We start from the raw sequence: 228,232 nt of genomic DNA, 5'->3' as shown, positions 1-228,232 counted from the left end.
GTTAGCGGCACGCGCTTTGTTCTGCGCCTCTGCCGCGTTGCTGTCTTTTCCCCGGCATGGATCCTCGGTCGCATTCCGCTTCGCTCCACTTGCCCGAGGATGACGAAGGTGGAGAGGCCACCGAAACGTGGATAGATTGGCGGACGCCACTTTTCCATCCCGTTGCTTTCCGGCATTCCGAGATTTTTCTCGCTCATCTTTCTCCACGCCCTTCGAGACTCCCCCATAATTGCCGTCACCGCCTTCATGGGAACACGGGTCATGAACCGGATGAGCGTGGGGGGCGGCGGTGCCGGGCCGGTGGCGTTACGGTAACGCCGCTGGGTGATGAACCCCCAGGCCCGGGCCTCGATCCGGCCGGCGGCGGGAATGCCGCCCAAGGATGAGGCAAGAACGCCGGCGGGCGCGGCTGTGCTGCGCCAGTACATTTGATTGAGAGGCAAGGCCCCGCGCCCGCTTCCCGATCGAACAATGGCCAGACGGTGGAAACTGGGCGTGGCGAGGATGAAGCGTGTGCGATGAGAAAGCCGGATAGTACACTGCCCCTTCGCACCCCTCTCTGTCCTGCCGGACATCTCCCCTTCAAGGGGGGAGATCGGCTGTCATTGCGGCCTTCGCCAAATCTCCGAAGTTGCAGAAAGAGAGCAGGCATTCCGGTTGTCTGATCTCCCCCCTTGAAGGGGAGATGTCCGGCAGGACAGAGGGGGGTGCGAAGGGGCACAGGACTGGAAAGGATGTTCACGATAACAATGAGTTTCAGGCAAACGCGCACACCCAACAACGCGCGACCGGGCGTCGCAGCCCATGCCGCCCCCCTTGGCGGACCAGCCGCGAAGCGACGGTACGGGCGCGAGCGAAAGGGCATCCGGCATCTTGCATCGGCAAGGGATGCGGTTTACCCCCTGACCGCCTTCGTCAAGGATCGATCCGACAATGCATGACATAAGATGGATTCGGGAAAACGCGGAAGAAATGGCCGCAGGGCTCGCCAAGCGCGGCTTTTCGCCGGACGAGGCGAAGCGGCAGGTCGATGACCTCGTCGCCAAGGACGAGGCCCGCCGCGCGCACCTCATCTCGCTGCAGGAGATGCAGGAGCGCCGCAACTATCTGTCGAAGGAAATCGGCAACGCGATGCGCGACAAGGACATGGCGCGCGCGGAAGAATTGAAGGCCGAGGTCGCCGAGATAAAGGCGGTGATCCAGGGGGGCGAGGGTAGGGAGCGCGAGCTCGACCAGGCGCTCGCGGACACGCTTGCCGGCGTCCCCAACCTGCCGCTGCCCGACGTGCCGGTCGGCAAGGACGAGCACGACAACGTCGAACTGCGTGTCGTCGGCGAGAAGCCGCGCATGAATTTCCAACCGAAGGAGCATTTCGAACTCGGCGAAGCCCTCGGCATGATGGATTTCGAGACGGCGGCAAAACTGTCGGGCGCGCGCTTCACCGTCCTGAAAGGCAAGCTCGCCCGGCTCGAACGCGCGCTCGGCCAATTCATGCTCGACCTGCACACCAATGAGCACGGCTATACTGAAGTGCAGCCGCCGCTTCTGGTGCGCGACGAGACCATGTTCGGAACGGGGCAGTTGCCGAAATTCGGTGAGGATTTGTTCCGCACCACCGAGGGGCGCTGGCTCATCCCCACCGCCGAAGTCCCGCTGACCAACCTCGTCCGCGAACAGATCCTCGAGCAGGACAAGCTGCCGCTGCGCTTCACGGCGCTGACGCCGTGTTTCCGCTCGGAGGCGGGATCGGCCGGTAAAGATACGCGTGGCATGCTGCGCCAGCACCAGTTCGACAAGGTCGAGATGGTCTCGATCACGGACGCCGATTCCTCGCTACACGAGCATGAGCGCATGACCGAATGCGCGGAGGCGGTGCTGAAGCGGCTGGAACTGCCGTTCCGCACGGTCGTGCTTTGCACCGGCGATATGGGCTTTGGCGCCAGGAAGACCTACGACATCGAGGTGTGGTTGCCCGGTCAGAATACCTATCGCGAGATTTCGTCCTGCTCGGTCTGCGGCGATTTCCAGGCACGGCGCATGGAGGCCCGCTATCGCCCCTCGGAAGGGAAGGGCACGCGTTTCGTCCATACGCTGAACGGCTCGGGCGTCGCTGTCGGCCGCGCGCTGATCGCGGTGATGGAGAACTACCAGAACGCCGATGGCAGCATCACAATTCCGCAAGTTCTTCGCCCCTATATGGGCGGCGCCGAAAAGATCGATTAAGTTCCTTATCCAGAAAGTCCCATGCGTATCCTCCTGACCAATGATGACGGCATTCACGCCGAGGGCCTGAAGGTGCTGGAGCGCATCGCGCGACAGCTTTCCGACGATGTATGGGTCGTTGCGCCCGAAACCGACCAGTCCGGCTTCGCCCATTCGCTGTCGCTTTCCGAGCCGCTCAGGATGCGCCGCATAGACGACCGGCATTACGCGCTGCGCGGCACGCCGACGGACTGCGTCATCATGGGGGTACGGAAGATCATGCCCGAGCCGCCGGATCTCGTGCTGTCGGGCGTCAATTCCGGCGCCAACACCGCCGACGACGTGACCTATTCCGGCACCGTGGCCGGCGCCATGGAAGGCTGCATGATCGGCCTGCGCTCGATCGCACTCAGCCAGGCCTACAATGTGCTGGAAGAGGGCCGCGTCGTGCCGTGGGAAACCGTGGAGGCGCATGCGCCGGAGCTTCTGTCGAAGCTCATCGAGGCGGACCTCGCGCGCGGCACTTTTCTCAACGTCAATTTCCCGCGCTGCCGGCCGGACGAGGTCGAGGGCATCACCGTCACCGACCAGGGCAAGCTCGTGCATGGCCTTTGGATCGACGAGCGCAAGGACGGCCGCGGCTTTCCTTACTATTGGCTCCGTTTCGGGCGCGAACCGGCCGAGAACCGTCCCGGAAGCGACCTTGCGGCGCTGAAGGACAATCTCATCTCCGTCACGCCGCTCAAGCTCGACCTCACCGACCGCGACGCCAAGGCCGAACTGGAGCGGCTGATCGCATGAACGCCGTCCACGACGACCGCGAGGCCTTCGCCGCCTTCCTTCTGAGGATGCGCCAGCGCGGCATCGGCTCCAAGGAACTGTTCGCGGCGATCGAAGCGACGCCGCGGCACAATTTCGTGCCGGGCCAATGGCATGACGCGCTCTGGTCTGAAGGCATGCTTCCGATCGAGTGCGGCGAGGCGATCGAGGGTATCGACTTGCAGGCGGCGGTCATGGCGGCGCTTGATCTCGCGCCCGGTCAGCGTGTGCTGGAGATCGGCACCGGTTCTGGCTTCACCGCGGCCCTGCTCGGCCGGCTTTCGGGGCGGGTGCTGAGTGTCGAGCGTTACAAGACGCTTGGCGAGCTTGCGCGCCAGCGGCTGGAAACGCTCGGCATAGGAAATGTCGTCGTGCGTCACGCCGACGGTTCCAAGCCGCTTGTGTCCGAAGGCCCGTTCGACCGCATCGTGGTGTGGGCGGCGTTCGACAGCTATCCGCGCAGTTTCGTGGAGATGCTTTCGACCGGAGGCGTGATGATCGCGCCGGTCGGCCCCGGCGACGGCGAGCAGGAATTGATGCGCCTCGCCAAGGTCGGCAGCCGTTTCGAGCGTGAGGATATCGGCAGGGTCAGGCTGCAGCCGATTACGCCGGGCATGGCTGCAGCGCTTTGATTGCGACGGCTATTTGGCGGATTTTAGGAGAATTTGCCTCTTTCTTTAACCGTTTAACCGACCGGTAACATTAACGCGCTTTAATTCCATGCAGTTGTCTTGTGTGCGGGTAAAGCGATGCGTTATCGGGTTCTGGGTACCATCGAACGCAGGTTGGCGCTGAGCGCCGCTGTTGTTCTCATTGGCGGCTTGGCGTCGGGCTGCAGTTCCGACACTGCGCGCTTCTCCGACTCCCTCTTCACCGGCTCGACCTACCGTGGCGACACTGTCGTTCGGCCGCCGGCCAACCAGCCTTTCCCCGGCGATACGATGGCCTCGAGCAGGAGCGTCGATCCCATGCCGACCGGTACCGTTCCCGGTCATTCGGGCATGGGTACCGTGTCCGGCTCGAACCTCTCGCCTGTTACCGGATCGAGCCTGCCGCCGGTCGCTTCGTCCGAGCCTGTCCGTCCGGCTCCGAACGGCGGGATCGGCTCGCGCCAGGTCGCGAGTTACGAGCCTCCCGCCTCGCGGACCATGCCACGAGCGATCGAAGAAAACCGGCGCGACGATGCGGCTCCGGTTCGGAAGCACGGCAGCGGCGCCGGAAGCTGGTCGCGGGCAGGGGGTACCGAGATCACCGCGAATGCGGGCGATACGGTCTACAGCTTGTCGCGACGCTTCGGAGTCCCGGCAAAGGAGATCATGGCCGCGAACGGCATGGATTCCGCAAGGGCGCTGCAGTCCGGCCAGAAGATCATTATCCCCACCTATCATCAGGGCGGCGCGGGCCGCGTCGCCGATGCGCGGCCGGTTCAGGATACGCCGAAATCCTCGCGCGTGCCGGAGAGGGTCGCCGTTCTGCCGCAGCAGCCGCGCGTCAAGGAAGATCGCGGCACGGCGAGTTCATCCCAGACTTCGACGAACACCGTCAGGACCGTGGCATCGGCGCATATCCAGGCCGGCAAATACACGGTCCAGTCGGGCGATTCGCTTTACGCGATCTCGAAAAAGACCGGTGTCGGCGTGGCCGATATCAAGGAAGCAAACCGGCTGAGCAGTTCGACGTTGCGGGTTGGGCAGACCCTGACCATTCCCTCGGCCGACGGCGGCGCGAAGGTGGCGCAGGCCGAACCGGCGAAGGTCGATCCGGTGAAGACCGGCACGACGCCGCCGGCGCAGAAAGCGAGCGCGGCCGCGTCCGAAGAGGCGAAGCCGGCTGGCTATACGCCGCCTCGTAAGGCGGACAAGCAGATCGCCGCGGTCGAACAGGACGACAAGGCTGCCGCGCCCGATGCGACGGGGATCGGCAAGATGCGCTGGCCGGTGCGCGGCCGCGTGATCTCCGCCTTCGGCAGCGGTGGCGGCTCGGACGGCGACGGCATCGACATCGCGGTTCCGGAGGGCACGCCGGTGAAGGCGGCGGAGAACGGCGTCGTCATCTATGCCGGCAACGGTCTCAAGGAATTTGGCAACACGGTCCTCGTCCGCCACGAAGACGGGCTGGTGACCGTCTACGGCCACGCCAAGAGCCTGGAAGTCTCACGCGGCGACAAGGTCCGGCGCGGCCAGGAGATCGCACTGTCGGGCATGAGCGGCAAGGCCGACTCGCCGAGGCTGCATTTCGAGGTCCGCAAGAATTCGGCCCCCGTCGATCCGCGCAAATATCTCGAATAGCCAGGAAGAGCATTATCGGGCCGGTCAGACCTCCGGCCGGCCCGAAGCCTATGCCCGTCCTCGAAGAGGGCGGGTCTTTTCGTTCGTCAACCGTCCAGCTTCTGGCCGAGCCGTCCGGCGAGGTCCTGCACGAACTGCCAGGCGACGCGCCCCGACCGGCTGCCGCGCGTCGTCGCCCATTCGAGCGCCGAGGCACGCAGCTCCTCCGGGTCGATCGCAAGCTTGTGGTGCTCGACATAGCCCCGGATCATCTCGAGATATTCGTCCTGCGAGCATTTGTGGAAGCCGAGCCACAGGCCGAAGCGGTCGGACAGGGAGACCTTCTCCTCGACGGCCTCCGAGGGGTTGATCGCGGTGGAGCGCTCATTGTCGATCATGTCGCGCGGCAAGAGGTGCCGCCGGTTCGATGTCGCGTAGAAGATGACGTTGGTCGGCCTGCCTTCCACACCGCCTTCGAGCGCTGCCTTCAGCGATTTGTAGGATGTGTCGTCATGATCGAAGGAAAGATCATCGCAAAACAGGATAAAGCGGAAGGGCGCCTTCTTGAGGATAGCCAGCAGCGCCGGCAGCGTGTCGATGTCCTCGCGGTGGATCTCGATGAGCTTGAGCGGCGGCTCGCCCGATTTGCGCGCCTCGTTGATCGAGGCATGAACGGCCTTGACCAGCGACGACTTGCCCATGCCGCGCGCACCCCACAGAAGCGCGTTGTTCGCCGGCAGCCCGGCCGTGAACCGCTCCGTATTGTCGAAGAGGATATCGCGGACCCGGTCCACGCCGCGGATGAGATCGATATCCACCCTGTTGACCTTCTCGACCGGTTCCAGGTAACCGGGATCGGCCTCCCATACAAAGCAGTCGGCCGCCGAAAGGTCCGTCCGAGGCACGGCCGGCGGCGCCAGGCGCTCTACGGCCCTTATGAGAAGATCGATCTTTTCGGCAAGCAAATCGGCGGTCGTGTCCGGCATTTTTCGTTCGCATGTTCTGGTAAGATGGCGCTGAGCCTGTAACACGCGTCTTTCGCAGGGAAAAGCGGGTGGCTGCGGCAAAGGCGTGGTTGCAAACGCTCCGCAATACTTATATTCGGGCCACTTTCCGGCTTCGGCCATTTTCAGGAGATTTGGATGTTCGTGACACCCGCATACGCACAGACGGCCACGGGCGGCACCCCGGACATGCTGATCAGCGTCCTGCCTTTCATCCTGATCTTCGTGATCATGTATTTCCTGATCATTCGCCCGCAGCGCCAGCAGTTGAAGAAGCGCAACGAGATGCTTTCGGCGCTGAGGCGCGGCGATACGGTGGTCACCGGCGGCGGCCTCGTCGGCAAGGTGACGAAGGTGACCGACGACAACGAGGTCGAAATCGATCTCGGCGGCGGCACCAAGGTCACCGCGGTGCGTTCGACTATTGCGGAAGTGCGCGTGCGCGGTGAGCCGGTGGCCAATCAGAACGCCAAGAAATAACCATTTTCGGGGCGGTATTGCCCGGAATTCCTCGACGGATAACAAAACGCAATGCTTTATTTCTCACGCTGGAAGACGGTTCTGATCTGGCTTTCCGTCCTGGCCAGCGTGATTTTTGCGGCGCCGAACCTTTTTCCCAAGGCGACGCTGGAGAAGCTTCCCGACTGGCTGCCGAAGACGCAGATGACGCTCGGCCTGGACCTCCAGGGCGGTTCGCACATTCTTCTCCAACTCGATCGCAAGAGCCTGGTCGACGAGCGGGTGGCGGCGATACGCGACGAGATCAGAAGCAAGTTGCGCGATGCTCGTGTCGGCTATACCGGCCTTAGCGGCTCGGGCAAGACGGTGCAGGTGCGCATCCGCGACAAATCGCAGGTCGATGCGGCCAAGAAGGCGCTGGTGGATCTCACCAATCCGGTCCAGTCCGGTCTCTTCGGCGGCGGCTCGCTGACAGAGACGACGCTTGAGGAGCCCGAACCGGGGCTGCTTCGCTTCACGCTGACCGACGAAGGCATCAACTACCGCGTCTCTTCGGCGCTGACCAAGTCGATCGAGGTGGTCAGCCGCCGCGTCAACGAACTGGGCACTACCGAGCCGATCATCCAGCGCCAAGGCACCGATCGTATCCTTGTCCAGGTGCCGGGCCTCCAGGACCCGCAGCGGCTGAAGGAAATCCTCGGCAAGACCGCCAAGCTCACCTTCCAGATGGTCGACCAGTCGAATTCGGTCGAGGATGCCGTCAAGTCGGGGCGAGCCCCGGCCAGCGATACGATCATGTATTCGACCGACAATCCGCCGGTGCCGTACCTGATCGAGAACCGGGTCATCGTGTCGGGCGAGGATCTGGTCGACGCGCAATCCGGCTTCGACCAGCGCACCGGCGAGCCGATCGTCTCCTTCCGTTTCGACAATAAGGGCGCGACCCGTTTCGGTATTGCCAGCCAACAGAATGTCGGCAAGCTCTTTGCGATCATCCTCGACAACAAGGTGATATCGGCGCCGGTGATCCGCGAGCCGATCCTCGGCGGTACGGGTCAGATTTCCGGTAATTTCACCGTGCAGAGCGCCAACGATCTCGCTGTCCTGCTGCGTGCGGGCGCGCTGCCGGCCAATCTGACCATTGTCGAGGAGCGGACGGTCGGCCCAGGTCTTGGCCAGGATTCCATCAATGCCGGCAAGATGTCGGCCGTGATTGGGTCGATCCTTGTCGTCGTTTTCATGATCGGCGCCTACGGGCTCCTCGGCTGGATCGCCAATTTCGCGCTCCTGGTGAACCTGGCCATGATCGTGGCGGCGCTGTCGCTTCTGGGCGCCACGCTTACGCTTCCAGGCATCGCCGGCATCGTGCTCACGGTCGGTATGGCAGTGGATTCAAACGTGCTGATCTACGAGCGTATGCGCGAGGAACAGCGAAACGGCCGATCGATGATCCAGACCCTCGACCTCGGGTTTGGGCGCGCATTGGCGACGATCGTGGATTCCAACATCACCACGCTTATCGCGGCGGTAGTCCTGTTCTTCCTGGGGTCGGGTCCGGTGCGCGGCTTCGCGGTCACGCTCGCCATCGGTATCCTGACGACGCTGTTCACCGCCTTTACCTTCACGCGCTGGGTGGTCGCCGCCTGGTACCGCCGCTCCCGTCCGAAACAATTGCCGAAGGGCTATTTCCGGCTGGTGCCGGAGGTGACGCGCATCCCGTTCATGAAAGTGCGCCTGCAGGTCTTCGTACTGTCGCTTTGCCTGTGCGTGGCATCCGTCGGGCTATTGTTCACCAAAGGGCTGAATTTCGGCATCGACTTCACCGGCGGTACGATCGTGGAGGTGCGGGCCAAGGCCGGGCAGGCCGATGTCGGCGATATAAGGCAGAAACTGATAGAAGCCGGCATCAAGGAGATCCAGGTCCAGGGATTCGGCGACAAGAGCGACGCGCTGATCCGTATCGGCGCGGACCCCAACGATGCCGCTGGCAGCGTGACTGTCCAGAAGGCGCAGCAGGCACTGTCTTCAAACTATACGATAAGGCGCACCGAACTGGTGGGGCCGACCGTCTCCAGCGAATTGGCCAAGGGCGCCGTCCTCGGCATTCTGGCGGCGTTGGGTGCGATCCTCGTCTATGTTTGGGTCCGCTTCGAGTGGCAATTCGCCATTGGCGCGATCATCGCGACGATCAACGATATCACCTTGACGCTCGGATTCCTTGTCGTCACGCAACTCGAATTCGACCTGTCGACGGTTGCCGCGATCCTGACCATCGTCGGTTATTCGCTGAACGATACGGTCGTCATCTACGACCGGGTTCGGGAAAATCTGCGACGCTTCAAGAAGATGCCGCTCGGGCAATTGCTCGACCTCTCAGACAACGAGATGCTGGCGCGCACGACGATGACGTCGGTCACGACCTTCCTTGCCTTGCTTGCCCTTTACCTGTTCGGCGGCGAGGTCATCCGCTCCTTCGTCGCATCGATGCTTTTCGGCGTCTTCATCGGCACCTTCTCCTCGATCTTCATCGCGGCGCCGATCCTGATCGTCTTCCATCTGCGGCCGACCTGGACAGCGGTGCCCGACGAGGTGGCGGAGGCTCCCGCCAAAGGGGGAGCGCAACAGCTTCCCTCAAAATGAGTGGCATCGAGATTCACGATGCGCATTTCCCGGGCCGCGCTCCGATAGAAGCTTATGGCAATGGCGGCTTCCGCTTTGCCGATATGTCGCATCGCGGCTCGATACTCTGCCTGCCTTCCGGCATCCACGGATGGAAGCCGGTGGATCCGGCAAGGCTTGTGCCTGACGATTTCGAGGCGGTCGTCGCCGAGGCGGGAGAAATCGAAATTCTGCTCGTCGGCACGGGTGTGGATTTGAAGCCGCTGCCGGCCGAAATACGCGCCGTGTTGCGCGCGAATGGCATATCCGCCGATCCGATGGGCACCGGCGCCGCGGTGCGCACCTATAATGTGCTGCTTGCCGAGGATCGGGCGGTCGCCGCGGCCTTTATTGCGGTGGGCTGACCGCATACGAGATGGCGGGAATTGCGGAAGAGACCGTCAGGATCGTCCGGGAAGGGGACCGCGACCGCTATCTTTCCGTTCTCTTCGCGCCTGAAGCAAAACGGCCGGGGCTCTTCGCGCTGTATGCCTTCAACATCGAGATCGCGCGGGTCCGCGACCTGATCCACGAGCCGATGCCCGGCGAGATAAGGTTGCAATGGTGGCGCGACACGATCCTCGGCGAAGCGCCGGCGGTCTGCAATCCGGTCGCCGAGGCGCTGATCGCGACGACCCGCGAATACGAATTGCCGCCCGCCGCGTTCGACAACATGATCGAAGCGCGGCTTTTCGATCTCTACGATGACCCGATGCCTTCGCGCACCGATCTGGAGGGCTATTGCGGCGAGACCGCCTCGGCGCTCATCCAGCTTGCCGGGCTGGTGCTCGACCGGGATGCCGCCCTGGCAACGGCCGATCTTGCCGGTCATGCCGGTTGCGCGCAGGCGATTGCCGGGCTTCTCCGCTCATTGCCGATCCACCTAGCACGCGGCCAATGCTATGTTCCGCGCGATGTTCTGTCGGCGGCCGGTACTTCGCCGGAGGAGTTCGTTGCTGAGAAAGGTGGAGCGGCGGGAAAAAGAGCCGTTGCCGCGATGGTTGCACTCGCCCGTGAGCATCTTGCACAATTCGAGGAAGGCGCGCGCGATATGCCGGTTGCGCTACGTCCTGCCTATCTGCCGGCCGCCATGGCGAATGCTTATCTCTCCCTTCTATCAACGACATCCGCCGATCCGTTCAGGCATATTCACGGCATCTCGCCTCTAAGGCGCCATCTGATCATGGCACGGCGAGCTTTCTTCGGTTGGCGGTAGCAGGGTTCACTCGGGCTGCTTGAACGCATAAGTGTCGTTCGGGCACCGGATTGGGGGCGCCGATTCGAGGATATGGGCAGATGAACGAGACTTCGTCCGCTGCTTCCGACGATTCCCGCCTTGTCGGCTGGCGGGCCGTTGCAGTCGAAATGGTGGAGGGCGCGCGCGATGCGGTGCTGCGCTTTCCGGTCACCGCCGCCACACTTTTCCTGCTTGCCGTCAACGCTAACCTGCTCATCACCGATATAAGGGGCTTCTGGGGTGGCGACGATGATCTGATGCTGCCGCTCTTCGCGGCCGCTTCCGCATCGCTTGCGGCCTGCATCATCCTTGAAGCGCGCAGTACGCCATCACTGCTTCGCCACGGCGCGGCACTCCTGGCCGGGCTTGCTGCTTTCGCCATAAGCTGGTGGGATCATCTTTCGGGCGTCGAGCATTGGTCCTACGCGGCCGCTCTTTGCGGATTGATGCTGGTCGCGCCGGCGCTCGGCGGTCGCAGTGCCGGCGCCTTCTGGCTTTTCATGGTGCGCTTCGCCTTCGCGGCGCTGGTTTCGCTTCTGGCGCTGTTCCTGTTCGCGGGCGGCATTTCGGCGATCCTCGCCAGCCTCACCTACCTGTTCGGCATCGACGTGCCGCACAACGCCTATGAGCATGTCTGGGCGGTAACCGGCCTGCTGGCAGCGCCTCTGTTCGGCCTCGGTCGGATTCCTGCCAACCTCGATGATGAGCCGGGCGCGGATGCCAAAAAATTCATGGCGCTCGGCATGAAGGCGCTCGGCGATTACGTCGCCGCACCGCTGATCCTGATCTACGCGCTGGTGTTGCATGCCTATGCACTGAAGATCGTGCTGACCGGCGACGTGCCGCGCGGCCAGATCGGCTGGCTGGTGCTTGCTTTCGGCCTCTCGATCTTCGCGGCGCTGATCGTCATCCATCCGTTCCTCAGCGCGGCACGGGCGCCGACACGCCTGTTCCTCAGGCTGTGGCCCTTCGTGCTGCCGGTGCCGCTTGTGCTGCTCTTCTATGCGCTGTGGCTGAGGGTAGGGGATTACGGGTTGACGCCTGAGCGCTATCTACTGGGACTTTTCGGCGTGACAGTTGCCGTCACGCTTCTCCTGCAAATTCCGAGGTCGATGCGGAGCGATATCCGCATCCTCGCCGGCCTGCCGACCATCGCGCTTTTTCTTGCCAGCTTCGGCCCGCAAGGCGAGGTGCTGACCTCCGTCCGTAGCCAGGAAGCGCGCTTTCGGGAAGCCGTGCGGATAAAGCCGGTCGATGAGGGCCGCAACCGGCAGGCGCTCGCAGCGCTCAGCTTCCTCCAGCGCCACGATGCGGTCGGTCGTGTCGCGCCGGAAAGCATCGCGAAGGTCGATGCGAACGGCAAGTCCAAGACCGGGGACACGCTCTACAACGAAGTTGCGGACGCTTACGGGTTGGACCGGAGTTGGCGCCGTGGCCTGAACGACCGCTATTTCTCCAAGTCCTTCAATCAACCGGTAGCGATGCCGATCGAGGGCTTCGATCTCGTCATCCCGAACCTGCGCATCCTCGGCAAGCCGTCCGCCCCGACGCCGGTGAAGCTGCCGGACGGTGCGACGCTCACCTTTGCGATGCAGGGAGGCGAGGTATTGGTGACCATTGGTTCCGAAGCGGCCATATTCAAATTCGACGACGCGGCGCTTCGCGAATTCGTGGATTCGCGTGATGAAGCAGCCCATCCGCTAAAACTGTCGGATGGCAGGCGCACCATCATGATGCTGCCCGAAACGGCCTATGGCGACCTCAAGCCGGAACTGAACCTGCGCACGCTGACGGGCACGCTTTTCCTGCATAGCGCCGAGTGGAAGTAGCTACTCGGCGGCCTCTACCGCGAGAGGCAGGCCGAGCCATGCCCGGCAATCGGTGAGCGCGCGCGCGGTGATCGCGCGCTTTTTGGCGGTTGTCTTTTCCTTGCCGCGCAGCCGCTTGCCCTCGATGCGTGGCGCCTCCAGGTGCGGGAACAGGCCGAAATTGACATTCATCGGCTGGAAGGAGCGCTTTCCGGGCTCGTCGTCGGAAAGGATGTGGCCACCGGTGATGTGGCCGAGAAGTGCGCCGAACGCGGTTGTCGGTGGTGGCACATTCACCGGCCGGCCGAGCCGTTCTGCGGCGGCGAAACGGCCCGCGATCAGCCCGATCGCAGCGGATTCGACGTACCCCTCACAGCCTGTGATCTGTCCGGCGAAGCGCAGGCCGGGTCGCGACTTCAGTTGCAGCGTGCCGTCGAGCAGGGCGGGGGAATTGATGTAGGTATTGCGGTGCAGGCCGCCGAGCCGCGCGAATTCGGCATTCTCCAGTCCGGATATCGTGCGGAAGATACGCACTTGCTCGCCATGCTTCAGCTTGGTCTGGAAGCCAACCATGTTGTAGAGGGTGCCGAGCGCATTGTCCTGGCGAAGCTGCACCACGGCATAGGCTTTTACCGCCGGGTTGTGCGCGTTGGTGAGACCCATCGGCTTCATCGGGCCGTGACGAAGCGTTTCCGGCCCACGCTCGGCCATCACCTCGATCGGCAGGCAGCCGTCGAAATAGGGCGTGCCTTCCCATTCCTTGAATTCGGTCTTCTGCCCGTCGAGGAGCGCCTGAACGAAGGCCTCGTATTGTGCGCGGTCCATGGGGCAATTGATGTAGTCCCTGCCGGTGCCGCCCGGCCCGACCTTGTCGTAGCGCGACTGGAACCAGCAAATATCCATGTCGATCGTGTCGAAATGAATGATCGGCGCGATGGCATCGAAGAAGGCAAGCGCGCCTGCGCCGGTTTCTTTCGCAATTGCATCGGCGAGCGCCGGAGCCGTCAGCGGGCCGGTGGCGATGACCGCCTGATCCCATTCCCGGGGCGGTATGCCGTCGATTTCCTCACGTCGGATTTCGATGAGCGGATGTGTTTCGAGCTTCTGCGTGACGAAGGAAGAGAAGCCGTCACGGTCGACGGCAAGCGCGCTGCCGGCTGGAACCTGATGGACGTCGCCCGCAGCCATGACGAGCGAGCCCGCGAGCCGCATCTCGGCATGCAGCAGCCCCACCGCATTGGTCCCGGCGTCGTCGGAGCGGAATGAATTGGAACAGACAAGTTCGGCGAGCCCGTCCGTCTTGTGGGCGTCGGTGCCGCGGACGGGCCGCATCTCGTGCAGCACGACCGGCACGCCGGCCTCGGCGACCTGCCACGCGGCTTCCGAGCCGGCGAGACCGCCGCCAATGACGTGTACGGGCTTGATCATGTAAGGGGAGATAGGCCGGGCCGGAAACGAATGCAATCGTCTACTCGGGCCTCAAAAGACAACACCCGCCGGGGGAGGAGGTCCGGCGGGTGTCGCTTTGGTCGACCGGCACTCGGGAGGAGGTGAATGCCGGTCTTATTCGTCAGGGCAGGGAGGAGGAAGCCCCAACGAAATTCATGCAATTCTTAGAGCGACTTGCGCGCTACGAACGGGATATCGCCACGGGCGATGCCCAGATCGTTGAGTTCACGGTTCGACAGGCGGCTCAGCTCACTCACGGTCTCGCGGTAGCGGCGCCAGTTGCGGTAGTTGCGGATCAGGTTCATTTTCGTGCTCGTTTCTTGCTTTTCGTCTTATTTCGATTTTTTCGATCTTGTTGACGATCCGAAAATAGGCGCGTCCGACTTGGCTTTGAAGCGATGATGTTGCATAGCAGCAATGCGTTTTGTGCATCGCAGCATTAACGGAAAGTGAATCGGCCTGTTTGCGGCATTCGAGCGCTCTCCGGAAAGGTCGCGCCATCCGACAGGCCGCGCCAGTCTGCAAGGATGCAAGGCCAGGCGTCCGCGCCCTGAAAAAACCGGCTTTCCCGGCAAAATACGTTTGAACACCATGCCGCGGATGATATAGAAGCACGCGCTTTCGGGGCCGGATGGCTCCTTTAGCGGGTGTGGTGGAATTGGTAGACACGCTTGGTTTAGGTCCAAGTGCCAAAAGCTTGGGGGTTCGAGTCCCTCCACCCGCACCAAGGGCCATTCCCGGCAGGATTTTTCGGCAGGCCGAGCGGCAGGAACGCCGCCGGCCGGCGATTTGAACAGAAGGTCGAATGATGCAGGTAACCGAAACACTCAACACCGGCCTCAAGCGCGAGATCAAGGTGGTCGTTCCGGCTGGTGACATGGAGAGCAAACTGGTCGCCAGGCTCACCGACGCCAAGGACAAGGTGCGGCTGAACGGCTTCCGGCCGGGCAAGGTGCCGATGCAACATCTGCGCAAGATGTACGGCAAGTCCTTCATGGCCGAAGTGGTGAACGAGGTGCTGAACGATTCGACCCGCTCGATCCTGGCCGATCGCGGTGAGAAGGCCGCCATGCAGCCCGAAATCACCATGACCGAGGATGAGAAGGAAGCCGAAAAGGTTCTCTCCGGCGGCGCCGATTTTGAGTTCTCGCTCGCTTACGAGATCATCCCGCCGATCGAAATCAAGGACTTCACCGGTATCAAGGTCACGCGGCAGGTCTATGACGTGCCCGAGTCGGAAATCGAGGAGCAGATGCAGCGGGTTGCCGAATCCGCCCGCACCTACGAGCCGAAGACAGGCAAGGCCGAGAACGGTGATCGCGTGACGATGGATTTCGTGGGCACGACCGACGGCGAGGCCTTCGAGGGCGGCTCTGCCGAGGATCAGGCGCTTGTGCTCGGCTCGAACCAGTTCATCCCTGACTTCGAAGACCAATTGGTGGGCGTGAAGGCCGGTGACGAGAAGTCCGTGAAGGTGAACTTCCCGGAAGATTACGGCGCGGCCCATCTTGCCGGCAAGGCGGCGGAGTTCGCCGTAAAGGTGAAGGAGGTCGCCAAACCGAATGAACTGAAGCTCGATGACGATCTCGCCAAGAACCTCGGCCTGGAATCGCTCGAGCGCCTGCACGAGATCGTGAAAAGCCAGATCGAGAGCCAGTTCGGCTCGCTCACCCGCCAGAAGGTGAAGCGCGAACTGCTCGACCGTCTCGACGAGACCTACAAGTTCGAAGCGCCGTCGAAGCTTGTCGATGCCGAGTTCGAGAACATCTGGAGACAGGTGACCGCCGAACTCGAGCAGACCGGCAAGACTTTTGCGGATGAGGATACGACGGAGGAAGAGGCGCGCGAGGAATATCGCGGGCTCGCCGAGCGCCGTGTGCGGCTCGGCCTCGTGCTCGCCGAGATGGGCGAAAAGGCCGAGATCCAGGTATCGGACGACGAGATGCAGCGCGCGCTTATCGAATATGTGCGTGGGGTCCCGGCAAACCAGCAGCGTGAAGTCTTCGAGTTCTATCGCGACAACCCCAACGCGCTCGCCAATCTGAGGGCACCTCTTTTCGAGGAAAAGGTTGTCGACCATTTGCTGACGCAGATCGACGTCACCGACAAGAAGGTCTCCAAGGAAGAGCTTCTGGCGGATGACGAGGATGAAGCTTCGGCCAAGCCCGCCAAAAAGGCGGCTTCCAAGAAGAAGGAAGCCAAGGCCGACGCGGCGGACGATGCCGGCGAGGCCAAGAAAAAGGCCGCGCCGAAGAAGAAGGCCGTCGCCAAGAAGGACGGCGAGTAGACGTTCGATATTATGTTAGCAGCAATGGCCGCCCACTGGGCGGCCATTTTCTTTTCAGATCAGCTTCAGCCCCTTGAGGCTGGTATGGCCGTTCTTGCCGATGATGATGTGATCGTGCACGGCGATGCCGAGCGGTCGCGCCGTCTCGACCACGGTTTTCGTCATGTCGATGTCGGCGCGCGACGGCGTAGGATCGCCGGAGGGATGGTTGTGGAACATGCAGAGTGTATGGGTAAGTATTTGATTTGACGTACTGAAATTTGCGGCGCCTCCAGACCGGTGCCGATAATTGGGGTCTGTATCTAGTGCATCAACGGGAAGCATCACGATTGATCACGCGAGTTCTGCATGAGTCTGTTCGACGCGCGACAACGGCGTTCGCATGGGAGGACGCCAAGGTCTTCCTCTAGCGTCTTCACGCGGGCGCTGACGCTGGATAGGCTGACGCCGAGCGCATCGGCGGCATGACGGAAGTTAAGATATTTTGCGACGGAAGCGCTTGGATCAGCGAAATCATCGGGATTTGGCGGCCGAGCATTCTTTTTGAATGCTGAACCTCATCGTCTATAGATGGGGGCGTTCGGCGCATAGACCATACTCCCCACTATTTGGAAGGTCTTACGGGCTGCCGCAGAATTGTCCTAAGCTTATCTGATGCAACCCTGCGGGGATCGCTCAGATAAATCTCATGATGGATTCCAGACAAAGCCAAAGCTCTCGACGGAATGAATTCCTCGTGCATCCTTTTTAGAATAGGCCCTTCGGCGTCATATGATCCGATGTGCAAAGTCTGGACCACGCGCGCTTCTTCCAGTGAAGAAAGGCGAATAAGGCCGAAAGCAGGATTATTCCTTTTTGCTCTCGCGGCAGAGATCGCCGCTTCAGCGGCATTTTTATCGATAAAAGCGGGGACCATAATCATCATGGTCCAAGACCATCGATCCTTCTTTCTCGATATGAAATCCTCTGGATTTTCAGCCCACCATAGCCCCTCAAGTGGGGGAACGACATAATCCTTGTTGAGATTATTTTTGCTGCTAAACTTGAGTGTGTAAGATGCAGCATACAGGGCCTCGACGGCTGCGCGGTAGCTCGGTTCCGTATTTGGATCACCGTGACCATCAACCATGAAGTATCTTAGTGGTGGGACATCTAATAGGATAAAATCTCCGACTGGAGCCCTATACAGGTCCTTCAGTTCCCTCTTGACGTCAATCTTTTTCATTTCTGTTACCGAAAATAGGCAGCGGCTCCTGTGATCGCTGGCGATCGCGAGTTTCCTCGAATTTGATGTCGAGCAACCTTCGGCGTTCATCGAGAGCATTAAATGCTTCCTGCGATGACAGTGCTGGCCAACTCGCCAAACCAATTGGAAAGTTAGAGAGGAAACGCCCCGGCCCAGCGAGGGTGCGATAAACCGTCTCTCGATACACTCGCTCAACCATGGGCCTCGCGGACGTCCCAAATGGGTCCGCTGAGACAGCAGTTCTCCAACAGGGGAGGGGCTTCCCCGCAAGGGTTTGGCCAAAGAAGTATTGGATTGAGGCTCGTTGGTGCGTGCCTTCTTTTCATGCCCGAAGGACCTTCTCCATCGCTTTGCCTTTCGCGAGATCGTCGATCAATTTGTCCAAGTAGCGGATTTCCCGCATGGTCGGTTCTTCAATGGTCTCGATTCGGACACCGCAGATAACGCCGGTGATAGTCCCCCGCAATGGGTTCATTCGAGGCGCTTGAGCGAAGAACTCCTCATAGCTTGTTTGCTTTTTCAGCTGGCTTTCGAGTGCCTTTCGAGAGTAACCGGTCAGCCAACGAATGACCTCATCGACTTCAGCCTTTGTGCGCCCTTTTTTCTCCGCCTTGGCCACCAAGAGGGGATAAACCTTGGCAAAGCTCATGGAGTAAATGCGATGCTTAGCCATTGCCAACGCCTTTGAGTGAATCCACACGGCCTCGCCTTTGCAATCGCCTCGGCAGTAACTTACGCCAGTTGCCTTTCAAGACGGAGCTCCAATTCCTCGGCGAGTATCGGGCAGCCATCGAATGGGTCGCTTCGCGGGCAGCTGAGTACATGCTCGAGATACTTCTTTGCTGCCCGCGACCTGCGGATCTGTTCTTCGAGAGCCGCAATTCGCGTCTCCAGTATGACCCTCGAACGTTTCCTGCTGGCGTCTGTCGGCAGGATGTCTGCGATCTCTTCCAGGCTCAGGTGTCCAGCTTGTTGAAGGAGCTGTATCAAGCTGAGCTGCTTCAACTCCGCAATCCCGTAATATCGTCGCCCAGACTTTCGCCACGTGGGTTTCAACAGGCCAATCTCGTCGTAGTAGCGCAGGGCAGATGCGCGAATTCCAAAGGACTGCGCGACTTCGTTGATGGGGAGCATTGAGTCGATCATGGCTCCAAATCTAACGCGAACACCCTCTTGACCTCAAGTTGACTTGAACGGGTATGGACGCTCGGGAGGCCACTCCAGGCAACGGATGGCTAAGGCAGCCAGGAGTCATGCCATGACCACGACTGATGAAGTCGACCTCCCAGATGCTCGCCAGGTGAATCCCGCGCTGCTCGCGGCGGTGTTCCTTGGCACCTTCATGGCCTTGCTTGACATGAGCATCGTCACGGTCGCCCTGCCAGCCATTCAGAGCGATCTGTCCGCCGGCCTGGCTGGAATTCAATGGGTGATCGACAGCTATGTTCTATGTCTATCGAGTTTGATGCTGTCGGGCGGCGCGCTCGGCGATCGTTACGGGCGAAAGCGGCTCTGGCTCAGCGGTGTGGTTCTGTTCACGGCAGGGTCCGCGCTGTGCGCAGTTGCGTCGGACCTCCCAGTGCTGGTTGGCGGGCGTCTCGTTCAAGGCATGGCAGCGGCGCTCCTTGTTCCCGGCGCACTGTCGATCTTGACGCAGTCGTTCCCGCATGCTGCGCAGCGGGCGCGTCTCATCGGCTGGTGGGGAATGTTCGGGGGGCTCTCCGTTGTCCTCGGACCTGTTCTGGGCGGCTTGCTCGTGGACCAGTTTGGCTGGCGAAGCATCTTTCTGATCAACGTCCCACTGGGTCTGTTAACGCTATCCCTCGGCGTTGCTGCAATCCCGGAATCAGCCGATCCAGGTCATGCTTCCGTCGACGTTCCAGGGCAAGCGCTCTGCGTCCTTTGGCTGGGGGCCTTGTCTTATGCGCTTATCACGGGCCGCGGCGTGGGGTGGACGTCGCCGCCGACACTGACAATGCTCGTTGTCGCAATCGTCGCTTTCGTCGCATTTATCGTAGCCGAACTTCGTGCTGATCACCCGATGCTGCCGGTCCGCTATTTCGCGAGCGCAACATTTGCCGTGACGAACGCAGCGTCCTTCATGCTAGGTTTTGGTTCATATGCCATCTTCTTTTTCCTGTCGCTCTACCTTCAACAAGTGCGGCATCACTCGGCTACGGCGGCCGGGTTGCGCTTCTTGCCACTTTGCGGCGCCATCATGCTCGTCTCGGTCGTGTCTGGACGCCTGACGGGTCGTCATGGTCCCCGAATGCCGATGATCGGAGGATATAGTCTGACAGGTCTTGGTCTGCTGGGAATGTGCTTGTTCGAGCCCGATACCAGCGATCTTGTCATAGGCTTGGTGTTTGCGGTGACAGGCCTTGGGATGGGGATGGCGCTTCCTGCGACGAATGCTTCCGTGTTCATCACTGCACCGCGCCAGCGATCGGGTAGCGCCGCGGCGACAGTGAACGCTACAAGGCAGACTGGAACGGCGCTGGGCGTTGCGATCCTCGGTGGCATTATTTCCGATTGCGCAGTCCCGGTGGCTCATCAAATGCTCGAGCCATACGGGATGCCTGGTTCAGCACGCCAGCGATTGGCCGAATTCATTGTGCTTCACCATGGTGCTGGCTCGGCCACCGATGGGCTCCTCCCGCCAGGTGCTGCAGCCGGAATCTTCGCCCAGGCCTTTGCCTCTGGCCTTCACGTCAGCGCCGCGGTTGCAGGTGCGATAAGTCTGACGGCGGCCGCCCTTGTTTGGTCTGCATGGTGAGATGGGGGAGAACCTGGCTTTTTCAGTGGACGGTAGGCGCGCCGCCATTGCCCGCAGATCATCGCGCCGGCCTCTTTGTATTCGCTATTACGATCGTGCTCCGCCTGATAATGCCGCTCGTAGGCGAGGCGCCTCACTAGTCACCATTCTGACTATCGATTTAGCCGTGCGACAGGTACAACGCCGAATGGCAGCGTCTAAGGTGTACACGCACCGCTCGCTTTGACGGCAATTTCCTAGAGGTCGTTCATGAGACGAGGCAGCGTGCAGCCGAATGCCTCTATTCAGTAGATGAATCCAGCTTGTCGTATTGAGGCAGCCCACACGATGCTTTTGGTTATTCCGGGTTGCCCAGCCGCCATAAGCACTCCGTTGCTAAATGCAGAGGCTAAGTGCTTCATTTCCAAAAAACATGTGTCGCCTTTTCCAGCCACTTCCTCACTTCTCTTGTAAGAAGTGGAGAAATCCTTTGTCGAACTGACGCGTGATATTCGTTGATGAATTCCAGTTCGGCTGTCGTCAGTTGGTAAGTCTCCACGAGTTTCAAATCGATTGGAACCAGCGTCAAGCTTTCGAACCTCAGGAACCCATCGTCGTCCTCGACGATTTCCACCTGATTTTCGAGACGAATGCCAAAGCTGCCCTTCTCGTAGTAGCCGGGTTCTATCGTCATCACCATCCCTGCGGCCAGGTCCACGTCGTTGACCGTTTGGTTCAACCTCTGAGGGTGTTCGTGAACGGAAAGGAAGTGTCCCACCCCGTGTCCCGTGCCGTGGTCGTAGTCGCGACCTAGGTCCCAGAGAGCGCGCCGCGCGAACGCATCGATATGGTGTCCCCGAGTTCCTTTTGGAAAGCGAAGCGTAAGCAGTGAGATCAAGCCTTTGAGCACCGCGGTGTAAATTTTCCGAACATCACCGCCTCCCGATCCCCAAGCGATTGTACGCGTCACATCGGTCGTACCGGACCGATACTGTCCCCCTGAATCGATCAAATAGAGTCCCTTGCCGGTGATTTCGGCATCATATTGCGGAGCCGCCTTGTAATGGCACATCGCCGCATTCTTCCCGAAGGCCGAGATCGTATGGAAACTCGGCTCTACGAAGCCTGGCCGAGCCTGCCTGAACTCGAGCAGCTTCTGTGCGGCTTCCGATTCGCGAACCGCACTTCCGCTCAACGCGCGCTCCTCTACATCAGCATCGAGCCACGCGAGAAACGATGCCAGAGCGGCCCCGTCTTCCAAATGGCATGACCGGAAGCCTTCCAACTCGGTTGCGTTCTTGATAGCCTTTGTCTGTGTAATGGGGCTTTGTTGCGAAAGTGTCTGTCCGCCATTGCCCTTTACAACGAAACTCAGAGCAGATGGCGCGAAATCAGGGTCGATCATGATTGTGCGATTGTTTGCCAATTGCGCAAGGCGCAGGTTGAGCCTTGCGGGGTCGCGACGCTCGACGTCATCAAGCTCGTAATCCGAAAGCGAATTCGGCAATTTGCGTTGGTCGACGAACCATTCGGTTTCACCTGAGCGGCCAAGTATCAGGAAGGAGTGGGGGACAGGATTGAAAGCTACGTCGGAACCACGCACGTTGAGCAGCCAGGCGATGTTGTCGGGCTGCGCTTCAACTAGGAAATCGGCGCCGGAGTTGGCCACTAGTCTTCCGATGAAGCGCCGCTTCTCCTTGGATGTCTCACCGGCTAACGCAATTGGATAGGCACTTATCCGTCCCACTGGCTTTTCGGGCTGGTCTTGCCAAATTGCGTCGATTGGATCGCTGTCCAAAGCCACGAGCGTCCCGCCGGCACTGTTTACCGCTGACAGAAGCCGGTCATAGAGGTTGCAGGGGATGAGCGTGGGATTGAAACCCATGATCTCCCCCTGCTGGACGTTCCCGCGCAGCCACGCCTCCGGCGGCTCCTTGTGCAGGTGCTTGATAGCGAAGCCGTCCTCCTTTTCGTTTTCCGCCTGCACCTGGTAGCGTCCGTCGACAAAAAGCAACGCGTCGCGACGCGTGACGATTGCAAAGCCGGCAGAGCCTGTGAAACCGGTCAGAAATGCCAGGCGTTCGTCGTGCGGGGCACAATATTCCCCTTGGTGAGCATCGAACCGCGGGATAATCAACCCCGCCAGTTTCCTGTTCAAAAGTTCCGCTCGCAGCAATTCCAAGCGTGACGCCGCGGCGCGTCGGTTACGAATGTCAGTCGTCGAAAGCATGACCGGTTCCTGGTGAGGGCCTTATCTTCGCGCGATATCCGCGGCATGGTGGCAGGCCACATTGCCGTCATGGAAATGCGAAAGAGACGGCCGTTCTGTTCGGCAAATCTCCGTCGCATGCGGGCAGCGAGGGTGAAACGGGCAGCCGGTGGGAATAGCGAGAGGGCTGGGAAGTTCGCCCGCGATCGCAGCTCTTGCACGTCGGCGTCGTGGAGCAAGCGAGGGTGCCGACGCCAGAAGAGCTTTCGAATAAGGATGCAAAGGCGCGGCGAACAAGCTTTCGGAAGGTCCGATCTCGACCACGGAGCCAAGATAGATGACCGCAACCCGGTGGGAGACATGCCTAACAAGGCGAAGATCGTGGGCTACGAATACGATAGCGAGTCCGAGCCGTTCCTGCAGGTCCACGAGCAGGTTAACCACCTGCGCCTGAACCGAGACATCGAGCGCGGAAACCAGTTCATCGGCGACAAGACAAACCGGCTCGACGGCGAGGGCCCGCGCGATCGCTATGCGCTGACGCTGTCCCCCGGAGAATTCATGCGGATATTTCTGGATTGATGCTGCCGGCAACCTGACCAGTTCGAGCAATTCACCGACCCGGGCACCGATCTGGTCCCTGGGACGCATGGCATGAACGGAAAGCGCCTCCGCAAGAACCTGACCAACGGTCATCCTCGGATTGAGGGAGGTGTAGGGATCCTGGAAGATCATCTGGACCTTCCGGTTGTATTGCCGGCGCTTGCTCGCGGCTAATTTACCGACGTCCGAACCGTCGAACACGATATGCCCTTCGTTCGGCTTGAGCAGTCGCACGATGCAGCGAGCCAAGGTGGATTTGCCACATCCCGATTCGCCGACAATGCCGAGGGTCTCGCCAATGCCGACAGAAAGCGAGATGTCGTTGAGCGTACGAACGACTCGCGCTGGACGGCGCAGCAACAAATCCGTCAGGGTGCGTCGCCTTTCAAATCGCAGGCTGACATTTTCGATACGCAGGAGGGGCGGCGCGCCGACTGCCTCATTCATCATGGATGCCGCCTTCGCGAACAACGGAAAGATTGTGGCATGCCGCGGCATGGCGGGCGCCGACCGCATACAGGAGAGGCCTTGAGGCGACGCAATCGTCGGTCGCATAACGGCACCGCTCTGCGAAGGCACAGCCCTTCGGGAGCATGTCGATCGAGGGCGGGGTGCCCGGAATTGAAAACAGCCGCGTGCGCGGCGGAACGTCCTGCGGTATCGATCTCAACAGCCCCCTGGTGTAGGGGTGATGCGGTGCGGCAATAACGCTGCTGGTCGGCCCGACTTCGGCAAAACGGCCGCCATACATGACCGCGACGCGATCGCAGGTCTCGGCGACAACGCCCATGTCATGAGTCACAAGTATCATCGCCATACCGAGATTCCGGCAAAGCTCCCCAAGCAGGCGAAGGATCTGGTCCTGGATCGTCACATCAAGTGCGGTCGTCGGCTCATCTGCCAGCAGCAGTTGCGGGCTGGAGGCGAGCGCGATCGCGATCATCGCCCTTTGTCGCATTCCACCGGAAAATTCGTGCGGATAGTCGTCGAGGCGTCGCGCCGCGTCCGGAATTCCGACCATATCCAATAGCTCGACGCAGCGCCGCCGGCGAGACCCTCTGTCGAGAGACGTATGCGCGGCCAGGTTCTCTTCGATCTGAAGCCCAACGGTAAGCATGGGATTGAGCGAGGCCGTCGGCTCCTGAAAGATCATCGCGATCTCACGTCCGCGAATACCTCGCAGCTCCCGCTCTGGTCGGCTAACGATATCATGGCCACGCCACAGGATCTCGCCGCGGACACTGCCACGTGGACGGATGATCCCCATTATGGCTCTCAGAGTTATGCTTTTTCCGGAGCCCGATTCGCCGACAATTCCTAGAATTTCTCCTGAACCGACATTGAAGGACACGTTGTCGACTGCAACCAGTTCTCCCGACCGACCAGGGAAGGCAACCGTCAGCTCGCGAACGGAGAGCACAACGCGTTTGGGTAGGTTTTTTCCGTCGACTCGGAGGTTCGCCTGGATGGTCTTCATCTGCCCCTCGGCCGCAACACCTCGGTCAGCGAGTCGCCAAAAAGGCTGAACCCGAGACCGGTGAGAACGATGGCGATGCCCGGCATGAGCGACATCCACCAGGCGGAAGCAATGAAATTGCGGCCTTCCGCAATCAGGACTCCCCACTCCGCGGTTGGTGGTTGCGCGCCGAGACCAAGATAGCCGAGGCTGGAGCCGAGCAGGATGGCAAGCGCCATGTCGGTCATCCAGTAAACCAGCACGGGCCCGATGGCGTTGGGCATCAGGTGGCGAAAAATGATCCGGGCATCGGAGTAGCCCATGACCAGCCCCGCTGCCGCGTAGTCATTGGCTTTCTGCGCCATCACTTCGGCGCGCATCAGGCGTGCGTAGTAGACCCAGTTCACCGCGGTGATGGCGATGTACATGTTGGTCAGTCCAGGTCCCATGACCGAGACGATGGCAATGACCAGCACAAGGAATGGAAAGGTTATGATTGCGTCGACGCAACGTCCGAATACGGCGTCGGCCAGCCCTCCGTAGTAACCTACGGCTCCGCCCACCAGCACACCGATTAGCAGCGCAAAGGATGTCGCGAAGATAGCGATTTGCATATCGACGCGATACGCCCAGATGACCCTGGAAAGCACATCCCGGCCAAAATTGTCGGTGCCGAAGGGATGTGCCCAGGATGGAGCCTGCTGGATCGCGTTGAAATCGAACGCAAGCGGGTCGTATGGCGCAAAAATGGAAGGAGCGAGCGCCAACGCCGCCGACGCCAGCAGTATGAACGCACCGGCGATGAGCGCGGGCTGTTTGAGCGCACGCTCGAGCACGACAAGGAGTATAGGCGGGCGGCGAGCAGGGATCACGGAAGTGCTCATCGTGGCCGAAGCCTCGGGTCGAGCCAGGTCTGGACCATGTCTGTCAGCAAAAAGACGATCGAGACGATGACGCAGAAGACCAGCGTAAGCCCCTGGATCAGTGGGTAGTCCCGGGCGAAAATCGCTTCCAGCATCAGTCGTCCGACACCTGGCACGGCAAATACAGTTTCTGTAATCAGGGTTCCGCTCATGAGGTTGCCGATCGACAGGCCGAGCAGGGTGACGGTCGAAATCAAGGCGTTGCGCAAGACATGCCGCGTCAGAATGATGCGCGGGGACAATCCCTTGGCACGAGCAAATTGAACGAACTCCGCGTCCAGCACCTCAATGAGGGAGGCGCGCAGGTTTCGCAGAATGATGGCGCTGGTATAGAAAGCCACTGTCAGGGCGGGCAGGATAAGATGGTAGAGGCGGTCGAAGAAACTCGTTCCATAACCGCCGACCGGGAACCATCGCAGCTTGGCGGCAAGAACCGTGAGCAGCACAAGGCCGACATAGAATACGGGAGAGGAAAGTCCCACCTGGAATATGCTGCGGATCGCCAGATCGGCGGGCCGATCATGTTTGATCGCGCTGACGAAGGCGAGGGGACCGGCAATGAGCATTGCCAATGCGACAGAGTAAATCGTCAGGAACGCAGTAGCAGGAAGGCGGCTCATGATGACATCGAGCACCGGCTGCTTCATCAGGATCGACTGCCCCAAATCGCCGCTCAATGTATGACGCAGGAAGATGGCGAATTGGATCGGCAGAGGCTTGTCAAGCCCTAACGACTGGCGGACGATCTCAAGCTGCGCGTCCGTCGCCTTGGCATCGGCCATGGCGAGCGCGGGATCTCCGGGGAGCAAACGAACAAGCACAAAGATGAAGATCATGACGATCAGGAATGTCGGCACGATCTGCAGCAAGCGCGACAGTAGATAGTTCAAAGATGACATGGTGCTCTCTACGCGATGGGGGCGCCGGATCGCGCCCCCACGTCCAGGGAGGAAGCGAAAAGGACTATTTTTCGCGCCAGGCGGTGGCGAACTCATTCGCCCCGAGCGGCGTCTGCACGTAGTCGTGCACCTTCTTTGACAGCGCTACAGCGAAGGGCGTCTCGTAGAGGAAGAGGAGCGGCGCCTCGGCGGCATAGATCTCCTGCATGCGTTTGTACTCGTCCGCGCGCTTTTTCGGATCGATTTCCGTGTTCGACGTTTCATAGAGCTTGTTGAATTCCGGATTGTTCCATCCGGTTCCGACGGCCTGCCGCAAAGGGTAGTAGCCGAGCCAGCCCGTTACCTGTGCGGGATCGTTCACGTCATTGACCCAGCCATAGGTGTGGATCTGAAAATCGCCGGAGCGGTTCTTGTCGCTTCGTGTCGGTCCGTCCACTTGTTCGACCTGAAGATCGATACCCGCCTGCGACCACATCTGCTGCAATGCGGTGAACATCGTGGCGTCGTCGGCGCTTCCCGCCAGCGTCGTGAACTTGATCTTCGTTCCCTGCGCGAGGCCGGCTTCTTTCAGCAGCGTTTTGGCTTTTTCCAGATCGTAGGGATAGAGCGGAGTATCCCCATAGTGAAGTTGCGTGCTTGCCGACATCAGCGAGGTCATCGGCTGGCCGGTGCCGAACGTGACCAGTTTGACAAGGGTGTCCTTGTTCGTCGCGTAGTTCAATGCCTGGCGCACCCGCACGTCGGCCATGGGATTTTTGGTCCCATCCTTGAAGGCCGAGCGGGTGTTGATCGGCGCGTAAATGATCCGCGTCGAGGGGAACAGCTCCATGTCCAGGTTCGGGTCCGCCTTCAGTTCAGCAACGCGGGAAAATGGGATGAACTCGGCCGCATCCACCTCGCCGGCCTGCAATTTCAGGATACGGGTGGCGTCGTCGGGGATAAGCAGGAATTCTATGCGGTCGAGGTAGGGCAGGGGCTTCCCATCCTCGCCGGGCTGCCAATAGTACGGGTTGCGCTCGAAGACCATGCGGCTGCCGGCCTGACGTTCCTTCAATACGAAGGGGCCGGAGGATACGGGCTGTTTGGCAAACAGGGCCTTTGCCTTCTCCTGATCCGTGGTTCCTGGCGCTGCGGCGAATGCAGCCTTGGAGACGATCGCCGTGTTGAATGTCGCCAGAATAGAAATCAGTGCGGGATCGGGATGCGCAAGGCTGAGCGTGACCACGTTGCCGTCGGCCGAAACCGTCTTTACCGCGCCGAGTAGGCCCGCCCATGGTCCGAGCTTCGGGTCTCTGGCTCTGTCGAGGGAGAATACGACATCGTCGCCGGTTAGCGGCGTGCCGTCGGAGAACTTGGCGTCGGCGCGAAGTTTGAACGTAATCGACAAGCCGTCTGGGGCAACTGCATGGCTTTCCGCCAGGCCCGGCTCGATCGTTTTTCCGTCCGCCCCTGTGTGAAGCAAGGTGTCATAAAGGTTGGGCACCATCCAGATGTCGGGATTGCGATCGGCGTAAACCGGGTCGATCAGCGTAGAGTCGTCGTAGCGGGCGAAGGTCATGCTGCCGCCGCGCTCCAGAGCCTGCGCCGGCAACACTGCCAAGGCACCCAGAGCCACCGCTGACGCAAGAAGAGTTCTGAACTTCATAATATTCCTCCCTTTGCCGAACGGCGCGCTCGGCCGTTGCGGCACACAACAACCGGCTGCGGAAGCACTCTCTTCCGCACCATTCCCGTTCGAATTCACGGAAAGGATGCTCGCCGTGATCCGCGAGCTGCCTACTACAAAATTTGAACCAATGCAAAAATAATTATAGCGACTTCAAGCGACATGCGTTAGATGCCGATGACCGGAACCTGAGCTAACGGCGAGCGCCATTCGCTTCGCCTGGTTCCTGGTTGCGAAATACGACGCAGTGACTGTGAGAGATCGGAAATTGGCAATTCGTAAGACGAAAGAAGATGTGTCGACGGAGGCTCCGGTGATGAAGTCTCCCGCATTGGGCTCCAAGATCCGCAAGCGGCGTCGCGAGATAGACAAGACGCTGGAGCAGATCGCCAAGGAAACCGACCTCTCGATCGGATTCCTGTCGCAGGTGGAACGCGGCGTATCCACGCCGTCTCTTTCCTCGCTCTGCAACATCGCTGCAGCGCTCGGTGTGTCCATCGACGCGTTCGTCAATTCTCCCAGCCATTCTGGCGTCGTCACGCGAGTAGGCGAGCGTGAAACCTTCAGCCTTGGTGACGTTCAACGCACCTATGAGTTGCTCGGCCGAGGGTTCCCGGGCGCGAAATTGAACGCTTGCCTCGTTCATCGCCCGCCGGGGCAGGTGACGGAGGTGATGCACAACGCTGGCGAGGAGTTCGTTTTCGTGCTCGAGGGCGAGGTTCTCTATGAGATCGAGGGCGAGCGCCATCTGCTCGGCAAAGGAGACTCTATCCATTTCCAATCGGATCGACCGCACCGGTCATCGACCGTTGGCGACACGACCGTCATCGAATTGTGGGTTGGCACGCTGCCGCTGTTCCCAGATGCCTGAGGGCCTTGGGGAGGCGCGCTACCGAAGAAAGGGGAGGAACATGAAACTGCTGAAACTGATGATGGCCCTGATGCTTTGCCTGGGCTTGGATGTCTTGGCGGCATCCGCTAAGACGCCGGCAAACACCCTTGTCGTTGCCGATGCAATCGACGATGTGATCAGCCTCGATCCCGGCGAGGTTTCCGAGGTTGGCGGCGTACTGACCAGCAATCAGATCTACCAGCCGTTGGTCAGTTTCGACGTCAATGACCCAACCAAGATTGTCGGCGTCCTGGCTGAAAGCTGGTCGATTTCGGCCGACGGCAAAATCTTCACCTTCAAGATGAACCCCAAGGCGAAATTCGCCTCCGGCAACCCGGTCACCGCGCGTGATGCCGAATATTCGCTGCGCCGCGTTGTTCTGATGAAATCACGCTCCGCCTTCATCATCACGCAGTTCGGGTTCACGCCCGAAAACGTCAAGGACCGGATCAAGGCTGCCGACGACCAGACGCTGGTCATCGAAATCGGCGACCGATACGCTCCGAGTTTTCTCTTCTACTGCCTGTCTTCCTATGTCGGCGGCATTGTCGACAGCAAGCTCGTAAGCGAGCATGAGGTGAAGGGCGATTTCGGCAATGCATGGCTCAAGAGCGAGCACTCGGCCGGTTCCGGCCCTTTCGAACTCGTCAAATGGGAACCGAAGAAGTCGATCCTCCTGAAGCGGAACGAAAACTTCTGGGGGACACGGCCCGGTGTCGAACGCATCTTTATCCAGCATGTCGCGGAGAGCGCCACGCAGCGGTTGCTGCTCGAAAAGGGCGACATCGATGTCGCGAACAAGCTTGGTTCCGATGATTTCGACGCAATCAAAGACAATGCTGGCGTCAAAGTCATCACCAGCCAGTCTGGCACGATCTACTATATGGGCCTCAACGTGCGTAACCCGTACCTTGCCAAGCCCAAGGTGGTGGAGGCGCTGAAATATCTGGTCGATTATCAAGGGATCGCCGCCACCATCTCGCGCGGCGCCATGAAGGTGCACCAGACGCTCGTTCCAGATGGCTTTCTCGGCGCACTCGACTACACGCCATACAAGCTCGACGTCGAGAAGGCCAAGGCGCTGCTCAAGGAGGCCGGCGTCACTTCCGGTTTCTCGCTGGACACCGTGGTCTGGAATTCGCCGCCCTACACGGACTGGGCGCAGGCCATCCAGGCCACCATGGCCGAAGCCGGTATCAAATTGAATTTGCAAGTGGTCGACGGGCAGCAGTGGCTTGACCGCTACCGCAGCCACAAGCTCGATATCTGGCTGGGCCTGTGGGGGCCGGACTATCCCGACCCGCATTCCAACGCCAAGGCATTCGCCGTCAACAAGCAGGACGCGCCCGATGGGTCGGAAAGCCTGGCTGACCGCTTCGGCTGGAATGCCGGCGAGCTTTCCAAACAGGCGATGGCGGCGGTGCGTGAGCAGGATACGCTCAAACGCAAGGCGATGTATCAGGACCTGCAGAAGACGCACACCGACACCTCCCCGTTCATCTATATGTTCCAGGAAGTGCGCCGAGTAGGTGTCAATTCCAAGGTCAAAGGGGTCGTGCTCGGTTTGACCTTCTCGGACGACCGATACTGGTCCGCCAGCAAAGACTGACACGATGGCGGACCGGGGCGCATCGCTCTGGTCCGCTATTCCTGCCGCATGATCAGGATTGGTTTTGACCTTGCTCCTCACAACGCTGCCAAGACGGCTCGCATCGTCGCTGACAAGCGTGGCGCTCACCTTGCTCGGCCTCGTCGTGCTGACCTTCGTCATTGGCCGGGTCGTTCCCATCGATCCGGTCCTGGCAATCGTCGGCGATAAGGCCTCGAAAGAAGTCTATGATCGTGTCTTCGTGGAGCTTGGTCGTGACCAGCCGGTCTATGTGCAGTTCTTCACCTACCTGTGGAAACTGCTTCATGGCGATTTCGGCCAGTCGTTCATCACCAGCCGGCCGGTGCTCATCGACCTTCTCGATTTCTTCCCAGCCACACTTGAATTGGCCACCTTCGGCCTGCTGATCGGTGTGGTGACGGGAATCCCTGCCGGCGTCATAGCAGCTTACTATCATGGCAAATGGCCGGATCACCTGATCCGTGTGTTTGCCCTCATCGGCTATTCGGTGCCGGTATTCTGGCTCGGCCTCGTCGGACTTTTCGTCCTTTATTTCAAGCTCGACTGGGTGTCGGGTCCAGGCCAGCTGGATATCTTCTTTCAGGGCGTGGTGCCCCGTCACACAGGCTCCATTCTCATCGACAGCGCGATTGCGGGCGACTGGGATGTGTTTTCCAACGCGATGAGCCACATGATTTTGCCGGCTTCGCTGCTCGGCTACTACAGCTTGGCATATATCGGCCGGATGACGCGCTCGTTCATGCTCGATCAGCTCAACCGGGAATACGTTTTGACGGCCCGCCTCAAGGGCGCCACAGAATTCGAGGTGGTCGCCAGACATGCCTTGCGCAATGCCGCCATTCCATTGGTGACCATCGTCGCCCTGTCCTACGGCAGCCTGCTGGAAGGCTCGGTGCTGGTCGAGACGATCTTCTCCTGGCCTGGCATCGGCAACTACCTGGCCTCGTCACTGTTTCGCGCAGACATGAATGCCGTGCTCGGCGGGACGTTCGTGGTCGGAGCTATGTTCGTGTTCCTCAACATGCTTTCCGACGTGCTTTATAACCTGCTCGATCCCCGGATGGACGGAGGCCGTTCGTGACTTTGGCCATCGAGAATGGGACCAGCGTGAACCGGCAGATCCGTGCTGCGAAGCTGGCTCAGGCCGTGCGCTTCGCGCGACGCTTCCGGCGCAACCGGTTGGGCATGGCGGGATTTACGATAATCCTGCTGTTGGTGCTCTCGGCCGTTTTCGCGCCGCTGCTCGCCACGCACGATCCCTATCTGCCCAACCTCGCCAAGCGCCTGTCCCCTCCAGGCGCCGAATATTGGCTCGGCGCCGACGAACTCGGACGCGATATTCTCACGCGCATCCTCTACGGCTCGCGGCTTACGCTGCTGATTGTTTTGCAGGTGGTGGTGACGGCCGCGCCGGTCGGCCTCGTCATCGGTGCCGTGGCGGGAACCTTGGGCGGGGTTGTGGATAGCGTCTTCATGCGTATCACCGATGTGTTCCTGGCAGTGCCGAAGCTGCTCCTTGCGCTCGCCTTCGTGGCAGCTCTCGGGCCTGGCATCTTCAATGCGGTGCTGGCGATTTCGCTCTGTGCATGGCCTCCCTATGCCCGGATGGCCCGTGCGGAGGCGATGGCAGTTCGCGGGGCTGACTATGTCAACGCCGCACGCCTCGCCGGCGCATCGCAATTCTACATCGTCACCCGCCACATCATGCCGATGTGCCTGTCGTCGGTGATCGTGCGCACGACGCTTGACATGGCAGGCGTCATTCTGATCGCCGCCGGCCTGGGCTTCATCGGACTGGGCGCCCAGCCTCCGCTGCCCGAATGGGGTGCCATGATCTCGACCGGACGCAAGTACATTTTCGACCAATGGTGGGTTGCGACCATGCCTGGCGTCGCGATTTTCCTGGTATGCCTCGGCTTCAACCTTCTTGGAGATGCGATGCGCGACCTCCTGGACCCACATTTGAGGCAACGGCAATGAGCGATGGGCCACTTGTCGAGATCGAGGATCTGCGCATCGCCTTTCCACGCGAGGACGGCGAATGGACCGAAGTGGTCAAGGGCGTGTCGTATTCGCTGGGCCGCGAGAAACTCGGCATTGTCGGTGAGTCCGGATCCGGAAAAAGTCTGTCGGCCCGGGCGTTGATGGGTGTCCTGCCGTCGCATGCTCGTGTGCAGGCAAAAAAGCTTCGCTTCGACGGCATCGATCTTCGGACGGCATCCGCTCAGCTTAGGCGCCGATTGCGAGGCGGGCGCATGAGCATGATCCTGCAGGATCCGAAATTCTCGCTCAACCCGGTCATTCGGGTGGGCTCGCAGATCGTCGAAGCGATCCGCATCGGAAATCGCACGATGTCCAGCGATGAATGCCGGCGTCGGGCGCTGCACATGCTGGAGACGGTGCATATCCGCGAGCCGGAGCGCGTTCTCGACCTCTATCCGCATCAGGTTTCAGGCGGCATGGGGCAGCGTGTCATGATCGCCATGATGATGGCGCGCGAACCGGACCTCCTGGTTGCCGATGAACCGACCTCCGCATTGGACGTGACCGTGCGCAACCAGGTGCTTTCGATCATGACCGAACTGGTCGAGCGGCGCGGCATGGGCCTGATTTTCATCAGTCATGATCTGAAGCTGGTCAGCCGCTTCTGCGATCGCGTGCTGGTGATGTATGCCGGACGCGTCGTTGAATCGCTGCGTGCCGATCGGTTGCAAGCGGCGACGCATCCATACACGCAGGGGCTGCTCGCCTGCCTTCCCTCCATTGACGGCCCGCTTGAGCCGCTGCCCGTTCTGCAGCGACAGGCGAGCTGGGCGTAGCCGGAGCTCCCGTCTTGATCGACGTTCGAAACCTGAATGTGTCGTTTGGCGGTGTCGCTGCTGTGCGCGACGTCAGTTTTTCGGTTGCGCCCGGCGAAAGCTTCGGCCTCATTGGCGAATCCGGTTCGGGCAAGTCGACCGTGCTGCGCTGCATGGCGGGATTGAACCGAGGTTGGAACGGGGCGATTGAGATTGACGGGATGAACGTGAGGACAACGTCTGGCCGAGATTTCGGCCGCCACGTTCAAATGGTCTTCCAGGATCCTTACGCATCTCTGCATCCCCGTTTCGCCGTCGGCCAGGCAATTGCCGAACCGTTGAAGATCAACGGTCAAAAGGATGCAGTTTCGCGTGCCGGCGAACTGCTCTCCCTAGTCGGACTGGGTGGCGAATTCCGCTCGCGATTCCCCCACGAGCTTTCGGGCGGTCAGCGGCAACGAGTCGCCATTGCGAGGGCGCTAGCCCTGAAGCCAAAGATCCTCCTGCTGGATGAGCCCACCTCCGCCCTCGACGTTTCCGTCCAGGCGGAAATTCTCAATCTTCTAAATAGGCTCCGCCAGGAATTTAATCTGACTTTCCTGATCGTCAGTCACGATCTCGCCGTCATTTCCTATATGTGCGACAGATTGGCGGTAATGCGCAATGCTGCGCTTATGGAGGTTCTTACGCAGCGGCAGCTACGCGAGCGAGACATACGTCATGAATATGCGCGTGAGCTAGTGGAGGCGAGCGAGTAGTTGACGGACAGAACCCGTGTGAGTCATTTAGTGATTTCACAATCGATTGATATCGCCCCGAATTTTCCGACATCACGGATTGGACCCTGAAAGATCATGTTTGCATTTCCTGGCAACTGGCGTCGACAGTCGGGGTAGGGTGCAAGCTTGACCTGGGGATCATGGATCAGCCAAGCTAGGGAGTCGTGTTGAAGCACGACAATTTACCCGATTCAGTTCATCCCACGCGTCGAGGTCGGTGATCGGGTAGAGCATTGCTTTTCCGATCTTCACGAAGGCTGGTCCCACTCTCATCGAGCGCCAGTTCCGGAGCGTGCCGACAGTGATTGCCCCACGGTAGCGATCTGCCACTTCCTCGGGGGTTAGGAACTTGCCAGTATTCATGAACGACTCCGTTTGCTTGACGGCAAAGCACCAGCCAGGGCCTCCCTGTTGCGGCGGTGCATTACGAACGGAGGCTTGCCAGATTCGAGCCACCAGTCGAATGGCCACTCACGCTCGTTCATCAGACGAGATGCACCGTTTTACGTGCGTATTGAAGTCGTTACCAAGAACCGTCGTAGAGTCGGATACCTGTGGCGGCAAATGGGTCGGAATGAACGTCGGCAGGGATGAGCAACGAAAGAAGGAAGGGGTTCATTCAAGGCGCTTGAGCGAAGAACGCCTCATCGCCCGTTCGGTTCTTAGCTCAGCCGACATCACAGCATCGATTCCATGACAATCCGAGGTTGTGTCTCAGCGCAGTCCCAGATGAGGGTTCGAGCCGGCACGGCCAGCAGTTCGCGCCCGAACATGTCGAGTTGACGGTTCAGCAGGACGGGCGCGTCGATCCCGCTTATCTTCGTCCGGTGAGCGGGCCCACAAAGCGCCGCTCACCGCCCCGAGACAAATTCGCTGCAGGCCGAAGCTGAAACGCCGGATGATCAACAGAGTGAAGGCAGATAGGAACGAATTCCCGATGCGGGGAATGCAGACTAAAGACGTGGTTCGGATCGGGCACACCGTCCGGCGGCCGTGCACCGATCGCACTGCTGATGTGCATCGCCTGTTGCGCCATCTCGAGGCCACTGGCCAGGCGATCGCACCGCGCCCTCTTGGCATCGATGCGGAAGGCCGACAAATGCTTAGTTATATACCAGGCCGCGTAATCAATCGAACGCCCGCAGGACTCTCCAACGCGAGGCTGCGGAGCGCGGCCGCCCTCATCCGACAATTCCACGACGCCACGGCTGGAACGCCGTTGGCACGAGATCAGGAAATCGTCATGCACACCGATCTCGGCCCGCACAACATTGTGTTCGCTGGCCCCAAGGCCGTTGGCATTATTGATTGGGACGAAGCGAGACCCGGTTCACGACTAGTCGATTTTGCACATGCAGCATGGTGCTGCGCGGATATCTGCACTGGTGTGCCCGTCCAGGAACAATCACGCAAGCTATGGCTCTTTTGCGCCAATTACGGTTGGGCAGAGCAGGCCCAGGTATCGCAAGTCGTTGACGAACTCGCAGCCCGCTTTCAGAGGGCGGCGGACGCGCATGTCACGTCCGGTCGCGGTGAGGCGGCACGAATATTCGAGACCTTCATTCGGTGGATGGGAGAATATGGGGGACAGCTCAAGATCGACCCTGACCCAGCACTCGGATCGAACCTCAAGCGGTGATCCTCCCTGCCGTCAATCCACCATAACGCGTGCGCCTTGAGGTCATTTAACGCAATCACTTTCGGCCGGCCCCGAAACCAGCAAGATAGATGTGCCGAATGACGCACCGTGTCGGCCCGAGCCTGTACCGGCCGATCGATCATGTCCACATCGGCTGCACCTATCGTTTTGCTTTGGCATCCCACCATCTAAGGACGCGCAGAGCTCGCAAGGTCAGCCATCGCGACGGTTTTCCAACACCTTCGTCGGTCTCGAACCAGGTTCGCCCCGGTGCGGACCAGTCCAACACCCAGCGGCCCTCAGCCGATTGCTTTGAACGTATGTGATCAATTGCTTCGGCTAGCCTAGGATCGGGATCAGCCTGGGTGAACAGCGAAACGTCACGGAAATAGTCAAGCGCCCGCAGCACGTCGTAGCGCCAGCGGTTGGGGTGGGTTAGTCGAAGAAATCGTTCGTCGGCTATCTCACCTGTGCTCAGTCGTCGAAACAGGCTACGGCGCAGCAGATATTCCTCTCCGTTTTGCCGTGCTGTTCGGATTTCGGGTGTCGAGCCGACGCGCCGCTCGTATTCCAGCAGACCTTCCAGAACGTTGATTGTCGTGTCGAAAGACGAGACTTGAGAACCGTTAGCGCGCTCACAGTTCCACCCGCCGTCTCCTTGTTGATCACTCAGCAGTCGCGTCACGATCAATGAGACGTCGGCGCCGAAGTAGGCACCGTCGGCGACAGTCCGGCCGTTGATGCATTCTTCCGTTTCGCCTTCCCAGAAAGGTTCTTGGGCATGATCCCAACGGGAATTGCGACCGATCAAATCGACAGTTCGTCGCGCGCAACTGCACGTTGGCGGAAGCCCAAACTCACGAAGTTGATTGAGAACAAAGCAAGTCGCAGTCCACGGCTGCCCCTCCTTGTGCCAGTCTTTCTCTGTAAAGCCTGCGGGGAAGAATGCGCCGCCAGCCCATTGACCGTCAGTATCCTGCGACGAAAAGAGTTTCGCGCCCCAGCCTTCGGTTTCGACCTTTGACCGTTCTTCACGCCAAATCGCTTCCGGTGCATCCTGCATATCGCGCATCACTTGCCACCGAATCGCTGGATCTGACATGAGCAGCCATTCCAACGTAGAATTGAACATGCCTATCTTCATCCATCTGCTCGAACACTGCTGTCTATCATGGAGCTGGGGCGGCAGGCGATATGAGATAAATAAGCTGGCGCAGGATCGCCGTGAAATCGGCCGCATTCACTCCATCGCTGATGCGCTATTCTTACCTTTCGCCAAAGGCTATCTTCGGTTTTCGCGTTGCTTAGAGCTGTCTCGCCCCGCTTGTCGCGGCCACCGATGCCCTTGGAGTATACTGCCACCTCGGAGAACTCACCCCACATGTCGTATTGAGCCATGACAGAAAGGAAATTCAGGATAAGTCGTTGCCGACGCAGCGGTGTGGACGCGGTCTGGGCAGACACGACTTACGCATTTGGTCGACACACACATGACCAGTTTGGGATCGGCGTTATTACCCGCGGCGCCCAGAAGTCCTTGAGCGGGCGGGGGATCGTGGAAGCCCAAGCTGGAGATGTCATCTCGGTTAACCCAGGCGAAGTTCACGACGGCATACCTCTCGACGCGAATGGCCGCGCGTGGCGCATGCTCTATTTCGACCCGGAAGTGCTGACAGGGCCAATCGGCGCTTTGACGGATGACAGGTGCGGCAGCTTCGAATTGTCCCACCCCGTCCTGTGCGATCCCGCAGCCGCCGCGTGCTTTGTGTCGCTATTTCGTGCCGTGACGAAGCCGTTTGGCGCAGACAGCGAGATCGAAGGGGAGGAGAGTCTACTCTTCCTGCTTGCACGCGTCATTGACCGCCGCGCTACGGAAAACCAGCATCGGGCCCCGACGACAATAGATCAGGCCCGCGAACGCATCGACGATGACCCATCGGCACCTGTGTCCCTGAACGAATTGGCCGCGATTGGCGGCATCAGCCAGTTTCAGCTCGTGCGCGGGTTTTCAAAAGCCACCGGCCTCACGCCGCACGCCTATCTCATCCAGCGCAGACTTCAGAGGGCGCGAAAGATGATCGCCCAAGGAGTCGGCCTTGCCGATGCGGCCCACGCCTCCGGATTCGCGGACCAGAGCCATATGACCCGGCTTTTTGTCCGCACCTATGGGATGTCGCCCGGCATCTATGCGGCGGCTATGAACTGAGCTGCAATTTCGTTCAAGACGGCGTGCATCGGTACGCCGCATATGGTTCGAAAACGATCGAGCCATAGGCATCCCATGCAATTTGACTACGCGGACGATATTCGCGCCGACTTTCCCCAACTCTCCTCCCGCGCTCTCCTTGTCGAAGGCATCAACGCGGAGGCTGATGTTTCCGCCGATATCGCGCCGCTAACCGGCATTGCCGACCTGCGGCTGGCCGTTGCCAGCGAAGGCGAGTTTCCTGAGATACAGGCATGGCGTCGCACTTTTACCTCCATCGGGTTGAAGCCGACGCAATATCGCTGCGCCTCGGAGGCCCTGCTCAGGCGCTACCGGAAGGAAGGCGCGCTACCAACGCTTCATCCACTGGTCGATCTTTGCAACGCGGTGTCCCTCGCCTTCGCCATTCCAATCGCCGCATTCGATGGCGCCAAGCTCACCGGCGCAATGGTCGTGCGGTATGCCGATGGCGATGAATCGTATGAAGCTTTCTCTGGAGACATCGAGCATCCAGAGCCGGGCGAAGTAATTTTTGCCGATGATGCCCGACGGGCGCATGCGCGCCGCTGGACCAACCGCCAAAGCGGGTGGTCGGCGGTTCGCGCACAAACCCGACAGGCATTGATCGTCGCCGAGGCTGTGCATGAGGGCGCCGCAGAGACCACATTCCGCCTCGTTGAAGACCTGAAGGCCTCGCTTGTTAAAGCCTGGCCGGCAGCGATCCTACACGAGCTCGCGATATTGGACGGCGTTGCAACACGCATCGGGTCTCCGAGCCGATGACTGGGTTCAACCATAACCAACCTGATGCGGTTTCAGCGTTCGACGGGTGGATACGGGGGCGGTTCGTCGTCTTGAATACCGAGCTCGAAGCGCTCTATTTCGAGCAGGAGGACCGCAGCCAGATCGCCTCCCTCGGCTCGGGTGTCAAACGTGAACTTCTCAACGAAGGACGCTCGCTAGTCACGGAAATACTGCGGGAAGGCGCGCTGCCGGCCAACTTCGATCAGGCATTCGATCTTCTTGGCAATATCGGCCACTATATGGCGGCCTGCCGCCGCCATGGCCTCACCGATCCGGATCGCGAGGCGCGCTCGCCTTTGGTAGAGGCATCGACCTTGTCGTTGCGCCTTGGGCTTCAGTTGGGCGTCGCGCCTCGACTGACGACTGCCCACATGCAGTTCGCAAATCGCGCGTGCGAAGGCAGGCCGAAGCGGTTCACAAGCCTACTCGACGAAGCTCTGTTCTCAGACTTCAACACCCGCGCACAATTCGCATTCATTCGGGCCGCTGACGACATACGGCGTGTCGCGTCGATCGGGCTGTCGCATCCTGCGGCACTCGATCTTCTCGCTGCGGCGGACAACGCCTTGCGATCGGTTGTCGCCCTCAATCTGGAGCTTTTTCGCTCGCTCGATGTCGAGCGGTTCTACTTCTGCGTCCGCCCCTACTTCATGACGTATCGGGTCGGCGACGCCACCTGGCGCGGTGCCAATGCAGGCGATTTTGCCGGCGTCAACGAGCTCGACCTCAGGCTCGGCCTTTGTCGCAACGACGACCAGATCTATTTGGGCGTCCTTGCCGAAAAGGCTCCCTACCTCGTCCCTAACGATCGGCTTCTGGTCGGCGGCGCACTTGCAGCGCCCAGCCTGCTCGACGCGTTGATCGAAGCGCTCGATCGTGATCCGTCTGCGTCTTGGCTGCGTCCGGCCGCAGCAGCCTATCTCAAGGTCATCAAGTCCTTTGGCGCGACTGCCGCGCAACATCAGAACCTCCTGGTCAAGCGCTTTGTCGAGGAGCCGTCTGTCGGCATTTCGGCCAAGCAGCGTGCGCGTATCACGGCAAGCGGCCCCGAGCTGGATGTGCTGCTGGCAAGCCTCGCTCGCCTACGCGACCTCCGTCTTGCCGCTCCGCGCGACGATATCCCGACCCGACACGCGGAGATCGCGCGACTGCAGACCTTGGTGGCTCTATGACAGCTGAGCGATACCAGAAACCGGACGGCGTTTACCTTCTCAGCCATTCCATCGGGCTTTTGCCCCGGGCCGCCGAAGAGGCCGTGCTACAAGTCTATTTTGATCCGTGGCGCGAGAATCCCGCGGACGCCTGGACTGCCTGGCTCGCGGCGGTGGAAGGCTTCCGCAAGGCGCTCGCCAGGTTGTTCAATCATGCGCCGCAATGGTTCTGCCCACAGCCAAATGTTTCGGCCGCCCTGTCAAAAGTTATCCACGCTCTCCCGCTCGATCCGCGGCGTTCGGCGGTCCTTCTACCCGAGACGAGCTTCCCCTCGCTCGGCTTCGTGGTCGACGCCGCCAAGCGCACTGGGTTGCAGCCGAAATTTCTGTCTTCCCAAAATGCGCTGGATGCGCAGGCTTGGTCCGACGCGATGACGCCAGAGGTGGGTGTCATCTTGCTCACCCACGTCCAATCGGAGGACGGCTGCCAGCAGCCGGTCGCGGATGTCGTTAGGCACGCTCATTCGCGCGGAATCGTGTCCGTCGTTGACGTCGCGCAGTCCGCCGGGATCGTCCCGATCGATCTAGTCGAATGGCAAGCCGATTTCGTCATCGGTTCATCCGTCAAATGGCTCTGCGGTGGTCCGGGTGCAGCTTTTCTCTGGGTTCGCCCGGAACGGCTGGCGAGTTGCGTGCCACTCGACACGGGCTGGTTTTCGCATGCCGCGCCGTTCGAAAGCGATATCCGTTCATTCCGGCCGGCCGACGATGCGCGCCGCTTCTGGGGCGGCACGCCGTCGGTGCTGCCGTACGTTGTCGCTACCGCAGGGATCCAATCTATCGAGGCGTTCGGCGTCGCCGCCATTCAGGCCCACAACCGGCAACTTTGCGCTCGTTTGATGGAAGGGTTGGAGGGCGTTGCCGTGGTCGGGTCACGAAATCTCTCCGACCGCGGCGGCACCTTGGTGCTCGCGACCAAGATGCCTTCCCCCGAAGCGGTCGCGCGATTGAGGGCTTTCGGTATCCACGTCGACGCACGTACGAAGGGGGTCCGTGTTTCACCGCACATCTACTCGTCAGCAGACGAAGTGGACGTGGCACTTTGGGCCTTTCGCGAAGTTCTGGCGGTCTGACGGACCGGATCGCTCATCGGCAAACGACAACCTGGCGCGCCAGGCCAACGACTGTTGTGACCCCAGTGTCGGACCGGACGCCGACCTGCGAAGGATCACATGGCGCGCGGTGCCGTCCCGCCAGCCACCTGTCGCGGGGCAAAAGAATACAAGCAATGTGACGGTTCAGAACGCATGTCTCTGAATCCGCTGTGACTTTTGTTCGATGTCCGAGATCATGTCGGGTTTACTTGTATCTTTTGATTGCATGACCATTCGCCCATGGAGATGTCCTTTGGCCCCGCTCTATCGAAGCATTGCCGAACAGTTGCTGAGCGAATTTTCCGGCGGCAATCGGTCGACCGATATCGCATTGCCGTCAGAAGCCAGCTTGCAGCGTGCGTTCGGGGTCAGTCGCACAACGGTCCGAAAGGCCTTGGCCGAACTTCAATCATCAGGAGTGATAGCAACGCGGCGGGGAATCGGGTCGCACTTCATTGCCGACAAGATCAACAAGCCGATCTCGTCGCGCGTGCATTTCCGAAGCGAAGAGCGGGATCGGGGAGCAAGCCCGCAAGTGCGTGTCCTCGGCTACACAACCCGGCCAGCCTCCACGGCGGAGGCGGTGCATTTCCGTTGCAAGCCCGGCCAACCGATAGGCGATCTCTGCCGCCTGCTGCTGCTCGAAGGAAGACCGACGGTCCATCAACGCGCTGTGCTTCGTCTGCCGAAACCGGAAGACTTGACCACCTCCCAGTTCGAGAACGTCTCGCTCTACGAGATGCTGCGTCGGCGCTTTTCACTGACAATACCCAGGATCAGCAAGACGCTCGAGGCCGTCGAGGCGCCGCCAAATATCGCAAAACATCTTTCGATCGAGCCTGGAGCTGCCGTCTTTCGTATCCAGCGGATCGGCTCGGCGCCGGACAGCACAGTCGTCGAACTGTCCACGAATTTCGTCCGGGGGGATCGCTACTACTTTTCGTACTCGGGCTCGAACGAGGATCTGGAGCGGTGAGCATCCTCGCCTTCGATCTCGGCGGGTCTGCGCTGAAGGCTTGCCTGTTCGAAGACAGCGGCCGCGCGGTAGCCCGGGCGCGCGTTGACCTCGGCTTTGATGAACCGGTGCCGGGCTGGTCGGAAGCAGACCCGGTCCGGTGGTGGGACGCTCTGCGGAATGCCGTTGCCGTGTTGGTCAGGGAGGCGCCGCCCTCAGTGGCCGGCATACAGGCAATCTCGATATGCGGGTTCACGCGCACACAGGTTTTTCTCGACGGCGAGCTTAATCCCGTGCGTCCAGCGATCGGATTTCGCGACCGTCGCGCGTCTGATTACGGCGAGCTGATGCGCGTGAACGCCGCCGGCGACGATCCCGACATTGATCAACTCAACGGATTTCATCCGCTGTCGCGGCTTCTCTGGCTGAAGGAGCACGAGCCCGAAAATTGGCGCCGCATTCGCTACGTTCTCGAGCCGAAGGACTTTCTCAATCTCGAACTGACCGGCATCCCCATATCCGATGAGGTCTCGCACTATTGGCTCGCGAAGGCCTTTGAAGGAGGGCAAGCGTCCCTCGCGGCTCGTTGCGGCATTGATCGCGCCATCCTCCCAAGCCTTGGCCGGCCTCATGCCGTCATTGGCGCGATCAGTGCTGCGGTGTCACGCGAAATGCCGTTCCTGAAAGGCGCCACGGTCGTGGTCGGCTCCAACGACACCTGGTCGGCGGTCGCGGGAATGAGTGGGTTGGTGCCAGGCCGAGCCTATTGTGTCTCCGGCTCATCGGAAGTGGTGGGCATGATCTGCGGGCGCGAGGCCCACGCAAGCGGCCTCGCCACGGTGCGTTGGGGGAGGGACCTCTGGCAGCTCGGCGGTCCCGGCCAGAACGGATCGAATACGGTCGATTGGGCGAACGCGGTTCTTCGAAGCAATGAAGCTCATGCGGTCTGCACGCGAGACACGCCTCAGCCGCTGATCTTTCTCCCCTATCTGCTTGGAGAGCGAACGCCGTTTTGGGACGGCGATCTGCGCGGTGCGCTTCTCGGGCTGGAAGCAACGACGGGCGCGAGCGACATCAGGCAAGCGGTTATGGAGGGCGTCGCCTACATAAACCGAGTAGTTGTGGAGCGAGCGGAATCGGCGGCTGGGCACATCGCTTCCGAATTGCGGATCGGCGGTGGAGGAGCGCGAAACGCCCGCTGGAACCAGGTCCGCGCGGATGTACTTGGCCGTCCGGTGCTCGCTTCCGCCGAGCCAGAGACAGGACTTGCCGGTTGCCTTGCCACCGCAATCGCCGCTCTCGGTTCGGACTCTCCCGGCGACGACCTGCAAAGCCAACCGCGCTTCCGCCGCTTCGATCCGTCTCCCGATCGGCAGGGCCGTTACGACGAACTTTATCGCCTCTTTGGCGAAGCACACGAGGCACTCGCGCCGATATCCCGCCAGCTCGCTGGCATGGCACGGCGGGACTCCGCGCAATCCATCCACTCTCACAAGAAGGGAATTCTATGAAGACGCTGTTCAAGGATCGCTACAGGCAGGGCAAGCTTCTGATCGGCATGGTGCACACGCTGCCGCTGCCTGGATCGCCGCTCTACGACCGTGCCGGCGGCGTGAGGAAAGTGGCAAGGCAGGCGCTGCAGGAAGCACAGATTCTCCGCAATGCCGGCTTCCACACGATCATGTACTGCAACGAATCCGACATGCCCTATGAGCAGCGCATGCGGCCCGAGACGATCGCGGCGATGACCGACGTCATCGCCGAATGCCAGGCCCATGTCGATATTCCCCATGGCGTGAACATGCTGATCGACCCGTACGCCTCCATCGCGATAGCGCATGCCACCGAGGGCGGGTTCGTGCGCTGCTTCCTGACCGGCTGCTACGTCGGCGATCTCGGCCAATACGTGCCGGATGCGGCGGGCGTCTTGCGCATGCGAGCGGATATCGGCGCGGAAGAGATTGCCATCATCTCTAACGTTACGGCCGGTTTCTCGGTCAACCTTGATCATCGCTCCGTGGCAACCGCCGCCAAGGGCGCCGTTTTCCTTGGACTGGCCGATGCGGTCTGCGTTTCCGGGCCGGCGGCCGGCGCGGAGGCGGAGCTCGCCATGGTGAAGTCAGTCGCCGATGCGGTGCCAGACACACCGGTCGTGGTGGGGACCGGCGTATCGAGGGAGAACATCGCCAGTCTCGCCGCTGTCGCGGACGCCTTCATCGTCGGAACCTCGATCAAGGTCGATGGCAAAACCCTCAACCCCGTCGATCCCCGGCGCGCCGACGCGCTGATGCAAGCCATCGCCGCCTGATCATGCGCGTCTGTATCGTCACAGGTGCTGACGGCGGTATCGGATCGGAAGTCGTCCGCTGCCTGCTTCGCGATGGCTGGAGTGTGTATGCGTCCGGGCTTGGCGACGCGCTTGCCCCGGACCTGATCCGCGAAGCAAGCACTGCGATTGCTTACTTGGCCGCCGATCTCACAAATTTCGATGCGGCTGAGAACCTCGCGGCGCGCTGCGTCGAGCGATTTGGACGCCTCGACGGCCTCGTCCATTGCGCCGGCCAATCGAAGGTCGCGTCGCTCCGGGAGTTGAACCTCGACGAGTGGGACCATCTTCTCGACGTCAACCTCGGATGCGCCTTCCGTATGGTCCGCGCCGTGAGCGGCCCGATGACCGCGTTCGGACGTGGTGGCGCCATCGTCATGATCTCATCGATCGCCTGGCTGAGCGGCGGCGCCAATCCCGCCTACGGTGCGGCGAAAGGGGGCGTGAACACGCTCACTTTCAATGTCGCTCAGGCCTTGGGACCCCACGGAATACGCGCCAACGCCGTTGCGCCGGGCATCATTGCCACGGCCATGGTGCGCAACGCCTTCAAGGCCGAGGGCTTCGCCAATCTCGATCGAGCCGCCTCCGCGCGAACACCGCTACGGCGTCTCGGCCGCCCCGAAGAGGTGGCGGAGACGGTCGCGTTCCTGATGTCGGAACGGGCATCGTTCATCACCGGCGCGGTGGTCCCGGTCAGCGGCGGGCTTGAGCTTCTTTCGCCGATCGGCAGCCTCGCGGAGGCCGCAGCATGAAGCCGTTCCTTGCTCGCTACGGAACCGCATTGATGGGAGTGGCAATCTGCGTGCTGCTCGCGGTGTTCGCGCAGAACTTCGCGACTCCGGCCAATCTCGTGAATGTGCTCAAGCAGTCGAGCTTCCTCATGTTGCTGGCTATTGGTTTCACCTTTGCGCTCATCACCTCGGAACTCGATCTTTCTTTCGCCAGCATCTGCAGCCTTGCCGCTGTCGTCACTGGCGCGCTTCTCTATCACCACTATCCGTTTGTGCTTGCCATCCTGGTGGGACTGGGGATCGGCGCGGCCGGCGGTATGCTCAACGGATGCCTGGTGACGGTCGTGAAGGTGCCGTCGCTGATCGCGACGCTCGGCATGGCTTCCATCGCTGGAGGCACCGCCTTCATGCTGACGGGCGGCGTCGCCTTTGTCGGGCGCTGGGATCCCTATTTTCTTTTCCTTGCCAAAGGTTCCGTCCTCGGCGTGCCGGTTCTCGTGATCGTCACCGTCGTGGCTTTCGCCCTGTCGGTGCTGGTCACCGAAAGGATGCGCCTCGGCATTCATATGCGCGCCACCGGCGAGGCGCCGGAATCCGCGCGGCGGGCCGGCGTCGCAATCCGGAGGATGAAATTCCTCGGCCTGACGCTGTCGGGATTGGCCGCCGGTCTCGTGGCTGTCCTATTGGTGGCGAATCTCTCGTCCGCATCGCCTGACATGGCGGGCGATTTCCTGCTCGAGGCGATCGCGGCGACTCTTCTCGGCATGACGATGTTCACGCCGGGCAGGGCCAATGTGGCCGGCTCCGCTGCCGGCGCGCTCATTATCACCGTGCTCGGTAACGGCCTCGTGCTGCTCGGCGCCGCCTATTACCTGCAGAGCATCGTTCTCGGGCTCATCATCATCGGCTCGGTGAGCGTCTCCGCGAGCGTGATGAAGAAGGCGGCCTTTTCCATGTAGCCGAACAACCAGAACGTCTGAAACATAAGCAGGGAGGACATTATGAAACTTCAATCGTTTGCCATCGCGGCTGCCACCGGTCTCTTCATGGCGGCCACGAACTCGGCCTTTGCCTTCGACCTCGGCATCATTGCCTTTCAGATGTCGGCCGAGACTCACGCGCGATGCGCCAACGCGGCTGAGGCCGCCGCCAGGGAGAAGGGGTGGACCGCCACCGTTCTCAATTCCAACGGCGCATTGCCGACCCATGCACAGCAGATCCAGGACCTAGTCCAGAAGAAGGTCAACGGCATCATCCTTTGCATGTCGAAGCCCGTGCAGTTCGACGCGCAACTCGCCGCGGCCAGGAAAGCGGGCATCCCGGTCATCTCCGTGATGAGCGGCGGCAGTTCGCAGACGCTCTTCGACATCGAGGACAATGAATACGCCGCCGGCGCGATGTCGGCGCTCTATCTGTTCGGCAAGATCGGCTATGAAGGCGCCATTCTCACGGAACGCTTCGACGGCAATGTCGGTACGCGCATCCGTGGAAAGGTGCTCGATGTCGTCCTTTCCGAGAACACAGGCGTCACCGTCGCCGGCTCGCATTCCATGGCCAAGACCGCAAGTTGGCAGGATGACGTCCGCAAGGGAATGCAGGCGCTCATTCTGCAAAATGCCGGCAACTTCAAGGGCGTCTGGGCTTCCTTCGACGGCCAGGCCTTCATCATCGATGATCTCCTGCGCGATCAGGGCCTGAAGAAGGGCGATGTGACGCTGGTGAGCACCGACGGTGGACCGGAGGCGTTCCGGCGCATCAAGGATCCGGATTCCATGCTTACCGCGACCGTCGCGATACCTTTCGAGGCCATGGGCAAGGCGGCTGTCGATGACATGGAGCGCATCGCGGTCAAGGGCGCGTCGAAGGAGTCGATTGTCTCCGGCCCCTATCTCTACATGCCGGCCGAACTCGTTGACGCCTCCAACGTCGATCGATTCCTGAAATAGCGGTCAGGCGCAGAGCCCACCGCAGAACTGAATCACCAGGTTCATGAAGGAACAGCCGAAATGGACGCCATTCTTTCGGTCACGGACCTGCGCAAGACCTATCAAGCGGTCGAAGCCTTGCGCGGTGTCGCTCTCGAGGTCAAGGCGGGCGAAGTGCACGCGATCTGCGGCGACAACGGCGCGGGCAAGTCGACGTTGATCAAGCTGATCGCGGGTGTCGAGACCGCCGACGGCGGCGAAATCCGCGTCCGGGGACGAAGCGTCGCCTTCAACAATCCGCGCGACGCACTGGCGGCCGGCATCGCGACGATCCACCAGGATCTGGGCCTCGCACCCCGCATGACGGTTTACCAGAACATCTTCATGGGTTCCGAACTGGAGCGTCGATCTTTCGGACTGCGCCTTCTCGACCGGAAAGGGATGATGGAGCAATCGCTCGGTTACCTCAGGCAACTGAGTTCCAGCCTCACCGATATGACGGTCGCGGTGGAGGGTTTGTCGGGCGGCCAGCGTCAAGCCGTCGCGATCTGCCGGGCGCTCCGATGGAAAGCCGACATCATCATCATGGATGAACCCACCGCCGCTCTCGGCGTGCGGGAAACGGAGCAGGTTTTGGCGCTTATACGCCAGCTAAAGGCAAACGGGACAACCGTTATCTTGATCAGCCACAACATGAACGACGTCATCTCGGTTGCCGACCAGGTGACGATTCTGCGCGCCGGCCGCACGGTGCTGTCGACCGGGGTAGGGAAACTCACGGCTGAAGCGCTTGCACAGCTTGTACTCGTCGGGAGGGCAGCCGATGGAACATATTCTTGACCGGATCGTGGCATACAAGCGCGAGGAAGTGGCGTCAGCACGCGCTCGTGTCTCCGAAGCCTCGCTTGTTGCCGCAGTCTCCGGGGCTCCGGCTGTTCGCGGCTTTGCGGCTGCGCTGGCCGCACGATCGCGCGCGGGTCGGCTCGGTCTCATCGCCGAAATCAAGCGCGCCAGTCCCTCAAGGGGCGTCATTCGCCAGGACTTCGAGCCGGATCGACTCGCAACGGCCTATGAACGAGGCGGCGCGGCCTGTCTTTCCGTCCTGACGGACGGACCGTCGTTCCAGGGTGATCCGGAGCATCTGCGCCTGGCGCGCGGCGCCTGCGCGCTTCCGGTCATGCGCAAGGATTTTCTCGTCGACCCCTACCAGGTCTTCGAAGCGCGGCTCTGGGGAGCTGACGCGATCCTTATCATCATGGCCGCCGTAGGGGACAGGTTGGCGAGCGAACTCGAGGCGGCAGCCGCCCAACTCGGCATGGACGTGCTGGTGGAGGTTCACAACGAGTACGAGCTCGACCGTGCGCTCTCGCTGAGGACGAGCCTGATCGGGATCAACAATCGTGATCTCAGAACGTTTCAGCAATCTCTGGACACCGCGCTTCGGCTTGCCCCGCATGTTCCTTCCGACCGCCGCGTGATCGCCGAGAGCGCAATCCGTAGCCACGCCGATTGCAGATTTCTTGCCGACCACGGAATCACAAGCTTTCTCGTCGGCGAAGGGTTGATGCGGCATGACGACCTGGAGGCGGCGACTCGAGCTTTGCTCGGGGAGGGGGGTTAATCAATGGCCGATCAGGAAAATCTCCTTCTCAAAAAGTGCTCGAATGGCTTCCCGGTCGCTGAGCTCACGAATGCATTCGTCTCCTTCCTGTTCGCTGCCTCGGCACCCGTGGCAATCATTCTCAGCGCAGGCGCGAAGGGCGGCCTCAGCCAGTCCGACATCGCGTCCTGGATTTTTGCCGCCTTCGCTATCAATGGCGTGCTGACGATCGCGATGTCGGCAATTTACCGGCAACCGCTCGCATTCTTCTGGACGATCCCCGGCACGGTGCTCGTGGCCAGCGCGCTGCAGCACCTCACATTTCCCGAGGTGATCGGGGCTTATTTCGTCACCGCCGCGCTCATACTTGCGCTGGGACTGACCGGGTCGGTCAAGATCGTCATGGACCGCATTCCCTTGCCGATCGTGATGGGCATGGTCGCCGGCGTCTTTCTCGGCTTCGGGCTGGATTGGATCAGGTCGTTCGGATCCGACCCCTGGCTTACGGCTGCGATGACGATCACCTTCTTCGTGCTCTCAGCCTTTCCATCAATCCAGAAGCGATTCCCGCCAATGATCGGCGTGCTGATCGCCGGTGTCGCTACGCTGATGATCGCCGGAAAAACCCCGAGCATCGAGGGCATTACACTTGCCACCGCCTTCGCGCGGCCGCAGCTCTACACGCCGGTATTCTCCTGGCCGGCCGCCTTCGAGCTGGTTCTCCCGCTCGCAATCACCGTGGTTGCGGTCTATACGCCACAAGGTGTGTCGCTCCTGAGAAGCGCAGGCCATGAGCCGCCCGTGAATGCAATCACCAATGCCTGCGGCATCTTTTCGGCGCTGGCGGCATGCTTTGGCTGCGTCTCGACCTGTCTTACCGGCCCGTCGAGCGCCATCCTCGCGTCCAGCGAGGATAAAGGCCGCCATTGGATCGCTGGAATCTGTTTGGGGATACTGGCGATACTGTTCGGCGTATTCTCGCCGCTCGTCACGCGAGCCTTGTTGGCGACGCCGAGAGCGTTCGTCGCGTCGCTCGCTGGTCTGGCGCTTCTTCGCATCCTCCAGAGCGCATTCCAGACCTCTTTTAAACAGAAGTTTTCACTGGGTGCATTGGTCGCCTTTCTGGTGACGTTGGGCGCCCCGCCGCTCTTTGGCATAGGCGCGCCTTTTTGGGGAATCGTATTTGGCCTCGCTACAAGCGTGGCCTTGGAAAGGAGTGACTTCCGTGACAGTCCACCCGGCCCGGGACGATAATTCGTCCGTAGCGGTCCGGCGACAGCTCCTGGATTTGGCTTCGCGTCTCGATCTTCGATCGATACGGCATTCAATCGTGGCGGCTGAGCAACTGAGCTTTCATCGGGCAGCCGCAGTCCTTGGTGTCAATCAGTCTGTGGTGAGCCGCAAAATCCGCGCTCTAGAAGACCAACTCGGCGTGTCCTTGTTCGAACGGCACCACGCTGGCGTCCGCCTTACAAGAGCTGGTAAGGAATTCATCTGTCAGGCGCGATCCTCACTTGGCGATCTCGATTATGCCGTAAAAGCCGCGAGAAGCGCTGGCAACGGTTCTCGAGGGTGCTTGCGCATCGGGTTCGTCTGCTCTTTGTCGACGGGCTTCCTTCGTGAACTTGTCATGGAGTTCGCACGTGCCCACCAGGCAGTCACGATCGAGTTGAACAATGGAGCGCCGCCAGACCATGTTCGATACGTACGTGACCGTACGATAGACATCGCTTTCCTGATCGGATCGCCAGGTCTGGTGGATTGCGATGCGGAGGTTTGGTGGCACGAGAGAATATTTTGTGTCCTACCATCCGATCATCCTCTTGCGGTCGCCGATGCTGTTAATTGGTCAGATATTCGCGCTGAATCTTTCATTGTGAGCCGCGACGAGCCGGGCCCTGCGATCCACACCTATCTCATCAAGCGGTTGGCGACCCTCGGTGTCCATCCGAATGTGCGGCGCCTGTACGTTTGCAGAGAAAGTCTGATTCACCTAGTGGAAATGGGATTTGGCATCACGCTGACAAGTGAGTCGACCGCAGGTACCCCATTTCGAGGTGTCGTGTTCAGGCCAATAGCAGGGCGGCGCGACATACTGCCGTATGTTGGTGTTTGGTCGCGTACCAATGACAATCCCGCGCTGCGTCGGTTCGTAAGCTTGGCCCGGCTCAAGAAGAGTGCCGGACTGCCTGTGGTTTCAGTGGAACGTCGGGAGACGTTCTGTAGAACGACCAAACCGCGGCCCTAAGTCCTGACGCTCGGTTCTATGTGCCCAACTTTGCGAGGTCGACGCCGGTCGACGGCGGCTCAGGAGAAGCTCCCCGTCTTCTTTTCGCGAAGCGCCCTGGCAAAACCGCGGTCAGCGGCCATGAACCGCTGGATCATGGATAGATTAGCTTCGCAGGCGCACATTGAATCACGAAATCGGAAATCTCGCGAGGTTGAGGCGGGTGTCCAGCTACGCAGCCCGAACTCCATGGAAACAGCGTTATCCTACCCCCATTGACCATTGCAACCCTCCCAGCTCTTCCGCCGTCATGCACTTAGATGTCGATGACGATCTCGCGTGTATGCGACCTTGAGCAGCAGATTGTCATGTGCCTATTCGTCGCCTTTTCATCGTCCGACTGCCATTGGTCGCGATGATCCGGCAACCCCTCCACAACAGACGTCAGGCATGTGCCGCAGACACCCGACTGACACGAGGACGCAACACTGACGCCAGCTTCCTGAAGGACTTGCAGAATGGTACGACCAATAGGCACGATCAGGCGTAGGTTACTGCGCCGCGCGACAACGGTGAACGCCGTGCCGGCGTCTTTCGAACCGACCGAAAAGCGCTCGAATCGGACACTGCCGCCGGGCCAACTTTCCGCTTTGGCCGCAGCTGCAACCGCGTTGTTCAGGCGTGTAGGCCCGCAGCAATAGACACGGCTGTCGATCCTCGGGCCGGATAGGACCTTTCGCGGGTCCAGGCGCATCCCGGTCGGATCTGCACCGAGATAGATGCTGACGCGGCGTCGAAATGGCGCCTCGTGAAGCTCATCGAGAAAGGCTGCTTTGGCCTCGCTGCGGGCGGCATAGTGTAGTTCGAAGTCCCCGCCCATTTCATGCAGACGGTAGGCCATGGAAAGAATCGGGGTGATGCCGATGCCGCCAGCGATAAGGATGTATTTCGACCCGGTCTCATCCAGCGGAAAAAGATTGCGGGGAAAACCGATACGCAAGGTGGCGCCGACCTTCAGACGGTCATGCGCCGCGATCGAACCGCCCCGGGACAGCTCTTCACGAAGGATCGCGATACGATAAGGTCCCTCGGCTCCTGGCCTGCCGCACAATGAATACTGCCTGATCATTCCATCCCCAAGGATCAGATCGATATGCGAGCCGGCGGTGAAGCTTTCGAGTGGATTGTCATCGGTTCTGGCTAGTCGCAGGGAGATGATGTTCTCGGCCTCCTGCCTGCGGTCGATGACCCGGACCTCGATCGCGCCGCTCGCCGCACTGCCTGTTGCAAGCTTCGACATGCTGGCGGCAACAGGATGGAAGATAACTGGCAGGCGGCTGAACGCATGAATAGTGTTGTTCAGGGCAATTTCCGGTTCCCCAACGGTGATCCGGTCGACACGCGACATCATGGCCTTGAGAAGCGACTCCATCTCCATCCGGGCCAAATGCATGCCCGCGCAAGCGTGAACACCATGTCCGAAACCGAGATGGTCGAGATCCCGACGCGCAATATCAAAGCGGTCGGGGTTCTCGAACCGACGCTCGTCCCTGTTCGCAGACGCATAGAGCATCATGGCCCGGGCGCCTCGTGGCATGTCCACTCCGTCAATGGTGCAGTCTTGCGTCAGCGTTCGCGTGAAGGAGCGTATGGGCGAGCCGATGCGGACGGCCTCGTTGACCGCGTTGGCTACGAGGGTCGGGTCGGCTCGCAGCAGTTCCCATTGTTCGGGATTTCGACCGAGCTGATAGATGAGATGGCCGGTAGCAGAGATGGTCGTATCCAGGCTCGGATTGATGTAGTCGCGAAACAGATGTGGGACGAAATCCACGGGGATCGCCCCTTCTCTGGCAAGCTCATGGATGCGCGCCGTCCAGCTCCCAGGCTTGAGGCGATCGAGCGTTGCTTTCGTAGCGATCCACTGCCGCATTTCCGTCAGCGTTTCAGCGCCTCTGCGGCCGCGCTCGTTCTGCACGCCGAGAATGTTGAAAGACGCCGCAGCCCAGTTCAGCATGTTCGCGCGCCCGTCGTCGGGCAGTCCAACCAACTCCGTCACGAGCGAGAGAGGCAGCTTGCGGGCGAAATCGGCCATCCCGTCGAACCCGCCGCTGCCGACTAGACGGTCCACCACCTTCACTGCGGCCACTTCTATACTCTCACGAAGGTCTTCGAGCGCCGCTGGTAGCAAGGGGGTAGCCATGGCGGCACGCATTTCGTCGTGCCGCGGAGGGTCTGACATAAGGGTGTTTCCTTGGAGGAACTGGCAGCCAAAGTCATCTCCCGCAACGCCACTGGCAGATGAGAAGACTTTCCAGCTGCGTAGAGCCTCCCGGACGGCCGCATAGCGTGTAAAGGCAAAGTTTCGGTGCCGCGGGAGCCAGATCACAGATCCAAGCATTCGCATTGCGGCATAGTGATCCCACGGATGACGGATAACGTCGTCCGCATAGAAATCCACATCATACTCCGGGACCCCATGTGCTGTGGCGTGGGGGCATTGGCTGCTTGCATCTTCGTTCATGGCGCTCCTCGCTAAGATGCGACCTCTATCTACCGGTTCGCGCGAGACCCGTATGAGACCCACGTCAAAGCTTACTCCAGCTCTATTTGCACAATATGATAATCACACAATTTGTGAATTTGATTTTATCGTATATAGATAATTTTTGAAACAAGATTATCACATGACCCATCGCGGGAGTTCGGGAAAAGTGGCATGTTCAGTTCGATCTGTTCGTTGGGGCGTTGCTACGCAAGCGACGACAACCGTACAGTCGAGCGCGCAGACTTCCGTCTTCAGCATGAGTTGTAGATTAGCCCGTGATGTTTAGCTTTTTTGCCGTCAAGTTAGCTCTCCAAGTTTTGCCGTGCGCATCATTCGTACAGAGGGGCCGCAGCTGCTCCAATTGGCACTTCGATCAGCGTCGGGCCCGGAGTCTCCAGCGACGTGCGAAAGGCCCCTTTTAGGGTGTCCGAATTTTGGGCGAGAATGGCAGGGCAGCCGAGAGCGCTCGCAAGCTCTGTAAAGTCTATCCCGGAAACGTCGATCCCGGGAATATTCCGGGTCTGCATCATCTGGCCGAATGCCCGCATGGCGCCATAGCCCCGGTTGTTCAGGACTACGAATGTGACAGCCAACCTTTCCTGAACGGCGGTCCACAGGCCTTGAATGGAATACATGGCAGAGCCATCGCCTAAGATCGCGATCACGCGCCGTTCGGAGTGGGCTAAGGCTATGCCGGATGCTGCCGGCAGTCCGAACCCCAGCCCACCGCTGGCCATCGCGTAGAAGTGCTGATTTGTCTTTATGGGTGAATAGCGCTGCATAGCGCTTCTGTGGGATGGCGCTTCTTCGACAAAGACGGCATCCTCGGGCGCCAAGCCGGAAATGACATGCATGACAAATTCCGCCGCAAGCGGCTCCGTGGCAACTGGAATGCCGCAGGCAGGGCGCGCCGCCGCCGTTGACGGCGTACGCGGTTGCAGCCGCTCGATCAGTGCGGGCACCGCCAACGCCAGCGATGCTATCAGCGACGCCGCGAGCGGCGAGGCGGCAGCCAGGACAGGGTCGTCTGTAATCTGAAGGATTGTCGGCATCGTCCTGGCGACCGCCCGATTGTCTGGAACATGCAGCAGGAAGGCGGGGCCACCCAGCACTAGCACGCAATCGTAGCCCGACAGAGCCTCTGCCAAGGGCCTGGTAGCGGGTGGAAGAAAACCGGCAAAGCGCTGATGGTCCTGCGCTACGCCGTCACGGCTGATCAAAGGTGCCGCCCACACATCGGCGCTGATTTTCTCCACCAGCGAGGTGACCAGTTCCTGCATGCCTTCGCGCCCGACGCCGGGGCCGAAAACAATTGCCGGGCGCCGCGAGCCATTGATGACGCCTGCAAAATCATCGACGACTGAAGGATCGGGACCAAGCTGCCGGCTTCCCTTCCGAAGCTCGAGCGGCTCCGCCGGCCTGGCCCAGTCGTCGGAAGGAATGGAGACGAAAGTCGGTCCGCATGGCGACTGTGCCGCGATCTCACAGGCCTGCGCTATCGCCAGGGGCACATCCTCGGCGCGCGCTGGTTCGCAACTCCATTTCACGTAAGGCTTCGGAAATTCCGCTGCGTTCTGCGCGCCGAGAAACGGCTGCAGGGCAAGCAGCGAACGGGCCTGCTGCCCGGCCGTAATGACAAGCGGGGTCTGGTTCTTGAAGGCGGTGAATATGCTGCCCATCGCATGGCCGACACCGGCGGCGGAATGAAGGTTGACGAGGGCCGGCCGGCCGGTGGCTTGCGCGTATCCGTCGGCCATGGCGACGACGATCGATTCCTGCAGGCCAAGGATATAGCGGAAATCGTCCGGCCAATCGCCGAGGAACGCGAGTTCGGTCGAGCCCGGATTGCCGAATACGGTTCGCATGCCAAGCTCGCGCAGGAGCTGCAATGTCGCCGTTCGCACCGTTGATTGCATTGCTACCATCCCGAAATCAGTTCTTTTGCCTCTCCTGACGAAAGGCTTCATGACAAACGGGATGCTATCGCTGTCGACAAGTCGATTGGTTTTTCAACAAGCCGGTTTCGGTTTTCGGCAAGTGTCGGAATTACTGCAGCAAGGCATGCTTCAGCTCCGACAGTGCTATCCGGGACTCCGTTCCGCTCTTTGTCGCAATATAGATATCGCAGCGGGCCCAGTCGTAGTCGAGCGGGATGCAGACAAGTCCCCGTTTGGTGATCTCGCTTGCCGAAGTGCTGGCAGGCATCACGGTAATGCCCAGGCCACCTTCGACGACCCTGCAGATTGACGCAAAGTCACTGACGTCGATGCCATGTCGAAGCTGTACGCCGTGTTGACTCGCGATGCTCTGTAACAGGTCCGAGATCACCGAGTCGCGCGGTACGATCAAAGGTTCTTCGGCGAGATCGTCAAGATACAGCACCGTCCTGCGGCTCAGGCGATGATCGGGAGGCACCACGGCGCCGAGCCTGTCCACCCGATACAAGGAAAAGTGCAGGCTCGGATAATCATGCGAGCCAAGCACAATGCCCATGTCCGCATCGCCGGACAACAAACTCTGGGCTATCGAGTCGCTGGTCTGCTCCACCACGGAAAGGTGAACGTTGGGGTTCGTTCGCAAGTACGCCTGCAACTGTTCGGGCAGTTCGCCGAAAAGCACCGGGCCGCTGACGGCCAGTTTCAGATCGATGGCCGATCCGCCCTTGAGGCGGCCGATATCCGTCTGCAAGACGTCAAGATCATCGGCGCGCCGCTCCGCGTGTGCGGCAATCGCCATGCCGACGCGGGTAAGCGTGAGACCATTCGCCTGGCGGTTGATGACCGTCGCCCCCAAGACGTCTTCCAGCTTGCGGATACGACGGCTCGCCGCGGAAGGAACGATGTGTAGTTCCTCGGCGGCGCGCGAAAGATGACCGTGCTTGCCAATGGCGGCGATCAGCCGCAAGGTCCGGGGCGTCAACTGGTCGTCCAGCGTCTCGCGTCTCACGATTCACCTCCCGCGACAACAATCCATCCGATCCATTATCACAACTGTCTCATAGCCACAGCATGCGAATATCGGGGCAGGCGTGGCCGCATCTTCTCAAATTACGACAATTTACCCTGGTTGTGAAACCAGCTAAAGCAAAGTGCGCGACCTGCGCAAAACAAGTGCGAGCGATGAATGGCCGGCCTCGACCGATACGTGAATGTGCTGAGACTGTTCAGCGAGACCAGAAAGAACTGGACCGTTCCTGACCTTGCTGAAGCAGTTGAGGCTCCGACAAGCACGCTGTACCGGACGGTGCGGGAACTGGTTGCGGCAGGCTTCCTCGAGCCGTCGATAGAAGCGAATTTCCGGCTGGGACCTGCCTTCGTCGAATACGATCGCCTGGTGCGGCTGACCGATCCGCTGGTCAAGGAAGGCGCGGAGTTCCTGCCCGATCTCGTCAAGGAAGCACCCGTGCCTTGCGTTGCCTTGCTGGCGCGGCTCTACGGCGATCGGGTGATCTGTGCGGCCGATGCCAATCAGCCCGGTGTCTTCATCAGGACCAGCTATGAGCGGGGCCGGCCGATGCCGCTGACGCGCGGCGCGACATCGAAGGCGATCCTGTCGCAATTGCCTTCGCGGCGGCTGGGCAAGCTGCTTGAACGGGATGTCACCCAATCCGTGCCCAATGCCGACAAGGCGAGCTTCGTCTCGGAACTCAACAGCGTCCGGCGAAGGGGCTATTCCGTGACCCGCGGGGAAGTCGACAAGGGCCTGGTCGGCATTGCGGTTCCGGTGGCATGCCCCGGTCAGGCCATTGCCGCCAGTCTCAGCCTCGTCATTGCCGACAGCGACCACAGCGCAACCACCGAACGTGGCATCGTCATGCTCCTCGTCGCATCCGCCGATATGTTGCGGCAGCGCATCGAAGCGTAACCAGCCCTCGCCTGTAGCGAGAGCCTGGCGACACACCAGCAATCACAATTCGCAATGCCTAGGGTGGGCCAAATCGGGGAAAATTCGCCCGTTTGACATTTTTCCTGTTGCCAAAATATCAAATAGTGATAATTCAGAATGAAGCATTATATCAAATTATCTGATTTAGCCAATTGGAGTTGTGATGCCCCTCACCGCGGTACGAGCCGGAGCCTATCTGCATCACGTTGCGTTCGAGAGTTCGAATCCTCGCCAGCTGGCGGATTTCTATGCCAGCGCAATGGATATGGTGGCTGAGCAGACCGGCGAGGACGAATGGCGCTGCAGCGGTCCCAACCGCCGTTTCGTCGTGCGGCGCGGAACCGACCGAAAGCTGTCCTATGCCGGGTTGGCCTGTCGGGATTCCGACGGATTGGAAGAGTTGAAAGCGCGAGCCAGGTCGGAAGGCTTGGACATTCTGGCCGACCCTTCGCCTTACTTCCAGGACGGCGCGTTCGCCGTCAGGGGACCCGATGACCAGATCATCGTCTTCGGCGTCGCCAAGGCCGACACGGTCGTGCGCAAGGGACTGCAGGGCCCGACGCAGCACCTCACCTTCGCAACATTCGATGTGGAAGCTTTCGAGGCCTTTTTCCACGGCAAGCTCGGTTTTGCCTTGTCGGACAGGGTGTTGCATGCCGACGGAACGCTTGCGACCAGCTTCGTGCGCTCGAACCACGAGCACCATACGCTGGCCTGCTTCAAATCCAACCGGCAAGGCGTCGACCACCACAGCTATGAGGCGGGTGATTGGAATGTCATCCGCGACTGGTGCGACCGGTTTGCTTCGCTGGGCATTTCGCTGATGTGGGGGCCGGGGCGGCATGGTCCGGGCAACAATCTCTTCATTTTCATCGAGGACCCCGACGGCAACTGGATCGAGATTTCCGCCGAGCTCGAGGTGGTGCACGACCGGCCGGTGAAGAACTGGCCCCAGGAAGCACGCACGCTGAACCTTTGGGGAAAGGCGATCTTGCGCTCCTAGCTTCCGCATGCGGCGGGCGAGGGCACCGCGCGACCGACAAAACAAAACGCAATCAGGATCATACGATGCGACTGATCAGTTACACGCGCTGCGGCGTACCGGGATTTGGCGTCATGCAGGACCGTCAGCTGATCGCGCTCGCCGGACGTCTTGCTCCCGGCGTCCAAACCTTGAAGCAGGCGATCGCCGCCGATCTGCTGGGTGCGATTGCCGATTTCATATCCGGTCGTCCCGGCGAACTGGCTTTGTCGGATGTCTGCCTGCTTCCGGTGATACCTGATCCGGCCAAGATACTCTGCATCGGCCTCAATTATGAGAGCCATCGCCGCGAGACGGGTCGTCCGGTTTCGGAATATCCCTCGGTGTTTGTCCGTTTTGCCGATACCCAGGTCGCCCATGGGCAGGCCATCTGCAAGCCGACAGCCTCCGACGCGCTGGATTTCGAAGGCGAACTGGCTGTTGTCATCGGGCGTGGCGGGCGAAACATTCCCGAAGGCGACGCCATGGCGCATGTGGCGGGATACTCCTGCTACAACGATGCGACGATCCGCGACTGGCAGCGGCATACGCACCAATTCACGCCCGGCAAGAATTTTCCGGGCACCGGCGCCTTTGGTCCATGGCTGGTGACCGCCGATGCTGTGCCCGACTGCACGAATTTGCCGATCACCACCCGCCTCAACGGCGAGGTTGTCCAAAGTGCGACGTTTACCGATCTCATCTTCTCCATTCCCAGGCTCATCGCCTATTGCTCCGCCTTCACGCCGCTGCAGGCCGGGGACGTGATCCTGACCGGCACTCCCGGCGGTGTCGGTGACCGCAGGGAGCCGCCGCTGTTCATGAAGGCGGGCGACTTGATCGAGGTCGAAATCGGTGGCGTCGGATGCCTCGCCAATCGCGTTGAGAATGAAATCTGACCCCCATGGAAAGGGATTCCAGGCCGCGTCTTGAAACCGATGTGCTGGTCGTCGGCGCCGGGCCGACCGGGTTGACGCTCGCCAATCTGCTGGGTGGGTTTGGCGTGGCAACCATTCTGGTCGAACGCAATGCGTCGACGGTCGACGAGCCGCGCGCCGTTTCGATAGACGACGAATCGATGCGGGCAATGCAGGCGATCGGCCTTGCCGACGCCGTGCTGGCCGCCACCACAAGGGCTTATGGATCACGCTACATCTCTCCCGGCGGCAGCGTGTTCGCCAAGGTTGATCCGCTGTCGCGGGAATACGGTTTCGACAAGCGCAATGCTTTCGAGCAGCCGGTTCTCGAAAACCTTCTGAGGCAAGGCCTCGGCCGGTACGGCCATGTCGCTCAACTGTTCGATCAGGAACTGGTTTCCTTCGAACAGGATGAAGCAAGGGTGACTGCCAAACTCGGTTCGGGAATGTCGGTCTCGGCCAAGCTGATGGTTGCCTGCGACGGTGGCCGGTCTTTCGTTCGGAAATCGCTGGGCGTCGAGATGGTCGGCTCCACATTCACCGAACGTTGGCTGATCGTCGATCTGGTCAAGACCTCAAATCGCTTTCGCCATACGGAAGTGTTCTGCAATCCGGGGCGGCCATGCATCTCGCTTCCAGGCCCGCGCGGCATTCGACGATATGAGTTCATGCTGCACAAGGACGAGGCCGATCAGGACGCCACCAGCGAGCCGTTCGTGCGCCGTCTGCTTGCGGAAGTCGGTCCTGATCGCGAAGCGCCGCTCAGGCGCGTGCGCGTCTACACATTCCATGCCCGCATAGCCGAGACGTGGCGTCGGGGGCGCGTCTTCCTGGCTGGAGACGCGGCTCATCTGTCGCCGCCCTTCGCCGGTCAGGGCATGAACAGCGGCATCAGGGACGCTCACAACCTTGCCTGGAAGCTTGCCGCCGCACTGGCTTCAGCACGTGAGTGCAATGAATTGCTCGACAGCTACCAGTTGGAGCGAAAGCCACATGCCTGGCAAATGATCGGCCTGGCTTTGCGCATGGGCAAGGTGATGATGCCTTCGTCGCGCCTGCAGGCCTTTCTGCTGCGGCTCGGCTTCCGGATTCTGAGCGTCTATCCGCCGGCCCGGGACTATGTCGCGCAGATGCGCTACAAGCCGAAACCGCGTTTCGACCGTGGCATGCTGTGGCCGGATGGGCGAGGGGGCGACCACATGCTGGTCGGACGTCTGTTTCCCCAGCCAATCGTCGAGTCCGAGCATCATCAGCGCCACCGCCTCGACGATGTCCTGGGGTCGGGCTCCGCCCTCATCGTTTTTTCGGAACGCCCGGACAGCGTCGTCGGCGCTGATATGGCGGCGGATTTCGAGCGCCTCGGCATACGCGTCATCGGGCTAACCCCGGAATACATGAACGCCGTCTCGGCGGCATTTCCGGTCTATCGGGATGTTTCGCGCTTCACCAGCGCCAAGGCGTTCAGGGCCTACACGGATCAAGCCTTCCTGCTCAGGCCGGACCGCTATGTTGCGGCGACGGCAGCACTTTCGGACCTGGGCGCGATCCTGGAACACGCAGCAAAAATAGCAATCGGCGATACGCCGAGCCGAAGCATCGGCGCGGGCAGCGCCACGGTGCCGGAAGGCGATGCATTGGAAAACAAGGAGGGCCATCATGTTTCAACCTGACCTGATCATTGGCGGAAGCCGTGGCCGGCATGACTGCGAAACGTTCGATCGCGTCAATCCCGTCAGCGGTGCGGTAGCCTCGAGGGCGGCGTCCGCCAGTGTCGATGACGCCAATGCAGCGGCAGATGCCGCGCAAGCCGCCTTTGCCGCCTGGGCATCCCTGGGTCCCTCCGACCGCCGCGCGCGGCTCAACGCGGTCGCGGACGTCATTGTCTCGCGTCATGACGGCTTTGTCGAACGCATGGTCGCCGAGACCGGTTCGACCCGTGGCTGGGCGAGTTACAACGTTCACGAGGGCGCCAACATGTTTCGCGAGGCGGCCGCCATGGTGAGCCAGATCAAGGGCGAGGTCATTCCGACCAATGTGCCCGGCAATTTGTCGATGGCGGTCAGGCAGGCTGCCGGCGTTTGCCTGGGTATCGCACCCTGGAACGCCCCGATCATCCTTGGTGCCAGGGCGATGGCCATGCCGCTGGCCTGCGGCAATACCGTGGTTTTGAAGACCTCCGAAGTCTGTCCGGCGGTGCATGGTCTGCTCGGTGCGTGCCTGGTTGAGGCGGGGCTGGATGCAGGGCAGGTCAACGTCGTCCATGCCTCGGCCAAGGATACACCTGCGGTGATCTCCGCGCTGATCGAGCATGCATCGGTGCGCAGGATCAATTTTACCGGTTCGACGCGCGTCGGCCGCATCATCGCGCTGCAGGCGGCGGCATTGCTGAAGCCCGTCCTGCTTGAACTAGGCGGCAAGTCGCCGATGGTGGTGCTGGAAAGCGCCGACCTCGACAAGGCGGCGGATGCCGCGATCTTCGGCGCGTTCATGAACCAGGGGCAGATCTGCATGTCGACCGAGCGGATCGTGGTGGACCGCACAATAGCGGCGGCGTTCGTTGAAAAGTTTTCCGCGCGCGCGCTGGCGCTGTCCGCGAAAGATCCGGCAAAAGGTGAAGCGCAGCTTGGCGCGATGGTAAGCGAGGCCGCGGCGCAGCGGATCGACGATCTGGTCGCCGATGCCGCAACGCATGGTGCGTCGATCATCTCGAAAGGCGCGCGGCAAGGCACCGTCATGCAGGCGACGATCGTCGACAAGGTAACGTCGGCGATGAGAATCTACGCCGAAGAAAGCTTTGGCCCGGTGACGACCGTCGTTCATGCCGACGATCTGGCGGATGCCATCCGGATCGCGAACGATACCGAATATGGACTGTCGGCATCGGTGTTCGGGGAAGATATCGGGCAGGCCACGTGGGCCGCCGCCCAGTTGCAGTCCGGCATCTGCCATATTAACGGGCCTACGGTCCATGACGAGCCGCAAATGCCTTTCGGCGGCACCAAGAACTCCGGCTTCGGGCGTTTTGGCGGAACCGCGGGGATCGACGCCTTTACCGAACTGCGATGGATCTCGATCCAGACCGGCGCACGGCACTATCCAATCTAGACGGCCAACGACGCTCTCATCCTGATCTACAAGCCGCCTGGTCTATCATGCGACTGGCGGCAGTTCCGCTATCCGCTGGTCAACTGGCGTGTTCGTCGAAAGCTTTTGCCAGCCGTCTGACGCCTTCGCTGATCCTGTCGGGTTGAGCGGAGGAGAAGCTCAGGCGCAGCGTGTTGGCGCCGCTGCCGCTGTGGCTGAAAGCGATGCCGGGCACATAGGTCACGCCTAGTTGCGCGGCGTGCCGCAGCATCGCCGCGGTGTCGATTTCCATCGGCAGCGTCAGCCAGAAGAAGAAGCCGCCCTGCGGCACGCTCCAGGCACCGCGATTGCCGAATTCGCCGCGCAGGGCTTCCGCCATCCTTTCGCGGCGCTCGCGGTAGGCGACCTGGATGGGGCGGGCAAACGGCTCGACACCATGCGCGAGCAACCTGCCCAGTGCGGCCTGCGCTAGCGAATTGGCCTGCAGGTCCTCTGTTTGCTTCAGCAGCGCCAGTTTTTCGACGACGAGCGCCGGTCCGACAACCCAGCCGATGCGCAGGCCCGGTGCGATGGATTTGGAGAAGGTGCCGAAATAGAGGGTCCGTGCGTCCTCTATCGAATGCTCGCCGACGTCTATCGATAGCAATGAAGGCAACGCTTCGCCATCATAGAGCAAGGCCTCGTAGGGATCGTCCTCGATCAGCACCGTGTCGAGTTGATGTGCGAGGGCAACGAGGTGCTGACGCTGGCCGAGCGATAGCGAAACGCCTGTTGGATTCTGGAAGTTCGACATGGCGTAGATCAAGGACGGTGCAGCCGTGCGGGCGTCGAGGCCGGCCAGCCGGGCGCCATGTGCCAGAAACACCTGCAATGCGCCGGGATATGTCGGCGACTGCACCAGGACGGTGTCGTCGGGATCGACAAAGGCTTCCGACACCAGGTTGAGGGCCTGTTGTGCGCCACTGGTCAACAGGATGTTGGCGGGCTCGCAGCGCACGCCCCTCAATGCCATATGCGAGCACAGGCGCTGCCGCAAAAGCATATCGCCCTCGCTGGGGCCATATTGCAGGGCGCTTCGTGCGGCGGCGGTATCGTCGAAGATGTCGCGCAGCACGTCGCGCATCTGCTCGACTGGGAAGAGCGACGCATCCGGCTCGCCAGGGCCGAAGGGAATGGTGTCGGCGGCGCGTGGGAAATTGGAGAGGGCGCGGATCGCCGATGGGATCGCGCGGTTGGCATGCTTTGAAAAACGATCCGGCCAGTCTGTCATGAGATTCCCGTCAACTGTCGATTTCCTGCCGAAGGCCTCGAGCCGCCAGCTTGATGCCCCTCCGTACAAAGCGGCATCCCATCAACCACTGGCCAGCATGAGGCGTCGGTGTCAAACGTCATTCCGGCAAGGCGGCTTGCCCATTCGAGAAGGTGGTATGCCTAGGATTGGTCGACACTCCCGTCCGACAACTGAGCTCGGTTTTTTCCATCCTTGGCGAATTGCCGCGGGCTCGTTCCGGTCCAGCGCTTGAAGGCGCGGGAGAGCACGGCGGTGTCGGCATAGCCAAGCGCATTGGCAACGTCGACGACACGGCTGCGTGGTTTGCTCAGGCTTGTTTCCGCAATGCGCCGCCTTGCCGCATGGAGAAGCGCGCCGAACGTCAGGTCCTCCTCCTTCAGTCGTCGCTGCAGGGTTCGCATCGACAAGCCGAGATCGGCGCTGATGCTGCCGATGCCGACGCCGCCGAATCCCAGTCGGTTGACAATGGCATTGTCGACCTGCTCGCGGAACGACAAGACGGACTGACGTTCCTTCGACAGGTCGGTCAAATGCCGTTCGATGAATGGCCAAAGGCTGTCATCCTGCGACGACAGTGTCTTTTGAAGATCGCTTTCAGCAACGAGCAAGCAGTTGATCGGCTCGCCGAAACTCAAGGGTGCATCGAAAATCTTGCGGTGGGGCCGAATGTCGGCCGGCATGGCATGCTCGAAGTGAACGCCAAGCGGGCGCCAGTTCCGCCCGAGAACGGACTTTAACTGCTGGTGCACCGTGCTCAGGGTCAGTTCGGCGTCCTGCCGCCTCAGGCGGATGCGTTCATCGGTAATGCGATAGATATAGGCTTCTGCACCGTTGCCGAAGCCGACAACGCCCGTATGGGCCGAATCCTGCCAGGCCGCCATCAGTTGCGCATAGCGACGCAGCGCCTCGCCGACGGTTTTGGAGGCACTGAAGATGAAGCCTGCCGGGCCCTGATGGCCGCTGGAGATCGCCTGGCCGACGCGCAAGCCGATGGCATCGTCCCCGGTGACCAATGCCGCGTCCTCGCAAAGCGCCACGAACCGATGCAAAGGAACCAGCGCATAAGGGTTACTGAGGGTCGCGCCCGAAAAACCGTATTTGCGCAGCAACGGGCCGGGATCCGTGCCTGTTTTCGCCACTTGCGCGACGACGGCTGAAATCAGGCTGGACCTGATCATCGCGACGTTGCTCATCGCCGCGCCTCCTTCCTTTGGCATGAAATATCAAGATTTTGACGCTGATTGCAAGGATTGCAGCGCCTGTGGGGCGGATAGTGGCGGATATTCCGTCATCGGAGGTTTTCATATGCACACCGCAACCGGCACGGCCGCGCCTGACAAGCAGGCCCGCCAGCATGCCTCCCATTTGCAATGGTATCCGATGACGGAGCCGGCCGAATTCGCCAATGCCGACCCGTTGATTATCGCAAGCGGCGACGGCGTCTGGATCACCGACATCGCCGGCAAGCGCTATGTCGATGCGCGCGGCGGCCTGCTCAATGTCAATGTCGGTCATCGCCGGCCCGAGGTGCGCGCCGCGTTGATCAGCCAGTTCGACCGGATCGCCTATTATCCGTCGTTCGATGGGACGGCGACGCCGGTGTCGATCGAGCTCGCCGAGCGGCTTGTGACGCTCACCGGCCAGGAACACATGGCCCGGGTGCTGTTCGGTAGCGGCGGTTCCGATGCGGTCGAAACGGCGCTCAAGATCACCCGGCAGTACTGGAAGTTATCGGGAAAGGCGTCGCGAACGAAATTTATCTCGCTGAGAAATGCCTATCACGGCACGCATCTGGGCGGCACGTCGCTGAATGGAAACGCTGCCTTCCGGCAAGCCTACGAGCCTCTTCTGGCGGGCTGCCTGCAGGTCGAGACGCCTTGGCTCTACCGCAATCCCTTTTCCAACGATCCGGAAGAACTGGCGGCGATCTGCGCCCGGCTTCTCGAGCGCGAAATCCTCAATCAAGGGCCAGAGACCGTGGCGGCGTTTATCGCCGAACCAGTGCAAGGCGCCGGAGGCTATATCGTGCCGCCGCAGAGCTATTGGAAGCGCGTTCGCGAGGTTTGCGATCGGTACGATGTGCTTTTGATTGCCGACGAGGTGATCACCGGCTTCGGTCGCGTCGGGGCATGGTTCGGCAGCCGGATGTGGGGCGTTAAGCCCGACATCATGTGCCTGGCCAAAGGGCTGACCTCCGGATATGTGCCGCTGGGCGCGACATTGATCAGCCAGCGCATCGCCGCCGCATGGGAGGGGGCTTCATCCGGCGCCGCCCATATGCATGGCTACAGCTATTCCGGCCACCCGCTTGGCTGCGCCGCGGCCCTTGTCGTGCTCGACATCACCGAGCGCGAGAATCTGCCGGCCAATGCCGCCAGACAGGGTGAACGCCTGCTTGCCAGGCTTCAGGACCTGAAAGAACGGTTCGGTCTGATCGGCGAGGTGCGGGGGAAGGGATTGATGATCTGCCTCGATCTGGTCAGCGACCGGAGGGCACGGATCCCGGTGGACGCTTCCGTGGCGCGACGCCTTGCGGAATTGGCTCGCAACGCCGGCGCGGTGGTGCGCCCCGCCGCCAACTACATCGTTATTTCGCCGGCGCTGACGATCAACGAGAGCGAATGCGACCTTATTTTTTCTGCCGTGGAGGCAGCTTTCCTGACGATGGAAAAAGCAAACTGAACAAAAGCCAAGCGCCAACGCATGGCGCATAACGGGGGGACCAATGGCTCACGACACAGCAGTCTCGGCGCCGAATGGGCGCGAACTTCGGTCTGGGGTGCTTGGCACGGCCGCGATCGTTTTTCTTGTGACATCGGCGGCGGCGCCGATGGCGGCGATCGCCGGCAGTGGCTCGCTTGCCATGCTGCTGGGCAATGGCGCCGGCGCTGCCGGCGCTTATGTGCTCGCGGCACTATGCCTGCTTGTATTTTCGGTCGGTTACACGGCGATGGCGCGTCATGTTTCCGAAGCCGGTGGCTTTTTCAGCTTCACCTTGCGCGCCGGTGGAATGGTTCCCGCCGGCGCCACGGCATATCTGGCGTTCTTCGGCTACAATGCCTTGCAGATCGGCATCTACGGCCTGTTCGGCGCAGCGTGCGAGATGCTGTTTGCGGCCGAGGCGGGGCTTTCGCTGCCGTGGTGGGTCTACTCGGCGCTCGCCCTGCCCGTTGTCGGTGCGCTCGGCTACCGGCAGATCGATGTTTCGGCCAAGGTGCTGGGCGTTCTGGTCCTGCTGGAGTTCATCGTCGTTTGCACCCTTGACGCCGTCATCGTCGGCAAGGGCGGTCCGGCGGGATCATTCACCTTTGCGCCGCTCGCGCCGCAAACCGTCCTCGGCGGCTCGTTGTCGATCGCGTTGCTTTTCGCCTTCAGCACCTTCGTCGGGTTCGAAGCGACCACGATCTACAGCGAGGAGGCAAAGGACCCGGAAACCACCATCCCGCGCGCCACATACATCTCGGTACTGCTCATCGGCGGTTTCTATGCCTTCACGGCGCTGTGCATGATCGTCGGCGGCGGCGTCGACCGTGTCGGCGAGGTGCTGGGCGCCATGAAGGATCCCACCGACCTTCTTTTTGTGCTCGGCTACGACTATCTGGGTGAAAATTTCACGCGTCTGATGCGTGTCCTGTTCGTGACGAGTGTCTTTGCGTCATTGCTGGCCTTTCATAACAATGTCGGCCGCTACGCTCTGGTGCTTGCGCGTCATCGGTTGCTGCCGGAAACGCTGAACCGCACGCATCCCGTGCATCAAAGCCCGCATCTCGGCTCGCTGCTGCAGAGCGTCATCGGCGCGGTCGTGCTGCTGGCCTTCGTTGTTGCCGGAGCACACCCGATCCTGGCTCTATTCTCATGGCTGATCAACACGGGGACGCTGGCTATCGTCACCGCCATGATCATCACCTCGTTTTCGATCGCCATATTCTTCCGCAGTCTCGCCGATGCCCGCGAAAACCGTCCGACAACGGTCGTTCTGCCTTGTCTCGCCGGAACAGTCCTCGCCATTATCGGCGGTCTCGCTGCAATGCATTTCGACATCCTTGTCGGCGTCGAAGGGACGCTCGCCGTCGCGCTGCCGGCGCTGGTCCTTTTGACGGCCGCGCTGGGCGCGCTGGTAGGCTGGCTGCGGACAAGGCAATCCTGACATGACAAGGACGCGAGGCGCCTTGCGTCCTCTTTTGCCAGACAGTTAGGTCAGCAGTGCCTCCGCCTTCATCCTGCGCAATGACCGTTCCATTGCCTGTCCGAGACTTTCCACATCCGCATCGGTATGGATGGCAGAGACGAAGCCGCTTCCGCGCGAAGCGATGTCGACGCCTTCGAGCAGCATGGCCATCCGCAATGTCTGGAGAAGCTTTACCGGGCGGGCGGCGAAGACGGTGTGGGGAAGCGTCGAAATGTCTTCGACATCCGGCGCGTCCGGTAGGAAATGGAAAGCCGAATAGCGGCCATAGGTGCGCCACGTCACATCGCAGCGAAAAAACGCCTCATCCATGCGGGCTCGCACGGCCTCGCCAGTGGCGCTGGCCCGTTCGCAGGCCTTCGTCGCCACGATTTCGCTGATCGTTGCTACCGCTGCCGAAGCGGTCACCGGATTGCCGGTAAAAGTGCCCTGATGCAGAACCTTGCCGGGCGCGTTCGATCGCCTCTGATTTTGCCGCGACAGGACCGACATGATCTCTTCCGAGCCGCAGACGACGCCGCCTGGCATGCCGCCGGCGGCGACCTTCGCAAGACAGGTAATATCGGGCTTGAGGCCGAAAAGACCTTGAAAGCCGGAGGTGCCCAGCCGAAAGCCGGTGATGATCTCGTCGAGGATGACCGGTACACCGCTGTCACCCGCCGCCGCGTGTGCGGCGACAATGTAGTCCTCGCTTGTCGGGATCATGCCGAAGTGAGATCCCAACGGCTCCAGAATGACCGCCGCCAGCTCATGCGCGTTCGCGCGGATGGCAGCCTGTAGTTCGGGTATGTCATTGGGCGTCACCAGGATGGTGTTTTGCGCTATCTCGGCCAGCACGCCCGGAGCGGCCGAGCCGTCATGGTTGGTGGCGTAGCCGGAAACGGCAAAATCGTGCCAGCCATGATAGTGGGTGCGAACGCGCAGGATTTTCGCGCGGTTGGTGTAGGCGCGCGCGATGCGAATGGCGAGCAACGTTGCCTCCGTGCCGCTCCCGGAGAAGCGCACGCGGTCGCAAGAGGGAATGTGGGCTTTGATCATCTCTGCCCAAGCCACCTCTTGCGGCGTGTTGGCCGCAAATTGAATGCCACGCACCACCGCCGCATGAATGGCTGTAGTCACCACCGGATGGCCATGGCCCAACATCAGCGACCCGTGCCCGCCGAAAAAGTCGACATATTCGGCGCCGTCGACATCCCACTTCCGGGTTCCGGCACCGCGCTCGACGGAGATTCCGTAGGGTTCGAAAAAGCGGGTGTCGGTGGTGATCCCGTCAAGGAGAACCAAACCGGCACGCTGCGCCAGTGCCTTCGATTTCGATGTTCTGCGAAGGTAGTCGTCGAGAATTGTCATGAGAACACTTGGCGCTTCCTGGTTGGTCGAGCGTGAATGGGGAACAGCAAGACAATTGCTGGCAAGCCAGCCCTTTGAGCGCTTGCAGGTCAGTTGTTTTCCAGCAGGCGTTGCGAGCTTGAACTACAGGTCTTCCGGACGACAAAGTCGATTGCTTATTTGTCAGCGGTGTTTCGCGTTTCGGCAACGTTCGGGTCCGATTGTTCAAGTCGTTTCCCCGCAACCTCCTTGATCGTTCCGGCGCTTGCCAAGTCAGCCTGATCGTGGTCGCGCCACGCTTTTTCCAATCGGTATTCGCACAGGGCCCGATCGGCCAAACCCGGGCGCCTCCATGAGGCCAGCGTCGTCTGGCCGACAGCGCCGGATTCACAAATTTGCAAAATTCGTTTGACGCAACCTGCATCGCGTGCATTCTTTACCAGAATATGATAATATGAAAGAAATCCACATACAAAAATATCAATGCATGGGCAGTTAGAAGAGGCGGCTGCTCACTGCCACCGCTTTGATGAGGTGAATGAACATGCGGGTGTCCCACGGGCAACCGCCAATGGAGGGTTGAATGAAAACGTGGAAATCATGTGCGTGGCTGCTTGGTGTGACGTTGATGGTGGCCGCCGGGACCGCGCAAGCGGGAACGCTTGAGCAGGTTAAGGCGCGCGGCAAGCTTATTTGCGGTACGTCCGGCTCAACCCCGGGCTTCTCGGCTCCCGACAACAACGGGAAGATGCAGGGCCTCGACGCCGACATGTGCTATGCCGTTGCCGCTGCCATCTTCGGCGACAAGGGGAAAGTCGACTTCGTGCCGCTTACCCTTGTCGAGCGCTTCACAGCGCTTGCGGCAGGTGAAGTGGATGTGCTGTCGCGTAGCTCCACCAACACGCTGACGCGCGATGCATCTCTCGGCATTGACTTCACCTACAACACATTCATCGACGGACAGGGTTTCCTGGTTCGGAAGTCACTCAACGCCAAAGGCGTCGCCGATCTGGACGGCGCAACGATCTGTATGCCTTCGGGCACCGACACCGAGCCCAATCTCGCCGCCTATTTCACCAAGAACAAGCTGACCTACAAGCCGGTGGGTTTCGACACCGAACCGCAGGTGCGCGAGGCTTTCGATGCCGGCGCCTGCGACGTTATCAGTTCCGACAAGGCGATCCTGGCGGCCATGCGTACGGAACTCAGCAAACCGGACGAGGTGACGATTCTGCCGGACACCATTTCCAAGGAACCCAATGGTCCATGGGTGCGTCAGGGCGACTCCGAATGGGCTGACGTTGTTCGTTGGTCGATCTACGGGATGATTGCCGCCGACGAACTCGGCGTCTCGTCCAAGAACGTCGACGAGATGAAGACCCAGAGCGGCAATTCGCCGGTCCTGCGCTTGCTTGGCGTGGAAGGCGAGACCGGCAAGCTTCTCAAGGTGCAGGACGACTGGGGCTACCAGATCGTCAAACAGGTCGGCAATTACGATGAGAGCTATCAGCGCAATGTAACGCCGCTGGGATTGCCGCGCGAAGGCACGCCGAACGCATTGTGGAACAAGGGCGGCGTCCTGCTCGCGCCGCCACTCTGAGAAGCTTTGCCAAAAACACGCGCCGGGTGCAGTGCGGCATCGTCGCCTGCACCCCCTTCCTTTCGGAGCATTCAATTGCCTGAGAGATCGTCAACGGTCTGGTATCGGGATGTCAAATTCCTGGCCAAATTGTCCCAGATCGCCGCCGTTGGCCTTGTGGCGCTTGTTATTGTCGCCCTGGTCCGGAATGCCGTGGTCAACATGGGCGCCAGGGGATTGCTGATCGACACCAGCTTTCTGTGGAGCGTGGCGTCGTTCAAGGTTGGGTTTTCGCCTTTTGCCGACCTGCGGCTTGGCGAAACCCGCTATTGGCAAGTGTTTGTCGTCGGCGCCGGCAACACCTTGATTGTCGTGATCGCCGGCATTGTCTCGTCGACGCTTCTGGGCGTCGTCATCGGTGTTGCCCGGCTTTCCGCAAACCTGCTCGCCCGGCGGCTTGCCTCGGCCTACATCGAGACATTTCGCAATCTGCCCCTGCTCCTGCAGGTCTTCTTCTGGCATTTCATTGTTATCTTGCCGACCCTTCCCGCCCGGCAGCAAAGCCTTGTTCTCGGTCCAGGCGGGATGCTGAACCGCGAAGGCTTGTTCCTCAGCTTGCTGAGCTTCGCGCATCCCTCTCTTGCCTGGGCCGCCGTCGCGCTCGCAGCCTTGGCCTTTGTCGTCCTGCTTGGCTCGGGCAGGGCGCCCGACGGATCCACGCGACACGTCGCGGTCGCATGCATTGTTTCCTTGCTGGCGGTTGCCGGATTGCTGTGGGCTGCCGTTCCCAGTTTCGAGCCGCCGCAACTGGCGCGCATGGGCGTCGTCGGTGGGTTCTGGATACCCATCCCGCTGATGTCGCTGTGGTGGGCGCTGACCGTTTCGACGGCGGCATTCATTGCTGAAGCTGTTCGTGCGGGAATAATCGCCGTACCGGCAGGGCAGCGCGAAGCGTCCAGATCGCTCGGCTTTACGCCTTTCCAGTCGCTCAAGCTGATTGAGCTGCCGCAGGCTCTCAGGATCATCATCCCGCCGACAATCAGCCAGTATCTCAACCTGTTGAAGAATTCGTCGCTGGCCGTCGCTGTCGGTTACGACGACATCGTCAATATCTGGATGGGCGCGACGCTCAATCAGACCGGGCAAGCGATCATCGTCATCGCGGTCACCATGATCTTCTTCACCACCTTCAGCTTGCTGACCTCATTGCTGATGAACATGTACAACAGCCGCATGCAGATCAGGGAGCGGTGAGCATGGCCAGCTCCCTTCAACTCGACTTTGTCGAAAGCAGACCGCTGCCGCGCCGGCGGCGGGGCGGGCTGGATTGGCTGCGGCGAAACTTCTTTTCATCGCCGCTCAGTGCGCTCTTCACCGTTCTTGCGGTTCTTGCTTTGTCCTGGATGTTGCTGCACCTGGCCGACTGGGCGATTGTCAAGGCAAGCTGGGCCGGTAGCGACCGCAAGATCTGCGATGCCAATCCGTACGGTGCATGTTGGACGATGATCAGGGTCCGCTTCAACCAGATCATGTTTGGCCTCTTTTATGGCGGGCATCCGGACCAGATCTGGCGTCCGGTCGCGGCCTTCGGCCTGCTGCTGCCGATCGCTGGCCCGCTGTTCGTGCCAGGCTATGGCTACAAGGGGCTTCATCTGCTTGTGCTCGCCCTTGGCTACCCGGCCCTCGCCTATGGCCTTGTCAATGGCGGGATGTTCGGATTGGTCGAGGCGCCCACCTCGCAGTGGGGTGGCTTCATGCTGACCTTCATACTGGCCAGCGTCGGAATCATCGGGTCTTTGCCGATAGGCATCATGCTGGCGCTCGGACGTCGCTCGTCCTTGCCGGCCATCCGTATGATATGCATCGTTTTCATCGAAGTATGGCGGGCCAATCCGTTGATCACCGTCCTGTTCATGGTGGCCAACCTGTTGCCCCTGTTCGTTCCATCCGGGATCGATCTGGACAAGGTAGCCAGAGCGCTGGTGGCGATCACGCTGTTCCAGTCGGCCTATACCGCGGAGGCGGTTCGGGGCGGCCTTGCGGCAATCCCCAAGGGCCAGTTCGAGGCGGCCCATGCGCTCGGCCTGTCCAGGCTCAATGGCTATCGCCTGATCATCCTGCCGCAGGCGCTGAAAATCTCCATTCCCGGCATCGTCAACGCCTTCATCGAACTGTTCAAGGACACATCGTTGGTGGCGATCATCGGGCTGTTCGATTTTTTGCGCATGGCGCAAGTCGTCGTGCGCAGCCCAGAATGGCGCGGCTTCGAGCACGAGGCCTATGTCTTCACGGCGCTTGTCTACTGGGTGATCTGCTTCGGCATGTCGAAATACAGCCAACTGCTGGAAAGTCGCCTCGAAAGGGGACATGTCGATGGATGAAGCCGCCAACGCTCGCAAATGTTCCGCCGGCAAGTTCCATATTCGCTTGGCGCGTGGAATGCTCAACCAAGCGATTTCATCCACGGCCCGCTAGGAGTGCGATGATCCAATAGACGTAGATCCCGAGCTGAACGGTCAGGAGGAGGGCGCGAACCACTATCGCCGGAGGACTCGTCGAGATCATATGGGTCATCGACTGCGCGATACGGCTAACGAGCACCCATGGCGCAAGGATGTGGAGCGCCTGCATTTGACCGAGAAGCTCTGCTGCGACGACGATGGCAACGAAGACCGGAAGCGTTTCAAAGCAATTGTCACGCGCCCGCGTCAGCCTGCGCCCAAAGCCCTGCAGATCCGAACCATCTGGCGAATAGCTGTTTATGGCTTTCGCGGTGGTCGCGGTGATATAGACTCGGAAGAACGCCACTGCGAAGGTCAGAAGGACGAGCCAGCCGGCGAACCCGATCAAGGAGGCGGCGGTCGTGTTCATGGGCATCAATAGATGAAAGGGACGAGTTTTTTGACGCGTGTCTTGTATCGGCCGTAACCTTCGAATTTCTCTTGCAGCCAGCATTCCTCACGTCGTGATTTTGTGTCGAAGAAAGCGAAGAGGGCAGCTGTCGCAGCAAGCGCTGCCAAGCTCATCCACATGGTGCTCCAGCCCAGTGCGAGGACGGTGAGTCCGGTGTAGATCGGATGGCGAACGAGAGAGAAGATTCCTGCCTCAACGAGGAGTCCTTCGTCCCTCGGTCGTGGGAACGGCGAGAGGCTTCGACCAAGGCTCAACGAGCCGAGGACGACGAACGTGAGCCCGACGAGACAGAGAATAGCCCCGGCCAATGTCTCTGCGGCGCTCATAGAAGGCGATGTACCGTCCAAGCGCGGCGCGATGAGAACAAGAAGCATGATTGCCGCTTGCGCGATGACGTACCATTCCCCTCGGCTGTTATGAATCCAATCCCCGTAGCTCATCGCTTTGCCTTTGCCTGTGGTGGACGCTGTGCCCGCGCAAATCCTTCGAGCGCGGTCTGACCATAGGCGTCGGTTGCTTCGAGAATTTCATCAGATGCCGCGCTCTGTCCTGCTGCTCGCGCCAGGATCATTGACCCAATCATTAGGGCGAGCGTGCCGATGGCAGCCTCTCGCGGCGCAGATGCGCCGGTCACGCCCTGGCCGGCTTCAAATGCTTGGGAAAAGCGTTCAAACTCCTCTTTGAATGCGGATGCCGTCGCCGGGGTGTGGAGGGCTTCGATTGCAGCCATCGACAGAGGGCATCCATTGGCCGGGTCATCGCGATGAGCTGGAGTAAGATATTCTCGGAGAGCGGATCGCAGCCGGGTTTTCCATTCCAACCCTTTGAACCGCTCGAGGAACATCAGCCGACGTTCGGTCATCGTATGGCGCACTACGGCGTCGGCGAGATCTTCCTTTGACCCGAAATGGGCATAGAAGCCTCCCACGGTGAGACCCGCCGTGCTCATTACGTCGGAGACACTCGCGCCCGTGAGGCCGACGGTCTTTAGGTGTCGCGCCGCGGAATGCAAGATGTGCAGCTTGGTGGCGGCTTTTTGCTTTTCACGCTGACCCATATTATGAGTGTAATCTGAGTTGATAGTTTACACAAGCGTCGATGTCCCCAGAGCCCAGTTGGGACAACGGGACCGCCGTCAAGGTCGCCTGTTGGCTATCGAAGGCGACCTGCCGCCCCGGTCGTCTCAACACGCGCGCAGCGAGCGATAGAACCGCTTCCGCTGACTAGCCCGCCGCGATCTCGGCCGGAGGACTCGGAACGCTAAAGCCTGCGGCCAACTTGGGGGAAATACTGACAAGCCGCCCCTCACATCGCCACTGTTCCATCCGTTGCAGCGGACAGGGGTCCATGGAGGCTCGCGCTGGCCAGAGCCTTATGGGCCTGCTGCTCCGCCGCGGTCGCCATTAGCTCATGGACGGCGGACCATCATCATTCCGAAAGCTTTGCGTCGCTGCTCTCTGTCGAGTCGATGCTAGCCGGTACCGTAATTCGCAATCACGTAGTCGACGTCCTTGTCGCCGCGTCCCGAAAGATTGACCAGGATTCGCTCTGATGGCGGCCGGCCTGGGGCCAAGCGCATTGCATAGGCGAGAGCGTGCGAACTCTCGAGTGCTGGAATGATCCCCTCGGACTTCGTTACCCGAAAGAAGGCACTAATGACCTCTTCGTCAGAAATTGCACTCACTGCGAGCCGGCCCGAATCGTGCAGCATCGCGATTTCGGGACCGACGCCTGGGTAGACCAATCCTGAGGCGATCGATGTCACCTTAGCAGGCACACCGTCGTCTCGCTGCAAAACGATAGAGCGCGCACCGTGCAGGATTCCGGGCCTTCCAAAAGACAGCGTCGCGGCGTGCTCTCCAAGTTCATTCGATTTCCCAAGCGGCTCGACGGCATGCAGTGCGACGGCGGTGTCATCCAGGAAGCCAGCATATATGCCCATCGCGTTCGAACCGCCCGCGACGCAGGCGACAACATGGTCGGGCAAGCATCCGCCAGTTAGTGAAAGGAACTGGTCGCGAGCCTCTCGCCCGACCACCGACTGGAAATCGCGCACGATCATTGGAAACGGATGCGGACCGATAGCGGATCCGATCGCATAAAGCGCATAGTCGCGCTGCTCGACATACGCGTTGAAGGCAGAGTCGCTGGCTTCCTTCAATGCCGACTGGCCGGCGGTCGCCGCAATGACATGCGCCCCCAAGAGCCGCATACGGCCGACATTCGAGCTCTGCTTCTCGATATCGACCGCCCCCATGTGAACTTCACATTCCAGACCGAAATATGCAGCCGCTGTTGCCAGCGCGACACCATGCTGTCCGGCGCCTGTTTCAGCGATCAGCTTCCTCTTGCTCATCTCCTTGGCGAGGAGTGCAAAGCCGACGCAATGATTGATCTTGTGAGCGCCAGTGTGGTTGAGGTCTTCCCGCTTGACGTAAATCTGCGCGCCACCGGTCCGGCGAGAGATGTTTTCCAGGTGATGCACCGGAGTGGGCCTACCTTGAAGCCCTATACGGACCCTGTCGAGCGCGCGCTGGAAATCCTGCGACTGTCGCAGTGTTCGATAGGTATTTGACAGCTCGTTGAGCGCGGGCTTTACCTCCGGCGGATAGTGGTTTCCGCCAAACTGGCCGAAATAGCCTTCTGGGTCGGGCACGCTCGCGGAGTAACCGCCCACGGTTTCGATCATCGCGACCATCCGTTATTGGGACAAGATGGTCTACGCTACCTCGCTCTGTCTCCAACGTATTGAACAGGATTTGCGTGTCCCAGGTGGGCTCACCTAATCACGAGTCAAGAAGTCGGCTCTGCTGCCGAGACGCAGCGGCAATACGGCGTGACAGCGCGCCTGGGGGCACGCCAAATACCTTCTTGAACTCGCGCGAGAGATGGGCTTGATCGCAGAAGCCAACGATCTGTGCGACCTCGCTCAAATCAAGGCCGGCACATATCAAGTCGTGCGCCTTTGCGACGCGCACCTGTCGGATATAGTTCTGGGGAGCAATTCCCGTTTCTTTTTTGAAGGCCCGGATGAAATGGCTTCTGTGGAGGCCCATTTTGTTTGCCAGGTCATTTGTCCGCATTGCGCGCGAGCAATTGTCCTTTATGAACCTGCAGGCCCTGAAGGCTACTGACTTGGCACACAATGCCGGGCTGTCCGTTGAGACCGTGCAAGCTTGCAGAATGTTACGGAGCGCCTCTTCGATCGCCCCGCCGTCGGCGACCGGCGCGGACAGGACTTCAGCCAACTCGCGCGTCTGGCGGCTCCGCGATATCACGTCCGTCTGAATGATAATGGTGTCGCCGGCGTTCCGTTCGGCGACACATCCCGCAATGAACTCTTGCGACGGGTAAAGCGTCTCGTATTCAGCCGGCGCCTGTACGCTTTCTGCAGCATGGACTTCGAAAGGATTGAAGAAAAAAACGTCGCCAGCGCCAACGACCTTGCTCCATCGTGCAGATTGTATCCTTGCGGCTCCTGATTTGAGGAGGACAATGGAGTGCGTGCTGTGCAGATGTGGGTTGAAATGACGAGCTGTCGCTCCCGAGCGTAGGAGGCCGGTGCGCTGTAGGTCAAACTTCAGTGAAGTAACTTGCGTCACCGCCCGTCTTTCTGCTCGACGTAGACCGACTCGGAAGCTTCGGAGTTAAACGCCGATGTCCATGCATAGATATTTAGTTTCCATGTAGTCGTCCAAACCATACTTTGATCCCTCACGACCAATGCCAGACGACTTTGTCCCCCCGAACGGAGCTTCTGCCGTCGAAATCAGGCCCGTATTGATGCCGATTATGCCGCACTCGAGCGCTTCCGCGACCTTCCAGGTGCGGCGCAGATCGCGGGTGTAGAAATAGGATGCCAGTCCAAATTCCGTGTCGTTGGCGAGCGCGATGACCTCGTCGATGGAATCGAAGACAACGATTGGGGCGACTGGACCGAATGTTTCTTCGGCGAGTATTTTCATTCCGCTTTTGACGTCAACGAGCACGGTCGGTTCGTAGAAAGTTCCGCCAAGAGATGACCGACGGCCCCCAGTCAGCAGGCGGGCGCCCTTCACGAGTGCGTCCTCTACGTGGTCCTCGACCTTCGCCAGTCCTTGGGCATCAACGAGCGGTCCGATCGCGGTGCCAGGTGCCATCCCGTCGCCGACTTTCAATGCAGCACTTGCAGCCGCGAACTTCGGGGCGAAGGCGTCAAGTATCCCCCGCTGGACGTATATCCGGTTGGCACATACGCAGGTCTGACCGGAGTTGCGATATTTGGCGATGAGAGCCCCTTCAACCGCTTTATCGATATCTGCGTCGTCAAACACGATGAAGGGAGCGTTTCCACCAAGTTCGAGCGATAATTTCTTAATGTCGTGAGCGCATTGGCGCCAGAGGATTCGACCGACTTCGGTAGAGCCCGTGAAGGTCACTTTGCGAACCTTCGGATTTGTGCACAGTTCCAGACCCAGCCCTTCGGCGTCGGTCCCGGTAACGAAGCTTAGGACGCCCTCGGGAATTCCCGCCCGCTCGGCGAGCACCGCCATCGCGAGGGCGGAGAGGGGCGTTTTCTCGGACGGCCGGCTGACAAACGTGCATCCCGAGGCGAGAGCGGGACCAACTTTGCGTGCGATCATCGCATTCGGAAAGTTCCACGGCGTGATCGACCCGACCACGCCGACCGGCTGTTTCAGAACGATGATGCGTCTATCGCTTTGCGGTGGCGGGATAACGTCTCCGTACGCGCGACGTGCCTCTTCCGCGAACCACTGGATAAAGCTCGCTCCATAGACAATTTCTCCTCGTGCTTCCGCCAGCGGTTTTCCCATTTCAGCCGTCAGGATCCTCGCGAGATCCTCGGCATTCTCCAGCATGAGTGCCTGCCATCTCAGCAGAATGGCACCGCGCTCTTTGGAGCTTAACGACCCCCAAGCCTTTTGCGCCAGATAGGCGGCGTCGATGGCAGAGCGCACGTCCGCGGGAGTCATTTCGGGCACCCGAGCTATCTCTTCGTTCGTCGCAGGATTGATGACAGCGAACGTTCTAACTCCTTCGCGCCATCTACCGGCCACAAACGCGCGGCATTCAAGGAGACCGTGGTCGTTCAGCTGCAGAGGCATGATGGACTTCTCCGACATGCTAAGGTTTTGCATTCATAGGAGGGGCATATCTGCGCGGAGTTGGCGGCTGCATGGCGCCTGGAAGGTCACAGACCTCAGGTGCAGGCCGCCTGCCGTCGTAAGTTTACGCCGTCGAATTCCAATGGATGGCACGGTGCTCCAGCCACACGATGATGCCGAAGAAAGTTGCAGAAAATGTCGAGGCGACGATGATGGTTGCGTAGAGAAGCGGCGAATTGAACTCGTAGGTGGACTGAATAATCAGAGCACCAATTCCTAAGTCGGAACCGATCCATTCGGCGATGATGGCTCCTATGACCGATACCGGGGCGGTGATCCGCAATGCGGAAAACAGATACGGCAACGAGTTCCTGAAGCGCAATTTGGTGAAAATCTCGAGCTGAGACGCCGAGATAACATGCATGAGCTCAAGCTGCTGCGCGTTCACATCCCGTAGTCCGCGAACCATGTTAACCAGCATTGGAAAGAAGCAGATCATCCCCGCAATGACGATCTTCGGCGCGAATCCGGTGCCCAGTAAAAGGACGAGGATCGGCGCCTTTGCGACAACGGGGATCGTGTTGATCATCACCGCTATCGGAAATAGCGCCTCTTCCACAGCCTTGTTATACACAAAAAAGACGGCAACTGCGGCGGCAGCGAGGTTGCCCAACATAAAACCGCTAAGTGACTCGACAACTGTCGGCACAAGATTGTGCAGCAGCATCGGGTAATTCTCGTAGAGCGTTTTCAGCACGACGCTGGGTGCGGGCGCGATGTACGCTTTAACGTGAAGCATCACAACCGTCGCCTCCCAGAGCACAAGCAATGCCAGGAAGGCGATGACTGGCAGGATGCGCTGCCTCCACCTGAGATATCGGGCTCGACTCTGGAGCCGTGTCATCTCCTTGTTGTCGACGAAGTTGGCTGTTGGCGAGAGATGTGCAGCGCTCATCGTCAGTTCTCCAGCGTTGACCGCAGCATCGCCGCCAGTCGCGTGAACGGAGCAGTCTCGCGCATCTTTATGCGGCGCGGCGACGGCAGACTGACGGGAACGACTTCCTTCACGCGACCGGGATGTGCAGCCAATACCAGCACCTCTTCTCCGAGGAAGGCGGCCTCGTAAATTGAATGGGTCACAAACAGGATAGTCGTCCCCGTCTTCTCCCAGATCAGTAGCAACTCCTCGTTCAGCCTATCGCGAGTGACCTCGTCCAGCGCACCAAACGGTTCGTCCATGAGGAGCAGCCTCGGTGTCGTCACCAGGGCTCTCGCGATCGCAACCCGTTGTCGCATTCCGCCAGACAGTTCGTGCGGGTACGCATTCTCCCAGCCCGAAAGCCCCACCAGCGCGAGCAACTCGCGGGGGTCCTTGCAGCGGATAGCCTCCGCCCCCCGCCTGACTTCCAATGGCAGCCGGATGTTCTCCAAAGCGGTCCGCCACGGCATCAAGGCGGCATCCTGAAATACGAAGCCGAGGGACCGGCTCTTGCGGGCATCGGCTGGCGAGCCACCCATCACTCGGACGACTCCCTCGCTCACTGGAACCAAATCGGCCAGGACGCGCAGCAACGTCGACTTGCCACACCCGGACGGCCCCAGGAGCGTTAGGAAGCCACCAGTCCTTACAGACAAGTCGATCTCATTGAGGGCCGTGACCGTGCCGCGTTCGGTGGTGAATTTCACCGTGACTCCGCTGAGGTGAATCGCCTCCGCGCCGGCGCTTGCCGGCTTCGCGACATGGGGATCAACTTGATCAATCAGCATCGTGTACGCTCCAATCTCGTACCCGTTACCCGAGCTTCGGGCGTGCGGCTTCGGTCGCGTTCAACACGGCCGTCGTGATCAAGTTGTCTAATTTCGGCGCGCCGGAGGGAAACTGGTTCAATCCGTCGAAGAGCGCTACCTGGTCGGCCCAGATGCCGGTCTCGAAGGTCCCCCAGCCGTTTTGCCGTGTCTGCGAGTTGAAGCAGTAGCCCAGGAAGATTTTGACGCCCGCAAGCGTCTTTTCCCGGTTCAGATTGGGGTATGCTCGGATCGCGATTTCGGCGGCCTTTTCCGGATTCGTCTTCGTGAACTCCCAGCCACGCGCGGCTGCTCTGAGGTAGCCGTCCAGAAGCGGCTGATTACGGTCAACAGTATCGTGGGTCGCATAGTATGGCAGCGCGTAAAGGGGCACGCCATGGTCCCAGATGTGCATCACCACTAGGTCCTTCACCTCCGCCAACGGGCCCAGATCGGTGGTCCAACTGGTGATCACGTCCACCTGGCGGGTCATAAAGGGTGTCTTGTCGGCACCGATCGTGACGATCTCGACTTGGCTCTCGTCGATGTTATTGCGCTTCAGTACAGCCGAGTTGATTATCTTGCTTAGTTGAGGCAGTCCAAGCTTCTTACCGATCAAATCCTTCGGTTGCTTCACTGGAGCTTCCGGCCGTGAGAAATAGGCGAATGGATGCCGCTGAGCGCCGACGGCGAACGCTTTGATCGGGATGCTTTGTGACACCGCGTACATGATCGATGGGCTGGACGAAATCTGGCCGATTTGCGCTTGGCCGGACGCGACACTTGCGATGCCGTCAATACTGGGGCCACCTTGGTGAAAGGCAACATCCAAGCCTTCCTCTTCAAGATAGCCCATTTCCTTCGCGACAATGTCGCCCGTATGATAGGCGTTGATCAGCCATCCCAGCTGTACGGTAACTGATCTTGTCCCAGCTGCCCTGGCGGCGGTGCCAAACAGGGAGTTTGGCACCGCCAGCGCACCGGCCACCACCGCCGAAGTCTTGAGAAACGTCCTGCGCGTCGATCTTATCGTCCTCCCCATCGTATTTCCTCCTGTTATCAATAGCGCGGGTTCACGCGCCCATGACGTCCGCGAGCTGTTCGAAACTATCCGCGACGACATCGAAGGTTGCGCTCGGATTAAGGTCGACATTCCACTGCGGGCTGGATTCCGCCGGACGGGGCACGAACGCGGTCCGCATGCCGATCAACGCGGCGGCCTCGACGTCGAATTTGTGAGATGCGACCATCATCACTTCCTCGGGCGACAACCCGAGAAATTCCACCGCCCCTTTGTAAAGCTGCTGGTCCGGCTTGTAGCACTTGAACAGCTCGGCCGAAAATATGCAGTCCCACGGAATACCATGGAGCTTCGCCATGTTGATCAGAAGCGCCATGTTGCCGTTCGAGAGGGAGGCCAGTGTGTAGCGCTGCCGTAGGCGGGTCATTCCTGGCAAGACATCCGGCCAAGGATTGAGGCGATGCCAGGCGTGGTTGAGCCCATGAAGGTCCGTCTCGGAGATTTCTCGCAGGCCGAACTGTTCGATGAGATTCCTGAGCACGATGAGATGTAGCTCGTCGATGTTCCTCCAAGGCAACACCTTGTCGCGCACCTTGTCCATGGAAGGACGATATTGTGCACGCCAGGCGTCCGCGAATTCGACGCCGTCTATGTCAACGCCATATTTTCTCGCACACTTGGTCACCTCTGATGAAATGCTGGTGCGCCAATCCGCTATGGTTCCAAAGACATCGAAAGTGAGTGCTTTGACACCGCTAAGTTTTGTTGCGTTCATACGGTTTTCGTCCGGTGTTGTTGAGGAGATGAGCGCAAGCCTTGACGCTCTCGAATTGCGTCTTTGCCGATGGCGGTTGCGTGCCGTTCCATCATCCCAATCTAGCCGGACGAGGTGTTCGCGGATATTGCTTCTTTGATCGCTCTGTGCTGCTATTTCGGCAGCAGGAGGTGAGCAAGAGTGGCCACCAGCAGAGAGCCCCGACCTTTATCGCCGGCGTTGCTCGCCCGATATTTCAATACGCCGTCGCTGCTCTATTTCATCGCTGTGGGAGAAGGGCTCTCGATCCGAGGAGCGTCCAGGCAGCTGAACGTGGCATCATCGGCGATCGCGCGACAGATTGGGAGACTGGAAAGGGCGGTGGGATTGCCCCTGTTCGATCGTAGGGCGAGGCGACTTAGTTTGACACCAGCGGGACAAATTCTGCTCAAACATGTGCGCCAAGTCACGCGTCCGATCGAAGCCGCCGCTGATGAAATCAACCTGTTGCGCGGGCTAAAAACCGGCAATGTTCGGATTGCGACCGCCGAAAGCATCGCTCTTGCTTTTCTGCCGCCGCTTATCGCCGAGTTCAGTACCCAGTATCCTGGCATCTCCGTCGACGTCGATGTGGTGATGCTCGAGGATATTGCTCGGCTGGTAGCCGATGGGCAGGCCGATCTCGGCTTTTCTTTCGAGAGGAGCCGGGCGCCAGCGGCGACACATCGCGGTATTGGTGCGATCGTTCGCAGCGATCATCCCCTCGCCAAAAGGAGAAAGATCGGGTTCGAGGACTGCCTAGAATATCGCTTAGCCCTTCCCAAACGCGGGAACTTGATACGAGAGATCGTAGACAAAGCGTTCGACATGACTAATCGTGATTGGCCTCCTGTCGTAGAAGCAAACTCGTTGTCGACGCTGATTGAGTTGGCCAAGACCGGGGTCTTCGTCGCAATCTTGAGTGAGTTGATGCTGAAGAACGACTTGCCACGTGAGAAGTTGGTTTTCGTGCCCTTTGCGACCAACCGCCTTCCATTTAGCCGGGTTTGTCTGATCGGTAAAACCGACGGAAGCCTGCGCTTCGCCGCACGGGAATTCCACGCGCTGGCAAAAAGCATGATCGAGCGGCTGACGGCGAACTAACGGCGATTGACGCGATGGTTACCGTCTCACGCCGGCGCCTTGCGAAACGTAAGAAACAGCGCGATCAGGGTGATCACATAGGGCGCGGCGTCGGTCAATTGGTTCGGAAGACCTTGACCTTGCAGGCGCAACCCGATGGCATCCGCTATGCCAAAAGCGATACACGAAAGCAGCACGCCAGCTGGGCGGGCTCTGCCAAGCATCACCGCGACGACGGCTATCCAGCCGCGGCCGGCCGACATATTTTCAGAGAAAAGGGTCACGCTGCCGAGCGAAAGTTGGGCTCCCGCCAAACCACACAGTACGCCTGATGCCAAGATGGCGAGGCAACGGTAGCGTCTGACATTCACGCCAAGCGTTGCTGCAGCATCGGGTTGCTCGCCGACACCACGAAGGCGCAAACCGACAGGTGTCTGAAATAGCAGCACCGCGCTTGTTGGCACCAGCAACCACGAAAGATAAACAATCCAGGTGTGGCCGCCAATGACTGCCCCCAGGTTCCCGATGCGATCGAAACCAGGCACGCTGATCGGGGCCAAGCCGGGCAACGCCGGGTCAGAAAACACCCCCTGTCGCCCGAATAACAGGCGCAACAGGAAGACCGTCATGCCTGACGCGAGAACATTAACGGCGATCCCGAGAACAATGACATTGCCGCCAAAGAGGGTAGCTACTGCCAGCACAATTGCGAGACTGGCACTGAATGCTACCGCGCTGGCGACACCAAGTTCAGCATTGTTCGCGTACCAGCTTCCTGCGACTGCACCGAAGGCTCCCGCGAGCATGAGGCCCTCTAGCGCGATGTTGAAAACACCTGCGCGTTGGCACAGCATTCCGGCAAGCGCCGCAAGCAGGATTGGCGTGATGGCATCGATTGTTGAGTAGACCAACACGGCATCCACAATGGTCATCACTGTCAGGCCCCATACTTTCTTGAGGACCCGAGACAACTTGCCATAAACACGATGATCGTCGCCTGCAGAACGGCGCCTAATTCTTTTGGAATCGCCGTCGCCCGCTCCATTCCGAAACCACCGATTTGCAAGATCGAAAAAAAGAGCGCAGCAGCAATTGTTGCAGCTGGCTCCCCACGCGCCAGAAGCGCGGCCATAAGGCCCGACCATGTGTAGCCGGGGGTCAGCAACGCACCGTCCGTAAACCGGTACTGAAGGCCCGTGACAACGATAGCGCCAACCAAGCCGGCCATCGCGCCTGAACAGAACATCACGGAGAGCGCCTGCCTCTGAAGGTCGACACCGCCGTATTCGGCGAAACGGACGTTTTGGCCTCGTATTCGAAGCTCGAAGCCACCGACAGTGCGGCGGTCGAAGAAGATCAGCGCTGCCCCTATGGCGACGATGATGGCAACGCCACTCGTCAGCCCGGTTCCATCAATCTCGACCAGGCGCGCCGCCGCCTCGATTTGTGGTGTTTCGGGCATCGCACTCGTACCGTCGCGGACCGCGAAGCGAACGAGAAAGGAAGCAAGGCCGACCGCCGGATAGTTTAGTAGCAACGTTGAAATCAACATCGGTACTCGCCATCGCTGCTCGCCCCATGCGGCAAGCAGGGCGTAAAGACCCGACGATGCGGAGGCGGCTGCGAGAGCGGCTACAACCCGCAAGGCTCCCGGCACGGGAACGTACACGGCTACGAGCGCCGCCGCGAGGCCACCGATGACCAGTTGTCCGTCACCGCCGAGATTGACCATTCCGCCACGCAGCGGGACGGCTGTGGCGAGAGCCATGCCGGTTAGAGGAACGGCCCAATTGAGCGTATCGACGATGTTGCGGCCCCAGAGGGCTCCACGCAGAAGCTCGTAGTAGGCACGGGCTGGGTTGCTTCCCGTTAGCGCGACAATGAATGCGCCCGTAAGAAGTCCTGCCAAGCTCGCTGCGAGTGTCGGGTTTCGTAGGATTGCCCAGACTTGCCGTGGGACAGGATTGATCATCGGCTCCCGTCTTTCGGTTCGTGTGGCTGGCCAGCCATTAGCAACCCTAGGCGCGTTTCATCGAATTGATCACGAGGGATTTCGGCAATAATCTCGCCGCCAAACATCACGAGGATGCGATCAGACAACTTGGTGAGTTCAGCCAATTCCGAAGAGACCAACAAGACGCCTCGCCCACGGTCGCGCTGATCGAGAATTGCGCGATGTATGATGTCGGAGGCGGCAACATCGACGCCTCGTGTTGGTTGTTCCACCAGGACAATCGACGCCTCGTGATTGAACTCCCGAGCGACAACGAGCTTTTGGAGATTGCCTCCGGAAAGAATGCGGACAGGTTCGTTCTCGGATCGAATCTTGATTTCGAAGCGCGCGATTAAGTCACGAGCTAGCCGCATCATTGTCGTATGATGGAGAATGCCTCGCCTTGAAAGCGGTGGCTGTCTTTGGAATCCGAGGGAACAATTGTCCGTCGCGCTCGCTGCGGCAGCAGAGCCGGTCGCCTGCCGGTCTTCGGGTACATAGCCCATCCCCGCGTGGCGACGCGCCCGCAGTGGAAATTCGGATACGTCGACACTGCAGATCTTGACTTTACCGCTTGTAGCGCCCCGGAGGCCCGCAATCGCTTCGATCAATTCGGTCTGGCCATTGCCGGCCACGCCAGCGATACCGACGATCTCCCCGTGTCGAACGAAAAGCGAGAGCCCCGAAACCGAATTCTTGGCAGCTTCGTGAATAGTCAGGCCTTCGACCTCCAAGGCCAGACCCTCAGCAGGCGGCGCCTGGTGCATCGCCAAAACTGTCAGGTTGCGGCCAGTCATGGCTCGCGTGATTTCCTCGGGGGTGGTATTCTCAGTGGCAAGCAGCGCGGTAACCTGACCGTCGCGCAGAACCGTTATGCGGCTGCTGACGGCCATAACCTCCCGCATCTTGTGGGTGACGAGCAGTACCGTTCGCCCATCCGATGCAAAGCGTCGGACAATCGAAAAAAAGGTATCGCATTCTCCCGGGGTCAGAACCGCGGTCGGCTCGTCGAGGATCAATATTCGCGCATCTCGATAGAGCGCCTTCAAGATTTCGACGCGCTGACGAACTCCAACCGGCAACCGCCCCACAGTGCTGAGCGGATCGACCGAGAGGCCGAACCGTTCAGCCAGCGACCGCACCTTCTTGATCGCCTCGGATCGGTCGATTAGCGGCCCCCTCGCGGGTTCCGCACCATAGACCACGTTCTCCCAAACCGTCAGCGAGTCGAACAGTTTGAAGGACTGATGGACCATGCCTATCCCGTAGCTCATTGCGTGAGCCGGGGAATGCAGGACAACTTCGTTTCCTCTAATCAGTACTTGCCCAAGGTCCGGCCGCGTCAGACCGTAGAGGGTCGACATGAGCGTCGTCTTGCCCGCGCCATTCTCCCCCATGAGCGCGTGAATTTCGCCACGCCGCACTTCGAGCGATACGTGGTTCAGGGCCAACACGTTTGGGAATCGCTTGACGATGCCCTTCGCCTCAATCTCAATCAGGTGAGCTTGGTTGCGTTGCGGGCTGCTAGCAGCGCCGGACACCGCTGATCCAGTTTGCCGCATGTGCTACTGCTGCTTCATCGGATCTGCGATCAGGATCTCGCCGCCGGCGATTGCCTCTTTGGTCTGCTTAACCTTCGCAATCACGGCTGGGATCGTGGATATGACGCAGCCTGACTTGTCCACGTTCTGCTGGAGCGCCAGGACACCGACGCCGTCCTCTCGCAAACCAAAGGTCGCGTTGTGATCGAGCTGACCAGCAATCAGCTTTTCAATCGATTGGCCTATCACCGACTCAACGTTGAGCTCCATGCTGTCCAGAATAATTCCCGGCGCTTGCGGGCACTGATTGATGTCCGTACCGACCGCCAATGCACCGCCGCCCTTTGCGGCCTTGAAAACTCCCGCGTTTCCGCCCGCGGTAACAGCGAACAGACGGTCGACGCCATCATTCAGCAGAAAGCGTGTCTGCTGTTCCGCGCGCACCGGATCGCTGAACGGGTTGGCACCACCAACATATCGGGTCGCAGCTATTTCAATATCGGGACGTGCCGCCTTGGCGCCTTCGTAGGCGGCGTCTGACCAGCGGTGCAGGTAGGGAATGTCCATGGCAAGGACAGCACCGATCTTGCCTGTCTGCGAGGTCAACGCCATCTCGACGCCAGCAAGGTAGGCGCCCTCATAGGAGCGGAAACCGCTACACCAGACGTTTGGGTATTGATTTTTGGTACAGGATTCAATGATCAGGAACTTGGTCTGAGGATATCTCTCCGCGACCTCTCCGATGAGATCAGAAAATTCAAATCCGAGCATGACGACGATGTCCGCGCCATCGCGTGCCGCGGCCACTAGGTTCTGCTTGCGTGTGGTCGGGTCGCTCGCTTCGTAGGTCCTGGCCTGAGCACCAATTTTGGCCGCGGCGGCCTCGATGCCGGTCTTGCCCATTTTAAGGAAGTCATTGACCCCGATGGGATCCGGAGACACGTAAACGATGAGATTGCTGGGTTCGCACTGTGCTGGTGTGATCGGAGCTAGTCCTATCGTCAACGCCAGCACCAGTGGCCCATATCGACTCGTCATCATCTCGTCACCTTCTCTCGGAGTAAGCAGCCGACTTGAATGACTAGGGTGCGATCGCATGTAGCAGAAGGCATTTTGTTGCGACCACGTTGCTGCTGAAACAGCAGCAACGCGGCCGCTGACGGTGCCGGCCGGCTGACACGTGTTAGAGCTACGAGGTTAACGGGTGCGCAGTGTACAATTTTTGCGACTTTCGGATTCCTCGCCAGCGGGTTCCTTGACCAATGACCCGCCGAGATCGAAACCGAGCGCTATGAAGAAAAGTAAACGGGCGAAGACCGCTGCCTGACTAAGGGTGGATGCGTCAGTCCGCCGTTATCGGCGCTATCGCTGAAAGTGTGGGAGACTTCCGGAGCTTTTCCCCTACGGCCTCAGTCGGAGCGGCGCCCTCTTGCCACTCGGGGTGCTGCCAAAGTCGCAACACTGCGCGATCAAAGAAGCAATATCAGCGAGCACCCTGCGCAGCTAGATGTCGACGATTGCACGGCATCGGAATCATCAGAGAGGCGCAGGACGGCCAGATGGAGGACTACGACTTCATCGTCATAGGTGCGGGCTCGGCAGGATGTGTTTTAGCGAACCGGCTCTCTGCCAATCCGGACCATCGAGTGCTTGTCCTCGAAGCTGGCGGCCGCGACAACAACCCTGTTTTTCGGTTGCCCATGCTGATGGGAAAACTCATTTATCTAAAAACATACAACTGGGGTTATCTGACCGAGCCTCAAGATAAGTTGAACGGACGGCGAATCTACTGGCCGCGTGGCAAGGTCCTGGGCGGTAGCTCGACAATCAATGGCATGATCTACGTTCGGGGGAACTCCCATGACTACGACAGGTGGGCGCAGCTCGGCAATGAAGGCTGGAGCTATGCCGACGTGCTTCCTCTTTTCCGGCGTTCGGAGGGGCATCACGAACGTCGCAACGACTTCCATGCTCAGAATGGCCCATTGATCGTCACGCGGGGGATGGGTGAAAACGAGCTCTTCGATACATTCGTGCAAGCCGGCAGCCAGGCTGGTCATCCTGTTAACGACGACTTCAACGGCAGCGAGCAAGCAGGATTTGGTCGCTATGATTTCAACATACGGTTTGGCAGGCGTTGGAGTTCTGCTCACGCATTCCTGCATCCGGCGAGGGTTCGGCCGAATGTGACTATCGCGACGGGAGCAAGCGCCAACCGTATCGTGGTTCACAATTGCCAGGCCATCGGGGTTGAATACGAGCATCACGGGCGCGTCATCACAGCCCGGGCAAGGCAGGAAATCGTGCTCGCCGCCGGTGCGGTCAACTCGCCGCAAATTCTAATGCTCTCGGGGATCGGCGATCCGGCCGAATTGGGTAGGCACGGGATATCGGTCGTGCATTCGCTCCCAGGCGTAGGCAAGAACCTTCAAGACCATGTCGATGTCCGCGTGGACTATGAATGCCGGCGTCCAGTTTCCCTCTATCGGCACCTGCGCGTTGATCGCTTTGCCTTGGCGCTATTGAAGGGTGTCTTCGGACGAGGTGTGATCTCAACTTTCCCATACGAAGGCGGCGCCTTCATCAAGTCCGATCCAAATCTTTTGGCGCCAGACATCCAGATACACTTCATGCCTGCTTTGCATAGTTCGACCGCTGGACTCCACTGGTTGGAACGACGAAACGGGCAACCCAAGCACGGATTCACGTTCATCGTCGGGCCCGTCAATCCCGCCAGCCGCGGCTACATAGCCCTTCGTTCTCGCAATCCGCGTGATTCGGTCGCAATTCACGCAAACTATCTCACTAACCGCTCCGACATCGACGCACTGATCAAGGGTATCGCGCTTGTGCGCGAAGTGGTCGCACAAAAGGCATTCGACGATTACCGTGGGCGCGAGTTGGGGCCAGGGCCAGGCCGCACGTCTGAGGAAAGCCTGCGAGAATGGATCAAAGACGCCGCCAATACGACCCTTCACCCTGTTGGTACATGCAAGATGGGTGACGATAGAGCTGCGGTTGTTGACGCCAGGCTACGCGTTCACGGCATAGCCAGATTGCGTGTGGCCGACGCCTCCATCATGCCCATCATCACAAGCGGAAATACCAATGCCCCTTCGATCATGATTGGAGAAAAAGCATCGGAAATGATTCTCGTGGACAGTAAGCGGAATGTCTAGGCGCCGTCGGGATCTGGCTCGATCCGTCGACGGCAGCGTGGGCCGGGTCGGGCGATTCTGGGACTGTAGCCAAACGCGCGAACGAGATCGGTTGTCGGAGAGCGCTGGGATCAACGAACGAAATATTTTATCAGCATGCGTAGGTATCCGACATGACGTTGAAACCCGGGTAATATTGGCGCGCCTCCTTCGCGAGGTGGTTCCGACAATTGGGGTAGGCAGTGAGTGCGCGAACGGGCGGATCAGACGTGATCAGCCGTGCTGAGCGGCGAGTAGCTTTGACGCGCGACAAGACACGCGGTTCTGTTCGTCCCACGCGTCAAGCTCGGTGATCGGGTAGAGCACAGCTTTTCCGATCTTCACGAAGCTTGGTCCGACTCTCATCGAACGCCAGTTTCTTAGTGTGCCGACAGAGATTTCGCCACGGTAGCGCTCTGCGACCTCGTCGGGGGTTAGAAACTTGACAGTATCCATGAGCGACTCCCTTCGCTGAAGGACAAAGCGCCCGCGGCTCCTGCTTTGTGGCGGTGCGCGACGAACGGAGGTTGCCGGGTTCGCGTCGCCAGTTGGCCCGGCGACGAATGGCCAGTCACCTTCGTTCATGAATGAGAAGCACAGCTTCCAGTGTTTGTGGAAGTCGTCGCCGGACGCTGTCGTAGAGATGGATACTCACGGCCGCAAATCGGTCGGAACAAAAGCTGGATGGATGTGGAGAAAATGGCGACAAGGTGCAGTAGCAAGGAGCTGGAAAATAGTCCGTTAATGAAGGCAATTGATACAATAACAATATTTAGATTGATCTAAGCAACGTATTCGACCAATGCTCTAGGCGCCTTCCCGGAATGGGCAACAGGGATGAAGCGCGTATTCATATTATCCGTAATTGTTGCAATGCTTGCGGGCCTTGTGACCGGGCTGATAGCCCACGCTGTTTTAGATGCGGACGAGTCGGCGCGTTTTGCTGCCGTGCTTAATCAGGTCACTGGGATCTTCCTTCGCCTAATCAAAATGATCATTGGACCGTTGCTGTTGACGACGCTGATTAGCGGAATCGGCCACATCGACGACGTTTCAACGGTTGGCCGGATTGGCGCCAAGGCGCTGATCTGGTTTGTAAGTATCTCGTTCCTGGCGCTGATCATCGGGATCGCCGCAGTCAATGTCCTACAACCGGGCCTCGGCGCAACGGTTGCGGTGACTGCGAAGACGGTGGCAGGAGCGGGCGTCGGCCAAGCGCCCGACCTCGCAAGCTTTCTGCAGCACCTGATCCCGACTTCAATCTTTGACGCTCTGTCACGAAACGAGACGCTCCAGGTCGTGCTGTTTTCGATCTTCGCCGGCACCGCTGTTTCCGCCGTCGGCGAAAAGTCGCGACAACTGCTCAGCATCATCGAACAGGGGGCGGCCGTCATGTTCAAGATCACAAACTATGTGATGATGCTCGCGCCCGTGGCGATTTTTGCGGCGATCGCCGGTACTCTCTCAACGCAAGGGGGCAGTATCCTTATCACCTACGGCAAGCTGGTCACCGATTTCTATCTGGCACTGCTGATACTGATCGCCTGCATGGTGGCGATCGCCTCCATACCGCTCGGCCGCGACATCCTAGCTGTCTTGAAGGTAATTCGCTCGCCTGCGCTCGTTGCCTTCTCCACGTCAACATCGGAGGCTGCATACCCACTGCTGCTCGAAGCCCTTGAAACGATCGGGTTCGATCGGAAGATTGTAAGCTTCGTGCTGCCGCTGGGCTATTCCTTCAATATGGTTGGAGGAACCATGTATTGTGCGTTCGCGAGTATGTTTATCGCACAGGCTTACGGTATCACGATCTCCATCGATCAGCAGATCTTGATGTTGCTGCTCCTCATGTTGACTTCCAAGGGAATCGCGGGCGTGCCGCGAGCCGCGCTGGTCGTGGTGGCCGGCACATTGCCCTACTTTAATCTGCCAGAAAGCGGCCTCCTCCTGATCGTGGCAGTCGACCACCTGATGGACATGGGCCGCAGCGCAGTCAATGTCATCGGCAACGGGCTGGCTTCCGCTGTAGTCGCCAGATGGGAGCTTACGCGGCCTACGCCATCGCCGATAACCGTGAAGCCGGGCTTTTCGTCCAGTCCGCCCTAGGCGAGACCTCGCGCAAATCGTGCCCATGCGTTTCAATGACTGGGTTGGCTCATCCGACGTCCTGGCGATCTGGTCTGAAAAGGGCCAGATCGCGCAACGTCGCAAGCGCTCCTGAAAGCTCGCGGATGGACGGTGACGCCAGTGCAAGACGAACGGCGTTCGGCGCGTGGCCGGCGCCGACAGCGAATGCATCAATGCCAACAGTCGAGACCCCTCGCTTGAACGCGGCGGCGACATACTCGTCCGCGCGCCAGGTATCCGGAAGCGCCAGAACGAGATGATAGGCGCGCGGATCGCCCACGATCTCAAGCCCCGCGAGCGTCGTGCGAGCTAGCCTCTGTCGTGCAGCCGCATCGTCGCGCTTTTTGCCTTGAAGGCGCTGCGCGCTTCCGTCTGACATTAGCTGGAGTGCAGCAGAAAGGGCAAAGCCGCCCGCAGTCCACGCCCCCGATCGTAGCGCTGCTTCGATCTTCTCTTGATACCTGGGCGCAGCGACAATCATTCCCAAGGTAAGGCCAGGAGCAATGCGCTTAGATAGACTGTCGACGAGAATGACTTGATCCGGAGCCAGCGCGGCAAGCGGGGGGTCGTCGACGAGAAAGGAATAGATCGCGTCCTCGATGGCTGGCAGATCGTGGTCACGAAGAAACGATGCGATCTTGTTACGCCTTTCCAATCCCATGCCTACGCCGAGCGGGTTGTGCAGATAGGTCTGCAAATATACGGCCTTGAGCGGGGTCGCGCGATGAATTGCGGCGAGCTTAGAAGGGACGATGCCTTCGTTGTCCATCTCAATCGGCACGAGTTCAAGCTTGAGGCGCTCGGCTATTCCGAGCACGACGGGATATGTGAGCGCCTCAACACCAATTCGGGATCCGGCAGGCAGCAGCGCGTTCAAACTCGCTGCGATGGCTTGACGACCATTACCAGTCACCAGGATCTGGTCGCCCAGCGGCTGCCAGCCTCCGCGCTTGAGAAAACCGGCGACCGTCTCGCGTACGTGGCTCGCCGCCTTCGCACCGATCGGACGGAGAGCGCCCGCCAGATTGTTAGGAAGGAGTGTTTGTTCCAGTGCGCGCCCGAGGTCTTGTACTTGGCTCTCCAGAATGGGAAAATTCAATTCTAGATCGACCGGACCTGTTGCGGGATCGACTAGTGCAATATTGGCGCGTGGTGGTGCGCCGGACCGGACAAATGTTCCACGGCCGACCTCGCCAGTAATCAGGCCCTTGCGGATCAGCGTCATATAAACCCGGCTCGCAGTCGCTGGCGCAATGCCGCGCTGAAACGCGAATTCTCGCTGCGGCAGCAGCCTTTGGCCAGGTCGGAGTCTCCCCGCTTCGATATCAGCGGCGAGTTCATCCGCGATGAGTTTGTATTCAGCCTTGGGCATTGCTCCACTCCTGCAGATCAAATTGCACTGATATCAATATAATGATTGCACTGCATATCGGTGCAATTCAATATGCCGCTATGATCAGATTGCATCAATCACTTTTGGAGCTGCCAGATGCCAAACGCCATGCTTAATGGAATTGATATCGCCTATGACGACATCGGTATGGGTGGCGATGTTGTGATCCTCGTCCACGGTCATCCGTTCGACCGGTCGATGTGGGAACCCCAGCACCGCATTTTCATGGAGGCAGGCTGGCGTGCGATTGCCCCCGACCTTCGCGGCTACGGCGATACTAGTGTGACGCCTGGGAAAACGCTGCTGGGCCAGTTCGCCCAGGATATCGTTGCGCTTGCCGACCATCTCGGTGTGACGAAATTTGTCATCGTAGGCCTTTCGATGGGAGGGCAAATCGCGATGGAGGTGTGCCGCAGCTTTCCCGAACGGATCCGTGGTCTGGTACTGATAGCGACGTTTCCGCAAGCGGAGTCCGGGCAGGGCAAGGTCAATCGAAATGCGATGGCTGACCGGCTATTGCGGGAAGGCCTCGCGCCTTACGCTCACGAAGTTCTTCCGAAGATGGTGGCTCCGCGCAACATCGCTGCGCTTCCCGAGGTCGGTCGAAAAGTCTTGGAAATGATGTGCAACGCTCCTCCGGATGGAGCGGCCGCAGCCTTGCGGGGGCGGGCGGAGCGCCCTGAATACTCCCGCGTTCTGGCCCATCTTGAAGTTCCTGCGCTGGTTGTCGTCGGTGATGAGGATGCATTCACCACGCGTGCCGACGCGGACCTTATGCACGCGCTCATCGAAGGCTCGCAGCTTCTCTGGATGACGGGGATCGGGCATATGCCCAACCTCGAAGGTGAGAAGGAGTTTAACGCGACGTTTGCTGCGTTCCTCAAGTCGGTCTTCGTGCGGTCCCGGGAGATGGCGTGATGACCAGCATTTCACCAAGCAATCCGGCGTGCATTTTCGTGACAGGCGCGAGCGCGGGATTCGGGACCGCGATCGCACGACAATTCGTGGCATCGGGAGCTCGCGTCATCGGAACCGCGCGTCGGCTCGACCGACTGACGAGGCTGGCAGATGAGCTTGGTCGCGACAGGTTCCTGCCGCTCGAGCTTGACGTCCGGGATCGCAACGCGGCCGAGCGCCTGGTCGCAAAACTGCCTGCCGAATTCTCCGAGGTCGATTGCCTTATCAATAATGCCGGTCTGGCACTCGGGTTACGTCCGGCTCACCAGGCTGATCTCAACGACTGGGATGCAATGCTGGACACTAATTGTCGCGGGCTCGTGTATACGACTCGCGCGCTTCTGCCCGGCATGGTCGGCCGCAAGCGAGGACATATCGTCAATCTTGGATCGGTCGCCGGCACCTACCCATATCCGGGCGGAAACGTGTATGGGGCTACCAAAGCCTTCGTGCATCAATTCAGCCTCAACTTGCGAAGCGACTTGCACTCAACTGGCGTCCGGGTTTCTGTCATCGAGCCTGGCATGTGTGGCGGAACCGAATTCTCCGAGGTTCGCTTCGGTGGCGACAAGAACAAGGCTGCGTCAGTCTACGCCGGAATGACGCCGCTCAGCCCGGACGACATTGCAAGTTCTGTACTCTGGGTCACGGCACAACCAGCGCACGTGAACGTCAATACAATCGAGTTAATGCCGGTAAGTCAAAGCTTTGCGGCTTTTGCGGTTCATCGGGGGGCAGCTTAGTAGCCCGCGTTGGCGATAAAGGTCGGCGTCATCTCATGGCGAATACAGGTGCGAAAACCGACCAGCCCGGCGAGAAGCGAGCATCGCGACGCTCCTCGCAGGCTTCCAGTCAAGTGCTGGTTGGGCTGTGCGATTTATTCAAGATCGGCATCGGACCGTCGTCATCGCATACGATGGGGCCGATGACAGCTGCGGCGCGTTTCATCACGGGGCTGGGTCCAACCCTGGGGGATGTCCGGCGTCTCCAGGCGACGGCGTTTGGCTCGCTGGCATGGACGGGAAAGGGGCACGCGACCGATCGTGCGATCATCCTGGGGCTTGCCGGCCAGTTGCCGGAGACTGTTACCCCGGAACGGGCGGACCTGTTATTGAAGGCTATCGACGAGGCAGGCGCGATTGCGCCGCCCGAGGGACTACCGATCCCGTTCGACGCGAGGCGTGATATTGTCTTCGACAAGTCCAGGCGCTTCTCCCGGCATCCTAATGCGATGCTGTTTGAAGCATTCGACCACGCCGCCAGCCGGCTGGTGTCGGAACTCTGGTACTCCGTCGGTGGAGGGTTCGTAGAACTCGACGGTGCTATCATATCAACGACGCCAAAAATTGTCCTGCCCTTTGATGTGTCTCATGCAAGTGAGCTCCTGGCGCTTTGCCGATCCCGCAAGTGTTCGATTGTCGACGTCGCGGCGGCCAATGAAGACGCGCGACGACCGCGGGCGATGACCTATAAGGCCATCGATGATGTCGCGAGCGCGATGTTTGAATGCATTGAGCGCGGGCTCGCCGCCGAAGGCGAGCTCCCAGGCGGATTGCGCGTCCAGCGCAGGGCGCGCGCATTGTTTGCGAAACTCTCGCGCGGCAGCGAGGAAAAGGGCGCAGCGTCGAACGCAGCAATTCATTTCCTTCCGGCCTTCGCGATGGCCGTCAACGAGGAAAACGCCGCGGGGCACCGCATAGTAACTGCCCCGACGAACGGAGCCGCTGGTGTCGTGCCAGCAGTTCTTCGATATTACCGCGACTTCTGTGCAGGATCCGACCAGGGGGGTATTCGACGTTTCTTTCTGGCAGCCACGATCGTTGGCGCGATCATCAAACTCAATGCCTCGATTTCAGGTGCGGAGGTGGGTTGTCAGGGAGAAGTCGGCTCCGCTGCTGCGATGGCTGCCGCGGGGCTTGTTGCAGCCCTGGGCGGCTCAAACGAACAGGCCGAAAATGCAGCAGAGATTGCGATTGAACATCACCTGGGCATGACATGTGATCCTGTGGGAGGGCTCGTTCAGATTCCCTGCATTGAGAGAAATGCATTTGGCGCCGTTAAGGCAGTCGCAGCTGCAATGCTGGCGATGCAGGAAACCGAATCTCATCGGGTCTCGCTCGACCAGGCGATCGAGACGATGCGGCAAACCGGAGCCGACATGAATTCCAAATATCGGGAGACTTCGCGCGGCGGGCTCGCGGCTAACGTTCCCGAATGCTGACGCCGTGGCAGACAGGCCGATTGTCACATTGACGTTTGCATCGACTGTATCAGCGGCGATCCGGCCGACCATATTCGAGGCGCGATTAGTCGCGAAGACCACGGATGGATAGGAACTCTGAGCCAACTGAGAGGCGAGAGAGCGACACTCATCCTTCAACCAACCCTTCTCTGCTCGCCGGTCTCGCTGCGAATCTCGATTTTCGCTCGATATGGCATTCGATCGTGGCGGCGGAGCAGCTGAGCTTTCATCGGGCAGCTGTCGTCCTCGGCGTCAACCAGTCCGTGGTTAGCCGCAAAATCAGGGGATTAGAAGACCAACTCGGCGTATCGTTATTCGAACGCCACCACGCGGGCGTCCGACTTACACGGGCCGGCACGGAATTCATTTGCCAGGCCCGAGCCTCACTGAACGATCTCGATTATGCCATGAAGTCTGCGCGAAACGCTGGCATTGGCTCTCGAGGAAGCTTACGGATCGGTTTCCTCTGCTCGTTGGCGTCAGGTTTTCTTCGTGAGCTTGTCACAGAGTTCGCACGCGCCCACGAAGCCGTGGCAATCGAGTTGAGTTATGGAGCTAGGCCAGACCACCTTCGACAAATACGGGACCGAAGGATAGATATTGCATTTTTCACCGGAATGCCGGAGCTCGTGGATTGCGAAGCCGAAGTGTGGTGGCACGAGAGAGTATTTTGTGTCCTACCTGCCAAGCATCCACTTGCGCTCGCCCATGCCGTTGATTGGTCAGACATTCGCGCCGAACGCTTTATTGTAAGCCGTGACGAGCCGGGTCCGGATATTCACGATTATCTGATAAAGCGATTGGCAAGACTCGGTGTTCATCCGAACGTAAGGCGCTTGTGTGTTTGCAGAGAAAGTCTGATCCATCTGGTGGGCATGGGCTTTGGCGCCACCCTGACAACTGAGTCGACCACAGCTACCCCATTTCGCGACGTTGCTTTTAGGCCGATCGTAGGGCAGGGCGACATGCTGCCATGTGTTGGGGTCTGGTCGCCTAGCAATGACAATCCCGCGCTGCGTCGTTTCGTGAGCCTGGCCCGGATCTTGAAGAGAGCGAGGACCGACGCGCCTTCAGGGCAACGCCGCGAGCCATCGCGCGCGATATGAGATAATGGCGGCCACTCCACGCGACGTTTCTGTTGCGGACCGCTTGTAATCTCCGAGAGAGGAACGACTTGCCGCGGCAGGTCACGACAATCTCTGCGTCTTCTTTGCGTGACGCGCCCTTGCGAAACCTCGATCGGCGGCCATGAAGCGCTGGATCATTAGGGAGATTAGCTTCACGGGATCGGAGACAGGTCTGCCTGTCTCCTGGGCAAGGACTTCGGCGTAGGCGAGGAGCTCGCGATGGACTGCTGCCGGCAATTCCAACGTCACCTTGACCGGTTTGTCGTCTTCAAGTGCTCCAATCCTAAGCTTCGCCATCGATCATCTCCCATACGGTTCGAGGACGAGGTCGCGGGTGACGATCACGCGGACTGGAAAGCCAGGCCGGATGGTCAGGGTCGGCGCGACGTTCAACTGCCGGCGGATGATTTCCTGGCCGGCGTCGTTGATCGTGTCCTGGCCACCGTTACGGATCGCGCGCAGCAATCGATCGTCGTCATCGATCGCGAGTTCGGCGCCGACGCTGAGGAGTGTGGAGAGGCCGGCCGCCTTGGCGAGGTCCCACCAATGGTAGTCGGCACCATCCTCGAGGCCGGCATATCCCGCCGCGTCCGCCCCCGGCTGGCGCTCTAGGACGATTGAGTGGCCGTTCGGCATGATCAGACGATTCCACACCAAGAGCACTCGACGTTGGCCGAACTGCACGGCGTTGTCGTACTGGCCGATGATCCGAGTGCCCTGGGGCACGAGCAGTAGCCGGCCGGTCGGACTGTCGTAGATGTTCTCGGTCACTTGCGCCGTGATCTGGCCGGGAAGGTCGGAGCGAATGCCGGTGATCAACGCCGCGGGGATCACGGCGCCGGCTTGCAGGACGTAGGGCGAGGCCGGCGGCATCACGCGATCCGGCGCGACGGTACGGCGATCGGCGGCGGCGTTGAGGAAGGCGAGTTGCCGATCCTGCGCGCGCTCTTGTGCCGTCGGCATGTTGAACTGGCCGGGAAGCCCGAGGCCGGCCAGGTTTGCGTTCGTGGCACCGCCGCCAGGTACGGGGGCAGCGGGGATTGCCCGCGCTTCGGTCTGAAAGAAGACACGGCTCGTACGTGCGGCTTCCTGTTCGGCGAGACGACGCTGCTCCGCGGCGTCCACGGTCGGCTGGATGGTCGGAGGAACGACTGGTTGGCCACGTTTCTGGGCGTCGAGAATGGGGCGTCCGAGATCGCCAGGTAGGGGCGGACCTAGGCGCGGGCCGATATAGTCGCGTGGCAGGCCCGCAAGGCCATCGGCTGTGGGCCGGTTCGTGGTGGAATAGAGCTCCTCATTCCGGGGGCCGGCGTTGCGGGTTTGCAGCGCGTAGATGAGAGCGCCGCCAAGGCCAATCGACGCTAGCAAGCCGATCCCCGCCAGGGCTCTGCGGGACAGCCGGGTGACGCGAGGCGGATCGCCCCGCAGTCGCATAGGCGCTGCGGAATCGCGCGGGCCTTGTTCCGTGTCGGGGCGGCCAAGGTTGTCAGACTCGGTCATTACGATGGCCTCCCGTCGCTGCGCGAGATCCTGACCGTTTGTTGGCGATCACCGCTGCCGAGGCGAAGCTCGGCGGCGCCGAAGAGGCGATCGACGATCAGGATGTTCTGGTAGATGCGGCTATTCGCGATCTGAAGCTCGCCTTCCGAGCCGATGACGAACAGAGGCGGCATCTCGCCCTGGACGATGCCGCCCGGGAATTCGATGTAGACGCGCCTTCCGTCGTCGTAGACGGCGATCGGGCGCCACGGCGGATTGTCGCCGCTCAATGCGTAGCGGTAGTTACGCGCCGCGGCGGCGGGGATGACCGGCGTCGCCGGGATACCCTGACGCGAACCAGGACGTTGCGGATAGGCCCATGCCACGGCCGGCATGTACGGATTGGCGCCGGCGCGCAGCTCGAGCATGTAGATGCGGCGGTCGGTGGTGATGACCAGGTTGGTCGTGATGTCGGCACGAGTCGGCTTCACGAGCACGTGTACGCGGCGCGTAAACCCCGATCCGCTCTCGGTGTCGCCGATGATCCACCGCGCGGTGTCGCCCGCGGCGATCGGCCCGGCGCCCGTCAGGCTCTCTCCAGGCTCAAGCGCGATGTCGGTGATCTGTCCCGGGGACGTGTAGACTTGATAGAGCGCGCCTTCCGACCAGGGATAAATCTGGATGGCGTTGTAATAGCCCTCGCGACGCGGCTCGACGCGCGCGGCGGCGTTCGCATTCGTCACGCGAGCCGATGGTGAATTGGCGGCTGTGCCGCCGTGACTGGGTAACCAGGCCGGCGGAATATGAAGCGGCCGCGGGCGTTCGTCGACGATTGCCGCCGGGACGGCGGGCAATGGCGGGACATCGGAATCGTAGCTGATCTGCGGCGGCCTCTGCATGGCGCATGCGCTCAGCAGCGTGGCCGTCAGCAGCGCCGCAGGGATTGCGGATTTACGGAGAGCCGGCTTTGCGGCTCGGACGTTCTCTCGATTCATTTACCCCAGCTCCCGCGACCAATTGATCGCATTGACGTAGATGCCCAGCGGATTGGCGCGCAGCCGCTCCGCGTCTCGCGGCAGTTGCACCACGATCGTGAGGATCGCGGTCCATCGTTCGGTCGATGCGAGCTGGCCGTTGTCGTAGCGCCGCTCGGTCCAGGCCACGCGAAAGCTGTCGGGGGACGCTCGAATGACGCTCGAGATGTCCACCGCGACCTGTTGCTTCCAGATCTTGGTGAACGGGTCGTTGGCGCGCGCGTAGTCGTTGAGAGCCGCGGCGCCGCGGTCAGTCGTGAAGTCGTAGGCGCGAAGCCAGTTCTGCCGAACCACGATCGGATCGGCCGGGATCGAGCGGACCTGCTCGATAAATCGTGCGAGATGGAAGGCGACTTGCGGGTCGGTCGGCCGATAATCGGCTACCGCGGGCGCCACCGCCTGGGCCTGGCCGAGATTATCGACCTGCACGACCCACGGCACGACCGTGCCGCGCGCCGATTGCCAGACGAGTGCGCCGGCAAAAGCGGCCGACAGGGCCAGCGAGCCGAAAGCCATCAGCCGCCAGTTCTTCGCCTGCACGCGTGCCGAGCCGATGCGTTCGTCCCAGACCTGTGCGGCGCGCTGATACGGCGTCTCGGGCTCGGGGGTCTTGCCGTAATGGGTGGAAGGTCGCTTGAACATCATTGGTCTCGCTGGGAAAGGTTGACGGAGCTGCCGCCGCGATGGCTGTCGCCGGCGCGGATTGCGTGCGCGGTGGCCATGACGCCGTGATTGAGCTGCTGCGAGCGCTTCATGCGGCGGGCCCAGCCGGGTGGTTCCTGCGTCCCAGCGCTCGTGGCCGCAGCGGGGTCACCGCCGCCGATCGTGCCCATCGTTGAGGAGCCTCCGGTCGCCTCGAACGCGGCCCGGCCGCCCGCGGAAAAGCTCTCTTTCATACTGTCGGCAGCACGGCCTGCAGCGCGGCGGAGTGGCGAGGCGGCTGCGCCGCCGGCAGCTCGCGCGACGCCGCCAAGACCGAAGGCGGCGCCGGCCGCGCCGGATTGTCCGGCAGCGCCCAGGCTGTAAGCCGTGACTGCGCCGCCAGCGAGCGTGGCCCCTCCGCGCGCTGCGGCGGCGGTGCCTGAGATCGCGGCCGCGCCACCGCGCAAGGCAAGTCCGCCGGCTGCACCTGCCGCGACCATTGCACCGCCAGCAGCGAGTCCTGTGCCGACTGCCGCGCCGGCGCTGAGCTGCGGGCCGCCGCTGACCAGGCCATTGGCGATTCCGGGACCGAAGATCCCGAGGCCAAGGAGTGAGAGCGCGGCCAGGACGATCGCCATTGCATCGTCGATGGTCGGGCTGGCGCCGCCGAATCCGGTCGTGAATTCGGAGAACAGCGTTGAGCCGATACCGATGGTGACGGCGAGCACCAACACCTTGATGCCGGAGCTGATCACGTTGCCGAGAACGCGTTCGGCCATGAACGCGCTCTGTCCGAACAGCCCGAACGGAATGAGGACGAAACCCGCCAACGTCGACAATTTGAATTCGATCAACGTGACGAAGAGTTGGATCGCTAGGATGAAGAACGCAAATAGGACGAGCGCCCAGGCGAGAAAGATGCATGCGATCTGGATGAAGTTCTCGAAGAACGACCAATAGCCCATCAGCCCACTGATCGAGTCGAGCAACGGCCGACCGGCATCGAGGCCGGTCTGCGCGACCTTGCCTGGGCGCAAGAGATCGGCGGTCGAGAAGCCCGTCCCGCTGGCCTTCAGGCCCAGGCCGGCGAAGGACTCGAAGACGATCCGCGCGAGGTTGTTCCAGTTGCCGATGAGGTAGGCGAACACGCCAACGAACAGGGTCTTCTTGACCAGCCGGGCGAGGATGTCGTCGTCGGCGCCCCAACTCCAGAAGAGAGCGGCGAGCGTGACGTCTATCACGATCAGCGTCGTCGCGACGAACGCAACTTCCCCGCCGAGTAGTCCGAAACCGCTGTCGATATAGCGGGTGAAGACTTCGAGGAAATGGTCGATGACGCCGGTGCCGCCCATGACGCTACTCGCCGCTCGGCGCGGCGCCTTCGCCGCGGGTCTCGCTTGTGGGCCGGCTCGCACCCGACGGGCTCGTCGAAGGTTTCGTTCGACGCATCAGGAATCGCCGGCGGCTTTCCGCCCAGGCACGGAGGCACGCCGGATCGCGAGGTCCCGCCTCGCCGAGGCTCTGGCATCGGAACAACTCGTCTTGCAGCGGGTCGGACGCACGCACCTGCTCTTGCCGCGCTGGTGTGACTTCGGACCGCTCTTCCTTCCGGGTAAGCTCGATGACCGTTGCGGTGATCGCCGCGGCGACGAACGCGATCGCTCCGATCCGGGCCAGGGTCTTGGCGTCCACGGGGCCGCCCTCAGTTGCCGCTGCTCGAGAACATGCGGGCATTGCCGGGCTGATAGCCGGACCCGGGAGCCAGGAAACGCCGGCGCTGTTCCCGCCCTTGCTCGGCTGCGGCTGCGCGCTCGGCGTCGGCCAGGGCGCGTGCGCGCCCATCGGCCGCGACCACGGCGGTCAGGTCAGCGAGCTGCTGCGCCTGGAGCGCGAGGATCTGATTGCCGGCTTGCGTCGCCTGCAGCGCGCCCGTGGCGCCCTGGCTCTGCCCGACCAGAGCCGACATCTCCATGCGGTTCGTGTCGATGTTGCCGACCACACCGGCCTGGACGCGCATCGCGTCCTGAAGGCCGCCGACGGTGTTCTGCCAACGCGTGCGTGCATCTGCGACGAGCTGCTGATCCGATGCCGAGAGCGAGGCGCTGCCGTAGGTGGTCTGGAAGGCGCGATCGATCTGCTGGACGTCGAAAGCGATGTTCTGTGCCTGGCGGAGGAGTTGCTGCGTGCGCTGAACGGACTGTTGAAGGCGCTGCAATGACGAATACGGCAGGCTCGCGAGATTGCGGGCCTGATTCATCAGCATCTGCGATTCATTCTGGAGTGAGGTGATCTGGTTATTGATCTGTTCCAGAGCGCGCGCCGCTTGCAGCACGTTCTGCACGTAGTTGGTCGGGTCGTAGACGATCCACTGCGCTGCGGCCGGCGCGACCAGGACCGGCGAAAACGAAAGCGGAAGCGAAAGAGCGGTGGCGGCAAGAAGTGCCGCGCGCGAACGACGGACAATCATGGTGAAGTCTCCAGGTTGGTGAGGTTTGGGATGAGCTCGGCGGCCCATTCGACGCCGCGCAGGCACAGCCATGCCGGGAGGAAATCCTCACGGCCATGTTCGGCGACGATGCGCTCGATGGCGGTCTGGTCGGTCTTGGAGGATGCGGCGCACAAAGCGAGCGCGACATCGGAGAGGCCGAGTTCGAAGAGCCTGTTGCCGCGTCGCGATTGGCAGTAGTAGTCGCGCTTCGGCATCGCGCGCGCGAGGATTTCGATCTGGCGATCGTTCAAGCCGAACCTGCGATAGATCGCGGTGATCTGCGGCTCGATCGCTCGCTCGTTCGGGAGCAGCAATCGCGTCGGGCAGCTCTCGATGATGGCCGGCGCGGTTGGCGAATTGTCGATGTCCGAGAGCGACTGCGTGGCGAAGACGACGCTGGCGTTCTTTTTCCGGAGCGTCTTCAGCCATTCTCTGAGCTTGCCGGCGAAGCCTTCATCGTCGAGTGCGAGCCAGCCTTCGTCGACGATGAGCAAGGTGGGCCGCCCGTCGAGGCGATCCTCGATGCGATGAAACAGATAGGCGAGCACGGCAGGCGCGGCGCTGGTCCCGATGAGGCCTTCAGTCTCGAAGGCCTGGACCGATGCTTCGCCTAGATGCTCGTGCTCGGCGTCGAGCAGCCGGCCATAGGCCCCGCCGACGCAGAATGGCCGGAGCGCCTGCTTGAGATCGTGCGACTGCAGGAGCACCGCGAGGCCGGTGATCGTGCGCTCGACCACAGGGGCGCTCGCGAGCGACGTCAGTGCGGTCCAGAGATGCTCCTTGACTTCGGGGGTGATCACCACACCCTCGCGCATCAGGATCGCGACGATCCAATCGGCGGCCCAGGCGCGTTCGGGGACATGGTGGATGCCGGCGAGCGGTTGCAGCGAGACGCTCTCGGCGGACCCTTCCGTGAGGCCGCCGCCAAGATCGTGCCAGTCGCCGCCCATCGCCAGCGCTGCGGCCCGAATGCTGCCACCGAAGTCGAAGGCGAAGATTTGCGAGCCGGAATAGCGCCGGAACTGAAGGGCCATCAGCGCCAGCAGCACCGACTTGCCGGCGCCGGTCGGGCCGACGACGAGCGTGTGGCCGACGTCGCCAACATGCAACGAAAACCGGAACGGGGTGGACCCTTCGGTCTTGCCGAACAGCAAGGGGGGCGCACCAAAGTGCTCATCCCGTTCCGGCCCCGCCCACACCGCCGAGAGCGGGATCATGTGGGCGAGATTGAGCGTCGAAATCGGCGGCTGCCGCACGTTGCCGTAGACATGTCCCGGCAGCGAGCCGAGCCAGGCGTCCACCGCATTGATCGTCTCGGGTATCGCTGTGAAGTCGCGGCCCTGGATGACTTTCTCGACGAGCCGCAGCTTTTCGGCGGCGATACGCGGGTCGCTGTCCCAGACCGTTACCGACGCAGTGACATAGGCCTCGCCGGCGTAGTCGGCGCCGAGTTCCTGGAGCGCAAGATCGGCGTCGGCCGCCTTGTTGGCCGCGTCTGTATCCAGGAGCGTCGACGCCTCGTTCGTCATCACCTCCTTCAATATGACCGCAATCGACTTGCGTTTGGCGAACCACTGCCGGCGGATCTTGGTCACCAGCTTGGTCGCGTCGGTCTTGTCGAGCAGGATGGCGCGGGTGCTCCACCGATAGGTGAAGGGGAGCCGATTGAGATCGTCGAGGATTCCCGGCGTCGTGGCGCTCGGAAAGCCGACGATGGTGAGGACGCGGAGATGCGTGTCGCCGAGCCGCGGCTCGAGGCCTCCCGTGAGCGACTGATCGGCCAGCAGCGCGTCCAGATACATGGGCGTCTCGGGGACGCGCACGTGATGGCGCTTGATCGAAATGCACGAATGCAGGTACGTCAGCGTTTCGCCGTCATCGAGCCAGGCGCATTCGGGCATGAACGCTTCAATGAGCTGCAGCACGCGATCGGTGCGATCGACGAAGCCGCGTAGGACTTCATACGGATCGACGCTTCGATTGGCCTTGCCCTCGTAAAGCCAGTTCTCGGCGCGGGCGGCGTCTTCGGCCGGCGGCAGATAACTGAAGGTGAGGAAGTAGCTCGACTCGAAATGCGCGCTCGCTTCCTCAAAGTCAGCCTTGCGCTCCGCGTCGACTAGGGCCGACGCCGCGTCGGGAAAGCGGTCTGATGGATAGGCGCCCACGCCGTGGCGCTGCGCCTCCACGAAGATCGCCCACCCAGAGCCCAATCGGCGAAAGGCGTTGTTGAGGCGACCGGCAACCGCAACGAGCTCGGCCTGCACGGCGGAGTCGAGGTCGGGTCCGCGAAAGCGTGCCGTGCGCTGGAGGCTGCCATCCTTGTTGAGGACGACGCCCTCTCCGACGAGCGCTGCCCAGGGCAGGAAATCGGCGAGGCGCGAGGAGGTGCGGCGATATTCTGCGAGGTTCATCATCTCGGCCGCCTCACACGCCCATGAAGCCGGGAACGCGCAGATGCCGGCGCGTCACCTCGACGAACATCGGGTCGCGCTTCGCCGCCCAGACGGCCACAAAATGGCCGACCGCCCACAAGCCGAGGCCGAGGAGCCAGAGGCGCAGGCCGAGCCCGAGCGCGGCCGCGAGCGTGCCGTTGAGGATAGCGATCGAACGCGGCGCACCGCCGAGGAGGATGTGTTCGGTCAGCGCCCGATGCACCGGCACCGAGAAGCCGGGCACTTCGGCGCCGTCGATGACACCCGTGGTCATACCAGCGCTCCGCCGCCGAAGCTGAAGAAGCTCAAGAAGAAGGAACTCGCGGCGAACGCGATGGACAGGCCGAACACGATCTGCACCAGCCTGCGGAAGCCGCCGCTGGTGTCGCCAAAGGCGAGCGTCAAGCCGGTGACGATGATGATGATCACGGCAATGACCTTCGCCACCGGGCCTTCGATCGATTGCAGGATCTGCTGAAGCGGTTGTTCCCAGGGCATTGACGAGCCGCTGGCATAGGCTGGCGCAGCGTAGAGAAACCCCGCCGCGGTCAGGCCAATGGTGCCGATCCGATCAAGAACCGAGCCGGCGAAAAGGCGTTGCTTGAATGATGGCTGTCGAGCCGCGGTCATGCGTGATCTCCTGCTGTGCCTGGTGTTGCGGGGGTGATGCTGTAGTCGCCGCCGGGTCCGAGGCCCTCGACGCGGGCGAGCTCGGCGAGACGGCGGGCAGCGCCGCGCCCACTCAGCACGGCGACGAGATCGATAGTCTCGGCGATCAGCGCGCGCGGGACCGTGACAACGGCCTCCTGGATGAGCTGCTCGAGACGGCGGAGCGCACCGATCGCGGTGCCGGCGTGTATCGTCCCGATCCCGCCGGGATGTCCGGTGCCCCAAGCTTTCAGAAGGTCCAGCGCCTCGGCGCCGCGCACCTCGCCGATGGGAATGCGGTCGGGCCGCAGGCGCAGAGAAGATCGCACCAGATCGGACAGCGTGGCGACGCCGTCCTTGGTGCGCATCGCGACAAGATTCGGCGCCGCGCATTGAAGCTCGCGCGTGTCCTCGATGAGAACGACGCGATCGGCGGACTTCGACACCTCTGCGAGGAGCGCATTAGTGAGCGTGGTCTTGCCGGTGCTCGTTCCCCCGGCGACGAGAATGTTGCGGCGATCGGTGACCGCACGGCGAAGTGTCTCCGCCTGGTCGCCCGTCATGATTGCGGCGGCCACATAGTCCTGAAGCGTGAACACGGCGACCGCCGGCTTCCGGATCGCGAACGCTGGGGCGGCCACCACCGGCGGCAGCAGGCCCTCGAAACGCTCTCCCGTTCCGGGCAGCTCCGCCGACACACGCGGGCTTCCGGTGTGAACCTCGACACCGACATGATGGGCGACCAGCCGAACGATGCGCTCGCCGTCGGCAGGCGACAAGTGCTCACCCGTGTCGGCCAGACCTTCCGAGAGTCGGTCAATCCAGAGCCGCCCATCGGGATTGAGCATCACCTCGACGATCGAAGGGTCTTCCAGGAAGCCGGCAATGGCCGGGCCGAGGGCCGTGCGCAGCATGCGTGTGCCGCGAAGGAACGCTTCGGATTGTTGGAATGACACCGCCACTTCGTCCCCGTTCTGTGTGGGACCGCTTCAAAGCGACCCTCGATTGGGGATGAGTAGAAGAGCCAGAAAATTGGGCGGCGCAACAACCCTGATAAGGTCGTCGTAGTGTGGCGTAGAAATACAGGAAAACGGCGAAGTCGCTAACGACTTGCGAGCTGCGTGATCGCGCCGATTCGTTACACGGCTCGGTTGGAACGTCGCCGGAGAGTTCTTGCTGGAGCCTTGTGCACCCTAAAAGACGCCCCTGGATGGCTGCGATGACCGGCTATCGCAGTCGGCTACTACACGTGCGTCCGAGCCAATCGCGTCCCCACCCTTGAATCGGCTGATAGGCGCGCCACACTTGGTTAGCCCACTGATTGACACAGTCCGCATAGTCGTCGGCGTCCGATGCATTTAGGACATCGGCTATCGTGTAGCTACCTCTTGTCTCGGGAAGCATCGGCTTGACCAGAGAGGGATTCCCATTGAGCGACTTTTGTAACGCTCGATAGGCGTCTTGCTCGCCGTTCATCTCGATGGCGACGCAAAGCCCCGCCAAATGCGCCATGAGCGATTTCGCCGACACGCAGTATTGCTGAGGATGCTGGAGGCAATAGCAATCAACGACCAGTCGATGAAGACGAGCGTAGCGATAGTCATTCATCTCTAGGCTCGCACGAGAATCAAACAGGCGTTGACAGGCCTCGCGACCTCCCTCGATCTCAAGGCCGCATCCATCACATCTTTCCTTCATAACCGCTCTCCAATCCATCTCGAAATCGGCACCACTATAAACACGTCCTTTTCCTCTATGGACCAACATTTCGGGACAACTTCGGGAGAAACTTGGATCGGCATCAACGAAGCGAGAACCGCAAAAGGCATTCGAGGTCCGGAGGGGCACACTAAGCGGAGCAACCGACCCCGGGCCAGTAACATCCGAATGCTACCGGTCGGACGACCATCGCCAGATCCCTAGGTCGAGCGATGTGTGCCTAACCCTCTGTGGGGACCTGATCCACGCCCGGAGCAAGACCCACATCGTCTGATATCTCCCGCCAGAGCTTTGGACCTTTGGCGAGTCGCCGACCGAGCGCCGCGACGAAGTCATCGTAACGCTCGCTGGCCTGTGCGCGTGCGGCCGCCTGCGCAGGCTCGGGCAGCGGCGGGTTGGTGGTCAGCCAGAAGCGGACAAAGACCGCGAGCGTCTCCACCGCGATGCCAAGGTCACGCTCCAGGCGCGCGGTGCGTCGGTCGAGCTGATCAAGCCGTTTGGTGAGCGCCGCCTCCTGGCGCTCCGCTGCGTCGGGAGACAGGAATGACGCGATAGCCGCCTCGGCAATGAGAGAGCGGGGTTGCGCACGCAGCGCGGCGTATTCGGCGAGCGCCTTGGTCACGCCCGGCTCAAGATAGACGGAAAGCCGTCGCTTCTTGTTCGCATTCGCCATGGCGTACTAAAGCTCCATGCCATCGTCGGGATCGAGCGACACCTGACGCGCTACGGCTTGCACGATACGGTTCATGCGGCTCAGCCGCGCGGCATCGTCCGGCTCGTCGTCGTTCGGATCGATCTCGAATTCGTTGTCGATCGGCGGCTTCCTCTCGATTGGTGCTGCGCGTTCGAGCTCCGGTTGGCGTCGCTTCTCGGAGCCGGTCGTGTCCTCATCGTCCGTATCGCTCACGGGCGGTGCGACCTCCTGCAGAGGTCGTGGCGGCAGGGGCCGGCCGGCCCAGTCATTCGACCGCTCGTCATCCACTTTCGTCAGGACCGGCGGCGCCAAGACGCGCGCCTGAAATCTCTGGTCTTCGAAATAGCGCGCCTTCTTCGCGCGCACGGGCGGCGTTCCCGCGACCATCACGATCTCATCGGCCGGCGGAAGTTGCATAATTTCGCCGGGCGTAAGCAGCGGCCGGGCCGTCTCGGAGCGCGACACCATAAGGTGCCCGAGCCAGGGGCTCAGCCGGTGACCCGCGTAGTTGCGCATCGCGCGTAGCTCCGTCGCGGTGCCGAGCGCATCGCTGACCCGCTTGGCGGTTCTTTCGTCGTTGGTGGCGAACGAAACCCTGACGTGGCAATTGTCCAGGATTGAGTTGTTGGGTCCGTAGGCCTTCTCGATCTGGTTGAGACTTTGCGCGATCAGGAACGCCTTCAACCCATATCCAGCCATAAACGCCAGCGCGCTCTCGAAAAAGTCGAGACGGCCAAGCGCAGGAAACTCGTCGAGCATGAGAAGCAGGCGGTGGCGGCGTGACTTCGCATGGAGATCTTCGGTCAGGCGGCGTCCGATCTGGTTGAGGATCAGGCGGATCAGAGGCTTGGTGCGCGCGATGTCCGACGGCGGCACGACGAGATAAAGCGTTGTCGGCTGCGCTCCTCCGGCGATGTCGGTGATGCGCCACTCGCAGCGGCGTGTGACGGCGGCGACGACAGGATCGCGATAGAGACCTAGAAACGACATGGCCGTGCTCAGGACGCCGCTGCGTTCGTTGTCCGACTTGTTGAGCAGCTCCCGCGCCGCGCTCGCGATGACCGGATGCGGTCCGGCCTCGCCGAGATGCGGGGTCTTCATCATCGCGGCGAGCGTCGATTCAATCGGGCGGCGGGGATCGGAAAGGAAGGACGCGACTCCTGCCAGCGTCTTGTCCTCCTCCGCGTAGAGCACGTGGAGGATGGCGCCGACGAGCAGCGCATGCGAGGTCTTCTCCCAATGGTTCCTCTTGTCCAACGAGCCCTCCGGATCGACCAGTATGTCCGCGATGTTCTGGACGTCCCTGACCTCCCACTCGCCGCGCCGGACCTCGAGCAGCGGGTTGTAAGCGGAAGACTTGGCGTTGGTCGGATCGAACAGTAAGACCCTGCCATGCTTCAAACGGAAGCCGGACGTGAGCTGCCAGTTCTCTCCCTTGATGTCGTGAACGATTGCCGAGCCCGGCCAAGTCAGCAGCGATGGAATGACTAAGCCGACACCCTTGCCGCTCCTGGTCGGCGCGAAGCAAAGGACGTGCTCGGGTCCATCGTGCCGCAGGTAGTCGCGGCCGAGCTTGCCGAGCACCACGCCGTCAGGACCGAGAAGCCCCGCAGCCTCCACTTCGTCTGGCCGGGCCCACCGCGCTGAGCCGTAGGTGTCGACGTTCTTGGTTTCGCGCGCCCGCCACACCGACATGCCGATCGCGACTGCGATTGCGACAAAACCACCCGACGCCGCGATGTAGGCGCCCTCGACGAAGATCGCAGGCGCATAGGCGTCGTAGAAGAACCACCAGGCGTAGAACGCTGGCGGATAGTAGACCGGCCAGCCGAAGGCCACGAACCATGGCTCGCCGAGCTGCGCCTGGAAGCCCAATCGCCAAGCGGTCAACTCGGTCGCGCCCCACGTCGTGGCGAGGATGATCAGCGCGACGACGAGAATCTGACCCCAGAGAATCTTGGTTGCGGACATCACACGACCCTCCTGTCCGATTGCGTCGTCACAGGCCGATCCCCCGCTTGCGGCCGAAGCTCCAATCGATCCTGCCGTCGCCGCGCGCGACGCCGGCGACGTGTCGTCCAAGATGCTGCTCGAGGGACGGCGACCACGGCACGAGCTGGAAGCCAAGGCCGTCGTTGAGCATGGCGAACCGGCCGGAGGCGAGATCGAAGCGGCGGCGATAGGTGCCGGCAACGTATTCGCCGGTGCCAGCCTTGACCGCCGCTTGGCCGGTCTCGATCGTCAGACGTTCGCGCAGGGCGTCGAGCTCGCGACTCCTCAGTGCCTCGATCAGGTTGCGGCTGAAGCTGACACCACGGCTTTGCCGCTCGGCAAAGCCTTGGCCGATGAGATGCTCCGCGCGGCGGTTAAGCGCGTCACGGACCTCGGCGCCGAAGCCACCGCCGCCGAGTGGGACCGGTTCGCTTGCGATGGCCTGGCGGTCGAGCCAGGTGGCCCCGTTGGCCGTGATCTGCTGCTCGAGGGGAAGGTCCGATCGTACAGCAAGCGCGACGCGCCGCTGGCCCTGGGCGTCGTCGAACCGGCGCAGCTCTACGATCGAGCCCGACGCAGAATCCCCAGCCGCGTTGAGATCGGCGAGCTTAATGTGGTGGGTGCGGCCATCGACGCCATCGACGATCGCAAAGGCGCTGCCCTTGAGCTCGTCGTCGAGCCCACGCGCCAGCAAGCGTCCGACGATCGGTTCGTCCAGGCTTTCACCGGCCAGCACGTAGCTCGCCGCGCCGCGTTCGATGCCGCGCTCGGCGAGGCCGTGATGTATGCGCTTGATGATGTCGCCGCGCTCGCCGAGCTCCCGCAAACTCTTCTCGGCCGTCTCGGAAACCACCCATTGGCCCGGTCCAATCTGATCGGCGAGACCGAGTGTCTCCAGCTTGCGCAGGCGGCCGACCTTCAGCGCATGGAATTCGTCGGGCTGGCGGTCGGCGCGCGGCGCGAGGTCGATGACGCCCGTGCGGTATGCATCGCGCTTGAGCTGGCGGTCGAAGTTCGTCCAGCGCTCGGCGTTGATCTGGCGCTCCAGGGTGGTGCGGATGTCGTGGTCGGTGCGCGGGCCAAGCTCCTGGGTGATCAGGTCGCGCGCGCGGTCGCGCATGCCCTCCTTGATGTAATCGCGTGAGATCACGAGGTTCTCGCCGTCGTCGCGAACGCCGCGGACGATCAGGTGGACGTGCGGGTGCTCGGTGTTCCAGTGATCGACGGCGACCCAGTCGAGCCTGGTCCCGAGATCCTTCTCCATTTGGCCGATCAGGTCGCGCGTGAACTGCTTGAGGTCGGCGATCTCGATCGCGTCATCCGGTGACACGATGAAGCGGAAGTGATGGCGGTCGTCGGCACAGCGGTCGGCGAAGTCCTTCGGGTTGGCTTCGACGGTGCCGGGACCGAAGAGCTGGGCCTTCTCCCCGTCCCGGGTGACGCCCTCGCGCCGCAGGTAGCCGAGATGCGTAGCGAGCGGTGCGCCGCGCGCACTGTGGCGGACGACACGCGCCTTCACCACGGCGCCCCGCGAGCGCGACGTAATGAGGCGGATCGCCTGCACCGAGGCGCGCTGGCCGCGGCCGAAGCGGGAGCGATGGCCGGGGCCGATCGTCCCCTTGTGGGAGATGGAGCCGCCAGCTCGCTGGGCGGCGGCGAGCGCCTGCGCGATGAAGGGTCGCGCTCGCTGCGCGCGGGTGGAGCGGATGCGGCCGGGCCGGATGCGGAAGTCGTCCTCGGCGCTCATGGCCGCGGTCCCGCACATCGCGCCAAGCGACGGAATTCATTGAGAAAGCGCCGAAGCCGCAGGCTGCGCCGGGACGGCGCACCTCGCGGTTTCGGGATGTAACCTATTGAAAAAGCACAACCGTCCTGGCGCGCACATCGCGCCCCTTTATCCTGCCATCGTGCGGTTGTGTTTGCGTGCTCCCGCCTCACCACACTCTCTGGTGCGCTGGGGCTCGCTACACCGCGATCTGGCAACAGGCGCCTCATTGCTGCGGGTCCGGACTTGCCTGCGCGACAAAGAGGCTCGTGGAGCGCGGTGAAAGCGATGCCGCGTCATGCGCTCGTGGTGTCGTCGCATCGTCACCGGGCGCGCGCTGTTCTTGCGATGGTCCTGCATTCGTGCTGCCGTTCCCGCGCACGACGAACAAAGGGGAACGGGTCCACGCGAGCGGATCGGGTGCATTCGTGGCGGCGTCATCGAGCGGCTTGCCGCCGATATGGGGCGCGAGCGAAGCGACATAGGCGCGCGTTTCGGCTGGCAGCGCGCGAACGCCCGCGAGGTATTCCTCATATCGCTGAGGGCCTGCGTTGTACGCCGCGAGGAAGCCCGGTGAGCCATAGCGGTCATACAGTTCGCGTAGATACGCGGTGCCAGCGAGGATATTGTCGTGTGGGTCGAAGGGATCGCTGCCGAGACGATAGCGAGCCCGCAGCTCAGGCCATGTATCGGGCATGATCTGCATCAAGCCCATAGCACCCGCACGAGAGACCGCGCGCACGTCGCCCGCGCTCTCGGCGCCCATGACCAAGCGTATCCATGCAACTGGGACGCCGAAGCGTCGCGCTGCCTCCGTCATGTAGTTGGCGATCGGTTGCGCCCGTTGAGCGCGCGCGACGGTGGCGTCCTGAGCATGCGCTGCGGCAGTGAATGGCCCGACGATTAGCAGGCCGGAAAGGAGAAGAGCGGCAAGGCGCCGGGCAAGCGTCGCTCGCCCGGCCGCCTCACTCCGTCTCCGCGAGATCGAGCGGATGACCATCACTTCAGTCCCGCTCCGGCCGCTTCTGCGGGCGGCTCCAGTGCAAGCCCCAGACGGATCTCGCGTCGCCCGACTGAAACAGGTTGGCGCGAATCGGCTGGCCCAGCGTCGGGTCGTCGATCTGGACGGAAACGTAATCGCCTGCCTTCTCGCCGGTGCGCTTCCAGCCAGCTCCGATCTCGGGACCGTCGCTGTCACCGAGATGGACGCGATAGTCCGGCGCATTCTCGGCGTCGGAATGCTCGGCCGGAATCAGCACCATCTCGCTGTTGACTGCGAGCGTGCGGACATGGCCGGTGTAGCCGTTCTTGGTGCGTGTAAACTCTCCAATCTGTGGCATTGAAAACTCCCTTTGAGCGGTGAAGAGGACGTGTCCGGTGCGCCGCCACCGCGTTGCGGCGCGCCATTCGAACCGGCCGTCGCCGTCCTCGTCGGTCCAGAGCGGGACCGCGCGGCCGATGATCGAGCCGGTGGTGAGTGGACCGAAGTAGCGGCCGTCCATGCTGTCGGGAGCCGCCCAGTTCATGAGGAAGACTTCGCCATCGGCGAGTCGGCGACAGCCCTGCCAGGCCGGTAGCTCGCGGCCCGCGTGGTCGCGCGCCAGCGCCTCGCCCATGTCGATGCCGTCAACCGTAATGTGTGCGCCGTCACGACAGACGCGCTGGCCTGGAAGGCCGGCGACGCGCTTCATCAGCGGCACGCCCCGCGGCAGATAGCGGCGCTCGGCCATGAAGGAGGCGAGCGGTTCAGGTGTATTGACGGCGAGGAGGTCTGTGACTTCGAGATGCTTCGCCGGCTCGATGGAATAGAGGCCGAGCGGCACGCTGGCCGATGCATTCCAGATGAGCTTCGGCGCGACCGGAAGGAAAGAAGGAACGCCAACCGCCATCACGGCGAAGTACGTCGTCATGACATAGCCGCAGCGCGTCACGGTTCGACACTCCGGCGCAGAAGGATCGCCCGATGCTGTTCGGCGGTGTAGCTGCGCGGCTCATGGCCTGCGGTCAGACGATTGTGGACATGTCGCCAGTGATGCGGCGACACCTCGGCCGGATCGATGCTGAGGGACTCGATGGCATCGATGATCTGGAGAACGCGCTCGACCTTCGGCCACCCCTCCATCTTGAGGAGGATGTCCCCGCCTGGCCGCACGAACGGGAGCGTCTGAAAATGCTCTCCGGGCGTGATCGCGCGCACGATGTCGATGCGCGAGATGGCGGTTCCATGGTCGTTCGACGCCCAGCGCACGAGGGCGAAGATGCTGTTCGATGCGAAGCTGAGCGTCCGGCGGCGCCTGTCGAGGATCTGCTCCTCCTTCTCCTTGCCGAAGCGAATCCAGTATTCGACCTTCTTCTCGATCCACGTCAGTTCGACGCGCGTCAGGCCGTCGACGGGAACCGGCGGCGGCACGAGGCGCAGATGGGGGGCACTGCTCATGGCAGGTCTCCTTCGGCTGGAGGGAATTCGCGGGCCAGCAGGTCGCGCAGCATGTCCGCGACGGTCTGCCCGCGCTGGAAAGGCGACGACCTTGATGCGGCCGCGCAGCTCCGGTGTGATGTCGATCGTCAGCCGCGCGGTGAACGTAGCGTCGTCGCCGTTGCCTTTGGCGCGTGGTTCCGGCGCTTTGATCATGCGTTCGGGGTCGGCAGGCCGCGCGATGAAGGCGCGTTTCGAGGAGCGTTGCGTCATCGCGCCAGCCTCCCGATCTCGGCCCCAAGGGCGGTGATCTCCCGCGCTGCCTGACTTGCCGCGTGTGCTTCCCAGACGGGCCGGCCGGACTGCGCGGCGTCGGCAAAGGCGACACGCTGTCCGATCTTGGAAGCGAGCAATGGCGGATCGTGATCGGCGAGCGTCAGCGCCGTTTCCCGCGCGATGATGGTGCGCATGGCACATCGGTTGAGAACGAAGCGGGCGACAAGGTGCGAGCGATAGACGCGCGCTTCGTTCAGCAGCGCGAGCATTTCGGCAGAGCCCCAGCCGTCGAACGGCGATGGCTGCACTGGAATCGGGATGACGTCGGCTGCCAGAAGCGCCGAGCGCATCAACCCGGCGACGCGCGGAGGTCCATCGATGACGATGTGATGAACATTGCGCGCCAGCTCGGGCGCTTCACGGTGGAGCGTATCGCGCGCCAGGCCGAGGACGCCGAACAGGCGTGGAAGGCTTTCGCGTGCGCGCTGCTGCGACCAGTCGCGCGCCGAGCCTTGCGGGTCGGCGTCAATGAGCGTCACGCGTTGGCCGCGTCTCGCCCACTCACCGGCGAGATGGAGCGCGAGCGTGGTCTTGCCGACGCCGCCTTTTTGGTTGAGCAGGGCGACGATCATGGCGCGGCTCGCCGGCGGCGGCACTCATGCACAGGTGTGGAGTGCGGGATTGCCGTTAGAAAGATTCCGAAGGAATCTTGGTTAGAAGAGTTACGCTGCGCGCAATGCCTTGAATCGGCGCCCAGATTCGACGATTCCGGTCCCCGATAGCACGAGGATCGGGTCCCCGATGGCACGATAGGCCGGGTCCCTGATAGCACGAGGCGATTCACAGCTTATTCCCAGCGCGAGAGCTCCTGCGTTGCTCTGGCGGAGCGAGTGCAGCGGCATCGACGGGAGCGAAGGAGAGACGTTCCGGAGCATCCGGCGGCTGCTGGATCGTCAGCCGGTAGCCAGGCAGCGTCTGCCGGCGAACGATGTTGCGCAGGTCGTAGGCGAAGTGTTTGAGCGGTGAGAGGCTGCCGGACTTCGCATGGAGATAGGCGACGTCGAAGCTCCAGCCGTAATGCTGGCGGCCGCCGTGCTTGCGCACCAGGCGGTACAGCCAGCGCTCCAACCCGCCAGTCAGGCGGAAGTACGCGCGGTCGATCGTCAGCACCAACGCGTCATCAAGGACAGCGGCAAAGAACCAGTCCGGTACGATCAGCTCGAGGCCGAGCGGACGGCCGTGCGCGTCCGCACGCTCCTTCCACTCGTTGATCCAGGAGAAGCGGTGCATCCGCCGCTCGGTCGGCTGGCGGATCGAGGTCGCGACGGTGGTCGATTGCAGGCGGTCGAGCGCGGCCTTTAGACGGTCGTAGTCGCGCGCGCTCACCCCGCGGCCGATGAAGGAGAGAATTTCGTATGGCGTGGCTGCCATGAGGCGCGACGGCCGCAGGCCGAGGTCGCGCGCCTCGACGATCTGTGAGGCTGCCCAGATCAGCACGTCGGCGTCCCAGATCGTCGCCATGCCGTGCTCCGGGACCGCCTCGACCCGGATGACGATAGTGCCGGCCTTGAAGTCGATCGGCGCCAGCCGCTTCGACTTGGCGAGCGAGAAGAACGGATAGGCCATGAGTTCCTGCGCGTCGCGCGGCGCGAGATCGCCGGGCAGCGCCCGGAAAAGATCGAGCTGCTCGGGTTCGCTATGGCGTCGCGCCCAGGACATGCCGCGCCTCTCAACGACGGCTGCGACCGGCCTGCGCCGAGGCCGAGTCGTGGCGCTTGGCCGGCAGCACGGAGCCGCGCGGGTCGGATGTCGAGGTGACCGCGCCGCGGTCGGCCCAGGCCTTGAGGTCGTCGAGCGCATAGACGACGCGCCCGCCGAGCTTCCGATAGGCCGGCCCGGTCCCGTAGGTGCGATGCTTCTCCAGTGTCCGGCTGGACAGGCCGAGGAAGTCGGCGGCTTCCGGCGTTCGCAAGAAGCGCGGCGGCAAGCCGGCGAGATTCGTCATGTCGCACCTCCGGGCATTCATTCAGGTTGCCGGCGAGTACCGGCGAGCGAAGGCCACGGTGGCGGAGGAAAGCTGCGCGGGGGGATGGCGAAGATTCGGGTGCTAAAATCGCACCCCTTCAGAATAGGGAGGCGAGGTTACTGACGGCGTCGCCGACGCAGGAGCGCACGATAGCCACCCGCGATCAGCGCGAGGCCATCCTTTACGAGATCGATCGTCACGTCGCGAAGGGCGGAGGTCTTCCAAGACGCATCGGCGATGCGGGCAGCCCCGAAGATGGCTTCGGCGATCTCGCGGTAGCTCGCGCCTTCTGTGTGTCCATCCACCGCCTGAAACATGCGCCGAAGCCGCCGACGCTGCTGCTTGGTCAGTCGGGCGTCGATCGGCACCTGACGGCGGTTAACTGCGCGCCAGAGGCGGATGACCGCATCGATGCGATCGAGGCCATCGGCGCCGAGCGGGACGAGTGCGACAACCGGGTTCGCTGGCGAGGCATCGGTTGTGAAGAAGAGTCGAACGGCGCTCGCGCCGCGGCCATGAACGATGCTCAGTCCGTCTGCGCCAGCGCGGGCGGTATTTGCGTCGAGATCAGGCGGGACAGCGCTCTCCATAGGAGGCGCTGTAGGAACTGCTTTGAGGATGACGGTGCCCGGATCAACGTCTGGGGTCCAGAAGACAGTGGTGTTAGTGGCGGCGAGCGACGGGTCGATCGCGAAAGAGCAACCCCCAACGCGGCTGGACCAGCGCGCCGAAGCGCTGGGCGGCAGCGGAGGATCCCTCGCTTTCTGCAAAATCTCGTTGGTATTTCGGGTTGCGCCTCAGCCACTCCCAGGCCAGGTCCGGCGCGTAGAGATGATCGAGATAATCGTAGATCTCGGAGGTACGCCAACGCGATGTATCAGGGCCCATAGGTTTCCTCCCCCGACCCTTGGTCGGGCGCGTGCGAAGGAGGAATACGATCGCGGGTTGAGTGGATGGCGGGAAGCGCCGAGCATGCAAGGCGTGATGCTAGGATAGCATCACGTGTGGATGTCAGGCCTCGCTCGCGAGCTGGCGGTATCCGTGCTCACGCATCCAACGGGCGCGGGCCAGGTGGCTGCGGTGTATGAGATTGGCGCGCTCGGGCTCCTTGCCGGCGTCGATGCCGAACAGCAGCGCGACCGCTTCGCGCCAGTCGGCGCCGTCGGTTTCCGCATCGAGCAGCCGCAAATAGAGCTTCATGTGAGCGCGGTCATAGCTCGTCAGCAGCGTGCTTTGCGGCGGCTCGTCTAGGAATGCCTCTTGTTTCAATTCGAGCCCCGACGGTCGGGATGTGCTGAGTGCAACGGATCGTTAACCCTACGCACACTTGTGGCCGGCGCAAGAGGAACACCGTGCCCGTTCCTCCGCCCGCTGCACTCGCGTGCGGCGTCATTTCCTGCCGTTGGCCCCCACCTTCGCGCGGACAAGCATCACTCCCTCGCCCTGGTCAGACGACAGGAAGACGATGCCATTGGCCTCAAGCGTGCGACGAACCTGGTCTTCCGTCGACTCGAAGACGGCGCGATGACCCGATTCGAGTCGTTTGAGCGCCGTCAGCGATACCAGGGCCTTGTCTGCGAGCGTCTCCTGTGTCCATCCCAGCAACGCGCGCGCGGCCCGTGATTGTCGGGCGGTGATCATGCATGATCACCTCCCATTGGGTCGACCGAGCGCGCCAGAACTACGACTAAAATAGTCGCTCTGGATAGGTTAAGCGAGCGAAAATGGACGCCAAAGACGGGGAGTTGGCCGAATCATGGCGAACTGAATCGGTCGCTCTGGCGGGTCGCCTATCTGAAGGGGGGTGGACCCCGCCCGGGGAGCCCGGGCGGGGTCTTGGGATCGCCTTACTCGCCGTTGCGGCGGTTCGGGCGGGACCAGATCAGGCTGTAGCCTTCGCCTTCCTCGTCGTCGAAGAGGTTGGCATAGATGGGAGCCGTGAACGACGGGTCGTCGAGCTTGAGGCCCAGATAGTCGCGGCCGTCGTTGGAGCGCTTGGCCCAGGCGGCGCCGATCTCGACGCGGCCCGCGAAGACGCGGTGGCTGGGGGCGTTCTCGCCCGAGCGGTTGGTCTCGGGGACGATGCGGACGTTCTTGGCCTGAACGCTGAGGGTGACGATCTGGCCGACGAACTCGTTGCCGGACTTCTTGAAGGTACCGATGGTCGCCATGGTAGTTCTCCTTGATCTCTGTTTCGAGCCCGCGCCATTGCGGCCTCGATGGTGATCGGTTGGCCGGAGGCGATCGACGCCGCACCTGCTTGCAGGCCGGAGCACAGCGGAGGATGGCAGCCCGCGAGACTTTCTTGTTTCGCGAGGAATGGGCGTAGGCCAGGGGAAGAAAGTCGATCGGCGCCATTGCGGCATAGGCGATCGAGGCGAAGCCGGCCTCCGGCCAGATCAGTCCATCAAAGAGGCCGCTTGGAGCGGTCGATCAGACAGAGAAGGATCAAGGAGATCTGGCGATCCCCTCGTGCAGCTGGAGAAATTCGACGGCAACGGTAGCCGCTGCTTCACCGTGTCGAAGCAAGCAGGATCCCGCACATGGCGGATCCAGATGATGTGCAGCGAGGGTGAGCGATCCGACCGCCGCTTTCGCGGGTTCGATGTTCGTTGCGCGGCCTGGGCCAAGCGTTCCGACGATGCCTGCGACCAGTGGCTCAGCGCGCTCCGACGTTCTGGCGCACACCAACTCGCCAACCTGTTCGATGAGGAGGAATCGCAGGCGGGCTTGGTCTAGCCTGCCATCCGGGCAGCACCGGCCTCAGGCGCCAACCACGCCCTGGCCGGATTGACCGGGCGAGGCCAGCGTTGCGAGGCGGGCGAAGGCGGTGATGCCCACGACGACGGCCCCGACCATCGAGAAGGCGACCACCCAAGTCTCCGACGGCATAGTGTGCTTCAAGATGCCATGTGTCGCGTGATAGCCGGCGATAGCCGCGGGTGCGACGAACATCGCCGCGATTATCAAGCGGAGCCAGAGAGGCTTGACCACCGTGAGCAGGAGGTGGCCGACGAGGAGTGTTGCGAGGCCGGCGACGAATCCGACGGCGATACCACCGAACCAACCTGCGCCGGTGCCGCATGCCCACACCCCAGCCGTCACGCCTGCGAACAGCGGCAGTGCATAGACGGCAAGGTAGAACAAGAGGCAGCAGAGGACGCCGATGGCGGCGATGCTGGCGAGGATACTGACGACGATCATGATGGTGGCCTCCGTGAGAGAAGCGTCTGACGGTCGCGCCTTCCACCACCACCACGGCGCGGATGGAGAATAGCAAAAATTGGAAGGCCGCGGCGAGTTGAAATCGCCGCGGCGCTCTGATTCCGGTGGTGTTGACGGCGATCACATCGGTTTATCGCCGTAGCGCCAGACGGGAACTCCGAGCTTGCGGGCTTTGTCTGCCAAGTTGTCCTGGATGCCAGTGCCGGGGAAGATCATGATCCCCAGCGGCAGCACGTTCAGCATCGCGTCGTTGCGCTTGAACGGTGCGGCCTTGGCATGTTTCGTCCAGTCGGGCTTGAAGGAGATCTGCGGTACGTTGCGGTGGTCGGCCCAGCGCGCAGCGATGCGCTCGGCGCCCTTGGGCGAGCCGCCATGCATGAGCACCATGTCCGGGTGCTTGGCGTGCACCTGGTCGAGCTTGGCCCAGATCAGCCGATGATCGTTGAAGTCGAGACCGCCGCTGACCGCGACCTTCGGGCCGGGAGGCAGCATGACCTCGGTTTCGGAGCGCTTCTTCGCAGCGAGAAAGTCACGGCTGTCGATCATGGCCGCGGTCATCGCGCGATGGTTGACGAGTGAGCCGTTGCGCGGCCGCCACGGCGAGCCTGTCTGACGCTCGAAATGCTCGCAGGCCTGGTCGCGCATGAGCTCGAAGGCGTCGCGCCGCTCGATGAGCGTCCGCCCCTCGGCGATGAGTCGTTCTAGCTCGACGGACTTGACCTCGGTGCCGTCCTGTTCGCGCTGGCTGCGGCGCTGCGCCTGTTCGTTGTCGTCAAGCTCGCGGGCGATGCGGTCGGCGGCGCGATGGAAAACGTTCGTGGTCGACCAGAGCACGTCCTCGAGATCGGGCTCGAGGCGGGTGTCGCTGAGCGTGGCGACGAGAGCGTCGAAAATGTCGGCGATGGCTCCGGCGACGAGGTTGCCTTCGGGAAGCGGTCGCGGGTCGGGTTCGTCCTGGAAGGGGCGGAAGCCGTAGAGCTGAAGCTCGGCGAGAACGTGGTCGGTCGGAGAGGACGTGTGGTGCGGTTCGAAATCGTCGTTGGTGGTCATGGGATGCTCCGTGACTGGATCTGCCGCGACCCTCGCGGCCTTCATGGCGGCGGAAGACGGCGGGCGGACCGGCTCTGCACCCGGAGCGAAGCGCAGGGCCGAAGCGCAGCGGAGGGCCGAAGGGGGCCGACTATTTTGCTTCGCGATGTAAAGGCGGCTCCGCCGCCGACGGAAAATAGTCGGCCCACGAGGTTGCCGGGCCGGGCCGTTTGCCGTCCCGATCGCCCTCTTGAAGGCCGAGGGCGCGGCTCTCTCCGGCACTTCGGAGCATCGGCCGCCGTCGAGATTGCGGACCCCGCCTTCCTCCCGGCCGTGCGTTTTACGGTCTCGTGCTCTATGCGGCCTCGGCCATGAAGCGGGCGGCATCCCGCGACGCGACCTGCGCCCGAAGGTTCGCGCGCAATACGTCGGGGCCGAGCATGCGGAGATCCTCGTTGAAGTCGCCCAGCCTCGGCGACAGCACAATCGCCTCGATGCCGTCGTGGGACGCGCGCTCGATCAGCGTCGCCATCGCACCGTCGCCGGCCGGGTCGTCGTCGCGCGCGATATAAAGCCGGTGCAGCGTGTCTGCGAACACGATGGCCGAGAGATGGGCGGCCGACAGAGCGGCGACCATCGGCATGTCGTGCAGCGCCATCCTGAGCGACAGCATGGTCTCGATGCCTTCGCCCGCCGCCATGACTTCGCCTGCCACGCCAAAGCGGACGGCGTGTCCGAGGAGATCGCCCATCGCGCGGCGCGGTGTATCGATCGGTGCCTTGCCGAATCGAACGGGATCGAAGCCGTCGGGATCGAGCCAGGTCCGGTGCGCGCCGGTGACGCGGCCTTCCATGTCGGTAACAGCGGCGATCATGGCGGGCCAGGTCTCGGTCGCGGAATGCTCGTCCGGCCGATAGTAGCAGCGCGGGTGGAAGCGGAGCGATCCGGTGCCGTGCAAAGACGTAATGCCGCGTCGGCGGAGATATGCCTCGACCAGCGTGCCGCGGATCGGTTGCGACATGGCGAACAAGCGCCGTGCTGCTTTCGGAGACCCAGTCGGAGCTGGCTGGATTCTGCCGCGGCGCACGTCGGGCTGCGGCTCCGGTTGGGGCAAGCTGAGGAAGGAGCGTGCCTCCTTCGCCACATCGGCGAAATCGACGAGGCCGCAGGATTCGCGGATGACGTCGAGAAGGTCGCCATGCTCGCCGGTGGCGGCGTCGGTCCATTTGCCCGACGCACCCTTGCCGCTCTCGGGGCCGGCTAGGCGCACGAACATCGAGCGCCCAGGCGTGTTGCGCACATCGCCCACCATCCAATAGCGACCTTCGCGACGGCCGTTGGAGAGATAGTGGCGGCACACCGCCTCGGCGTTGCGCGCGAGACGGTGTGCGAGTTCCGAAGCATCGAGCGGGGACATCACGCGTCCTCCCGCTCGCCGACGCGCGCGACCGGATAGCGATCCATCACCTTGGCGAGGATCGCGGGACCGCTGGCGTCGGTGGGCACGAACATGCGCAGCTTCCACGAAATGATCTCGTGGAAGAGGCCGTAGGCCGTGAGCCGTTCGCGCATGGTGTCGGTGAAGCCCGACAACTCGATGCGATGACCACCCATCACCCGAACGCGACGAAGCTGGAGCCCCTCGGCGAGATCGATGACGGTCTTGCCCTCGATAAGGGCGGCGAAGGCGTCGTCCGGCGTCAGCGAAGGCAGGCCGGTCGCCGTGGCGGTCGCTGCCCACGCCGGCGAGACCCTGCGCCCGATGATGCGCTCGCCGTCGTCGGTTTGCAGCCGATAGACGCGTGTCGACTCGTTCGGTAGCCGCTTCCAAATCGGAAGCAACAAACCTGCGACCATGTGGATGGTCGAGTCGGCGAACGCCGGCACCTCGTTCAGTTCCGTGGTCCAGGCCGCGGCGAAGGTCGCCTTGTCCGCCTCCTGCCAATGGCTTTCCGCCATCATGCGGATGGGGACATTCAGTGCCTCCATCGGACGGATCAGGCGCACACGGTATTCGACCTCGCCGTCGTCGAGCATGACCGACGGTGCGCGGATCTGCACAGCCGCACTCCCGGAGCGCTCATTGACAAGAAGCCGCGATCCGCGCTCGCGCAGCCGGCTCAACGCTTCGTCCAGCGTGACGGGACGATTGCGCTGGCGCTGCTGGATGGTCAGGAGGCGCGTCTCCGCGCCGGTGCCCGGATGCATGTAGATCGTCTCACGGTTGGTGACGACGAAACTTTCGGCGCGTAGCGTCTCCAGGCCGACGTCGTAGGTGCCGGCGGCGATGGCGCCCTCGATGCGGGCGTTCAACAGTTGCTCGAAGGCGGTGAATAGGACGCCTTGGAGATCGATGGTCAGCGCGAGCATGCGGTTGAGGAAGGTGGTGATCGGCGGCAGGTCATCCTTGATACCGTTCGCATCCATGAGCTTCAGGCCGGTCGCCGCTTCGAAGCGTTGAAGCGAGCAGCCTTCGATCTTGCCGCGAACGAGCAGCATGTAGAGCTGGCGCAAGGCGTCGCGCGCATAGTGGGACTCCAGATTGTCCTCCGGCCGGAAGAGACCTTGGCCGCCGGTCTGGCGCTGGCCGCGCGTGATCGCGCCAAGCGTATCGAGCCGGCGTGCTATCGTGCTGAGGAAGCGCTTCTCGGCCTTGACGTTGGTCGCGACCGGCCTGAACAGCGGGGGCTGCTGCTGGTTGGTGCGATGGGTGCGGCCGAGTCCCTGGATGGCCGTATCCGCCTTCCAGCCCGGCTCGAGAAGATAATGCACGCGAAGGCGCGTGTTCTTCGCCGTGAGCTCGGCATGATAACTGCGGCCGGTGCCACCGGCGTCACTGAACACCAGGATGCGCTTGTGGTCGTCCATAAACGCCTGCGCCTCGGCGAGGTTGGACGAGGCCGCTCGGGTCTCGACGACAAGGCGGTCGCTCTTTGCGACGCCGATGGACTTGCGGACGATGCGGCGCGACCGGCCGGTCACTTCGGCGACGATGTCTGTGCCGAAGTGCTGCACGAGCTGGTCGAGCGCGCCGGGAACGGGGGGCAGGCTCGCGAGCTTGGCGATCAGCGCATCCCGTCGCTGCACAGCCTCCCGGCTCTCGACCGGCTGTCCGTCGCGATAGACCGGACGCGACGACAGCTTGCCCTCGCTGTCGGCGAATGGTTCGTAGAGCTGCACCGGGAAGGAATGGGCGAGATAATCGAGGACGTATTCCCGCGGCGTGATGTCGACGCGAACGTCGTTCCATTCCTCGGTCGGCAGCTCGGCGAGGCGGCGCTCCATCAGCGCTTCGCCCGTCGAGACGATCTGGATGACGGCGGCATGGCCGTCTTCGAGATCGCGCTCGATCGAGCGGATCAGGGTCGGCGTCTTCATGCTTGTGAGCAGGTGCCCGAAGAAGCGCTGCTTCGCAGACTCGAATGCACTGCGCGCGGCTGACTTGGCCTGGCGGTTGAGCGTTCCCGATCCGCCTTCGCTTCCGCCGGTGATGTTGGCGGCCTGCATGGCGGCATCGAGGTTGTTGTGAATGATCGCGAAGGCGTCCGCGTAGGCGTCATAGACGCGGGTCTGCTCGGGCGTCAGCTCATGCTCGACCAGCTCGTATTCGACGCCGGCGAAGCTCAGTGAGCGCGAGGTGTAGAGGCCGAGCGCCCGCAGGTCGCGGGCGAGCACTTCCATGGCGGCGACCCCGCCGGCTTCGATCGCCTCCACGAATTCGGCCCGGGTCGAGAACGGGAAGTCTTCGCCACCCCAGAGGCCGAGGCGCTGCGCATAGGCGAGATTGTGCACGGTCGTCGCGCCGGTGGCGGAGACATAGACAATGCGGGCGTCCGGCAGCGCGTGCTGGAGGCGCAGGCCTGCGCGGCCCTGCTGCGAGGCCTCCTGATCGCCGCGTTCACCTTTGGCTCCGACCGCGTTCTGCATGGCGTGCGCTTCGTCGAAAATGATCACTCCGTCGAAGTCGGAGCCCAACCATTCAACGATCTGCCGCACGCGGGAAAGGCGTTCGCCGCGGTCATCGGAGCGTAGCGTAGCATAGGTGGTGAATAGGACGCCTTCCCGCAGTGTGACTGGCTTGCCCTGCGGGAATCGCGAGAGCGGCGTGATGAGCAGGCGCTCCACGCCGAGCGCGGACCAGTCGCGCTGCGCGTCTTCAATGAGCTTGTCGGATTTGGAGACCCACACCGCCTTGCGGCGGTTCTGCATCCAGTTGTCGAGGATGATGCCGGCCGACTCGCGCCCTTTGCCGACGCCGGTGCCGTCGCCAATCATGCAGCCGCGGCGGAAGCGGACCGCGCCCTTCGCGTCCTCGGCGGCGGCGGTCACGACGTCGAGGGTTTCGTCCACCGTCCAGGCGCCGGCGAGATAGTCGGAATGCGCCTCGCCGGCATAGATGACGGTCTCGAGTTGGGCGCCGGAGAGCAGGCTGAGGATGTTCGCGGGCAGATGAGGCCGGTAGGTCGGCTTGGGCGGCGCGACCGAGGCCATCGCCGCCGACTGGACGAGCTGCGTCGGGTGATCCTGAGCGCCGGGAATCCGGATGCTCTGGAGCGCATAATCCTCGTAGATCGAATCGGAGAGGCGCGCGCCTTGGGGCGGCGTCCAGTCGACCGTCTGATAGGTGAGCTCGATGCCGGCGGGCTCGGCCGCGCTCGTGGACTGTGATGCGGCTCGTGCGGAGCGTGCGAGGTAGCCGCGAACGGTGCGCGGCGTGGTGACAGTGGGCACAGTCAGGGAGGCATCGACCGGCAGCCGTGCCGGAACGTGCTCCGCGATCCAGGCCAGCAGCGTGGCGACGTCCGGCGCGACCCCGGGCGCGGCCGGGAAAACGGTGGGATCGTCGGCGGGGCGCTTGTCGATGACGGTCAGCCGCGTCGAAAACGTCGTGCCATGCTTGGCATAGACGCGGCCGTCGATGGCGGCTGAGAAGACGACGTTGCCGCGCTCCTGTAGCCGGACATACGCGTCGCGCCAGGTCGGAGCGTCGGGCGCGAAGTTGGCGCCGGTGATCGCGACCAGGCGACCGCCATCGGCGAGCCGCGCCAGGGCCGAGCCGATATGGCGGAGCGCGGCGTCGGCCATGCGGCCCTGCACGTTGGCCATCGCCGAGAACGGCGGGTTCATGATGACGACGCTCGGCACGATGGCGGCGTCGAGGTGATCGTGAATCTGCGCGGCGTCGTGCCGGGTCGTGGTGATCGTCGGAAATAGCAGGGAGAGCACGCCGGCGCGGGTCTCCGCCAGTTCGTTGACGACGGGCGACCCGCCCGCGATCTCCGCGAGGATGGCGAGCAGGCCGGTGCCGGCAGAAGGCTCGAGCACGCGGTCGGCTGGCGTGATCGCCGCAGCCGTCGCGACCGCGAGGCCGAGCGGGATAGGCGTCGAGAACTGCTGGAGGGCCTCGCTTTCGGTCGAGCGGCGGGTGTGGGTCGGCAGGAGGCCGACGATCTTCTCCAGCATGGGAAGAGCCAGGGCCGGAGAACGGGCCTTGCGCAGAAGCGCCTTTCCGTATTTGCGGAGAAACAGAACGGTCGCGGCCTCGCAGGCGTCGTAGGCCGTTTTCCAGTCCCAGACGCCGGACGCATCGGAGGCGCCGAAGGCGCCCTCCATTGCGGCGCGAAGAGTTGCCGCGTCGACCTGACGGCCTTGTTCGAGATGCGGAAGGAGATGGTGCGCGGCTGCGACGATGCAGAGAGCGATATCGGAGGGAGACGCAAGCTGCGACGCCGCGACCGCAGGCGCGACCGCGAGGGCGGTGCATGGGGTCATGTCGGGGAACCTCGGGAGAGCGGAACGGGCGAGCCGGCCGGCGCTCTCTCTGGACCGCTCCGGCTCAAACCCGTCCCGGTCAAGCTCTCCCTCTCGTCACGCCGCTGCCTTCACAGCGCGCCACCGCACGATACGCTGCTCCGGCGCTGCGCTTGTTCCGCCGAAATGTTTGTGGAGGTAGTAGGACATGCCGACCCCACTACATGAATTTCCGTTCGCCGACGCCGCGCAATACTATGATCGGTTCCGTGCCCCTTACCCGAAGGCGGCCTTGGATTTCATAGTCGAGGCCTTCGCTCTCAGCGAAAAGGTGCGTGCCCTTGATTTGGGGTGCGGTCCGGGCACCATCGCAATCCCGCTTTCCTATGACGCCAGGGAGGTCGTTGCCGTCGATCCGGATGCAAACATGGTCGCTGAGGCTCGACGCTTAGCGGCAGCAAAGAACCGACAGAACATCCAATGGCTTCAGTCTAGAGCTGAGGATATTGCGCTTGGAGCACGAAGCTTTCGGGTCGCCACAATCGGACAGGCCTTTCATTGGATGAATCGTGATGACGTGCTCCGGAAACTCGCAATTCTCATAGAAGACGGGGGAGGGTTGGCGCTGGTGAACCCAGGCAAGCGGCGTCCACAAGAGAGTTGGGAACCGATCGCCAATCAGACTGTCGCCAGATTCTTAGGGCCCCGCACCCGCCATCCGCAATCTAATCCTCAGGAGCCTGCAAACGAACCATCATTGCGCAGATCGCAATACTTCTCTGAATTTACAGCTCACGAGTTTCCAAGCACAATCACACGCGATATAAATTCGATCATCAGATGCGTCTATTCATTGTCGAGCTCTACTAAGCCATACTTCGGCGACAATGTTGAGGCGTTCGAAGCAGAGTTATCCGCGGCGCTGCTCACGCGCAATCCGGCTGGGGTTTTTTACGAGCAGATTGAGACGGAGGTCGTCATCGCACACAAGAAGACCTTGTAAGGGTCCCTCTGTTGGAGAATCAGGCGGCGGCACCTTCAGAAGAGCTAGGTCCTGTACGTCTAAGCCTCCTCCTCTTTTTGCCGATCGTAGGGCGGCGAGTGCCGAGCGAAATTTGGCTGCGCCGATTTCCTCGGCGAGGTCGATGTTGGCGGCGACCGACAGGCAAGCCGCATGAATGTCGTCATCCGACACAGCGTCCGGCGCGAGACCTGAGAAGTTGGGGTCGCTCTCGATGATAGAGTCGATCTGGTTGCGAACGCGGCCCTCCTGGAGCTGCGCGAGAACGTGACAGGGCCAAGTAGCCGCAACGGGCTTATCGGGATCACGAACGCCGGCAAGGATCGCTTCTGCTTTTGCGGGCTCGGGGTTTGCGCGCCCGAGCACGGCGCAGACGAGGCCGTCCTCCGCCTCAACATGGACGGGCACAAGATACTGAAAGGCGATGCGGCGCGGCGTGGCCGACCTGAGCTTGGTCATCGGAATGCTCCTTGTTGAGAAATGGCGGGAGTGGCCGAAGCCGCCCCCGCCAAGGTCGCGTCACTCGGCGGCGATAATCGCCGGGTTGTCCGCATCGGTTTCGCCGTCATCCGGTTGGTCGTCCTCATGGTCGGCGAGGAAGGCCGGGAGTGCATCGCTGCCGTCGGCCTCGCTCGCGTCCGTCGCGGTCGTCGCGTCGGGATCTGCGGAACGCAGCGGCTCGGGCAGCCAGCCGGTATCCGCGAGCAGGCGTTCGGCCTCCTTGGCCATGTCGGCTTTCTTGAGGTGGTCGATGAGCTGCGCCTTCTCCTCGCCGAGCGCTTCCCGCACGGCTTCGACGATCCGGCTTTTAGTGACGCGACCGAGATAGTTCGCCACGCTCGGGCGCCATCCAGCTTCCACCATGTCGAGGCCGGTGGCGCGCGCGAGGCGATCGGCGTCGCGCATCCGCCGGTCGAGCCCGTACTGTGAGACGCCGTTGCCGCTATAGGGATTCGGTCGCTCGTAAAGAGCATTGATCCCGTAGCTGACGCAATGCGCGAGCAGCGCGAGGCGGCTCGCGTGGTCGAGGCCGTCAATCCAGTCCCACAGCCGATCGTCGTCCTCGATCGGCATGTCCGCCTTCCAGGCCTCGACGCGCGCCTCGATCGCCCTGGCGGAGGCGCTGTCCTTCAAGTCGGTGGCCTGGACGGGGAAGTGGACCTCGCGAACGGCTGCCTCGACGGCGGAGCCGTGCGCGTTGCGCTTGAAGGCGTCGAGCACCAGCTTGTGCAGCAGTGCCGTGAGGGCGACGTGCGGGTGATTGGCGACTGATTCACGCAGCGCCAGCGTGCGATGCGCGGTGAGCTCGATGACGAGGCGTTCGGGCAGCGGCTTGACGCCATCATCGTCTTCATCGTCGTCGGCCTCCGTTTCTTGTCCGCTGATGGTGATGACGGCGCGCTGAACGGACGGTGTTGCGGAAGGATCAACCCCGCCGTCCGCTCCATCGGCCTCGGCGTCGCCGCCGTCGACGGCAACTGGCGCCTCGTCTTCGGGCCGCACATAGCCACGGTCGACCAGGATGTCGCCGTCACGGTCCACGCTGACGAAGACCCCGGCGCGCGTGATCTCGGCGGGATCGTAGACGACCGGGCGCTTCTCGAAGGCGTCGAGAGCCTCCTCGATCTCGCCCAGCCGCTGATCGATCTCGTCCGGGAGCTCGTCGGCGCCGTCATACTCCGCCTCGAGCCGATCGTATTCCGCGCGCAGCGTCTCGCGTTCGGCCCGTTCCTCGTCGCTGAGATCGACGAAAGAGCCGGTGATCTGGCGCAAGCCGTGATCGTAGCCATACGGAAGGTCGAGGTCGATTTTCACCCACTTCCAGCCTTCGCTGGCGATCTCCTCGGCCACGGTCTTGAGCCGCTCGCCGACCAGGCGATGAAGCAGCGCTGGGTCCTGGAGCCAGCCACCGTTATCGTCCTCGAACAGGTCGCGCAGCACCGCGCCTCCGGCGGAGACATATGCGTCGACGCCGACGAAGCGCGCGCGCTTGTCGGAGGCCGGGATCGTGGTCTCGGTCAGCAACTGGCGGATATGGAACGGTTGCCGATTGTACGAATGCTGCACGGCTTCCCACACCTGCTCCTGACGCTCATGATCGGGGTTGACGGTGAAGGCCATCAACATGTCGAGCGTCATGCTCTCCTGGGCATAAGCGTCGCGCAGGACGGGCGAGACCGCGTTGAGACGCAGCCGCTGCTTCACGACCTGGACGGTCGTGAGGTAGGCCACGGCGATCTCCTCTTCGGCCATGCCCTTGTCGAGCATGTCCTGGAATGCGCGGAACTGGTCGAGTGGATGAAGGCCCGCGCGCAGTACGTTCTCGGCGAGGGAGTCGTCCTCGGCGAGGATCTTCGTGTCGGACTTTCGGACGACACAGGGGACGAGTCCGTCCTTCGGGGACCGCTTGGCCTTCACCAGGCGCTCGATGGCGCGATAGCGGCGCCCTCCGGCCGGCACCTCGAACATGCCGGTCTCGTTGCCGTCCTCGTCGAGAATTGCGCGGACGTTGAGGCCCTGGACGAGGTCCTCGCGTCGGCCGATGTCGTGGACCAGCTCGTCGAGGTCGGCTTCCGGCCGGGTTCGCCGGACGTTGGCTTCCGAGAGCACGATCTTGTTGAAGGGGATGTCGCGCGAGCGCGAGAAGACGATCTTCTTGGCAGCTTTTGCCATGTCGGGATACTCCGCGACGGGCGCCGAGAGCCTCTCTCTCGGCTTCCAACCCGTCACGAAGCGAAGCGCCGCCCTCTTCCTCTGAGGACAGCGCCGCCTCCCGGCGAACCGGAGATGCGTAGAACCGGAGACACGCAGGGGCGCATCTCAGGCTTTGCGGATTTCAGGATGTGCGCCTCGCGCGCCATCGCGACGTGATGAAGCCGCTCGGCAGAGGATGCGCTCGGCCACACGGATGCTTCCCGCTTCGCGGGCGGCCACCGTCCAGACCGATAGTGGGAGGTCGCTGGCGAAGAGGACGTCGCGCTCGATGCCCATGCCGAACGGCAGGAGGATCGAAGCCATTTCCTCGAGCGAGAAGCTGCCCAGCTCGGGCAAGCCGAGGTCGGCGAGGCCGAAGAGCGTGTCCCCGTCCGCGTCCAGCTCGGTTGCTAGCCAGACGCCTTCGCCCAGCGGGTTGAAGAACTTGACCACGGGCACGTGGTCGGCCCCGCGATCACGTCCGTTGGCAAGCAGGCGCTCGCGCAGGTCGTCGGTCAGGAGGATCATGCCGCCCTCCTGTCGTTTGCGGGTTCGCCGGCTGTCTCGGTCTCGGGGAGGAAGGCGAGTAGCCAGTCAGCTGCCTTGCTCGCCTGGGATGCGGCGCGGACGATGGCGCGATTGTCCTCGCGCAGCACCTCCAGCCACGAGCCGATGTAGTCGGCGTGGCGCACGGTCGGGACGATCCCGAGCGAGGCGCAGCAGAAGGCGGCGTTCATCTCTGCGACGAGTTCTTCAAAGGCGTATTTCTTGGAGCCGAAGGAGCTGGAGAGGTCGCGGCCAAGACGGGACGCATGACCCGTCGCGTGGCCGAGCTCGTGCAGGGCCGTGCGATGCCAGTTGATGGTTTCGAAATAGGCTTGCGGCGGTGGCACCTCCACGTAGTCGTGCGCCGGCATGTAGAAGGCGCGATCGCCACCGATGCGGAAGTCAATGCCCGTCGCTTTAATCAGCGCCTCGACGCGCGGCTCGATCAGACCTGACTCCGGTGCAGGCGGCGCGACGGCGAGGTCGACGGGCAGGTCCTCGCACTGCGCGACGTTGAACACGGTGAAGCATTTGAGGAACGGAATGGCCGGCGCTTCTTCGCCATTCTCTTGCGCGCGCCGCTTTTCATCATTGGGGACAAAGCGATCGGCATAGACCACGGTGGTGCCGCGTTCGCCCTTGCGGACGTGGCCGCCGAGCGACAGCGCCTGGCGAAATGTCAACCATGTCTGCACCGGGAAAGCGTGTTCGATCACCGCGCCCCAGAGAATCAGCACATTAATCCCGGAATATTGCCGGCCGGTCGCAGCATTCGCCGGCATGGCGAGCGGCGCCTTCGCCGCCGCCGCCCCCCAGGGCTGGACCCAGGGCACGCGCCCGGCCTCCAGCTCGGCGATGATCTTATTGGTGATATCGTCGTAGAGGTTTGTTCGGTCGGCGCCGAAGCGAGCGTTGCGTTCATGTCTGGACATCGCGGTTCTCCGCGACGGGTGCCGGAGGCCTCTCCTCCAGCCCTCAACCCGTCACGGTAACCCGATCCGCACTCTCACTCTAAAGGGGGCGTTGCGGGGGCTCACCGCAGAGGGGGTCGGCCGAGACGTTGGCTCGGCCGCAGGGGAAGGCTTTCCCCTCAAAGCCTCAAATCCTCAGATGCGTAAGCCAGGATTTCAGAATGTCAGTTCGGCTTGCCGTGGTTCACTTCGCAGTCGTGCGACCTTGAAGCTGTCCGCTGGCAGGGGACGAAGAAGTTCATCCTCACGGCAAGTCCGGTCGAGCCAAGCCATACGTTGCTCGCGCCGAACAACCGCCATCTGGCGATCATGGAATGGTGCTACGTCCGCGCTCGCCTCGGTCGTCAGGATGGCATATGCCTCGGGCCAGTCGCGCGTCGCCGGCCGCCAGACTCCTGCAAAATAGAACCAGTCGCCGTCCGCGAGCGAGAAGCCGTAGTGCTTGCTTCGGTTCCGATGGCGGAACTCGGAGGTCGGCACGAGGCAGCGGTGATCGGGAAAGGTGCGCCCTTCGGCGCGGACGACGGTGAAGGCGCAACCACCTGGCTCGCGCGTTTGAAGGCCCCATGACAACTCGACCATCTCTATGTCGCCGTCGTTGCGCCGGATGACGACGCGCCGCTGCCTGATCGATGCTTCGGAATTGAAAACGCTTGCGCTCACAAGAATGGGAACATAACAAGAACAATGATCTCGTGCAAATCGGAAAGGAGACCTTGAACAGAGTGCAACGACTATCGCCTCCACGTGGACTTCGCGTCCATCGTCGAGGACTTCTCCGATCTGAAGATCAAGATCGGCTTTGCCGAGGGCCGACCCAACATCGAGGCGCGCGACGACATCAAGATCACCGATGTTGGGCCGCTCATCCGGACAGTCGAGGGCGCGCGCGGCGAAGGCGACATGGTGCAGCGGCGATGGAGCTGGCCCGGACCAAACAAGCGGCCGGTCTACAACTTTCGATCCGAGGGTCGGGAATTCTCATCGAACCGCTGCCTGATCATCGCTGACGGATTCTACGAGTTCTCCGATCCCAAGGATCCGAAAAAGAAGCGCAAGGACAAATGGCTCTTTACGAAGAAAGACGAGCTGTTCTTTTGCGTTGCCGGCATATGGCGGAAGACGCCCGAGGTCGGCGAGGCGTTCACCATGCTCACCATGGAGCCGGGCCCTGACATCGCGCCGTATCACGATCGGCAAATCGTGATCCTTGAACGCGATGCCTGGGCCGACTGGCTCGATCCATCGATGCCGGCGCAATCGCTGATCAAAGCGCTCGCGCCAGGGGCGCTTCAGGTCGAGCGGGTTGGATAGGCGGTACGCCTACCTGTTCATTCATTCGCGCAAGCGCGGGGCAGCCACTCAAGGCAAGTTCTGGTCGAGGCTCTCGAAGCGCAGTCTAGGCCACCGCTTGGACCACTGCTTCGCCAAAACTCTCGATCGGTAAATTTCCAACTTCGCCATAAAGTGCGGAGTCGGACGAATGACGAGATCGAAGAGGTCGAGCAGGCCTAGCGGCGCCAGCACTTCAATATGGTCATTGCTTAATCGCACCGCCACCGCAGTGCAGGTTTCCGGCCATCGAGCGATGGCCTGCGCCGTGCTCTCATACGGCTCATCGCCGTTGCGCAGGTGCATACGCGCTTGGTTCTTCAGCGACCAGGGCACGTCCGGCGCGAGAAAGGTGAGTGCAGCCTGGAGGTGTTCGTCGGTAGCCTGACTCATTTCGGTCTTGTCGAAATAGACGACATCCACGTCCGCGAGCGCCGTGCTCTCCGGATGTTCATGGAGGTCGTCCCAGATCGCGTTGCGAACGAAGCCCGCGCCGACCCAACAGTCCGGGAGGTGAAGTGACTCAACATGGCGCAATATGCGCAAGTGATGTGGCCGGCGCTCGATCGCAGCGATCACAGCGCCTATGGCCTCGCCATCTTTTATCCGTTCTTGAATCATAGCGGCAGTGTAACTGCTGAGGCATGCTCCGCAACGCCGGGCCGGTGTCCCGGCCGCCCCCATGACAGAATCGGCTCATCAGCGGAAGTCGCGCGTCTTCACCTTGATCTCGCAGATGTGCCCGTAGGAATCGGCAAAATCGCGCGCCCGGAAGGCTTTCGGTGGGAGCTCGCGCGGATCCCGCATCACGTTGCTGCTCAATCGCCACACAGTATTCAGCGGGCAGACTACGACGCGATTGCTCGAGGCCCTAAACTCGCAGCCGAGCGAAAGACACCTACCCAAGAATCTCATACATCTTTCTACAGCCGATGAGGAGGACGCTCAGGCCTCGAACTTGGGACCTGGACAGAATGAGCGGCCGCAGGACGAGGCCGGGCTGCGCGCGCCCGCCCAAGGGGTCACCGGGGCCCGGATCGGCGCGTGGCCGCCGACGAAGGAAAATCCGACCGCAGGAGCGCCCTTGAGGCGCGAGTCGAACCGCAGCGGCGAGACGGGCTAAGAAGGCAGACGCAGCGGCGTCAGCATAGCGCCGCTGAAGGCGGGACTGTCCCCGGCGAGCGGCACAGCGCACGAAGGATTGCGGCCCACCCGAGCTGGCGGCTCGGACGGGGTCGGTCATGTGGTGTGGTTGAACAAGACGTGAATGCCGCTTTTGCCTGTGGACGCTGCTCGCAATCGCCTAGAGTCCGTTCGTCGCAGGCCGATCTGCCCATTGTGATGTTGCTTTTGAATTCGGCGGTAGCCCGGTTAGTCTAATTGCATGATCGAGAACCGACCGGCCTCACTACTCGCTGACGCAGCATACGGCATTCTTCCGAAGTTGCCGTTTACGCTCGACTGGTCTGCAATCCCGGAATTGATCCGGGTGGCGACGCTCGATCTCGGGGGCGTTCAACCGATAACGAAAGCCATGGCCGAAGCCGCGGGCGGCGCTTTGCAGGACAAGCCCAGCGATGGAGAGATCGAGCTGTTCCGGAAACGTGGCACAAACTTTCAGATGATTTCCATCGTATTGAGCTGTGTTGCCGCGGGCGAAGTCGATGGTGTCTTGCGGGTGCGCCCATTTGCTATGAGCCTCATTCCTGCTTCGAAGCGGGAGCAAGTCACAACCCAGACAATCGATCTTGTAGCCGAGCTCGATGTAAGCGCGTGGCTGGCAACGGAACCGATGTACGCAGGCTACGATCCCTTTTTGGGAGGATGGTCGCTCTATGGGAATTTGCCAGGCTATCTGGACGGCGAAAGAAAGGGATATCTCGACGAGATTGGCATTGTGATCGATCAGTTCTTCCTAGCGACAGAGCTGGCCGAAAACGATGAAATCATGACGACGGACCTTAAGATGCCTTCCGAGCAGATGAAGGCCCGTTACGAGAAGCATCGCCGAAAACTGTTCTTCACGCCATTCAAACAGGTCGAAGCTCGGCGCGTTTGGGGCGCAGAAACGCCCATCGAATTGTTCGTCATCCAGGCGCTGGCGAGGGAGAAGCTGTTTCCCGCGTGCCAGATGCTCATTATGGACGACGGGGCAACATTTCCCTCCTTGTACCATCTCTGGAACGATGTTGAGTTCCGCCACAGCGACGGTCTGGTGACGGAGGCGGACCTGTTCTTCGAGGATGAACGTATCGCTGTGTTCTGTGACGGAGGACACCATGCGCGGGCCAAGCAAAAGGCAAAGGACGCTGTCATTACCGAGAAGCTCGCAGCACTCGGTATCCGCACGGTTCGCATTCCCGGTGATGAAATTAGGGAAGACTTGCCCAAGGCCATTTGCCGCGTGAAGGAAGTTCTCGCCCAGGATCAGCCTGCCCACTGATCAGATGGTCACCGGAATCTCAACGACCGGCCGTAACGCTTCGAGCTGGCGTGCGTACTTGCGGACGATCTTGTCGTAGAGGTCGTCCAGATGCTTGGCGTGGACGCTAATAACAAGCGCATAGGGTAGCTCTTCTTTCGGCGCAAAGCTGCGGCCCTCAAAACGCGCATTGTAGTGAACGTCGAGTACGGGGTTTCGCAACGTCTTGCCTATGAAGGTTACGCTAGTGTGCAGGCAGTTCTCCCATTTCCAGGCGTCGCGCCGCAGCTCATCTTCCATCAAGCCGCTTTGCGTTTTGCCGAAGAAGCTCTTGCTGTCGGCGTGGACCTGACTGGGATCCTTGCGCTTCTGATCATGCGGGCGGAACGTCGGCTCGAGCCCCGCTCGCGTGTAGTTGCCGGGGTGATGCGGATCGACTCCGGTCGGATAGCAGAGGGTTGCCGTGATCGTGACCTTGCCCGGAATGGCCCCGGAAGGCACTGGAATCGGAGCGCGGATGTAGCGGGTCGGGGCGATGCTGCCCTGGTAAACCACGCGCACGGTGTCGTCGTCGCAGAGCACGATGTCCTGCACGGAACGTGCGACGCGGCCGCGACCGACGTCTTCGCACGGATAATCCGATGTCTCGGCGGTGTGAACCAACAAGGCTCGGATGGCCAGCATACCCAGGCTGTCGCCGAAATGCGCGCGCACGCCCGCGCCCAGACGAAGCACTGACGGGGCGGAAAAAGATGTGCCTTCGGTCGCTTCGAAGGCTGCTGCGGGCGTTTCGCTGACCACGATGAAGGGTCGTTGCAGGCAGCCGCCGAACTCGACGAAGTCAGGTTTAACGACACCGGGGCTGCGGCCGGGGCCGACTGAGCTGTAGATGCAGCGCTGCCACTGCGCCTCCGGGCTGTCGCAAGAGCCGACGGCAAGAGCATTCACGCAGTCTGCTGGGACCTGGATGCGGTTGAAGCCTCCCTTCGCCGGGCCATCGCCGTCGTTGCCGACAGCGATCGTGGCCAGGGTCGTTCCGCGTGACAGCCGGTCGTCGAGCACTGCGGTCCAGGCATGAACGTCGTCGTCCTCGATCGGCAGGCGCGGGCCGATGCTGAAGTTGACGAACTGATATTGCTTTTCGACCAGCACCTGATCGATACGCGCCAGCACCTCGTAGAGCTCGTGCGGGTTCTGCCCAGGTGCCGTGTCGAGAACGCGGTAGTGATCGACCGGGGCATAAGGGCGGGCAACCGGATTGGCGGGGTCTATATGTCCAAACAGGAACGCGGACGTGACGCCGACCCCGTGCTTCTGGAAGTCGCCAATGGTCTTGCCGATGCCGGGCGGATCGATGGACCTCACCCATTTGCCGATCGGATGGTTTTTCGGCACGCCGCCATCGAAAATGGCCACGCGGATATTGGGATCGACGGGACCGGCACCCGGCAGCGCGATATCCTCCATCGCGACGCGGGAAGAGCGGAAAGTTGGCCGCAACATGCGCAGGGATGGCATCTGCCGGAGCGCGCGCACGGGCGTGAAGGTGGCGATATGGTCTGCGAGCTCGACCGGAGCCTCGAGCTCGACGAAGCACAACCCGCCCGCCGAAAACCGGCGGTCGAGCGGCTGATCGATGCCGATCTCCTCGAGATAGTCCTTGAACAGCGGAATGATGCCGTTCGAACCCGTCCCGCTGTCGCTGTGAAGAACGACCTCGAACACGGTCTTGCCGCTTTTCGGCAGGCGGCCTTTGATCTTGTCGCGTGGCGCCGGGGCGGCCACCTGCTCGATGGTGGGCAGTTCATTGGCGCCGGCCACATCCTCCCCCCAACGCGGCAGCGCGTTCCGCCAGGCGCGAAACGCATCTCGGCTCCCCATGACGAACAGCTCGGTAGTGATTGTCTCCTCCGGCTCGCGGCCCTTGGAGCGCTTCTGCGGGGTGATGCGGCGCGGTCGGCTGCCGACCGGCTCGAGTCCGATCGATTCGAATAGCCGCTCCGGGAAATATGACTTGGCGATGTATTCCGGATTTAGGGTGACCGTCGCCACCGCCCGGTTGTCTGGACAGGCCGCGTCGGGCAACTGGTCGATGCCGCGGACGACGCGCGTCAGCATCGGGGCGATGCGATCCCTTGCTTCGGAGAACGTGTATGGATGGCTTTTCGGCGCGCCGCCGCGGACGCCTGCAACGTCCTCGACAAGACGCTCACCCTTCCCGAGCAAAAAATTGCGCTTCGTCATGACGTATCTCTGCCGTTCTTACGATGAGTCTTCTTCACGCGCGGCGCTGTGTGGCTGCGGATCGTGTCGCGCGCGACCCCTGTGAGCTCCCGTGCCTTGCGCTGCGACAACAGGCCGTAGCCGACCAAAGACGCGGCCAGCTCAATCCGTTTTGCTCTAGAAAGGGATTTGTGGGCCAAGATGCCGGCGAACTGTTCCTCGAGCGGCGTGCCGCCGAGAGCGGCGCTTCTTCGGGCCGCAGAGAGATCCCGTTCGATATCGCTGAACGAGCGGCCGGCGAACGCCACGGCTAGCACCGCGCTCCATTCTTTTGTCGCCGGAAAATAAGGTGCGAGCGTCGCGCCGATGAAGCGCTCAATCCCGTCCCGGTCGGGCAACGGAAATTCGACATGGACCTCGAAGCGGCGCCAGATCGCCGGATCGAGTAGATCCGGGTGATTGGTGGCAGCCAGCAGCACCCCGGAGGTTGGCCAGTCGTCGATCTGCTGAATCAAGACCGTGACAAGCCGCTTCAGTTCGCCGATCTCACCCCGGTCGTCGCGACGCTTTGCAATAGCGTCCAGTTCGTCGAGAAGGAGAACGCAGTCGATGGTCTTGGCGTATTCCAGGACATGACGCAGATTGCTGCCGGTTCGGCCAAGCAGACTGCTCATTACGGCCGCTAAATCAAGAATGAGAAGCGGGCGCTTGAGTTCGCGCGCAAGCCATCGCGCGGCCATGGTCTTGCCGACGCCCGGAGGGCCGAGGAACAGCGCGGTCCTCGTCGGATCGAGGCCGGCGCGGGCGAGCGCTTGCGGATTGCGGCGTTCCTCCACGATTTGGCGCAACGCGGCCTCGAGATCCGCGGCGAGGACGGGTTCGTGATCGAGCACCGGCTCCGGCTCCACGCGCATCAGATGCAAACGCGAATCCAGGTCGACGGGGAGTGGCACTTCGGCCAGCCGGCGCAAGGGGGACGCAGGAGAGGGCAGTTCGTGCAACAGCGTCGTCAGGGCCTCGGCGAGGTGCGGCACCACAGGTTGATAGCGCTTGGCGGCGCGGCGCAACACCACCTGGACGTCCTGGGTGCGTCCTGAAAGGGCCGTACGGGCGAGCTGGAGGAAGTCGGCTTCGATATCGGTCTTCTTGTTCTCTTGGGCCATGTCACTGTCGGTTGGAAAGGAACGCACTGGATCGCCAGCATAGCGAGGGCGGACGAATTCTCCAACATCTGGTGAAAACTCGTCCACAGACCGAAATATATACGTTATTTCAACGTAATGAGCGTGGGCGAAATGGGAATGCCGTTCCACTACGTCGCGGCTCCCCCTCGTCTGAAGAAGCGATTCCAGATCCGCTGCCACCATCGCAGCGCAGGTTCGGGCTCGGCCGTGGGCCGCGGGCGAAACGCCTGCGTGCGGATGTCGAACAAGGGATCGCCGGTCTCGTCAGCCGGATGATGCGGGCAAACATGATCGCGCAAGAGCTCCATGCGAGCGTTCCGCGTCATCGTGCCCTTGTTTCCGTCGTAATCGAGAAAGACGAATTTCGGCGCGTTCGTGTACCAAGGCGTAAGCACCTGCGTCAGCAGACCCATAGCGGTCGCCGCCAGAACGCCGTTCGACCAGACGACCTGTGGCCGCGAGCCGGCCGCCCCATAGCGCTTGGCTTCCTGCTCCAGACGCTCGTCCGTGATGAAGCCGCAGCAGCGCATGCATGGCGCGCCCGGCATCGAGAGGATCACTTGGCCGCTGACCAGAAATCCCTTCTTACCCAGCTCGTGCACGTCCATGCCGATGTCGATATAGGGGATGAGATGACGGCGGGCAAAACGCTCGAGCTGCTCGCGTTCCTTGAACCCGTCGACCGCGCCGATGATGACGTCGCACCGCTTGAGATCGTCGGCCGCGTCGCGCCAATCGGCCTGCACGGAGATGATTCGGGCTTTCGGCTGAAGCCCGCGGATCAGGCGCTCGGCGATCGTCACCTTGGGCAGGCCGATCGCGACATCGGCCAGGGTCCCGCCGATCAGACGGTTGGTGTTTGTCTCTTCGATGACGTCGGGATCGGCGTTCACATATCCGCCGATGCCCATGTGCGCCGCCTGCTGCGCGAGATGCGAGCCGCCGCCGCCCAGACCGACAATGCCGATCGTGGCGGCATCAAGGATGGCGTCGCTATCAGTGCCAAGGAAGCTCTGGCGATCGAGGCGGGTCATGCGGCTCTCCAGTTCCGGATGGGCATGCCCACCTCTGCGAAGCGGGTGATGAAGGGTTGCGGCGACTTGCGGTCCAGCCAGACCTGACCGAAGGCAGCGGTATCGCTGAGCACGACAGCGCCGTGCACGGCATGCGGCGCGACCGAGACGAAGTTCGGAACGAAGCGGGCGTTCTCCCGGATGTCGACGCCGCTGAAGCCCGGGACGCCGCGGCCTCCATGGGTATGTACGTGGAAGATGGCGACGCGGTCGTTCATCGCCCACTGGCGCGCGCTGCGGATCGCCTCGGCGCTGATCATGGCGCCAACGCTCGGGTCCGGCAGATAATCCTCGTCGCGCACCGGCCGATATTCGCGCGCAAGGATGATGAGATCGTCATGCGCGGCGGCTAGGCCCGCGGAGATGAAGCCGACGCGCTCGTGCGCGAAGGCGTGCGGGCGGCGCAGGTCGGTGCGGATCGCGGCGAGCAGGCTTGCGGTGATCTTGAAACGGATATTCATGCGACGGCCCTCAAATGCGCCAACAGCATCTGCTTCCAACGAAGCGACTCAGGCACGTGATTCCAGGACGGCGCCCACCAGTTGCGCTCGATCACGCGATGCGGGTTCCAGTTGGCCCCGCGGCCTTCGATCTTGCGCTCGAAGAACAGGCGCGTGACGTAGCCGGAGTGCAGGAAGGGCACGAGCAGCAGGTCCATGCGGTAGGGCTGGTCGCCCGCCACGAACCCGAACGCCGGCAACAGGGCGACCGGCTTGCCGCCCTCCTTAAGGAGGACGGCATCCGGGTGCATGGCCTTGAGGCCGGCGAAGTCCGCGGCAGGGTCGCTCACGACGAACCCCCGCACGGCACCTGCTCGAAGAAGCGCATGCCTGCCTTGACGCGCAGCCGCTTGCTCGGCTTCAGCTCGGTGAGGTTGCCTTCCTCGCTGATGACTTCCAGGACGTAGCCTTCCTGGACGCCGAACAGGGTCTTGAGCTGCTCCGTCGTGTAGGTCCCGCGCGCGATCTCGCGGGGCTCGTTCTCGAAGAAGACCGTGATCAAGCGCTTTTCGGTCTGCAGATGCTCGGTGCCCTTCTCGCCGAGATCGAGATGGTCGTCGGCCTTGAGCTCGACGTCGTCGCCGTTGCGCTCCAGGATGATCACCTCGTCGTCGCGGACGCGACCGATGACGCGCAGCTCGGGCTCGGAGATCTTGCGGGCACCCCATTCGTAGCCGTGATCGTCCAGGGTGAAGCGGAAGATGCGGTCGTTCTGAAACGCCCGGAAGGCTTCCGTGCCCGGCGCGGTGAGATCGACGGTTTCGTCGAGGCCGATCGAGCGGGTGCCGCGGCGCATCAGCTGGATCAGGACGAAATCGCCGGCCGGCTTGAACCCCGCCTTGTCCAGGATGCGCTCGCCGGTGGGCGTCGCGTCCGAGAACTTGACGGTGGTGTTGTTGACGGTGGTGAAGAACATGCCGTCCGGCCCGGGACGGCGCGCCGCCTCCGTCTCGACATGGTGATCGCGGCCCTGGCCGCCAGTGAGTGCAGTTTCCATCGTGGGTACCTCCATCTTGGCGCCAGCCCATCGCCGGCCCGATGGTGATAAGATATGGCGGCATGCAAAGAACGTCAAGCACTTTGCAGGCGTGCTTGACATTCTTAGCATTTCGGGCTAAATACATGAACGGAATCAAGAAGTTTGGAGGAGCGAAGTCATGGCAAAGAAGAGCGCTGAGCCAGAGGTCAAGCTCACGCTTGGACAATATCTCGCCTCAATTCGCGAAGATCGCGACCTCTCACAACGCGACGTGGAGAAGGCTACCAACAAGGTCGTGTCCAACGCGTACTTGTCTCAGATCGAAAACGGACTCATCAAGAAACCCAACCCGAACATTCTGCACGCGCTCTCGGAGCTGTATGCGATCAGCTACGAGGATCTGATGGAGCGTGCGGGCTACATCGTGCCGACCCGCTCGCGCAGCGGCGGCGAACAGCGGCACGGCCGCGTCGCAACGTTCGCAGGCCATAACCTGACCGACGAAGAAGAAGCGGAGCTTGTCCAGTTCCTGGGCTATCTGCGCAGCAGGAAGAAACCTGGTGGCCAAAGCTGACGACAGTAGTCTCGACCCCGAAGAGTTGCGCGCCGTGCAGTCGGCTGCACGGCGCGCACTGGACCGTGCCTCGGCATGGGGCATCTATCCGACACCGACCTCCGTCATTCTCGAAGCGGCCAGCCTGAAAATTGCGCCTGCGAGCGCCTTTGATCCCAGGCGCATTACAGAATACCTGCTCGGCAAGGCGGAGAGCGCCGCGGTCGCGCTCAAGTCCGCGATCGCCAAGGTGTTCGGTATCTATGATGCGGGCGAGCAGCTGATCCACATCGACGACAGCGTTCATAAGTCCAAGCAGAACTTCCTCAAGCTGCATGAGGCCGGCCATCACGAGCTGCCGTCGCACCGCAGTGCGTTCCGGCTGTTCCATGACTGCGAGAAGACGCTCGATCCGGCCATCTCCGACCTCTTCGAGCGCGAAGCCAATAATTTTGCGCGGTTCGTTCTGTTTCAGGGTGACGGCTACGCATCCATGGCGGCCGATCACAAACTCGAACTTAAGACGCCGATGAAGCTGGCGAGCAAGTTCGGCGCGTCGGTCTATGCGTCATGCCGTGAATTCGCGCGCACGCATCATCGCGCGTGCGCGGTCTATATCCTCGAGCCGGTCACGTATTGCGAGAAGACTGGCGCGCGGGCCGTCGTGCGGCGCATCGAGGCATCGCCCGCCTACCTGCGGCAGTTTCGCCGCCCCGACGAGACCGAGATCACCCTTGACCATTCACTTGGCAGGGTTTTGCCGGTCGGAAGGAAGATGACACGCCCCACCACTGTGTCGATTACAGATCGAAATGGCCAGGCGCATGAATGCGTAGCCGAGGCCTTCGACACGACATTCAATGTGCTTCTACTGGTTTATCCAGTGAAGGCGCTGACGGCCGTGACTGTGATGATTCGCAGTCAGTAAGTGAATATCGTTCCGCGAAGTGGGAAATGGAGAGGGGAGACCCGGGGACGATGAATCGCCGGACCGTCATCGTTGAGGGGCCGCTCGCCTTTCGCATGAGGCGGATCGCCGCCGCGCGCCAGGCGGAAGCCGGCGTGCAGATCATGACCTTGCCGCAGCTTGCGGCGCGCCTCACCGGCGGCTTCACGCGCCCAGCGCGATCCGAGGACCTTGACCCGGCGATCCGATCGGCACTAGACGCCGGCGGTTTCGTCGAACTCGAAAGCATCAAAAACCTGCCCGGGATGACGCGGTCGGTGGCTTGGACACTTACCCGGTTGTGGAACGCCGACTTCGCTTTGGCCGACCGCGCCCATGAGAGTGCGCGGCTCCAGGATCTCATGACGATCGAGGCGCGCGTGTGCGCGGGTCTGCCGGCGGGCGTCCTGTCGCCGCGCGATCTGCGCGATGCCGCCTTGCAGCGCGTGACGCACGCGCCAGCGGTCCTTGGGACGGTGGAGCTTGATCGGGTCGTGCGCGTTGCCCCGGTTTGGCGCCCGCTGCTCCTTGCGCTCGCGCGGCAAGTGCCGCTCGCCTGGCGCAATCCCGGCGATCCCGATGCCGCCTGGTTCACCGGCGAGCTTGCCTCCGATGCGAGGCCTACACCGGCGTCGCCCGAGATCGTCTCCTGCGCCTCGCCGCGGGCTGAGGTCGTCGAGGCCCTGCGGTGGATCCGCGAGCTCATCGCCTCAGGCCGCGCCCGGCCGGACGAGATCGCGGTCTGCGCCACGGCGACCGAGGATTGGGACGATCACATGCTGGTGCTGGCGGGCGACGCCGGTTTGCCCTTGCATTTCTCGCACGGCCTACCGGCGCTGGCATCGTGGGAAGGTCAGGTCTGCGCCGCCTTGGCCGACGTCCTGCTCAATGGGTTGAGCCAGGATCGCGTTCGCCGGCTCTTCGGCCACTCCGCCGGACGCAGCCGCGGCCTCGATGCGCTCCCTCCGACCTGGGCGCAGGGCCTCCGGCCTGGCGCTGCGCTCTTCGAGCTTGAGCAGTGGCGCCGCGCGCTCGACGAAGCCCATACGCACCGCACGGACGGTGTAGACGTGCGGCCGCTGCTCATTCCAGTCCTCGAGGTGCTTGCCAGAGGAGCCGGCGCCGCAGATGCAGCCGGCGGCTTGCTGCTTGGGCGCGCCGCACGGGCGCTCTGGGTCGAGGCGCTGCGCCGCGCGCCGCCGGAAGCGCTCGAATTCTCACTGCAGGAGCTTCGCCTTCCCGATGGCCGCGATGCGGGGGCCTGCGCGGTCTGGTGTCCAGCGAGTCACCTCGCAGCGGCCCCGCGTCGCTTCGTCCGCCTGCTCGGCCTCACGACGCGATCCTGGCCACGCCGGTCCGGCGAAGATCCGTTGATTCCGAGCCACATCCTGTCGCGCGAGGCCCTCGATTCCGAGTCGCTTACCGAAGAGGACCGGCGCGCATATTCGATCATCACCGCGCAGGCCGGTGGCGCGCTGGTGCTCTCGCAGATCCGCCGCAATGCTCAAGGCGGGCTGCTGGCGCCCAGTCCGCTCGTGCCGCATAGCCCGCGCGCTACAGCGTTGAAACGCGCGCGGATCCCGAGCCATGCCTTCAGCGAAGCCGATCGCCTGCTTGCGCGGCCCGAAGAGGCGGCGAGTTCGCTCATGCTGCGAGCGGCTGACGCCTGCTGGCGCGATCGCCGAAGCCCTGCGGTCACGGCTCATGACGGCCGCGTGCGCCAGGATCATCCTGTCATCGCGCGCGCCATCGCACAGGTGCAGTCCGCAACGTCGCTTCGCCTCATGCTGCGCGACCCGCTAGGCTTCGTCTGGCGCTACGCCTTAGGCTGGCGCCAGCTGGTCGAAGACGAACAGCCCTTGTCGCTCGACGCACGCGCCTTCGGCGAACTCGTGCACGAGATGCTGAAACATACGGTCGACGTGCTCGAACCCGATCCGGGCTACGTGCGAGCCGCTCGCCATGAAATCGAGAACGCCCTCGATGCGGCGTCCGCCACCATCGCGGCGCACTGGCCGCTCGAGCGTTCGACCCCGCCAGTCCTCTTGTGGCACCACACGCTCGCGGCCGCGCGCGACCTCGCGCTGAAGGCGCTGACGCTCGACGAGGCGTTTCAGCCGGTCACGCGCAGCTGGACCGAGCTGGCGTTCGGCCGCGAGGACGATGGAACGACCCCCGCCGGGGATCTGCTGTGGCCGCCGACAGGCCAGGTGATCATCCCCGGCGCCGGGTTGCGCATTCGCGGCAGCATCGATCGGGTGGATTTCAACAGCGCGCACAACGGCGTTCGCGTCTCCGATTACAAGACCGGCGCCGAACCCGCGAAGGCCAGCGAAATCGTTCTCGGGCGCGGCGCCGAGCTGCAGCGCGTGCTCTACGCCCTGGCCGCCCGCCAGCTCGTGGCGGATAATCCGCGGGTCATTGCGCGCCTAGTCTTCCTCGGAACCGATCGACCCCGACCCTACAATCTTCCTGATGTCGATCAGGCGATCTCCGATATAAGCGCGCATCTCAGCGCGGCCGTCGATCTCTTGCGTCGGGGCGTGGCCTTGCCCGGTCCCGACGCACGCGAGGACTGGAACGACTTCGCTTTGGCGCTGCCGGCGGCGCCGGCGGTTTATTTCCAGAGCAAACAAGCAGCCTTGGGTCGCGCCTTCGGCGACTTCGCCCGGATCTGGAGCGTGCGATGACGAAGCTCGCCGACGAATCCGCGCGCCTCAAGGCGCTTAGAGAGCTCCATCTGACGCTGCTGGTGGAGGCGGCGGCGGGCACCGGGAAGACCGCCCTCATGGCCGGCCGCCTGGTGATGCTGTTGATGAGCGGCGCTGAACCGCGTTCGATTGCCGCCATCACCTTCACGGAGCTTGCGGCGAGCGCGCTCGGCGCGCGCGTCCACCGCTATGTCGACGATCTGCTCGCGGGACGTGTTCCGAAACCGCTGCGGGAGGCTCTGCCCGACGGGCTGACCGACGCGCAGCGGCGCGTCCTTTCCGAGGCCGCGGGTAAGCTCGATGAGCTGACCGCCACGACCATCCACGCGTTTTGCCAGACCATCATCTGCAGCTATGCGGTCGAGGCCGATATCGATCCTGGCGCGCGCATCCTCGATGCGACGCAGGCCGAAGCCGCATTCGAGGCTGTGTTCGAGCAATGGTTCAGAAGGCGGCTGAACGGACCGCCGCGGGCCGACGATCCGATCGCTTCCTTGTCGCGGTACGATCCGCATCACGTGGCTGCCACCTTGCGAAACCTTGCGCGGTTTCGCTTGGAGCATCGCGGCGCGTTGGCGCCCGCGGCCGATCTCAGCGGCCGGCCGGACATCGACCTCGTCGAGGCCGTCGCGGATTTTCGCCGCTGGCTTTCGGCGCAGCCTGTCGAGCCCAAGACGCTCGACCTGGTCGGACAGCTCGAGACGCTGGCCGATCACTTCGCGGGCAGCTTCGCGACGGCGCCTGTCTTCGACACGCTATGGCGGCTCGCTCATCCGGCGCGCCTGCCTTGCATGCGGCGCTACACGTTCGATCTGCTGACCCCAAGGACGAAGACGGCATGGGACAAGGCCGCCGGCAAGGATCGCGGCGCCGAGCTCAACGCCGAGGCCGGCCACCACTTTGCGCGGGTGGATCACTGCTACCGCGTCATCCTCGGCCGTGTTGCGACCGCGCTGGTCGCCAAATTATCCGATGAGCTCGATGAGGTGCTCGCCGACTACGCCGCCTTCAAACGCGCAGCCGCCGTTCTCGACTTCGACGATCTCCTGGAGCGGGCGCGCGCGCTCGTGCGCGGACACGATGCGGTTCGCCGCGCGCTGGGGCAGCGCTATCGCCACATCTTCGTCGATGAATTCCAGGATACCGATCCGATCCAGGCGGAGATCCTGTTTCGCATCGCCGCTGACGACAGCCCGCTGCGGTGGCAGGACAGCAGCTTGCGCGCTGGCGCTCTCTTCATGGTCGGCGATCCCAAACAGGCGATCTACCGCTTCCGGGGCGCCGACGTCGGCTCGTACGCGGAGGCGCGGGGCGCGATTGCCCGGCGCTGGCCGAACAACATCGTCCAGATCACGGCGAACTTCCGCTCACGGCCGGGAATCCTGAGCCACATCAACCGCTGTTTCGCTACCCCGCTCTCGGCCCAAAATCAGCCGGGCTACGTGGAGCTCGCGCCAACGCTCGATCCGCCCGATCACGATCTGCCATGCGCCGCCAAGATAACGATCGATCTGCCGCCGGATTCGCGGGCGGCGCAGATCCGCGACGCGGAAGCCGAAGCCGTCGCCGATCTCTGTGCGCGGCTAATCGGCAACGTGACGATCCGCGACGAAGACGGCGCGCTAGCGCCGCTCACACCGGGCGGCATCGCGCTGCTCGCGCCGACGGGCTCGGAGCTCTGGCGTTATGAGCGCGCGTTCGAAGCGCGCGGGCTCCCGATCGCCTCCCAGGCCGGGAAAGGCCTGTTCCGCCGCCAGGAGGTGCAGGACCTGGTCGCGCTCGTACGCGTGCTGGCCGACGGCGGCGACACCTTGGCGTTCGGCGCCTTGATGCGCGGTCCGCTCGTAGGGCTCAGCGAAGAAGAGTTGCTTGACATCACCGCGGGATTGCCGCCGCTTGCAGATCGGCCCGACGCCATCCCCCGGTTCTCGCTCGCGACGGATCCCGATCACGTCGTTCATCCCGTCGCACGGCGGGTCCTCACGATTCTTCAGGACCTTCGCCGCGGGGCGCGGGCCACGACACCCGCGCTGCTGCTCGCCGAAGCCGTCGAGCGGTTGGCTGTGCGGCCGATCCTGAGCGCGCGTGAAGGCGACCGCAGCGCGCGAGCCGCCGCCAACGTCGAGGCGCTGCTCGAAAGGGCGCGGCCCTACGGCGTCAAAGGCATGAAGCGCTTCGCCCGCGACGTGAGCCGCGATTGGCGCGATGGCGCCGCATACAACGAAGGGCGCGTCGACGCCGACGGAGACGCCATCGAGATCATCACCATCCACAGCGCCAAAGGCCTCGAATGGCCGGTGGTGATCCCGATCAACACCGCAACCTTGCTCCGCTCCCGCGAGCCGTTTGTCCACCGGGCTGACGACGACACGTTGCATTGGGTGATTGGCGACGTCGTGCCGCCCGAACTGCGCGCGGCGCTCGAGTCTGATGACGAAAGCCTGATGCGCGAACGCGAACGGCTCTGGTACGTGGCTTGTACGCGGGCCCGTGAGCTGCTGATCGTGCCGGAATTGGCGCAGGCCGAGCAGAAGTCCTGGGCGCGCATCGTCGATCTCGGCCATGATGCATTGCCGGAGCTGGACGTCTCCCGCATGACGCCGGCGCCGATGCCGACGATCGCCGACCCGCCGAATATGCAGACCGCTGAGCTGTTCGCAGCCGAGCGCGCGATCATTGACGAAGCGGCCGTTCCGCTGACCTGGGTCCGGCCGAGCGATCATGATCCGGATCGCCTAGAGACGGTCGAGGCCATCACGCTCGATGCCGGCGATGCGCCCGAGGTCAATCTGCCTGTCGGCGCGGGACGGGTGCGCGGTCTTCTCTTGCACAAGCTGATGGAAGAGGTGCTGACTGGCGAGCTCATCGAAGAGGTGGGCCGCTTTGCCAGGCGGACCCGCGAGCTGCTGGCTGAGCTGGTCCTCGATCCGGACGACAGCGAGGCGCTTCCGGACGCCGATGAAATCGCGGCGACCGCCTGGCGCACGTTGCAGCTGCCCGACATCGCGGCGCTTCGCGAGCGCCTGACGCCCGAGTGGCCGATCTATGCGCTGCTTGAGGGCTCGAAGCCAAGGGCGCTCGCTGGACGCATCGATGCCATTGCCTACGCCGGAGATCGCGCCGAGGCGGTCATCGACTGGAAGAGCGACGTCGATCCGTCCGACGCGGATATTCGCCTGCATGCTGGTCAGCTCGAAGACTATTTGCGGGCAACGGGCGCGCCACGCGGCGCGCTGGTCTACATGACGCCGGGACTCGTGCGCTGGGTGGTCGGACGGGATGAGCGACAATCTTGAGTTCGGAGCCGGAGGGGGTTCCGCATCGGGGCCGAACAGGCCATCGCCGGAAAGGAGAGGTGTCAGAAGTTTGTAGGCATTTTTCTGACGCCATCGACTCTGCCGTCAGAAACAGGTATACATTTTTCTGACAGGGGTGGGGCGAGAATGGATCTCAAATCCCAGATTCAAAAGCGGATGGCTGCCCAGGCGCCGTTCGGCGTCTGGACGCCGACCGATTTTCTGGACATCGGCTCGCGCGACGCCATCGATCAGGCGCTGTCACGCATGACGAGCGCCGGAGAGATTCGTCGCATTACCCGCGGCCTTTACGATCTGCCTCGGCCCAACAGCCTGACGGGCAAACCGACCAATCCCGATCCACGCCGGGTCATCGACGCGCTGGTGCGACGAGACCAGGCGCGCATGCTGGTCGACGGCCTGACAGCGGCCAATGACCTTGGGCTGACGGATGCAGTCCCGGCCAAGATCTCGGTCCACACCGACGCGCGCCTGCGTCCGATCAAGTTGGGCGCCCAGACCATCACCTTCAAACTGACCGCGCCCAGCCGCCTGCACTGGGCGGGCCGTCCGGCGATGCGCGTCGTCCAGGCGCTGCAATGGCTGCGCGGTACGATTGACAGCGATCGCGATCGCATTCACCGCCGTCTCGCTGCGATCCTCGCCGATCCCGATCACGGCGCAGCCATCGTGGCGGACTTGCGCGAGGGGTTCACCAGCCTGCCGGACTGGATGCAGAACTTCCTGCGCCCCTTGCTCGACGAACCGCCGTCCTCCTCATCCCGGGATAAACAGACCAAGCGGCAGCCCCGGAGCCGCGGATGAATCCCGGCTTCGTCACCTTCCTTTCGGCTGCGGCGGAGGACCGCCGCGACGCCTTTCTCGGCGCGGCGCAGAACTTAGGCGCCCCGGAGCAGAACATCGAAAAGGATTTTTGGGTCTGTTGGACCCTCGATGCGCTGTTTAACGGCGCCGAGGCGGGCGGCCCTCGACTGCTGTTCAAGGGCGGAACCTCGCTGTCGAAGGCGTTCGGAGTGATCTCCCGCTTCTCGGAAGACATCGACATCACGATCTTCCGGGATGACCTGGGCGAGGGAGCGACGGTTGATGAACTGGAGGCGCTGAGCGGCAAGAAGCGGCGACGGCGCCTCGACGCCATCAAGAGCGCGAGTCAGGCCTACGTGAACGAGACGATGCGCCTGCAGGTCGAGAGGCATCTGCGCGAGACCCTGCAAGCTGCGGACCTGGAAGCTGAAGCCGGCCGAGTGGAGCTTGATCCCGACGACCCGGACCGGCAAAGCTTATTGATCTGGTATCCGAAGGTGACTGCGGCAGACGAGGGCTACGTCAGGCCGGCGGTCAAGATCGAGTCGGGTGCCAAGTCAGCCCTCGACCCGAACCAACCCGCGATCGTCAAACCTTATGTCGCCGACGTGCTCGCCGATCTCAAGTTGAGCGTGCCCGACGTCAGAACTGTGGATGCGGAACGCACTTTCTGGGACAAGATCGTAATCTTGCATGGGTTGCGGCAATGGTTCGATGCGCGTGGCGCGCTCCGCGGCGGCGGCCAGCGGATTTCACGGCACTATTATGATGTCTATCGGCTGCTCGACTCCGATGTCGGACGCGCCGCTTCGAGCGATCTGGCGCTGGGCGTCGACTGCGTGCGGCACGCCCGCATGTTCTTCAACAGTCCAGATCTGAATCTCGCGACTGCGGCGCCTGGCTCTTTCACGCTCTCGCCGAGCCGGGAAATGGCCACCGAGCTCGCGCGCGACTACGCCGCCATGGCGGGAATGATCTTCGGAAAGGCGCCCGTGCTTGGAGAGGTCCTCGGACGGATCGGCGAGCTCGAGGCGCGCATCAACCAAACCAAGGCGACTGGGGCAAGCGAACGTCGGACGGGGGGCAGAGGAGCATGAACACCGAGGCCGACACCTGTCGAAAATTTGTTGTGCCGCGCTTGCAGGCTGCAGGATGGGATAACGCGCCCCATGCGATCAACGAGCAGCGTACCTTTACAGATGGCCGAGTGATCTTCGTCGGAGGGCGTGCGCGCCGGGGCCGGCAGAAGCGGGCCGACTACATTCTGCGGTTCAGCGCCGACTATCCGATCGCCGTCGTGGAAGCGAAGGCCGGCTACAGGTCCGCCGCCGATGGTCTACAGCAGGCGAAGGAATACGCGGAGATTCTGGGGCTGAAGTTCGCAATCGCCACGAACGGCGCCGAGATCGTGGAGTTCGATTTCTTCACCGGCGTCGAAACGCTACGCACCGACTTTCCAGCACCGGCGGAATTGTGGGCGCGCCAGCGTGCGGGCCTCGGCCTAGCCGACGATGCTGCGGCCAGTCGGCTCCTCACGCCCGGGTTCCCCGACCCAGGCAAGCCGCTGCGCTACTATCAAGAAGGCGCGGTCAATCAGGCTCTCCAAGCCATTCTCACCGGGAGGCGCCGCGCGCTGTTGACGTTGTGCACCGGCGCCGGAAAGACAGCGGTAGCTTTCCAGATCGCCTGGCGGCTCTGGAGCGCTGGGTGGAACAAGCGCGGGGATTTCCGCAAACCGAAGATCCTGTTTCTCGCGGACCGCAACATCCTCGTCGACGATCCGATGGGCAAGACTTTCGCGCCATTCGGCGACGCCCGGTTCAAAATCGAGAATGGTGTCGTCAGCCAGGGTCGCGATATCTATTTCGCGATTTACCAAGCGATCGCACGCGACGAACGAAGGCCGGGCCTCTATCGCGAATACGCGCGCGACTTCTTCGATCTGATCATCGTCGACGAATGCCATCGCGGCAGCGCGCGCGACGATAGCAGCTGGCGGGAGATCCTGGAGTATTTTGAGCCGGCGTATCAGCTCGGCATGACCGCCACGCCGCTCAGGGACGATAATCGCGACACTTACGCCTATTTCGGCACGCCGCTCTATACCTACTCGCTGGCGCAAGGTATAGCCGATGGCTTCCTTGCGCCGTACCGCGTGCACCGGGTGGTCACCGACTATGACGCCGCCGGCTGGCGGCCAACCAAGGGTGAACTCGACCGATTCGGACGTGAGGTTCCCGACGACGAGTATCACACGAAAGATTTCGAGCGTGTCGTCGCGCTGCGCGCCCGCACCGAAGCAATCGCCCGACACCTCACGCACTTCCTTGCCCAAACGGACCGCTTCGCCAAGACGATCGTCTTCTGTGTCGATCAGGAGCATGCGAGCGAGATGCGCCGTGCGCTTGCCAACCTCAATTCAGATCTCGTCGTTACCTATCCGGACTACGCCTGTCGCGTCACCGCCGACGAGGGGGACATCGGGAAGGGCAAGCTGAATGCGTTTCAGGATGTGGAGACTAAAGTTCCTGTCATCCTGACGACGTCGCAGCTTCTGACGACGGGCGTGGACGCGCCGACCTGCAAAAATGTCGTTCTCGCGCGCGTCGTGGGCTCGATGACGGAGTTCAAGCAGATCATTGGGCGTGGCACTCGCTTGCGCGAGGACTACGGCAAGCTCTTCTTCAACATCCTCGACTACACCGGCACCGCCACGGAGAAGTTCGCCGACCCGGAATTCGACGGCGAACCGACCGCCGAAACGGTCACCGAGATCGACGCCGATGGCGAGGTGGTGACGACCGAAGGCGAGGAGAAGCCTCCGCAGGAGACGGTCGACGAGCCGGAAGGCGAGCAGCCGCCGAGCGGGCTGCCGCCGGACGAAGAGTCGGGCGAACCGCGTAAGTATTACGTCGATGGCGGTGCGGTGGAGGTTATTGCCCACCTCGTCTACGAGCTGGACACCGACGGCAAACGTCTCACTTGCAAGAAGCTGACGGACTGGACCGGTGAGAAGGTCCGAACGCTCTATCCGACCGCAGCGAGCTTTCGCGCGGACTGGCTCGATGCCGATAAGCGCCAGGCCGTGGTCGAAGCGCTCGCCGAGCGCGGTATCGACCTTGAGACTTTGGCGCAGGAAACGGGCCGGCCAGACGACGATCCATTCGATCTGCTCTGTCATCTCGCCTGGAACGCGCCGTTAAGGACTCGGAGGGAGCGGGCGGAACGCCTGCAGCGTGACCGCCGAGATTTCTTCGACCAGTACGGCGCCGATGCACGCGCAGTGCTCGAAGCCCTGCTCGAAAAATACGCTGATCATGGCGCAGCTCAGTTCGTGCTGCCGGGCATCCTCAAAGTGCCGCCACTCGCGGGCTTCGGCAATCCGAGTGAAATCGCGCGACGCTTCGGAGGTCCGGAGAAGCTTCGCGCGGCTGTCAACGAAATGTCCGGCCTCTTGTACGCCGCTTAGGAAAGCACCTCTGAATGCCGCCAAGTGAGAAAAAGAAGGGCAAGGCGCCAAAGACGACGGCTCAACGCCTCGACAGCGTCATCAAGTCCGCGCGCAACAAGATGCGCAAGGATCGCGAGCTGAAGACGGACCTCACGCGGCTGCCGACCCTGACGTGGCTGATGTTCCTGAAGTTCGTGGACGACATGGAAAGGGTCCACGAAGACGAGGCTGTGCTCGCCGGCGAGACCTACCGCGGCTTGATCGATCCGCCATACCGGTGGCGTGACTGGGCCGCCGATTCTGCGGGCATCACGGGACCGGATCTGCTCTCGTTCATCAATGGGGAGCAGACCGTCCGAGCCGACGGAACGAAGGGGCCGGGCTTGTTCACGTATCTGCGGAGCCTTCGCGGGAATGGCGAAGGGCGACAGCGCCGTGATGTTGTTTCAGCCGTGTTTCGTGACCTGCGCAACTACGCGACGAGTGGCTACGTCCTGCGGGACGTAATCAACCTCATCAACGACATCCACTTCGACAACACCGAGGATATCCAGACGCTCGGGCGGATGTACGAAACGCTGCTACGGGAGATGCGGGATGCGGCGGGTCAGAACGGAGAGTTCTATACCCCGCGGCCTGTGGTCCGCTTCATGGTCGACGTCATCGACCCGAAGCTAGGCGAAACCGTTCTCGATCCGGCTTGCGGCACCGGAGGGTTTCTCGCCGCAGCCTTCGATCACATGAGGCCAAGCGCCGATACGGTGGAGAAGCGCGAGATCCTTCAGCGCTCGACGTTGCGCGGCGGCGAAGACTCATCGCTCCCATTCCTGTTGGCGCAGATGAATCTGCTCCTGCACGGGTTGGAGGCGCCCGACATCGAGTTCGGAAATGCGCTGCGTTTCAAGCTGACGGAGATCGGTGAGCGTGATCGCGTCGAGGTGATCCTGACCAATCCTCCGTTTGGCGGAGAAGAGGAAGCAGGCATCCTTACGAACTTCCCTGACGATCGCCGCACCGCCGAGACCGCTCTGCTGTTTCTGCAACTCATTATGCGACGGCTGAAGCGAGGAGGCCACGGGCGAGCCGGCGTAGTCGTTCCGAATGGGATATTGTTTGGCGACGGCATCGCGGCGCGCATCAAGGCGGATCTGCTCGAGCGGTTCAATCTGCACACTATCGTCCGGCTGCCGGAAGGAACGTTTTCCCCGTACACCGATATTCCAACCAACATCATTTTCTTCGACACTTCAGGCCCCACTGGTGACATTTGGTATTGGGAACAGCCGCTTCCAGAGGGTCGGCGCAAGTATTCAAAAACGCAGCCGTTACTGTACGAAGAACTCAGTGATTGCCTTGAGTGGTGGTCCGCGCGCAGGGAAGGAGCACGGGCATGGAAAGTCTTTGGGCCTAGTCTCATCAAGCGCGATTCAGAAGGTCGCACCATTGCAGTGGATTTGGACCTCAAAAATCCTCGTGCCAAGGAGGCGGACCACCGTCGGCCTGTTGAGATCATTGAAGGCGCAATCGCCGAGCAACGTAAGTTGCTAGCTGTGCTTGACGAGTTGAGAGCGCTGGTAGTCGCTTTCGACAAAATCACTTCGGACTCGCCTCGCGCAAGACTCGGCGACGTAGCGCCACTTGTTCGACGTCAGGTTCATATAGATCCTGAGAAGACCTACACCGAGATAGGCGTGCGCAGCTTCTACAAGGGGATATTCCATCGCCGGACAATACCTGGGGCGGAGTTCACTTGGCAGAAGTTATTCCGCATCGCCACCGGCGACCTCGTATTCAGTAATTTGATGGCGTGGGAACAGGCAATCGCGCTGGCGTCAGCCGCTGACGATGGCTGCGTCGGAAATCATCGGATGCTTACGTGTGAAGCCGATCGAACGAGGTGTCTCCCGATGTTTCTCTGGTACTATTTCCGTACGCCGGAAGGTTTTGCGCAGGTTGTCGCGGCGTCACCGGGATCGATCGCACGAAATAAGACGCTGTCCGCCGAACTCCTGCCCAATATTACCGTTCCGGTCCCATCGCTAGACGCGCAGGAGTGGTTTGAAGCCCTTCATGCGAAAGCTCAAGCAGTCGAACTTGGTCAAGCCGAGGTTGATCGGGCGCTAAGCGGACTGATGCCGTCCTTACTGCACCATGCGTTTGGATGACGCGTGGCGCGTTCGGTCGTAGATGGCGAGGTGCAGCAACGCTCAGGAGAGATATGTGCGCCGTGCGGACGATATCGGGAGCTGAGGCGAGGACACTGATTGAAAGTCAGTTGGCCGCTCACGGCGACGGCGTGCTCTCCGTTCTCGGCCAATATCGGCGCGAAGACGCGGTCGCCGCATGGCATGAGACGATCCGAGGCGTGGAGGAGTTCATCAATCTCCCGAAATTCGGGGTCGCCGACGATCGGCTCCGTGCCTGGTTGTGCGCGGTTCGATTGGACGATGCGTTTGTTTCGAATCCGGGGCCGACCTGGCTAGCCGTCCGTCAGGCGCTCGCGCCACATCTCGAGCCGTCCGTCATCTCTCGCTTCACGCGGGTTATGCTCTACGCTGGTGCGATGCGCGCGGCCTTTGCCGAGCATGGCCTGGACGCCCGTAGTGCAGCCATCACGCTCGACACGATAGGCGGGGCGGTCGACTACTTTCAGTCGCGGCGACGGCACTTCGTCTCGCTGCTGTACACCATGCCCTACGCATGTTCCGGCTCGCTCGTTCTCCAGCCCTACGACGCTCTGACCGTTCTCATGCCGCAGGTCGAGCATAGCTGCATCGCCATCACCGGCTTCCATCAAAAGCTTGCGCTGCTCGAGGTTCTGCCGGATTTCAGTCTGGACGTCGACCACGTCGGCGCCATGGCGAGCCACTGCCTCGAGACTTTGGACGACTATTTTCTCGAACCGGAGCGCGCGTCGATCCATGTGATGGCGGAATTGCGTGGCGACCAGTTCACGATGCCCGCCATGGAGGCGCTGGATCGAAGGAAGATCTTTTCGGCCGCCGAACTGCGCAATGGCGTGAAACTGATCGGGGCGACCTACGAGGCCTTCGGCCTGAAGGACTCCGATTTTTCCGCAATGGGCCTGCTGGTGATCGCCTTTGCGCGCCATTGCCGCGACGACTATTACGTCGAGATCGCAAAGGAGAAGTTTCGATCGATGCTGCGGGCGCAATCCGAGCTGGACCCCATCGAGCTTGAGATACTGCTCGTCAACAAGCCTTCGGACTATGCGACGAACACCAATGCCTATCAGCCCTTCCTGGACCAGGGGGATCGGATCGTCTCGAACGTCAATCTTCTGTCGCGCTTCCTCTACGCGTTCAAGAATGTTCATCTGGGCAGCCGCCGGCGCTTCCAGATCCACGCGGGGTTCATCTTCGAGGACATGGTGAAACGCGACCTCGAACGCATGGGCTTCACCGTGACGGACATCAAGCGGATCAACCGGAAGGAATTCGATGTCGTCGCGACGCGCAACGGGGTCATCTTCAACATCCAGTGTAAGAATAACTGGATCGATCTCTCGAAGATTGAGGCTGAGCGCACGCTGTTCGTCAGATATAACCGTTCCCTGACGAACTACTATGCTCGCGCACTCAAGAAGGAGCGCGGCCGTGAAGATCTGCTGAAACAGGAACTGGGCTTGGACAAGGTCATGCATTACGTGATCAGCCGCTTTCCAGTGATCGGCGCGGACCCGGCGGTGATCAACTACAATCAGATCGATCGGCTTCGTTTCGCGGGGCGGGCGGGGGCATGACGAATCCCGCGGATATTCGCGATCTGCTCGTGCGGTTCACGGGGCCCGACCTGACGCAGACGCTTGCGCGGATCGAGAGCAAGGTGCGCGGTGTGGCAGCGAAGGATTGCGCAGGCTTTCTGGAGGGCGCCGGCGTGGGTCGGGAGGCATTGGCCGCGGCGGCCGAAATGAAGCGCCTGGCCGGGCAGGTCAATGTGACCATCCATGCGCTTGGCATCCTGCTCTGCCTTCCGCACATCCTCGAACCGGATGAGCGGGTCGAATATGTATCGCTTGGAGCCGGGAATACCGGGCGCGATTTCGATCTGGAGACCAACCTGCGGGTCGCCGAGTTCAAATTCATTCGGTGGCGGGGCGGCGCGGAGTCGATCCGCCAGAATTCCGTGTTCAAGGATTATCTGCTGCTCGCCGAGCATCCGACGGCGAAGCGAAAATATCTCTATCTGCTCGGCACCGAACATGCGCTCAAATTCCTGCGGGGCGGTCGCGCTCTGTCGAGTGTGCTGAGCCGTAACGATAAGCTGCAGAAGATGTTCGCGGATCGCTTTGGCGAGGCGTTCCGGACGGTCGGTGACTATTACGCGGTCCACGCCGGCGCTGTGCAGATCGACGATGTCTCGCCGTGGCTTTCGGAGTTGGCGGAAGAGTTGATCGCGGAGCCCGACGCTGGCGCGGACGACTAGGGGGCGGGGCGAGTGACGCGCGTGCGGCGTGCGGCGCGGCCCGCTGGCGGGCGCGTCGCGGTCAGGAGTGCTTCTTCCGCGGATTTCTGCGGTCCCATGAAGTCCATGCGATCGTCGATATAGGCGCCGAACACGCGCGCATCTTCGGATGATGGCATCGGGACCGCATGTGTGAGCGGAAGAAACGCCGTCAACGCGATGCGATAGAGCGGCGCGGCATATTCGAAGATCGTCCGTTGGGGCGTGGGGAGAAAGAGATTGCTGCGCTCGACGGGATTGCCGTGAAGGAAGTCGTTCCGGCATTCGTAGAGCACTTGATAGAGCCAGGAGGCCAATGTGCGCTTTACCTTGGTCTTGCCGCCTGTGTCGTGGACGAGCTGGCTGCACTCCGTCTCCGCCCAGGGCGTCCGCTCGATCATCTCGAACACCTTGTCGCGGTTGGCCTGGCCGCTTCCGCCGGGATGCACGAGAATCTCGAAAGCGCTGACCCAGAGGGAGACGACCCGACCGACGTCGTAGAACGTCGTATCGGTCCCGGCCGGCAAGAGGGAGGCTTGGTACGCCATGTTGAGCGAACGCATCAGCGCGACATCCTCCCAGGCAGGCTCCGCCGCTTCGTAGCGGCAACGCCAGCGAGCCATGAGCGCTGCTAGGAGGGGCTGGTCGATATCTCTTTCGCCGAGTGACGTGCGGAACAGGGCCGGCGACGATTGTCCCTTGAAGCGAGAGAGCTCATGCGTGCCGAAGATCGCCGGGGTGTTGCCGATCACATCCTCATAGTGTCGGTCGAGCATCCAGGGGTAGATCGCGAAGGCCTCGCCGAACAGCACGCGATGCCCGCGTGGATGTCGGAGTTCCTGCGCCCGGCCGTGAGTGACCGCCGAGAGCGCGATAAGGTCGCGGAAGCTCGCCAGCGCCGTCACGTCGCGAAAGATCGGAGGCGCGGCCGCGTCGAGGATCAGGACCGAGGGCTCGAACTTCTCTCCGAAATTATCTGCAAAGCGGTTGAGGAAGCGTCTGAACGAGGGATACGCCCGCTTGAGGGCCGCAACGCGAGGGTCATTCGCGGGCGCGAGCGCCGCGATCTCACAGCCGATGGCAACTTCCAGCGGAATATTCGGCAGGACGAATACCGGCGTCCAATCGGCAGCAGTCATGTGTTATTCCTGTCTCGACGGGCAAGCGCCTGCAGTCGCTGAAGTATTTGTGTTTACAATATGCTGGAACAACAATGAACGATATCAAACGGGAAGACGCAGGAGAGAAGGCTGCGAGAAGCGATCGCGCGCCGTTGACGGTTCTCGTCCGCGGCGCCGAGAAGACATTCGATAATGCAGAGCGCCTTTTTTTCGAGGCGGAACTCTTGGCGAGAGCGGGCGCGGTGGCGCGTGCCCTTTGCCTCCACCAGATCTCCCTCGAGGAGTGCTCGAAGGTCAACAACCTCGGTGCCTGGGCGGTCAGCTTGGTTCTTGGGTTGGAAGTCAATCAGAAGAAGGTGCTGGCCGCCTTCGGCCGTCACGCTGCCAAGAACAAATCGAATGCGTACATGCTGAAGGGCTCGGAGGCAGAAACCGATGCGAAGGCCCGTGGCGATTGGGAGGCTGCCGTGGAGGCGTTCAGGCAGACCCAGGATGAGTTTCACGAGACGTCGAACCGAGCCAAGAACGCCTCCTTGTACGTGGACTGGGTTGACGGTGAATTCGCCGCGCCAAGCGAGCGCATCACCAAGCAGATGCTGGCCGAGATTACGGAGCGAAACGCTGAATTTCTCGGCTATGCCCAAAACGGCCTGAAGATGCTCAGACGGCTGGAGGCGTCACCGGAAGAAATGAAGGGGTTGCTCTCGGGTTTCGTCGAACAGGCGGAAAAGCTCCGCGAAGAGAAGCCGGACGACTTTATGGCGGCAATGGAGACATTGCTGTCGGACTTCCTGGAAAAGGGAAAGCGGAAGCTAAAGGGTTAGAGACTTTTGAGAGGCCAAGGTCGAATCAGTTCCCGCCCTCGGCGACGCCGGCGTGGCGGAGCAGGTCGCCGATGCTGTCGGTTCCGATCTGACAGCGGGCGATCACACGGTCGTAGGAAATGACGTGACCCCCGCGTCCTCGTTCCGTGGTGCATATGACTACGTGCTGGAGGGCGATGCGCTCAAGGGCCGTCTTGGCTGCTGCACCACCGGGCTGGTGCAGTTCAGGCGCATCAAAGTCCGCGAGCCGCACTTCGATCCATTCCTTGGGATCGGCTGTCGCGCCGACGCAAAGACTATCTCCATCACCAACATATTGGACGACACCGGAGAAGCGGACGCCGGCCTGGCTCGGCAGCGGCGCCTCGCATGGGTCGGCATGCGCGCTGGCAATCGGGCCGAGCAGCCCGAGTATGCCGGCGACGGCGATAGTGCGACCGCTCACGCGGCTTGCTTCAATGTGTTGTTGGCCTTCTTTTTCTTGAGCAGCGCGCGAACGAACCTGTCCCACTTGGCCATGCCAGCGCGCTTTTCGACCATGTAGTGCCAGCGGTCGTAGTGCTTGGAGCTGACGTCCTGGAGGGCGTGGTTTTGGAGGCGATCGCGGATTTCCTTCGATACGCCAGCCTTGCCGGCGAGCGTTTTGAAAGTCCGGCGGAGATCGCGGTTCGTCGCATAGGGGATCACGCCGCGGTCCCGTTGACGCCAGACGAAGCTATACAGCGTGCCGTGACTGACGGGCTTCTTCGGGTCTTTGGCGGAAGGGAAGAACCAGCCGTATTCATTAGGCGTGATTGACTCGATCAGTTCGGCGGCGAGCGAGGGTACTGGGACGGCGTGGGGCTGCTCGTTCTTGGTCTTGGACCAATCGATGATCCGCTCCTTGGCGTCCCATTGATCGACGTGGAGGCGGGCAATCTCCTCGACGCGCTGGCCAGTCAGCATGATGAGTTGTACGGCGCGCGGATACGCCGGATGGACCGGCGTGTCCGGGCAGTCCAGCCAGCGGTAGAGCTGCACGAACTCGTCCTCATCGAGCCAGCGAGTGCCTTTGACCTTGGGTTCTGTCGGAATGCCCGTTGCGGGATTGAAGGGAAGACGGAACCGGCGTGAGGATTGCTGCCGATAATCGTTGTCGGACTTCATGCCCCAGCTAAAGGCGGCGTGAAGGTAGGAGCGCACATGGTCGGCCATCGACTTTGCGCCACGCTCATAGATCGGGCGGATCAGCTCGATGATTTCCTCGGCCTCGATCTCGCGGGCGAGGCGGTTGCGCCCGAGCGTGTCGGCGACCTTGTTAAGGCCCTTTTCCGTTTCCTTCCAGGACGGCTTGCCGGCTTCCTTGAGCGCCGCGACATAACCCTCGAAAAGATCAGCAACCGTGCCAAGACGCGTATCGGTCGCGATCTTGATGCTTCGGCCCTTCTGGATGACGTCGGCAAAGTCGCGCTTGTAGATCTCACGGGCCTGCGCCAGCGACATCGACGGATAGGCGCCGATCTTCTTCTTTGTGCGTTTGCCGTCGCGCCATTGCTGGGCCATCCAGTCGGCGGTGACACGCTTCGGCATGGGCTTGAGAACGAGGACGAGACGGCCGGTGCCGCGTCCTTCGCCATCGGCCAAGTTTTCTTGTTTGCGGCTGATCTCGACGCGCTTCAGTGCATGTCGGATCGCGGTGTCGGTTAGGGCGGGCATGGCGTTTCCTCCTTTCCGGAACTGGGATCGGTCGAGGAGAAACAGGGATCGCTAGCTGGGAGCGGAAGGCCGTTTTCTACCCCTATTACAGCCCCCAATTTGCCAAAACCGCCCCCACTACGCAATGCCAAAATGGCGCAATTTTGCTAGTGTTTCAGCGTGTTTGAGCGTGATCCAGCGTGATTGAAAACGGGTGAGTGGGGTGGTTATGCACGAGGATGATTGCCGTGGCCGACAGTTCCAGAGCCCGGCGTACCACTTCGCGCGGGTAGACCGGCGTATGGTCGACCGTGCCGGTCTGCTGCACTTCGTCGGCGATGAGCGCGTTCTTCTTGTCGAGGAAGAGGATACGGAATTGCTCGATCGTCTCGAAGGCCATGGAGGTGCGGCAATAGTCGATCACCTGGCCCCATGAGGTAAGCACCTGGCGACCCTTGATGCCGCTTTTTGCCATGCGCTGGGCGGCGGCGGCGATGATCTTCAGTTCGAGCGCGGCCGCATCGCCGATCCCCTTTACCTCGCGCAAAAGATGAACAGGCGCGCCCAATACCTCGGCAAGAGAGCCGAATCGCGCGATCAGCGCCTTGGCAAGCGGCTTGGTGTCGCTCTGCCTAAAGGCTCGGAACAGGATCAGCTCCAACATCTCGTAGTCGGCGAGTGCATCCGGGCCGGCCTCGAGGAAGCGGGCGCGCAGCCTTTCGCGATGTCCGTGATAATGCGGCTTTTCGGTTCGCGTCGGCTCTGTCGGCCGCAACTGCGCTTCGCCGAAAAATCCGCGTTCGTCCTCTTCGGAAGTCATGATCCGTCGCCGCACCCCCGCCGGCGAACCCATGCCGGCAGTGGTGAGCTTAAAGCATGTCTCCCGAAAGTGGGAACCGGTTTCGGGATAAAGACATGCGTAAAATCAAGAATCTAAAGCGTATGGAGAGAATCTGAAAGATCGCGACACGCCTTAGTTGCCGAGGCCGGGCCGGTCGAGGCCCGCCGGCGAAAGCGTGAAGATTTCGCACCCGTCTTTCGTCACGCCCACCGTGTGCTCATATTGCGCCGAGAGCGAACGGTCGCGCGTCACAGCGGTCCAGCCGTCGGACAGCACCTTCACATGCGGACGGCCGAGATTGATCATCGGCTCGATCGTGAAGATCATGCCTTCGCGCATCTCCACCCCCTCGTTGGGACTGCCATAGTGCAGGATGTTCGGTGCGTCGTGGAAAAGGCGGCCGACGCCGTGGCCGCAGAAATCGCGCACCACCGAACAGCGTTCGCCTTCGGCATAGGCCTGGATGGCCGCGCCGATCGCGCCGGTGCGCGCACCGGGGCGGACAGCGGCAATACCGAGCATCAGGCATTCATGCGTCACTTCGAGAAGTCGTTCCGCAGCCCGCTTGATCTGGCCGACGGGATACATGCGGCTCGAATCGCCATGCCAGCCATCGAGGATGTAGGTGACGTCGATGTTGACGATGTCGCCCTCGCGCAGCGGCTTTGCATCCGGGATGCCATGGCAGACGACGTGATTGATCGAGGTGCAGACCGATTTGGTGTAGCCACGATAATTAAGCGTCGCGGGGAGCGCGCCGTGGTCCATGCCATATTCGAAGACGAAGCGGTCGATCCTCTCGGTCGGCACACCCGGAGCGACGATGCCGGCAAGTTCGTCCAGGCACCGCGCCGTCAGATCGCAGGCTTTGCGCATGCCCTCAAAACCGGCTCCGTCGTAGAGGCGGATCTGGCCGGTATTTTTCAGCGGGGCCGTGTCGGCGTCGAGATAGGTGACCATGGATACCGGAAGGAAAGGGAGCGAACAGCCCAAGATTTGGCATTTGTCGCGGCCCGCTTCAACCCCTGTTAGCGTTACGCGCTAACCCGGTAGCGGCTTTCGCCCTGTCATCTTCCGCAAGCTCGATGCCGCGATCAGGGTATTGCGCGCATGCGCTTGGTGGATGCGGGCGCGGAGCATTTTCCGGAACGCCTTGAATATCCTCGTCATCTGCGGATGCTTGTAGGGATAGAGGTCGGGCGGGTCCATGTCGTGCACGATCATGGCGGTGTCCGTCTCGAAGATCAGAAGTTTTCCTTCCCGCGTCTCGGCGCAATCGACGGCGAAATACTCGAGACCAGCAAGTGCGGCGATGTCGGCGAGTGCCTCCCGGTGCCTTGCGGCGAAGCCTACGCTGAATGCCGCCATCAGCGCGGCTTCCTCGGCGCGTTTGGCAGCGCTTTCCGCCATGCCGGCATTCAGGTAGTGCAGCATCCAGTGCCGCCCGATTGCGACATGCGCAAGAAAGGGCCGGCCGTCGATCAGCACGATTCGGAACTTGCGGAAAAGGCCGTCGGCATCGCGATAGTCGACGAAGCGCGAGATGGAGAAATCTTCGCCTTGTTGCGTTCTGAGATAGGCGCCGACGGCGGCGGGCGTATCGAGCTTGCTCAACCCGTGGCCGGCGTGGGAGCCGACCGGCCGGGCGATGATCGGGTAGGCGCCTTCGCCCAGGAGATCGACGGGTCCGGCCTTTTCGTTGGCCAGATTGTCCAGCATTGCCCGATCGACGCGAATCGTCACCGGCACGTCGAGCCCGCGTCCGGGGGACAACGTCGTCGCCAGTTTCTCGCGCGTCAGCTTGAGCACGTCTGCCGGCCGATTCAGGACCGGTCTCGGCCAACGGTCGAGCGCTGGCTGCAACGACGCGAGGATCGGCTTGCTTTCGTCGGATTCGCCGATCCCGACCAGCAATATGTCGTGAGGCGGAACGAGTTCGGGCAGGTTCCCATCCGGCGACAGATAGAGCGTGTCGAGCGTGACGCCCGCGCCTTCGAGCAGGAACTGGACCGGCGTGTTGGCCATGAAGTCTCCCGGGACGGCGAGCATCAATAGCTTTAGTGGCGGCTCCGCGGTTCCGGTTGCGGACTGGCGAAACAGCCGGCTGATGCGAAGCGCATCCTGCTGGCAGTCAAGTCCCTCCTGCCGTTTTCCGTTCAGCATCAGGATCGTAGCGAGATCGAAGAGTGCGGCGGCATCCTCCTGGTCCCGTTCGAGGCGGGCGAGCAGTTCCGTTATAATGGTGCCATAGTCACCGCCGCCGAAGCCGATGGCGAACAGGCGCGCAAGCCCGATCGTCTCAGGCAGGGCGAGATCGTATTTGCTGATTTCCATTTTGGACTCCGCGCGATGCGGCCCGACAGGACGCCGGCCATAAGAACTGTCGGCGGCAAGATGGTCTTCGGAGCTTGCGCAGGACTGGCTCGGCGCGGAGCCCTTGGGGGAGTCTGGGGTAGGGGGAGCATTGTTCGCGAAGGCGATTTGCGGCTATGGAGTAGCGATGCCGGCTCTACAGACGGCGAAGGGACGGATCGATGAACGCGAAGCCTGCCAGCATGCGCCCGAAACCATGGACGGAAGTAGCGCCCACCCTGGTCGATGTCGCCATGGGGCGGAGGAAAGCCGACATCGTCGTGCGCAACGGGCGCTGGGTGAATGTCCATTCCGGCGAGATCGTCCCGGCGACGGACCTCGCCATTGTGGAAGGCCGTTTTGCCTATTGCGGCCCCGATGCCTCGCACGCGATCGGGGAGAATACACGCGTGGTCGACGCCGGCGGGCGCTATCTCGTGCCGGGCCTCTGCGATGCGCATATGCATGTCGAGTCCGGCATGGTGACGGTGACGGAGTTCTGCCGCGCCGTCATCCCGCACGGCACGACCTCGATGTTCGTCGATCCGCACGAGATCGCCAATGTGCTTGGGCTGGAGGGCGTGCGCCTGATGCATGACGAGGCGCTTGCCATGCCGACCAACGTCTACGTCCAGATGCCGTCCTGCGTGCCGTCCGCGCCGGGACTGGAGCATGGCGGCGCCGTGCTCGGGCCTGATGACGTGGCCGAGGCGATGACATGGGAAAACATCATCGGGCTTGGCGAGGTGATGAATTTTCCCGGCGTCGCGGCGAACGATCCGACGATGGTCGGCGAGATCGCAGCGACGGTGAAGGCAGGGCGTACGGTTGGCGGCCACTATGCCTCACCGGACCTCGGCCTGCCGTTCCATGGCTATGTTGCCGGCGGTCCGGAGGACGATCACGAGGGGACGCGCGCCGAAGACGCCGTCGCCCGCGTGCGTCAGGGCATGAAGGCGATGCTGAGGCTAGGCTCCGCCTGGTACGACGTTGCCGAGCAGATCAAGGCCGTGACCGAGCGCGGTCTCGATCCGCGGAATTTCATCCTCTGCACCGACGACAGCCATTCCGGCACGCTGGTTCATGACGGGCATATGGACCGCGTGGTGCGCCACGCCATCGAGCAGGGGCTGAAGCCGGTCACGGCGATCCAGATGGCAACACTCAACGCCGCCCAGCATTTCAGGCTGGAGCGCGAGTTGGGCTCGATCGCGCCCGGAAGGCTGGCGGATTTCCTGATCGTCTCCGACCTGCCGAAGATGGCGGTGGACGAGGTCTATGGGCGCGGCGTGCGGCTGGCGTCGAATGGGAAGCTGGAAGCCGACATTCCCGCCTATGCCTATCCGGCGGCGGCCAAGAACACCGTTCGGCTCGGCAAGAAGCTGGAAGTGGCCGATTTTGACATCGCCGCGCCGGAGGGGGCGAACGAGGTCAGGGCGAGGGTCATCGGCGTCATCGAGAACCAGGCGCCGACGCGGGCGCTGGAAGCCGATCTGCCGGTCGAGGTCGGGCACGTCGCCATGGACCGTGCGGCTGATGTCTGCCAGATCGCGGTCGTGGAACGCCATCGCGGCACCGGCGGCATCACCAACGGCTTCGTCTCCGGCTTCGGTTATTCGGAAGATTGCGCCATGGCTTCGACGGTGGCGCACGATTCGCACCACATGATCGTCGTTGGCACGAACAAGGCCGATATGGCAATGGCGGCAAACATCCTCGCCGAGAAGGGCGGCGGCGTGGTCATGGTCTCGAAGGGCAGGCAGATCGCGCTGGTCGAGATGCCAATCGCCGGCCTGATGTCGGATGAACGTGCCGAAATCGTCGCCGAAAAAGCGGCCAGGCTGACCGAGGCGATGCGGCGGATGGGCTGTACGCTCAACAACGCCTATATGCAGCATTCGCTCCTGGCGCTGGTGGTCATTCCCGAACTGCGTATTTCCGATGTCGGTATCATCGACGTGACGAAATTCGAGAAGGTCGATCTTTTTGTGTGAGGGGCGTCGGCTTCGCATGACAGGATTTACACATCGCGTCGAACAGGCGGCCGAGGCCATGCGGGCGCTCTTCCCGGAGACACCGCTTCAGCAAAGCGCCTATCTCTCACGCAAGACCGGCGCGCATGTTTTCCTGAAGCGCGAGGATTTGTCGCCAGTACGTTCATACAAGATTCGCGGCGCCTTCAATTTCTTCCGCAAGGCGCTGGCGGAAGGCGAGGGCGCTGGTCTCTTTGTCTGCGCTTCGGCGGGCAACCACGCCCAGGGTTTTGCCTTCGTCTGCCGGCATTTCGGCAAGAAAGGCGTCGTCTTCATGCCGGTGACGACACCGCAGCAGAAGATCGACAAGACAAGGATGTTCGGCGGCGATCAGGTCGAGATCAGGCTGACCGGTGACTTCTTCGACGAGTGTTATGCCGCCGCGCGCGCCTTTGCGGCCGAAACAGGTGGGCTGATGGTGCCGCCCTTTGACCACCGCGACATCATCGAGGGGCAGGCGACGGTTGCCTGCGAACTCGCCAAGCAGATACCGGCCAATCCCGATCTTGTGGTGCTGCCCGTCGGCGGCGGCGGGTTGGCCGCCGGGGTGACGGGCTATCTGGCAGATATCGGCTGGACGCCCGGTTTCCTCTTTGCCGAGCCGGCCGGGGCGCCGAGCCTCCACGAAAGTCTCGCCGCCGGAAAGCGCATGCGACTCGAAAGCGTCGACAATTTCGTCGACGGCGCGGCGGTCGGCGAGATCGGCCGCGAGAATTTCCGTCGTCTGAAGGATTTTCCGGCCGACGCGGTGAAGCTCATTCCGGAAAACCGCCTCTGCGCCACCATGATCGAGATGCTGAATATCGAGGGCGTCGTGCTGGAGCCGGCGGGGGCGCTAGCGATCGATGCGCTCAAGGATCTGCCGAGAAAGGATATTCGCGGCAAGCGCATCCTGCTCGTGGTCTCTGGCGGCAATTTCGACTTCGAGCGCCTGCCCGACGTGAAGGAGCGGGCGCTGCGCTTCGAGGGATTGAAGAAGTATTTCGTCTTCCGCTTTCCCCAACGGCCGGGCGCATTGCGAGATTTTCTCGAGCTTCTGGGCCCGGACGACGACATCGCACGCTTCGAGTATCTCAAGAAATCGGCACGCAATTTCGGCTCGGTCCTGATCGGCATCGAGACGAAGGACCGGAAGAATTTCGCCATCCTTGCCCGCCGCTTCGAGGAGGCTGGCTGGGCCTATCAGGACATCACCGACAACGAGACGATCGCGGGGCTCGTCATATGAGCGGTGCGACGGTCTACATTATCCTGTTTCGCGGCGTCGGCGGTGCGACGCAACTCCCGACCGCGAAGCTGCGGGAAAAGCTGGCTGAGGCCGGCTTCGAGAACGCGGGCACCTATATCAACAGCGGCAACGCCTATCTGAGAACCGGTATGCCACGCGGGGAGATGCTGAAGGCCGTCGCCGATATCTGCAAAAGGGAGTTCGGCTTTGACAAGCCAATCCTGGCCCTTTCCCTGGCCGAATGGCGAAAGCTGATCCGCAACAACCCCTTTCCGGAGGGCGAGAAGGAAGGCAAGACATTGCACGCCTTTGCTCTCGAAAGCGTGCCGGCCAGCGATAGGATCGCAAAACTGGAAGAACTGGCAATCGGGCGCGAGCGGTTCAAATTGGTCGGTAAGGTTCTCTACCTCCATTTGCCGGACGGATTCGGCACTTCGAAACTTGCGACCAGAACCGACAAGGTGATCGGCGTGACCGCCACCGCGAGGAACTGGAACACGGTTGTAAAGCTGCGGGAACTGGCCGAGGCCCTAGCCAGGGCCTAGCCGATCACTGGGCCTGCTTGTCGGGCTTGGGCTCGGGAGGGATTGACGTATCGGTATCCGGTGCGCTGGCCATATTCGCGGGGAACAGATAGGTCGCGACGGCGCTCAATATGAGCGTCGCGGCGGCTTGGATTTCGGGTGATGTCAGGCTCGGCGGCAGCGCGTATTTCGATCCGACCCAGCCGATCACGCCGCCGACGATGGAGCCGATGAGCTTTGAATAGTTACCCATATTGTCCTCCATGGATAACATGGAAATAGGCAGGAATGGGTCTCGGTCCACCATTTCGACACGGCGTGTTTTTTTTGCATTGCACAATAATTCCGGTTGCACTTTCCAGCGAATAGCCCCATATGCCCCGCCATGGGCGCTTGGGCCGGCTTCCGGCTTTCCCCTTCCTTGGGACTTGGTTGCGTCTGTTTTCTCCCTTTCCGATTGACGGCGAGTGGCGAAAGAGCCCCACGAGATTCGTGGGCACGACAGCGCAGCCGCGTGGGCGAATGTGCCCGCCGCCTTGTCGTTTCATCAAACAGTTTTGCGCGCGGGTTGCGCCCCGCGGCGCTTCATGCATGCGGCGGAAACGCCGCCGAAAGAAGATTATTTTGAACGAGAACACGAATACGAATTCCACTACCGAAATCTCTGGCTTTGCCCAGCTCGGCATAAGCGGCACGCTGCTTGCCGCGGCCACCCGCGTCGGCTTCGAACACCCGAAGCCGATCCAGACGCTCGCCATTCCCCCCTATCTCGCCGGCCGTGACGTGCTCGGCCTTGCCCAGACCGGTTCGGGCAAGACGGCCGCCTTCGCGCTGCCGATCCTGTCGAAAATCGTGGCGCTCGGCACAAGGCGGCTGCCGCGCACGGCGCGCGCGTTGATCCTCGCGCCGACCCGTGAGCTTGCCGTGCAGATCGAGGAGGTCTTCCGTGATCTGGCGAAGGGCCTGCATCTGTCGACCGCGCTGGTGCTCGGCGGCGTCTCGCGCGGCGGCCAGGTAAAGCGCTTGCATATGGGCGTCGACGTGCTGGTGGCGACACCCGGCCGGCTGGTCGATCTCGTACGCGAGAAAGACGTCAGCCTTGCCGAGACGCGCTTCCTGGTGCTCGACGAGGCCGACAGGATGCTCGATATGGGCTTCCTTCCGGACGTGAAGCGACTGGTGAAGGCGACGCACAGGGATCGCCAGACCTCGCTCTTTTCCGCCACCATGCCGGCGGAGATCGAGGCCCTGGCCGGCAGCCTTCTGAAGGACCCCGTCCGCGTCGAGGCCGCGCCGCAGAGCACCACCGCCAGCGAGATCGCCCAGAGCGTCGTCATGGCGCGTACGCGTCAGAAGCGCGGTATCCTCGCCGGCATGCTCGCCGACCAGGCCATGGGGCCCGTTCTCATCTTCGCGCGGACCAAGCATGGCGCCGACATAGTGACACGCAATCTGGAGCGGGACGGGTTTTCTGCCGCCGTCATCCACGGCAACAAGTCGCAGAATGCCCGCCAGCGGGCGCTGAACGGCTTTCGTGACGGCTCCGTGCGCATCCTTGTCGCGACCGACATCGCCGCGCGCGGCATCGACGTGCCGGGCATCACGCATGTGGTGAATTACGATCTGCCGGACGAGGCGGAGAGCTATGTGCACCGCATCGGCCGCACCGGCCGCAACGGCGCCGACGGCATCGCGATCTCGCTGTGCGACCCGGCGGAAACCTCCAAACTCAGGCAGGTCGAGCGGATCATCCGCATGCGCCTGCCGGTCACGGCATCGCATCTCGACCAGCCCGACCCGGCGCCGCAGCCGCGCGAGAAGCCGGCAAGGGCAGAGGGTGCCGGCCAACGCGAGCAGGATCATCGGCCGAACCGGTCGCGTCCGGCCCATAAGCCGGGCCGCAAGGGGCCTCATGGAAAGCCGGCAGGCCGGCCGCATGAGGAGAGCGGTGGCGAGAACCGCCACGCTTTGCCGAGGCAACTCATGGACAAGCCGGCGGCGAAGAAGCCCTTCCGCAACCGCAAACGCCGCGGCAATTTCCGTCGGCAGGCATCGAACGCAGCGTAAGGCGCGCCTCGTTCGTCGGGGCGTGTCGTCTCTGTCGAGCGAGGCATGACAAACTGGCGAGGCGGTTATCTCTGCTTCGCCAGCGCAATTATCCCGATCAATGCCGCCATCGCCACGACGCCCACAAACAGGCCGGATGCGGCCCCAAGGTAGGCGCCGGTGTGACCGCCGAACACGGACCCGACAAATCCGCCGACGATCAGCAGAACGAACGGTAGCAGACAGCCCGCCATTTCCAGAGCCTGCAGGGTAGGGGACGCGGAAGCGAAGCGCTGGAAGCCCCGTTTACGGCCTCAAACGAAAACGCCGCCCGATGGGCGGCGTTCCAGCATTCGGCGTCAAAACCGGATTACTTGATCTTGGTTTCCTTGAACTCGACGTGCTTGCGCGCGATCGGGTCGTATTTCTTCATCACCATCTTTTCGGTCTTGGTGCGGCTGTTCTTGCTGGTCACGTAGAAATAACCCGTGTCCGCGGAAGAGAGCAGCTTGATCTTGATGTTTGCAGCTTTCGCCATGTTGTTGGTCCGTCGATTGGAGAGATGCGCCGCATCGGCAGGGCTGTTGCCCACCACGGAAATCAGGCCGGACACATAAACGGTGTCGCTGTAAAGTCAAGAGTGGAAGTCACCGCCGAACGGGGGCCGCCGATATTCTGGAGCCGACAAGGACGATGTAGAGCGCGAAGAAAACCGCCAGCGTGATGGCGAAGCCGTTCGGTCCGAGCCGATCCATGCCGATGCCGATCGCCTGTGGTCCGGCAAGCATGCCGAGACCATAGCAGAATACGAAAGCGGCATTCGCCGAGGCGAGATCGCGGCCGGACAATTTCGAGCCGAGATGGGCAAGCCCGATCGTGTAGAGGCCGGCCACGACGCCGCCCCATACGAACAGCATTGCCGCGGTTGCCATCCAATTCGCCGAGATGAAGGGAAGCACAATCATGCCGGCGAGGCCGATCACCGCGCAACCGGCGAGTAGCAGCCTGCGGTCGTGGATGCGGTCGCTGACGAGCCCGAGCGGGATCTGCAGGATAACGTTGCCGAGCCCGACCACTGTGAGGAGCAGCGCCGCATCCGCCTCCGAATAACCGATACGGCTGCCGTAGACCGGGAAGAGGGCGAAGCCCCCCGTCTCCACCGCTCCGAAGACGAGCACGGCCGCGGTCGCCGTGGGTACCAGCAAAAGATAACGCCAGAAGCCCTGGCCGTGCCCTTCACCGTGCATTGCCGGGCTTTGGCGCCAGGCGGCAAGGACGGGGAGAGCCGCCGCGATCACCAGCGCAAAGGCGATGCCGAAGGGCAGGAAGCCGTCGCTGCCGACGCGCGCGAACAACCATGGTCCGAAGGCGAAGCCGAGCGAAAGCACGGTCGCATAGACGCCGAGCACCAGTCCGCGCCGGTGCGGCGGAGCCGACGTGTTGATCCAGAATTCCGAGAGAATGAAAAGCACGGTCAGCGCTGTGTGCAGAATGGCGCGCAGCGGAAACCACATCCAGAAGGCCGGAGCGAAATAGAAGCCGATGAAGGCGAACGCACCCGCCACGATCATGACGAGCATGGTCGGGACCACGCCGAAGCGTGTGGCAAGCGGCGTCGTGATGGGAGCGGCGGCAATGGACGCAAGGCCGGCAACTGCCGTGTTGGCGCCGATCACCGTGGCGGAATAGCCCCGATTTTCCAGAATGACGCTGAGAAGCGGCATGCCAAGCCCGATCGCGATGCCGACTGCGCTGATCGAAGCAATCGCCGCCGACACCGCCAGCCACCTGATCGCCGAGTCACCGTGCGCCGCTGCCGTCTCCGTCATCGCGGCTGTCCCCGCAGCGCTGAAAGGTCAGAGAAGTTCGCGCTGGAAGCGGTTGTGCAGCATCCGATAGAAGGGAACGGTGCCGCCGGGCCGCAAGTCCGGATCGGCTGCGAGCCGGGTTTCCAATTCGCCCAGTATGGTGCGCGTGATGTTTGGAATATCGCCTTCCTTCGCTTCGCCGAGCGGCAGCCAGACGAGTTCTTCCAGTTCGTTCGTGGGGCCGCCGTCCGGAAGCGCCACCGCGACATCGCTCCGCCACGCCGCAAGGAAGCGCGTGTCGAAGCGGCGCACGCGGCCGGGCGGAGTGATGGCGCGCGCTACCAGACGAAGCCGTTCCAGCGAAGGCTGCACGTTGTGTTCAACGAAGCCCTGCCAGCCGGATGCTCTGGTCGCAAAGGTTCCATGCGTGCCGATCAGCAGGCCGGCCTCCTCGTAGGTCTCGCGGATGGCCGACATGGCAATGGCGCGAGCCCGTACGGCTGAAACCGGGCGCAACGACCCGGTAAGCTTCATGACCTCGCCAGCGTGAAGTTCGTTCGCGGCCGCGATGCGGCTGTCGGCGGGGTCGGTGCGGCCGCCCGGGAAGACGAATTTCCCCGGCATGAAAGCATGGCTGCGGTGGCGTCGGCCCATCAGCACCTTCACACCGGCACTCGATTTGTCGAGGAGGATGAGCGTCGCGGCGTCACGCGGGCGGAGCGGCCCCTTGCCGAGGGCGAAATCCTTCGATTCGGCGTTGTCGACCTCGGTGCGCGTCATCCCGTCCATGGTGAACCTCTCAGACCCGAGAAGTTACAACTCGGGATGTGACTCTATGATGTCATCCTCGCCACCAAAGCCGTGCATGTAAAGCGCCCATTGCAGGCCAACGATAGCCCCTTTTATGGGCCTGAGCAGTGCAAGCGCCAGCGCGATGGTCAGCGGTATCCAGATGACCATATGCACCCACATCGGCAATTCGGCCATCACTTCGACCGCGAGGAAGCCGCCCAGCGTGATATGCCCGACGATCACCACCACGAGATAGGCCGGGAAATCGTCGGCCCGGTGGTGATGGATTTCCTCGCCGCAATGTTCGCAACGGTCGACCGTCTTGACGAAGGATCGGAAAAGCCGGCCTTCGCCGCAACTCGGGCAGCGGCCGAGGAATCCGCGCAGCATCGCGTCCCAAAGCGGACGTGCCGGCCTGCCAGATTGCAGTTCCCCGCCGAAAACCTGTTCTTGCATCGTCATCTCCGCCTGCCGGCGCGCCGCGTCGGGCTTTTGTTCCGCTCGCGCCGCTTCGCCTTGTGGAAGGACCGGCCGGATCCTTCTAGCGGCCGGGGCTCGCTCAGCATCTCGAACCGCATCGCCCCGGCGAGCGGCGCGACTTCCACCAGCCTCACCTCGACGGCATCGGCAAGGCGATAACCCCTGCCGGTGCGCTGCCCTCGAAGCATGTGGGAAGCCTCGTCGAAGATATAATAGTCGTCGCCGAGCGTTGAAATGGGGATGAAGCCGTCTGCGCCAAATTGAGGCAGGCGCACGAAGAGCCCGGCTTTCGTCACACCGGAAATGCGGGCGTCGAAATTGTCGCCCTGGCGTCCGGCGAGATAGCCGGCGACCAGGCGGTCGACCGTGTCGCGCTCGGCGGCCATCGCCCGACGCTCGGAAGCCGAAATGAGCGCGGAAATCTCCTCGAGCCGAGCTTCCTCGTCCGGTGTCAATCCGTCATTGCCGAGGCCGAGCGCGGCGATCAGCGCGCGGTGCACGATCAGATCCGCGTACCGGCGGATGGGCGAGGTGAAATGCGCGTAGCGCCGAAGGTTGAGGCCGAAATGTCCGATATTGTCGGGCGAATATTCCGCCTGGCTCTGCGAGCGCAGTACCACCTCATTGACCAGCGCCTCGTTGTCGGCGCCGGCAACCCGTTCGAGGATGTTGTTGAACTGTCCGGGCCGCAACTGGGCGCCGCGCGCGAGCGAAATGCCGATCGACTGCAGGAATTCACGCAATCCCTCCTGCTTGGCGAGCGAGGGCTGGTCGTGGATGCGGTAGACCAGCGCCTGCCGCTTCGCCTCCAGCGTCTCCGCCGCAGCGACATTGGCCTGGATCATGAACTCCTCGATCAGCTTGTGCGCATCGAGCCGCTCCGGCACCACTACGCGGTCGACGGTGCCGTCGGCTGTGAGCAGGATCTTGCGCTCCGGCAAGTCGAGTTCGAGCGGCTGGCGGGCGAGGCGGCCCCGGTGTAACACCTTGTAGGCGTCCCAAAGAGGCCGGAGGATAGTGTCGAGGATCGGCTTCGTCTTCTCGTCCGGCGCATCGTCGATCGCGGCCTGCGCCTGGCTATAGGCGAGCTTCGCGTGTGAGCGCATCATGACGCGGTGGAAAGAGTGCCTGAGCTTGCGGCCGTCGGCCGAGAAAATCATCCGGACGGCAAGGGCAGGGCGGTCCTCGTTCTCACGCAGCGAGCAGAGGTCGTTGGAGATGCGCTCGGGCAGCATTGGCACGACCCGGTCCGGAAAATAGACCGAATTGCCGCGCTTCAGCGCTTCCTGATCCAGCACGCTGCCGGCACGCACATAGGAGGCGACATCGGCGATGGCGACCGTGGCGATGACGCCGCCGGGGTTCTTCTCGTCCGGATCGGGTTCGGCGAAGACCGCGTCGTCATGATCCTTAGCGTCTGAAGGGTCGATAGTGACTAGCGGTACGCTCCGCCAGTCCTCGCGGCCTTTCATCGTGGCAGGCTTCGCGGCTTCCGCCTCGGCCAGGACCTCCGGCGGGAAGATATGCGGGATGCCATGTGCGTGGATTGCGATCATCGAGACCGCCTTCTCACTGGCCAGCGATCCGAGAACGGTGATCACTTTGCCGCGTTTCAGGCCGTAGCGACCGGAGGATGAAGGCTCGACCTCGACGAGATCGCCCGCCTTTGCGCCGTTCAGATATTCCCTGTCGACGATAAGTTCCGCCTGCCGCCGCTCGACCGGCTCGATGCGGAAGCCGCTGTCCGCTATCTCGCGCAGGACGCCAAGAACCGCGTCACGGCGCTTGTCGATGAGCCTGACCACCCGTGCGGTATAGGCGGGGCCGTCCTTCTCGCGGGAGGGAAAGATACGGGCAAGCACGCGGTCGCCGACGCCGGCGACCGGCGTTTTCGCGCCGCGCGGCGTGCGTAGCGCGACTACTGTCGGCGCGAGGTTCTGCTGTCCTTCGGTTTCGGCCGGGCGCGCCAACAATGCGCCGTCGGGATCGCGGGAGAAGATATCGAGGAGCGCCATGCTCGGCAGGGAGCCTGGCGTGGAAAGACGCTTGCGACGGCTTTCTAGCAGGCCCTCATCCTCGAGTTCCCGGAGCGTGTCCTTCAGCCAGATGCGGTCGTCGTTCTTCAGACCGAAGGCCTTGGCGATGTCGCGGCGGCCGGAGCGGTCCGGATTGTCGGCGATGAACCGGACAAGTTCCTCGCGGGTAGGGCGATAGGCAGCCTTGTTCTTTACCGCTGCCGGCCCCGCCGGGCGTCCCGCGCCGCTTTTCCCGCCGCCGGTGATCCTGCGCGCCAAATCTTCCTCAGCTCTTCTTCTTCCGTGCCGGCTTCTTCTTGCCGCCGCCGGTCTTGCCGGCCTTCGCCGCGATCAGTTCCAGCGCTTCCTCGACCGTCACCGACATCGGCTCCTTGCCTTTCGGCAGGGTGGCGTTGACCTTGCCCCAGTTGACGTAGGGCCCGTAACGGCCGTCGCGCACGGTGATCTTGCCGCCGCCGTCCGGGTGGTCGCCGAGGTCTTTCAGCGCCGCCGGCGTCGCGCGTCCGCCCGGTCCCTTGGCCTTCTTTTCCGCGATCAGCGAAACCGCCCGGTTGAGCCCGATGGAGAACACATCCTCGACCGAGTCCAGATTGGCGTAGGTGCCGTCGTGCAGAACGAACGGCCCATAGCGTCCGATGCCGGCGGAGATCATCTTGCCGGTTTCCGGATGCTTGCCGACATCGCGCGGCAGCGAGAGCAGTGCCAGGGCCTTCTCATGGTCGATCGTCTCGACCGACCAGCCCTTCGGCAGGCTGGCGCGCTTGGCCTCCTTGCCGTCGCCGCGCTGCACATAGGGGCCGAAGCGACCGGAACGGAGCGTGATCTCCTCGCCGGTATAGGGATCGGTGCCGAGCGCGCGGGGCTCGTCGCCATTCACGGCGTCCGCGCCATTGCCGTTCGCCTCGACGCCGAGCTGGCGCGTATAGCCGCATTCGGGATAGTTCGAGCAGCCGACGAAGGCGCCATAGCGGCCGAGCTTCAGTGATAATTGGCCGTTGCCGCATTTCGGGCAGGCGCGCGGGTCGGAGCCGTCTTCCTTGGCCGGGAAGACCAGCGGGGCCAGCGCCTCGTTCAGCGCGTCCAGCACGTCGGAGACGCGCAATTCCTTGATATCGTCGACCGAAGCGGAAAATTGCTTCCAGAAATCGCGCAGCACGTCCTTCCATTCGAGCTTGCCGTCGGAGATCTCGTCAAGCTGCTCCTCCAGCGAGGCAGTGAAATCATATTCGACGTAGCGCTCGAAGAAGTTTTCGAGGAACGCCGTCACCAGCCGGCCCTTCGCCTCGGGCATCAGCCGACGCTTCTCGATCGTGACATAACCGCGATCCTCCAGCGTCTTCAGCGTCGAGGCGTAGGTGGAAGGCCGGCCGATACCGAGTTCCTCCATCTTGCGGATGAGCGAGGCTTCCGAATAGCGCGGCGGCGGCTCGGTGGTGTGCGCGGTCGCGGTGACGGAGCGGCGATTGAGCGCCTCGTCCGCCCGGATTTCCGGCAGCCGCCGGTTCTCCTCGTCCTCCGTATCCTCCTCGCGCTGGTCAGCGTAGGCAGCGAGAAAGCCATCGAAGCGCGTGACCGAACCGACCGCGCGCAGCCCGGCTACCCTGGCGCCGTTACGGGCTTCGATCTCGACGGTCGTGCGTTCGATGTCGGCCGGCTGCATCTGGCTGGCGATGGCGCGCTTCCAGACGATGTCATAGAGCCGCGCCTGGTCGGCATCGAGATACTGCCTGACGGAAGCCGGCGTGCGCGAAAAGTCGGTCGGGCGGATCGCCTCGTGCGCTTCCTGCGCGTTCTTCGCCTTCGCGGAATAGTAGCGCGGCTTTTCCGGCAGATATTTCTCGCCGAATTCCTTGCCGATCACGCTGCGCGCGGCGCTGATCGCCTCCGGCGCCATCTGCACGCCGTCGGTACGCATATAGGTGATGAGACCGGCCGTCTCACCGCCCAGATCGACGCCCTCATAGAGCCTCTGGGCGATCTGCATCGTGCGGTTCGCCGAGAAGCCGAGACGGGACGATGCTGCCTGCTGCAGCGTCGAGGTGGTGAAGGGCGGGCCCGGGTTGCGCTTGGTGGGTTTAGCCTCGACGGAGGTCGCCTTGAAAGTCGCGCCGTCGAGCATCGTCTTGATTTCAGAGGCTTGCTCGGAAGACTTTATGTCGAGCTTTTGCAGCTTCTTGCCGTCATAGACGGTAAGCCGGGCCTCGAATTCCTGGCTGCGCGGCGTGGCAAGCATGGCGGCGATCTGCCAGTAGTCCTCGCGGACGAAACGCTCGATCTCGGCCTCGCGGTCGCAGACGAGGCGCAGCGCCACGGATTGCACACGGCCCGCCGAGCGCGCGCCCGGCAGCTTGCGCCACAGGACCGGCGAGAGAGTGAAGCCGACGAGGTAATCGAGCGCGCGACGCGCCAGATAGGCGTCGACAAGTGGCGCATCGATGTCGCGCGGGTGCGCCATTGCGTCGAGCACGGAATTCTTGGTGATGGCGTTGAAGACGACGCGCCTGACCGGCTTGTCCTTCAAGGCGCGTTTCTGCCGCAGCACTTCGAGCACATGCCAGGATATGGCCTCGCCCTCACGATCCGGGTCGGTAGCGAGGATCAGCCCGTCCGCATCCTTCAACGCCTTGACGATGTCGGCCAGCCGCTTGGATGCCTTGCCGTCCACCGCCCAGGACATGGCGAAATCCTCGTCCGGGCGCACCGAGCCATCCTTCGCCGGCAGATCGCGCACATGGCCGAAGGACGCCAGGACCTTATAGTCCCGACCGAGATATTTGTTGATCGTTTTCGCCTTGGCGGGCGATTCGACGACGACGACGTCCATGAGTTGTCAGGTTTCTCGCCGCGGATATAAGAAAACCAGCGGCGCAAGCGGTTGAAAATCCGCCCTGCACATGGCCGCGCTTTGCCGTCCGGTCAAGAGGCGACATGCAATTCGAGCGCGGCAGGCAGCCTTGCACCAACCTGTGGTTGACGAAAATAGGATTGCAATCCTAGCAATAGATGGTAGGTTGAGATTATAGGTAGAATACAACTAAAAGTATATGGATGCGGTGCTCAGCTTCGGCGATGCCCTCCTCTCGGGGCTTTGCCGAGCCCTGCCTTAGGCTGTCCGCCGCATCGGCGGGTGGAGATCATGGCTTTTAACAAGCGGCGAACCGAGACACTCGATTACATGCAAAGCATGCTGGGCCAGATGCGCACCATGGCGGAAGCGGAGCGCTGCGACATGCTCACCTATCTGATCGAGATGGCCTATGTCGAGGTGAGCGACATCATCCGCGGCGAGCGCCCGGCGCGGGTGCGCGATCAGGTGCGGAATAGCGCTGCCTGATTTTCGTGGTCGCCGTATGCTGCATACGCTCCCCGCGCGGGAATTCGCGAATCAACGGCGTCCTGCCTTACTTCCTGTCGGCTGAACCGATCCTGTCTTTCTGCTCAAGATTCGAGCACGAGATTTGCGCCATGGTCGAGAGCGTTGCTGCGCTGCAACACAAGCTGACGATAGGAACCCGCTGAGCGACGCCGAACCGTCGAGGCGGGTTGAACAGGAAATCTCTTTGCGCTTTGCGTAACGGTATGTTCGGAGAAGGGCACGAAAGCGAGTCTCTTTCTCGAATTTGGGTGGGGAATACAGGGCTTCAGCATAAGACGTGCTGATCCGCCAACTTCGATTGGAGACCACAAATGAAAATCAAGAGCCTTATCCTCGGCTCCGCAGCGGCCCTCCTCGCTGTCTCCGGCGCACGCGCCGCGGACGCGGTGATGGCCCCTGAACCGGAACCCGTGGATTACGTGAGGGTGTGCGACGCCTACGGCGCCGGCTTCTTCTATATCCCGGGCACCGAAACCTGCCTGTCCATCAATGGCTATGTCTGGTTCCAGGTCGGCGCCACCAGCCGTCAGGATGCCAACGACACGCCGGGCTACTACTACAATGACGATGCTTTCCAGAACCACACGGGTTGGCAGACCGGCTCGCGTGTTCGCATCAACTTCGATGCGCGTTCGGAGACCGAGTGGGGCACACTGCGCGGCTGGATGCGCCTGCAGGCGTCCTGGGACCAGCAGTCGAAGTTCGGTGACGGCCCTGTCGGCATCGACCAGGCATGGGTGCAACTTGGCGGGTTTGCCGCGGGCTATGGCGAGAGCGCGTGGTTCTACCAGTTCAACAACTCGACGCTGAATGACGGCTCCTTCTCCTGGGGTGGCCTCTACTACGGCGATCATCAACGCGCGCAGATCCGTTACGAGTTCGGTGACAAGACCGGCTTTTATGGCTTGATCGCGCTGGAAGATCCGGAAGACGAACTCAACTACATGCCGAATGTCGTCGGTCGCATCGGCTACGGCGCGGCCTGGGGCGCGGTTGCTTTGACGGGTGCCTACGATCACGATCGCACAGGTCTCGCGGTCGGCGGCGATGCCGGCTGGGCGCTGTCGGGTTCGGCTCTGTTCAACATCCCGTCGATGCCCGGATCGGCCCTCAAGGTCATCGGTACCTACAACGGCTCGGACAGCGAGTACGGTCCGGACAGCCCGCTCGTCGGCTACACCCTGACCAATGCCGCCCATCCGGCTGGTGTCGATCTCGGTCAGCCCGAGTGGTCCGTCCTCGCCTCACTCATCTACCAGGCGACCCCGGACCTCGGCTTGATCGTGTCGGGTCAGTACTTCGGCGATGCTTACATTGCCGGCGGCGACGACACCGTAAACGGCACGTCGGCCTGGGCGGCTGAGATCTCGGCCGTATGGACCCCGGTCAAGAACTTCGAGGTTCGTCCGGAAATCGTCTACACAAAGGCCGAGCACCTAGACGGAACCGCCTCGGGCTTCCTGCGCTTCACGCGCTACTTCTGATCGGACTTGTTCCGGGACACTGAGACGCGGCGGTCATTCGATCGTCGCGTCCGGCTTATTTGGATGCTGTCGGAAGAATGTCGCAGGAGCATTGGATGGCTGGTACGCCCAACGGGACTCGAACCCGTGTTTCCGCCGTGAAAGGGCGGCGTCCTAGACCGCTAGACGATGGGCGCTCGGCAGGCGGCTTATAGAGGGCCGCTCCGTGGGCGGCAACCCCATTGCGCGTGCGCCGGCACATTTTTCGCGCCGCCTCTTTCTCGCGACGCCGACTGCTGTGGATATAGCGTCATGAAGCGTTTCAGGAGCCCGGATATCGGCGCGTCCGACACTTCGGCGATTAGCCGCCTTGCGCAGCCTCAGGCAAGCACTATGGCGTAATCCTCGATCACCGTGTTGGCGAGCAGCTTTTCGCACATGGCCTTGAGGTCGGCTTCCGTCTTGATCCTGTCGGAACCGGCTAGCTCCAGGTCGAAAACCTTACCCTGCCGCACCTGATCGACGCCGGCGAAGCCGAGCCCGGAAAGCGCATGCTCGATCGCCTTTCCCTGCGGGTCGAGCACGCCGGATTTGAGGGTGACGGTCACGCGGGCCTTGATCATGGCTGGCTGGTTCTCGCTGTATTGTTCGTGCGTCCTTCGAGGCTCGCTATGCTCGCGCCTCAGGATGAGGAAGGCTGTATTCCGGTCGATCTGGAAAGGCAGGCGTGCGCCTTGGATTTCACGCCTGAATTGCACAAACGGCCCTCATCCTGAGGTGCGAGCATAGCGAGCCTCGAAGGACGCACCGCCTGAACACTCAGTGCGGCTTGCCGCGACCGTTCGGCGAGGAGGACACCAATACCGGGCCAGCAGGGCGGGGCGGCTCGTTCTCGTTCATGATGCCGAGTCGGCGCGCGACCTCCTGATAAGCCTCGACCAGTCCGCCCATGTCGCGGCGGAATCGGTCCTTGTCGAGCTTGTCCTGCGTCACCACGTCCCACAGGCGGCACGAATCCGGCGAAATCTCGTCGGCGACCACGATACGCATCATGTCGCCTTCATAGAGCCGCCCGCATTCGATCTTGAAATCCACCAACTGGATGCCGACGCCGAGGAAGAGGCCAGACAGGAAGTCGTTGACGCGGATGGCAAGCGCCATCACGTCGTCAATCTCCTGCGGCGAAGCCCAGCCGAAGGCGGTGATGTGCTCTTCCGACACCATCGGATCGTCAAGCTGATCGGCCTTGTAGTAGAATTCGATGATCGAGCGCGGCAGCACCGTGCCTTCCTCGATGCCGAGCCGCTTGGCGAGCGAGCCCGCCGCGATGTTCCTCACCACCACTTCGAGCGGGATGATCTCGACTTCCTTGATCAACTGCTCGCGCATGTTGAGGCGGCGGATGAAATGGGTCGGGATGCCCATCCGGTTAAGATGGTTGAAGATGTACTCGGATATGCGGTTGTTGAGCACACCCTTGCCGTCCACGATCTCGTGCTTCTTCTTGTTGAAGGCGGTGGCGTCGTCCTTGAAGAACTGGACGAGCGTGCCCGGCTCCGGCCCCTCGTAAAGGACCTTGGCCTTGCCTTCGTAGATGCGGCGGCGACGGTTCATGGATCGTTTCTCTGGGTTTGCGGCCGAGCATGCCAAACCGGCGGAAGACGGCGCGGCTGCGGCCGTTGGTGGCTGTTCAATGCCGGTCTCTATCGCAATAGCGGTTCCGGCTCAATTGGCAATAGGACCCATCAACCGATTTAAGAAGGCGTAGGCGCGCACCGTTGCGGCATCTTGACCCGTTGGCGCCATTTTGATTTCTGCAATGAACGCCCATATAGGGGCGACAAATCGTTTCTGTCGCGGAGGGACCATCATGACCAGCATGGATGACCGGCAAAAAGGCTTCGAACGGAAATTCGCGTTCGATGAGGAACTCCGCTTCAAGGCGACTGCGCGGCGCAACAAGCTGTTCGGACTCTGGATCGCGGAGAAACTCGGCAAGAGCGGCGCCGATGCCGAGGCTTATGCAAAGAGCGTCGTCATCGCCGATCTCGCCGAAGCCGGCGATCAGGATGTTATCCGCAAGGTCCGGGCCGATCTCGACGGCGCAGGCATCTCGCTCTCCGACGGCGAGTTGCAACTCCGTCTGGTCGACCTCATGGCCGAGGCTGTCAGCCAGATCGAAGCGTCGCGTTCCTGATCGCGGATAACCGGGAGCGTTCGGGGCCTTTTTGTTGGGCCACGGTCTTCCGGCTGGCCCATGCATCTGATTGAATGAACCGGCATTCAACCAGATGGATACTGTCATGACACTTGCTGCGCGCCTTAGGGCAGGCGAAACCCTCTTCACCGCCTGGTCCGGTATTCCCGACTCGATAACGATCGAGACGGTGGCCCGGACCGGCTTTGACGTGGTGACCCTCGACATGCAGCATGGCGCACATCACGAGGATAGCGTCGCGCGCGGCGTCCTGCCGATCCTCAATGCGGAAAAGCATGCGGTGGTGCGCATTCCGGTCGGCCGCTTCGACATGGCGTCCCGCGCGCTTGATTTCGGGGCGGAGGCGATCATCGCGCCGATGATCAACTCGGCGGATGACGCGCGCCGTTTTGCCGCCGCGATGAAATATCCACCGCTGGGCGAGCGTTCCTGGGGGCCGACCTTCGGCCTGCCGCGGCGCCAGAAGACGCCTGACTTCAAGGCATGGCTGAAGAATTCCAACGCCGATACGATCTCCTTTGCCATGATCGAGACGCGTCAGGCACTCGACGCGGTGGACGATATTCTCGCCGTGCCGGGCATCGACGCCATCTTCGTTGGTCCCGGCGATTTCTCGATCGCCTGGACGAACGGCGATCAGATCGACACTTCGCTCGAAGACATGATGCCGGCGATCGAGCGTATCGCCAGACGGGCGCTTGATGCCGGCAAACTGACGGCCATCTTCGCTGTAGACCCGGCTATTTCCGGACGCTATGCCGACATGGGGTATCGCCTCATCGCGCTCGGCAACGAGAACACCTACATGGCGCTCGGTGCTAACGACCTGATCGGCCGGGCGCGCGCTTCGATGAAGAAGTAATTCAGGCGGGAAACAGGTTGATCCGCGCGGCCTTCCGGCCATGGTCCGTAGGATATGCAAGTGGACGGCGCTCGGCGCGGTCTCCGAAGCCAATATCGCGGAGGGCTGATCAGTCGAGCACGATCCCGGTCGGCCGGCCGGGCGCGAGCAAACGCAGCCTTTCGCCGAAGCCGAGCGTGGCGAAGGAATGCCGGAGGTCGTCGCCGCTCTGGCGGAAATGTTGCCAGCCGTCATAATGGAGCGGCACCACCAGCGCATCCGGGAAGGCGTGGGCGGTCTCGATTACGTCGTTCACGTCCATGGTCAGGTGGAACGGCCCGCGCGTCTGCGCCGAACCGGCAAACGGCATGACCAGTCCGACATCGAACCGCCGTGCGACCTCGGCAACACCATCGTACCAGACGGTATCGCCGGTGATGTAGATCGCTCGTTTCGCCATCCCTTCCAGCACGAAACCGATGACGTCGCCGGAAAGCGGCTCGATCCCTGCCGGTCCGTGGCGCGCCGGCGTCGCGGTGACGGCAAGCTGGCTGCCATCCGGCTTCGTCAGGCTTGCGCTTGCCCACGGTTCAAGCCCTTCCGCGTGGCCGCCAAGGCGTGAGGCGCCAGCCTTGGTCGTTAGCACGCGCTCCGCACTCTTAAGGAACACACGCCCCGAATTGTCGAGATTGTCGGAATGCTGGTCATGACTGAGGAGCACCGCGTCGACCGTTCCGATCTGGCCCGGCGCAACGGCAGGTCCTGCCGTCTTCACGAGCTTTACGTGAGGCAGATCGTATTCGCCCGGCTGATCGAAGGTCGGGTCGGTCAGGAGCCGGAATCCGCCGATTTCGATAAGCGCGGTCGGGCCGCCGATTAGCGTCAGGGTGAGATCGGACATCAGCTGTGCTCTTCTGAAGATTGCGGCTTTGAACGATCAAAGATAGGTGTTGCGATGGGAGGGACAATGGCTCCACGGAGCGTTGAGAAGCGGCCAGCCCGACTACAGACGCGACAGGAAACTCGCGAAGGCCATTGAGCCTTCCGGCCACGGCCCATAGCCGGCCGCGTCGTCGATGTGGCCCGCTTCGCCGGCATCGATGAAAAGCGACCCCCATGCTGCGGCGATGTCTTCGGCCGTCTCGAATGCGCAGAACGGATCGTTGCGGCTGGCGATGGTGACGGACGGGAAGGGCAGGGGATCGCGCGGGTAAGGCCCGAAGGTCTGCAGATGGCGCGGCCGGATGGAAGCGTTGGCCACGTCGGGCGGAGCCACGAAAAACGCGCCGGCGACAGGCTTCTCGAATTTATCGAGAGCCTGGACCGCCGTTGCGACGCCGAGCGAATGCGCCACGATCACGGCTGGCCTTTCGGCGCTGTTCACCGTCTCGGCAAGCGTTTGCACCCAGTTCTCGCGGACGGGCTTGTTCCATTCCGCCTGGTCGACACGCCGACCCGTTGAAAGCCGCTCGCACCAGCGGCTCATCCAATGCTCCGGTCCGGAATCCTTGAAGCCGGAAACGAACAATATCTCTGCATCTTTTACCTTCATGGCGCGCATGTAGGCTGGCCGCGCGACAAGCGCAACGCCGCCTTCACGGCGGCTTTGATGAACGGCCTGTTCGCTGTCCCGGGACTTGCCGACGCACGCGGTCCGACCGATCTTCCTGGAAAGCCGGGTAGACCGGTGTCGAAGGAGATGCAGTTGTGACTCGGGACAGTTTGCCTTTTGCCGCATCGGCGCCGATCAGCGTCTCGCGCGTTGCGCTCACGGCGCGCGATGGGGATGCGCTGGCCAAATTTTACAAGGAGGTCGTCGGCCTCGCCGAGATCGCCCGCGCGCCTGGCCGTATCACTCTTGGGGCCGGCGGCCGACCGTTGCTTGAAATCGAGGCGTCACTCAATGCCAAACCCGACGATCCACGGAGCGCCGGCCTGTTCCATACGGCTTTCCTTTTGCCGACCCGCGCCGATCTCGCACGCTGGGTGCGCTACGCGATGGAAAAGAAGATACCGATCGACGGTGCTTCCGACCATTTTGTAAGCGAAGCGCTCTATCTCACCGATCCGGAAGGAAATGGGATAGAGATCTATGCTGACCGTCCGCATGAGCAGTGGAAGTGGAACAGCTCGTCGGTCGACATGGGCACGGTGCGTCTGGATATCCCGGATCTGGTCAGTGAAATCGGCAAGAATGATGCCGGCTGGAAAGGAGCGCCGGAAAGCAGCATTGTCGGCCATGTCCATCTTCGGGTCGGCAACCCGGCGGATGCGGAGCGCTGGTGGCGTGAAAAGCTCGGCTTCGATGCGGTTGCACATTACGGCGATGCAGCCGTCTTCCTTTCGACGGGCGGCTACCACCACCATATCGGCGCCAATTCATGGCATAGCGCTGGCGCCGGCCGCCGCGATCCTGACCGGACGGGCCTGGCATGGGTGGAACTGGTGTCGAAGGATGCCAAGACCGAAAAAACGCTTTCCGATCCGTGGGGAACGGAGGTGAGGGTTGTGCCGGCGGGTTGAAGGCACCCACCAGGGAGGCTCACGGGCTGGTTGTGCCGCCCGGCTTCTTAAATTCCACGTTCATGACGACAGTGCCGTTGACGGACAGGTGCCGCCCTCTGGTCCCCCTCTCCATTATGTTGACGGAGGTCGTGATCCGCGAGATTTCGCATTGGTCGGCCACGGTTGCGAGGACCTCGGCACAACTAGCGGCCGCGATCTTGTAGAAATTACGCAGCGATCCGATTTGCTGGGCTGTGACATCGCTGGTTTCGTCCAGCGCGGTGGTCGAATTGAAAGTTGACTGGACAGTGCTTGTCTGGCCTGGGCGCATTATTTGCCGGTTGGCCATCAAATCCTGCGCGAATGCTGGGAACATGGCGGTGCAGGCCATCGCGGCGGCGGTCGTCAAGCTACGAAACATGATGCCTCCATCGGTAAGGCCTTGATTATCGCAACTCCGATTCAATTCCGCGTTACGGTTTTGGCTAAATTTGCCGGTATAGGGATTGCCGTCCACGCACCTGCTTTATGCCGCTGATCCGAACACCCGCCTGAAGATCGTATCGACATGCTTGGTGTGGTAGCCAAGGTCGAACTTGTCGCGGATTTCCTCTTCCGACAGCGCCGCTCGAACTTCCTTGTCGGCCAGCAGTTCCTCGAGGAAATCCTTGCCTTCCTGCCAGACCTTCATGGCGTTTCGCTGCACCAGACGGTAGGCGTCCTCGCGGCTGACGCCCGCCTGCGTCAGGGCCAGAAGCACACGCTGCGAGTGCACCAGCCCGCGGAACTTGTTCAGGTTGGCGAGCATGTTTTCGGGATAGACGACGAGTTTCTCGATGAGGCCGGTCAGCCGCACCAGCGCAAAATCGAGCGTCACCGTCGCGTCCGGCCCGATCATCCGCTCGACCGAGGAATGCGAGATGTCGCGCTCGTGCCAGAGCGCTACGTCCTCCATTGCCGGCAGCGCGTAGGCGCGCACCATGCGCGAAAGGCCGGTCAGGTTTTCGCTCAAGACCGGATTGCGCTTGTGTGGCATCGCCGAAGAACCCTTCTGGCCGGGTGAGAAATATTCTTCCGCCTCCAGTACTTCGGTCCGCTGCAGATGGCGGATTTCCGTGGCCAACCGCTCGATAGAGGAAGCGATGACGCCGAGCGTCGTGAAGAACATGGCGTGGCGGTCGCGCGGGATCACCTGCGTGGAGACCGGCTCCGGCTTCAGGCCGAGCTTCTTCGCCACATGCTCTTCGACATAGGGGTCGATATTGGCGAAGGTGCCGATCGCGCCGGAGATGGCGCAGGTCGCGATTTCTTCCCGCGCCCGCACCAGCCGCTCGCGGCCGCGGGAGAATTCCGCATAAGCCTGCGCCAGCTTGACGCCGAAGGTAGTCGGCTCGGCATGGATGCCGTGGCTGCGGCCGATGGTAACCGTATCCTTGTGCTCGAAGGCGCGTTTCTTGAGCGCCGCAAGCAGCGCGTCGAGATCGACGAGCAAGATGTCGCTCGCACGGGCGAGTTGCACCGACAAACAGGTGTCGAGCACGTCCGACGAGGTCATGCCCTGATGGATGAAGCGTGCGTCGGGTCCCACGAATTCGGCCAGATGCGTCAGAAAGGCGATGACGTCGTGCTTCGTCTCGCGCTCGATCTCGTCGATGCGGGCTACGTCGAATTTTGCCTTGCCGCCCTTTTCCCATATCGTCTTCGCCGCTTCCTTCGGGATGACTCCCAATTCGGCGAGTGCATCGCAGGCATGCGCCTCGATCTCGAACCAAATGCGGAAGCGGGTTTCAGGCGACCAGATGGCGACCATTTCCGGTCGGGAATAGCGGGGAATCATGAGGGGCGGCCTTTCCGGATGGCGGCTTGAGGATGCCTCCTAGCAGAGCAGGGCCGGAGGCTCAACGCTCCGACCATACCGGCAGCACGTCTTCGGCCGAAGGCGTCGCCGCATGGACCCCACGCGCAATTGCGCGCGCCATCGTGGCGCCGGCGGCGGCGTAGAGGTCGATGGCCTCGTCCAGGTTGAGCGTTCGCCCGCTCCGGCCGGTCGCCAGCGCGAAGACGAGATCGCCGTCGATGGGCGTATGCGCGGGCCAGATAGCCCTTGCGAAGCCGTCATGGGCCGCGATCGCCAGCCGCTTGGCGGCGGCCTTCGTCATCACGGCGTCGGTCGCGATGATGGCGATCGTCGTATTCTCACCCGGCCGGGGCTCTCGCGATTTGAGCCTCACATCCTGTGCGTCGGCCGGGAGGGGGTGCGCCAGGCCGAGTCCGCCGAACTCGTCGCCGATTTCAAAGGGCGCGGCCCAGAAATGGCGTGTGCGGCCGATGGTCACCGAGCCCACCCCATTCGCTATGGCGAGCGCGCCGACCGTCACGCCATTGGGCAATATGGTGGAGGCGGAGCCAAGACCGCCCTTGAGGCCTGCAGTCAGCGCGCCGGTGCCGGCACCGGCCGTACCCAGCGTGAAATCAGCGGCGACGCGTTCGACAGCCTCAAAGCCGAGATCGCGATAGGGTGGATAGCGGCCCCAGCCCTTGTCGCCGCCATTGGCCAGGTCGAATACGATTGCCGCCGGCGCGATCGGCACGCGCATCCCGGCGATCTCGAAGCCGATGCCCTTTTCTCGCAGCGCCGCCTGCACGCCCGAAGCCGCGTCGAGCCCGAAGGCTGAGCCGCCTGAAAGGACGATGGCGTCCACCTTCTCGACCAGATTATGCGGTTCGAGCAGGTCAGTCTCGCGCGTGCCCGGCGCGCCGCCGAGAACCTGTACACCGGCCACGGCTGGTTCCTCGCAAAGGACGACAGTCGTTCCGCTCTTCACTTTCTCGTCGGCTGCATTGCCAACCAGAAGGCCGGCGACATCGGTGATGAGGTTTCTGGGTCCCGCCCGGTATGCCATCGCTCAACGCACTTCCACGAATGAATTGCCGTCCCATTCGTAGAGACGATAGGGATTGCCTGTGATGTCGCCCTTGTCGTCGAAACGGATGGGGCCGATCGCCGTGTCGAAGCTGGTGGTTTCTATGCGCTTGCGAAAGTTCTTCTGCGCGTCCTGCTGCGCAAGCGCAGAAGCGGCAATCTGCAGGGCGGCGTAGCCCGGCAGCACGTAGCCTTCGGGTGCGATGTCGTCCGCCGCCAACTGGAAGAGCGCGGTCCGGTCGTCACTTACGGACCAGTCCGGAAGGCCGATCATCAGCGTTCCCCTGGCGAGCGGCACGTCGCCGGGTTCGGCCCTCAACGCTTCGCCGCCGGCGATGATCAGCTTGAGCCCGAGTTTCGCCGCATCTCGCCCGATGACGGCGATATCGGTGCGGTCGCCGCCGGCGAAGACATATTCCGCGCCGGCTTTCTTCAATCTTCCTACAAGGCCGATCTGGTTGTCCATCTGCGGGCGGTAATTGTCCGTGAAGACCGGTTTCAGTCCCGCCTGTTCGGCCGCGAGGCGGAAATTCTCCGACAACTCGCGCCCATAGATCGTGCCATCGTCGATGATGGCGAAGAGCTTGTCCGCCCACCTTTTGGTCAGTATGGCGACGACCGCCTTTGACTCTTCGTCGTCGCGCGGTGCCAGCCGATAGACCGGCCAGCCTGTCTTGTAGCGCTTGTCGGTAAGGCTGTTTGCGCGCACGCCGGGTGTGATGACCGGGATGTTGGCTTCCTTCAGGATCGGCAGCGCCGCTTCGATGGCCTCCGTGCACAGGAAGCCTACGACTGCGCCCACCCTGGCATCGACGAATTGCCGGGCTGCTTTCGCTCCGCCGTCGGCGGTGCAGCCGCTATCGGCGGTCTCCAGCGTTACGGTTGCGCCTGCATGGTTAGCGGCGGCTGTCTCGACGCCGGCCTGCAGTTGTTCGCCGAGCATCGCATCCTTACCGCTGAGCGGCACGGCAAGCCCGATAGACATTTCCGCTGCCGCGGCGGCCCCAGCGGCAATTGAAAAACCGGTGCCGAGCAGAATTGCGGTTATCATGGCTGAAGTTGTCGCGCGCATCGGCGGATTGTTCCGGCAGGTCCGTTCCGTGTCGATCACCCCGTGCTGTAAGACGCTCCGTCGCAACAAGCAACTCGCGGCCCGGCTCGACCTTGCGGCCGTCCGCTGTCGGCAGCGCCAGGTCGTTAACGCCATCCCGCCGTGGACAAGGGCGCGGATGTATGGCGAAATAGTTCCGGACGGTGGTGCCGATCCCGATTTTGCCGCATTCTCGGGTACTCCACTGCAGTGGAGATTCACATTCCGGAAGTTTTTCGCTTCCGCCAATCGAGGGGAGATTTCATGAAGACCAGAACGATTGCGGTGCTCGTCGCCGCTGCGCTTGGCGCTGCCTGTACGACAGATCCCTATACGGGGCAGCAGAAGATGTCGAACACGGCGGGCGGAGCGCTCCTAGGCGCTGCGGCGGGCGCCGGGCTCGGACTTCTTGCCGGCGGCAACGACCGCCGCAACGCGTTGATCGGCGCGGGCGTCGGCGCGCTCGCGGGCGGCGCGGTCGGCGCCTACATGGACAATCAGGAAGCGCAGCTTCGGACCCAACTTCAGGGCACCGGCGTCTCGGTGACGCGCGAGGGCAACCGGATCATTCTCAATATGCCCTCCAACATCACCTTCCCGACGGACCAGGATTCGGTCATGCCAGCCTTCTATCCGACGCTGAATTCCGTGGCGCTGGTTCTGAAGAAGTACAACCAGACGCTGATCGATGTGAATGGCCATACCGATTCGACCGGCAGCGAGCAGTACAATCTCGATCTGTCCAGGCGGCGTGCGCAGTCGGTCGCGAGCTATCTTTCGGCGCAGGGCGTAGACGGCCGCCGCTTCGCAATCAACGGATTCGGCAAAAGCGATCCGATCGCTTCCAACGCTACCGAAGCGGGCCGCGCCCAGAACCGCCGCGTCGAGATCTACCTGACGCCGATCACTTGAGTGGCCTTGCCCTCGTCCTCTCCCTCACGAAAATGGGGGAGAGGTCTTGAGCCCGAGCTTGTCGAAGGGCGGGACGGAGATGAGGCCATCTCAGCCCTGAAACGCTTCACAGTGCTTTCGCGATCCGAGCGGCCAATCGCGCATTGTTCTCAACCAGCGCGATGTTGGTGGCGAGGCTTTTGCCATCGCTCAGTTCGAGGATTTTCGAAAGCAGGTAGGGCGTAACGGCCTTGCCGCCGATGTTTTCGGCTTCCGCGGCCTTTTGCGCTGCCGCGATGTATCCCGTCATCTCCTTCGCCGGGATCTCTTCCGCCTCCGGAACGGGGTTCGCGACCAGCATGCCGCCGGTGATGCCCAGCGCTTGCCTGGTGCGGAAGAAGCCGGCGAGCGCTTCTGGTCGGTCGAGACGTAAGGGCGCGGGGTAGGGCGACCGGCGTGACCAGAACGCCGGCATGACGTCCGCGCCATAGACGACGACCGGCACGCCGCGCGTCTCCAGTACTTCCAGTGTCTTCTCGATATCGAGAATGGCCTTTGGCCCGGCCGACACGACGATGACGGGCGTGCGCGCTAGTTCGTCGAGATCGGCGGAGACGTCGAAGCTCTTCTCCGCTCCCTTGTGGACGCCGCCGATGCCGCCAGTGGCGAAGACGGATATGCCCGCCAGCGCCGCCGCGATCATGGTGGCGGCGACCGTGGTGCCGCCGGTGCGCCTTTCGGCGATGGCGAAGGCTAGATCGGCCCGCGACAACTTCATCGTATCGCCCGCCTTCGCCAATGCATCGCGCTCGGCTGCGGTGAGGCCGATCTTCAACCGCCCGTCGATCACCGCGATCGTCGCCGGCACGGCCCCTTCCTCGCTTATGATCCGTTCGACCGACGCCGCCATCTCCCTGTTCTGCGGATAGGGCATGCCATGCGTGATGATCGTGCTTTCCAGCGCGACGACGGGTGTGCCGGCGGCAAGCGCTTTGGCAACCGTCGGTTCGATGTCGATAAAGGAACGTGCGCTTTCGGAGATCATTTCATTCTCTGCTCGGAGATCGTCATCGCTCGGGCGGCTCATCCCACATCCCGTGCCGCAGGTACAAGGGCGAGTGCTTCCGCGAAAGCCGCTTCATCATAGTCGGCAACAACCGTATTCGTCTCTATCGTCAAAAGAGCGGCGGCGAGTCCCTCGCGCACGGCCTCGCGCAACTTCTCTTTGCGCATCAGCGCGGCGATCGTCGCGCCGGCAAGCGCGTCACCCGCGCCCGTCGAATCGGCCGTGAGGCGCGGGGAGGGCGGCTCAATTTCGAACAGGCCATCGGCACTGAAGCCGACGACGCTTTCCTTGCCGGCGCTTATCACGCCGGAGGTCAGGCCCGAGGCCGCAAGTGCCCGCGCCATATTGGCCGGATCATCACCGAGGCCAGCGCCCGAAAGCGCGACCGCCTCGCGCCGGTTCATGAACAGACAGGCGATGCGGGTGAGGATCGGGCGCAGGCGGACGACCTTGGCGGGCGAGATCGCGACGGCGAAGATCGGCCTTGCGCCTGCCAGGCCGGCGAGCCTTTCCAGCGCGGGCTCTGGCAGGTTGGCATCGCACAGTACCACGTCCGCTTCGGCGATCGCGTCGCGGATTGCACGCCTGCGGATCAGCTTCGCGAAGGCGAGATCGTAGAGGCTCATATCGGCGAGCCCAGCCACCACATCGCCGTTCGCCTCGATGAATGCCGTGTAGCTCGGCGTCGCGCGGTCGAGGAAAGTTGCCGAAAGATCGGCGATACCGGCTTCGCGTATGGCGCGCGCCACCGCTTCGCCAGCCATGTCGCCGCCGCGCACGGAAAGCAGCGTTCCTTCGCAACCGCGCCCGACGGCGTTGCGCAGCGCATTGAAGGCGCCGCCGCCAGCCTCCTCGCGCATGGTGCCGGGGTTCGACGCACCGGCGGCATAAGGCCCGCTGATATGGCCGCGCCGATCTATATGAGCGCCGCCGGCGGCGAACAGTTTTGTCGGCGTCATGCGGGATTGTTTCCGTTCAGGAAGCGGGATCGGGGGCCGGCGAATCGGCGGCAGGCGCGATGCGTGATGCAGTCAATTTGACAGGATAATTGCCGATTGTCCCCGCTGGGCGTACGAAACAGGAAAGGAACAAAATGACAAAATCCTTTGAAGACAATATGTTATGCCCTATTGCCAAACAAGAACAAAACAGGTACAAATATGTAAGGGATCACACATTGCCCGGCCTTCATTGACGACCAAGGGGTAGTATATCATGGCTCAGAATATGTTGCGGCTTGTCGAGGACAATTTGGTGGATAAGACAAAGGCTCTGGATGCGGCGCTTTCCCAGATCGAGCGGGCGTTCGGCAAGGGCTCGATCATGCGGTTGGGCGCCAACGAACAGGTGGTCGAGATCGAGACGGTGTCGACCGGCTCGCTCGGCCTCGATATCGCGCTCGGCGTCGGCGGGTTGCCCAAGGGCCGCATCGTCGAGATCTACGGACCGGAAAGCTCGGGCAAGACGACGCTGGCGCTGCATACGGTGGCCGAGGCACAGAAGAAGGGCGGTATCTGCGCCTTCGTCGATGCCGAGCACGCGCTCGATCCGGTCTATGCGCGCAAGCTGGGCGTCGATCTGGAAAACCTCCTGATCTCGCAACCCGACACCGGCGAGCAGGCGCTGGAGATCTGCGACACACTGGTACGCTCCGGCGCCATCGACGTGCTGGTGGTCGATTCGGTGGCGGCGCTGACGCCGCGCGCCGAGATCGAGGGCGAGATGGGCGATTCGCTGCCCGGCCTGCAGGCGCGCCTGATGAGCCAGGCGTTGAGGAAGCTCACGGCCTCCATCTCGCGCTCCAACACGATGGTCATCTTCATCAACCAGATCCGCATGAAGATCGGTGTTATGTTCGGCTCGCCGGAGACGACCACCGGCGGCAACGCGCTGAAATTCTACGCTTCCGTCCGCCTTGACATCCGCCGCATCGGCGCGGTCAAGGATCGTGACGAGGTGGTAGGCAACCAGACCCGCGTCAAGGTCGTCAAGAACAAGCTTGCGCCGCCCTTCAAACAGGTCGAGTTCGATATCATGTATGGCGAGGGCGTGTCGAAGACCGGTGAACTGGTCGATCTCGGCGTCAAGGCCGGCATCGTCGAGAAGTCGGGCGCCTGGTTCTCCTATAATTCGCAGCGGCTCGGGCAGGGGCGCGAGAACGCCAAGCTGTTCCTGCGCGACAATCCCGAACTGGCGCGCGAGGTCGAACTGGCGCTCCGCCAGAATGCCGGGCTGATCGCCGAGCAGTTTCTGGATAATGGTGGTCCGGGCGACCTCGACGACGATGCTGAGGCCGCCGGCTAGAAATCGTCCTGCTTTGATTGCTTACTTGACGAATGCCGGCGTTTGCGCCGGCATTCGCATGTTCGGGAGCCTGCGGGCTTGGTGCTCGCGGTGTTTCTGGACAGTATGAAAGCCTAACGCTACAAGGCCTGACACATTTCCGGGCGCGTGCCCGGGTACCCTTTCCAAAAGGCATGTTCATGAGTGGTGTCAACGAAATCCGGTCGGCATTTCTGGAGTATTTCGCGAGGAACGGTCACCAGATCGTGCCTTCGGGACCGCTCGTCCCGCGCAACGACCCGACGCTCATGTTCACCAATGCCGGCATGGTGCAGTTCAAGAATGTCTTCACCGGGCTGGAACAGCGATCCTATTCGCGCGCCACGACCTCGCAGAAATGCGTGCGTGCCGGCGGCAAGCATAACGACCTCGATAATGTCGGCTACACCGCCCGCCACCACACCTTCTTCGAAATGCTCGGCAATTTCTCCTTCGGCGACTATTTCAAGGAGCTTGCGATCGAGCTTGCCTGGAAGCTGATCACGCGCGAGTTCGGCCTTGCCGAGGATCGGCTGCTCGTCACCGTCTACCATACCGACGATGCGGCCGCCGACCTGTGGAAGAAGATCGCCGGCCTGCCGGAAAGCCGTATCATCCGCATCCCGACCAGCGCCAATTTCTGGGCGATGGGCGATACCGGTCCGTGTGGCCCGTGTTCGGAGATCTTCTACGACCATGGCGAGGCGATACCGGGTGGCCCTCCCGGCAGCCCGGATGAAGACGGCGACCGTTTCATCGAGATCTGGAATCTCGTCTTCATGCAGTTCGAGCAGGTCACGAGGGAAGAACGCATCGACCTGCCGCGCCCCTCGATCGACACCGGCATGGGGCTGGAGCGCGTCGCGGCCGTGTTGCAGGGCGTGCATGACAATTACGATATCGACCTCTTCCGTGCCCTGATCCGCGCCTCGGAGGAGGCGACGGGCGTCAAGGCGGAAGGAAAGAACCGCGCCAGCCATCGCGTCATCGCGGACCATCTGCGCGCGTCGAGCTTCCTCATCGCCGACGGCGTGCTGCCGTCAAACGAGGGTCGCGGCTATGTGCTGCGCCGCATCATGCGCCGCGCCATGCGCCACGCGCAGCTTCTCGGCGCGAGCGAGCCTTTGATGTGGCGTCTGGTTCCGGCGCTCCTGCGCGAAATGGGCCAGGCCTATCCGGAACTCATTCGCGGCGAGGCGCTCATCACCGAGACGCTGAAGCTCGAGGAGAGGCGCTTCCGCAAGACGCTGGCGCGCGGCCTTGGCCTCCTCTCCGAGGAGACCGAGCAATTGAAGGAAGGTGACAGGCTCGACGGCGAGACGGCTTTCCGGCTCTATGACACCTATGGCTTTCCGCTCGATCTGACGCAGGACGCGTTGCGCCAGCGCGGCATCGGCGTCGACCTCGAAGGGTTCAATGCCGCGATGGAACGGCAGAAGGCCGAAGCGCGTGCAAGCTGGGCAGGCTCCGGCGAGGCCAAGACCGACGCCATCTGGTTCACTGTACGCGACCGGGTCGGCCCGACCGAATTCCTTGGCTACGAGACGGAGAAGGCCGAGGGCGTGGTCACGGCGCTCGTCCGTGACGGCGCCATCGTCGACGAGGCGAGGGAAGGTGAAACGGTCGGCATCGTTGTCAACCAGACGCCGTTTTATGGTGAGTCCGGCGGTCAGGTCGGCGATGTCGGCATGATGTACGGCGACCGTCTCGTCATCGAAATCACCGACACGCAGAAGCGCGGCGATGGTGTCTTCGTACATGCCGGGCTGGTGAAGGAAGGCACGGTCGGTACCGGCATAGCGGTCGAGATGGAAGTCGACCGTGCCCGCCGCTCGCGCCTGCGCGCCAATCACTCCGCCACCCACCTCATCCACGAGGCGCTGCGCGAGATACTTGGCACGCATGTCGCGCAGAAGGGCTCGCTTGTCGCGCCAGACCGCCTGCGCTTCGATTTCTCGCATCCGAAGCCGATCGCGCCTGAGGAACTGGAGCGCGTCGAGGACATGGCGAACGAGATCGTCGTCCAGAACAGCCCGGTGACGACCAGGCTGATGGCCGTGGACGACGCCATCGCAGAGGGCGCGATGGCGCTGTTCGGCGAGAAATACGGTGACGAGGTCCGTGTCGTCTCCATGGGTACCGCCGAACATGGCGACAAGGCCGGCAAGCCCTATTCGGTCGAGCTTTGCGGCGGTACTCATGTGCGCGCGACCGGCGATATCGGCCTCATCCGTCTCGTCTCGGAAGGCGCGGTCGCGGCGGGCGTCCGCCGCATCGAGGCACTGACGGGCGTCGATGCCAGGCATCACCTCGACGAGCAGGATCGGCGCGTCAGGGCGATGGCCTCCGCGCTCAAGGTCGGCCCGGCCGAGGCGCTTCCGCGCCTTGAGGCGCTTATCGAGGAGCGGCGCAAACTGGAGCGCGAACTTGCCGACGCACGCAAGAAACTGGCGCTCGGCGGTGGATCGTCGGGTGCTGCCGGCGAGGTGAAAGAGGTGGCCGGCACGAAGTTCCTTGGCAAGGTCGTCGAGGGCGTTTCTCCGCGCGATCTGAAGTCGCTCGCCGATGATGGCAAGAAGTCGCTCGGCTCGGGCGTGGTGGCCTTCATCGGCCTCGGCGAAGACGGGAAGGCGAGCGTGGTCATCGGCGTCACCGGTGATCTGGCGTCTAAATTCTCCGCCGTCGATCTGGTCCGCAAGGCCTCGGCGGCTCTGGGAGGGCAGGGCGGCGGCGGCCGGCCCGACATGGCGCAGGCCGGCGGCCCGGATGGAACGAAGGCAGCGGAAGCGCTGGACAGGGTGGCAGAAGCGCTCGGTGCCTGAACGGGTGTAACCCTACTGGCCCGGACCAGCGGTGCTGCTTATCGCCTCGTCTCCGAGTGGTTCACTCCTTGCACGGCGCACGGCCTGTGTCAGCCGGTCAACATTATTGATGGGCGTTGCCGCTGGCCGGCGCGCATGAGACCCTTAAAATTGTAGTATTATTGAACGTCGACTTTCCGTCGAGGACCACCGGGATGTTCAACGCAGGCAAGAATGTCTGCGGCATCTGGTTGGGAGGACAGCGCCGCGGAATTACCTTACCGCCCACCATGCGATCGCTTCCATGCGGATGCATGCTGCTCGGAATGACTGTCGCCATTACCATTGCAGGTTCGATAGATGCGTTTGCGCATCAGGCACCTACGGGCTGGACTTATCCCTGGGCCTGTTGCCACGACATGGACTGCCGCGAGGTGAAGGCCAGCAGCATCCGCGAGGGGCCGAAGGGCTACGTGATCCGCTCTACCGGCGAGGTCATTCCCATGACCGACAGCCGGATAAAGAATTCCCCGGACGGGGAGTACCACTGGTGCTCCGTTGCCGGTCAGGACAACACCCGCACGATCTGCCTGTTTGTTCCGCCGCGGGACTTCTGAGTCCTGCTTCTCCCGATTAAACCGAGGGCCCATGGTTCACCAGGCCGCGCTTTCACGCGCCTTGCGCGGGAAGTCGGGCGGCGGCACCCTGATCTCGCAGCGCTCCTTGGCGCTCATGGCATTCAGGATGGCAAGAACCGCCCGATTCCGCAGGTCGTTCTTCGTCCGCGGACGGGAGAAAAGCTCGGTAAAGAAATCCATTTTCGGACCCCATGCTTTCCTCCCGATTCGTTACGGAAGATAAGCATTCACCAGCTTTTTTGCAGTGCAGCAAACGTATCGCTGCCTGCGGCCGAAAGGCGCGGAGAGGATGCGTGCTGCCAAAGGAACATACACAGGTCGACTCGCTACTCCATCACGGATGGGGTCTCGGCGGCGCCCTGCAGCGGCTTTTCGGGCATCAGGACCAAAAACAGGAAAGAAACGAAGGCGCATCCCGCTCCGGCAAGGAATATGACGCCGAAGGCGGCTGGCGAAGCGGTGGCGGCGCCGGCCGTGCCGACGCCCTCGCGGCCGAGCGGCAGCCCATAGCCGAGTGCGATGGCGCCGAAGGCGGCTACGCCCATCGCGCCGCCGAGCGAGCGCATGAAGGTCATCAGGCCGGTCGCGACGCCGAGATGCGCCCGGTCGACGGCGTTCTGCACCGAAATGGTGGAGATCGGGAAACTCGTGCCCCAGCCGATGCCGGCGCCCGTTGTCAGGATTTCGACTAGGAGGAGAGAAGGACGATGGACCGAGAGACCAAGCGCGACAAGGCATGCCGTGCACAACAGCATGCCGATGAGCGCGATGCGCTTGTAGTGCGTGACATGCGCGACCAACCGGCCACTGCCCATGGCGCCGGCCACCGTCCCCAGCATCAAGCCGAGAAGAGCGGTTCCGGAATCGGCTACCGAGAGATGCAGGAAAAGTTGCATGTAGATCGGAAGATAGACCGACAGGCCGATCGAAACGGCCTGCACGATGAAAAGCGCAATGGTGGCCGTCCTGACGACGGGGTTCACGAGCACCTCCAGTGAGATCAGCGGCTCGACCGTCCGGAGCAGCCACCAGGAAAGCACGGCCCACAGGAGGAGGGAGAAACCGATGAGGCCCGCGATCGGAGCCGATAGCCAGGGATAGGTGCTGCCGCCCCAATTGAGCGCCAGCAGAAGCACCGCAGTCGCCGTGACGAGCAAGAAGGCGCCGGGTGCGTCAACCTTATGCTGACGGGCCGCGACGCTGAGTTTCTTCAGCGGGTTGTTGAGGATCACCATGGCGAATGCGCCGAGCGGCAGGTTAATCCAGAAGATGAGCGACCAGTCGAGGTGGCCGGCGAAATAGCCGCCGAGAAGCGGACCCGCGACGCTGGCCACCGCCCAGGTGCCCGAGATCCAGGCCGCGTAGGCTGCCCGCTCGCGCGGCGGCACCAGATCGCCGATCACGGTCTGGGTGAGCGCGAACAGCCCGCCGCCGCCGACGCCCTGTATGGCGCGGCCGACGATGAGCATGAACATGTTGACCGAGAGCGCGCTGACCACCGAGCCGGCGAGGAAGATCAGGATCGCTGCGTAGATCGTCGGTCGGCGGCCATAGATGTCGGAGATCTTGCCGTAGAGCGGAGCCATGGCCGTCGCCGTCAGGAGATAGGCGGTGACGATCCACGGCAGATATTCGGCGTGGCCGAGCGCGCCGCCGATCGTGGGCAAGGCCGGCGCCACGATCGCCTGGTCGAGCGCTGCCAGAAGCATGGAAAGCAGTACGCCGCCGATGATGGCATTCTTCTCACGCTCGGAGATCGGCGGAGCCTTGAAGCCGGAGGCATTTTGGGCTCGAACGGGCTTGTCCATGGATCCATCCGAAACTGCCAGGGTCCGCGCGACCAACGGCAATGCGGGAGGAATTGCCGCGCGGGCGGATGGCCTGATCTATCTTCCTGGCTGTGGACCCCGATGCGGTGCCGGGGCTTCGGGCCCCGCCAGGCGGGGCTGCCGGACTACCGACCGGCTTGCGTTTCCATAAACAGCGCGCGCGGCAATAGCAGACGGGGAGGGGAGTGTCGAGCCCGCGGCCATTCGTACAGAGCCCGCTCCCGTCTGCTATTGCATCTAGAGTGGAATATTATCGTGCTTCTTCCAGGGATTATCGAGGTCCTTGTTGCGCAGCATCCTGAGCGCCCGAGCCACGCGCCGTCTGGTCGAATGCGGCATGATCACCTCGTCGACATAGCCGCGCTCCGCCGCCACGAAGGGCGACAGGAAGCGGTCTTCATATGCCTTCGTATGCGCGGCGATCTTGTCGGCGTCTGCAATGTCCTTGCGGTAGATGATCTCGACCGCGCCCTTGGCGCCCATCACTGCAATCTGTGCGGTCGGCCAGGCATAGTTGATGTCGCCTCTCAAATGCTTGGAGGCCATCACGTCATAAGCGCCGCCAAAGGCCTTGCGCGTGATGATCGTGATCTTTGGCACGGTCGCCTCGGCATAGGCGAAGAGCAACTTGGCGCCGTGCTTGATCAGGCCGCCATATTCCTGAGCGGTGCCCGGCAGGAAACCCGGCACGTCGACGAAGGTGACGATGGGGATTGAGAAGCAGTCGCAGAAGCGCACGAAGCGCGCCGCTTTGCGCGAGGCATCCGAGTCGAGGACGCCGGCGAGCACCATTGGCTGGTTGGCGACGAAGCCCACCGTGCGGCCCTCGACACGACCGAAGCCGGTGACGATGTTCTTGGCGAACGAGCCCTGGATTTCGAAGAAATCCCCCTCGTCCACCGTCTTCAGTACCAGTTCCTTGATATCGTAAGGCTTGTTGGCGTTGTCGGGGATCAGAAGGTCGAGCGAGTGGTCGTTCTCCGCCGTCGACTGCGCGCAGTCGATCGCCGGCACCTCGCTCGTGTTGGAGGCAGGCAGGAAATCGATCAGCCGCCGCATCTGCAGGAGCGCCTCGATGTCGTTGTCATAGGCGCCGTCCGCGATCGAGGATTTCGTCGTATGGACCGACGCTCCGCCGAGTTCCTCCGCCGTGACCGTCTCGTTGGTGACCGTTTTCACCACGTCCGGGCCGGTGACGAACATGTAGGAGGTGTCGCGCACCATGAATATGAAGTCGGTCATCGCCGGGGAATAGACGTCGCCGCCGGCGCACGGCCCCATGATGACCGAGATCTGCGGGATGACTCCCGACGCCAGCACGTTGCGCTGGAAGATCTCGGCATAGCCGCCGAGCGCCGCCACCCCTTCCTGGATGCGCGCGCCGCCGGCGTCGTAGAAACCGATGATCGGCGCACGGTTCTTCAGCGCCATCTCCTGTACCTTGATGACCTTCTCGGCATGGGCCTCGGAGAGCGAGCCGCCGAAGACGGTGAAATCCTTGGCGAAGACGAAGACGGTGCGCCCGTTCACCGTGCCCCAGCCGGTGACGACACCGTCGCCGGCGATCCTGGTCTTTTCCATGCCGAAATCGGTGGAACGGTGCTCGACGAACATGTCGAACTCCTCGAAAGAGCCTTCGTCGAGGAAGATCTCGATCCGCTCGCGCGCGGTGAGCTTGCCGCGTTTGTGCTGTGCCTCGATGCGCGCCAGTCCGCCACCCATCCGCGCGATCTCACGGCGGCGCTCCAGTTCGGCCAGCACGTCTTTCATGGATTTCCTCTCCCGATCGTCGAGTCTGTTTCCTGTTAGCACGTGGGCGGCGGCAGGCAAGCTATCCGCATTGCCAATACGCCCGCCTACCCGTATCAGCGGCACCCATGTCTTCTCTCGTCGAAACGGTCCTGTTCGTCTTCGGGCTTGCGGCACTCGGTTATGTCTCCGGCGTTTCCGGCTATCTGAAGCCCGCGATCGGCGATGCCGTTTCCGAATTCGCGGTGAGTGTGGCGCTGCCGGTGCTTCTGTTCCGCACGATGGCGCATGCCGATTTCCACGGCGCCGCGCCCTGGACGCTGTGGACGGTCTATTTCTTTGCCCTGGCGGTTACGTGGATCGCCGGCCACCTGACCGTCACCCGCATCTTCGGCCGTGACAGCGCCGCCGGGGTCGTCGGAGGCGTCTCGGCAGCCTTCTCCAACAGCGTCCTGCTCGGTATTCCGTTCATGCTGGGTGTCTATGGAAAGGGCGGCGTGGAGATCCTATCGCTTATCGTCTCGGTTCACCTTGCGGTGGTGATGATCGCATCGATCGTCCTCTTCGAGGTATTCGGAGGAGGGGGAAGCGCGCCCGGCCACTGGCTGGAACTTGCCATCGGCTTCGTGCGCAAGCTCTTCGGTAATGCGATCGTCGTCGGCATCCTCGCTGGCTTCGCGTGGCATCTGACGGGGCTGGCGCTACCGTCGCTGGCGGGCCGTTTCGTCGACGCTATCGCCGACACGGCCGGGCCTCTGGCGCTTTTCGCGATGGGGCTCAGCCTCCGGAAATTCGGCATTTCAGGCAATCTGCTGCCTTCAGTGACGCTCTCGGTGCTGAAACTCATGCTGATGCCCGCGATCGTACTGGCCGCCGCATGGGCATTCGGCCTGCCGCCGCTGGCGGCGAAAGTGGCGGTCGCCACCGCCTCGATGCCCACCGGAGTCAATTCCTACCTGATCGCAGTCCAGTTCCGGACTGGGCAGGGCCTCGCCTCGAGCCAGTTGACGCTCTCAACGATTGCAGCGGTGGTGACGACTGCTTTCTGGCTGGCGATAGCCCATGCCGTCTTTGGCTGACCCGGCTTGGCGGGTTTTGCGATATCGCCCGCGCCGCGCTAGGGTGCCGGCTGCGACCGAGAGCTTGCCCGGCGCCAGGCGGCGCGATATGCCAGTGGTTCCGCGGGTCGGCATCCCAGCCGACCCGAAGCTCATCGACGAGATCAGAAGGATAGGCGCTGCGTAAGGCGCCATGAAAGGAGGCTCTCATGCTTCAGAAGACTAGCCATTATATGCGTCAGGCCAATCTCATCGGCGGTGAGTGGGTGCAGGCGGATTCCGGCGCGACGATTGATGTCATCAACCCTGCGACGGGCCTGAAGATGGGCACTGTGCCCAAGGGCGGCAGGGCGGAGACGCGCCGCGCCATCGAGGCAGCGGCGGAAGCCTTCAAATCGTGGCGCAAGACTTCGGCGCTCGAACGCTCGAAACTCCTCCATAAGCTTGCTGACGCGCTTCTGGACAACCAGGATTCGCTGGCCGAACTGCTGACTATGGAGCAGGGCAAGTCCCTGACCGAATCGAAGGGCGAAATCGGCTCCTCTGCTGCCTACGTGCGGTGGTTCGCCGAGGAGGGACGCCGCACCTATGGCGACGTCGTACCGTCGCCCTGGGCGGACCGGCGCATCCTCGTCAACCGCGAGCCCGTCGGCGTCATCGCGGCGATCACGCCGTGGAATTTCCCGTCCTCGATGCTTGCCCGCAAGATCGGCCCGGCGCTCGCCGCGGGCTGCACGACCGTCGTCAAGCCAGCCTCGCAGACACCCTATTCCGGCCTTGCCTGGGGCGCGCTTTGTGAGGAAGTCGGTATTCCGAAGGGTGTGGTGAACATCGTCACCGGTTCCGCCGGCGAGATCGGCGACGAAATCTGCGAGAACCCGATCGTGCGCAAGGTCACCTTCACCGGTTCGACCGAGGTCGGCAAAATCCTGCTCCAGAAGGCGGCCGCGACGGTCAAGAAAGTTTCGATGGAACTCGGCGGCAACGCGCCTTTCCTCGTCTTCGACGATGCCGATCTCGACCGCGCGGTGGCCGGCGCGATTGCCGCGAAATACCGCAATTCCGGCCAGACCTGCGTCTGCACCAACCGCTTCTATGTGCAGGCCGGCATTCATGACAAGTTCGTGGAGAAGCTTGCCGAGGCGACCAACAGTCTCAAGGTCGGCTCGGGCCTGGAAGACGGTACGCAACAGGGGCCGCTGATCGACGGCAAGGCGGTCGAGAAGGTCGAGGAATTCGTCGCCGACGCCGTTTCCAAGGGCGGCAAGGTCATTGCCGGTGGCAAGCGCCATGCGCTCGGCGGCACCTTCTTCGAACCGACGGTCATCAGTGGCGCCACCAACGATATGCGCTTTACCCAGGAAGAGATCTTCGGCCCGGTCGCGCCGATCTATCGCTTCGAGAAGGAAGAAGACGCGGTCGCGCTCGCCAATGACACGGTTTACGGCCTTGCCTGCTATTTCTATACGGGCGATCTCGGCCGCGCTTTCCGGGTCATGGAAGGGCTGAAATACGGGCTCGTCGGCGTCAACGAGGGTGTTATCACCACGCCGGAGGCGCCGTTCGGCGGCATGAAGGAATCGGGTCTTGGCCGCGAAGGCGGCCATCAGGGCATCGATGATTACCTCGATACCAAATATGTCTGCATCGGCGGCCTGGGGCTCTGAGCTGAAGATGGGCGAGGGGGGAGAAGCCTTCGGGATTGCTTCCGATGGCGCGGCGGTCCAACGCATCCGCATCAGGGGCGGCGGTCTTTCGGCCGCCATCCTGACTTATGGCGCGGTCCTTCAAGATTTACGATTGGAGGGCCACGACGCGCCGCTGGTGCTCGGCTTCGAGCGCTTCGAGGACTACCTCGCCCACTCGCCCTATTTCGGCGCAGTCGTCGGCCGGTATGCCAATCGTATCCGCGGTGGGCGCTTCACCATCGACGGCATGCGCTATCAGGCTGACACCAACTTCCTCGGCAAGCACTTGCTACACGGCGGGTCCGCCGGATCAGGCAAACGCGTCTGGCGACTGGGAGAGCAGGGAGCCGATTTCGTCACGCTCCACCTCACCGATGTGGACGGCTGGATGGGTTTTCCGGGAACGCTGGAGGTTTCGGCGACCTACCGGCTCAAAGCCGGCGGCATCCTCCAACTTGATCTGGAAGCGACGACCGACAAGCCGACGCTCTGCAATTTCTCCCACCACTCCTATTTCAACCTCGACGATGGCGGCTCGGGCAACGTCCTCGGCCACCGGCTGATGCTGAATGCCGGCGCCTATCTGCCGGTCGATGACGAACTGATCCCGACCGGTGTTGTGCAGCCGGTCGACGGTACGCCCTTCGATTTCAAGCAAGCGCGGCCGATCCGCCGGCCAGGCGACACGGTCGACTATGACCACAATTTCTGCCTGACTTCCGCGCGCGGCCCGCTCAGGCAGGCTGCATGGGCACAGGCGGAGCGCTCTGGCGTCGAGATGGAATGCTGGACAACGGAGCCAGGCGTCCAGTTCTATGCCGGCCACAAGGTGGCGCGCGAGGTACCGGGTCTCGGGCGTCGCATGTATAAGGCGAATGCCGGCTTTTGCCTGGAAGGGCAGGTGTGGCCCGACGCGCCGAACCGGCCTTATTTCCCGCAAGCGATCCTGCTGCCGGGTGAGAAGTCCCTCCAGATGACGCAGTATCGGTTCAGGTTGGGCTAGTCTGGCGAGGCAGGCCCATCGGAGAGAGGCCGTCCGCCACGCTTTTCGAGGTCCGCGAGGAGGGTGCGGATGGCCCACAGCACTGTGGTCGAAATGGCCTCTCCATCCATGCCCCACTGGTCGCGCATCTCCCGCCAGGCAAAGCCGCTGCCGATGAACTGCAGAGCCGCGACGGCATGCGTGCGGTCGGGCTCCGGCAGCGAGGCTGTCGCTTTGGCATAGAGGGCGCGATAGGCTTCAACGCGGTCCGGCGTGATGCTGTTGCGCATCGCCCGGCCCTCGGCGCTTGCCATCGCCACCGTCGCCGCCGCGGCACGCTCGTCGAACTGGCGGTAGAGTCGGGGGATTCCGGTCGTCAGCCAGTTCGAAAGATCGGTCGGCAGTTTCCCCTGGCTAGACAGCAGCGTCCATATTTCCTTGCGTAAAGCGACCTGGTCGGGGAAGTGCCGATAGACGGTACGTCGCGAAATGCCGGCGCGGGCCGCCACATTATCGTGGTTCAATCTTTCGCCATCGGCCATCAGTGCCAGAAGCGCTTCTCCGATGCGGCTGCGGGTATCGTTTGGAATCTCTGCCTGGGTCATGAGACGCTTATAGGATGGCGACACTTTTTGTGTCAAATCCACTTGACACATTTTGTGCCATGGTGGATAAGCGCGGCCTCACATCAACCATGGAGACGCAGGAAATGATCTTTCACGTATCGATCGACGCGGACGATCCGCGACATGTGGCCGAGGTGCTCGCGGAACTTTGGGGTGGGAAGGCGGTGCCTTTTCCTCCGGTCTTGAAGGGAAGCTGGGTTGCGCTGGCGGGCGACGACCGTAACACCACGGTCGAAATCTACCCGCGTGGCGCCGAACTCTTCGAGACGGAGGGCGACGCCGATGCGCATGGCGTTGTCGGCTCGCCGGATCGCCGCTCAGCCACGCATTTCGCAATGGCGACCGCACTGCCGGCCGAACGGGTGTTCGAGATCGCCAAGCGTGAGGGCTGGCCGGTCAAGTATCGCAAGCGCGCCGGTGTGTTCGGAGTCATCGAGCTTTGGGTGGAGGGCTGTCGATTGATCGAATTGCTGACGCCCGAGATGCAGGCCGAGTATACCGGTCCGACCACCAGGGCGCTTCAGAGTGCTTTCGGGGCGAGAATGGCAGCACCGGCCGCCTGAGCGGCGCTGCTCACTCGGCGAAGGCGGAGCGCAGCACCTCGAACGGTGCGAGCGCACCGCGCACCCGCACGACGGCCGAAGCCACGCGATGGGCGCGCATGACGGCCGTCTCCGGCTCATCGCCGAGGAGGCGGGCGGCAAGATAGGAGCCGTTGAAGCTGTCGCCGGCCGCTGTCGTGTCGATTGCCTCGGTCGGCACCGCCGGCAGCAGCCTGCCGCCATCCTTGCCGAAGAGTAGCGCCGGCTCCGCGCCATCCTTCACCACGATCTCGCCGATGCCGGCGGCCTCCATCCGCCTAGCCGTGGCCTCCATGGACGCGTCGCCGTAGAGCCCCCGCTCGTCCGGAAAGGTGGGCAGCGCGATATCGCTCAGCGTCAACGCTTCGGCGAAGGCTTCGCGCGCGGCTGATTCCGATGACCACAGGCGTGGTCGATAGTTCGGATCGAAAGCTATCAGCGTGCCGGTCGCGCGCGCCTTCTTCAGCGCGTCGAACAGGGTGATAAGCGCGTCCGGTTCAAGGATTGCCAGCGTTATTCCGGAGAAATAGGCAAGCGCGCGGCCGGTGAGGCTTTCGGCGAGCGCGGCGGGATCGTTGGCAAGCTGCCTCGCGGCCGCGTCCGAGCGCCAATAGGTGAATGAGCGCTCCGCGCCTGAGAGCGTGATTGCATAGAGGCCCGGCCGCGCGCCGGCGATGACCGGGCTTTTCGCCGTCCCGATGTCATGCTCGGCCATGAAGCCGCGCTGGCGGGTCGAAAATGGATCGTCGCCGAACGCGCTGACATAGTCCGTCGTCGCATTCTCCGGCAGCAGTGCTCGCATCGTCCAGAGCGTGTTGAACGTGTCACCGGCGAACCCCATGCGCCAGGCGTCGCCGCCGCTGCCGGAAAGCTCCAGCATGCATTCGCCGATCGACGCAACGCTCAGACCCATTCAAGAACCTCCCGTTCAACAAACTCCCATTTGGGGCGGATTCGCTCTACACTTTCAGCCGTCGCATGACCATGCCACGACTGCGGGATTCGCACAGTGCGATGATGGGGAGCCGAAGATGAGCAGACGCGTCCTGATCGTACTTGTGGCTGCGGTGATCGTCGCAATCGCAGGCTGGCAACTGGCGATGCGTGTATTCATGGCCGCGCCCGACGACCTTGATCTCTCTCTCTCCAAGAAGAGCGCAACCGGGCTTTACGCCGTTTCACTGACGCCGGAACAAGCGCCGATCCGGGAAGGCGTGCTCCAATCCTTCCTGCTGACGGTAAAGACGGCGGATGGAAAGCCGGCGGACGTTTTAAGGATCGAGATCGCCGGCGGCATGCCCCGGCATGGCCATGGCCTGCCGACCGAGCCGCACGTGACTGCCGCTCTTGGCGACGGAAAACACCGTATCGAGGGTTTCAAATTCACCATGTCGGGCTGGTGGCAGCTCAGATTCACCATCGATGCGCCGCCTGGCAGGGACGAGGCGGACTTCAACATCGTTCTGTAGCCGTGAAACGCTGGTTTCCTCTCGCTGTTATCCTTGTCGCCGTTCTCGGCTTCTTTGCGCTTTTCCGTCATGGCGAGGGCAGCTTCACCGAGGCCGAGAAGAAGACGATCGCCTCGCTGGCGCTGACGGCGCTGCCGAAACCACCGCCGGACCCGAGCAACCGCTACGCCGACGATCCGGCGGCCGCCGCTCTTGGCGCGACGCTTTTCTTCGACGTGCGGATGAGCGGCCAGGGCAATGTTTCCTGTTCCACCTGCCACCAGTTGGAACATCAGTTCCAGGATGGCCTGCCGCGCGGGCATGGGCTCGCTGACACCGATCGCCGCACCATGCCGCTTTCGGGCGTCGCCTATAATTCCTGGTTCTTCTGGGATGGCCACCGCGACAGCCTTTGGGCGCAGGCCATCACGCCGATGGAGGAGCCGCGCGAGCATGGCGGAGATCGCGCCTTCTATGCGCATTTCATGAAGCGGGAATATGGCGAGCGCTACCAGCGCATCTTCGGGCCGCTGCCCGACCTTTCAGCGGTACCGGAGCATGCGAGCCCGCTCGGTCGCCCCGCCGAACAGGCGGCATGGAAGGCGATGACGGGGGAACAGCGGGATGGTGTCAATCGTGTGTTCGCAAATATCGGGAAGGCGATCGAAGCGTTCGAGCGTTCGATCATGCCGGAGAAGACACGCTTCGACCGCTTCGCCGCTGCGCTTGCGGTCGGCGCGGTCCCGGACAAGGACGCGGCCTTTTCCGAGTTGGAGGTCGAAGGGCTGAAGCTCTTCATCGGCAGCGCCAATTGTTCGACCTGCCATAATGGCCCGCGCTTCACCGACGGCCAGTTCCACAATACAGGCGTGGCGCCGGTGCCGTCGCTGCCGCCCGATCACGGCCGCGCCGAAGGCGTCAAGCTGGTCGCGGCCGATCCGTTCAACTGCCTCGGCCGGTACAGTGATGCCAGGCCGGAAGATTGCGGCGAGCTTCGTTTCATGGCCAAGAGTGGAAAAGGGCTGGAGCGCGCCTTCAAGGTGCCCTCCCTGCGCGGTGTGGCGGGGCGCCCACCCTACATGCATGCCGGCCAGATCGCCACGTTGGAGGAGGCGATCGCGCATTACGCCAATGCGCCGACCGAGCCTACGAACGGTTCGGAACTCCACGCAATCACGCTCACCGATCGTGGCCGAATGGCTTTGGCGGCCTTCCTGAAAACGCTTGGCGACTAGCTGCGGATCGGGATCAGGGCACGGATTTTCGGGTCGCGCAGATAGAGCCCGCCCCAGATCATCAGGCCGAGATAGACGCCGAAGAGCGTGTGCGTGAACAATGGGTTGCCGATCCTTAGATGCGTCTCGATAGCGCCGCCCATATAGGCGGTGAGCAGGATGGCGCCGAACACCGACGTGCGCGGGATGGCGTACAAGATTGTCGAGGCGAGCGTCAGCACGCCAAGCAGGCGCGCGAAGCCGACCGTTGCGGGAATGTCGATCTGGGCGGCGGTGTCGGTCACGATCTTGAGCGGCACCAGCTTCATCCCCCCGTCCACAAACAGGAAAAGAATGACGAGACCGCTCAGAACACGGCCTGTCCATAGCGCGCGGTCCGAGGTTTCCCCGGTTGCGATTTGCGGTTCCATGACGTCCCTCCTTGGATGCGGCAGGCCAGCGGTCGGTCTTCAGTTCAAGGACGTATGGGGACGATGCGAGCCGACAGCAGCCGCTACAGGAGTGTTCAGGAAGCCGCCTTCGTCGGTTTTGACGCCGCGGCGCCATCTTTCTGCAGCCGATCGAGCTGCAGGCGGATATGCGCGGCCTCGGCGGGTGTGTTGGCAAGCGAGATCGCCTTGCCGAATGCCTCGCAGGCTTCGCGCCCATGCCCGCCCTGCATGAGGAGCGCGCCGCGCACGCCGTGAAAATAGAAGTAGCCGTCGAGCTTCTCCGCCAGCGGTTCGATCATGACGAGTGCTGTTGCGGGTCCATGCAGTTTCGAGATCGCAACGGCCCGGTTGAGCGTCACCACGGGCGAGGGGCGCATCTTTTCAAGCGCCGCGTAGAGCTGGTCGATCTCCGCCCAGTCCGTCTCTTCGGCCGTCGCAGCGCGTGCGTGGAGGGCCGCGACCGCCGCCTGGATCTGATAGGGGCCGGGCTGCCGATGCCGCACCGCCTTGTCGATCAGCGCCAGCCCTTCGGCGATCATCGGCCGGTTCCACAGCGACCGGTCCTGGTCCTCGAGAAGCACGATCTGGCCCTGGGCATCGAAGCGCGCGGCAGAACGGGAATGCTGCAGAAGAAGAAGCGCTGTCAGTCCCATGATCTCCGGATCGGTCGGAAACAGGCGCAACAAAAGTCGTGCCAGCCGGATCGCTTCCTCCGAGAGCGGCGCGCGCATCCCCGTCGTTTCGCCGTTTGCCGAATAGCCCTCGTTGAAGACAAGGTAGATCATGGCTGCGACTTGTCTGACGCGTTCCGCCCGTTCGGGCGCGCCCGGCGCTTCGAACGGCACGTCGGCCTTGGCAATGCGCGTCTTGGCGCGGGTGATGCGCTGCTCCATCGCGCTTTCGCCGACAAGGAAGGCGCGCGCAATCTGCTTTACCGACAGGCCGGAAACGATCCGCAGCGCGAGCGCGATCTGTTGCGTGGCCGGAAGCTCAGGGTGGCAGCAGATGAAGAGCAGCCTCAGAACGTCGTCGCGATAGTCGGCGTTATCGAGCCGCTCTACAATATCGGATTCCCGGTCACCCAGATCGGAAAGCTTTTCTTCGTCAGGCAGTTCGGTCTGTTTGCTCAGGCGTCTCACCTGGTCGATACCGCTGTTGCGGCCGACAAAGATCAGCCACGCTGTCGGGTCGCGCGGCGGGCCGTTCTTCGGCCAATTCTTCAGCGCGCGCAGGCAGGCCTCCTGGAACGCCTCCTCCGCCGTATCGAGATCACGGAAATAACGCAGAAGCGCGGCCACGGCCTGCGGCCGGGCGGCGGAGAGTGCGGCGTCTATCCAGCGTATGTCGGTCATTTATGATCCAGCGGCCTTTATTCGGCTTGGGCGATAGGTCCTGACGGGACGGATTTCGTAGCTGCCGGGGCTCAGATTGGCCTTGGCGAGATCGCGGGCGAAGTCGAGTGCTTCATCCAGCGTGTCGCAATCGACCATGTAGAAACCGAGCAACTGCTCCTTGGTCTCCGCGAAAGGTCCGTCGATGACGATCGGCTCCTCGCGCCCCTTGCGTAGCGTCGTGGCCGACGTCGTCGGCAAAAGCCGCGCCACCGGCCCCATCCGGTTCCTTGCCGCTACCTTGTCCTGCACGACGGCGAGACGCGCCATGCAGACATCGTCCTCTTCCTTGGTCCAGGCGCCGACGGCATTCTCGTCATTATAGCAGAGCACGGCGTAGAGCATGGGGGCTTCCTTCCTTTCCATGACGAATGACGCGAAATCGCGCCGACACCGGCAGGCACGATTATTTCGGTAATCGGAGTTTTTTCGACCGCCCGCAAGCCGACGAGGGGAGGTCCGTATCAGATCCAGCGGCGCACGCGCTTGCAATAGTCGCGGTATTTCTTGCCGAAGCGCTGTTCGAGATGCGGTTCCTCGTACTCGATGGCAAGCTTCTGTGTGAGAAACGCCGCGACTATGGCGAGGATGATGAACCAGAGCATGCCGGCCGCAAGACCGAGCCCGATCATGAAAAGCGTGTTGCCGAGATAGATCGGGTTGCGCGACATCGCATAGGGGCCGTTCTGCACGAGATGGGCGGCCGGCCGGTCCAGCCGGATCGACGTCTTCGCCTTGTGCATCGTATGGATCGCCATTATCACCATCGCCACGGCCGCGATGGCCAGCACGATGCCGGCGACGAAGAACATGCCGTCAAGGGGCTCGCCGATCCAGGGCAGGGGGAGCCACCACGAAAGCAGGACACTCGCCAGGATTGCCGCCACGTAGAAGACCGGCGGCCAGGGGAAGTGGATCGGACCGCTCTCGACCACGCTCATTGATTGCCACCTTCACTGCCTTGCCGCTGCAGGTCCTCGTCCGTCTGCTCGGAGCATTGCAGCGCCAGTGACTGAAGCTTGTCGTGCATCGCCTCGTCCTCCCTCTTCGAGAACAGAGCGCCGAGTTGGCCCCCTACCTCCAGACGATCCAGCATACAGCTACAATAGCGTGTGCAGAACTCCTTGTCGCGGTTGTCGGCGCATCGCTCCTCGCAGGCGGCGGTGAAACGTGCCTCGGGCGGGATGGTCGGGGCGGGCAGGATTTGCGAATAGAGCCAGACGGAGCCGAACAGGATCGGCTGGTGAAGCAGATAGACCGCCAGGCTGTGACGTCCGGCAAAGGTGAACGGCCGCGCCCAGCCTCCCGGCGTCCACCCGGCCAGCGCGTCGAAGATGCCATAGCGCAGCGCAAGCTTCGCGCATGCAATGCCGATAAGCACCGGCGCGAACCACGGGAAGACCGGCACGTAATCGTTGGAATGCGGATCGAACGGCGACAAGCCTACCCACCACAGCGCCGGATGATCGAAAAAGGGCGAGCGCAGATAAAGGGGCGCCGCGATGATCCCGGCCGCGATCACGAGCGACACGATGGCCGGCACGCGCAGGAAGAGGAGTCCGATGAGGCTCGCAAGCGCGATCTCGTGCAGGATACCGAAGAAGATGAAGGCGTCCGGCGTGGCGAAGAAGGTGACGAGCGTGATCGCCGCCGCCGCAATCGCGATCATGGCGAAGCGCTTCCAGAAAGCGGGCCAGCGGATGCCGTTGCGATTGGCGAGAACCAGGCTGATGCCGACAAGGAACAGGAAGCTCGACGCTATGCAGCGGGCAAACAGCCGCCAGTCGCCATTCTCGGTCAAGCCCGGCGTGGCATAGCCGAAATGTTCGAGGTCCCAGGTAAAATGGTAGATCGCCATGGCAACCAGGGCCAGGGCGCGCGCGATGTCGATCGCTTCGATGCGACGGGACGGCCGGGCGGGGAGGGGCTCTTGCATCGGGCGCCTTTCGGGGTACATGCGTTGTTTGCAGGGCTTTGATAGCCGGTGCAAGCTCGGTCACCGGTCTTCAGGAGAGAATCACATGCACAACATCGCCGCCAATGGCGCCGACATTCCGGCGCTCGGTCTCGGCACCTGGACGCTGAAGGGCGCCGAATGCACGGAGATGGTCGCCGAGGCGCTGAAGCTCGGCTATCGTCATGTCGATACCGCCACCGCCTACGACAATGAGGAGGCGGTTGGCGCGGGTATCCGTACGTCCGGTGTTGCGCGCGGCGACATCTTCCTCACCACCAAGATCTGGCATACCGACCTTGCACCGGGCGATTTCCGCCGCTCGACCGAATCCAGCTTGAAGCGGCTCGGTGTCGACCATGTCGACCTGCTTCTCATCCACTGGCCGAACCCCGAGGTTCCGCTTGCCGATACGGTGGGCGCGCTGAACGAAGCGCGCGCAAACGGGCTCACGCGCCATATCGGCGTCTCGAATTTCCCGACCGCGCTTCTCGCCGAGGCGACCCGGCTTTCCCATGCGCCGCTCGTCGTCGATCAGGTCGAGTACCATCCCTATCTTGGCCAGTCGAAGGTTCATGCCGCCTGCCGTGCCGCCGGCATGGCGATGGTTTCCTACTGCCCGTTGCATCGAGGCGGCGATCTTCTTTCCGAGAAGGCAGTTCTCGATGCCGCGAAGGCGCATGGCCGGACGCCGGGGCAAATCGTGCTGCGCTGGCACGTCCAACAGGAAGGCGTCGTAGCCATCCCGCGCACGACGAAGAAGGCGCGGCTCAAGGAAAATCTCGATATTTTCGATTTTGCCCTGTCGGACGCCGAGATGAAGGCAATTTCCGCCCTCGCGCGCCCCGGCAGCCGGCTCTGCGATTTCCGCTTTTCGCCGAAGTGGGATTGAGAGGAAGTATCTCCGCTCCAATCTGTCTTGTGCGTCCTTCGAGGCTCGCTCCGCTCGCACCTCAGGATGAGGGAGGTAGGTGCAACTTTCGGCACCAAATTCCGAGAGACCGGAGGCGTGATATGCTCGTTGCAACGTCTCGGGGGCCAGGGGATGACGCCTACAGATCGTCCTCATCCTGAGGTGCGAGCGGAGCGGGCCTCGAAGGACGCACGGCCGGCCAACCCGCCGCTTCGCTTTCCCGCTTGTCGGCGTCGGTTTCGTGCTATCCGAATCGTCGAATGAGTGCGCAGCTTCCGGGGCGGTCATTCCCCGGATTCCCATGGCAACGCAGGTACAGCACCCGATCTGGCTTCCGGCTGTGCCGCGGCGGGGAGCGCGTACCTTCGCTGCCCTCTACGCCGTCGAATCCTTCGCCCGTGCCTCGATCTCCAGCGTCATACCTATCCAGGCCTACGACCTTCTGCATAACGAGCAGGAAGTATCGCTTCTCTATACGCTGGTGGCGCTGCTCGGCCTTTCGGTGACGCTGTCCATGCCACTCCTGATCGAGCGGTTCGCGCGACGCTGGGTCTATACGGCAGGGGCGTCGGGTCTCATCATCGGCTCGGCGTTCCTGGTCACGCAGTCGCTGCCTGGCCAGATGCTCGGCATGCTGTTCCGCGTCATGGGGGCGAGCGCGCTTTCCATTACGCTCAACCTCTACATCATGGATTACATCCGCAAGCAGGAGTTCATGCAGTCGGAATCGCTGCGCATGGCGTGGTCGACGCTCGCATGGACCTGCGGCCCGTTCCTCGGCGTCTATCTCTATACGCGCTTCGGCCTTTTTGCCGCGCATGGCGTGGTGGCGCTGTTCGCAACGATCCTGCTGGCGCTGTTCTGGCATTTCCGGCTTGGCGACAACGAGCTCATCCGGCCGGGCAGGATCCAGCCGCAGAATCCGCTGAAAAATATCGGCCGTTTCGTCAGACAGCCGCGGCTGAGGCTCGCCTGGGTGATTGCCTTCGGGCGCTCGTGCTTCTGGTCGACCTTCTTCGTCTATGTCCCGATCCTCATGGTGGCGACGGGGGAAGGCAAGCTGATCGGCGGCCTGTTCGTCTCGGCGGGCAATCTGCTGCTCTTCTTTGCACTCTTCTGGGGGCGTGCTGGGCAGCGCTTCGGTGCGCGCCGCGTTATCGCCTTCGCTTTCATGATGCTGGCGCTTTTTCTTTTCGCGGCGGCCGCCGCAGGCGAGGCGCATCCGCTTTTGGCCGGCGTGTTTCTGCTTTGCTGCGCGCTGTTCGTGATCGCTGTCGACGCGCTCGGCTCCACCGTCTATATGCGCGCAGTGCGTATGCGCGAGCGCCCGCAAATGACGGCGGTCTACCGCACCTATATCGACCTGTCGGACCTGACGCCGCCACTCGTCTATTCGATCGTGCTCGCCTTCAGCGGGCTTGGCGGTGTGTTCGCCGCGCTCGGTGTCTTCATATCGGTCTGCTGCTGGCTTACCTGGCGCTATGTGCCGAGGGCGATGTAGCAAAGCCGGTGCCGATTTCCTTGATCAGCCCGGCCAGTTGGCCAAGCGTTTCGATGCGCCGGAAGCGGGGCTCTTCCTCGGGCTCCGGCACATGCTCCAGAACCCATGTCAATTCGTGCGGAACATAGACGCCCCATGCGCCGGCCCTGATTGCCGGCACGACGTCGGATTTCAGCGAGTTGCCGACCATCATGCTCTTGCCTGCGCCGTCGGCATGGCGCGCAAAGATTGCCTCGTAAGTGGCGGGGTTCTTGTCGCTGACGATCTCGACCGCGTCGAACAGATCGCCGAGGCCGGAGGCGGCGAGCTTGCGCTCCTGGTCGAAGAGGTCGCCCTTGGTGATGAGGATCAGCCGGTAGTCTCCGGCCAGCCGCTCCAGCGTTGCCCGCGCTTCCGGCAGGGTCTCGACCGGATGCGTCAGCATGGCCCGGCCGGTTTCGAGGATGTCGGCGATCACGGTGGCCGGCACCTTGCCGTCTGTGACTTCCACAGCCGTCTCGATCATGGAGAGGGTAAAACCTTTGATGCCGAAGCCGTAATGGGCAAGATTCCGCTTCTCCGCGTCGAGCAGACGCGCGGTCAGATGGTCGCGCTCGGCATAGTCCTTCAGGAGTTCGGCAAATCGTTCTTCGGTCAGCCGGAAGAACTGCTCGTTCTGCCAGAGCGTGTCGTCCGCGTCGAAGCCGATGGCGGTAAGGGAGGCCATGCGCGCTTATCGCGCGCGAAGGCCGCGCCGGCAAGTGCGCCTACGCCGGGTGGCCATGGATCGCCAACTCCGCAAGGTCCATGCAGATGGCCAGGAAGACGCCCGTTCCCGTCATCGCCGCTCCGATGAAGAATTGCTTGTTCGCTTTCTCGAATATGTGCCGCTTCAACGATTCTATTCCCAGGAGCATCCAGAGCGCGCGGAATTGAATGACGATGCCGGCGATGAGAGCGAGGACGGGTGGTGCATCCCAAAGGCGCCAGGGCAGGGGATTGGCACCCCATTGGGCGAGGAAGCCAAGGGAGAAGGATAGCACGATGCCGGATACGGTCAGTGTGCCGTTGCGGAAAAGTGTTTCGACAAGTTGCTCCTTGTCGTGATCGAGATCCATGCGCTGCCTCCCATGAACATGCGAGCCCACGCCTCGTCGCACTATTGGCGACCGCCCGATTAGAACGACGCCTTTCGGCGATTTGCAACGTGAATCGTATTTCGCCCCGGTGTCGACCGGGATGACGCCGCGGGGAGAACCGTCATTCCGGTTTTTCGATGCGAACTCTTCATCGACCCCTTGAAAAAAACCTTCGACAAAATTCAATCCAGTGTCGGATCGGGTTACACTCCTTCGTCCTCCGGGTGTTCCATCCATTCAAGAGGGATAAACGACCATGCCGAACACCGTACGCCTGCACCGTGTCCTGGCGACCAGCCCGGAGAAGGTCTATCGCGCGTTCATCGAGGCGGATGCGCTTGCGAAGTGGCTTCCGCCAAACGGCTTCACTTGCACAGTGCATCACTTCGAGGCCAAGGTGGGCGGCACGTTCAGGATGTCGTTCCGCAACTTCACGACCGGTAACGGCCATTCCTTCGGCGGCGAATATGTCGAACTCGTTCCGAACGAACGCCTGCGCTACACGGATAAATTCGACGATCCCAATTTGCCTGGCGAGATGCAGGTGACGGTCGCGCTAAAGAAGGTGTCGTGCGGCACGGAGGTGAACATCGAGCAGGCAGGAGTGCCGGACGTGATCCCGCTCGAGGCATGTTACCTCGGCTGGCAGGAATCGCTGCGCAATCTCGCCAGGCTCGTCGAGCCGGAGATAAACGATTAGCGCGTCTGGCAGGACGCCGCGCCGAAGGGCTCAGAGCGCCTTGACGGCGTCCAGCACCTCTTCGGCGTGGCCGGGCACCTTTACCTTGCGCCAGACGCGGACGACCTTACCGTCCGCGCCGATCAGGAAGGTGGTGCGCTCGACGCCCATATATTTGCGTCCGTACATACTCTTTTCGGTCCAGACGCCGTAGGCTTCCAGCACCTTCTTGTCCTCATCGGAGACGAGTTCGACCGCGAGCCCATGCTTCGATTTGAACTTGTCGTGGCTCTTGACGCTATCGGGCGACATGCCGATCACGGCGGCGCCGGCTTTCTCGAATTGCGGTTTCAGGCCCGAAAAAGCGATCGCCTCGGCGGTGCAGCCGCTGGTGTCGTCCTTGGGATAGAAATAGAGGACGACCGGCTTGCCCCTGTAGGAGGAAAGGCTGAGCGTGCCGCCGCCGTCCTGCGGCAATTCGAACGCCGGTGCGATGCCACCAACAGCGATTTCAGCCATATCAATGCCCTTCTTGAACGTTACGCGAGTGGCGGACGGTTCGAAAAACTGTGAAGCCCATCATCGTTTTGCCCGATGCCGGCGATTTTTCAAACCGTTTGCAGGCGATCCATATAATACTGAACCGAGATTCGTCCATTCAGGGCCTTTCCGGCGGGAAAGCGGGTGCACTCGAAAGTACCGAAACACGAGAAGATACGCTTCGGGCGCAGCGAGACCTCAAAATTGGGTGCGCTGGTTTCGAAGCATGGGCCGGCGCTGCCGCGGCATGGTAGCCGCTTTGCCCGATCAAGGCGCAGATTTCGGGTGCGTCGCCTTCTCGGGCGGCTGGTGATCGGCCTTGCCACCATTGCCGTCCTCGCCGTCCTCTTCTTCGTTTCGCTCAATCTTTTCGGCGCCTCGCAATTCGGCAGCGAAAAGCTTCGTCAGGCAGCCGAGAGCGCTCTTACCTCGCTCGTCGGCGTCGATGTGGATGCCGCGATCGGAAAGACCAGCATCGCGTTCGACAGTTCCCGCCTGATCGCGCTGCAGGTCTCCGATGTGCGGTTAAGCGCCCACGATGCCGGCAAGCCGGTCATCGACGCCGGGCAGGTCCGTTTCGGCTTTCATTTCCTGCCGCTGCTCACGGGCCATATCAGGCTGGACAGCGTTACGATCGAGGATGCCCATATCCGACCGCGCATGATGCCTGCTCTCGGCGGCGGCGACTGGACCGAGGGTCTTCGCGATGCGCGCGGCCTGATCGAGCCCGACCTTGTGTTGAAGGCGCTCTTCGGCGAATTCCACCGCGCCTTCGACGCGGTCGGCGCTGGGTCGATGCACGAGGTTCGGCTGCATGGGGTTGATTTCCTGACCCCCGACGGGCCGATGCCGAAAGGCGTCCATATCGAGGACGCGCGCATCTCGCGCCTTTTGTCGGGCGCCCTCGGCATTTCGGCGAGCGCGCATGCGCTCGGCATGGATTTTTCAGTGGACGGCGAGGCCAAGCGGGCGGCTGACGGGCGGATCGCCGCGCTCGATCTCAATGTCAAGGCCGAAAGGCCGCAGGCAATCGGCGCGGATGCCGGCCGGACTGCGGCCGAACACGGTATTCCGCTTGAATCGGTCGGGGCCTTCGATCTTGCAATCAAGGGCATGGAAGCGGATGGCAACCAGCCGTCGAAGGTGACCTCAGCGCTCTCGTTCAGCGACGCGACGCTTGATTTCGGCGAGGATGGAAAGGCGCTTATCAGCGGCAATATCGACACCTCGCTTGTCGGAGGCTCGGACAAGATCGAGTTCAGCCGGCTGCGCATCGCCTCCGGCCATTCCGAATTCAACTTCCACGGCGCGGTCGGTCCCCTTCCGCAGGAGGGACCTGAGACGGTCGCGCCGGCCTATAGGTATGAATTCATCAGTGACGGTTCTGTTTCGGCACCGGAGGATTCGCCGGAACCGCCGTTGCCGTTCTATGCCCGCGTTGCCGGGCGTTACGACGTAAAGGCGAGACAATTGATCGCCAGCCAGATCGGTGTCAGGACGGGCCCCGGCGAACTGCTCGGAACCGCTTCGATGACCTTCGTCGACGGCGAGGCGCCGGGCGTGTTCCTGGCGATCACCGTACCGTCCATGCCGGTCCAGCACGTCAAGCAGCTCTGGCCCTGGCTGGCGGCGCCCGGTGCGCGCAGATGGGTGATGAACAACGTTTTCTCCGGTGAGGTGAAAGGCAGCAATCTTCAATTTCATGTCGTGCCTGGCCGGTTGGGCAATGGCGTGCCGCTCTCCGAGCAGGAGATTTCGGGCCATTTCGATGTCCGGGAGACGCGTTTCGATATTGCCGGTGATATCCCGCCCGTCCGCGATGGCAACGGCATTGTCGATTTCCGGGGGAACTCGGTCGATATCTCGCTCTCATCGGGAACGGTCTACATGCCTGGCGGCCGCACAGTATCCGCCAGCAACGGCACCTTCACCTTGCGCAACGTGCATCTCGATCCGGTGATCGGCGCGCTCGATATCGACGTGGCCGGCAAGGCCGACGCCGTTACCGAACTGGCATCCTACGATCCGATCAACGCGATGCGCCGGCTTGGCATGAAACCGGACGATTTCTCCGGCGACGTAACGGGCCATGTCACGGCCGAGATACCGTTGTCGAAGGACGTGCCCGCCGACAGCCTCGCCTTCAAGGTAGCACTCGACTATACCGATCTTGCCGTCGCCGAGCCGATAGACGGCCGGACCGTAAGCGGTGCCGACGGCTCGATAGTAGTCGAGCCGGACCGGGCGGTGGTCCACGCAAAGGCCAAACTGAACGGCATTCCGGCAGAAATCGAAATGACCCGGCCGCTTGCCGACGGCGGCCCCCCCAAGGCGCGCAAGATCACGCTCGATTTGAACGACAAGGCGCGCAATGCGATTTTGCCCGGTTTGAACGATATGCTTTCCGGACCGGTTTCCGTTGTGCTCGATACGCCGGAGAAGGACGGCGGCCAGCCTGTTACGGCGGACCTTAGCGCGGCCAGACTGACCCTTCCCTGGGCCGGGTGGTCCAAGGGGGCGGGTATTCCGGCCTCGGTTTCCTTCGAACTCGACACGGACGGCGACGCGGTAACGCTTTCCGATTTTCGTCTCACAGGAAAATCCTTCGGCGCCAAGGGCAGTATCCATCTGGCCGGCGACACGCTGACCCAGGCGCGCTTCACTTCGGCAAAGCTGAACGCCGGCGACGATTTCTCTGTTGCCATCGACCGCTCGTCCGCGGGTTATCAGGTCACCGTCAGGGGCGATAAGCTCGATGCGCGCTCGATCATAAAAAGCGTGCTTTCCGATCCCGACAGCGCCTCGGCAAAGACGCCGGGGGGGACCCCGGTCAAGGTAACGGTCGACGCGAAGCTCGACGGCGTTTCCGGTTTCAACGGCGAGACGCTGCATGGTGTCGGAATCACCTATGCCGGCGCCGGTTCGCGGATCGGCAATCTTTCCATAAATGCCGCGACCGGATCGGGCGCGAATGTCAGCATCGCCAACAGCGACGACGGCAACAGCCGGACGGTGGCGATGCATTCCACCGATGCCGGCGCGATCCTGCGCTTTCTCGACCTCTACGATCATATGCAGGGCGGTACGATCAGGCTCGATCTTTCCGGAGCCGGAGGCGGTCCCTTGAGCGGGCGGATCGATGCCACGAATTTCCTGATCGTGAACGAGCCGCGATTGAAATCGATCGTCGGTTCCGCACCGGCGGCAAGCGGTAATGGACGCTCGCTGAACGGCGAACTCCAGCAGGACATCGATGTCTCTCGCGTCCGTTTCGAGCGCGGCTTTGCCCAGATCGAAAAGGGCGACGGCTATCTCGTTCTATCGAAGGGAGTGCTGCGGGGACCGGAGATCGGTACGACGTTTCAGGGGACGCTTTACGACCAGGCTGGCAATATGGACATGACCGGCACTTTCATGCCGGCTTACGGCGTCAACCGCATCTTCGGCGAAATCCCGATTTTCGGAAGGATACTCGGCAACGGCCGCGACCGCGGGCTGATCGGCATCACCTACCGGCTTTCGGGCGACGCCAAGTCGCCGACGCTGCAGGTGAACCCGATCTCGGCCATCGCGCCCGGCATCTTCCGCTCGATCTTCGAGTTCCGCTGAGCGGCGACGTCAAGTCGGGCGGACAATCACGTGCTTCTTCTTGCCGAGTGACAGCTTGACGACGCCTTCGGGTGTCAAATCGGCCTCGGTGACGGCGCGGCGGTCGTCGCTTACCGCCTGGTCGTTCAGCCGGACCGCGCCACCCTGGATATGGCGCCTTGCCTCGCCGTTCGACGCCGCAAGGCCCGCCGTCACGAAAAGCGACAGGATACCGATGCCGTCCTTCAGCGCCTCTGCCGGCACTTCCACAGTGGGCAGGCTCTGCGAAAGGCCGCCTTCCTCGAACGTGGTGCGCGCCGTGGCCTCCGCCTTTTCGGCGGCATCACGGCCGTGGAGCATGGCCGTGATCTCGGTGGCCAGCACCTTCTTGGCCTCGTTTATCTCGGCACCCGCGAGCCGGCCGAGCCGCTCGATCTCGCCGAGCGGCAGCGTCGTGTAGAGTTTCAGGAAGCGCGTGACGTCGGCGTCTTCGGTGTTCCGCCAGTACTGCCAGAAATCGTAGACGGAGAGCATGTCCGCATCGAGCCACACCGCGCCGGCCGCGGTCTTGCCCATCTTGGCGCCCGAAGCCGAAGTGAGCAGCGGCGAGGTCAGCGCGAAAAGCTGCGCGTCTTCCATGCGGTGGCCGAGGTCGATGCCGTTGACGATATTGCCCCACTGGTCGGAGCCGCCCATCTGCATTCGACATCCGTGGCGTCGGTAAAGCTCGACGAAATCGTAAGCCTGCAGGATCATGTAGTTGAATTCGAGGAACGAAAGCGACTGCTCGCGGTCGAGCCGGAGCTTCACGGATTCGAACGAAAGCATCCGGTTGACCGAAAAATGCCGGCCGACATCGCGCAGGAATTCGACATAGTTGATGTCCATCAGCCAGTCGGCGTTGTTGACCATCAGCGCGTCATGCGGGCCATCGCCGAAGTTGAGGTATGGCGCGAAGTTCTGGCGGATACCGACGAGGTTCCGTTCGATATCCTCCGGCGTCAGCAGCTTGCGCGCCTCGTCCTTGAAGGACGGATCGCCGATCATCGACGTCCCGCCGCCCATCAGCGCGATCGGCCGGTGCCCTGTCTGCTGCATCCAATGGAGCATCATGATCTGGATGAGCGAGCCGGCATGCAGGCTCTTCGCCGTCGCGTCGAAGCCGATATAGGCCGTTACCGTCTCCGTGGCGAAAAGCCGGTCGAGCGCGGTCTCGTCCGAGATCTGGTGGATGAAGCCGCGCTCGGAAAGGATGCGGAGAAAGTCAGATTTGAAGTTTGTCATCGGCCCGTCCGGAAGCGCCCGCAGGCGGCAAAAGTGGCGTAGCGTGGAAAGTGTCGCGCCTTTAGCATCCGAAGACCTCGAATCACAAGGATCGCCGATCAGTGAAGCCAATCTGCGCCATCGGGCTGATGAGCGGCACGTCCATGGACGGCATCGACGTAGCAGCGCTCAAATCGGACGGCGAGACAATCTCCGAGATCGGGCCGGGGATTTTCGTTCCATATGCATCCGCGTTCCGCCGGAAACTGGAGGGTGCGCTTGAGGTGGCGAAGTCGATCCGACGGCGCGAAGAACGGCCGGGCAACCTCGCCGAAATCGAGAGGGAGATCACGGAGCACCATGCGGCGGCCGTCGAGGCGTTCCTGGCTTCCGCGCCTGCCGGATGGGAAAAGCCGGAAGTCATCGGCTTCCATGGGCAGACGGTGCTGCATCGTCCGCAGATCGGGCTGACCGTGCAACTCGGCGATGGGCCGATGCTGGCCAGCCGGACGAGGCTCCCCGTCATCTACGACATGCGCGCCAACGACATGGTGCTGGGCGGCCAAGGCGCGCCGCTGGTTCCCGCCTATCATGCGGCGCTGGCGCGTTCGCTGCCGCCGGCGCTTGCCGGTCGCTATCCGATCGTTTTCGTCAATATCGGTGGCATCTCGAACATTACCTTCGTGCCCGTGACAGGCGATCCAATCGCCTTCGATACGGGGCCGGGCAACACGCTGATCGACCAATGGGTGGCGGCCCATGGCGGCGTTCCGTTCGACGCGGACGGGGCGATTGCAGGCGAGGGGCACGTCGTGGGCACGGTCGTCCGCCGTTATCTGGAAAATCATCCGTTCTTCGACCAGCCGGGCCCGAAATCGCTCGACCGCAACGACTTTACGCTCGACGCGGCGTCTGGATTGGAACTAGCGGACGGCGCCCGCACGCTTGCCGCCGTGACCGCCAAGGCGATCCTGAAAGCGGTGGAGCATCTTCCCGAACGGCCAAAACTCTGGATCCTCTGCGGCGGCGGCCGCAAGAATCCCCACATCGTCGCCGATATGAAGGCGGGAGCGGGGGATGCGGAAGTGGTGCTGGCAGAGGATGCCGGGCTGCGCGGCGATTTCACAGAGGCCGAGGCGTGGGCCTTCCTCGCCATCCGCTCTCGGCGCGGCCTGCCGCTGACCTGGCCGACGACAACGGGATGCCGGGAGCCCGCGACTGGCGGCGTTTTGGCGAAACCGGGCTCAAACCCATAACAAGCCGCCTAGCGGCCGGCGCGCTCGCTGTATTCGTGGACGATTTCGGCCATTTCATGCGAAGCCGCGTCGTCCCTCTCGTTGTTGAGGCCCCGGACCACGCCCTCGCGGTCGGCGGGCGGGCGGTTCTGGCTGACTTTCCATTTGCCGATGAGCGAGACGATTTCGATCTCTATCCCGATGATGCCCTTGATCTGCGCCTCGATGAATGGCTCGGGCGCATCCGCCACATGCCAGGGATCTGTCCGGCCGGCCTCATGCGTCCCGGTCAGTTCGTTGATCTGTCCGGCAAGCCAGTCGCGGCCGTCGATGATCCGGGCGTGCCCGCGCGCCTGCACGATGGCGTAGTTCCAGGTCGGTACGACCTTGCCGGTCTCCTGCTTCGTCGCATACCAGGATGGCGTGATATAGGTGTCGACGCCCTGGAAGACGACGAGCACCGGCTCCTGAGGGCGCTCGGCGAGCTGCCGCCATTGCGGGTTCGCCTTCGAAAGATGGCCTCTTAACCTGCCGTGGGCTCCGTGATCGGCGTCAAGCAGGAACGGAATCGGGTTGGCCGTCGGGCCGTCCGCTCCGTTCGAGATCAGGAGTCCGAGCGGATGCGCGCGCATCAGCGCGTGAATAATCTCTTTTCTCGTTTCGGCATGGTGCGGCGGCTGGTACATGGTTCGGACTCCGTTGCCGCTAAGATAGCCCGGCCTCAACGGATGCGCTTGGGCCTCGGCTCCGCAAGCTCTCCAGCCAGACGCCGATCGAGATAGTCGCTGCATTCCTCGATGAGGAGTTCCGCGTCGTTGGCGAAGAAGTGATTCGCGCCGGGCAGCGTCTTCTGGGTGATGGTGATGCCTTTCTGCGCGTGCAGCTTGTCGACAAGTCCTTGCACGTCCTTCGGCGGCGCTACCTTGTCGGCATCGCCGTGAATGATGAGGCCGGAAGACGGGCAGGGCGCGAGAAAGGAGAAATCATACGTGTTCGGCTGCGGCGCGACCGAGATGAAGCCCTCGATCTCAGGGCGCCGCATCAGAAGCTGCATGCCGATCCACGCGCCGAAGGAATAGCCGGCGACCCAGCAGCTCTTCGAATCGGGGTGCAGCGACTGCACCCAGTCCAGCGCTGCGGCTGCATCGGAAAGTTCGCCCGTGCCGTGGTCGAATTCGCCCTGGCTGCGGCCGATCGAGCGGAAATTGAAGCGCAAGGTGGTGAAATTGCGCTTCTGGAACATATAGAAGAGGTCGTAGACGATCTTGTTGTTCATCGTCCCGCCGAACTGGGGATGTGGGTGGAGCACGATCGCGATCGGCGCGTTCTTCTCCGTGGAAGGCTGGTATCGACCTTCCAGACGTCCGGCGGGGCCGGCAAAGATGACCTCGGGCATGCTGTACTCCGCTTGTCGCTGCCGGATTTCGAACCCCGGCCCGGCGAACTGATTTAGGTGCGGCCCAAAGCGCCTTGACGCCTCGAAGCCACCCTCATAGAAGCTAGTTTAGAACCATTCAAAAACGGGTGGTCCGGCCAGACAGGACCGCCGCATCGACAGAGCGGGTAAATAGGATGTCTTGCTCTGCGATTTCAAGGAAATAACGCCATCCATTGAGCAAAGGTGGCGTCTTGGAGCTATATTGAGCGACTGATGGCGAAGCCTCGCGCCTATCTCGACTGGAATGCCAGTGCGCCGATCTCCGATCAGGCGCGCGGGGCGATGCTTGCCGCGCTCGATCTTGTCAATGCCTCCTCGGTGCATGCGGAGGGCAGGGCCGCCCGTCATCTGATCGACGAGGCGCGCGGCGATGTAGCCGCCCTCGTCGGCGCCAAGGCGGAGAATGTCGTCTTCACCTCAGGCGCGACGGAGGCGGCCGCCACGCTGCTCACGCCCCGCTACCGCATGGGCCGTTCGCCGCTTGCCGTCTCGCAGGTCTATGTCTTGGCGGCCGATCATCCTTGCGTGCTCTGCGGCGGGCAATTTCCTTCGGACCGGGTTACGGTCATCGGTGTCGACGGCAACGGGGTCGTAGATATTTCGGCGCTGAGCAATGCGCTCGCCCGGCACGACAAGGGCGGGGGGCTGGCTCTGGTCGCCATGCATGTCGCCAACAACGAAACCGGCGTTATCCAGCCGATTGCGGAGATCGGCAGGGTTGCGCGTGAAGCCGGCGCCATCGTCGTGCTCGACGCCGCGCAGGCCGCTGGCCGGATTCCGCTCGATATTTCAGACGGCTCGGCCGATTTCCTGATAATTTCCTCGCACAAGATAGGCGGGCCGAAGGGGGCGGGTGCCATCGTCGCTGCATCGGGCCTGATGATGCCGGCGCCGCTTTTGCCGGGCGGCGGCCAGGAGCACGGGCACCGGGCCGGCACCGAGAATGTCGCGGCAATCGCCGGTTTCGGCGCGGCGGCCCGTGAAGCGCATGCCGCCGTCGCGGATATGGGCACCATACGCGCCATACGTGACGCCATCGAAGCAGAGATCGTGCGGCTGGCGCCGGATGCCATCTTCTATGGCCGGGGCGCGGAGAGGCTGCCCAATACGGTTTTCTTCAGCCTGCCCGGCCTGAAGGCCGAAACGGCGCAGATTGCCTTCGACCTTGCGGGCGTGGCGCTCTCGGCTGGCTCGGCCTGTTCGTCGGGTCGCGTCGGGCCGAGCCATGTGCTGAAGGCAATGGGACATGACGGAGAGGGAGGGCTGCGCGTCTCGATCGGGCCGCGCACCACCTCCTCGGAAGTGGAATTGTTCAGGGCGGCGCTTGCGGGCATCGCCGCGCGGCGCAATGCAAAAAGGGAGGCGGCCTGAACGCGGCTACTGCATCGGCCCGAAACCGGAATCGGTTTCGGTAAGCACGATGCAGCAGGTTTAAAGTGTTAGAGCGTCCTTTGTGCGTCCGAATGGACGCACGGCGCTCTAATGCCGCAAACAGTGCAGTAGAAGGCGGATTAATAGCTTGATCGGACCGTGTCCGAAGGGGTGTTATTCCGCCATGCCGCACACTAGATAAGCAAGGGCCGCCGAACGGCTCTCTGCGATTTCGACAACTGCCGGGCCTTGACCCCGGCGAGGATGGAGAACGCCAATGCCTGCTGTGCAGGAAACGATCGAGCGCGTACGCAAGATCGACGTCGATCAGTACAAATACGGTTTCGAGACGATCATTGAGTCCGACAAGGCCCCGAAAGGCCTCAACGAGGACATCATCCGCCTGATCTCGAAGAAAAAGGACGAGCCCGAATGGATGCTCGAATGGCGGCTCGGCGCTTTCCGGCGCTGGCTCACCATGGAAGAGCCGAACTGGGCGCGGGTGAGCTATCCGAAGATCGATTTCCAGGCCATTTCCTATTATGCCGCGCCGAAGAATTTCGGCGGTCCGAAGTCGCTGGACGAGGTCGACCCGGAATTGCTGAGGACGTACGAGAAGCTCGGTATCCCGCTCAAGGAGCAGGAGATCCTGGCCGGCGTGCGCAAGCAGACCGAGCCGAGCGAGCTTGACGAAAACCTGGACGACAACGTCTATCAGTCGGGCCGCGTGGCGGTCGATGCCGTGTTCGATTCGGTTTCGGTGGTGACGACTTTCAAAAAGGAACTGGCTGCTGCCGGCGTCATCTTCTGCCCGATCTCGGAGGCGATCCGCGAGCATCCGGAACTGGTGAAGAAATATCTCGGCTCCGTGGTTCCCACGAGCGACAATTTCTACGCCACGCTGAATTCCGCGGTCTTCACCGACGGTTCCTTCGTCTATGTGCCAAAGGGCGTGCGCTGCCCGATGGAGCTTTCCACCTATTTCCGCATCAACGAGCGCGAAACCGGCCAGTTCGAGCGCACGCTGATCATC

At 62.3% G+C, this 228,232-nt stretch carries 208 protein-coding genes, 2 tRNA genes and 4 pseudogenes (1 of these 214 cut by a window edge); 91 read left to right on the top strand and 123 right to left on the bottom strand.

Going from position 1 to position 228,232, the window contains the following annotated elements:
• The first annotated feature begins 933 nt into the window (after positions 1-933).
• The 4 genes from serS (at position 934) to RBH77_RS16955 (ending at position 5,309) form a co-directional block, all read left to right on the top strand.
• Positions 934-2,223: a serine--tRNA ligase gene (gene serS / locus RBH77_RS16970; protein ID WP_311028760.1), complete on the top strand. Its 1,290-nt coding sequence runs from the start codon at positions 934-936 to the stop codon at positions 2,221-2,223.
• Between the two features lie 21 nt (positions 2,224-2,244).
• Positions 2,245-3,003: a 5'/3'-nucleotidase SurE gene (gene surE / locus RBH77_RS16965; RefSeq protein WP_311028759.1), complete on the top strand. Its 759-nt coding sequence runs from the start codon at positions 2,245-2,247 to the stop codon at positions 3,001-3,003.
• Complete coding sequence (locus RBH77_RS16960; protein WP_311028758.1) at positions 3,000-3,653, top strand: protein-L-isoaspartate(D-aspartate) O-methyltransferase; 654 nt, start codon at positions 3,000-3,002, stop codon at positions 3,651-3,653. The genes surE and RBH77_RS16960 overlap by 4 nt, the downstream gene beginning before the upstream one ends.
• Before the next feature lie 117 nt (positions 3,654-3,770).
• Positions 3,771-5,309 carry a peptidoglycan DD-metalloendopeptidase family protein gene (locus RBH77_RS16955; RefSeq protein WP_311028756.1) on the top strand — a complete coding sequence of 513 codons (1,539 nt, stop codon included), beginning with the start codon at positions 3,771-3,773 and terminating at the stop codon, positions 5,307-5,309.
• Positions 5,310-5,395: 86 nt separating this feature from the next.
• Here RBH77_RS16955 and RBH77_RS16950 read toward each other — a convergent pair whose 3' ends face one another.
• Positions 5,396-6,274, bottom strand: coding sequence for an ATP-binding protein (locus RBH77_RS16950; RefSeq protein ID WP_311028755.1), 879 nt, complete (start codon positions 6,272-6,274; stop codon positions 5,396-5,398).
• Positions 6,275-6,430: 156 nt separating this feature from the next.
• On the opposite strand from RBH77_RS16950, the gene yajC reads away from it, so the two are divergent.
• The 5 genes from yajC (at position 6,431) to RBH77_RS16925 (ending at position 12,475) form a co-directional block, all read left to right on the top strand.
• Positions 6,431-6,772: a preprotein translocase subunit YajC gene (gene yajC, locus RBH77_RS16945; protein ID WP_311028754.1), complete on the top strand. Its 342-nt coding sequence runs from the start codon at positions 6,431-6,433 to the stop codon at positions 6,770-6,772.
• Positions 6,773-6,823: 51 nt separating this feature from the next.
• Entirely contained in the window at positions 6,824-9,391 is a 2,568-nt protein-coding gene (gene secDF / locus RBH77_RS16940; protein WP_311028753.1) for a protein translocase subunit SecDF, read from the top strand.
• Complete coding sequence (locus RBH77_RS16935) at positions 9,388-9,774, top strand: Mth938-like domain-containing protein (RefSeq protein ID WP_311028752.1); 387 nt, start codon at positions 9,388-9,390, stop codon at positions 9,772-9,774. The genes secDF and RBH77_RS16935 overlap by 4 nt, the downstream gene beginning before the upstream one ends.
• 11 nt (positions 9,775-9,785) lie before the next feature.
• A complete protein-coding gene (locus RBH77_RS16930) occupies positions 9,786-10,625 on the top strand; it encodes a phytoene/squalene synthase family protein (RefSeq protein WP_311028751.1) in 840 nt (279 codons plus the stop codon).
• Between the two features lie 80 nt (positions 10,626-10,705).
• Positions 10,706-12,475 (top strand): DUF4153 domain-containing protein, encoded by a 1,770-nt coding sequence (locus RBH77_RS16925; protein WP_311028750.1) that lies wholly within the window; start codon positions 10,706-10,708, stop codon positions 12,473-12,475.
• Here RBH77_RS16925 and trmFO read toward each other — a convergent pair whose 3' ends face one another.
• On the bottom strand, positions 12,476-13,882 hold the full coding sequence (gene trmFO / locus RBH77_RS16920) for a methylenetetrahydrofolate--tRNA-(uracil(54)-C(5))-methyltransferase (FADH(2)-oxidizing) TrmFO (protein WP_311028749.1): 1,407 nt from the start codon (positions 13,880-13,882) through the stop codon (positions 12,476-12,478). It abuts the gene before it with no gap.
• Positions 13,883-14,067: 185 nt separating this feature from the next.
• Positions 14,068-14,208, bottom strand: a complete 141-nt coding sequence (locus RBH77_RS16915) for a DUF1127 domain-containing protein (protein ID WP_311028748.1) — start codon at positions 14,206-14,208, stop codon at positions 14,068-14,070.
• 338 nt (positions 14,209-14,546) lie between these two features.
• On the opposite strand from RBH77_RS16915, the gene RBH77_RS16910 reads away from it, so the two are divergent.
• Both RBH77_RS16910 and tig read left to right on the top strand, forming a co-directional pair.
• A tRNA-Leu gene (locus RBH77_RS16910) sits at positions 14,547-14,630 on the top strand.
• 81 nt (positions 14,631-14,711) lie between these two features.
• On the top strand, positions 14,712-16,190 hold the full coding sequence (tig, locus tag RBH77_RS16905; RefSeq protein ID WP_311032584.1) for a trigger factor: 1,479 nt from the start codon (positions 14,712-14,714) through the stop codon (positions 16,188-16,190).
• A 54-nt stretch (positions 16,191-16,244) separates the two neighbouring features.
• Here tig and RBH77_RS16900 read toward each other — a convergent pair.
• The 5 genes and pseudogenes from RBH77_RS16900 to RBH77_RS16880 form a co-directional block, all read right to left on the bottom strand.
• Positions 16,245-16,415: pseudogene (locus RBH77_RS16900) on the bottom strand (JAB domain-containing protein); the annotation flags it as partial.
• Positions 16,416-16,513: 98 nt separating this feature from the next.
• Positions 16,514-16,627 (bottom strand): annotated as a pseudogene (locus RBH77_RS16895) (hypothetical protein); the annotation flags it as partial.
• A 167-nt stretch (positions 16,628-16,794) separates the two neighbouring features.
• Positions 16,795-17,514, bottom strand: coding sequence for a GyrI-like domain-containing protein (locus RBH77_RS16890; protein WP_311028747.1), 720 nt, complete (start codon positions 17,512-17,514; stop codon positions 16,795-16,797).
• A 244-nt stretch (positions 17,515-17,758) separates the two neighbouring features.
• Positions 17,759-18,109, bottom strand: coding sequence for a DUF2200 domain-containing protein (locus tag RBH77_RS16885; RefSeq protein ID WP_311028746.1), 351 nt, complete (start codon positions 18,107-18,109; stop codon positions 17,759-17,761).
• 59 nt (positions 18,110-18,168) lie between these two features.
• A complete protein-coding gene (locus RBH77_RS16880) occupies positions 18,169-18,582 on the bottom strand; it encodes a MerR family transcriptional regulator (protein ID WP_311028745.1) in 414 nt (137 codons plus the stop codon).
• Positions 18,583-18,694: 112 nt separating this feature from the next.
• Here RBH77_RS16880 and RBH77_RS16875 point away from each other — a divergent pair, with 112 nt between their 5' ends.
• Positions 18,695-20,212, top strand: coding sequence for a DHA2 family efflux MFS transporter permease subunit (locus tag RBH77_RS16875; protein WP_311028744.1), 1,518 nt, complete (start codon positions 18,695-18,697; stop codon positions 20,210-20,212).
• A gap of 397 nt (positions 20,213-20,609) precedes the next feature.
• On the opposite strand, the gene RBH77_RS16870 is transcribed toward RBH77_RS16875, so the two are convergent.
• The 6 genes from RBH77_RS16870 to RBH77_RS16845 form a co-directional block, all read right to left on the bottom strand.
• Positions 20,610-22,421, bottom strand: coding sequence for an aminopeptidase P family protein (locus RBH77_RS16870; RefSeq protein ID WP_311028743.1), 1,812 nt, complete (start codon positions 22,419-22,421; stop codon positions 20,610-20,612).
• Positions 22,422-22,442: 21 nt separating this feature from the next.
• Entirely contained in the window at positions 22,443-23,453 is a 1,011-nt protein-coding gene (locus RBH77_RS16865) for an ABC transporter ATP-binding protein (RefSeq protein ID WP_311028742.1), read from the bottom strand.
• Entirely contained in the window at positions 23,443-24,480 is a 1,038-nt protein-coding gene (locus tag RBH77_RS16860; RefSeq protein WP_311028741.1) for an ABC transporter ATP-binding protein, read from the bottom strand. The genes RBH77_RS16865 and RBH77_RS16860 overlap by 11 nt, the downstream gene beginning before the upstream one ends.
• Complete coding sequence (locus RBH77_RS16855; protein ID WP_311028740.1) at positions 24,477-25,295, bottom strand: ABC transporter permease; 819 nt, start codon at positions 25,293-25,295, stop codon at positions 24,477-24,479. The genes RBH77_RS16860 and RBH77_RS16855 overlap by 4 nt, the downstream gene beginning before the upstream one ends.
• 44 nt (positions 25,296-25,339) lie before the next feature.
• On the bottom strand, positions 25,340-26,281 hold the full coding sequence (locus tag RBH77_RS16850) for an ABC transporter permease (protein WP_311028739.1): 942 nt from the start codon (positions 26,279-26,281) through the stop codon (positions 25,340-25,342).
• A gap of 64 nt (positions 26,282-26,345) precedes the next feature.
• On the bottom strand, positions 26,346-27,971 hold the full coding sequence (locus RBH77_RS16845; RefSeq protein ID WP_311028738.1) for an ABC transporter substrate-binding protein: 1,626 nt from the start codon (positions 27,969-27,971) through the stop codon (positions 26,346-26,348).
• 292 nt (positions 27,972-28,263) lie between these two features.
• On the opposite strand from RBH77_RS16845, the gene RBH77_RS16840 reads away from it, so the two are divergent.
• From RBH77_RS16840 to RBH77_RS16815, 6 genes are all read left to right on the top strand, one after another.
• Entirely contained in the window at positions 28,264-28,818 is a 555-nt protein-coding gene (locus RBH77_RS16840) for a helix-turn-helix domain-containing protein (RefSeq protein WP_311028737.1), read from the top strand.
• 40 nt (positions 28,819-28,858) lie between these two features.
• Entirely contained in the window at positions 28,859-30,448 is a 1,590-nt protein-coding gene (locus RBH77_RS16835) for an ABC transporter substrate-binding protein (RefSeq protein ID WP_311028736.1), read from the top strand.
• Positions 30,449-30,518: 70 nt separating this feature from the next.
• Positions 30,519-31,550: an ABC transporter permease gene (locus RBH77_RS16830; RefSeq protein ID WP_311028735.1), complete on the top strand. Its 1,032-nt coding sequence runs from the start codon at positions 30,519-30,521 to the stop codon at positions 31,548-31,550.
• Positions 31,551-31,654: 104 nt separating this feature from the next.
• The gene (gene nikC / locus RBH77_RS16825; RefSeq protein WP_371832880.1) at positions 31,655-32,449 is read left to right on the top strand and encodes a nickel transporter permease; all 795 of its coding nucleotides are present in this window, start codon (positions 31,655-31,657) and stop codon (positions 32,447-32,449) included.
• Complete coding sequence (locus RBH77_RS16820) at positions 32,446-33,288, top strand: ABC transporter ATP-binding protein (protein WP_311028733.1); 843 nt, start codon at positions 32,446-32,448, stop codon at positions 33,286-33,288. The genes nikC and RBH77_RS16820 overlap by 4 nt, the downstream gene beginning before the upstream one ends.
• A 14-nt stretch (positions 33,289-33,302) precedes the next feature.
• The gene (locus RBH77_RS16815; RefSeq protein ID WP_311028732.1) at positions 33,303-34,025 is read left to right on the top strand and encodes an ABC transporter ATP-binding protein; all 723 of its coding nucleotides are present in this window, start codon (positions 33,303-33,305) and stop codon (positions 34,023-34,025) included.
• Between the two features lie 159 nt (positions 34,026-34,184).
• Here RBH77_RS16815 and RBH77_RS16810 read toward each other — a convergent pair whose 3' ends face one another.
• Positions 34,185-34,409 (bottom strand): helix-turn-helix domain-containing protein, encoded by a 225-nt coding sequence (locus RBH77_RS16810; RefSeq protein WP_311028731.1) that lies wholly within the window; start codon positions 34,407-34,409, stop codon positions 34,185-34,187.
• 535 nt (positions 34,410-34,944) lie between these two features.
• Here RBH77_RS16810 and RBH77_RS16805 point away from each other — a divergent pair.
• The gene (locus tag RBH77_RS16805; RefSeq protein ID WP_311028730.1) at positions 34,945-35,685 is read left to right on the top strand and encodes a phosphotransferase; all 741 of its coding nucleotides are present in this window, start codon (positions 34,945-34,947) and stop codon (positions 35,683-35,685) included.
• A gap of 160 nt (positions 35,686-35,845) precedes the next feature.
• Here the strand turns inward: RBH77_RS16805 and RBH77_RS16800 are convergent, their stop codons facing one another.
• The gene (locus RBH77_RS16800) at positions 35,846-36,829 is read right to left on the bottom strand and encodes a squalene cyclase (RefSeq protein ID WP_311028729.1); all 984 of its coding nucleotides are present in this window, start codon (positions 36,827-36,829) and stop codon (positions 35,846-35,848) included.
• 252 nt (positions 36,830-37,081) lie between these two features.
• Here RBH77_RS16800 and RBH77_RS16795 point away from each other — a divergent pair, with 252 nt between their 5' ends.
• The 14 genes from RBH77_RS16795 to RBH77_RS24015 all read left to right on the top strand — a co-directional run bounded on the left by RBH77_RS16795 (position 37,082) and on the right by RBH77_RS24015 (position 50,788).
• Positions 37,082-37,891 (top strand): AraC family transcriptional regulator, encoded by an 810-nt coding sequence (locus tag RBH77_RS16795; RefSeq protein WP_311028728.1) that lies wholly within the window; start codon positions 37,082-37,084, stop codon positions 37,889-37,891.
• A gap of 75 nt (positions 37,892-37,966) precedes the next feature.
• Positions 37,967-38,674, top strand: coding sequence for a B3/B4 domain-containing protein (locus tag RBH77_RS16790; protein WP_311028727.1), 708 nt, complete (start codon positions 37,967-37,969; stop codon positions 38,672-38,674).
• 71 nt (positions 38,675-38,745) lie between these two features.
• Complete coding sequence (locus RBH77_RS16785) at positions 38,746-39,867, top strand: monodechloroaminopyrrolnitrin synthase PrnB family protein (protein WP_311028726.1); 1,122 nt, start codon at positions 38,746-38,748, stop codon at positions 39,865-39,867.
• A 59-nt stretch (positions 39,868-39,926) separates the two neighbouring features.
• The gene (locus RBH77_RS16780; RefSeq protein ID WP_311028725.1) at positions 39,927-40,979 is read left to right on the top strand and encodes an aminotransferase class V-fold PLP-dependent enzyme; all 1,053 of its coding nucleotides are present in this window, start codon (positions 39,927-39,929) and stop codon (positions 40,977-40,979) included.
• Positions 40,980-41,253: 274 nt separating this feature from the next.
• Positions 41,254-41,976 carry a GntR family transcriptional regulator gene (locus RBH77_RS16775; protein WP_311028724.1) on the top strand — a complete coding sequence of 241 codons (723 nt, stop codon included), beginning with the start codon at positions 41,254-41,256 and terminating at the stop codon, positions 41,974-41,976.
• A complete protein-coding gene (locus tag RBH77_RS16770) occupies positions 41,973-43,466 on the top strand; it encodes a xylulokinase (protein WP_311028723.1) in 1,494 nt (497 codons plus the stop codon). Before RBH77_RS16775 ends, RBH77_RS16770 begins: the two co-directional genes overlap by 4 nt.
• Positions 43,463-44,263 (top strand): BtpA/SgcQ family protein, encoded by an 801-nt coding sequence (locus RBH77_RS16765; RefSeq protein WP_311028722.1) that lies wholly within the window; start codon positions 43,463-43,465, stop codon positions 44,261-44,263. Before RBH77_RS16770 ends, RBH77_RS16765 begins: the two co-directional genes overlap by 4 nt.
• A 2-nt stretch (positions 44,264-44,265) precedes the next feature.
• Entirely contained in the window at positions 44,266-45,036 is a 771-nt protein-coding gene (locus RBH77_RS16760; protein WP_311028721.1) for an SDR family NAD(P)-dependent oxidoreductase, read from the top strand.
• Entirely contained in the window at positions 45,033-45,974 is a 942-nt protein-coding gene (locus RBH77_RS16755) for an ABC transporter permease (RefSeq protein ID WP_311028720.1), read from the top strand. The genes RBH77_RS16760 and RBH77_RS16755 overlap by 4 nt, the downstream gene beginning before the upstream one ends.
• Before the next feature lie 42 nt (positions 45,975-46,016).
• The gene (locus RBH77_RS16750) at positions 46,017-46,961 is read left to right on the top strand and encodes a sugar ABC transporter substrate-binding protein (protein WP_311028719.1); all 945 of its coding nucleotides are present in this window, start codon (positions 46,017-46,019) and stop codon (positions 46,959-46,961) included.
• A 60-nt stretch (positions 46,962-47,021) separates the two neighbouring features.
• Positions 47,022-47,780 carry an ATP-binding cassette domain-containing protein gene (locus tag RBH77_RS16745; RefSeq protein WP_311028718.1) on the top strand — a complete coding sequence of 253 codons (759 nt, stop codon included), beginning with the start codon at positions 47,022-47,024 and terminating at the stop codon, positions 47,778-47,780.
• Positions 47,764-48,561 (top strand): indole-3-glycerol phosphate synthase TrpC, encoded by a 798-nt coding sequence (gene trpC / locus RBH77_RS16740; RefSeq protein WP_311028717.1) that lies wholly within the window; start codon positions 47,764-47,766, stop codon positions 48,559-48,561. The genes RBH77_RS16745 and trpC overlap by 17 nt, the downstream gene beginning before the upstream one ends.
• Positions 48,562-48,564: 3 nt before the next feature.
• Positions 48,565-49,794, top strand: coding sequence for a benzoate/H(+) symporter BenE family transporter (locus RBH77_RS16735; RefSeq protein WP_311028716.1), 1,230 nt, complete (start codon positions 48,565-48,567; stop codon positions 49,792-49,794).
• The gene (locus RBH77_RS24015) at positions 49,757-50,788 is read left to right on the top strand and encodes a LysR family transcriptional regulator (protein ID WP_371832793.1); all 1,032 of its coding nucleotides are present in this window, start codon (positions 49,757-49,759) and stop codon (positions 50,786-50,788) included. Before RBH77_RS16735 ends, RBH77_RS24015 begins: the two co-directional genes overlap by 38 nt.
• Positions 50,789-51,083: 295 nt before the next feature.
• Here the strand turns inward: RBH77_RS24015 and RBH77_RS16730 are convergent, their stop codons facing one another.
• The 3 genes from RBH77_RS16730 to RBH77_RS16720 form a co-directional block, all read right to left on the bottom strand.
• A complete protein-coding gene (locus RBH77_RS16730; protein WP_311028715.1) occupies positions 51,084-53,288 on the bottom strand; it encodes a cytochrome P450/oxidoreductase in 2,205 nt (734 codons plus the stop codon).
• Positions 53,289-53,641: 353 nt separating this feature from the next.
• A complete protein-coding gene (gene mdlC / locus RBH77_RS16725; protein ID WP_311028714.1) occupies positions 53,642-55,228 on the bottom strand; it encodes a benzoylformate decarboxylase in 1,587 nt (528 codons plus the stop codon).
• 130 nt (positions 55,229-55,358) lie between these two features.
• Positions 55,359-56,258 carry a LysR family transcriptional regulator gene (locus RBH77_RS16720; RefSeq protein ID WP_311028713.1) on the bottom strand — a complete coding sequence of 300 codons (900 nt, stop codon included), beginning with the start codon at positions 56,256-56,258 and terminating at the stop codon, positions 55,359-55,361.
• A gap of 177 nt (positions 56,259-56,435) precedes the next feature.
• On the opposite strand from RBH77_RS16720, the gene RBH77_RS16715 reads away from it, so the two are divergent.
• The 5 genes from RBH77_RS16715 (at position 56,436) to RBH77_RS16695 (ending at position 62,240) form a co-directional block, all read left to right on the top strand.
• A complete protein-coding gene (locus tag RBH77_RS16715; RefSeq protein ID WP_311028712.1) occupies positions 56,436-57,176 on the top strand; it encodes an IclR family transcriptional regulator in 741 nt (246 codons plus the stop codon).
• A 184-nt stretch (positions 57,177-57,360) separates the two neighbouring features.
• Positions 57,361-58,200, top strand: coding sequence for a VOC family protein (locus RBH77_RS16710; RefSeq protein ID WP_311028711.1), 840 nt, complete (start codon positions 57,361-57,363; stop codon positions 58,198-58,200).
• A 65-nt stretch (positions 58,201-58,265) separates the two neighbouring features.
• Positions 58,266-59,117, top strand: coding sequence for a fumarylacetoacetate hydrolase family protein (locus RBH77_RS16705; protein ID WP_311028710.1), 852 nt, complete (start codon positions 58,266-58,268; stop codon positions 59,115-59,117).
• Between the two features lie 5 nt (positions 59,118-59,122).
• Entirely contained in the window at positions 59,123-60,805 is a 1,683-nt protein-coding gene (locus tag RBH77_RS16700) for a bifunctional 3-(3-hydroxy-phenyl)propionate/3-hydroxycinnamic acid hydroxylase (RefSeq protein WP_311028709.1), read from the top strand.
• A complete protein-coding gene (locus tag RBH77_RS16695) occupies positions 60,792-62,240 on the top strand; it encodes an aldehyde dehydrogenase family protein (RefSeq protein WP_311028708.1) in 1,449 nt (482 codons plus the stop codon). The genes RBH77_RS16700 and RBH77_RS16695 overlap by 14 nt, the downstream gene beginning before the upstream one ends.
• A 79-nt stretch (positions 62,241-62,319) precedes the next feature.
• Here RBH77_RS16695 and RBH77_RS16690 read toward each other — a convergent pair whose 3' ends face one another.
• Positions 62,320-63,342 (bottom strand): aminotransferase-like domain-containing protein, encoded by a 1,023-nt coding sequence (locus RBH77_RS16690; RefSeq protein WP_311028707.1) that lies wholly within the window; start codon positions 63,340-63,342, stop codon positions 62,320-62,322.
• 308 nt (positions 63,343-63,650) lie between these two features.
• Entirely contained in the window at positions 63,651-64,703 is a 1,053-nt protein-coding gene (locus RBH77_RS16685) for an AraC family transcriptional regulator (RefSeq protein ID WP_311028706.1), read from the bottom strand.
• Between the two features lie 112 nt (positions 64,704-64,815).
• Between RBH77_RS16685 and RBH77_RS16680 the strand changes: the two genes are divergently transcribed.
• Positions 64,816-66,192, top strand: a complete 1,377-nt coding sequence (locus tag RBH77_RS16680) for an aminotransferase class III-fold pyridoxal phosphate-dependent enzyme (RefSeq protein WP_311028705.1) — start codon at positions 64,816-64,818, stop codon at positions 66,190-66,192.
• A gap of 43 nt (positions 66,193-66,235) precedes the next feature.
• Positions 66,236-67,657, top strand: a complete 1,422-nt coding sequence (locus RBH77_RS16675) for an APC family permease (RefSeq protein ID WP_311028704.1) — start codon at positions 66,236-66,238, stop codon at positions 67,655-67,657.
• 45 nt (positions 67,658-67,702) lie between these two features.
• On the opposite strand, the gene RBH77_RS16670 is transcribed toward RBH77_RS16675, so the two are convergent.
• Positions 67,703-69,046 carry an aspartate aminotransferase family protein gene (locus RBH77_RS16670; protein WP_311028703.1) on the bottom strand — a complete coding sequence of 448 codons (1,344 nt, stop codon included), beginning with the start codon at positions 69,044-69,046 and terminating at the stop codon, positions 67,703-67,705.
• Positions 69,047-69,608: 562 nt separating this feature from the next.
• On the opposite strand from RBH77_RS16670, the gene RBH77_RS16665 reads away from it, so the two are divergent.
• From RBH77_RS16665 to RBH77_RS16655, 3 genes are all read left to right on the top strand, one after another.
• Complete coding sequence (locus tag RBH77_RS16665) at positions 69,609-70,625, top strand: amino acid ABC transporter substrate-binding protein (protein WP_311028702.1); 1,017 nt, start codon at positions 69,609-69,611, stop codon at positions 70,623-70,625.
• A 216-nt stretch (positions 70,626-70,841) separates the two neighbouring features.
• Positions 70,842-71,858 (top strand): ABC transporter permease subunit, encoded by a 1,017-nt coding sequence (locus tag RBH77_RS16660; protein WP_311028701.1) that lies wholly within the window; start codon positions 70,842-70,844, stop codon positions 71,856-71,858.
• Between the two features lie 2 nt (positions 71,859-71,860).
• Positions 71,861-72,985 carry an amino acid ABC transporter permease gene (locus tag RBH77_RS16655; protein ID WP_311028700.1) on the top strand — a complete coding sequence of 375 codons (1,125 nt, stop codon included), beginning with the start codon at positions 71,861-71,863 and terminating at the stop codon, positions 72,983-72,985.
• A 76-nt stretch (positions 72,986-73,061) separates the two neighbouring features.
• On the opposite strand, the gene RBH77_RS16650 is transcribed toward RBH77_RS16655, so the two are convergent.
• The 10 genes from RBH77_RS16650 to RBH77_RS16605 form a co-directional block, all read right to left on the bottom strand.
• Entirely contained in the window at positions 73,062-73,475 is a 414-nt protein-coding gene (locus tag RBH77_RS16650) for an MAPEG family protein (RefSeq protein WP_311028699.1), read from the bottom strand.
• Positions 73,476-73,480: 5 nt separating this feature from the next.
• Positions 73,481-73,957, bottom strand: coding sequence for a methyltransferase family protein (locus RBH77_RS16645; RefSeq protein ID WP_311028698.1), 477 nt, complete (start codon positions 73,955-73,957; stop codon positions 73,481-73,483).
• Entirely contained in the window at positions 73,954-74,574 is a 621-nt protein-coding gene (locus RBH77_RS16640) for a TetR/AcrR family transcriptional regulator (protein WP_311028697.1), read from the bottom strand. Before RBH77_RS16640 ends, RBH77_RS16645 begins: the two co-directional genes overlap by 4 nt.
• A 414-nt stretch (positions 74,575-74,988) precedes the next feature.
• Positions 74,989-76,206, bottom strand: coding sequence for a tryptophan synthase subunit beta (gene trpB, locus RBH77_RS16635; protein WP_311028696.1), 1,218 nt, complete (start codon positions 76,204-76,206; stop codon positions 74,989-74,991).
• A 97-nt stretch (positions 76,207-76,303) separates the two neighbouring features.
• The gene (locus RBH77_RS16630; protein WP_311028695.1) at positions 76,304-77,119 is read right to left on the bottom strand and encodes an AraC family transcriptional regulator; all 816 of its coding nucleotides are present in this window, start codon (positions 77,117-77,119) and stop codon (positions 76,304-76,306) included.
• Positions 77,120-77,164: 45 nt separating this feature from the next.
• The gene (locus RBH77_RS16625) at positions 77,165-78,622 is read right to left on the bottom strand and encodes an NAD-dependent succinate-semialdehyde dehydrogenase (RefSeq protein WP_311028694.1); all 1,458 of its coding nucleotides are present in this window, start codon (positions 78,620-78,622) and stop codon (positions 77,165-77,167) included.
• Positions 78,623-78,746: 124 nt separating this feature from the next.
• Positions 78,747-79,577, bottom strand: a complete 831-nt coding sequence (locus RBH77_RS16620) for an ABC transporter permease (RefSeq protein WP_311028693.1) — start codon at positions 79,575-79,577, stop codon at positions 78,747-78,749.
• A gap of 2 nt (positions 79,578-79,579) precedes the next feature.
• On the bottom strand, positions 79,580-80,389 hold the full coding sequence (locus tag RBH77_RS16615; RefSeq protein ID WP_311028692.1) for an ABC transporter ATP-binding protein: 810 nt from the start codon (positions 80,387-80,389) through the stop codon (positions 79,580-79,582).
• Between the two features lie 25 nt (positions 80,390-80,414).
• Complete coding sequence (locus RBH77_RS16610) at positions 80,415-81,449, bottom strand: ABC transporter substrate-binding protein (RefSeq protein ID WP_311028691.1); 1,035 nt, start codon at positions 81,447-81,449, stop codon at positions 80,415-80,417.
• A gap of 31 nt (positions 81,450-81,480) precedes the next feature.
• Positions 81,481-82,203, bottom strand: a complete 723-nt coding sequence (locus tag RBH77_RS16605) for a haloacid dehalogenase type II (RefSeq protein ID WP_311028690.1) — start codon at positions 82,201-82,203, stop codon at positions 81,481-81,483.
• Between the two features lie 180 nt (positions 82,204-82,383).
• On the opposite strand from RBH77_RS16605, the gene RBH77_RS16600 reads away from it, so the two are divergent.
• Complete coding sequence (locus RBH77_RS16600; protein WP_311028689.1) at positions 82,384-83,325, top strand: LysR family transcriptional regulator; 942 nt, start codon at positions 82,384-82,386, stop codon at positions 83,323-83,325.
• A gap of 26 nt (positions 83,326-83,351) precedes the next feature.
• Here the strand turns inward: RBH77_RS16600 and RBH77_RS16595 are convergent, their stop codons facing one another.
• The 4 genes from RBH77_RS16595 to RBH77_RS16580 are packed head-to-tail and all read right to left on the bottom strand — an operon-like array spanning position 83,352 to position 87,879.
• Positions 83,352-84,236: an ABC transporter permease gene (locus tag RBH77_RS16595; RefSeq protein WP_311028688.1), complete on the bottom strand. Its 885-nt coding sequence runs from the start codon at positions 84,234-84,236 to the stop codon at positions 83,352-83,354.
• A gap of 5 nt (positions 84,237-84,241) precedes the next feature.
• Complete coding sequence (locus RBH77_RS16590; protein ID WP_311028687.1) at positions 84,242-85,213, bottom strand: ABC transporter permease; 972 nt, start codon at positions 85,211-85,213, stop codon at positions 84,242-84,244.
• A 59-nt stretch (positions 85,214-85,272) separates the two neighbouring features.
• Positions 85,273-86,838, bottom strand: coding sequence for an ABC transporter ATP-binding protein (locus RBH77_RS16585; protein ID WP_311028686.1), 1,566 nt, complete (start codon positions 86,836-86,838; stop codon positions 85,273-85,275).
• Positions 86,839-86,862: 24 nt separating this feature from the next.
• Positions 86,863-87,879: a BMP family ABC transporter substrate-binding protein gene (locus tag RBH77_RS16580; RefSeq protein ID WP_311028685.1), complete on the bottom strand. Its 1,017-nt coding sequence runs from the start codon at positions 87,877-87,879 to the stop codon at positions 86,863-86,865.
• A gap of 518 nt (positions 87,880-88,397) precedes the next feature.
• Between RBH77_RS16580 and RBH77_RS16575 the strand changes: the two genes are divergently transcribed.
• Entirely contained in the window at positions 88,398-90,017 is a 1,620-nt protein-coding gene (locus RBH77_RS16575; RefSeq protein ID WP_311028684.1) for a GMC family oxidoreductase, read from the top strand.
• A 252-nt stretch (positions 90,018-90,269) separates the two neighbouring features.
• Here the strand turns inward: RBH77_RS16575 and RBH77_RS16570 are convergent, their stop codons facing one another.
• Positions 90,270-90,491: a helix-turn-helix domain-containing protein gene (locus tag RBH77_RS16570; protein WP_311028683.1), complete on the bottom strand. Its 222-nt coding sequence runs from the start codon at positions 90,489-90,491 to the stop codon at positions 90,270-90,272.
• A 381-nt stretch (positions 90,492-90,872) separates the two neighbouring features.
• On the opposite strand from RBH77_RS16570, the gene RBH77_RS16565 reads away from it, so the two are divergent.
• A complete protein-coding gene (locus RBH77_RS16565; RefSeq protein WP_311028682.1) occupies positions 90,873-92,141 on the top strand; it encodes a dicarboxylate/amino acid:cation symporter in 1,269 nt (422 codons plus the stop codon).
• 49 nt (positions 92,142-92,190) lie between these two features.
• Here RBH77_RS16565 and RBH77_RS16560 read toward each other — a convergent pair whose 3' ends face one another.
• Positions 92,191-93,534: an aminotransferase-like domain-containing protein gene (locus RBH77_RS16560; protein WP_311028681.1), complete on the bottom strand. Its 1,344-nt coding sequence runs from the start codon at positions 93,532-93,534 to the stop codon at positions 92,191-92,193.
• A gap of 117 nt (positions 93,535-93,651) precedes the next feature.
• Between RBH77_RS16560 and RBH77_RS16555 the strand changes: the two genes are divergently transcribed.
• From RBH77_RS16555 to RBH77_RS16540, 4 genes are all read left to right on the top strand, one after another.
• The gene (locus RBH77_RS16555) at positions 93,652-94,473 is read left to right on the top strand and encodes an alpha/beta fold hydrolase (RefSeq protein ID WP_311028680.1); all 822 of its coding nucleotides are present in this window, start codon (positions 93,652-93,654) and stop codon (positions 94,471-94,473) included.
• Positions 94,473-95,255 carry an SDR family oxidoreductase gene (locus tag RBH77_RS16550; protein ID WP_311028679.1) on the top strand — a complete coding sequence of 261 codons (783 nt, stop codon included), beginning with the start codon at positions 94,473-94,475 and terminating at the stop codon, positions 95,253-95,255. Before RBH77_RS16555 ends, RBH77_RS16550 begins: the two co-directional genes overlap by 1 nt.
• Positions 95,256-95,290: 35 nt before the next feature.
• The gene (locus RBH77_RS16545; protein WP_371832792.1) at positions 95,291-96,733 is read left to right on the top strand and encodes an L-serine ammonia-lyase; all 1,443 of its coding nucleotides are present in this window, start codon (positions 95,291-95,293) and stop codon (positions 96,731-96,733) included.
• A 104-nt stretch (positions 96,734-96,837) separates the two neighbouring features.
• Complete coding sequence (locus RBH77_RS16540) at positions 96,838-97,860, top strand: LysR family transcriptional regulator (protein ID WP_311028678.1); 1,023 nt, start codon at positions 96,838-96,840, stop codon at positions 97,858-97,860.
• 81 nt (positions 97,861-97,941) lie between these two features.
• Here the strand turns inward: RBH77_RS16540 and RBH77_RS16535 are convergent, their stop codons facing one another.
• From RBH77_RS16535 to RBH77_RS16405, 28 genes and pseudogenes are all read right to left on the bottom strand, one after another.
• A complete protein-coding gene (locus RBH77_RS16535; protein ID WP_311028677.1) occupies positions 97,942-98,178 on the bottom strand; it encodes a DUF2274 domain-containing protein in 237 nt (78 codons plus the stop codon).
• A gap of 3 nt (positions 98,179-98,181) precedes the next feature.
• Positions 98,182-99,381 carry a TraB/TrbI/VirB10 family type IV secretion system protein gene (locus RBH77_RS16530; RefSeq protein ID WP_311028676.1) on the bottom strand — a complete coding sequence of 400 codons (1,200 nt, stop codon included), beginning with the start codon at positions 99,379-99,381 and terminating at the stop codon, positions 98,182-98,184.
• The gene (trbG, locus tag RBH77_RS16525; RefSeq protein WP_311028675.1) at positions 99,381-100,355 is read right to left on the bottom strand and encodes a P-type conjugative transfer protein TrbG; all 975 of its coding nucleotides are present in this window, start codon (positions 100,353-100,355) and stop codon (positions 99,381-99,383) included. Before trbG ends, RBH77_RS16530 begins: the two co-directional genes overlap by 1 nt.
• Positions 100,356-101,036 carry a conjugal transfer protein TrbF gene (gene trbF, locus RBH77_RS16520; protein WP_311028674.1) on the bottom strand — a complete coding sequence of 227 codons (681 nt, stop codon included), beginning with the start codon at positions 101,034-101,036 and terminating at the stop codon, positions 100,356-100,358.
• Positions 101,036-102,388 (bottom strand): P-type conjugative transfer protein TrbL, encoded by a 1,353-nt coding sequence (gene trbL, locus RBH77_RS16515; protein ID WP_311028673.1) that lies wholly within the window; start codon positions 102,386-102,388, stop codon positions 101,036-101,038. Before trbL ends, trbF begins: the two co-directional genes overlap by 1 nt.
• Before the next feature lie 4 nt (positions 102,389-102,392).
• A complete protein-coding gene (trbK-alt, locus tag RBH77_RS16510; RefSeq protein WP_311028672.1) occupies positions 102,393-102,728 on the bottom strand; it encodes a putative entry exclusion protein TrbK-alt in 336 nt (111 codons plus the stop codon).
• A 10-nt stretch (positions 102,729-102,738) separates the two neighbouring features.
• Positions 102,739-103,503, bottom strand: a complete 765-nt coding sequence (gene trbJ / locus RBH77_RS16505; protein ID WP_311028671.1) for a P-type conjugative transfer protein TrbJ — start codon at positions 103,501-103,503, stop codon at positions 102,739-102,741.
• Positions 103,500-105,938, bottom strand: coding sequence for a conjugal transfer protein TrbE (gene trbE, locus RBH77_RS16500; RefSeq protein ID WP_311028670.1), 2,439 nt, complete (start codon positions 105,936-105,938; stop codon positions 103,500-103,502). The genes trbJ and trbE overlap by 4 nt, the downstream gene beginning before the upstream one ends.
• Before the next feature lie 10 nt (positions 105,939-105,948).
• A complete protein-coding gene (locus RBH77_RS16495; RefSeq protein ID WP_311028669.1) occupies positions 105,949-106,230 on the bottom strand; it encodes a VirB3 family type IV secretion system protein in 282 nt (93 codons plus the stop codon).
• A complete protein-coding gene (locus RBH77_RS16490; RefSeq protein ID WP_311028668.1) occupies positions 106,227-106,586 on the bottom strand; it encodes a TrbC/VirB2 family type IV secretion system protein in 360 nt (119 codons plus the stop codon). The genes RBH77_RS16495 and RBH77_RS16490 overlap by 4 nt, the downstream gene beginning before the upstream one ends.
• Positions 106,583-107,518: a P-type conjugative transfer ATPase TrbB gene (gene trbB / locus RBH77_RS16485; protein ID WP_371832791.1), complete on the bottom strand. Its 936-nt coding sequence runs from the start codon at positions 107,516-107,518 to the stop codon at positions 106,583-106,585. Before trbB ends, RBH77_RS16490 begins: the two co-directional genes overlap by 4 nt.
• Before the next feature lie 313 nt (positions 107,519-107,831).
• Complete coding sequence (locus RBH77_RS24010) at positions 107,832-108,302, bottom strand: DUF5946 family protein (protein WP_371832790.1); 471 nt, start codon at positions 108,300-108,302, stop codon at positions 107,832-107,834.
• A 241-nt stretch (positions 108,303-108,543) separates the two neighbouring features.
• Positions 108,544-108,996: a CopG family transcriptional regulator gene (locus RBH77_RS16480; protein ID WP_311028666.1), complete on the bottom strand. Its 453-nt coding sequence runs from the start codon at positions 108,994-108,996 to the stop codon at positions 108,544-108,546.
• Between the two features lie 6 nt (positions 108,997-109,002).
• Complete coding sequence (locus tag RBH77_RS16475; RefSeq protein WP_311028665.1) at positions 109,003-110,988, bottom strand: conjugal transfer protein TraG; 1,986 nt, start codon at positions 110,986-110,988, stop codon at positions 109,003-109,005.
• A gap of 28 nt (positions 110,989-111,016) precedes the next feature.
• Positions 111,017-112,756, bottom strand: a complete 1,740-nt coding sequence (locus RBH77_RS16470) for a relaxase/mobilization nuclease domain-containing protein (RefSeq protein WP_311028664.1) — start codon at positions 112,754-112,756, stop codon at positions 111,017-111,019.
• Between the two features lie 244 nt (positions 112,757-113,000).
• Entirely contained in the window at positions 113,001-113,540 is a 540-nt protein-coding gene (locus tag RBH77_RS16465; RefSeq protein ID WP_371832789.1) for a lytic transglycosylase domain-containing protein, read from the bottom strand.
• A 238-nt stretch (positions 113,541-113,778) separates the two neighbouring features.
• Positions 113,779-114,114, bottom strand: coding sequence for a DUF736 domain-containing protein (locus RBH77_RS16460; protein WP_311032581.1), 336 nt, complete (start codon positions 114,112-114,114; stop codon positions 113,779-113,781).
• Positions 114,115-114,162: 48 nt separating this feature from the next.
• Positions 114,163-114,705: pseudogene (locus RBH77_RS16455) on the bottom strand (S26 family signal peptidase); the annotation flags it as partial.
• The gene (locus tag RBH77_RS16450) at positions 114,702-115,211 is read right to left on the bottom strand and encodes a DUF2840 domain-containing protein (protein WP_311028663.1); all 510 of its coding nucleotides are present in this window, start codon (positions 115,209-115,211) and stop codon (positions 114,702-114,704) included. The pseudogene RBH77_RS16455 and the gene RBH77_RS16450, both read right to left, overlap by 4 nt.
• A pseudogene (locus tag RBH77_RS16445) lies at positions 115,208-115,463 on the bottom strand (ribbon-helix-helix protein). Before RBH77_RS16445 ends, RBH77_RS16450 begins: the two are co-directional and overlap by 4 nt.
• Positions 115,460-116,098, bottom strand: a complete 639-nt coding sequence (parA, locus tag RBH77_RS16440; RefSeq protein WP_311028662.1) for a ParA family partition ATPase — start codon at positions 116,096-116,098, stop codon at positions 115,460-115,462. The pseudogene RBH77_RS16445 and the gene parA overlap by 4 nt, the downstream one beginning before the upstream one ends.
• Before the next feature lie 208 nt (positions 116,099-116,306).
• The gene (locus RBH77_RS16435; RefSeq protein ID WP_311028661.1) at positions 116,307-117,185 is read right to left on the bottom strand and encodes a replication initiator protein A; all 879 of its coding nucleotides are present in this window, start codon (positions 117,183-117,185) and stop codon (positions 116,307-116,309) included.
• Positions 117,186-117,195: 10 nt separating this feature from the next.
• The gene (locus tag RBH77_RS16430) at positions 117,196-117,471 is read right to left on the bottom strand and encodes a helix-turn-helix transcriptional regulator (RefSeq protein WP_012047456.1); all 276 of its coding nucleotides are present in this window, start codon (positions 117,469-117,471) and stop codon (positions 117,196-117,198) included.
• A 137-nt stretch (positions 117,472-117,608) separates the two neighbouring features.
• Positions 117,609-118,082, bottom strand: a complete 474-nt coding sequence (locus RBH77_RS16425; RefSeq protein WP_311028660.1) for a DUF2285 domain-containing protein — start codon at positions 118,080-118,082, stop codon at positions 117,609-117,611.
• A gap of 73 nt (positions 118,083-118,155) precedes the next feature.
• Positions 118,156-118,380, bottom strand: a complete 225-nt coding sequence (locus tag RBH77_RS16420) for a transcriptional regulator domain-containing protein (protein ID WP_311028659.1) — start codon at positions 118,378-118,380, stop codon at positions 118,156-118,158.
• 123 nt (positions 118,381-118,503) lie between these two features.
• A complete protein-coding gene (locus tag RBH77_RS16415; RefSeq protein ID WP_311028658.1) occupies positions 118,504-118,761 on the bottom strand; it encodes a DNA -binding domain-containing protein in 258 nt (85 codons plus the stop codon).
• Between the two features lie 120 nt (positions 118,762-118,881).
• The gene (locus RBH77_RS16410) at positions 118,882-119,133 is read right to left on the bottom strand and encodes a helix-turn-helix domain-containing protein (protein WP_311028657.1); all 252 of its coding nucleotides are present in this window, start codon (positions 119,131-119,133) and stop codon (positions 118,882-118,884) included.
• Between the two features lie 206 nt (positions 119,134-119,339).
• Complete coding sequence (locus RBH77_RS16405; protein WP_311028656.1) at positions 119,340-119,663, bottom strand: DUF736 domain-containing protein; 324 nt, start codon at positions 119,661-119,663, stop codon at positions 119,340-119,342.
• Positions 119,664-119,964: 301 nt separating this feature from the next.
• Between RBH77_RS16405 and RBH77_RS16400 the strand changes: the two genes are divergently transcribed.
• Positions 119,965-120,231: a hypothetical protein gene (locus tag RBH77_RS16400; protein ID WP_311028655.1), complete on the top strand. Its 267-nt coding sequence runs from the start codon at positions 119,965-119,967 to the stop codon at positions 120,229-120,231.
• Between the two features lie 24 nt (positions 120,232-120,255).
• Here the strand turns inward: RBH77_RS16400 and RBH77_RS16395 are convergent, their stop codons facing one another.
• The 4 genes from RBH77_RS16395 to RBH77_RS16380 all read right to left on the bottom strand — a co-directional run bounded on the left by RBH77_RS16395 (position 120,256) and on the right by RBH77_RS16380 (position 127,518).
• The gene (locus tag RBH77_RS16395; RefSeq protein WP_311028654.1) at positions 120,256-120,696 is read right to left on the bottom strand and encodes a hypothetical protein; all 441 of its coding nucleotides are present in this window, start codon (positions 120,694-120,696) and stop codon (positions 120,256-120,258) included.
• A gap of 141 nt (positions 120,697-120,837) precedes the next feature.
• Positions 120,838-121,767 (bottom strand): DUF2493 domain-containing protein, encoded by a 930-nt coding sequence (locus RBH77_RS16390; RefSeq protein WP_311028653.1) that lies wholly within the window; start codon positions 121,765-121,767, stop codon positions 120,838-120,840.
• Positions 121,768-122,101: 334 nt separating this feature from the next.
• A complete protein-coding gene (locus tag RBH77_RS16385; protein WP_311028652.1) occupies positions 122,102-123,163 on the bottom strand; it encodes a DUF7146 domain-containing protein in 1,062 nt (353 codons plus the stop codon).
• A complete protein-coding gene (locus tag RBH77_RS16380; protein WP_311028651.1) occupies positions 123,163-127,518 on the bottom strand; it encodes a strawberry notch-like NTP hydrolase domain-containing protein in 4,356 nt (1,451 codons plus the stop codon). The genes RBH77_RS16385 and RBH77_RS16380 overlap by 1 nt, the downstream gene beginning before the upstream one ends.
• A gap of 187 nt (positions 127,519-127,705) precedes the next feature.
• On the opposite strand from RBH77_RS16380, the gene RBH77_RS16375 reads away from it, so the two are divergent.
• Positions 127,706-128,500 carry a class I SAM-dependent methyltransferase gene (locus tag RBH77_RS16375; RefSeq protein ID WP_311028650.1) on the top strand — a complete coding sequence of 265 codons (795 nt, stop codon included), beginning with the start codon at positions 127,706-127,708 and terminating at the stop codon, positions 128,498-128,500.
• Here RBH77_RS16375 and RBH77_RS16370 read toward each other — a convergent pair.
• From RBH77_RS16370 to RBH77_RS16350, 5 genes are all read right to left on the bottom strand, one after another.
• Complete coding sequence (locus tag RBH77_RS16370) at positions 128,408-128,977, bottom strand: hypothetical protein (RefSeq protein WP_311028649.1); 570 nt, start codon at positions 128,975-128,977, stop codon at positions 128,408-128,410. The genes RBH77_RS16375 and RBH77_RS16370 overlap by 93 nt on opposite strands.
• 60 nt (positions 128,978-129,037) lie before the next feature.
• Positions 129,038-131,191: a ParB/RepB/Spo0J family partition protein gene (locus tag RBH77_RS16365; protein ID WP_311028648.1), complete on the bottom strand. Its 2,154-nt coding sequence runs from the start codon at positions 131,189-131,191 to the stop codon at positions 129,038-129,040.
• A 147-nt stretch (positions 131,192-131,338) separates the two neighbouring features.
• Complete coding sequence (locus RBH77_RS16360) at positions 131,339-131,740, bottom strand: DUF2958 domain-containing protein (protein WP_311028647.1); 402 nt, start codon at positions 131,738-131,740, stop codon at positions 131,339-131,341.
• On the bottom strand, positions 131,737-132,690 hold the full coding sequence (locus RBH77_RS16355; RefSeq protein WP_311028646.1) for an ArdC family protein: 954 nt from the start codon (positions 132,688-132,690) through the stop codon (positions 131,737-131,739). The genes RBH77_RS16360 and RBH77_RS16355 overlap by 4 nt, the downstream gene beginning before the upstream one ends.
• Positions 132,691-132,885: 195 nt before the next feature.
• The gene (locus RBH77_RS16350) at positions 132,886-133,392 is read right to left on the bottom strand and encodes an SOS response-associated peptidase family protein (protein ID WP_311028645.1); all 507 of its coding nucleotides are present in this window, start codon (positions 133,390-133,392) and stop codon (positions 132,886-132,888) included.
• An 84-nt stretch (positions 133,393-133,476) separates the two neighbouring features.
• Here RBH77_RS16350 and RBH77_RS16345 point away from each other — a divergent pair, with 84 nt between their 5' ends.
• Positions 133,477-134,043: an SOS response-associated peptidase family protein gene (locus RBH77_RS16345; RefSeq protein WP_311028644.1), complete on the top strand. Its 567-nt coding sequence runs from the start codon at positions 133,477-133,479 to the stop codon at positions 134,041-134,043.
• 48 nt (positions 134,044-134,091) lie between these two features.
• Here RBH77_RS16345 and RBH77_RS16340 read toward each other — a convergent pair whose 3' ends face one another.
• Complete coding sequence (locus RBH77_RS16340; RefSeq protein WP_311028643.1) at positions 134,092-134,682, bottom strand: nucleotidyltransferase family protein; 591 nt, start codon at positions 134,680-134,682, stop codon at positions 134,092-134,094.
• Positions 134,683-135,445: 763 nt separating this feature from the next.
• On the opposite strand from RBH77_RS16340, the gene RBH77_RS16335 reads away from it, so the two are divergent.
• Entirely contained in the window at positions 135,446-136,504 is a 1,059-nt protein-coding gene (locus tag RBH77_RS16335) for an endonuclease domain-containing protein (protein ID WP_311028642.1), read from the top strand.
• Here RBH77_RS16335 and RBH77_RS16330 read toward each other — a convergent pair whose 3' ends face one another.
• The 6 genes from RBH77_RS16330 to RBH77_RS16305 all read right to left on the bottom strand — a co-directional run bounded on the left by RBH77_RS16330 (position 136,505) and on the right by RBH77_RS16305 (position 142,460).
• On the bottom strand, positions 136,505-138,727 hold the full coding sequence (locus RBH77_RS16330; RefSeq protein WP_311028641.1) for a S8 family peptidase: 2,223 nt from the start codon (positions 138,725-138,727) through the stop codon (positions 136,505-136,507).
• Complete coding sequence (locus tag RBH77_RS16325; RefSeq protein ID WP_311028640.1) at positions 138,724-139,869, bottom strand: AAA family ATPase; 1,146 nt, start codon at positions 139,867-139,869, stop codon at positions 138,724-138,726. The genes RBH77_RS16330 and RBH77_RS16325 overlap by 4 nt, the downstream gene beginning before the upstream one ends.
• A gap of 149 nt (positions 139,870-140,018) precedes the next feature.
• Positions 140,019-140,924 (bottom strand): HesA/MoeB/ThiF family protein, encoded by a 906-nt coding sequence (locus RBH77_RS16320; protein WP_311028639.1) that lies wholly within the window; start codon positions 140,922-140,924, stop codon positions 140,019-140,021.
• Positions 140,921-141,424: a hypothetical protein gene (locus tag RBH77_RS16315; RefSeq protein ID WP_311028638.1), complete on the bottom strand. Its 504-nt coding sequence runs from the start codon at positions 141,422-141,424 to the stop codon at positions 140,921-140,923. The genes RBH77_RS16320 and RBH77_RS16315 overlap by 4 nt, the downstream gene beginning before the upstream one ends.
• Complete coding sequence (locus RBH77_RS16310) at positions 141,421-141,753, bottom strand: hypothetical protein (protein WP_311028637.1); 333 nt, start codon at positions 141,751-141,753, stop codon at positions 141,421-141,423. Before RBH77_RS16310 ends, RBH77_RS16315 begins: the two co-directional genes overlap by 4 nt.
• The gene (locus RBH77_RS16305; protein WP_311028636.1) at positions 141,750-142,460 is read right to left on the bottom strand and encodes a multiubiquitin domain-containing protein; all 711 of its coding nucleotides are present in this window, start codon (positions 142,458-142,460) and stop codon (positions 141,750-141,752) included. The genes RBH77_RS16310 and RBH77_RS16305 overlap by 4 nt, the downstream gene beginning before the upstream one ends.
• Positions 142,461-142,620: 160 nt before the next feature.
• Between RBH77_RS16305 and RBH77_RS16300 the strand changes: the two genes are divergently transcribed.
• The 10 genes from RBH77_RS16300 to RBH77_RS16255 all read left to right on the top strand — a co-directional run bounded on the left by RBH77_RS16300 (position 142,621) and on the right by RBH77_RS16255 (position 158,670).
• Positions 142,621-143,016 carry a helix-turn-helix domain-containing protein gene (locus RBH77_RS16300; RefSeq protein ID WP_311028635.1) on the top strand — a complete coding sequence of 132 codons (396 nt, stop codon included), beginning with the start codon at positions 142,621-142,623 and terminating at the stop codon, positions 143,014-143,016.
• A complete protein-coding gene (locus RBH77_RS16295) occupies positions 143,003-143,923 on the top strand; it encodes an ImmA/IrrE family metallo-endopeptidase (RefSeq protein ID WP_311028634.1) in 921 nt (306 codons plus the stop codon). The genes RBH77_RS16300 and RBH77_RS16295 overlap by 14 nt, the downstream gene beginning before the upstream one ends.
• A 50-nt stretch (positions 143,924-143,973) precedes the next feature.
• On the top strand, positions 143,974-146,631 hold the full coding sequence (locus RBH77_RS16290) for a PD-(D/E)XK nuclease family protein (protein WP_311028633.1): 2,658 nt from the start codon (positions 143,974-143,976) through the stop codon (positions 146,629-146,631).
• A complete protein-coding gene (locus tag RBH77_RS16285) occupies positions 146,628-149,948 on the top strand; it encodes a UvrD-helicase domain-containing protein (RefSeq protein ID WP_311028632.1) in 3,321 nt (1,106 codons plus the stop codon). Before RBH77_RS16290 ends, RBH77_RS16285 begins: the two co-directional genes overlap by 4 nt.
• A 147-nt stretch (positions 149,949-150,095) precedes the next feature.
• Positions 150,096-150,773 carry a DUF6088 family protein gene (locus tag RBH77_RS16280; RefSeq protein ID WP_311028631.1) on the top strand — a complete coding sequence of 226 codons (678 nt, stop codon included), beginning with the start codon at positions 150,096-150,098 and terminating at the stop codon, positions 150,771-150,773.
• The gene (locus tag RBH77_RS16275) at positions 150,770-151,870 is read left to right on the top strand and encodes a nucleotidyl transferase AbiEii/AbiGii toxin family protein (protein WP_311028630.1); all 1,101 of its coding nucleotides are present in this window, start codon (positions 150,770-150,772) and stop codon (positions 151,868-151,870) included. The genes RBH77_RS16280 and RBH77_RS16275 overlap by 4 nt, the downstream gene beginning before the upstream one ends.
• Positions 151,867-154,242, top strand: a complete 2,376-nt coding sequence (hsdR, locus tag RBH77_RS16270) for an EcoAI/FtnUII family type I restriction enzme subunit R (RefSeq protein ID WP_311028629.1) — start codon at positions 151,867-151,869, stop codon at positions 154,240-154,242. Before RBH77_RS16275 ends, hsdR begins: the two co-directional genes overlap by 4 nt.
• Before the next feature lie 14 nt (positions 154,243-154,256).
• The gene (locus RBH77_RS16265) at positions 154,257-156,389 is read left to right on the top strand and encodes an N-6 DNA methylase (RefSeq protein ID WP_311028628.1); all 2,133 of its coding nucleotides are present in this window, start codon (positions 154,257-154,259) and stop codon (positions 156,387-156,389) included.
• Positions 156,390-156,499: 110 nt separating this feature from the next.
• A complete protein-coding gene (locus tag RBH77_RS16260) occupies positions 156,500-157,987 on the top strand; it encodes a PDDEXK family nuclease (RefSeq protein WP_311028627.1) in 1,488 nt (495 codons plus the stop codon).
• Positions 157,984-158,670: a hypothetical protein gene (locus tag RBH77_RS16255; RefSeq protein WP_311028626.1), complete on the top strand. Its 687-nt coding sequence runs from the start codon at positions 157,984-157,986 to the stop codon at positions 158,668-158,670. The genes RBH77_RS16260 and RBH77_RS16255 overlap by 4 nt, the downstream gene beginning before the upstream one ends.
• Here RBH77_RS16255 and RBH77_RS16250 read toward each other — a convergent pair.
• The gene (locus RBH77_RS16250) at positions 158,667-159,827 is read right to left on the bottom strand and encodes a hypothetical protein (protein WP_311028625.1); all 1,161 of its coding nucleotides are present in this window, start codon (positions 159,825-159,827) and stop codon (positions 158,667-158,669) included. The genes RBH77_RS16255 and RBH77_RS16250 overlap by 4 nt on opposite strands.
• A gap of 134 nt (positions 159,828-159,961) precedes the next feature.
• Between RBH77_RS16250 and RBH77_RS16245 the strand changes: the two genes are divergently transcribed.
• Complete coding sequence (locus RBH77_RS16245) at positions 159,962-160,633, top strand: AbiV family abortive infection protein (RefSeq protein WP_311028624.1); 672 nt, start codon at positions 159,962-159,964, stop codon at positions 160,631-160,633.
• 25 nt (positions 160,634-160,658) lie between these two features.
• Here RBH77_RS16245 and RBH77_RS16240 read toward each other — a convergent pair whose 3' ends face one another.
• The 5 genes from RBH77_RS16240 to RBH77_RS16220 form a co-directional block, all read right to left on the bottom strand.
• On the bottom strand, positions 160,659-161,078 hold the full coding sequence (locus tag RBH77_RS16240) for a thermonuclease family protein (RefSeq protein WP_311028623.1): 420 nt from the start codon (positions 161,076-161,078) through the stop codon (positions 160,659-160,661).
• Complete coding sequence (locus RBH77_RS16235; RefSeq protein ID WP_311028622.1) at positions 161,075-162,328, bottom strand: tyrosine-type recombinase/integrase; 1,254 nt, start codon at positions 162,326-162,328, stop codon at positions 161,075-161,077. The genes RBH77_RS16240 and RBH77_RS16235 overlap by 4 nt, the downstream gene beginning before the upstream one ends.
• Before the next feature lie 154 nt (positions 162,329-162,482).
• Complete coding sequence (locus RBH77_RS16230) at positions 162,483-163,127, bottom strand: JAB domain-containing protein (RefSeq protein ID WP_311028621.1); 645 nt, start codon at positions 163,125-163,127, stop codon at positions 162,483-162,485.
• 153 nt (positions 163,128-163,280) lie between these two features.
• Positions 163,281-164,108 carry a type I methionyl aminopeptidase gene (gene map / locus RBH77_RS16225; RefSeq protein ID WP_311032580.1) on the bottom strand — a complete coding sequence of 276 codons (828 nt, stop codon included), beginning with the start codon at positions 164,106-164,108 and terminating at the stop codon, positions 163,281-163,283.
• An 81-nt stretch (positions 164,109-164,189) separates the two neighbouring features.
• Positions 164,190-165,482, bottom strand: coding sequence for an ATP-grasp domain-containing protein (locus RBH77_RS16220; protein WP_311028620.1), 1,293 nt, complete (start codon positions 165,480-165,482; stop codon positions 164,190-164,192).
• Between the two features lie 200 nt (positions 165,483-165,682).
• Between RBH77_RS16220 and ade the strand changes: the two genes are divergently transcribed.
• Genes ade through RBH77_RS16205 form a run of 3 tightly spaced genes read left to right on the top strand, consistent with a single transcriptional unit; the run spans position 165,683 to position 169,306 of the window.
• Positions 165,683-167,494, top strand: coding sequence for an adenine deaminase (ade, locus tag RBH77_RS16215; protein ID WP_311028618.1), 1,812 nt, complete (start codon positions 165,683-165,685; stop codon positions 167,492-167,494).
• 16 nt (positions 167,495-167,510) lie between these two features.
• On the top strand, positions 167,511-168,761 hold the full coding sequence (gene ilvA / locus RBH77_RS16210) for a threonine ammonia-lyase IlvA (RefSeq protein ID WP_311028617.1): 1,251 nt from the start codon (positions 167,511-167,513) through the stop codon (positions 168,759-168,761).
• The gene (locus tag RBH77_RS16205) at positions 168,758-169,306 is read left to right on the top strand and encodes a DUF1697 domain-containing protein (RefSeq protein ID WP_311028616.1); all 549 of its coding nucleotides are present in this window, start codon (positions 168,758-168,760) and stop codon (positions 169,304-169,306) included. The genes ilvA and RBH77_RS16205 overlap by 4 nt, the downstream gene beginning before the upstream one ends.
• Before the next feature lie 4 nt (positions 169,307-169,310).
• Here the strand turns inward: RBH77_RS16205 and RBH77_RS16200 are convergent, their stop codons facing one another.
• Positions 169,311-169,538: a hypothetical protein gene (locus RBH77_RS16200; RefSeq protein ID WP_311028615.1), complete on the bottom strand. Its 228-nt coding sequence runs from the start codon at positions 169,536-169,538 to the stop codon at positions 169,311-169,313.
• 368 nt (positions 169,539-169,906) lie between these two features.
• Here RBH77_RS16200 and RBH77_RS16195 point away from each other — a divergent pair, with 368 nt between their 5' ends.
• Positions 169,907-171,352, top strand: coding sequence for a DEAD/DEAH box helicase (locus tag RBH77_RS16195; RefSeq protein ID WP_311032579.1), 1,446 nt, complete (start codon positions 169,907-169,909; stop codon positions 171,350-171,352).
• A 65-nt stretch (positions 171,353-171,417) separates the two neighbouring features.
• Here RBH77_RS16195 and RBH77_RS16190 read toward each other — a convergent pair whose 3' ends face one another.
• From RBH77_RS16190 to topA, 7 genes are all read right to left on the bottom strand, one after another.
• Positions 171,418-171,585 carry a hypothetical protein gene (locus RBH77_RS16190; RefSeq protein ID WP_311028614.1) on the bottom strand — a complete coding sequence of 56 codons (168 nt, stop codon included), beginning with the start codon at positions 171,583-171,585 and terminating at the stop codon, positions 171,418-171,420.
• 116 nt (positions 171,586-171,701) lie between these two features.
• Positions 171,702-171,869, bottom strand: a complete 168-nt coding sequence (gene rpmG, locus RBH77_RS16185) for a 50S ribosomal protein L33 (RefSeq protein ID WP_311028613.1) — start codon at positions 171,867-171,869, stop codon at positions 171,702-171,704.
• Positions 171,870-171,978: 109 nt separating this feature from the next.
• Entirely contained in the window at positions 171,979-173,160 is a 1,182-nt protein-coding gene (locus tag RBH77_RS16180) for an MFS transporter (protein ID WP_311028612.1), read from the bottom strand.
• Between the two features lie 27 nt (positions 173,161-173,187).
• Entirely contained in the window at positions 173,188-173,928 is a 741-nt protein-coding gene (locus RBH77_RS16175; protein ID WP_311028611.1) for an NUDIX hydrolase, read from the bottom strand.
• A gap of 24 nt (positions 173,929-173,952) precedes the next feature.
• On the bottom strand, positions 173,953-174,387 hold the full coding sequence (locus RBH77_RS16170; RefSeq protein ID WP_311028610.1) for a DUF983 domain-containing protein: 435 nt from the start codon (positions 174,385-174,387) through the stop codon (positions 173,953-173,955).
• A 2-nt stretch (positions 174,388-174,389) separates the two neighbouring features.
• Positions 174,390-176,705: a ribonuclease R gene (gene rnr / locus RBH77_RS16165; RefSeq protein WP_371832788.1), complete on the bottom strand. Its 2,316-nt coding sequence runs from the start codon at positions 176,703-176,705 to the stop codon at positions 174,390-174,392.
• A gap of 7 nt (positions 176,706-176,712) precedes the next feature.
• On the bottom strand, positions 176,713-179,271 hold the full coding sequence (gene topA / locus RBH77_RS16160) for a type I DNA topoisomerase (protein ID WP_311028609.1): 2,559 nt from the start codon (positions 179,269-179,271) through the stop codon (positions 176,713-176,715).
• Positions 179,272-179,583: 312 nt separating this feature from the next.
• Between topA and RBH77_RS16155 the strand changes: the two genes are divergently transcribed.
• Entirely contained in the window at positions 179,584-179,781 is a 198-nt protein-coding gene (locus RBH77_RS16155) for a hypothetical protein (protein ID WP_311028608.1), read from the top strand.
• 353 nt (positions 179,782-180,134) lie between these two features.
• Complete coding sequence (locus RBH77_RS16150; protein WP_311028607.1) at positions 180,135-181,307, top strand: porin; 1,173 nt, start codon at positions 180,135-180,137, stop codon at positions 181,305-181,307.
• 100 nt (positions 181,308-181,407) lie between these two features.
• Here the strand turns inward: RBH77_RS16150 and RBH77_RS16145 are convergent.
• The 3 genes from RBH77_RS16145 to purC form a co-directional block, all read right to left on the bottom strand.
• Positions 181,408-181,483: transfer RNA gene (locus tag RBH77_RS16145), tRNA-Glu, on the bottom strand.
• A gap of 183 nt (positions 181,484-181,666) precedes the next feature.
• Positions 181,667-181,909, bottom strand: coding sequence for a phosphoribosylformylglycinamidine synthase subunit PurS (purS, locus tag RBH77_RS16140; RefSeq protein ID WP_311032577.1), 243 nt, complete (start codon positions 181,907-181,909; stop codon positions 181,667-181,669).
• A 196-nt stretch (positions 181,910-182,105) separates the two neighbouring features.
• Positions 182,106-182,900: a phosphoribosylaminoimidazolesuccinocarboxamide synthase gene (gene purC, locus RBH77_RS16135; RefSeq protein WP_311028606.1), complete on the bottom strand. Its 795-nt coding sequence runs from the start codon at positions 182,898-182,900 to the stop codon at positions 182,106-182,108.
• A gap of 256 nt (positions 182,901-183,156) precedes the next feature.
• On the opposite strand from purC, the gene RBH77_RS16130 reads away from it, so the two are divergent.
• Together RBH77_RS16130 and RBH77_RS16125 are read left to right on the top strand one after the other, a co-directional pair.
• A complete protein-coding gene (locus tag RBH77_RS16130) occupies positions 183,157-183,483 on the top strand; it encodes a DUF1476 domain-containing protein (RefSeq protein ID WP_311028605.1) in 327 nt (108 codons plus the stop codon).
• A 106-nt stretch (positions 183,484-183,589) separates the two neighbouring features.
• On the top strand, positions 183,590-184,366 hold the full coding sequence (locus RBH77_RS16125) for an HpcH/HpaI aldolase family protein (protein ID WP_311028604.1): 777 nt from the start codon (positions 183,590-183,592) through the stop codon (positions 184,364-184,366).
• A gap of 109 nt (positions 184,367-184,475) precedes the next feature.
• Here the strand turns inward: RBH77_RS16125 and RBH77_RS16120 are convergent, their stop codons facing one another.
• Both RBH77_RS16120 and RBH77_RS16115 read right to left on the bottom strand, forming a co-directional pair.
• Complete coding sequence (locus RBH77_RS16120) at positions 184,476-185,246, bottom strand: MBL fold metallo-hydrolase (RefSeq protein ID WP_311028603.1); 771 nt, start codon at positions 185,244-185,246, stop codon at positions 184,476-184,478.
• Positions 185,247-185,348: 102 nt separating this feature from the next.
• On the bottom strand, positions 185,349-185,897 hold the full coding sequence (locus tag RBH77_RS16115; RefSeq protein ID WP_311032575.1) for an RBBP9/YdeN family alpha/beta hydrolase: 549 nt from the start codon (positions 185,895-185,897) through the stop codon (positions 185,349-185,351).
• 155 nt (positions 185,898-186,052) lie between these two features.
• On the opposite strand from RBH77_RS16115, the gene RBH77_RS16110 reads away from it, so the two are divergent.
• Positions 186,053-186,868: a VOC family protein gene (locus RBH77_RS16110; RefSeq protein WP_311028602.1), complete on the top strand. Its 816-nt coding sequence runs from the start codon at positions 186,053-186,055 to the stop codon at positions 186,866-186,868.
• Between the two features lie 19 nt (positions 186,869-186,887).
• Here the strand turns inward: RBH77_RS16110 and RBH77_RS16105 are convergent, their stop codons facing one another.
• The 4 genes from RBH77_RS16105 to RBH77_RS16090 form a co-directional block, all read right to left on the bottom strand.
• A complete protein-coding gene (locus RBH77_RS16105; protein WP_311028601.1) occupies positions 186,888-187,271 on the bottom strand; it encodes a hypothetical protein in 384 nt (127 codons plus the stop codon).
• A 105-nt stretch (positions 187,272-187,376) separates the two neighbouring features.
• Positions 187,377-188,687, bottom strand: coding sequence for an adenylosuccinate lyase (gene purB, locus RBH77_RS16100; RefSeq protein WP_311028600.1), 1,311 nt, complete (start codon positions 188,685-188,687; stop codon positions 187,377-187,379).
• A 61-nt stretch (positions 188,688-188,748) separates the two neighbouring features.
• Positions 188,749-189,753: a P1 family peptidase gene (locus RBH77_RS16095; protein ID WP_311028599.1), complete on the bottom strand. Its 1,005-nt coding sequence runs from the start codon at positions 189,751-189,753 to the stop codon at positions 188,749-188,751.
• Between the two features lie 3 nt (positions 189,754-189,756).
• Positions 189,757-190,824, bottom strand: coding sequence for a branched-chain amino acid ABC transporter substrate-binding protein (locus RBH77_RS16090; RefSeq protein WP_311028598.1), 1,068 nt, complete (start codon positions 190,822-190,824; stop codon positions 189,757-189,759).
• A gap of 303 nt (positions 190,825-191,127) precedes the next feature.
• Here RBH77_RS16090 and RBH77_RS16085 point away from each other — a divergent pair, with 303 nt between their 5' ends.
• Entirely contained in the window at positions 191,128-191,775 is a 648-nt protein-coding gene (locus RBH77_RS16085) for a YiaD family glycine zipper/OmpA-like lipoprotein (RefSeq protein WP_311028597.1), read from the top strand.
• A gap of 106 nt (positions 191,776-191,881) precedes the next feature.
• Here the strand turns inward: RBH77_RS16085 and RBH77_RS16080 are convergent, their stop codons facing one another.
• Positions 191,882-192,799, bottom strand: coding sequence for a pseudouridine-5'-phosphate glycosidase (locus RBH77_RS16080; RefSeq protein WP_311028596.1), 918 nt, complete (start codon positions 192,797-192,799; stop codon positions 191,882-191,884).
• A 38-nt stretch (positions 192,800-192,837) separates the two neighbouring features.
• The gene (locus tag RBH77_RS16075; protein WP_311028595.1) at positions 192,838-193,779 is read right to left on the bottom strand and encodes a carbohydrate kinase family protein; all 942 of its coding nucleotides are present in this window, start codon (positions 193,777-193,779) and stop codon (positions 192,838-192,840) included.
• 256 nt (positions 193,780-194,035) lie between these two features.
• Here RBH77_RS16075 and recA point away from each other — a divergent pair, with 256 nt between their 5' ends.
• From recA to RBH77_RS16060, 3 genes are all read left to right on the top strand, one after another.
• Positions 194,036-195,124 carry a recombinase RecA gene (gene recA / locus RBH77_RS16070; RefSeq protein ID WP_311028594.1) on the top strand — a complete coding sequence of 363 codons (1,089 nt, stop codon included), beginning with the start codon at positions 194,036-194,038 and terminating at the stop codon, positions 195,122-195,124.
• A gap of 179 nt (positions 195,125-195,303) precedes the next feature.
• The gene (gene alaS / locus RBH77_RS16065) at positions 195,304-197,964 is read left to right on the top strand and encodes an alanine--tRNA ligase (RefSeq protein ID WP_311028593.1); all 2,661 of its coding nucleotides are present in this window, start codon (positions 195,304-195,306) and stop codon (positions 197,962-197,964) included.
• Between the two features lie 305 nt (positions 197,965-198,269).
• Positions 198,270-198,560 carry a hypothetical protein gene (locus RBH77_RS16060; protein WP_311032574.1) on the top strand — a complete coding sequence of 97 codons (291 nt, stop codon included), beginning with the start codon at positions 198,270-198,272 and terminating at the stop codon, positions 198,558-198,560.
• A gap of 36 nt (positions 198,561-198,596) precedes the next feature.
• Here RBH77_RS16060 and RBH77_RS16055 read toward each other — a convergent pair whose 3' ends face one another.
• The 3 genes from RBH77_RS16055 to RBH77_RS16045 all read right to left on the bottom strand — a co-directional run bounded on the left by RBH77_RS16055 (position 198,597) and on the right by RBH77_RS16045 (position 202,180).
• The gene (locus tag RBH77_RS16055; protein WP_311028592.1) at positions 198,597-198,761 is read right to left on the bottom strand and encodes a hypothetical protein; all 165 of its coding nucleotides are present in this window, start codon (positions 198,759-198,761) and stop codon (positions 198,597-198,599) included.
• A gap of 146 nt (positions 198,762-198,907) precedes the next feature.
• Entirely contained in the window at positions 198,908-200,389 is a 1,482-nt protein-coding gene (locus RBH77_RS16050) for an MDR family MFS transporter (protein ID WP_311028591.1), read from the bottom strand.
• 258 nt (positions 200,390-200,647) lie between these two features.
• Complete coding sequence (locus RBH77_RS16045; RefSeq protein WP_311028590.1) at positions 200,648-202,180, bottom strand: acyl-CoA carboxylase subunit beta; 1,533 nt, start codon at positions 202,178-202,180, stop codon at positions 200,648-200,650.
• 107 nt (positions 202,181-202,287) lie between these two features.
• Here RBH77_RS16045 and RBH77_RS16040 point away from each other — a divergent pair, with 107 nt between their 5' ends.
• The 3 genes from RBH77_RS16040 (at position 202,288) to RBH77_RS16030 (ending at position 205,908) form a co-directional block, all read left to right on the top strand.
• On the top strand, positions 202,288-203,238 hold the full coding sequence (locus RBH77_RS16040; protein ID WP_311028589.1) for an AEC family transporter: 951 nt from the start codon (positions 202,288-202,290) through the stop codon (positions 203,236-203,238).
• Positions 203,239-203,426: 188 nt separating this feature from the next.
• The gene (locus tag RBH77_RS16035) at positions 203,427-204,884 is read left to right on the top strand and encodes an NAD-dependent succinate-semialdehyde dehydrogenase (protein WP_311028588.1); all 1,458 of its coding nucleotides are present in this window, start codon (positions 203,427-203,429) and stop codon (positions 204,882-204,884) included.
• The gene (locus RBH77_RS16030; RefSeq protein ID WP_371832787.1) at positions 204,856-205,908 is read left to right on the top strand and encodes an aldose epimerase family protein; all 1,053 of its coding nucleotides are present in this window, start codon (positions 204,856-204,858) and stop codon (positions 205,906-205,908) included. The genes RBH77_RS16035 and RBH77_RS16030 overlap by 29 nt, the downstream gene beginning before the upstream one ends.
• Here the strand turns inward: RBH77_RS16030 and RBH77_RS16025 are convergent.
• Positions 205,905-206,492, bottom strand: a complete 588-nt coding sequence (locus RBH77_RS16025) for a TetR/AcrR family transcriptional regulator (protein WP_311028587.1) — start codon at positions 206,490-206,492, stop codon at positions 205,905-205,907. The two genes, RBH77_RS16030 and RBH77_RS16025, sit on opposite strands and share 4 nt — an antisense overlap.
• A gap of 104 nt (positions 206,493-206,596) precedes the next feature.
• On the opposite strand from RBH77_RS16025, the gene RBH77_RS16020 reads away from it, so the two are divergent.
• On the top strand, positions 206,597-207,076 hold the full coding sequence (locus RBH77_RS16020; protein ID WP_311028586.1) for a hypothetical protein: 480 nt from the start codon (positions 206,597-206,599) through the stop codon (positions 207,074-207,076).
• 10 nt (positions 207,077-207,086) lie between these two features.
• On the opposite strand, the gene RBH77_RS16015 is transcribed toward RBH77_RS16020, so the two are convergent.
• Positions 207,087-208,007 carry a sugar kinase gene (locus RBH77_RS16015; protein ID WP_311028585.1) on the bottom strand — a complete coding sequence of 307 codons (921 nt, stop codon included), beginning with the start codon at positions 208,005-208,007 and terminating at the stop codon, positions 207,087-207,089.
• Positions 208,008-208,125: 118 nt separating this feature from the next.
• Here RBH77_RS16015 and RBH77_RS16010 point away from each other — a divergent pair, with 118 nt between their 5' ends.
• Positions 208,126-208,563: a FixH family protein gene (locus tag RBH77_RS16010; RefSeq protein WP_311028584.1), complete on the top strand. Its 438-nt coding sequence runs from the start codon at positions 208,126-208,128 to the stop codon at positions 208,561-208,563.
• Positions 208,564-208,565: 2 nt separating this feature from the next.
• Complete coding sequence (locus RBH77_RS16005; protein ID WP_311028583.1) at positions 208,566-209,777, top strand: cytochrome-c peroxidase; 1,212 nt, start codon at positions 208,566-208,568, stop codon at positions 209,775-209,777.
• On the opposite strand, the gene RBH77_RS16000 is transcribed toward RBH77_RS16005, so the two are convergent.
• The 5 genes from RBH77_RS16000 to RBH77_RS15980 form a co-directional block, all read right to left on the bottom strand.
• The gene (locus tag RBH77_RS16000) at positions 209,774-210,187 is read right to left on the bottom strand and encodes a DoxX family protein (protein WP_311028582.1); all 414 of its coding nucleotides are present in this window, start codon (positions 210,185-210,187) and stop codon (positions 209,774-209,776) included. The genes RBH77_RS16005 and RBH77_RS16000 overlap by 4 nt on opposite strands.
• A gap of 95 nt (positions 210,188-210,282) precedes the next feature.
• Positions 210,283-211,560 carry an RNA polymerase sigma factor gene (locus tag RBH77_RS15995; RefSeq protein WP_311028581.1) on the bottom strand — a complete coding sequence of 426 codons (1,278 nt, stop codon included), beginning with the start codon at positions 211,558-211,560 and terminating at the stop codon, positions 210,283-210,285.
• Positions 211,561-211,944, bottom strand: a complete 384-nt coding sequence (locus RBH77_RS15990) for a YciI family protein (protein WP_311028580.1) — start codon at positions 211,942-211,944, stop codon at positions 211,561-211,563.
• A gap of 119 nt (positions 211,945-212,063) precedes the next feature.
• A complete protein-coding gene (locus tag RBH77_RS15985) occupies positions 212,064-212,540 on the bottom strand; it encodes a methyltransferase family protein (protein ID WP_311028579.1) in 477 nt (158 codons plus the stop codon).
• Positions 212,537-213,535, bottom strand: a complete 999-nt coding sequence (locus RBH77_RS15980) for a heparan-alpha-glucosaminide N-acetyltransferase (RefSeq protein ID WP_311028578.1) — start codon at positions 213,533-213,535, stop codon at positions 212,537-212,539. Before RBH77_RS15980 ends, RBH77_RS15985 begins: the two co-directional genes overlap by 4 nt.
• Before the next feature lie 85 nt (positions 213,536-213,620).
• Here RBH77_RS15980 and RBH77_RS15975 point away from each other — a divergent pair, with 85 nt between their 5' ends.
• Together RBH77_RS15975 and RBH77_RS15970 are read left to right on the top strand one after the other, a co-directional pair.
• Entirely contained in the window at positions 213,621-214,445 is an 825-nt protein-coding gene (locus RBH77_RS15975; RefSeq protein WP_311028577.1) for an aldo/keto reductase, read from the top strand.
• A 322-nt stretch (positions 214,446-214,767) separates the two neighbouring features.
• Positions 214,768-215,967, top strand: coding sequence for an MFS transporter (locus RBH77_RS15970; RefSeq protein WP_311028576.1), 1,200 nt, complete (start codon positions 214,768-214,770; stop codon positions 215,965-215,967).
• Here RBH77_RS15970 and RBH77_RS15965 read toward each other — a convergent pair.
• On the bottom strand, positions 215,936-216,673 hold the full coding sequence (locus RBH77_RS15965; RefSeq protein ID WP_311028575.1) for an HAD family hydrolase: 738 nt from the start codon (positions 216,671-216,673) through the stop codon (positions 215,936-215,938). The two genes, RBH77_RS15970 and RBH77_RS15965, sit on opposite strands and share 32 nt — an antisense overlap.
• A gap of 40 nt (positions 216,674-216,713) precedes the next feature.
• The gene (locus RBH77_RS15960; protein WP_311028574.1) at positions 216,714-217,064 is read right to left on the bottom strand and encodes a hypothetical protein; all 351 of its coding nucleotides are present in this window, start codon (positions 217,062-217,064) and stop codon (positions 216,714-216,716) included.
• A gap of 277 nt (positions 217,065-217,341) precedes the next feature.
• On the opposite strand from RBH77_RS15960, the gene RBH77_RS15955 reads away from it, so the two are divergent.
• On the top strand, positions 217,342-217,785 hold the full coding sequence (locus RBH77_RS15955; RefSeq protein WP_311028573.1) for an SRPBCC family protein: 444 nt from the start codon (positions 217,342-217,344) through the stop codon (positions 217,783-217,785).
• Positions 217,786-217,815: 30 nt separating this feature from the next.
• Here RBH77_RS15955 and bcp read toward each other — a convergent pair whose 3' ends face one another.
• A complete protein-coding gene (gene bcp, locus RBH77_RS15950) occupies positions 217,816-218,283 on the bottom strand; it encodes a thioredoxin-dependent thiol peroxidase (protein WP_311028572.1) in 468 nt (155 codons plus the stop codon).
• A 306-nt stretch (positions 218,284-218,589) separates the two neighbouring features.
• Here bcp and RBH77_RS15945 point away from each other — a divergent pair, with 306 nt between their 5' ends.
• Complete coding sequence (locus tag RBH77_RS15945; RefSeq protein WP_311028571.1) at positions 218,590-221,913, top strand: YhdP family protein; 3,324 nt, start codon at positions 218,590-218,592, stop codon at positions 221,911-221,913.
• Between the two features lie 9 nt (positions 221,914-221,922).
• On the opposite strand, the gene tyrS is transcribed toward RBH77_RS15945, so the two are convergent.
• Entirely contained in the window at positions 221,923-223,176 is a 1,254-nt protein-coding gene (gene tyrS / locus RBH77_RS15940; RefSeq protein ID WP_311028570.1) for a tyrosine--tRNA ligase, read from the bottom strand.
• 128 nt (positions 223,177-223,304) lie between these two features.
• Here tyrS and RBH77_RS15935 point away from each other — a divergent pair, with 128 nt between their 5' ends.
• Positions 223,305-224,411 carry an anhydro-N-acetylmuramic acid kinase gene (locus tag RBH77_RS15935; protein ID WP_311032572.1) on the top strand — a complete coding sequence of 369 codons (1,107 nt, stop codon included), beginning with the start codon at positions 223,305-223,307 and terminating at the stop codon, positions 224,409-224,411.
• Between the two features lie 8 nt (positions 224,412-224,419).
• Here RBH77_RS15935 and RBH77_RS15930 read toward each other — a convergent pair whose 3' ends face one another.
• Both RBH77_RS15930 and RBH77_RS15925 read right to left on the bottom strand, forming a co-directional pair.
• On the bottom strand, positions 224,420-225,076 hold the full coding sequence (locus RBH77_RS15930) for an FMN-binding negative transcriptional regulator (RefSeq protein ID WP_311028569.1): 657 nt from the start codon (positions 225,074-225,076) through the stop codon (positions 224,420-224,422).
• 35 nt (positions 225,077-225,111) lie between these two features.
• The gene (locus RBH77_RS15925; RefSeq protein ID WP_311028568.1) at positions 225,112-225,786 is read right to left on the bottom strand and encodes an alpha/beta hydrolase; all 675 of its coding nucleotides are present in this window, start codon (positions 225,784-225,786) and stop codon (positions 225,112-225,114) included.
• Between the two features lie 255 nt (positions 225,787-226,041).
• Between RBH77_RS15925 and RBH77_RS15920 the strand changes: the two genes are divergently transcribed.
• Positions 226,042-227,199, top strand: coding sequence for a cysteine desulfurase family protein (locus RBH77_RS15920; protein ID WP_311028567.1), 1,158 nt, complete (start codon positions 226,042-226,044; stop codon positions 227,197-227,199).
• A gap of 277 nt (positions 227,200-227,476) precedes the next feature.
• A protein-coding gene (gene sufB, locus RBH77_RS15915; RefSeq protein WP_311028566.1) for a Fe-S cluster assembly protein SufB crosses the window boundary here: on the top strand, positions 227,477-228,232 show its start. 768 nt of this gene lie beyond the right edge of the window; 756 of the gene's 1,524 nt are visible here — the first part of the coding sequence; it begins with the start codon at positions 227,477-227,479; its stop codon lies off the right edge, out of view.

This window comes from Mesorhizobium koreense (genome assembly GCF_031656215.1).
In the GTDB taxonomy this organism is placed as follows: Bacteria; Pseudomonadota; Alphaproteobacteria; order Rhizobiales; family Rhizobiaceae; genus Mesorhizobium_L; species Mesorhizobium_L koreense.
The sequence above is the reverse complement of the archived record's forward strand: the minus strand, read 5'-3'. Positions and strand labels throughout refer to the sequence as shown.

Bases quoted from the DNA above. Each gene is read 5' to 3' on its own strand.
- RBH77_RS16320 (WP_311028639.1), bottom strand. From the start codon at position 140,924: ATGACCCGCCTCGATCGCCAGAGCTTCCTTGGCACTGATAGCGACGCC.
- RBH77_RS16930 (WP_311028751.1), top strand. From the start codon at position 9,786: ATGGCGGGAATTGCGGAAGAGACCGTCAGGATCGTCCGGGAAGGGGAC.
- parA (WP_311028662.1), bottom strand. From the start codon at position 116,098: ATGATCGTCGCCCTGCTCAACCAAAAAGGCGGCGTCGGCAAGACCACG.
- RBH77_RS16075 (WP_311028595.1), bottom strand. From the start codon at position 193,779: ATGACGCCGACAAAACTGTTCGCCGCCGGCGGCGCTCATATAGATCGG.
- RBH77_RS16405 (WP_311028656.1), bottom strand. From the start codon at position 119,663: ATGGCGACCATCGGTACCTTCAAGAAGTCCGGCAACGAGTTCGTCGGC.
- trbJ (WP_311028671.1), bottom strand. From the start codon at position 103,503: ATGATTGTCCGTCGTTCGCGCGCGGCACTTCTTGCCGCCACCGCTCTT.
- rpmG (WP_311028613.1), bottom strand. From the start codon at position 171,869: ATGGCGAAAGCTGCAAACATCAAGATCAAGCTGCTCTCTTCCGCGGAC.
- RBH77_RS16730 (WP_311028715.1), bottom strand. From the start codon at position 53,288: ATGAACGAAGATGCAAGCAGCCAATGCCCCCACGCCACAGCACATGGG.
- RBH77_RS16880 (WP_311028745.1), bottom strand. From the start codon at position 18,582: ATGATCGACTCAATGCTCCCCATCAACGAAGTCGCGCAGTCCTTTGGA.
- RBH77_RS16615 (WP_311028692.1), bottom strand. From the start codon at position 80,389: ATGCTGATTGATCAAGTTGATCCCCATGTCGCGAAGCCGGCAAGCGCC.
- RBH77_RS16060 (WP_311032574.1), top strand. From the start codon at position 198,270: ATGACTGTCGCCATTACCATTGCAGGTTCGATAGATGCGTTTGCGCAT.
- RBH77_RS16810 (WP_311028731.1), bottom strand. From the start codon at position 34,409: ATGAATACTGGCAAGTTCCTAACCCCCGAGGAAGTGGCAGATCGCTAC.
- RBH77_RS16470 (WP_311028664.1), bottom strand. From the start codon at position 112,756: ATGAGCGCCGAGGACGACTTCCGCATCCGGCCCGGCCGCATCCGCTCC.
- RBH77_RS16390 (WP_311028653.1), bottom strand. From the start codon at position 121,767: ATGACCACCAACGACGATTTCGAACCGCACCACACGTCCTCTCCGACC.
- RBH77_RS16640 (WP_311028697.1), bottom strand. From the start codon at position 74,574: ATGGGTCAGCGTGAAAAGCAAAAAGCCGCCACCAAGCTGCACATCTTG.
- RBH77_RS16710 (WP_311028711.1), top strand. From the start codon at position 57,361: ATGCCCCTCACCGCGGTACGAGCCGGAGCCTATCTGCATCACGTTGCG.
- RBH77_RS16230 (WP_311028621.1), bottom strand. From the start codon at position 163,127: ATGACTTCCGAAGAGGACGAACGCGGATTTTTCGGCGAAGCGCAGTTG.
- trbG (WP_311028675.1), bottom strand. From the start codon at position 100,355: ATGAATCGAGAGAACGTCCGAGCCGCAAAGCCGGCTCTCCGTAAATCC.
- RBH77_RS16560 (WP_311028681.1), bottom strand. From the start codon at position 93,534: ATGCCCAAGGCTGAATACAAACTCATCGCGGATGAACTCGCCGCTGAT.
- RBH77_RS16425 (WP_311028660.1), bottom strand. From the start codon at position 118,082: ATGGAGAGCGCTGTCCCGCCTGATCTCGACGCAAATACCGCCCGCGCT.
- RBH77_RS16685 (WP_311028706.1), bottom strand. From the start codon at position 64,703: ATGAGCAACGTCGCGATGATCAGGTCCAGCCTGATTTCAGCCGTCGTC.
- RBH77_RS16555 (WP_311028680.1), top strand. From the start codon at position 93,652: ATGCCAAACGCCATGCTTAATGGAATTGATATCGCCTATGACGACATC.
- trbB (WP_371832791.1), bottom strand. From the start codon at position 107,518: ATGCTGCGCACGGCCCTCGGCCCGGCCATTGCCGGCTTCCTGGAAGAC.
- RBH77_RS16535 (WP_311028677.1), bottom strand. From the start codon at position 98,178: ATGGCGAAGCTTAGGATTGGAGCACTTGAAGACGACAAACCGGTCAAG.
- RBH77_RS16150 (WP_311028607.1), top strand. From the start codon at position 180,135: ATGAAAATCAAGAGCCTTATCCTCGGCTCCGCAGCGGCCCTCCTCGCT.
- RBH77_RS16080 (WP_311028596.1), bottom strand. From the start codon at position 192,799: ATGATCTCCGAAAGCGCACGTTCCTTTATCGACATCGAACCGACGGTT.
- purB (WP_311028600.1), bottom strand. From the start codon at position 188,687: ATGATTCCCCGCTATTCCCGACCGGAAATGGTCGCCATCTGGTCGCCT.
- RBH77_RS16105 (WP_311028601.1), bottom strand. From the start codon at position 187,271: ATGTTTCGTAGCTTGACGACCGCCGCCGCGATGGCCTGCACCGCCATG.
- RBH77_RS16130 (WP_311028605.1), top strand. From the start codon at position 183,157: ATGACCAGCATGGATGACCGGCAAAAAGGCTTCGAACGGAAATTCGCG.
- RBH77_RS16850 (WP_311028739.1), bottom strand. From the start codon at position 26,281: ATGTCATCTTTGAACTATCTACTGTCGCGCTTGCTGCAGATCGTGCCG.
- RBH77_RS16015 (WP_311028585.1), bottom strand. From the start codon at position 208,007: ATGGGTCTGAGCGTTGCGTCGATCGGCGAATGCATGCTGGAGCTTTCC.
- RBH77_RS16570 (WP_311028683.1), bottom strand. From the start codon at position 90,491: ATGGATACTGTCAAGTTTCTAACCCCCGACGAGGTCGCAGAGCGCTAC.
- RBH77_RS16420 (WP_311028659.1), bottom strand. From the start codon at position 118,380: ATGGGCCCTGATACATCGCGTTGGCGTACCTCCGAGATCTACGATTAT.
- serS (WP_311028760.1), top strand. From the start codon at position 934: ATGCATGACATAAGATGGATTCGGGAAAACGCGGAAGAAATGGCCGCA.
- RBH77_RS16620 (WP_311028693.1), bottom strand. From the start codon at position 79,577: ATGAGCGCTGCACATCTCTCGCCAACAGCCAACTTCGTCGACAACAAG.
- RBH77_RS15975 (WP_311028577.1), top strand. From the start codon at position 213,621: ATGCACAACATCGCCGCCAATGGCGCCGACATTCCGGCGCTCGGTCTC.
- RBH77_RS16530 (WP_311028676.1), bottom strand. From the start codon at position 99,381: ATGACCGAGTCTGACAACCTTGGCCGCCCCGACACGGAACAAGGCCCG.
- RBH77_RS16765 (WP_311028722.1), top strand. From the start codon at position 43,463: ATGAAGACGCTGTTCAAGGATCGCTACAGGCAGGGCAAGCTTCTGATC.
- RBH77_RS16255 (WP_311028626.1), top strand. From the start codon at position 157,984: ATGACGAATCCCGCGGATATTCGCGATCTGCTCGTGCGGTTCACGGGG.
- RBH77_RS16790 (WP_311028727.1), top strand. From the start codon at position 37,967: ATGCAATTTGACTACGCGGACGATATTCGCGCCGACTTTCCCCAACTC.
- alaS (WP_311028593.1), top strand. From the start codon at position 195,304: ATGAGTGGTGTCAACGAAATCCGGTCGGCATTTCTGGAGTATTTCGCG.
- RBH77_RS16655 (WP_311028700.1), top strand. From the start codon at position 71,861: ATGGCCAGCTCCCTTCAACTCGACTTTGTCGAAAGCAGACCGCTGCCG.
- RBH77_RS16035 (WP_311028588.1), top strand. From the start codon at position 203,427: ATGCTTCAGAAGACTAGCCATTATATGCGTCAGGCCAATCTCATCGGC.
- RBH77_RS16460 (WP_311032581.1), bottom strand. From the start codon at position 114,114: ATGCCACAGATTGGAGAGTTTACACGCACCAAGAACGGCTACACCGGC.
- RBH77_RS16055 (WP_311028592.1), bottom strand. From the start codon at position 198,761: ATGGATTTCTTTACCGAGCTTTTCTCCCGTCCGCGGACGAAGAACGAC.
- RBH77_RS16840 (WP_311028737.1), top strand. From the start codon at position 28,264: ATGAAGTCTCCCGCATTGGGCTCCAAGATCCGCAAGCGGCGTCGCGAG.
- RBH77_RS16690 (WP_311028707.1), bottom strand. From the start codon at position 63,342: ATGCGCGACGTGCTGCGCGACATCTTCGACGATACCGCCGCCGCACGA.
- RBH77_RS16275 (WP_311028630.1), top strand. From the start codon at position 150,770: ATGAATCCCGGCTTCGTCACCTTCCTTTCGGCTGCGGCGGAGGACCGC.
- RBH77_RS16700 (WP_311028709.1), top strand. From the start codon at position 59,123: ATGGAAAGGGATTCCAGGCCGCGTCTTGAAACCGATGTGCTGGTCGTC.
- surE (WP_311028759.1), top strand. From the start codon at position 2,245: ATGCGTATCCTCCTGACCAATGATGACGGCATTCACGCCGAGGGCCTG.
- RBH77_RS15990 (WP_311028580.1), bottom strand. From the start codon at position 211,944: ATGCTCTACGCCGTGCTCTGCTATAATGACGAGAATGCCGTCGGCGCC.
- ade (WP_311028618.1), top strand. From the start codon at position 165,683: ATGAACGCGAAGCCTGCCAGCATGCGCCCGAAACCATGGACGGAAGTA.
- RBH77_RS16450 (WP_311028663.1), bottom strand. From the start codon at position 115,211: ATGAGCAGTGCCCCCCATCTGCGCCTCGTGCCGCCGCCGGTTCCCGTC.
- RBH77_RS16305 (WP_311028636.1), bottom strand. From the start codon at position 142,460: ATGGAAACTGCACTCACTGGCGGCCAGGGCCGCGATCACCATGTCGAG.
- RBH77_RS24010 (WP_371832790.1), bottom strand. From the start codon at position 108,302: ATGAAGGAAAGATGTGATGGATGCGGCCTTGAGATCGAGGGAGGTCGC.
- RBH77_RS16680 (WP_311028705.1), top strand. From the start codon at position 64,816: ATGCACACCGCAACCGGCACGGCCGCGCCTGACAAGCAGGCCCGCCAG.
- RBH77_RS15930 (WP_311028569.1), bottom strand. From the start codon at position 225,076: ATGTACCAGCCGCCGCACCATGCCGAAACGAGAAAAGAGATTATTCAC.
- RBH77_RS16605 (WP_311028690.1), bottom strand. From the start codon at position 82,203: ATGAACGCAACAAAACTTAGCGGTGTCAAAGCACTCACTTTCGATGTC.
- RBH77_RS16950 (WP_311028755.1), bottom strand. From the start codon at position 6,274: ATGCCGGACACGACCGCCGATTTGCTTGCCGAAAAGATCGATCTTCTC.
- RBH77_RS16890 (WP_311028747.1), bottom strand. From the start codon at position 17,514: ATGCTCTCGATGAACGCCGAAGGTTGCTCGACATCAAATTCGAGGAAA.
- RBH77_RS16705 (WP_311028710.1), top strand. From the start codon at position 58,266: ATGCGACTGATCAGTTACACGCGCTGCGGCGTACCGGGATTTGGCGTC.
- RBH77_RS16715 (WP_311028712.1), top strand. From the start codon at position 56,436: ATGGCCGGCCTCGACCGATACGTGAATGTGCTGAGACTGTTCAGCGAG.
- trpB (WP_311028696.1), bottom strand. From the start codon at position 76,206: ATGATCGAAACCGTGGGCGGTTACTCCGCGAGCGTGCCCGACCCAGAA.
- RBH77_RS16430 (WP_012047456.1), bottom strand. From the start codon at position 117,471: ATGACGAATCTCGCCGGCTTGCCGCCGCGCTTCTTGCGAACGCCGGAA.
- bcp (WP_311028572.1), bottom strand. From the start codon at position 218,283: ATGGCTGAAATCGCTGTTGGTGGCATCGCACCGGCGTTCGAATTGCCG.
- RBH77_RS16045 (WP_311028590.1), bottom strand. From the start codon at position 202,180: ATGAAAGACGTGCTGGCCGAACTGGAGCGCCGCCGTGAGATCGCGCGG.
- RBH77_RS16960 (WP_311028758.1), top strand. From the start codon at position 3,000: ATGAACGCCGTCCACGACGACCGCGAGGCCTTCGCCGCCTTCCTTCTG.
- RBH77_RS16280 (WP_311028631.1), top strand. From the start codon at position 150,096: ATGGATCTCAAATCCCAGATTCAAAAGCGGATGGCTGCCCAGGCGCCG.
- trbE (WP_311028670.1), bottom strand. From the start codon at position 105,938: ATGATGAACCTCGCAGAATATCGCCGCACCTCCTCGCGCCTCGCCGAT.
- topA (WP_311028609.1), bottom strand. From the start codon at position 179,271: ATGGACGTCGTCGTCGTCGAATCGCCCGCCAAGGCGAAAACGATCAAC.
- RBH77_RS16540 (WP_311028678.1), top strand. From the start codon at position 96,838: ATGGATAGGAACTCTGAGCCAACTGAGAGGCGAGAGAGCGACACTCAT.
- RBH77_RS15935 (WP_311032572.1), top strand. From the start codon at position 223,305: ATGAGCGGCACGTCCATGGACGGCATCGACGTAGCAGCGCTCAAATCG.
- RBH77_RS16870 (WP_311028743.1), bottom strand. From the start codon at position 22,421: ATGCTTTCGACGACTGACATTCGTAACCGACGCGCCGCGGCGTCACGC.
- RBH77_RS16495 (WP_311028669.1), bottom strand. From the start codon at position 106,230: ATGACCACGGGTGTCATCGACGGCGCCGAAGTGCCCGGCTTCTCGGTG.
- trpC (WP_311028717.1), top strand. From the start codon at position 47,764: ATGGAACATATTCTTGACCGGATCGTGGCATACAAGCGCGAGGAAGTG.
- purC (WP_311028606.1), bottom strand. From the start codon at position 182,900: ATGAACCGTCGCCGCCGCATCTACGAAGGCAAGGCCAAGGTCCTTTAC.
- RBH77_RS16875 (WP_311028744.1), top strand. From the start codon at position 18,695: ATGACCACGACTGATGAAGTCGACCTCCCAGATGCTCGCCAGGTGAAT.
- RBH77_RS16665 (WP_311028702.1), top strand. From the start codon at position 69,609: ATGAAAACGTGGAAATCATGTGCGTGGCTGCTTGGTGTGACGTTGATG.
- RBH77_RS16120 (WP_311028603.1), bottom strand. From the start codon at position 185,246: ATGTCCGATCTCACCCTGACGCTAATCGGCGGCCCGACCGCGCTTATC.
- RBH77_RS16205 (WP_311028616.1), top strand. From the start codon at position 168,758: ATGAGCGGTGCGACGGTCTACATTATCCTGTTTCGCGGCGTCGGCGGT.
- RBH77_RS16290 (WP_311028633.1), top strand. From the start codon at position 143,974: ATGAATCGCCGGACCGTCATCGTTGAGGGGCCGCTCGCCTTTCGCATG.
- RBH77_RS16595 (WP_311028688.1), bottom strand. From the start codon at position 84,236: ATGACCATTGTGGATGCCGTGTTGGTCTACTCAACAATCGATGCCATC.
- RBH77_RS16355 (WP_311028646.1), bottom strand. From the start codon at position 132,690: ATGTCCAGACATGAACGCAACGCTCGCTTCGGCGCCGACCGAACAAAC.
- RBH77_RS16360 (WP_311028647.1), bottom strand. From the start codon at position 131,740: ATGATCCTCCTGACCGACGACCTGCGCGAGCGCCTGCTTGCCAACGGA.
- RBH77_RS15995 (WP_311028581.1), bottom strand. From the start codon at position 211,560: ATGACCGACATACGCTGGATAGACGCCGCACTCTCCGCCGCCCGGCCG.
- RBH77_RS15980 (WP_311028578.1), bottom strand. From the start codon at position 213,535: ATGCAAGAGCCCCTCCCCGCCCGGCCGTCCCGTCGCATCGAAGCGATC.
- trbF (WP_311028674.1), bottom strand. From the start codon at position 101,036: ATGTTCAAGCGACCTTCCACCCATTACGGCAAGACCCCCGAGCCCGAG.
- RBH77_RS16480 (WP_311028666.1), bottom strand. From the start codon at position 108,996: ATGGCGAATGCGAACAAGAAGCGACGGCTTTCCGTCTATCTTGAGCCG.
- RBH77_RS16190 (WP_311028614.1), bottom strand. From the start codon at position 171,585: ATGGCGGGCTGTCTGCTACCGTTCGTTCTGCTGATCGTCGGCGGATTT.
- RBH77_RS16955 (WP_311028756.1), top strand. From the start codon at position 3,771: ATGCGTTATCGGGTTCTGGGTACCATCGAACGCAGGTTGGCGCTGAGC.
- RBH77_RS16375 (WP_311028650.1), top strand. From the start codon at position 127,706: ATGCCGACCCCACTACATGAATTTCCGTTCGCCGACGCCGCGCAATAC.
- RBH77_RS16675 (WP_311028704.1), top strand. From the start codon at position 66,236: ATGGCTCACGACACAGCAGTCTCGGCGCCGAATGGGCGCGAACTTCGG.
- RBH77_RS16735 (WP_311028716.1), top strand. From the start codon at position 48,565: ATGGCCGATCAGGAAAATCTCCTTCTCAAAAAGTGCTCGAATGGCTTC.
- ilvA (WP_311028617.1), top strand. From the start codon at position 167,511: ATGACAGGATTTACACATCGCGTCGAACAGGCGGCCGAGGCCATGCGG.
- RBH77_RS16695 (WP_311028708.1), top strand. From the start codon at position 60,792: ATGTTTCAACCTGACCTGATCATTGGCGGAAGCCGTGGCCGGCATGAC.
- RBH77_RS16490 (WP_311028668.1), bottom strand. From the start codon at position 106,586: ATGACCGCGGCTCGACAGCCATCATTCAAGCAACGCCTTTTCGCCGGC.
- RBH77_RS16645 (WP_311028698.1), bottom strand. From the start codon at position 73,957: ATGAGCTACGGGGATTGGATTCATAACAGCCGAGGGGAATGGTACGTC.
- RBH77_RS16285 (WP_311028632.1), top strand. From the start codon at position 146,628: ATGACGAAGCTCGCCGACGAATCCGCGCGCCTCAAGGCGCTTAGAGAG.
- RBH77_RS16180 (WP_311028612.1), bottom strand. From the start codon at position 173,160: ATGACGGAGACGGCAGCGGCGCACGGTGACTCGGCGATCAGGTGGCTG.
- RBH77_RS16220 (WP_311028620.1), bottom strand. From the start codon at position 165,482: ATGGAAATCAGCAAATACGATCTCGCCCTGCCTGAGACGATCGGGCTT.
- RBH77_RS16435 (WP_311028661.1), bottom strand. From the start codon at position 117,185: ATGTCCTGGGCGCGACGCCATAGCGAACCCGAGCAGCTCGATCTTTTC.
- RBH77_RS16795 (WP_311028728.1), top strand. From the start codon at position 37,082: ATGACAGAAAGGAAATTCAGGATAAGTCGTTGCCGACGCAGCGGTGTG.
- RBH77_RS16755 (WP_311028720.1), top strand. From the start codon at position 45,033: ATGAAGCCGTTCCTTGCTCGCTACGGAACCGCATTGATGGGAGTGGCA.
- RBH77_RS16575 (WP_311028684.1), top strand. From the start codon at position 88,398: ATGGAGGACTACGACTTCATCGTCATAGGTGCGGGCTCGGCAGGATGT.
- secDF (WP_311028753.1), top strand. From the start codon at position 6,824: ATGCTTTATTTCTCACGCTGGAAGACGGTTCTGATCTGGCTTTCCGTC.
- RBH77_RS15925 (WP_311028568.1), bottom strand. From the start codon at position 225,786: ATGCCCGAGGTCATCTTTGCCGGCCCCGCCGGACGTCTGGAAGGTCGA.
- RBH77_RS16330 (WP_311028641.1), bottom strand. From the start codon at position 138,727: ATGACGAAGCGCAATTTTTTGCTCGGGAAGGGTGAGCGTCTTGTCGAG.
- recA (WP_311028594.1), top strand. From the start codon at position 194,036: ATGGCTCAGAATATGTTGCGGCTTGTCGAGGACAATTTGGTGGATAAG.
- RBH77_RS15955 (WP_311028573.1), top strand. From the start codon at position 217,342: ATGCCGAACACCGTACGCCTGCACCGTGTCCTGGCGACCAGCCCGGAG.
- RBH77_RS16200 (WP_311028615.1), bottom strand. From the start codon at position 169,538: ATGGGTAACTATTCAAAGCTCATCGGCTCCATCGTCGGCGGCGTGATC.
- RBH77_RS16095 (WP_311028599.1), bottom strand. From the start codon at position 189,753: ATGGCATACCGGGCGGGACCCAGAAACCTCATCACCGATGTCGCCGGC.
- RBH77_RS15970 (WP_311028576.1), top strand. From the start codon at position 214,768: ATGGCAACGCAGGTACAGCACCCGATCTGGCTTCCGGCTGTGCCGCGG.
- RBH77_RS16885 (WP_311028746.1), bottom strand. From the start codon at position 18,109: ATGGCTAAGCATCGCATTTACTCCATGAGCTTTGCCAAGGTTTATCCC.
- mdlC (WP_311028714.1), bottom strand. From the start codon at position 55,228: ATGCAATCAACGGTGCGAACGGCGACATTGCAGCTCCTGCGCGAGCTT.
- RBH77_RS16385 (WP_311028652.1), bottom strand. From the start codon at position 123,163: ATGTCCCCGCTCGATGCTTCGGAACTCGCACACCGTCTCGCGCGCAAC.
- RBH77_RS16650 (WP_311028699.1), bottom strand. From the start codon at position 73,475: ATGAACACGACCGCCGCCTCCTTGATCGGGTTCGCCGGCTGGCTCGTC.
- RBH77_RS16000 (WP_311028582.1), bottom strand. From the start codon at position 210,187: ATGGAACCGCAAATCGCAACCGGGGAAACCTCGGACCGCGCGCTATGG.
- hsdR (WP_311028629.1), top strand. From the start codon at position 151,867: ATGAACACCGAGGCCGACACCTGTCGAAAATTTGTTGTGCCGCGCTTG.
- RBH77_RS15985 (WP_311028579.1), bottom strand. From the start codon at position 212,540: ATGAGCGTGGTCGAGAGCGGTCCGATCCACTTCCCCTGGCCGCCGGTC.
- RBH77_RS16475 (WP_311028665.1), bottom strand. From the start codon at position 110,988: ATGTCCGCAACCAAGATTCTCTGGGGTCAGATTCTCGTCGTCGCGCTG.
- tig (WP_311032584.1), top strand. From the start codon at position 14,712: ATGCAGGTAACCGAAACACTCAACACCGGCCTCAAGCGCGAGATCAAG.
- RBH77_RS15920 (WP_311028567.1), top strand. From the start codon at position 226,042: ATGGCGAAGCCTCGCGCCTATCTCGACTGGAATGCCAGTGCGCCGATC.
- RBH77_RS16040 (WP_311028589.1), top strand. From the start codon at position 202,288: ATGTCTTCTCTCGTCGAAACGGTCCTGTTCGTCTTCGGGCTTGCGGCA.
- RBH77_RS16865 (WP_311028742.1), bottom strand. From the start codon at position 23,453: ATGATGAATGAGGCAGTCGGCGCGCCGCCCCTCCTGCGTATCGAAAAT.
- RBH77_RS16750 (WP_311028719.1), top strand. From the start codon at position 46,017: ATGAAACTTCAATCGTTTGCCATCGCGGCTGCCACCGGTCTCTTCATG.
- RBH77_RS16625 (WP_311028694.1), bottom strand. From the start codon at position 78,622: ATGCCTCTGCAGCTGAACGACCACGGTCTCCTTGAATGCCGCGCGTTT.
- RBH77_RS16030 (WP_371832787.1), top strand. From the start codon at position 204,856: ATGTCTGCATCGGCGGCCTGGGGCTCTGAGCTGAAGATGGGCGAGGGG.
- RBH77_RS16085 (WP_311028597.1), top strand. From the start codon at position 191,128: ATGAAGACCAGAACGATTGCGGTGCTCGTCGCCGCTGCGCTTGGCGCT.
- RBH77_RS16380 (WP_311028651.1), bottom strand. From the start codon at position 127,518: ATGACCCCATGCACCGCCCTCGCGGTCGCGCCTGCGGTCGCGGCGTCG.
- RBH77_RS16745 (WP_311028718.1), top strand. From the start codon at position 47,022: ATGGACGCCATTCTTTCGGTCACGGACCTGCGCAAGACCTATCAAGCG.
- RBH77_RS16835 (WP_311028736.1), top strand. From the start codon at position 28,859: ATGAAACTGCTGAAACTGATGATGGCCCTGATGCTTTGCCTGGGCTTG.
- RBH77_RS16860 (WP_311028741.1), bottom strand. From the start codon at position 24,480: ATGAAGACCATCCAGGCGAACCTCCGAGTCGACGGAAAAAACCTACCC.
- RBH77_RS16550 (WP_311028679.1), top strand. From the start codon at position 94,473: ATGACCAGCATTTCACCAAGCAATCCGGCGTGCATTTTCGTGACAGGC.
- RBH77_RS16800 (WP_311028729.1), bottom strand. From the start codon at position 36,829: ATGAAGATAGGCATGTTCAATTCTACGTTGGAATGGCTGCTCATGTCA.
- RBH77_RS16370 (WP_311028649.1), bottom strand. From the start codon at position 128,977: ATGACCAAGCTCAGGTCGGCCACGCCGCGCCGCATCGCCTTTCAGTAT.
- RBH77_RS16265 (WP_311028628.1), top strand. From the start codon at position 154,257: ATGCCGCCAAGTGAGAAAAAGAAGGGCAAGGCGCCAAAGACGACGGCT.
- yajC (WP_311028754.1), top strand. From the start codon at position 6,431: ATGTTCGTGACACCCGCATACGCACAGACGGCCACGGGCGGCACCCCG.
- RBH77_RS16820 (WP_311028733.1), top strand. From the start codon at position 32,446: ATGAGCGATGGGCCACTTGTCGAGATCGAGGATCTGCGCATCGCCTTT.
- trmFO (WP_311028749.1), bottom strand. From the start codon at position 13,882: ATGATCAAGCCCGTACACGTCATTGGCGGCGGTCTCGCCGGCTCGGAA.
- RBH77_RS16300 (WP_311028635.1), top strand. From the start codon at position 142,621: ATGGCAAAGAAGAGCGCTGAGCCAGAGGTCAAGCTCACGCTTGGACAA.
- RBH77_RS16915 (WP_311028748.1), bottom strand. From the start codon at position 14,208: ATGAACCTGATCCGCAACTACCGCAACTGGCGCCGCTACCGCGAGACC.
- RBH77_RS16340 (WP_311028643.1), bottom strand. From the start codon at position 134,682: ATGATTCAAGAACGGATAAAAGATGGCGAGGCCATAGGCGCTGTGATC.
- RBH77_RS16610 (WP_311028691.1), bottom strand. From the start codon at position 81,449: ATGGGGAGGACGATAAGATCGACGCGCAGGACGTTTCTCAAGACTTCG.
- RBH77_RS16090 (WP_311028598.1), bottom strand. From the start codon at position 190,824: ATGATAACCGCAATTCTGCTCGGCACCGGTTTTTCAATTGCCGCTGGG.
- RBH77_RS16925 (WP_311028750.1), top strand. From the start codon at position 10,706: ATGAACGAGACTTCGTCCGCTGCTTCCGACGATTCCCGCCTTGTCGGC.
- RBH77_RS16410 (WP_311028657.1), bottom strand. From the start codon at position 119,133: ATGATCACCGCCCGACAATCACGGGCCGCGCGCGCGTTGCTGGGATGG.
- RBH77_RS16335 (WP_311028642.1), top strand. From the start codon at position 135,446: ATGATCGAGAACCGACCGGCCTCACTACTCGCTGACGCAGCATACGGC.
- RBH77_RS16175 (WP_311028611.1), bottom strand. From the start codon at position 173,928: ATGGACGGGATGACGCGCACCGAGGTCGACAACGCCGAATCGAAGGAT.
- RBH77_RS16935 (WP_311028752.1), top strand. From the start codon at position 9,388: ATGAGTGGCATCGAGATTCACGATGCGCATTTCCCGGGCCGCGCTCCG.
- RBH77_RS16580 (WP_311028685.1), bottom strand. From the start codon at position 87,879: ATGATGACGAGTCGATATGGGCCACTGGTGCTGGCGTTGACGATAGGA.
- RBH77_RS16465 (WP_371832789.1), bottom strand. From the start codon at position 113,540: ATGGGCGCCGAGAGCGCGGGCGACGTGCGCGCGGTCTCTCGTGCGGGT.
- RBH77_RS15960 (WP_311028574.1), bottom strand. From the start codon at position 217,064: ATGGATCTCGATCACGACAAGGAGCAACTTGTCGAAACACTTTTCCGC.
- nikC (WP_371832880.1), top strand. From the start codon at position 31,655: ATGGCGGGATTTACGATAATCCTGCTGTTGGTGCTCTCGGCCGTTTTC.
- map (WP_311032580.1), bottom strand. From the start codon at position 164,108: ATGGTCACCTATCTCGACGCCGACACGGCCCCGCTGAAAAATACCGGC.
- RBH77_RS16805 (WP_311028730.1), top strand. From the start codon at position 34,945: ATGATCAACAGAGTGAAGGCAGATAGGAACGAATTCCCGATGCGGGGA.
- RBH77_RS16365 (WP_311028648.1), bottom strand. From the start codon at position 131,191: ATGGCAAAAGCTGCCAAGAAGATCGTCTTCTCGCGCTCGCGCGACATC.
- RBH77_RS16565 (WP_311028682.1), top strand. From the start codon at position 90,873: ATGAAGCGCGTATTCATATTATCCGTAATTGTTGCAATGCTTGCGGGC.
- RBH77_RS16545 (WP_371832792.1), top strand. From the start codon at position 95,291: ATGGCGAATACAGGTGCGAAAACCGACCAGCCCGGCGAGAAGCGAGCA.
- purS (WP_311032577.1), bottom strand. From the start codon at position 181,909: ATGATCAAGGCCCGCGTGACCGTCACCCTCAAATCCGGCGTGCTCGAC.
- RBH77_RS16250 (WP_311028625.1), bottom strand. From the start codon at position 159,827: ATGACTGCTGCCGATTGGACGCCGGTATTCGTCCTGCCGAATATTCCG.
- RBH77_RS16670 (WP_311028703.1), bottom strand. From the start codon at position 69,046: ATGACAATTCTCGACGACTACCTTCGCAGAACATCGAAATCGAAGGCA.
- RBH77_RS16125 (WP_311028604.1), top strand. From the start codon at position 183,590: ATGACACTTGCTGCGCGCCTTAGGGCAGGCGAAACCCTCTTCACCGCC.
- RBH77_RS16010 (WP_311028584.1), top strand. From the start codon at position 208,126: ATGAGCAGACGCGTCCTGATCGTACTTGTGGCTGCGGTGATCGTCGCA.
- RBH77_RS15965 (WP_311028575.1), bottom strand. From the start codon at position 216,673: ATGGCCTCCCTTACCGCCATCGGCTTCGACGCGGACGACACGCTCTGG.
- RBH77_RS16760 (WP_311028721.1), top strand. From the start codon at position 44,266: ATGCGCGTCTGTATCGTCACAGGTGCTGACGGCGGTATCGGATCGGAA.
- RBH77_RS16170 (WP_311028610.1), bottom strand. From the start codon at position 174,387: ATGCAAGAACAGGTTTTCGGCGGGGAACTGCAATCTGGCAGGCCGGCA.
- RBH77_RS16395 (WP_311028654.1), bottom strand. From the start codon at position 120,696: ATGATCGTCGTCAGTATCCTCGCCAGCATCGCCGCCATCGGCGTCCTC.
- RBH77_RS16325 (WP_311028640.1), bottom strand. From the start codon at position 139,869: ATGGCCCAAGAGAACAAGAAGACCGATATCGAAGCCGACTTCCTCCAG.
- RBH77_RS16155 (WP_311028608.1), top strand. From the start codon at position 179,584: ATGGCTTTTAACAAGCGGCGAACCGAGACACTCGATTACATGCAAAGC.
- RBH77_RS16315 (WP_311028638.1), bottom strand. From the start codon at position 141,424: ATGAATATCCGTTTCAAGATCACCGCAAGCCTGCTCGCCGCGATCCGC.
- trbL (WP_311028673.1), bottom strand. From the start codon at position 102,388: ATGGGCGGCACCGGCGTCATCGACCATTTCCTCGAAGTCTTCACCCGC.
- RBH77_RS16020 (WP_311028586.1), top strand. From the start codon at position 206,597: ATGATCTTTCACGTATCGATCGACGCGGACGATCCGCGACATGTGGCC.
- RBH77_RS16025 (WP_311028587.1), bottom strand. From the start codon at position 206,492: ATGACCCAGGCAGAGATTCCAAACGATACCCGCAGCCGCATCGGAGAA.
- RBH77_RS16050 (WP_311028591.1), bottom strand. From the start codon at position 200,389: ATGGACAAGCCCGTTCGAGCCCAAAATGCCTCCGGCTTCAAGGCTCCG.
- RBH77_RS16235 (WP_311028622.1), bottom strand. From the start codon at position 162,328: ATGCCCGCCCTAACCGACACCGCGATCCGACATGCACTGAAGCGCGTC.
- tyrS (WP_311028570.1), bottom strand. From the start codon at position 223,176: ATGACAAACTTCAAATCTGACTTTCTCCGCATCCTTTCCGAGCGCGGC.
- RBH77_RS16115 (WP_311032575.1), bottom strand. From the start codon at position 185,897: ATGAAGGTAAAAGATGCAGAGATATTGTTCGTTTCCGGCTTCAAGGAT.